Raw genomic sequence first — 230,686 nt, forward strand, 5'->3', positions numbered from 1 at the left:
TGGTCAAGGCCGGCGAGCAAGAACACTACCTGGTGCTGACCCTGCACCATATCGTCACCGAAGGCTGGGCGATGGATATCTTCGCCCGTGAGCTCAGCGCGTTGTACGAAGCCTTTATCGACGAACGCGACTCGCCGCTGGCGCCGTTGCCGGTGCAATACCTCGACTACAGCGTGTGGCAGCGCCAGTGGCTGGAGGCCGGTGAGCGCCAGCGCCAACTGGACTACTGGACCGCGCAGCTTGGCTATGAGCACCCGTTGCTCGAACTGCCCGGCGACCGCCCACGGCCACCGGTGCAAAGCCACCAGGGCGAGTTGTACCGTTTCGACCTGAGCGACGAGCTTGCTGCTCGCGTGCGCGCCTTCAATGTCGAGCGCGGCCTGACCCTGTTCATGACCATGACCGCGACCCTGGCGGTGTTGCTCTACCGCTACAGCGGCCAGACCGACCTGCGCATCGGCGCGCCGGTGGCCAACCGGATTCGCCCGGAAAGCGAAGGGCTGATCGGCGCCTTCCTCAACACCCAGGTGCTGCGTTGCCAGCTCACCGGGCAGATGAATGTGGCTGAACTGTTCGAGCAGGTGCGCCACACCGTGATCGAAGGCCAGTCCCATCAAGACCTGCCGTTCGACCATTTGGTGGAAGCCCTGCAACCGCCGCGCAGTGCGGCGTACAACCCGCTGTTTCAGGTGATGTGTAACGTGCAGCGCTGGGAGTTCCAGCAGAGCCGCCAACTCGCCGGCATGACCGTCGAGTACCTGGCCAATGATGCGCGCGCGACCAAGTTCGACCTCAACCTGGAAGTCACCGACCTCGACCACCGCCTGGGTTGCTGCCTGACCTACAGCACCGACCTGTTCGATGAACCGCGCATTGCGCGCATGGCCGAGCATTGGCGCAATCTGCTGGAAGCATTGATCGCCAACCCGCAGCAGCGCCTCAGCGAACTGCCGTTGCTGAGCGCCGTCGAGCAGCGCGCGTTGCAGGACAGCCTCGGTGTGGAAGCGGGCGAGCATCGCCTCGATCAGTGTATTCATCAGCTGTTCAGTCAGCAGGCGAGCAAGCGTGCCGATGCGCCGGCGCTGACGTTTGCAGGAGAAACGCTGACCTACCGCGAGCTGGACGCCCGCGCCAACCGCCTGGCCTGGATGCTGCGCGAGCGCGGTGTCGGCCCGCAGGTGCGCGTCGGCCTGGCGCTGCCGCGTTCGCTGGAAATGGTCGTTGGCCTGCTGGCGATCCTTAAAGCCGGTGGCGCCTATGTGCCGCTGGACCCGGAATACCCGCTGGACCGCTTGCACTACATGATCGAAGACAGCGGCATTGGCCTGCTGCTCAGCGATGCGGCGATGTTTGAAGCCCTCGGCGAATTGCCAGCGACCGTGGCCTGCTGGTGCCTGGAAGATGACCTGCCGGTGCTCGCCAATTACCCGGCCGACGAGCTGCCCTTTATCAACCTGCCGCAGCACCAGGCATACTTGATCTACACCTCCGGCTCCACCGGCAAGCCCAAAGGCGTGGTGGTGTCCCACGGTGAAATCGCCATGCACTGCCAGGCCGTGATCGAACGCTTCGGCATGCGCGCGGACGACTGCGAACTGCACTTTTATTCGATCAACTTCGACGCCGCCACCGAACGCCTGCTGGTGCCGCTGCTCAGCGGTGCGCAGGTGGTGTTGCGCGCCCAAGGCCAGTGGGATGCCGAAGAAATCTGCGCGCTGATTCGCACTCATCGCATCAACATTCTGGGCTTTACCCCGAGCTACGGCAGCCAGTTGGCGCAATGGCTGGCGACCCAGCAGCAGACCTTGCCGGTGCGCATGTGCATCACCGGTGGTGAGGCGCTGACGGGCGAGCACTTGCAGCGTATCCGCGCCGCGTTCCAGCCCGAGGTGTTTTTCAACGCCTATGGCCCGACCGAAACCGTGGTCATGCCGCTGGCCAGCCTGGCGCCGCAGCAACTGGAAGAGGGCGCCACCAGCGTGCCGATCGGCCGCATTATCGGCGCCCGAGTGGCCTACATTCTCGACGCCGATCTGGCGCTGGTGCCGCAAGGCGCGACTGGCGAGTTGTACGTCGGTGGCGCTGGTCTGGCCCAGGGTTACCACGAACGGCCGGGCATGACCGCAGAGCGCTTTGTCGCCGACCCGTTTACCGCCGATGGCGGGCGTTTGTACCGCACCGGCGACCTGGTGCGCCAACGCGCCGATGGCCTGGTGGAGTACCTGGGGCGTATCGACCATCAAGTGAAGATTCGCGGTTTCCGCATTGAACTGGGTGAAATCGAAACCCGCCTGCTGGAGCACCAGGCGGTGCGTGAGGCGGTGGTGCTGGCGCTGGATTCGCCAAGTGGCAAACAATTGGTGGCCTACCTGGTCAGCGACGCCGACCACGGCCCGTTGCGTGACTCGATCAAGGCGCACCTCAAGGCGCAACTGCCGGACTACATGGTGCCCGCGCACCTGATCGTACTGGACAGCATGCCGCTGACCGCCAACGGCAAACTCGACCGCCGTGCCTTGCCGCAACCCGACCCCGAGGCCAATCGCCAACAGTATGTGGCGCCGCGCAACGAGCTGGAGCACACCCTGGCCGCGATCTGGTGCGCGGTATTGAACGTGCAGCAAGTCGGCCTGGACGATAACTTCTTTGAGCTGGGTGGCGACTCGATCCTGTCGATCCAGGTGGTCAGCCGTGCGCGCCAGGCGGGGATTCACTTCAGCCCGCGCGACCTGTTCCAGCACCAAACCGTGCAAACCCTGGCCGCCGTGGCCACGCGTACCGAGCAGGTCATCGCCGAGCAAGGCGTGCTGACGGGCAGCTCGGGGCTGACGCCGATCCAGCATTGGTTCTTCGATACGGATATTCCGAATCGCCAACACTGGAACCAGGCGTTGCTGCTCAAGCCGCTGCAGCTGCTTGACCCGCATCGCCTGGAGCAAGCGTTGCTGGCCGTGCTGGAGCACCACGACGCGCTGCGCCTGAGCTTCACCCCGCGCGATGCGCAATGGCATGCCGAGCATTTGGCCGTGCCCCAAGGCGGTGTGCTGATGCAGGCGCAGGTGCGCGATATGCAGGACTGCACCGCGCTGTTCACCGACACCCAACGCAGCCTCGACCTCGCACACGGCCCGCTGCTGCGCGCCTTGCTGGTGGACGGCCCGCAAGGCCAGCAACGCCTGCTGATCGCGATTCATCACCTGGTGGTGGATGGCGTGTCGTGGCGCGTGCTGCTTGAGGATTTGCAAACGGTCTACCGCCAGTTGAGCGACGGCCAGTCGGTCAGCCTGCCGGCCAAGACCAGCGCGTTGCGCGATTGGGCGGCGCGCTTGCAGGCCTATGCGAGCAGCGAATCCCTGCGTGAAGAGTTGAGTGTGTGGCAAGACCAACTGGCCGGGCCGCAGGTGAAATTGCCGGTGGATCGCCCGCACGGCGCGCTGCGCAACCGTGATGCCGACACCGTCAGCGTGCGCCTGGATGCCGAGCACACGCGCCAGTTGCTGCAACAGGCGCCAAGCGCCTATCGCACCCAGGTCAACGATTTGCTGCTGACCGCGTTGGCCCGCGTACTGTGCCGCTGGAGTCGCCACGACTCGGCGTTGATCCAGTTGGAAGGCCATGGCCGTGAAGCCCTGTTCGATGACATCGACCTGACCCGCAGCGTCGGCTGGTTCACCAGTGCTTACCCGTTGCGCCTGACACCGCAAGCCGGGCAGGGCGACTCGATCAAGGCGATCAAGGAGCAACTGCGCGGCGTGCCGCACAAAGGCTTGGGCTATGGCGTGCTGCGCTACCTGGCGGACGACCTGGGCCGGCAAACCATGGCCGCACTGCCGAGCGCCGAGATCACCTTCAACTACCTTGGCCAGTTCGACCAGAGCTTCGGCGCCGATGCGCTGTTCCACCCGCTGGATGAGTCGGCGGGCCTGGCCCATGACCCGGATGCACCGCTGCCCAATGCGTTGAGCGTCGACAGCCAGGTGTACGGCGGCGAACTGGTGCTGCGCTGGACCTTCAGCCGCGAGCGTCACGATCAGCAGACCATCCGCGAGCTGGCCGATGCCTATCTCGCCGAACTGCACAGCCTGATTGCGCATTGCCTCAAGGACGATGCCGGCGGCCTCACGCCGTCCGACTTCCCGCTGGCACACCTGACGCAGTCGCAACTCGACAGCCTGCCGATTGCGGCCAGCGCTATCGAGGACGTCTACCCGCTGACGCCGATGCAGGAAGGCCTGCTGCTGCACACCCTGCTGGAGCCGGGCACCGGCCTCTATTACATGCAGGACCGCTACCGCATCAACAGTGCGCTGGACCCCGAGCGTTTTGCCCAGGCCTGGCAGGCGGTGATCGCTCGGCATGAAGCCTTGCGTGCGTCGTTCTGCTGGAACGTCGGCGAAGACATGCTGCAAGTCATCCACAAACCGGGCAGCACGCCGATTGAGTACCTGGACTGGAGCGCCGACCCGGAAAGTGAACAGGAGCCGCGCCTGCAAGCCTTGCTCAAGGCCGAGCGCGAGGCCGGTTTTGATCTGCTCAACCAGGCGCCGTTTCACCTGCGCCTGATCCGCGTCGGCGAAGCGCGTTACTGGTTCATGATGAGCAACCACCACATCCTCATCGATGCCTGGTGCCGTTCGCTGCTGATGAATGATTTCTTTGATATCTACATGGCGTTGGGCGAAGGCCGCGAAGCGCAGTTGGCCACGCCGCCGCGCTACCGCGACTACATCGCCTGGCTGCAACGCCAGAACCTCGCCGAAGCGCGCCAGTGGTGGCAGCAGAACCTGCAAGGTTTCGAGCGCACCACGCCGATCCCGAGCGACCGGCCGTTCCTGCGTGAACACGCCGGTCACAGCGGCGGCATGGTGGTGGGCGACTGCTATACACGCCTGGATGCCCGCGACGGTGCGCAACTGCGTGAGTTGGCGCAGGCCCATCAACTGACCGTCAACACCTTTGCCCAGGCGGCATGGGCGTTGGTGCTGCGGCGCTTGAGCGGGGACCGTGATGTGCTGTTCGGCGTCACCGTCGCCGGGCGCCCGGTGGAAATGCCGGAGATGCAGCGCACCGTCGGCCTGTTCATCAACAGCATTGCGCTGCGGGTGAAACTGCCTGAAGACCACCAGCGTTGCAGCGTGCGCCAATGGTTGAGCGGCTTGCTCGACAGCAACATGCAGCTGCGCGAGTACGAATACCTGCCGCTGGTGACTATCCAGGAACACAGCGAGTTGCCCAAGGGCCAGCCGCTGTTCGACAGCCTGTTCGTGTTCGAGAACGCACCGGTGGAAGTCTCGGTGCTGGACCGCGCGCAAAGCCTGAACGCCACTTCGGACTCCGGCCGTACTCACACCAACTTCCCGTTGACCGCCGTGTGCTACCCGGGCGACGACCTCGGTTTGCACCTGTCTTATGACCAGCGTTATTTCGACGAAACCACCGTGCATGGCATGCTCGGCGAGTTCAAACGCCTGCTGCTGGCGCTGGTGCAGGGCTTCCATGGCGACATGGCCGACCTGCCGTTGATGGGCGCGCAGGAACGTGAATTCCTGCTCGACGGCTGCAACCAGAGCGAGCACGCCTACCCGCTGGAGCGCAGCTATATCGAGCTGTTTGAGGCGCAGGTGGCCGCGTATCCGCAGCGCATCGCCGCCAGTTGCCTGGACCAGCAATGGAGCTATGACGAATTGAACCGGCGCAGTAATGGTCTTGGCCACGCGCTGATCGCGGCGGGTGTCGGCCTGGATCAACCGGTGGCGTTGCTGGCTGAACGCAACCTGGATCTGCTCGGTATGATCATCGGCAGCTTCAAGGCCGGTGCCGGTTACTTGCCGCTGGACCCAGGCCTGCCGAGCCAACGCCTGAGCCGCATTATCGACTTGAGCCGCACGCCGTTGCTGGTGTGCAGCGAGGCGTGCCGCGAGCAGGCCATTGAGCTGCTGGAAGGCACCGACTGCCAACTGCTGGTGTGGGAGGAAGTACCGAGCCGTGGGGAAAACCCGGGTGTCTACAGCGGTCCGGACAACCTCGCCTACGTGATCTACACGTCGGGCTCCACCGGCCTGCCCAAGGGCGTAATGGTCGAACAGCGCGGCATGCTCAATAACCAGTTGAGCAAGGTGCCGTACCTGGACCTGAGCCCGACGGATGTGATCGCCCAGACCGCGTCGCAAAGTTTCGATATTTCCGTGTGGCAGTTCCTCGCCGCGCCGCTGTTTGGCGCGCGGGTCGATATTGTGCCGAACACCATCGCCCATGATCCGCAAGGCTTGCTGGCGCATGTACAGGCCCAGGGCATTAGCGTGCTGGAAAGCGTGCCGTCGTTGATCCAGGGCATGTTGGCCCAAGAGCGCATGAGCCTGGATGGCCTGCGCTGGATGCTGCCGACAGGTGAGGCAATGCCGCCGGAACTGGCGCACCAGTGGCTGCTGCGTTACCCGCAGATTGGCCTGGTCAACGCTTATGGCCCGGCGGAATGTTCGGATGACGTGGCGTTCTTCCGTGTCGACCTGGCCTCGACCCGTGGCACTTACCTGCCGATTGGCACACCGACCGACAACAACCGTTTGTACGTGGTCGATGGTGCGCTGGAGCTGGTGCCGCAAGGTGCCGTCGGCGAGTTATGCGTGGCGGGTACGGGGGTGGGCCGTGGTTATGTCAGCGACCCACTGCGCACGGCGCAAGTGTTTGTGCCGAACCCGTTCGGCGCGCCGGGGGAGCGCCTGTACCGCACCGGCGACCTGGCACGCCGACGCAGCGATGGCGTGTTGGAATATGTGGGGCGTATCGACCATCAGGTGAAGATTCGCGGCTACCGCATCGAGCTGGGTGAAATCGAGGCGCGCCTGCACGAACAGCCGCAAGTGCGCGACGCAGCCGTCGGCGTGCAGGAAGGCGTCAACGGCAAGCATTTGGTCGGCTACCTCGTGGCGGCGGATGCGAGCCTGAACCCGAGTGATCGCCTGGACCGCATCAAGCAACGCCTGCGGGCCGAGCTGCCGGAGTACATGGTGCCGCTGCACTGGTTATGGCTAGACCGGTTGCCGCTGAATGCCAACGGCAAGCTCGACCGCAAGGCCCTGCCGGCCCTGGAGATTGGTCAGTTGCACAGCCAGGATTACCTGGCGCCGCGCAACGAGCTGGAAACCACCTTGGCTGCCATCTGGGCCGAGGTGCTGAAAGTCGAAAGGGTGGGTGTGCAGGACAACTTCTTCGAGCTGGGCGGGCACTCGTTACTGGCCACGCAGATTGCCTCCCGCGTGCAGAAAACCCTGCAACGCGATGTACCGCTGCGGGCGATGTTCGAGTGCAGCACGGTGGCGCAATTGGCTGAGTATATCGAGGGCTTGGCGGCGAATGAGATCAGCGCCGAGAAGGTCGATCGGTTGAGTGATTTGATGGCGGAGCTGGAGGGGCTTTAAGCAAACCTGGAACAAATGGCGGTGTGAGAAATTGTGCTTATTTCCGCCTTTATTTGTAGGATATTGACCTTGTGTGGCGTAGGTGATTTCCATAATACTGTTTTTATATACAGTGTTTTGGGGGCTATTGCCTGATGGGACGCAAATGAGTGAAAACGGGCCTGTGGAAAAAAAAAGCAACTCCGTTAGTTTGAGGTTCTCTCCTTCAGGAAAGGAGAGTTCTTAATCAATCTAAATGGAGTTAGAAATGAATAAACCACAAACCCAGACACCTCTTCGCCATGGTCGTGTCACGTCCCCTTCCAGCCGTGGCGCAGTCGCCGTGGATCTCGGCCTGCTGGGTACCTGGCAGGTCAATGAGATGGAAGGCGGCAAGAACTTTCCGGCACTGGTTGCCGGTCCGTTCCCGGCGCCTTATCAAACCGACAGTGACAGCGTCACCCCACCAGCCGACGGCTTCATCCTCAGCGGCGGCAAGACCGATGCCCGTGACTGCATCAACTTCACAGACGAGGAAATGGCCAGGAAGCTCAACCGCGCCTTCACTTGGCCGCTGCTCAATGTCGACCCTGGTCAGACCTTCAAGGTCACCTGGGAATACACCGCGCCGCACACCACCCGTGGCTATCGCTGGCTGATCACCAAGGATGGCTGGGATCCGAAACAGCGCATCACCCGCGCACAACTGGAAACCCAGCCGTTCGCCGAAGACTTCTATGCCCAGGTGCCGTACTACAGCCATGCAGGCGAACTGAAGGCCAAGGTCAATCATGAAGTGAAACTGCCGGCCAACAAAAAGGGCCGGCACGTGATCGTATTGATGTGGATCGTCGCCAACACCGGCAACGCCTTCTATCAAGCCTTCGACGTGGACTTCAAATAAGCCCGCGCCGTTCAACCCATACGTTCTGAAGGATTAGAACATGACAAAGATTGACTTCACCTCACTGAAATCGCCGCTGAACGATGTCGCCTCGCTGATGCCGAGCATCGCCGGCAAAAAGATCCTCATGGGCTTCTGGCACAACTGGCCTGCCGGCGCGAGCGACGGCTACCAGCGTGGCCAATTCGCCAATATGAACCTGGTGGACGTGCCGAGTGATTACAACGTTGTGGCCGTGGCCTTCATGAAAGGTAACGGTATCCCAACGTTCAAGCCGTACAACCTTTCCGACGCCGAGTTCCGCCGCCAGGTGGGCGTGCTGAACAGCCAGGGCAGGGCAGTGCTGATTTCCCTTGGCGGCGCCGATGCGCACATCGAGTTGCATAAAGGCAACGAACAACCACTGGCCAACGAGATTATCCGCCTGGTGGAAACCTATGGCTTTGATGGCCTGGACATTGATCTTGAGCAGAGCGCGATTGATTTCGCCGACAACAAGACTGTCCTGCCCGCTGCGTTGAAACTGGTCAAGGACCATTACGCCGGTGAAGGCAAACACTTCATTATCAGCATGGCGCCCGAGTTTCCTTACCTGACCACCGCCGGCAAATACGTCGGTTACATCCAGGCGCTGGAAGGCTATTACGACTTCATCGCCCCGCAGTATTACAACCAGGGGGGCGACGGGATCTGGGTGCAGGAGGTCAACAACGGCAACGGTGCCTGGATTGCCCAGAACAACGACGCGATGAAAGAGGATTTCCTGTTTTACCTGACCGAAAGTCTGGTGAGCGGAACGCGAGGGTTTACCAAAATCCCGGCGGACAAGTTCGTCATTGGTCTGCCGGCCAACGTCGACGCAGCCGCCACCGGTTATGTGATCAACCCCGCAGCCGTGACCAATGCATTCAAGCGTTTGCACGACAAAGGGTTGTCGATCAAGGGCCTGATGACATGGTCGGTGAATTGGGACAACGGGATCAGCAAAGACCACGTGCCCTACAACTGGGAATTCAGCCGCCGTTATGGGCCGTTGATCGCAGGCACTCATCGCTCTGGCCTCGGTGAGGATGAGGCGGATCTCGAAGTCGCCAATCTGCTGTAGCGTAAAGAGACATCTGGCAGACGTGCCTGATCTCAAACAGCTATGTTTATGATCTGATAATTGGCTTCATGAAATAAAATCCGATGCCTGTTTGGGCATCTGATTTTCTGCGTCAAGCGCAAATCTGCATCCGATTACTTCGGCCCCAGAATCTTCGCCAGCTTATCCGGCGACGGTGCACCTTGCTGTTGCTGCAAGCCGCCCTTGTCGTCCAGGTAGAAAATCGCCGGTGTCGCCGACAGTTCAAGCTCTTCCATCAACTTCATATTGGCATCGAGCTTGGCTTCGATATCCGCCGGAATCTTGTCCAGCGCCTGCAACTTGCTGCCTTTGCCGGCGGCTTCGTGTTCTTCCAGGGCTTTCTGCGGGTCTTTGGCGGCAAACAGGGCGGCGGATTTGCCGGGGCTGTCTTCGCGGATGATGCCGACCATGATGTGGCGCAACTGCACCTTGCCGGCTTTTACCCACGGGCGTGCCTGTTCCCAGAACATGTTGCAGTAAGGGCAGTTGGGGTCGCTGAACAGGTAAACGGTGCGTGGGGCGTTTTTATCGCCATCCTGAATCCAGTTGCTGTGTTCCATCTTGGCCCAGACTTCCTTGGCCATCGGCGCGTACACCAGTTTTTCCAGGGGCGCGCTGCTCAGGTCTTTGCCCTCGGCGTCGTACAGGTTGCCGGCAATCACGCTTTTGCCGTCGGCGGTCAGGTACAGGGCCATGCCGCGGTTCTGGTATTGCGCGGCGTAGCCGGTGAGACCGCTGGGCGCGTCGAACTTGCCGAGGATCTTGGCGCCTTTGGCTTCGATCTGTTTGATCGGCGCCGGCCAGTCTTCGGCCTGGGCCAGGGTGGCCGCGAGCGTCAGCGGCAGCAGGGTCAGCAGGTGGCGGAGGCTTGGCATGTCGGTTTCCTTGTCGTGGCGGTGTCGAAGGGTTCCATGGCGCGGGCCAGGCTGGCTTGGGACAGCTCACCGAGGTGGCTGTTGATCAGGCGCCCATCGGCTTGGTAGAACAGAGTGGTCGGCAAGGCCATGGAGCCCACGGCCTGGCCGAGGCGGCCGCTGGCGTCAAACAGCACATTGTCGAGGGTCAGGCCTTGGGTCGCGAGGAAGGTGCTGACGCTTTGCATGCTTTCGGCCTGGTTGACGAACAGGAAGGTCACGTCGGGGCGCTGATGCTGCGCGCGCTCCAGCACCGGCATTTCGCGCCGGCACGGTGGGCACCAGGTGGCCCAGAGGTTGATCACCAGCGGCCCACCTTTGTAATCGGCCAGTTGCACCACGTCGCCATTGGCGTTGCGCAAGGTGATGTCCGGCAGTTGCGCGCCTTTGTCGTAGAGGCTCAAGGACAAGCTGGTCAGCCCCCAGAACACCAGGCCAGTGATCACCCCGGCGCTCAGGGGTTTGCGCAATGCCGGGCGGCGCCAGCCGTACAACAGGGCGCCGAGTACCAGCGCGATCACGCCCGGCCAGGCGAGAAAACCGCCGTCGCGCAGGTCGACCATCTGCAGCGGGTCGTGGCTGTAATCGCCCCAGTACATCAACACAAAGCTGACGCGCGCCACCAGCATGGCCAACAGGAACAGGCTGAACAGCACCGACTCGGGGTTTTCGCCGCCCCGTTTGGCCACGCGCCAGCCCACCACCGTGGCGAGAATCAGCGCGCTGATCAGCAGGATGTGATTCAGGGCAATGGCGAAGGTGCCGATGGTCAGGGTCAGCATCAGCGTGCGTCTCGGGTTTGCGTCCAGCGTTGCAGGAAGTTGGCGGCATCCACTTCGCCGGTGATGCGTTGGGCGCGGCGTTCTTCACCGTCCGGGCCGATCCACACAAAGCTCGGAGGCCCTGGCACCTTGTAGCGGCCGAGCAGTTCACGGCTGGCGGCGTTGTCGGCGGTGACATCCAGGCGCAGCAGGCGCACGTCTTTGAGGGCGTCCATCACTTCGGCTTTGCCGAACACTTGTTTTTCCATGATCTTGCACGACACGCACCAGTCGGCGTAGTAATCCACCAGCACCCATTGGCCCTGGGCCTTGGCGCTGTCGAGCTGGCTTTGCAGCACGGCCGGGTCGTTGATGGTCATGAAGGCGTCGTGGGCGCTGGGGGCTGCGCCCACACGCTCGCCGCTGTAGACCTTCAAGGGCTGCCACAGGTCGTCGCTGCCACCGGCGGCACCGACCACCAGCACTGCGCCCCACAGGCCCAGCACCAGGGAGCCGGCGCCAAAGACCTTGGCGGCCAGCCCGTATTCGCGGGCCAGGCTCCAGCCGCAATAGGCCATCACCAGCGCCAATGCACCCCAAAGGCCAAGCCACAGGCTTTCACCCACTACCGGGCGAATCATCAGCACCGCGGTGCCGAGGAACAGGAAGCCGAAGACGCCCTTGAGCACATTCATCCAGGTGCCCGGTTTAGGCAGGAAGCGGTTGCCCACCGTCACCAGCAGCAACAGCGGAATACCGATGCCGATGCCCATCGCAAACAGGATCAAGCCGCCGTGCAGCGCATTGCCGCTCTGGGCGATATACAGCAGCGCGCCGGCCAGCGGCGCGGTCATGCACGGCCCCACCAGCAAACCGGACAGTGCACCGAGAATGCCGGCGCCCACCAGGCTGCCGCCGCTTTGCTGACGGCTGACGTTGTCCAGGCGGTCGCGCAGGAAGGCCGGCAATTGCAATTCGAAGAAGCCGAACATCGGCAGGGCGAGGATCACAAACAGCGCGGCGAAGCTGCCGAGAATCCATGGCGTTTGCAGCAGTGCGGCGAGGTTGCCGCCGAGCAACGCGGCCAACACGCCGAGCGCTGCATACACCAGGGCCATGCACACCACGTAGCTGCTGGCCAGGGCGAAACCACGCCGCGGGCTGGCGCCACTGCCCACCACCAGGCCGGCGAGGATCGGCAGCATCGGCAGCGAGCACGGCGCGAATGCCAGCAGCAGGCCCAGGCCAAAGAACACCAGCAGACTCCAGCCCAGGCTGCGTTGCTGCAGGCCGCTGGCCAGGTTTTGGTCCTGGGCTTGGGTGGTGGCGGCAACGGCGGGGTTGCCACCCAGGTCCACAGTGATCGACTGCGGCGGGTAGCACAGGCCGGCATCGGCACAGCCCTGCCAGCCCAGCTTGACCTGGCCGGTGGCACCGGCCGGAATCTTCACTTCCAGGCCTTGGCGATACACTTGCTGCTCGCCGAAGAACTCATCGCTATGGGCTTCGCCCTGGGGCAATACGGGTTTTTCGGCCAGGCCGTCGAACTTCATGCGCTGCTGGTAGAGGTAATAGCCGTCGGCAATCTGCCAATACAGCTGGGTCTCGCCGCTTTCAAGACGCTCGGAGGTAAAGGTGAATGCCTTGCCCACCGGCAGGAAGTCAGGTTTGGTTTCGAATGGATTGCCCGGCGCTGCCTGGGCCAACCCCGCGAAAAACACCAGCAGAAAGGTCAACAAATACCGCATGGACGAGCCTTAGTTCGTTGCAAGTTAGGCACACAATGTGTGGTGCTGATTAACCGATGATTAACCGGTGGCTATTCTAAAGTGAAGGGAAGCGCAGGGCGCGCGTCTTTTCGCGGCATAATCGGCGCTTAATCCTCGGCACCTTTAATTCTCCCCATCTTTCATGAAGGGTTAACCATGCACGTACTGGTCTGTGAAGACGACGAACTGATCGCCAGCGGCATCGTGGCCGGCCTCGGCGCCCAGGGCTTTACCGTCGAGCGCGTGGCCACCGCAGCTGCTGCGCGGGCGATGCTCAAGGCAGCTACGTTCGACATCATGGTGCTCGACCTCGGTTTACCCGACGAAGACGGCCTCAAGCTGCTGCAGCAACAACGCAGCCAAGGCCTGGAAATTCCGGTGCTGATCCTCACCGCGCGTGATTCGGTGACCAACCGCGTCGACGGCCTGCAAGCCGGCGCCGACGACTACCTGCTTAAACCCTTCGACCTGCGCGAACTCGCCGCCCGCCTGCAAACCCTGCTGCGGCGCGTGGCGGGGCGCCGGGTCAACCTGATCGAACACGGCCGGCTGGCCTATGACCCGAGCAGTCGCGAAACCTTTCTGGCGGGCGAGCCGGTGGACCTTTCCCGTCGCGAACAAGCCTTGTTGCAAGCGCTGTTGCACAACAAGGGCCGGGTACTGTCCAGCGAGCAGCTCAAGGACAGCGTCTACGGTTTTAACGACGAACTGGAAAGTAACGCCCTCAACGTGCATATCCATCACCTGCGGCGCAAGTTGGGCAATGGCATTGTCGAGACCGTGCGCGGCCTTGGTTATCGCCTGGGCACGGCGGACGGCGGCGCGGTGGATGAGGGAGACAACGCGTCGTGATGAGCCTGCGCCTGCGCCTGACGTTCAAGCTGGGCGCCGCTTTTGTACTGATCTGGCTGCTGGCGGCGGCCTGGATGCTCAACGATCTGCGCAACCAGATGATGTTCTCGCTCGACCAGCGCCTGGTGGCATCGGCACGCATGGTGGCCGGGCTGACCGAGCAGATGCCGGGCCTGGCCAGCGTGGCCGGCGGCATGACGCATTTGCGCACCGAGCAACTCAACGTACCGGGCGGCATGGCCTGCCAGGTCAGCTCTTTGCGCGGGGAAATCCTCGCGCGCAGCCATATGACCCCGGACGAGGGCCTGGAGTCGCGCAAAAGCGGCTTTCGTGACCAGATTATCGACGGTGTGGGCTGGCGCAGCTTCACCCTGTCGCGCGGTGATTTGCTGATCACCACTGCCGATCGCCAGGTGGAGCGCGAGGCGCTGAACCTGTCGATCCTGCTGGCGGCGTCGGTGCCGGTGGGCGTGGCCTTGCTGGGTTGCCTGTGCCTGCTGTGGCTAGGCATCGGCCAAAGCCTGTTGCCGCTCAACCGCATGCGTGACGCACTGATGCGCCGCAGTGCCGATTCCCTCGAACCCCTGCAGATTCACCCGTTGCCCAGCGAGCTTAAGCCGCTGCTCGACACCCAGAACCAACTGTTGCAACGTATCTCCAAGACCATCGAACGTGAGCGCCGTCTCACCGGTGACGCGGCCCATGAGTTGCGCAGCCCGCTGACGGCGATCAAGACCCACCTGCAAGTGGCGCGCATGACCGACGGCGCGGCCCGCGACCAATCCCTGGCCCACGCCGAAGAGGGCGCCGACCGCCTGCACCGGACCCTGGAGCAATTACTGTTGCTGGCGCGGGTGGAGGGCAGCCTGTCGTTTGATGACGGCCTGCAATCCAGCGCCGAACAGGTCGCGCGCCTGGCGATCCAGGATGCCAACGCCGGTGACAATCGGCGTATCGATTTGATCCTGTCGACCAACCTGACTGAAACCCCGGTGGAAATGCCGGTGGCCCTGGCGGTGGCAGCCCTGCGCAACCTGTTGGATAACGCCCTGCGGCACACGCCGAGTGATACCCGCGTGGAACTGAATGTATTCACTACCGCCGATACGGTGGTGTTCCGCGTGCGTGACCATGGCAAGCAGATTTCCAGTGAGGACCTGCAATACCTGACCCAACGCTTCTGGCGCAATGGCAGCAGCGAGGGCTGCGGGTTGGGTTTGGCGATTGTGCAGGCTATCGTGCAACGCTGCTCCTGCTCGTTGAAATTCGACAGCCAGCCGGATGGCCTGCGGGTAGACCTGGGCATGCCGCTGCGACACTGATCCCTCTTTTCATGTGCCAAATAGTTACCGCCTTTTTGAAGTTCAGCGCTTCAGGATGGCGGTAATTTTTTTGCGCTTGAACGGGCTGAATGACTCGGCCTGTACTGAAAAGGACGGTTCTTATGTTGGTTATCGATAGCAGTTTCCCGGCCAGGGATTTCAATCAACGCCACGGCGAGCCCGTGGGGCAGGTGATCCTGCATTACACCGCAGCGCCCTTTGCCTCATCGTTGCGTACGCTGACGCAAGGCGGTGTCAGCGCTCACTATCTGCTGCCCGATCCTGATGACCCCGGCTACCGCGCCATGGGCTATGACGAGCTGCGCGCGTTTCGTCTGGTGGACGAGGATAAGCGCGCCTGGCATGCCGGGGTGAGCCATTGGGCTGGGCGGGATAATCTTAATAGCCGATCCATTGGCATCGAGATGGTCAATTTGGCCCGCGATGATGGCGGGGTGTTTACCTTTCCTGCGTACGCTGAGGAGCAAATAGATGTGTTGGTGGCGTTGGTTCGCGACCTGCTTGGGCGCTACCCACAGATAGGGCCGACGGACATTCTCGGGCATTCGGATGTGGCGTACTGGCGCAAGAGTGATCCGGGGCCGCGGTTGCCTTGGCGGTGTTTGTTCGAGGCCGGGATCGGCGCCTGGTTTGATGAGTCGACGCGGGCGATGTATCAGCGCCGGTTTTGCCTTGGGTTGCCGCCGGAGGTCGAGGTGGAGCGGGCCTTTCAGCGGTATGGGTATAAGCCGGCGCAGAATCGCCAGGCGTTTGCGCTGCGCACGCGGGCGTTTCAAATGCACTTTCGCAGCCGCGATTATTCCGGGGTTCTGGATGGGGAGACGTGTGCGATTTTGTATGCGTTGAATGAGCGGTATCGCTGATCGTTCCCACGCTCTGCGTGGGAATGGCGCCACGGACGCTCCGCGTCCCGCTGTCCGTGAGAGTCTGGTGACGCGGAGCGTCACGGGATGCATTCCCACGCGGAGCGTGGGAACGATCATCAACGATCAAAAACCACAACAAGCCTAAATCCCCCAACCGCTGGTGCGTCTCCAGAACATGAAATCCGCACATGCGCGGATCGGCAGTTTGGTCACCCCACCCGCGTATTGAGGGATCGAGAGATGTCAGTCGCTACCAGCCGTATCGAAGACGCCCCGGTGCACGCCAGCCCGGCACCCGTGGAAACGCTCTACCAGTTCGAAGAAACCCCGTTGCTGGCCCGCCAGCGCCAGCAGGAATCCAACGCTCGCAGTTACCCTCGGCGCATTCCCCTGGCGCTCAAACGCGCCAAGGGTATCTACGTGGAGGACGTGGAGGGCCGCAGTTTCATCGACTGCCTGGCCGGCGCCGGCACGTTGGCGCTGGGCCACAACCACCCGGTGGTGATCCAAGCCATTCAACAAGTGCTCAGCGATGAACTGCCGCTGCACACCCTCGACCTGACCACCCCGGTCAAAGACCAGTTCGTACAAGACCTGTTCGGCCTGTTGCCCGCCGAGCTGGCGCGGGAAGCGAAAATCCAGTTCTGCGGCCCTACCGGCACGGACGCCGTCGAAGCCGCGTTGAAGCTGGTACGCACCGCCACCGGTCGCAGCACGGTGTTGTCCTTCCAGGGCGGTTATCACGGCATGAGCCAAGGCGCGCTGAGCCTGATGGGCAGCCTGGGGCCGAAAAAACCTTTGGGCGCCTTGCTCGGCAATGGCGTGCAATTCCTGCCGTATCCCTACGACTACCGTTGCCCCTTCGGCCTGGGCGGCGCGGAAGGTGTGCGGGTCAACCTGCATTACCTGGAAAACCTGCTCAATGACCCCGAAGCCGGGGTGTTGTTGCCGGCGGCGGTGATTGTCGAGGTGGTGCAGGGCGAGGGCGGTGTGATCCCCGCCGATCTCGACTGGCTGCGCGGCCTGCGACGCATCACCGAGCAGGCGGGCGTGGCGTTGATCGTTGATGAAATCCAGAGTGGTTTCGGTCGCACCGGCAAAATGTTTGCCTTCGAACACGCCGGCATCATTCCGGACGTGGTGGTGATGTCCAAGGCCATCGGCGGCAGTTTGCCGTTGGCGGTGGTGGTGTATCGCGACTGGCTCGACACGTGGTTGCCGGGCGCGCATGCCGGGACGTTCCGGGGCAACCAGATGGCGATGGCGGCGGGTTCGGCGGTAATGCGCTACCTCAAGGAGCACGACCTGGCCGATCATGCCGCCGCCATGGGCGAGCGTCTCGGTGAGCACCTGCGCATCCTGCAGCGCGACTTCCCGCAGTTGGGGGATATTCGTGGGCGCGGGCTGATGCTCGGCGTGGAACTGGTGGACCCGAACGGCGCGCCCGATAGCCAGGGCCACCCACCGGTGCATCGCCAACTGGCACCGCTGGTGCAGCGCGAATGCCTCAAGCGCGGCCTGATCCTGGAGCTGGGCGGGCGGCATGGCAGCGTCGTGCGCTTCTTGCCTCCGCTGGTCATCACCGCCGCCCAAATCGACCAGGTAGCCGAGATCTTCGGACGCGCCTTGGCGGCAGCGGTCGCCAGCCTCTAATTTTTCGCACGCTTGGTACGTTTCTACAGATATCAGCGCTGCGCGTGGTGCGCAGCCAGCCCTATAAGCGATGGAGAACAGCAATGACCTCAGTATTTGACCGCGACGACATCCTGTTTCAGGTAGTGGTCAACCACGAAGAACAGTATTCCATCTGGCCTGACTACAAGGCCGTGCCGGAAGGCTGGCGCACCGTGGGCAAGAGCGGCATGAAGAAAGAGTGCCTGGCTTACATCGAGGAAGTCTGGACCGATATGCGCCCGTTGAGTTTGCGTCAGAAGATGGACGGCGCTGCGCTGGCCGGCTGACACGCTGCAAACCCAATGTGGGAGCGGGCTTGCCCGCGATGACGGCCTATCAGTCTAACTATTCGGTGACTGATACACCGCTATCGCGGGCAAGCCCGCTCCCACATAAAAAGCCCTACTGCGGTGGGTTGGTGTACAGGTAATCCGTCGCCAAAGACGCCAACGTTCTGACCCCCACCACCAACGCCGATTCATCCACGAAGAACCCCGGATTATGGTTCGGCGCCGCCTTGCTCATGTCCTGATCCCTCGGCGTCACCCCCAGGAACACAAACAGCCCCGGCGCTTCCTTGGCATAAAACGAGAAGTCCTCGGCACCCCCCACCAGCGGGCCTTGCACCACATCATCCTTGGCCGCCCAGCGCAGGCTCGGCAGCATTTTCTCGGTGAGTGCCGGGTTGTTGATGGTCGGGTCGTACTTCTCGATGATCGTGACTTCAGCCTTGGCGCCGCCACTTTCCGCGATTTTCTCCACGGTCTGGCGCACGTCCGCGTGCAGCTTCTGGCGAATGCCGTAGTCGTAGGAGCGAATGGTGCCGCTCATGTCCACCGACTCGGGGATGATGTTGTAGCGGGTGCCGCCATTGATGGTGCCGATGCTCACCACCGACGGAAATGACGAGATGTCGGTGCGACGGCTGACCACGGTTTGCAGGCCGACAATGGTCTGCGCGCCGACGGTGATCGGGTCGATGCCGTCCCAGGGGCGGCCGGCGTGGGTCTGCTTGCCGAGGATTTTGATGCGCAGGTCATCGGAGCTGGCCAGGGTCGGGCCGGGGCGATAGGCGATCTGCCCGGCCGGTACACCGGCCCACACATGCAGGCCGAATACGGCGTCTGGCTTGGGCGCTTTCATCACGCCTTCCTGCACCATCATCTTCGCGCCCCACGTATTTTTGCCGTCGGGGATAAAGTCGCTCGGGCCTTCTTCGGCCGGCTGGAAATAAAACACCACGGTGCCCGGCAGGCGGTCGCGCATGCCGGTGAGGATTTTTGCCGTGCTCAGCAGGATCGCGGTGTGGGCGTCGTGGCCGCAGGCGTGCATCACGTCGACTTCCTTGCCCAGGTAAGTGCCTTTGGCCTTGGAAGCGAACGGCAGGTTGGCGACTTCCTTGACCGGCAGTGCATCCATATCAGCACGCAGCGCAACGGTCGGGCCGGGCAGGGCGCCCTTCAAGATCGCGACGACGCCGGTGCGCGCCACGCCGGTTTTTACCTCAAGGCCCAGCTCGCGCAATTGCTTGGCGACCAGCTCGGCGGTGCGGGTTTCGGTGTTGCCCAGTTCGGGGTGGGCGTGGATATCGCGGCGGGTTTCCAGCAAGGCCGGCTCAAGGATTTTTGCCTGGGCGGCGATTTCCTCCCGGGCGCTCTCCTGGCCGCTGCTGGCGGCAATCACTGCGCTGCTGGCGAGCCCGCAGAGCATGCCGAAAACCCATGGGTGTGTCAGACCGTTCAAACGCATAAGTACCTCTCCCTCTTTATTGTTGTGGTTCTTTCTCCTGCACGGTGCCGGCGGTGACCACCTGCACACTCAAGCGCGGCGTCGCCAGGTCTAGCCCGGCTTCATCCAGCTGACGCTTGAGCGCCAGGTTGAACGCCCGCGACACTTCCCACTGCTTGATCGGCGCGGTCTTGAACCGCGCCCGCAGGATCGCACTGCCGGACTCAAAGCTTTCCACGCCCTGAATCTCCAGCGGCGACCAGATGTTGCGGCGTTGCAGTGGGTCGTTGCGCATTTTCTGGCCGACATCGCGCATCAGTTTGATGGCGTCGTCGATTTCCATGTTGTAGGGGATCGCCACGCGGAAGATCGCGTAGCCGAACTCGCGGGAGTAGTTCTTGATGCTCTTGATTTCGCTGAACGGAATGGTGTGCACGATGCCGTCGATGTCGCGCAGGCGCACCGTACGGATGGTCAGGCCCTCGACGGTGCCGAGGTGACCGCCGACATCCACGTAGTCGTCGATGGCCAGCGAGTCTTCGATGATGATGAACAGGCCGGTGATCAAGTCCGCCACCAGCGACTGTGCACCAAAACCGATGGCGATACCGATCACACCGGCACCGGCCAGCAGCGGCGTAACGTTCATGCCCATGTTCGCCAGCGCCACGATGGCGGCGATGATAAAGATGGTCACGAACAGCACGTTGCGGATCAGCGGCATCATCGTCTGTGCGCGCGCATTCGCCAGGCCTTTGCGCGAGCGGGTCAGGGCGTGGTGGATGGCGGTGTCGCTGAGGATCCAGATCAGCCAGGCAAACAACAGCGTGCCGCCAAGGCCAAACAGCTTGACGCTGATTTCATGGCCGTCGCCTTCGGTAAAGCGAATCATCGACAGGCCCCACACGCGCAGGCCGAGTTCGATAAACACCAGCCACACCACTAAGTGAGCCAGGGTATACACGAAGCTTTTCAGGCGATCGGAGTACAGCGCGTGGCGCTTGTGCCCGCGTTGTGGCTTGAGCGCATGGCGGCGCACCAGGCCGTTGATGACCATGCACAACACCAGCAACACCGTGCACAACAATGACTGGCGCAAGGCGGTGCTGGTGTCGCCGGCGGACAGGAAGGTGGCGAACAGCGAGATGCCCACCAGCAACAACGCCGGCAAGTACCAGAAGGTGCCGATGATCGACAGGGTATCGGTGAGGGCACGGCGGGTAAGGCGCCGCGACAGCGGCTGGTTGCGGATCAGGTGCGCGATCGGCCGGCGGAAACGCAGGATAAACACGCCGGTGGACAGCGCCGCCATCACATTGGCGACCGTCGCCGCTGTGTGTGCCAGATGCTGGCCCAGGGCCGTTATCAGCCTTGGGTCGCTCAGGGCTTCGCCAAAGGCGGCGAAACTGCCGATCCACCACAACGGCCGGAAGGCTTGGTGACGCAGGATATACAGCGCCCGGTGGCGGTGCGGGCCGTCGAGTACGGAGAAGGCAATCACGCAGATCGCCGAGAAACAGGTGCCGACCACCAGCGCGTAAGCCAGCACCATCGCCAGGGATTTGCCCAGGGACGAGGGCAGTGCGTAGCTCAGGTAAACGGTGATCACCAGGGCGATCAGCCACGGCCCCAACTTGCGCAGGGCGAAGCGCAGCATGTCCCAGGTGCGCGGGTGTTGCGGCAGTTCCTCGGGCAGGCCGAAACGTTCGCGTAGACGGTGGCTGAGCCAGATCAGCGCGGCGGCCAGCAGGCTCCACACGGCCAGGATCACGGCAAAGCCGAAAATGATCGGTAGCCATTCGCTGGCCGGCAGCATCAGCGCAGCGAGTTCATCCTTGGCCAGGTCGACCTCGTTGGACCAGCGGCCCAGCGGGCTGTCGGCGCCGGAAAACTGTTGCTCAAGGCCGGACAGCGTACTGCCGATCAAACCGAGCACGCCCTGTTCGGCGGCGGGTTGGGCCTTTTGCGTGGCTTCGCGCAGCTTCTTTAAATCGCTCAACAGCTGGGTGCGCTGCTGATCGTTCTCCAGGGTTTTGATCACCTCATCCAACGACTGCCCCAGCGGCACATCGGCCTGGGGTTGGGTTTTGTTGGTGCTGCCGAGCAGGCCGGGCAAGCTCACGGCGTGGGCAGGTGCGAGCGGCAGCAGCATCAGCAGGGTAATCAGGACGTAGCGGGGCAGGGCAAAAAGACGCGAGAGCACGAGGCGGTCAACCTTGAAAACGACGAATTGACCGAGTGTACGAGGCCGTTATGCCCAATGCGAGTGCATTTGTCATTCCGCCAGTTTGGCGAGGATTTTGTAAACCACCGTGCCCAGGATCAGCAGCATGCCGACCCACATGCCAAACACGCCCAGCGGCTTGTCGCGAAAGTTGAAACCGGTCGCGAGCAGGATCATGCCGATGATGATGGGGATGAGCATGGCGTGGAAGGAGGACATGGAGATCATGGGGCGACGGCCTTGTCGGAGTGGGAATACTGACAAGTCTAGGCCGGATTGCGCAAACGTGGGTTGATGTAGGTCAGACAGCTTTGTGTGTGCCTGAAATGGCTATCGCGGGCAAGCCCGCTCCCACCTTGGAATGTGTTTCCCTGTGGGAGCGGGCTTGCCCGCGATGGCCGCGCCTCGGCCTCAGGGCAGATCGCGGCTCGCGTAGAACGCGCCCAACACCTTCACCAGATGCGCCAGGTCATGGCTGCCGCACAGTTCACGGATCGAGTGCATGGCAAACGTCGGCAGGCCGATGTCCACGGTGCGTACGCCCAGGTGGCTGGCGGTGATCGGGCCGATGGTCGAGCCGCAGCCCATGTCGCTGCGCACCACAAAGCTCTGCACCGGTACTTCCTGGGCCATGCACAGGTGGCGGAAGAACCCGGCGGTTTCGCTGTTGGTGGCGTAGCGCTGGTTACTGTTGACCTTGATCACCGGGCCGGCGTTGAGTTTCGGACCGTGGTTGGCGTCGTGTTTCTCGGCGTAGTTGGGGTGCACGCCGTGGGCATTGTCGGCAGACACCAACAGTGATTTCTGAATGGTGCGTACGAATTCATCACCTTCCGGCAACAGGCGGCGCAGGGTCTGTTCCAGCATCGGGCCGTCAGCGCCGCACGCGGAGCAGGAGCCGACCTCTTCGTGGTCATTGCACACCAGCACGCAGGTTTCGTCGGTTTCGCTGGTGAGCAAGGCTTGCAGCCCGGCGTAGCACGACAGCAGGTTGTCGAGGCGCGCCCCGGCGATGAAGTCGCCATTGAGGCCAATCACCGCCGCGCTTTGCGTGTCGTAGAAGCTCAGCTCGTAGTCGAGCACCACGTCGGCGTTCAAACCATGCTCGCGTGCCAGCTGTTCGGTGAGCACGGCGCGGAAATCCACGCGCTCGTCACCGGCAAATTGCGCGAGGATCGGCGGCAGCTCGGTCTGGGCATTGATGGCCCAGCCCTGATTGGCTTCACGGTTCAGGTGAATGGCCAGGTTGGGAATGATCGCAATCGGCAGCTTGAAGTCGATCAACTGGCTCTCGACCTTGCCGTCGCGGCGGAAGGTCACGCGGCCGGCCAGCGACAGGTCGCGGTCGAACCACGGCGCCAGCAGCGCACCGCCGTAGACTTCCACACCCAACTGCCAGAAACCCTGGCGTTGCAGCTCCGGCTGCGGCTTGACCCGCAGGCACGGGCTGTCGGTGTGGGCGCCGACCAGGCGAATCCCGCCCAGCAGCGGCGAGTGGCGGCCGAGCTTGAAGGCGATGATCGAGGAGTCGTTGCGGGTGACGTAGTAGCGCCCATTGGCCTCGGTGGCCCAGGTTTCGCGCTCGTCGAGGCGTTGGTAACCGGCCGCTTCCAGGCGCTGGGCGAGGGCGGCAGTGGCATGAAAAGGAGTAGGGGAGGCCTTGAGGAAGTCGATCAGGCCTTGATTCAACGCTTCGCGCATAAATAGCTCCAGACAGCAATGCGCGGAGTTTACCGTATTGGCTCCACATTTGAAGTGAAGCTGCGCTGTTGAAAACTACACCAGGCTAATGTGGGAGCTGGCAAGCCAGCTCCCACATTAGCCTGGTGTGTAGATTAAAAGGGGGCAGGGCACTCAAAGCGCAAACGCTCGCCACTTTGCGGGTGGGTAAAGCTCAACATGCTCGCATGCAGGCACAAGCGCGGCCAGGCGGCCAGGGCTTGCTTATGGGCGTACAGGCCATCACCGAGCAGCGGGTGGCCGATCGACAGCATGTGCACGCGCAACTGGTGTGAACGCCCGGTGATCGGCGTCAGCTCGACGCGGCACCAGTCGCCGCACCGTTCCAGCACCTTCCAGAAGGTCAGCGCGTGCTTGCCGAACTCGTGGTCGACCACATGCCGGGGTTTGGTCGGCGGGTCGTAGCGCAGGGGCAGGTCGATACTGCCGCTGTCCAGTGCCGGCTGGCCCCAGGCCAAGGCGGTGTAGGCCTTTTCGGTTTCGCGGTCGTGAAACTGGCGGGACAGTTCGCGGTGGGTGTCGGCGTCCCGCGCGAGCAGGATGATTCCCGAGGTTTCCCAGTCCAGGCGATGGACAATGCGGGCTTCGGGGTAGCCGTTTTCCTGCAGGCGGGTGATCAGGCAATCCTTGTTGTCATCGGCGCGGCCAGGCACCGAGAGCAGCAGGGTCGGCTTGTTCACCACCAGGACGGCGTCGTCCTGATACAGGATATGGATATTGGACAGCGGCATTAAACAGCCTCGTAACAAACGCCAACGGCGGCTCGCCCACCCGGTTCCCCAAAAGGGATCAAGGTGACCGAGCCGCCGTGGCAGCCGCCTTTTCGATTAACGATCAGGCAGGGTGATATTGAGTTCCAGAATCGAGCAGCTGCCGTCGTTTTCAAGGGCGACATGCACGTCATCGTTGCCGATATTGACGTACTTGCGGATCACCTCGACCAGTTCCTTCTGCAAGGCTGGCAGGTAGTCCGGGGTGCTGCGTTGGCCGCGTTCGTGCGCCACGATGATCTGTAGACGCTCTTTCGCTACCGACGCGGTACTTGGCTTTTTGTTGGCGCGAAAGAAGTCGAGAAATTTCATTGTTTAGTTGCCTCCAAAGATACGCTCGAAGAATCCCTTCTTCTTAACATCGAGGAAGCGATGTTCCACGGTCTTGCCCAGCAAGCGATCAACCGCATCGCTGTACGCCTGGCCGGCGTCGCTCTGGTCGTCAAGAATCACCGGAACACCTTGGTTGGACGCCTTGAGGACCGCCTGGGATTCTGGAATCACGCCCAGCAGGGTCACTGCGAGGATTTCCTTCACGTCTTCAACACCGAGCATTTCGCCATTGCTGACGCGCTCCGGGTTGTAACGGGTGAGTAGCAGGTGCTCCTTGATCGGGTCTTCACCTTTTTCGGCGCGCTGGGACTTGCTGGCCAACAGGCCGAGCATGCGATCCGAGTCACGTACCGAGGACACTTCCGGGTTGGTCACCACGATGGCTTCATCGGCGAAGTACATCGCCAGGTGAGCACCGGTTTCGATACCGGCCGGGGAGTCGCACACCACGTATTCGAAGGTTTCTTTCAGCTCAGCGAGAACTTTGCCCACGCCTTCTTTGGTCAGCGCGTCTTTGTCGCGGGTCTGGCTGGCGGCCAGTACATACAGGTTCTCAAGACGCTTGTCCTTGATCAGGGCCTGTTGCAGGTTGGCTTCGCCGTTTACCACGTTGACGAAGTCGTACACCACGCGGCGTTCGCAGCCCATGATCAGGTCGAGGTTACGCAAACCAACGTCGAAGTCGACGATAACTGTCTTGTGGCCGCGCAGAGCGAGGCCGGTACCGATAGCGGCGCTGGTGGTGGTCTTACCCACACCACCCTTGCCGGATGTAACCACGAGAATCTTGGCCAAGGTGTTTCACCCCTAAGGAAAAAGGACTTTTCAGTCCCTGAAAAACATCTCTTGGAACTCGCCGCAGGCGGACAGCCTTTGTAGGAAAAAGATGTGGTTTCCATGGGGAAACGCCAACTTCCAATTATTCCTACGCAAGTCTTGCCGGTTTCGCTTTGCTATCAGAGTCTAGAGATGCTTGGAAAATGCGGCAGTATCCGTTAAAGACGGATGATGTTCAACACATCGCCCGACAGGCTGACTTGTACCCCGGCCCCCCACAGCGGATCACGGCGCAAATCTTCTGAAACCTTGTACTGGCCTGCGATGGACACTAGCTCAGCGGTCAACTGCTGGCAAAAAATACGCGCCTTGGTATCACCCTTGATGCCGGCGAGGGCACGTCCGCGCATCGGGCCGTATACATGGATATTGCCATCGGCGAGAAGTTCCGCCCCTGGGCTGACCGGGGCGATCACCACCAGGTCGCCGCCCTGGGCGTAAATCTGCTGCCCGCCGCGTACGGGAGAGGTGATGATCTTTGTGGGCTTGATCGTCGGCTCGGGTGGTTTTTCCGGTTTTTTCTTCACTTCACCTTCGGTCGGGTCGAGGGGACGCTCGCGGGCACCGGACGGCGGCAATACTGGCAACTCAATGGCGATCGCCGCCGCAATGTCTTCGATACGGCTGGCGCGAATCGCCAGGGTGCGCAAACCATGGGAGCGGCAGACGCGCATCAGGCCAGGCAAGTCAATGACGCCCTGGCCGGCCGGGAGTTTGTCCAGGGCCAGCACCAGCGGGGCGTTGTTGAAAAAGTTAGGCGCCAGGGCGACCTTGGCGGCCAGTTGGCGGTCCAGGGCGTCGAGGTCATTGCGGGCCAGTTCCAGCACGGTGATGGCGAGCATGCTGCCTTTCAGCTGGAACACGGGATCTTGGTCTAGCGGTTCGGTTTGGCTCATGGTCGGCAAAAGCGGCTTGTCACGAAAAGTGTCGAGACTTATAACGAGAACATCCACGGGCCGCAAGCCGAGTCGAACGTTGTAGAATGCGCGGCCCTGTCTTTACCGGAATCTGTAATGGATCGCCCGCGTTTTCGAGCTGTATTTTTTCACCCGCGTTTTTGGCTGCTATGGCTGGGACTTGGCCTGCTGTGGCTGATCACTCAGTTGCCGTACCGCGCGCTATTGACCATTGGTCGCTTATTAGGCGCGGGCATGTACCGCGTGGCCAGCGAACGTCGCCGCATCGCCGCACGCAACCTGGAACTGTGCTTCCCGGAAAAATCCGCCAAGGAGCGCAAGAGGCTGCTCAAGGAAAACTTCGCCTCCACCGGCATCGCCTTCTTTGAAATGGCCATGAGCTGGTGGTGGTCGCGCCCGCGCCTGGCGCGCCTGGCGCATGTCGAAGGGCTTGAGCACCTCAAGCAGGCGCAGTTGGATGGCAAGGGCGTGATCCTCATGGCCCTGCACTTCACCACCCTGGAAATCGGCGCGGCGTTGCTCGGCCAGAAACACACCATCGATGGCATGTACCGCGAGCACGGCAACCCGCTGTTCGACTTCATCCAGCGCCGTGGCCGCGAGCGGCACAACCTTGACTCCCTGGCCATCGAGCGCGAAGACGTGCGCGGCATGCTCAAGCTGCTGCGCGCTGGCCGTGCCATCTGGTATGCGCCGGACCAGGACTACGGCGCCAAGCAAAGCATCTTTGTGCCGCTGTTTGGCATCCAGGCCGCCACCGTCACCGCCACCAGCAAGTTCGCACGCCTGGGCAAGGCGCTGGTGGTGCCGTTCACCCAGGAGCGCCTGGCTGACGGCAGTGGTTACAGCCTGGTGATCCACCCGCCGTTGACCGACTTCCCCGGCGAAACCGATGAGATCGACTGCCTGCGTATCAACCAGTGGGTCGAAGCCTCGGTACGTGAATGCCCCGAGCAATACCTGTGGACCCACCGGCGCTTCAAGAGCCGGCCGCCGGGTGAGCCTAAGCTGTACGAAAAGCGCCGTCGATAACACCTACTGTTCGCCACAATGGAGTGATGCAATGCGCCCAGCTGAACCGGTCACAGGCTTGATTCTTTCCGGCGGCGGGGCGCGAGCGGCGTATCAGGTGGGCGTTTTGGCGGCAATTGCCGAGTTGCTGCCAGCGGGGGCGCCGAACCCTTTTCCGGTGATCGTCGGCACGTCGGCAGGGGCGATCAATGCGGTGAGCCTGGCCAGCGGGGCGACTGATTTCAAAGCCGCCATCGAGCGCCTGACCGCGTTCTGGCAGGGCTTTCGCAGCCACCTGGTGTTGCGCAGCGACTGGCCCGGCGTGATCCGCCAGGCCAGTCGTTTCCTGATCCACAGCCTGCTCGGCCTGGGCGCTCAGGTGCCGGTGGCGTTGCTCGACAGCACGCCGCTGCGCGCACTGCTCAAAGACAAACTGCACCTGGACGGGATCGACGCGGCCATCCGCAACAACCACCTGCATGCCGTCGCGGTCACGGCCTTCGGTTATGAGTCCGGGCAAGCGGTGACCTTCTATCAGGGCGGCGGCACCATCAATGCCTGGCTGCGCCATCGACGCATCGGCATGCCGACCCAACTGACGGTTGAGCATCTGCTGGCCAGTTCGGCCATTCCCTTGCTGTTTGCCCCGGTCAAGCTCGACCAGGAATACTTCGGCGATGGCGCAGTGCGCCAGTCCGCGCCGATCAGCCCGGCGTTGCACCTGGGCGCCAGCCGCGTGCTGGTGGTGGGCGTAAGCGGCAATCCACGCGGCAATGAACCTGCGACGCAACGCACGTACACCGGCCAGGAACCGACTCTGGCGCAGATTGGTGGGCACATGCTCAACAGCACGTTCATTGATAGCCTGGAAAGTGATATCGAATTGCTTGAGCGTTTGAACCAGTTCAGTCATGTCTTGCCGGCGGACGCGGCGATACAGGGGTTGGCGCCGGTGGAGGTGCTGGTGATTGCGCCGAGCCAGCCGATCGACGAGATCGCCGCGCGCCATCGCCAGGAGTTACCGGCGGCGTTGCGCCTGTTCCTGCGTGGGCCGGGAGCGACCAAGACCAGCGGGGCAGGGGTGCTGAGTTACTTGCTGTTCGAGGCGGGGTATTGCAGCGAGTTGATTGAGTTGGGCAGGAAGGATGCGTTGGCCAAGCGCGAGGAATTGTCGAGGTTCTTAGGCCTGTCACCGATCTAAAAATGTGGGAGCTGGCTTGCCTGCGATAGCGGTATATCTGTGCCAAATGTAGTGGCTGACACATCGCTATCGCAGGCAAGCCAGCTCCCACAGGGGATCGCGGTTAACCTTTAGAAGTGGTACTTGACCAGGAAGCTCGCGGTGTCCTGGTTAGTCTTGAACGCGCCGGAATCTTCAATCCCGTACTTGTTCTTCCAGTAGTCGTATTCAAAACCCACATACAACTGTTTTTCGCTCCAGTGCAGCGCCTTGCCCAGGTCATATTTAACCTGCGGGTTGAAGTGCAGGTTGGCGTGATAAGTGCCACGGGCGTTCTTGTCGTTGTCCACCACCCAGTCCATGAAGCCATCGATCAACACGTTGGAGTTGCCCACCGGGATGGTGTACGACCAGACCGGGGTAATCTGCCATACGCCGTCACCCGGCCGATTGCCTTCGGTCTGGCGTTGGTAGAAGTTCAACTGGAAGTAGTCGAAACCGGGGATGTTCAAGTCAAAGCCCGGGCCCAGCAAGTACGACTCGTTATCGCCTTCGCCGAACTCGTAAGTGAACGCCAGCAACACATCTTTGATTGGGCCGAATGACAGGTCTTTGTCGAAAATCTTGCCGAACGACAAACGCGGGCTGAACTCGCCGTAGTAAGTACTTGGGCCGACGTTGCCGTCTTCCTTGCCGTTGTAAAAGATGCGGTCGACGAACAGGAAGTTGTCTCCGTACTTCCACGCGTCGGCATGTTCGAAGGTGACGGTTTGCTGAATCTGCGGGTTGACGGTGAAGTTCTTGCCCCACAGGTAAGTCAGGCTGTTGTTCTGCCACTGCAACAAGTCGCCGGCCATGGCTTGGCCACCGGCCAGCAGGGATCCCGCCAGCATCAGGCCTTTCAACATAGGTTTCATTCGGTTGCTCCCGAGTCAAAGTTTTATGGTTGTTTTTCTACGCAGGCGCTCTGGTGTGGCGCCTTTTGGTTCGCTGCAAAAATCGTCTGTTTGGTCAGCTTTAATGCTTTTAGCAAGAGCTGCGCCAAGGTGTTTAAAAAGCCAATAAAACGCCTTCGGCTGCACTTGATGCAGTCGATTACGCAGGTTCTTTAGTGCACGTTGGCCGCAGACACGGGGCCAGGATAAGTTGGCCCTGCAGTCAGCTTTTACATTCGCTGTTTTTTTTTGAGTCGATTCGAGCGGGCGCGGAGAATACTGGCTCTCAGGCCTTGGCTCAAGTGCGCTGTTAGAGAGCGCGTGGGGCAAGAATGGGGCGCGGCTTGTGGCCTGCCCCAGGTCAATGGTGTGCATGAGGGGTTTACCTGTTCGTTATTATTTTTGTTAAGAGCAGGAACGCATCAGTGTGTAGAGGCGACGACGGGGCGCTCAGCCCCGCCGAGGATGTTGAACAGTACATTCAGCGACAACGCGCTGAGGGTGGCCATGGCGATCCCGCTGTGGGTAATCGGGCTCATCCATAGCGGCAGTTGCGCGAAGAACTCCGGACGCACCACCGGGATCAGGCCCATGCCGATGCTCACCGCTACCAGCAACTGGTTGCGGCGGTCGGCGATGTCGGCTTCCTGGAGGATCTTGATGCCGGTGGCCGCGACCATGCCGAACATGGCAATCGCCGCGCCGCCAAGCACCGCCGGTGGAATCGACGCCACCAGGAAGGCGGCTTTGGGCAGCAGGCTGAGCACAATCAAAAACGCGCCGGCCATGATCGTCACCGAACGGCAGCGCACGCCGGTCATCTGCACCAGGCCGATATTCTGCGCGAATGAGGAGTGGGTAAAGGTGTTGAAGAAACCGGCAAAAAACGACGCGCCGGCATCACACAGCAAGCCACGGCGCAGCATCTTCGGCGTGACCTCCTGGCCGGTGATCTTGCCCAGGGCGAGGAACATGCCGGTGGACTCGACGAAGATAATGACGACCACCAGGCACATCGACAGGATGGGCGCCAACTCGAACTTGGGCATGCCAAAGTGCAGCGGCGTCACCACCTGCACCCACGGCGCTTGGGCCAGGCCGCTGAGGTCGACCATGCCGAGCATGCCGCACAAGCCGTAGCCGAGGGCCATGCCGATCAGCACCGAGATATTCACCCAGAAGCCGCGCATGAAGCGGTTGATCAGCAGGATGGTGCCCAGTACCAACGCGGCAATCGCCAGGTAAACCGGCGAGCCAAAGGTGGCGGCAGCGCTGCCGCCACCCGCCCAGTTCACCGCCACCGGAAACAGCGACAGGCCGATGGCGGTGATAACGGTGCCGGTGACCAAGGGCGGGAAAAAGCGCACGACCTTGGACATGAACGGCGCGATCAGCAGGCCGAAGAAACCGGCGGCGATCGTCGCACCAAAGATGCCCTGCAAGCCGATGCCGGGCATGCCGGCCATGGCGACCATGCTGCCGACGGCGGCGAAACTGGCGCCCATCATCACCGGCATGCGAATGCCCACCGGGCCGATGCCGAACGACTGCACCATGGTGGCGATGCCCGCCACCAGCAAGTCGGCGTTGATCAGAAAGGCGATTTCTTCACGGCCGAGGCCCGCGGCCTGGCCAATAATCAGGGGCACGGCGACGGCGCCGCCGTACATCAGCAAGACGTGTTGCAGGCCTACCAGAATCAGTTGCAAGAGGGGCAGCCGCACCATCGCGGGCACGGCAGGAGTCTGCGGTTCTAACTGGGACATGCAACACCTCGGATCTTTTTATTTTTGTGTTGTTTGGCATTCAATTGCCATTTGAAACGCGGTCATCAGAGCTACGCTGATCTCAATTGTGGGAGCTGGCCTGTGTGGGAGCTGGCTTGCCTGCGATGCAAGCACCTCGGTGAATCAGGTCTACCGAGGTGATGCGATCGCAGGCAAGCCAACTCCCACACAAGCCCTTCCCACATTTGGATTTGCATCAGGCTGTCAGTTGGTGCGTGCTCCCTGATTGATCCAGGTGCCAATCAAATCCCGCTCCTGCTGGGTCATCTGGGTGATGTTGCCCAGCGGCATGATCTGGCTGGCCACGGCCTGTGCTTGAATGCGCGCGGCCTGCTGCTGGATCTGCGCCGGGGTGTCGAACATCACGCCGGCCGGCGCGGTGCTGAACAGCGGGCTGGTGGGCTTGGCCGAATGGCACACGGCGCAGCGTTCCTGGATCACTCCGTGCACCTTGTCGAAATCAATCGACGCCTGGGCGGGCGCAGGTGCCGCAGCAGGTGCTGCCGGGGCGGCGGGCGCGGCGGGTTTCAGGCCACCACCCAGCGCGGTTTCCGGCAATGGCTGGTACTCGATGGCCGCCGGTGCCTTGGCCACGTCCGGTGCAGTCGCCACGGGTTTCGGGCCGGTCACGTAGGCCAGGCAAATCATCGCCAACGCGCCCACCGGCAAGGTCCACGCATACTTCTGGCTGTTATGACGGGTGTTGAAGTAGTGACGCACCAACACCGCCGCCACCGCGATCCCGGCCAGGATCAGCCAGTTGTATTGGCTGCCGTAGGTGCTCGGGAAGTGGTTGCTGATCATGATGAACAGCACCGGCAAGGTGAAGTAGTTGTTGTGCCGTGAGCGCAGCAACCCCTTGGCCGGCAGGGCCGGGTCCGGCGTGCGGTTCTCGGCGATCGCCGCCACCAGCGCACGCTGCGCCGGCATGATGATGCGGAACACGTTACCGACCATGATCGTACCGATCACCGCACCCACGTGCAGGTAGGCGCCACGGCCGCTGAACACTTTGCTGAAGCCGTACGCGGCGGCAATCAACAGCACGAACAGGATCAAACCGAGCAGGGCAGGGCGTTTGCCCAGGGCCGAGTCGCAGAGGAAGGAGTAGATGAACCAGCCGACGAACAGTGAACCGATGCCCAGCAGTACGCCTTCGGGGCCACTGAGGCTGCTGCCCGGGGCCAGCAGGTACAAGGTCGGGTTGGCGTAGAACACCACGCACAGCAGCGCGATGCCCGACATCCAGGTGAAATAGGCTTCCCATTTGAACCAGTGCAGGTTGTCCGGCATGGTCGGTGGGGCCAGTTTGTATTTTTCCAGGTGGTAGATACCGCCACCGTGGATCGCCCACAAGTCACCGGCCAGGCCGTCCTTGGGGTTGACGCGATTGAGGTTGTTTTCCAGCCAGACGAAGTAGAACGAAGCGCCGATCCAGGCGACGCCAGTGATCATGTGAACCCAGCGCACGCTAAGGTTCAGCCATTCCATCAAATGTGCTTCCACAGTCTTTACCTCTCGCCTGTCACCCTTGTTGTCGGGTGATCAGACCTTCTCTTATTGGTGGGGGGCGAGGATCAACCGCTCATCCTCTTTGAAAAAATGCTCATCGCAGTTATTGCCTGTGCCACTGCGATCAACCACCAGGAAGTCATCCCGCTTTTCGATCGTCAGCACCGGGTGGTGCCAGACGCCGCGATGGTAATTAATGCCCTGCCTGCCGTTGGTAACGAAGGCGCGGACCAAGCCCGATACAGGTGCATCGCCAAGTGGCGCGACCACGATCAGAAAGGGGTTGCCGAGCAGCGGTATGAAGGCTTGGCTGCCCAGCGGGTGTCTCTCCAGCATGCACACGGTCAGCGGCATAGCCAGCGCGTCGGCGCGGAAGATGCTGATGATCGCGTTGTCTTCAGGCTGTGCGGTTTCTACCGTTGCCAGCTTGTGAAAGCGCATGGTCGACCCGTTGTTGATCATGAAGTGATCGCTGCCATCGGTTTCGATAACGTCTCCGAAAGGGGCGAAGGCTTCTTTGGTCAGGGGTTCGATCATCAGTGTGCGCATGGCTGTCTCTTATCCGAGTTCTGTGGATCGTTCCCACGCTCTGCGTGGGAACGCCGCCCTGGACGCTCTGCGTCCGCTGTTGTGACGCAGAGCGCCACGGTATGCATGCCCACGCGGAGCGTGGGAACGATCGGGTGTTATTTCGCGACCTTACCGAGAACGCGCAAACGGCTCACACCACCATCCGGGAACACGTTCAGGCGGATATGGGTAATCGGCCCCAGCGCCTTGATCTGCTCGGCAAACGTATGTTCGGCGTGCATTTCCAGTTTCTGCGCCGGCAGCAGTTCACGCCAGAACAGCGATTGGGTTTCGATCTGGCTGTCGGTGCCGCCCTTCACGAACGCGCCCTGGATCGAGCACGTGTCCGGGTAGTTGCCCTTGAAGTGCAGGGTGTCGACGATGATTTTCTCGATCTCGCCGGGGTGGCCCAGCGCGACGATCACCCAGTCATTGCCCGGCGTGCGACGCCGTGCGGTTTCCCAGCCGTCGCCCATGTTGATGCCACGGCCTGGGTTGAGGATGTTGCTCATGCGGCCGAAGTGTTCATCGGAGCAGGCCAGGGCGCGACCACCATTGAGTGCGGCAGCCAGGTCGACCTGTTCGTTGTCACCCACCGAGGACCAGTCGCGGAACGGCACGCCGTACACACGCAGACGGGCCACGCCGCCATCCGGGTAGATGTTGAAGCGCAGGTGGCTGAACGCCTTGTCGTTGCTGATCTCGTGGTAGTGGTGGCTGTTGCCCTGCAGCTCGACGGCCGACAGCACTTCCACCCACTGGGTGTTTTCATCAGGGTCGCCCGAGGCCAGGAAGCAGGCTTCCAGGGAGGCCGACGGCGGGTAGTTGCCGGTGAAGAATGAAGTGTCGATGTCCACGCCTTTGATCGAGCCCGGTACGCCCAGGCGGATCACCGCACTGTCGTAGCCTTCGAAGCGCTTGCGGCGCGATTCCCAGCCGTCCATCCACTTGCCGTTGTCATCGAAAACGCCCTCCTTCCACACGGCCGGGGTCGGCTGGAACAGGCGGTTGGCGTCAGCGAACCAGTCATCGGTCACCGAAAGGATCTTGGTGCCCAGGCGCGCGTCGGCCAGGTTGACGAATTTCTCGAAAGGTACGGCGTAAGCTTTCATTCTTCTTGTCTGCCTTAAATAGAGTGGCTTGGGATGCTCGCCAGGCCCTGGGCGTTCATGAACCGCTCGGGCCAGGTCTGCTTAAAGAGTCAGTAAACGGAACAACGCGATTTTGTTGATCTCGGCCAGGGCACATTTGAACTCGGCGTCTACCGAGTTGTGAATGCGCGTTTCAAACGCGGCGAGAATTTGATGCCGGTTGCTGCCTTTTACCGCCATGATGAAGGGAAACTTGAACTTGGCCTTGTAGGCATCGTTCAGCTCGGTGAAGCGAGAAAACTCCTCGCTCGAGCATTGGTGAATCCCCGCGCCAGCTTGCTCATCGGTGCTGGCTTGGGTGAGTTGGCCCTGGACGGCAGCTTTGCCCGCCAGGTCCGGGTGAGCATTGATCAGTGCCAGCTGGCTGGCGTGATCAGCGCTCAACAGGATGTCGCTCATGCGCTGGTGCAGGGTTTCGATCTGGTCGATCGACGCGTCCTGGCCCAGGTCGAAGGCCTTTTCGGCCACCCATGGCGAATGTTCGTAGATGTCGGCGAAAGCTGCGACGAATGCGTCGCGGCTCAGGGTCGAGGGTTTCAAGGTGTGGAACGCAGTCATTTCGCCGCTCCCGTGTACGGGTGGGTTTCGTGCCAGTGACGGGCAATGTCGACGCGGCGGGTGAACCAGACTTGTTCATGGCCCTTGGCGTATTCGATAAAACGCTTCAGGGCGGCGAGGCGCGCCGGGCGGCCGATCAGGCGGCAATGCAGGCCGATGGAAAGCATCTTCGGTGCGTCGGCGCCTTCGGCATACAGTACGTCGAAGGCGTCCTTGAGGTACTCGAAAAAGTCATCGCCCTTGTTGAAACCCTGCACTTGGGTGAAGCGCATGTCGTTGGTGTCCAGGGTGTAAGGGATCACCAGGTGCGGCTTGCCGGTGGGGTTGTTGGGTTCCCAATAAGGCAGGTCGTCGTCGTAGGTGTCGCAGTCGTAGAGGAAGCCACCTTCCTCCATCACCAGTCTGCGGGTGTTGGGGCCGGTGCGCCCGGTGTACCAGCCCAGTGGGCGTTCGCCGGTCAGCTCGGTGAGGATGCGGATGGCTTCGAGCATGTGCTCGCGCTCCTGGGCCTCGTCCATGTACTGGTAGTCGATCCAGCGGTAGCCGTGGCTGCAGATCTCATGGCCGGCAGCGACCATCGCACGGATCACATTCGGATGGCGCTGCGCGGCCATGGCCACGGCGAAGATGGTCAGCGGAATGTCGAACTCTTTAAACAGCCTGAGGATGCGCCATACACCGGCACGGCTGCCGTATTCGTACAGCGACTCCATGCTCATGTTGCGCTCGCCTTGCAGCGGCTGGGCCGAGACCATTTCCGAAAGGAAGGCTTCGGACTCTTTGTCGCCGTGCAATATGTTGCGCTCACCGCCTTCTTCGTAGTTGAGTACGAAAGACAGCGCGATGCGTGCGTTGCCCGGCCAGTGGGGGTGAGGAGGGTTACTGCCGTAACCGATCAGGTCGCGTGGGTAGTCAGCGCTCACTGCAGTCTTCCTTCTTGTTCGTGGTAGCGGTGTGTGTGGCGGCCGGGCAGTGAAAAGACTGGGTGGCGTCACAGCGATGAGTGATTGTATACAACTTATCGCCAACTTTGTAAGCCTACATTTCTGCATTTTTTCTGCAGAACCCTGGGAATAAGACTTAGCAAGAAACTTGCCTACCTGGTCAGCTAAAGGACAAAAGGTCGTTAAAAAGCAAGGATTACCTGATAAACGCCTCGGCAGTTAACGTGGCTGGGGTGATCAAAAGGTTTGTGATTTTTATTGTGTACAATTTTTTTAAAAAGTGTCTTAATCAGCCATCGCCGGCTTTTTTGATGCCCTGAAAAAGTGCGGTCTTCTTATCTACTGACTTCGGGAGGCGCGCAGACGCCATGGGACGCTTGACCACACACGTTTTGGACGCCGCACATGGCTGCCCCGGCAGCGCAATCACGGTTGAACTGTACCGCGTCGAAGGTACGCAGCTGGAACTGGTTGCCACCGCCACCACCAATAGCGACGGCCGCTGCGACGCGCCGTTGCTGCAAGGCGACGACTACCGCAGCGGCGTTTACCAGCTGCAATTCAGCGCCGGTGATTACTACCGCGCCCGTGGTGTGCAATTGCCGGAACCTGCGTTTCTCGACGTCGTGGTACTGCGCTTCGGCATCAGCGCCGAGCAGGATCACTACCATGTCCCGCTACTGATTTCGCCTTACAGCTACTCCACTTATCGCGGTAGCTGAGTCGTCACCTCGCTTCACACCCCCAAAGCTCTTCGTTGGTTTTTCGCCCGCCCACACTGCGGGCTTTTTTTTGCCTGTGGCGTGGCGGCAGGCCGCCCAACTATGTAACGCACCCTTCACGGTCGGGGTGCCTAGGCTCGGCTCTTTCGCTACGGAAGAGTCCGCCATGAGTACCGACACCACCGCTGGGTTGGCCGCTGAAGCCGCCTGGGCCGACACACTTGATTTCGATGATCCGAACACCTCGAGCGCGGATCGCGACGCGGCCATTCGTGTGCTGTTGACCCGCCGGCTCAACGCCGTCATGCAGCCCAGCGCTGAAATCAATCGCCTGTACGAAGCCCAAACGCGGGGCAGCAAAGCAGCAAAAGCACTCAGTGGCCTGATCGGGCGTGCGCCCAGAGTGCTGGGGATTTTGCGCGGCGCGTTACGCGAAGCCTTTGGCCTGGACCCGGACACCGTGCTGTTCAGCGAACCTCGGCCACCAGCTCTCACCCAACGGATCGACAGCCTGACCGAGCGTGCATTGGGCTTGCTCATCCAGCCCTACGTGCCGCTCAACATCAACCAGTTCACGGCATTGAGCGTTAAGGACGATCCTTCCCGCCCATTGCCGTTTACCGCCCGTGAAGCACTGGAGCGGGTCAACGGCCTGGCGTTGCTCGATCGGCTTGACGCCGCCATGCGCGCGTATTGGCAGCAACTGGCGCAAGGCTCCTGGCTGACCCGCAAGCAACACTGGGCGCAATTGCGCAAGTCAGTGTTCGCCGAGAATGCGCTGCTCGCGCATTCTTTGTACCAACTGACCGACAACGGCTTCGCCATGCTGCGCCAGCTGATGGAACTGCCGGGCGCTGACGCACGACGGCGGGCCGGTGGGGAATGGGCGTGCATTCAGGTGAGCAGGGTCGCGTGGCCCGGCACGAACCAGGCGCTGGTGCCGATCCCGGGGGCCTTGCATATATACCGTGAGGGCGTGGTGGGGGATACGCCCCATGTGATTTACCTGCCGGGCCTTTCGCGTGAGTTTTACGAGTTCAGTTCCTGGCACCGACTGCACTGCGACCTGCCGGTGTTGGTCAATGGCCCGCTGAGCCGCGTTTTGTGGCAGTGCCTGCCGCTGCGCCGCTGGCATGAACTGTGTGACACGCCAAGCGCTACGCCGAGCGCGTTTACCCTTCAACTCATTGGCCCGCATCAAGAGGATGCGTTGCTCGCCAGCGCCACTGAGTTACTGGAGGCGCAGTGGGATAACGAGCTGGCATGTGCATTGTCGATCAACCCCGCGGCTGTCGGCATTCAAGGGGCGGGCCAGTCAGCCGCGCCGGATGTAAAACGGTTACTAAAGTTCATCCAAAAGGGCCGCTCGCGCCTGGTGGGGTTTGCCCGGTTGGGAGGCACCCTGAACACCTTGCTGGAGTGGGACCACCGGCGTCGGGCTGGCGAAATTGCGTTCGGCAGCCTGGCGTCGGGGCTTGCGTGGAACACTCGCGAAGCGCTGCTCAAACGTTATGAAAAAGGCCTGGTCGCCTTGCTGGATGCGACGGACATTGCCAACGACAGCGCGGCCTTCCAAGAGGTTTTAGACCTTGAGCGCCAATGGCAGGAACAGGTGGAGACGGCGCGCAAGTGGGCGCATGGCACCCACGAGCGCCTGTTGCAAAAGGCGTTCTGGCTGGAAAAACCCAAGGGGGCGCTCAGTCGTGGCTCATTGTTGGGGGGCGCGCAGCGTCGGGCACTGCTCTGCGAGGCCCAGATGCAACAGCGCTTGAAGCTGATAACCCCTGCGCATCTGCAGCTGGTGAATGCGGCGCTGAATGCGTCGTGGGTGCCCGGTCAGCAACCTACGGATACCTGTGTGTTGCAGGTCGCGGTGGGCGGCGAGGCGGCTGCGGTGTACCCATTGCTCGGCGCGGTGTTGGTGACAACCAACGCGGCTCGGGCTCAACCGGCCGGCCGGCACTCGGTGGTGTTATACGTGATGGGGCGGCAAGGCGGGCTGGTGCCTTTCGACAGCCTGAACGCCTTCGCCGATGGCCTGCAGGCCAGCCTGAAAAGTCGCGATGGGTCCATGCTGTGGCGCTGCATTGGGCGTCACCAGCGTGCGCAGCTGCGGGCTGCGATCAGCGCGCTGCCCACGGGCACGCCCCTGGTGAGCTACACGGTGATCGAGCGCAATGTGCTCAAAGACCTGTTCCTCAATCTGTTGCAGCATTACCTTGCGCTGCAAAAACGTATCGACCAGGGCGAAAGGCTGTTCAGCGAGGTAAGTGACCCGCAGTCAAGCGCCATGCTGCTGGCTCAAGAGTTGTTCGAGTGCCTGCAAATACCCGCCAATGATGCGCGAACACTGGCCCTGGCCAACGTCAACCTGCTGCAGGAGACGGCCAGGCAGGCGAAAAAGCTGCCTGCGTGGCTCGGCATCGCCTCGACGGGCCAGCGCAAACACTACAAGCAGTTGTCACGCCGTTATCTGGCGAACGCCTGGGCGGTGGAAAACAAACTCTGGCAAGACTTGCCGGACCTTGAGGCCTTCGCCCGCGACGCGCTGATTGCACGATTGAGCGAAGACGGGTTTTACCCGCAGCTGGATATCGACAAACCCTTGCTCGATTTGCCTGACGATGTGAGTGCCCAGCTGTGTGGCTGGTCGAGCCAGTGTGCGGTGGGCGATCGCGACGTGAAAATGGTGGTCAGCCCCCAGCGTACGACCTTCAGCCTGCTGCAATTGGCGCTGCACAACCTCGACCCCAATGCGCCCTGGACGCGCTGGCGCTTGAACCGCGCGCGCTGGCTGGACCCGCACTGGAAAGACCGTTTGAGCGTGGGTTACCTGATCAAAATGATCGCGTCGCTGGATGTGGGGGGCGAGTACGACAAGCACATTCAGCGGGCTTTTTACCCGCCGGTATCCCCTTCAGGTGCGTCCACCGGCCTGTCCCAGGCACTGGTCTATCGGGCCTTGCAACAACGCGCCGAGATGCAGCTGTATTCGGCGGTGCAAGAAGGCCTGAGCGACGCGGCCCAGCGCCTGTTTACCTTTGCTATGGCCGCGCGCTCGGCCGGTGACTTGCAGGCCGACGGGTTCGATGTGCAACTGGCGGTGCTGCGCCTGGTGGGCGTGACCCTGGAGCAGGATCGCCACATTGCCGGGGTGCTGTTGATGCATGACAAACTTTCGGGGCTGTGTGTGGTGTATTGGCCTACGGCACTGGCAAGCCGGGTGATTGTCGGGTACGCCAGCCTGGTCGAGGCCGAGCGAGCCTTGAACCGACTGGGCGCATTACCCGATAACATGAAAGTGCTGGCGCGCCAGGTGGCGCCCGGCTGGGAGTCTCAGGCGCTTGACCGTTACCTCGGTGAAGACCACGGGGTGAGCCCCAGGCGGCGTTTTTCGGGGCGACTGGGCATCGTAGCGATGGAGCGCGTGGTGAGCTGGGTCGCCGAGTTTTTCACGGTCCGGCATAAAGTGCCGGCAGTCGCCCTGGACAGTGTCGAGGCTCAAATCCAGGAACAGATTGCGCTGCTGCCCCAAGGCTGGTTGGCTGCTGTGCCCACGTCCGGCGGCAATGCAATGGCGTTGCTGGCCCATGCCCAGGTGTTCGACCTGCAACGCCGTACTCAAGCACAGTCCCAGTCCGCCCAGGCGTTGCAGGAGTACCGCGAACAGCGTTTGGGCGAGCAGTATGACGCAACGATTCGGGGGGTACTGTCGTTTGTCCCGGTGCTGGGCATCGGTGCCAGCCTCTATGAAATGCTGCTCGCCGCGCGGCGCTATCATTTCAGCGGCTCTGCCCATGACGCGGTGGATGTGGCGTTTTTGACGGTGCTTTCCTTTGTCGATGTGCTGCTGACTTTTGCCCCGGGTCCCAAGGGCGCCCGCGTTGCTCGGGCGTCCCTGGCTCCCGTGCATCGTCATCAAGGCTTTGCGCGTGCAGGGCTGAACGTGGCGCCGAGCAGACCCCTTAATCTGCTGGAACGCTTCAGATCATCGGGTGGCTTGGAGGGCGCCATTGAGTTGCAGGGGCCGGGAGGCAAGGGGCGGTATGTGAAGAATGGCCAGCAGTTACTGGTCGAGGGTGATGAGGTTTACCCGGTGTATCAGCGCCCGAACGAAGGGGGCCTGCGGCTGAAAAAAACACCAGGCGAGGGGGAGCTGATCTTGAAGATTGAGCATCCCCGCGAATGGCTGTTGGGGGCCGATGCACCCGTGGCGGGGCCGTCTTCAGGGGTGTTTCAACCTTGGGCCCCGACCCGCAGCGCGAGTGATTGGGCACCGCCATCGCATGCGCGGGTGGAAGCGGCCTTGCGTGCATCGCCGGTGGCCGGCAGCGCCTGGCAAAACTGGGCGGTATGGCACAGTGAGCCGCTGACCGAGGTGGCGCCTTCGCGCAGAATCTACCGAATGCCGGCGGCGCCGGGTTATCCGCCGTATGAGGTATTGCAACTGGGGCAGCAACACTACTATTACCGGCTGCTGCCCCAGGGCACCAACGCCTCTTCGGAGCGGGTCGTGTTTATCATGAGAAACCACGACCTTCACTTCAGGGCGTACGTGGATATGGAGCGTTGGCTGGGTATTGCTGACGCCGAGCAACCGGTGCCCGCGACACTCGGCGCCAATGGGCTGTGGACGCCCCATCAGCCGCTGTTCAATGAGCCCTTGGACATCACGGTGGGCAGGGCCTTTCCCGACTTGACCGTGAACAGCCGGCGGTTTGTCGGCGAACGCCTGACTGAACTGGCAGACACCGGGTCCAGGATAACGGCCACGCATTTACTCAATATCAGAGCCACCCTCGATCATTGGCTGGCACCGCAAACGCCGGGGCGTATGGTCGATTTATTCAATATGCTCAGGCCGGTGGCTGAGCCGGGTGCGGGCAGTGCCAATATTGGGATTGATGGGCTGACGCCGGGCTTTGTGCGACTGGATTTCAGCCCGCCCGATCACCTTAATTCCGCGTTGCTCAGGCGCGGCGTCGGGGTCCCTACCTTGCGCTCGCAGGCCGCTGAGTCCGCCGTCAGGCGTGTGCTCGAGCATCATGGGTTTAGCGTCAAAGGCATCGCAAGACGCCAGGGTGGAGTGTCGGGGATGGATTTCTACTGCACTCATCCACACACTGACAGGGTCTATTTCGTGCTGACCCGCTGGGTGGATAATCGCACCGTCAGCCTACGCTCCAGGGTTGCGCCGCAGCTTTCCGACGCCTGGTTTCAGGACCGTGTCAGCGCGGCGACACCCTATTCGCTGGAGTTTATTGCGATTGACAACGCCATGAGGGAGCAGCGTTTGGTCAGGATGGTGGCGGGTGTCCAATGGTCGGTTCGTTACGACGAACCGGCCAGTGTGTATTTTGCCAAAGTCGCGCCGTTTACCCCTTGAGCAACGCCGCCGTCGCCGCGCCGCCAAACAATGTGGCGCTGACCCGGTTGAACCAGCTCTGGCCCTTGCCGCTGCGCAGATACCGCGCAGCGCCATGGGCGCCCAGGCCGTAAGTCAGTTTGCACAACAGGTCGAGCACGGTCCAGGTGGCGATCATTACCAGCAGCTGTGGCAGGAACGGCTGCTGGCTGTTGAGAAACTGCGGCAGGAAGGCGGCAAAGAACAGGATGTCCTTGGGGTTGCTGGCGCCCAACACAAAAGCCCGGCCAAACAGCGTACGAAACCGCGGCGTCGCCGCAGCCGCCGGCACCACCGCGCCCTGGCTCGGTTGGCGCGATTGCTGCCAGCTCTGCCAGGCGAGGTAGAACAGGTAGGCCGCACCGACGATTTTCAAGGCACTGAACAGCTGTTCCGAGGCCAGCAACAATGCGCCCAGACCCAAAGCCGAAGCACTCAACAAACAGATCGACGCAAACACTCCGCCCAGAAACGCCGGGTAGGAGCGGCGCAAGCCGTAGTTGAGGCTGTTGCTGATCATCAGCAGTGACAGTGGCCCCGGAATCAGGATCACGATCAATGCAGCACCACTGAACAGCAGCCAGGTATCCAGGTTCATCATTTGCTCCTTGTTATAGAAATATGAATTTCGCGAAAAAAATCACACACAGCACCCACAGGCTGATGGAAATTTCGCGGTACTTGCCAGTGCCGGCCTTGAGCGCCACATAGGTGATAAAGCCCAGGGCGATACCGTCGGCGACCGAGAACGTCAGCGGCATCATGATCGCGGTAACAATTGCCGGAATGCTGTCGGTGGCTTCATCCCAGTTGATGTGGGCCATGCTTGCCATCATCAGCATTGCCACGTAAATCAGCGCACCCGCAGTGGCATAGGCCGGAATCATGCCGGCCAGCGGTGCAAAAAACATCGCAGCCACAAACAGCACGCCCACGGTCACCGCGGTCAACCCGGTGCGACCGCCAGCGGCCACACCGGCAGCACTTTCCACATAGCTGGTCACGGGTGGTACACCGACCATGGCACCGAACACGCTCGACGCACTGTCGGCCTTCAATGCGCGCGACAGGTTATGGATCTTGCCGTCAGCGTCCACCAGCCCGGCGCGCTGGGCAACGCCCATCAGTGTACCGGCGGTATCAAACATGTGCACAAAAAGAAAAGCAAATACCACGCTTATCATGCTGACATTGAATACACCTTTTATGTCCATGGCCATCCAGGTCGGGGCCAGGCTCGGTGGGGTGGAGAGAATGCCGTTGTAGTGCACCAGGTCCAAACCCCAGCCGGCCAGTGTCACGGCGATGATGCTGATGAGGATCGCGCCGAATACGCGGTGGTAGCTGAGGATCGCAATCAGCAAAAAGCACACCGCCGCCAGCAGGGGCGCGGGTTCGTGCAGGGAACCGAGTTTGATCAGCGTGGCCGGGCTGTCGACGATGATGCCGGCGGTTTTCAGACCGATCACCCCGAGGAATAAGCCGACACCCGCACCCATGGCATGCCGCAGGCTCACCGGGATGCTGTTGAGCAGCCATTCACGCACCCGCGACAAGGTCAGGCCCATGAACAGCACGCCGGAGATGAACACCGCACCCAGCGCCGTTTCCCAGTGATAGCCCATGGTGCCGACCACGGTGTAGGTGAAAAACGCGTTCAGTCCCATGCCCGGCGCCAGGCCTACAGGCCAGTTGGCGTACAGGCCCATCAACAGGCAGCCCAGGGCAGCGGCAATGCACGTGGCGACAAACGCCGCGCCGTGGTCGATGCCGGCGTCGGCCATGATGTTGGGGTTGACGAAGATGATGTAGGCCATGGTGATAAAGGTCGTGAGGCCGGCGATCAGCTCGGTCTTCACTGTGGTGCCATGCGCGCTCAGTTTGAACAGGCGTTCCAGCCAGCCGTGCTTTGCGGTGGTGAGGCTTGGCGGGGATAGATCCAGCGTAGGGGCTTCGGATTTGCGGCTTTCCACAGCGAGTACTCCTCAAGAGTTTTATTGTTATTTCCAGCGCCGGTCACACAGGTGGGCATCAGCGCTTTGAGGTACTGGCGGGCTTTGTTGACCAATAGGTCAGGAACTCGCACGAAGCGAATTATGCTTTTGTATACAAATAAAGCAAATAATGTTTTCGATTGTCTGGGCGAAAGTGGATGAAAGGTGAGTGCGGATGTTGTGGCAAGCCTGCTTGCCACAGCAACTCAGCTCAATAAAGAGGTCAAGACTGCCCGGCCAGCGCCTGGTTCACCGCCAGCCAGCCCGTCACCGCGTCTTCGCCGGCTTCGCTGAACGCCCGTTGCAGCAGTTTCACCTGCTCGCGGCGCAGCGACTGCTCGAAACGCTGGCCTTCTTCGCTCAGTTCCAGCAGGCGCTTACGTTTGTCGGTCTCGGACGCGATGCTTTCGACCAAGTGCATCTCCTGCAATTGCCGCAGCGGGATGTTCAGCGCCTGCTTGCTCACGCCGAGCAATTCCAGCAGTTCCTTCACGCTCAAGGCAGGGTAGCGCGCGATAAAAAACACGATGCGCTGGTGCACCCGGCTCAGCCCACGGCGCTCAAGCATTTCATCGGCCTTGGCGGTGAAGGCCTGATAGCCGAAGAAGAAGGCTTCCATGGCTTGTTGCTGGCTGCTCTGGTTTTTAAGGTCAAGCATATTGACGTATCTACTCAAGTCGTCGTAATTTCGGTCAACCAGTTTGACGTATTTCCCACAGGCTTCGCTACCGGTGACCTTATGGCCTTCTCTGAACGTGTTACGCGCCTCAAAAGCTCCTTGATCCGTGAAATCCTCGCGGCGGCCCAGCGCCCGGAAGTGATGTCGTTCGCCGGTGGCCTGCCGGCCGAAGCCATGCTGCCCGCGCTGAACTGGGAGGGCATGCCGCTTAACATCGGCCAATACGGCATGAGCGAAGGCGAGCCACAGTTGCGTGAATTGCTGGCCGCCGAGGCCCGCGCCTTGGGCGTACCGTGCCAGGCCAGCCAGGTGCTGGTGGTCAGCGGCTCCCAGCAAACCCTCGACCTGGCGGCCAAGCTGTATATCGACAAAGGCACCAAAGTCCTGCTGGAAGGCCCGACCTACCTCGCAGCATTGCAGATCTTCCAACTGTTTGGCGCCGACTGCCTGACCGTACAACTGGAAGCCGACGGTCCGAACCTGGCCACCTTGCGCACCAGCCTCGAACACCATCGCCCGGCGTTCATCTACTTGATCCCGACCTTCCAGAACCCTTCGGCCGTGCGCTACAGCGAAGCCAAGCGCGCGGCCGTAGCGGCTTTGCTCGATGAGTTCGGCGTGACATTGATCGAAGACGAACCCTACCGCGAACTGACCTTCGACGGCGGCAGTGCGCAGCCCATCGCCGGGCGCCTGAAACAAGCCAGCTGGATCTACACTGGCACGGTCTCCAAGACCCTGCTGCCGGGCTTGCGCGTCGGCTACCTGATTGCCAGCCCGGATCTGTTCCCGCACCTGCTCAAGCTCAAGCAATCGGCAGACCTGCACACCAACCGCATCGGCCAGTGGCAGGCCATGCAGTGGATCGGCACGCAGAAATACCAGCAGCATCTGACCGAGCTACGCAGCTTTTACCGCGAGCGCCGCGATGCATTCCAGGCGGCATTGGCGCGCCATTTCGGCGAGCTGGCCGACTGGCAAGTGCCCCAAGGTGGATTATTCTTCTGGCTGACCTTGAAACAGCCGCTCGACACCCGCACCTTGTTGGCGCAAGCGTTAGATCAGGACGTCGCGTTCATGCCCGGTGAACCGTTCTTTTCCGAGCCCGACCAGCACCACGGCTCGTTGCGCCTCAATTTCAGCCATATCGACCCGGCCCGTCTGGACGAAGGTCTCAAACGCCTGGCCGCGGTGGTTCGGCAAGCACAGCTCGCGCAAGCGGCATAAGGGGAGCCCCATGTACAAGGTTTATGGCGATTACAAGTCGGGCAACTGCTACAAGGTCAAATTGATGCTCAGCCTGCTGGGCATCCCGTATCAATGGATCGATGTCGACATCCTTAACGGCGACACCCAGACCGCCGAATTCCTGGCCAAGAACCCCAACGGCAAGATCCCGGTGCTGGAGCTGGAAGACGGCACTTGCCTGTGGGAATCCAACGCGATCCTCAACTTCCTTGCCGATGGCAGCGAGTTCCTGCCGAGCGAGCCGCGCCTGCGTACGCAAGTGCTGCAATGGCAGTTTTTCGAGCAGTACAGCCATGAGCCATATATCGCGGTAGCGCGGTTTATCCAGTTCTACCTGAACATGCCGGAAGATCGCCTGGAGGAATACAAAACCACCCATAAAGGCGGCTACAAGGCCTTGAGGGTCATGGACCGTCAGCTGCAGGCCACGCCGTACCTGGTGGGCGAGCAATATTCGATTGCCGACATCGCGTTGTATGCCTACACCCATGTGGCCCATGAAGGTGGTTTTGACCTGACGCCTTACCCGGCCGTGCAGGCGTGGTTGAAGCGGGTGGCCAGCCATCCCAAACATGTACCGATGCTGGATTAAACACAGGTCAAACATGTCGGAGCGAGCTTGTGTGGGAGCTGGCTTGCCTGCGATAGCATCACCTGGTTCAATCTGACGGACCGAGTTGCCTGCATCGCAGGCAAGCCAGCTCCCACATTGACCGTGCCCGGCTTCAGCGTGATGTTGTGGCAGATAGTTCGTCACTCAGCAGCTCGAAACAACGCTGCGCCGCCGGGCTCAAGCCCATGCCGCTGCGACTGATCAACCCGATCTCCCGGTTCACCCCGGGATGGTCGATGTTGATGCGCTTCAACCCTTCCAGGCTGTCCGCCGCCGATTCCGGCAACACACTGATGCCCAGCCCCTGGCGCACCAAGGCCAACACTGTCGACATGTAATTGGCTTGCATGCCCGCGTTCAGGGTCAGCCGCGTCTGATCAAACAGCGCATCCACTTGCTCGCGCACGCTGCTGTCGCGCCCGGTCAGAATGATCGGCTGCTCCGCCAACTGCTTCAGGGTCAGTTGACGATGGTGGGCGAGTGGATGCTCCAGCGGCAGGAATGCGCACAATCGATCATTCAACACCGGTAAAAACTCCAGGCCGTGGCTCAGTCGGGCACGCACGCCGATGCCGAAGTCCACCAGGCCTTCGCGGACCTCGGCATGAATGCGATGGGCCACCAAGTCGTGCAGGCGCACTTCGATGCCCGCAAAGCGCTCGCGAAACAGGCGCAGCGCCGGGGGCAGGGCGCCGGCACATACCGAGGGCAGGGCGGCAATGCTGACCACGCCGCGACGCAGTGCCGCCAGGTCGCGAGAGCCGGTGACAATGTTGTCCAGGTCCAGCAGCAGTTTTTCCATCGGGCCGCGTGCGTCCTGGCCGGCGGCGGTGAGGCTGACATGGCGCGGGCTGCGGTCGAGCAGGACGACGCCGAGCCAGTCTTCAAGCTGTTGCACCTGCACCGTCAGGGCCGACGGTGACAAGTGCAACTCGTTGGCGGCCTTGGTGAAACTGCCGGTGCGGGCCACCGCGAGGAACGCTTGAATATGCTGCATCGAATTCTTCATTTTGTTTTTCCGAACGCCAGCGGCTGAATATTCCAATTTACAAAGACTAACCCGCTTCCAATACTCCGGGGAAAACAATAACCGGCCACCAAGGCCGCTCTGGAGTAACCCATGCTCGCTACCCTGGGTGTCATTACCATCCTGTGCCTGCTCGCTGCCGTCATGAGCAAACGCCTGTCGCCGCTGGTGGCGCTGATCGCCCTGCCGATCATCGCCGCGCTGCTCGGCGGTTTCGGCCTGCAAACCAGCGCCTTCATCATCACCGGCATCAAGAACGTCGCCCCTGTGGTGGGCATGTTTGTGTTTGCGATTCTGTTTTTCGGGATCATGACCGACGCCGGCATGCTCGACCCGATCATCGACCGCATCCTGCGCACGGTAGGCACGCGTCCTACCCGCATTGTCGTCGGCACCGCGACCCTGGCGTTGCTGGTGCACCTGGACGGCTCCGGCGCGGTGACGTTCCTGGTCACGGTGCCGGCGATGCTGCCGTTGTACACGCGGCTGGGCATCGACAAACGCATCCTCGCCTGCGTCTGCGCAATGGCCGCCGGGGTCAACTTCCTGCCCTGGACCGGCCCGGTATTGCGCTCCTCGGCGGCGCTGCATGTGCCGGTGGCGGACCTGTTCCAGCCGCTGATCCCGGTGCAGATCGTCGGGCTCGTGTTTGTTTTCGCCTGTGCCTGGTGGTTGGGCCACCGTGAAGAAAAACGCCTGGGCCTGGGCGCTGGTTCCACGGTGGATGCCGTACCGCAACGGGTGCTCAGTGACGCTGACATCCTGCTGCGTCGCCCACGCCTGTTCTGGGTCAACCTGATTCTCACCGTACTGGTGATGGTGGTGATGATTGCCGGCTGGGTCGATCCAGTGGTGATGTTCATGCTCGGCACCGTGGTGGCGCTGTGCATCAACTACCCGAACGTCGACGCCCAGCGAGCACGCATCGACGCCCATGCCAAGACTGCGCTGACCATGGCCAGCATCCTGCTTGCCGCTGGCGTGTTCACCGGCATCATGCAAGGCACCGGCATGCTCAAGGCCATGGCCGAAGTGGCGGTGGCGCAGATTCCGGCGGGCCATGGCAAGTTGATTCCGGCGGTGGTGGGCTTTATTTCCATGCCGTTGAGCCTGCTGTTCGACCCCGATTCCTACTATTTCGGCGTGATGCCGGTGATCGCCGAAGTCGGCAAGGCCCTGGGCGTCGACCCGCTGCAAGTGGCCCAGGCCTCGTTGCTCGGCGTGCACACCACCGGCTTCCCGGTCAGCCCGCTGACCCCCGCAACCTTCCTGTTGGTGGGCCTGTGCAAGGTCGAACTGGCCGATCACCAGCGCTTCACCATCCCTTTTCTGTTTGCCGCGTCGGTGTTGATGACCCTGACCGCGTTGCTGTTGGGAGTGATTTGAGATGAAAACCTTGCGCATCGGTTCCGGCGCCGGCTATTCCGGTGACCGTATCGAGCCTGCTGTGGAGTTGGCCGAACAGGGTGACCTGGATTACCTGGTGTTCGAATGCCTGGCTGAACGCACGATTGCCTTGGCGCAACAAGCACGTATCAGCGATCCACAGGGCGGTTACGACCCGCTGCTGAGTGAGCGCATGCGCCGCGTATTGCCCTTTGTCGGGCGGCATGAGGGGCGGCGGCGTCTGCGGGTCATCACCAATATGGGCGCGGCCAACCCGGTGGCGGCGGCCATTGAAGTACGGCGGGTTGCCCATGAGTTGGGGCTGAACCTCAAGGTGGTGGCCGTGGTGGGCGATGACGTGCTGGATGTGTTGCAGCCCGAACAATTGCTGGATAACGGCCAGACTCTGGCGTCGTTGGGCGAGCGGCTGATTTCTGCGAACGCCTACCTGGGCGTCGACGGCATCCTTGATGGCTTGCGCGCCGACGCCGATGTAGTGATTACCGGGCGCGTGGCCGACCCGTCGCTGTTCCTGGCGCCGCAGATGTTTGAGTTCGGTTGGGCGGCGGATGACTGGCAGCGCTTGGGGCGCGGCACACTGGTGGGGCATTTGCTGGAATGCGCGGGGCAGGTCAGCGGTGGCTATTTTGCCGATCCGGGGTTCAAGGACGTAGAAGATTTGGCACGCCTGGGCTTCCCGCTGGCCGAGGTCAATGCTGACGGCGACGCTGTGATCACCAAGGTCGCGGGTTCTGGCGGGCGCGTCAGCCGTGCGACCTGCACTGAGCAGTTGATCTATGAAGTTCACGACCCGGCGGCCTACCTGACGCCGGACGTAACCGCCGACTTTTCCCACGTGAGTTTTGTCGAGGAGGGCGTTGACCGCGTGCGCGCCAGCGGTGCCGAGGGCCGCGCACGGCCTGAGCAACTGAAGGTCAGCGTCGGTTATCTGGACGGTTGGATCGGCGAAGGGCAGATGTCCTACGGTGGCCCGGGCGCTGTCGCACGGGCAGAGTTGGCGCGTGCTGTGGTACTCAAGCGCCTGGAACTGATGGGCGTAAAGATGCAGGACGTGCGCGCCGAGTTGATCGGCATGGACTCGCTGCACGGCCCACGCAGCACCGTCGAGCCCTGGGAAGTGCGCCTGCGCGTGGCCGCCCGCTGTGAAGAGCGCAGCGAGGCAGTGCGGGTCGGCAATGAAGTGGAAACCCTCTACACCAACGGCCCGTCGGGCGGCGGCGGTGCGAGCAAGAGTGTGCGGCAAGTGGTGGCGGTAGCGTCGTTATTGCTGGCGCGTAGCGCGGTCAACCCGAGGATCGAAGCATGAAACTGCACACACTGGCCCACTCGCGTACCGGCGATAAGGGCGACACCTCGAACATCTCGATCATTGCCTTTCGCGTCGAGGATTACCCGCTGCTGTGCGAGCAATTGACGGCTGAGCGCGTGGCGCAGTTCTTTGCCGGCTTGCGCGAGCCGGGCGCGGCGCCGGTGCGGCGCTATGAATTGCCGAACGTGCAGGCGCTGAACTTCGTGTTGCCCGGGATCCTGCGCGGCGGCGTGACCCGCTCGCTGGCGCTGGATGCGCATGGCAAGTGCCTGGGCTCGGCGTTGTTGGCTATCGAATTGGCAATGCCGAACTAATGTGGGAGCTGGCTTGCCTGCGATGCAGACACCTCGATTTATCAGTGACACCGAGGGGAAGCTATCGCAGGCAAGCCAGCTCCCACATTGACCGCGGTACTTATCAGACCGCGGCGAACCGCTTGTCGAGGTAATCGATGATCACCTTGGAGTCATACATCCAGGTAGTCTGGCCATTCTCTTCGATGCGCAGGCACGGCACTTTGATCTTGCCACCTTGCTCCAGCAGGGTCTGGCGGTCTTGCGCGTTGTTCTTCGCATCCTTCAACGCCACCGGCACATTCAGGCGGTGCAGCGTACGGCGTGTCTTCACGCAGAACGGGCAGGCGTGGAACTGATACAGGGTCAGCTCCTTGGCTGCCGCGTTCACTTGCGCCTGTTGTTCGGCCGGGCGCTGCTTTTTGCGTGGGCGGGTAAGGAAGTCGCCCGCGATGATGATTTGGCCGAGGCCCACTCGAAGTGCTTTGACGAACATGGCTGAAAACCTCTTGCCCATGAAGAAGGGGCCGCAGCTTACCTTAATTCTGCAGGCGAAAAAAAAACCGGCGATGAACGCCGGTCTTTTCCTACGCAGCCTGTTACTTGATCAGGCTGAGGAATTCGCTGCGGGTAGCCGCGTTCTCGCGGAACTCACCCAGCATCACCGAGGTGATCATCGACGAATTCTGTTTTTCCACACCGCGCATCATCATGCACATGTGCTTGGCTTCGATCACCACCGCAACGCCTAGGGCACCGGTCACCTGCATCACGGCATCGGCGATCTGGCGGCTGAGGTTTTCCTGGATCTGCAGGCGGCGCGCATACATGTCGACAATCCGTGCGACCTTCGACAGGCCCAGCACTTTGCCGCTCGGGATATAGGCCACGTGCGCCTTACCGATAAATGGCAGCAAGTGGTGTTCGCACAGCGAGTACAGCTCGATGTCCTTCACCAGCACCATTTCGCTGTTGTCAGAGCTGAACAAGGCACCGTTGGTGACTTCTTCGAGTGTCTGTTCATAGCCACGGCAAAGGTACTGCATCGCCTTGGCGGCACGCTTTGGCGTGTCGAGCAGGCCCTCGCGGGAAACGTCCTCGCCGAGTTGGCCGAGGATCGCGGTGTAATTCTGTTCCAGGGACATGAAACTACCTGTGGGATTTTCGCAAAGCGCAAGGTTACGGTGGCGGACACATCGCTGCAAGCCTGACGATGGCACTTGTTACTCGTCGCGCCCCTCCATCATGGTGCGCTTGAGCATCACATACACCGCACCGGCGCCGCCGTGGCGGGCCTGGCACGAGGTAAAGCCGAGGACCTGGGCATGCTGGCGCAGCCAGGTATTGACGTGGCTCTTGATCATCGGCCGCTTGCCGTCCAACCGCACGGCCTTGCCATGGGTGACGCGCACGCAGCGAATTTCGAATTTGGTTGCTTCGGCGAGGAAGGCCCACAGGGTTTCGCGGGCTTTTTCGACGGTCATGCCGTGTAGGTCAAGGCTGCCTTCGAACGGGATCTGGCCGATCTTGAGCTTGCGCATCTGGCTTTCCTGCACGCCGTCGCGGGCCCACATCAGCTCGTCTTCCGGGCCTACATCGATCACGAACTGGTCCGACAGGCCATCCACGGTGGTGGCGTCGGTACGCACGGTCGCGGCCTGGCGCAGCTTGGCGATCTGCGCGCGGTCGGCCTTGGGTTTGCCGGTGTCGGCGCGGTCGTGCTTGATCGGCTTGACGCCGCGCAGCTCGTTTTTGAACAGGGAAAAATCGTCGTCTTGCATGTCAGCCTCCGCGAAGGGCGGGCAGTTTACCTAAATCGCGGCGGCCAGGGCGCAGGAAACGCTATCCAAGCGCCATCAGTCGTGCTTTTTCATCAGGTGCGACGCGATGTTCAGCGACAACGGCTGGCGCATCCGCCGACGGCTGCGACGCCACAACCACACGCCCAGCCACAGCACCAACAACCCGATGACTAACAGGATAGCCGAGCCACCCGGGCTGGCATTCAGTTCGCCGAGTGCCGGCGAATGACCAAACAAACCGGCACCACCAGCGCCAGCCAACAGCAAACCTACAATGGCCAGCAGCGCGGCAAAGCCGGCCACCAGGCGCAGACGCCAGTTGCTCGGGCCCTTGGGGCGCAAGCGACGAGCGTCAAAACCATCGGATATCTTCATTCCGACCTTTCCTCCAGGGTATCGGCCCTTCGACCGGAAGATACACAGGTTGTTCCGGGTGGAGGGGTAAATGCGCCAAATGAAAGGGCTTTGCGGATGAGCGGGGCAATGAACATTGCCGCGCCGCTCATCAGAAGGGCGATCAGATCAGATCTTTGCTCAACGCCAGGGTGGCGAAGTTGTCGGCCATGATGGCCATTTCGGTTTGCTGCACGTGCTCGGCGCTCAGGATCCCGCCTTTGTACGGCAGGTCGCGTGTGGCGCAGGCGTCTTCCACCAGGGTGCAGCGAAAGCCCAGGTTCTTGGCCGCACGCACGGTGGTGCTGACGCTGGAGTGGCTCATGAAGCCGCAGACGATCAGGTCCAGGGAGCCAAGGTCTTGCAGGTGTTTTTCCAGGCCCGTGCCATGGAACGCGCTGGGCAGCAGCTTGCCGATGATAGTCTCGTCGCCGAGGGGCTCAAGGCCAGGAATGAATTCGCCGCGCTCGCCCTGCGGGTCGAACAGGCCGCCGACGGTGCCCAGGTGGCGCACATGCACGATCGGGCGCCCGGCGTTGCGCGCGGCCGCGACCAGTTGCTTGATATTGTCGACCGCCGCGTCCATGCCGGACAGGGCGAGTGGGCCACTGAGGTATTCCTTCTGGGCGTCGATGATCACGAGGGTCGCATGGTTCAGGTTGGCTGCTGCGTAACCGCGACCGCTGAGTTGAAACATCGTCTTTGGAACGGACATTCTGGGGCTCCTGTGAGGGGGGCTTTTGTGACATTGTCCACTGGCTGAGCGGTTCTGTGAATCGCTACCATCGTAAGGTACGCCGTTGTTGACGTGCAGCCATGTCAAGAGGTCGGCTTGTTTAACCCGATGATGGCAAATTGGATGAATTCCGACGGATGGCGGAGAGTTTTCGTACATCGAAGGGACAGGCGAAGGCTGTTAGAATCGCCAGTCGTTTTTTCCAGGAGCTTGCCCCCGTGATCACATCCCGCCTGCGCACACTGCGCGACCACATCCGATGGGCTGTCAGCCGTTTCCATGGGGAAGACCTGTTTTTCGGGCACGGCACCGACAACGCCTGGGACGAAGCCCGGCAATTAGTGCTCGGCGCCTTGCACTTGCCTTGGGAAATTGCCGACAGCTACCTGGACTGCAACCTCGAAGAAGAGGAAATCTCCCACGTGCAGCGTCTGCTGCATCGCCGCATCCACGAGCGTGTGCCCACCGCTTACTTGTTGAAGGAAGCCTGGTTCTGCGGCATGTCGTTTATCGTCGACGAGCGTGTGTTGATCCCGCGTTCACCGATTGGCGAACTGATCGAAAACCGTTTTGAACCCTGGTTGGCGCAACCGCCGGCGCGTATTCTCGACCTGTGCACCGGCTCCGGTTGCATCGGTATCGCCTGTGCCTATGAGTTCCAGAACGCCGAAGTGGTGCTGGGGGACTTGTCCTTCGAAGCGCTGGAAGTGGCTAACCAGAACGTTGAGCGCCATGGCGTCGACGAGCGCGTTTACACCGTGCAGGGCGATGGCTTCGACGGCCTGCCGGGCCAGCGTTTTGACCTGATCGTGTCGAACCCGCCGTATGTAGACGCTGAAGATTTTGCCGACATGCCGGACGAATACCAGCACGAGCCGGAGCTGGGCCTGGCCTGCGGCGATGATGGCTTGAACCTGGTGCGACGGATGCTGGCCGAAGCGGCGGACCACCTGACCGAGAAAGGCTTGTTGATTGTAGAAGTCGGCAACAGCCAGGTGCATGTCGAGGCGCTGTACCCGGAAGTCGACTTTGCCTGGCTGGAGTTCCAGCGCGGTGGGCATGGCGTGTTCATGCTGACGGCTGAGCAGTGCCGGGCGCATCAGGCGGTGTTTGCCGCCCGGGTATAACGTCAGGATCGCGGTCAGTGTGGGAGCTGGCTTGCCTGCGATAGCGGTGTATCAGTAGCAAAAGTGCTAGCTGGCCCACCGCAATCGCAGGCAAGCCAGCTCCCACATTTGATTGCATTGCAGCCAGCGATCAGCGGTGCGTTGCAATCCAGATCAACAACCCCGCCTGAAACACCGTAAACGCCACCAAACAGGTGATGGTAAAGCGCAACCCGCTGTCCTCACGCTTGAACTTGGTGACCTTTTCTTCTTCCTTGCGCAACTTCACTTCCTGCTCGGCCAGGTTGTGCTCGGCCTGCTGCAGCATCTGCGCGGCTTCAAGTATCTCCACGAACTGCACCTTCTCGGTGTTCCAGCTGTCGAGTACGTCGCTGACTTTGCCCGGCTGCACGTTGCCTTTGAGGTGCTGCACATCGGCATAGGCCACATCAAAACCCTGGATACGCAGGAAGTGATCGCGGCGCAGGCGCGTGGCTTCGTTGAGTGCATCCTTGTTGGCCAGGTCCACGCCGTCGACGCGGTAGTGTGACCACTTCTTTTTCGCCCACGCCGCGCCTTGGGCGACGAGGAAGCGCCCGATGCCACGGTTGGCCGGTTCGATTTCCAGGCTGTTGCCTGGGCCGAAGTGCACGCGGTGTTTATCGTGATCGACCCAGATATCCAGGTGGTTCTGCTCGCGGCGCACCCGCTGGCCCGGCAACTGGATGACCATGCGCAACAGGCTGTGGTGTTTGTCGTGGCGCTCGGCATAACCGAACTGCACAAACCGCAACGGCCGCGCGCCGGTAGCGCGGTCAGTCGCCAGGGGCGCAAGGCGCAGCATCTTGAAATGTTCGGCCTGAACGTCCGCCCACGGCAGGGCCGCCGCCTCGACGGCCTCGGTTTTTTCCGCCTGCGTGTCGGCGATAGGTTCTGGTGTAGCTTCTGTGGTTGTCATGCGGCGCGATCCTGTCCAAGCCCTGCGGGCCGACAGTCTTTTTACTGTCGACCCTGGGCTTATCGGCCGTATTTCACAGGACTGGAGGTAATTAATCGCTTAACGGGGTTGAAGTCCGTCGATAAAGCGCACGATGCGCTCACCCAACTCGGCGGCCAGCGGCAGTTTCGGGTCGTTGTAGGAGGCCAACTGCTCTTTCACGTCTTTGGGCACGATACGCATCACGTGGTTCATGCCTTCGATCACCGTCAAATGGGCATCGGGCTTGGCATTTTTCAGTTGCCGGGCATCGGCGACGCCGACCTGAATATCGTTGGTGCCCTGGATGATCAGCGCCGGCATGCGCAGCTTGGCAAAGGCGGCGGACGGGTCGGCGCGAAACAGGCTGATCAGGTACGGCTGCACGCTCGGTCGAAAAATGCCTTCCAGCGGGGCCGGCACATCGGCATCCACCTGGCCGGCCTTGAGATGGTCGAGGATCTCATTGCTGCGCAGCAACAGGGCCGGCGGCAGGTGGTCGGCCAGTTGCTGGCGGATCACCTGGTCTACCGGCCGCGCGCTGCCGGACAGCGAAATCACCCCGGCCGGGTCCAGCTGCGGCGCGGCGAGGGCGGCGACCAGCGCGCCTTCGCTATGGCCCAGCACAATCAGCGGGCCCATGCGGCTGTCGGCCTTGAGCAGCTTGCCCCAGGCCACGGCGTCGGCCACGTAGGCGTCCAGCGTCAGGTTGCGTTCATCGGGGGTAGCCGCCAGGCTGGCGGCCACGCCGCGCTTGTCGTAGCGCACGCTGGCAATGTTATGCCGGGCCAGCACCCAGGCCAGGCGCTTGAGGCTGTCGTTGCGTGCGCCGTCGGCACTGTTGCCGTTACGGTCGGTGGGGCCGGAGCCGGCGATGATCAACACAACCGGCACGGGCTTGTCGGATTTAGGCAGCAAAAGTGAGCCAAACAGCTCGCCGCTGCCGGTGTCCAGGCTGATCGGCCGTTGCAGGACAACAGGGGAGGCGGCGAAGCCAAGGCTGGAAAACAGGGTGAGGGTCAAAAGCAGAACTCGCAGCATCATCGCGCCATCATCAGGAAGGTGCCGGTTGGACAGACGTCTACCGGTAAGGTTTCGAGGATGAACTACTCGGTTAGCCTGCGTATACTGGCCGCCTTAAGTTATTACGGTTGACTTGATTCAACTGATTTCACGGAGCGCCCTGCATGTCCGGCAATACCTTCGGCAAGCTGTTCACTGTCACCACCGCGGGCGAAAGCCATGGCCCGGCGTTGGTCGCCATTGTCGACGGCTGCCCGCCAGGCCTCGAACTGTCCCTGGACGACCTGCAGCGTGACCTCGACCGCCGCAAGCCCGGCACCAGCCGTCACACCACCCAGCGCCAGGAGCCCGACGAAGTCGAGATCCTCTCCGGCGTGTTCGAAGGCCGCACCACCGGTTGCGCCATCGGCCTGCTGATTCGCAACACCGACCAGAAGTCCAAGGATTACTCGGCGATCAAGGACCTGTTCCGCCCGGCCCACGCCGACTACACCTACCACCACAAATACGGCGAACGCGACTACCGTGGCGGTGGCCGCAGCTCGGCGCGCGAAACCGCGATGCGCGTTGCCGCTGGCGCTATCGCCAAGAAATACCTGGCCACCCAGGGCATCGTGGTGCGTGGCTACATGAGCCAGCTCGGCCCGATCGAAATCCCGTTCAAGACCTGGGACAGCGTCGACGACAACGCATTCTTCAGCCCCGACCCGGACAAAGTGCCGGAACTGGAAGCCTACATGGACCAGTTGCGCCGCGATCAAGACTCCGTCGGCGCCAGGATCACCGTGGTTGCCGAAGGCGTCAAACCTGGTTTGGGCGAGCCGATCTTCGACCGCCTCGACGCCGAACTGGCCCATGCGCTGATGAGCATCAACGCGGTGAAGGGCGTGGAGATCGGCGCCGGTTTTGCCTGTGTGTCCCAGCGCGGCACCGAGCATCGCGATGAACTGACCCCGGAAGGTTTCCTCAGCAACAACGCGGGCGGCATCCTTGGCGGTATTTCCTCGGGCCAACCGATTGTTGCGCACTTGGCGCTCAAGGCGACGTCGAGCATCACCACGCCGGGCCGTTCGATTGATGTGCACGGCAACCCGGTGGATGTGATCACCAAGGGCCGCCACGACCCATGCGTGGGCATCCGTGCCACGCCGATTGCCGAGGCGATGATGGCCATCGTGTTGATGGACCACCTGCTGCGCAACCGTGGGCAAAATGCCGATGTACGCGTGACTACGCCGGTACTGGGCCAGCTGTGACGGTTTGTGGCGAGGGCTGCGCAGCAGCCCCTCACACCATGACCCCAGCGCTCCCATACTGGCGCCTCTCCAGCTTCTACCTCTTCTACTTCGCCCTGCTCGGGGCGACCGCGCCGTTCCTGGCGCTGTACTTCGATCACTTGGGGTTCTCCAGCGCGCGCATCGGTGAACTGGTGGCCATTCCCATGTTGATGCGCTGCGTGGCGCCGAATCTGTGGGGCTGGCTCGGCGACTACACCGGCCGCCGCCTGGCCATTGTGCGGTTTGGCGCGGTGTGCACCCTGGCCAGCTTTTCGCTGATCTTCATCAGCAAGACCTACGCCTGGCTGGCCCTGGTGATGGCGTTGCACGCGTTCTTCTGGCACGCCGTGCTGCCGCAGTTTGAAGTGATCACCCTGGCGCATCTGCACAAACAGACCTCGCGCTACAGCCAGATTCGCCTGTGGGGCTCCATCGGGTTCATCCTCACCGTGGTGATCATGGGGCGCCTGTTCGACTGGCTGAGCCTGGACATTTACCCGGTAGTGATCGTGGTGATCATGGCCGGCATCATCGGCGCCAGCCTGTGGGTGCCGACTGCGCAACCGGCGAGCCACGGCAATCGCCTGGCCGGTGACGGTTTCCTCAAGCAATTGCGCAGCCCCGGCGTACTGGCGTTTTATGCCTGCGTGGCGCTGATGCAAATGAGCCATGGCCCGTATTACACCTTCCTCACCCTGCACCTCGAGCACCTGGGTTACAGCCGCGGCGTGATCGGCATGCTCTGGGCCTTGGGCGTGGTCGCGGAAGTGCTGATGTTCCTGGCCATGAGCCGCATCCTCACGCGTTTTTCGGTGCGTCGGGTATTACTGGCGAGTTTCCTGTTGGCCGCCATACGCTGGCTGCTGCTGGGCTCATTCGCCGAATTTTTCTGGGTGCTGCTGCTGGCGCAAGTGATGCACGCGGCCACCTTCGGCAGTTTTCATGCGGCAGCGATTGCCTTTGTACAACGCAGCTTCGGTGATCGCCAGCAAGGCCAGGGCCAGGCGTTGTATGCCGCGCTGGCCGGCACCGGCGGCGCGTTGGGCGCGCTGTATGCCGGTTATAGCTGGAACGTGTTGGGGCCGACGCTGACCTTCAGCATCGCCAGCGTCGCAGCCCTGGCCGCCGCCATTATCATTGGCCTTCGATTGCAAGAGCCGAATAAAGGAACCGAGCAATGAGTTATGTCGCTGTTTACCCCGTCGCCACGCCCGATACCCCGAACAAGGTCCTGACCCATTTGGACGATATCGCCACGTGCCTCGCCGAGCACGGCGTGCGTTTTGCGCGCTGGCAGCCGGCGCCTGTCGAGAAGGGCGCCAGCGACGCTGAACTGATCGCGGCCTACCAGCCTCAGATCGACGCCCTCGGCTACGGCTCCGTGGAAGTGCTCAGTGTGACGGGCGAGCATCCGCAAAAAGCCGAGCTGCGCGCGCAGTTCATTGATGAACGCCGTTACAGCGAAGACGAAGTGCGTTTCTTCATCGCCGGCCAGGGGCTTTTTAACGTGCACGTAGGCGAGTATGTCTATGCCATACGCTGCGAGAAAAGTGACCTGCTGGTGATTCCGGCCGGAATGCCGCATTGGTTCGACATGGGCGAAAATCCGCACTTCGTCACACTGCGTTTGTTCAATACAGCGAAAGGCGCAGTGCCTGAATTTACCGGCGACGGCATCGCTGCCGGTTTCCCGGGTTTGGACGACTAAGCACAGATATTTAAACTTTCCACTCAGGTAAGTTGGCATTTTCTGTGGGAATTGGCTTAGTTATTTGTAGGCTGTAGCTGTTTATGCAGCGTCTCCTGCTTTCAGCCCATTCGGTATGTAACTCTCTCCTTGTTCGATGTTTATATCACCTGTCAATAGCAGGAATCCGAAAGGTGATATGGAATCCATGACTAAAGGAGAGAGATCAATGAGTGGCCGAGAGGACTCGTGTCGTACGCCGGATACCGTGCCCGTGGTCGTCAGAAGGCGCCTGAGCCTGGGGGGCAAGCCTCTTACCCCGACTGAGCTGGAAATTCTGCGCTGGGCCTCGGAGGGGAAGACCGTCTGGGAAATCAGCCAGATTCGCGCCACCTCAGAAGCCACGGTGAAGTTTCACCTGCGCAACATCTACGGCAAGTTGGAAGTCACAAACCGCGTACAGGCCATGAATGAGGCCAGCCGCCAGGGATTGTGCTGAAACCACACAAAAAAGGGCCGCGACGCTCAACGGCGTCGCGGCCCTTTTTCATTGGGGTGATTTACGCCGAATGGTAAGTCGGCAGCGCAAAGCGATTCTGGCTTTGCAGCATCGAAATCTGTGGCAGGTCGCTGGCTTGTTCGGCCAGGTCGCGGCGGATGGCGCTGATCACCCAAGTCAGTTGGTCAGCGGTGTGCAGCTGTTGATACGAAATCGAACGCTTGACCTGTTTGCCTTCGCTGTTGCGCAGGGTCAACAGGATACCGCCGTCTGGGCGTGGCTGAGTGGTGACGTCGTATTGGGAGAATACAGAAGCGAATTTATCTTGGATCAGGCTCATGTCTATCAGCTCCGTTGGCTCAAGTTGGCAAGCATGGAGTGATAGGTGCAGTGATTGTGCCAGTATTGGGTTTTATAAAAAATCGTTATAAATCAGTAGTTTAAAAAAATTTAGAATTTTCAGTTTCGTGCAAATTGCATGAATGGCCATCGTGCATCCTGCATTTTGCGCTATCGGGCCCTGCCGTTTCAGGCGGCCCTTACCGATAAAGACTCTTGATACGGTGAACAATTCCATTTTTGTCGGGCATTGGGCCGGGATACAAAACATTTCAAATCCCACGTGTACAGCCGAAGAACCTCAGGCGTATTTTTCTGCAAGGTATTCGGTCTCCTGCCTACAGGCCCGACGCTGTTTCTGGGTCAGATGAAGAATAAGAAAAAGGACGTTCCTCCATGAGCCATCAGCAAGACGACATGATCACCTGGGGCAAGATGCTGCGTAAGGTGCCCGCGATTGTTCGCGCCCTGCCACGCGTAGTGCGCGGCATGCGCGCCGCGAATGTCACCGACCCCGAGCAGCCCTGCGGCCTGGGTTGGCACTTTGAGCAGGCCACCCTGCGTAACCCTGAGGGCGCTGCGTTGTTATACGGCGACAGCGTGCTCAGCTACCGCGACGCCAACGGGCGCGCCAACCGTATCGCCCATCACTTGCACGCGCAGGGCATCGGCAAAGGTGACGTCGTCGCCCTGTTTATCGAAAATCGCCCCGAATTGTTGTTGCACGTGCTGGCCGTGGCCAAGCTGGGTGGCATCTGCGCCATGCTCAACACCTCGCAAACCCAGGCGGCGCTGGTGCACAGCCTGAACCTGGTGAGCCCGGTGGCCATTGTGGTGGGCGCGGAACTGGTGGCTGCCTACACGGTGGTGCGCGATCAAGTGCAAATCCCGGCGGACAAGACCTGGTTTGTCGCCGATCAACACGCCGGCGCTGTGCCTGAGGGTTACATCGACCTGATGGCGGCGAGTGCCGAATGCCCGGTGGATAACCCCGCCAGCACTGGGCACATCTTCTTCAACGACCCGTGCTTCTACATCTACACCTCCGGCACCACCGGTTTGCCCAAGGCCGGGATCATGAAGCACGGGCGCTGGACCAAGACCGCCGTCAGCTTCGGCAGTATCGCCCTGGACATGGGCCCGCAAGACGTTCTTTATTGCACCTTGCCGCTGTACCACGCCACCGGCCTGTGCGTGTGCTGGGGCTCGGCGATTGTCGGGGCGTCGGGGTTTGCCATTCGGCGTAAGTTCAGCGCGAGCCAGTTCTGGGACGACGCGCGCAAGTTCAAGGCAACCACCTTGGGCTATGTCGGTGAGCTGTGCCGTTACCTGCTCGACCAGCCCGCCAGCGCCCAGGACCTGGACAACAGCGTGACCAAGATGGTCGGCAACGGCCTGCGCCCCGGCGTTTGGGCGCAGTTCAAGCAACGCTATGGGGTTGAACATATCTGTGAACTGTATGCCGCCAGCGACGGCAATATCGGCTTCACCAATGTGCTGAATTTCGACAACACCATCGGCTTCTGCCTGCAACACTGGGCCTTGGTGGACTACTCCCATGAGACCGGTGAGCCGATCCGTGGCGATGAGGGTTTCATGCGCAAAGTACCAACGGGCGGGCAGGGGTTGCTGCTGGCCCGGATCGACGAAAAGTCGCCGTTCGACGGCTACACCGACCCGGAAAAAAACCGCAAGGTGGTGCTGACCGACGTGTTCGAGAAGGGCGACCGTTACTTCAACACCGGCGACTTGTTGCGCAGCATCGGCTTCGGCCATGCGCAATTCGTCGACCGGTTGGGCGACACCTACCGCTGGAAGGGCGAAAACGTCTCGACCACCGAAGTGGAGAATGTGTTGCTGCAACACCCGCAGATCGCTGAGGTGGTGGCCTACGGTGTCGAGATCGAAAACACCAATGGCCGCGCCGGCATGGTTGCCATTACGCCAAGCGAATCCTTGGCCTCTTTGGATATGCGCGAACTGCTGCAATTCGCCCACGGCCAATTGCCGCACTATGCGGTGCCGCTGTTCCTGCGCATCAAGGTGAAGATGGAAACGACTGGCACCTTCAAGTATCAGAAAGTGCGGCTTAAGGAGGAGGCCTTTGATCCGGACAAGGCCGGCAATGATCCAGTGTATGCGTGGCTGCCGGGCTCGGATTGCTATGTGCCGGTTACGGGGCAACTGTTGACGCAGATTCAGGGTGGGCACTTTCGTTATTAAGAGCAGCGTTATTAAGAGCAGCGTAATTAAAAGCCGCGTTATTGATTCTGCCTATGGCCGCTTTTGGCAAAAAAACCATGACAGTGGGGAACTCCACCGCGACACTGGGCGCCTATAAAGCATTCAGACAAGGAGCCCCACATGTCAGACCAGCCCAAACAAATGACCGAAGACGAAGCCGCCGAATTTGCCGAGCAAGTCTTCGACGTGGCCCGCAAAGGCGATGCCGCCATGCTCGCCGCGCTGCTGACCAAAGGCTTGCCGCCCAACCTGCGCAACCACAATGGCGACACCTTGCTGATGCTTGCGGCCTACCATGGCCACGCCGACGCAGTAAAAGTGCTGCTGGAATTCAAGGCTGACCCGCAAATCGCCAACGACAAGAACCAGCTGCCAATGGCCGGTGCGGCGTTCAAGGGCAACCTGCCAGTGGTCAAGGCGCTGATCGAAGGCGGTGCGCCGGTTGACGCGGCCTCTTCGGATGGGCGTACGGCGTTGATGATGGCGGCGATGTTCAACCGCGTCGAAATGCTCGACTACCTGCTCAGCCAGGGTGCCAACCCCAAGGCCACCGACGCTCAGGGCGCAACTGCGCTGGCAGCGGCACAGACCATGGGGGCGGCGGATACGGCGGCGAAGTTGCAGAAACTGGTGTAGGCTACGCGCCCTCGAAAACCAGCTCGCCACAGGATCACCCCATGAAAACCGCCCTCGTCGAACTCATCAGTAAAATCAGCGCCGGCGTCATGGGCGAAGACGAAGTGGCGCGCATTGCCGAGGAAGCGGCCCAGGCCTACGCCGACCCGGCGGCGTTTCTGGCGGCCAACCCGGATATCAACTACGACGACACCTTCCCGATTCCTCTGGGCGAGTGGGTCGTCGTCGGTAGCCTGCCGGACACCGTGCTGTTCCAGGCCGACACCTATGGCGACCTGTTTGCGCAGATCGTCGCGTCGTTCGGCCCGGGCGTGGCGTTCAACCTCAAGCCCAAGCAGCTGGCCAAGACCGAAGACCTCACTGCGCTGAACCGCATCCAGATCCAGATGAGCGCGCTCAGCCCGGAAGACGGCGGCTACGTGCTGCTGAACTTCAGCCAGTTGCTGGACGACGAGATCCAGGCGGTGCTGGTTTACGGCAATGACTTACCGCGCGTTCTGGAACTGTGTGCTGAAGTCGGCATCAAGGCCGAGCCATCCCTGGAAGCGCTGCGAATCGCCGTACATGTCTGAAATAAAACGGAACCCCCGTCAGGCCTGACTATCCTACAAGTGCATGCCCTCACTTAGGAGCGACACCATGGGTTCCACTTTTAATAGCTTGATTGGCCTGATCATTCTGGCACTGGATATCTGGGCGATCATCAACGTGTTCAAAAGCGGCGCAAGCACCGGCGCCAAGGTGCTGTGGATTCTGTTGATCCTGCTGTTGCCGGTACTGGGCCTGATCATCTGGGCGATTGCCGGGCCACGCGGTAACGTGCGGGTCTGACGCCACCAGCGTTCACTCATATCCTGAGTGGGCACAGTAAATGTGGGAGCGAGCTTGTGTGGGAGCTGGCTTATGTGGGAGCTGGCTTGCCTGCGATTGCATCACCGCGATGTAGCTGATAAACCGCGGTGCCTGCATCGCGGGCAAGCCCGGCTCCCACACAAGCCAGGCCTCTCACACAAGCTCTGCTCCCAAACAAGCCCCGCTCCCACATTGGTTTCAGGCACATCCATAAGATTTGTGTCGAAACTATTCGCTGCACAGAATTTTCACATCTTTTCCAAGACAATCCGCCGGTTTACGCCTGCGCCAAGGCACTTGTTCAAGTGTCATTAAAGGCAGGTCGACGGCGCACGTTCAGTAATTAATGGCGTTGATGCCATTGATCGGGCACCATTTGCGCCACCGCGTTAACCGCCTACCCCAGCCAGCCTGGGCGAGGGACGGACGCCACTGCATTTTTTCGCAACTTAAACTTCCAATGGGTCCTGAAACGACATGGCAAACCCGGACGCCCTGAGTCAGCAGCGAGCTTCTAATCGCCTGCTGCAACCGACCGTCAAATCCCATCTGGCGTACACGCTGCTTTGCGCACTGGTCATGATGGTGATGTTCTCCCTGCTGCGCCTGGCGCTGCTGGTCTACAACCGCGAGATGATCCTCGACACGCCGGCCTCGACCTTCCTCGAAGCGTTCGTCAACGGCACGCGCTTTGACATCCGCTTCGTGATGTACGCGCTGGTCCCGCTGCTACTGGCCCTGTTCAGCGTTCGGGCCATGGCGGCGCGCGGGTTCTTCCGGTTTTGGCTGACCGTAGCCTCCAGCATTGCCCTGTTCCTGGGCTTGATGGAGATGGACTTCTACCGCGAATTCCACCAGCGCCTCAACGGCCTGGTCTTCCAGTATGTAAAGGAAGACCCGAAAACCGTGATGAGCATGCTCTGGTACGGTTTCCCGGTGGTGCGTTACCTGCTGGCCTGGGCCGTAGGCACGCTGATCCTGAGCATCGCCTTCAAGGGCGCGGACCGTGCGACGCGCCCACGTGGCCCGTTCAGCGGCGGCAGCATCGGCACGCGCCAGGTTGCACCGTGGTACACGCGCATCGCCGTCTTTGTTGTGTGCCTGCTGATTGCCGTGGTCGCCATCCGTGGCACCCTGCGCCAGGGCCCGCCACTGCGTTGGGGTGACGTCTACACCACCGAATCGAACTTCGCCAACCAGTTGGGCTTGAACGGCACCTTGTCGCTGATCGCCGCCGCCAAGTCGCGCTTCTCCGAGGAGCGTTCGAACATCTGGAAAGCCACCCTGGACCAACCGCTGGCCACCCAGACCGTGCGCGACATGCTGGTGTTGCCGCAAGAAAAGCTGGTGGATACCGACACCGCCGCCGTGCGCCGTGACTACACGCCACCGGCCGAGAAGACCCTGCCGATCAAGAACGTCGTCGTGATCCTGATGGAAAGCTTCGCCGGTCACTCAGTGGGCGCCCTGGGCCGCCCGGGCAACATCACGCCGTACTTCGACAAACTGTCCAAGGAAGGCTTGCTGTTCGACCGCTTCTTCTCCAACGGCACCCACACCCACCAGGGCATGTTCGCCACCATGGCGTGCTTCCCGAACCTGCCAGGCTTCGAATACCTGATGCAAACCCCGGAAGGCAGCCACAAACTGTCGGGCTTGCCGCAGTTGCTCAGCGCGCGCAAGTTTGACGACGTGTATGTCTACAACGGCGACTTCGCCTGGGACAACCAGTCAGGCTTCTTCAGCAACCAGGGCATGACCAACTTCATCGGGCGTAATGACTTCGTCAACCCGGTGTTCTCCGACCCGACGTGGGGCGTGTCCGACCAGGACATGTTCAACCGTGGCCTGGAAGAGTTGAAGGCCCGCGAAGGCGGCAAGCCGTTCTACGCACTGCTGCAAACCCTGTCCAACCACACGCCGTATGCGTTGCCGACGCCATTGCCGGTCGAGAAAGTCACCGACCGTGGCAGCCTCAACGAGCATTTGACGGCCATGCGTTACTCCGACTGGGCCCTGGGCCAGTTCTTTGAAAAGGCCCGCAAAGAGCCGTACTTCAAGGAAACCCTGTTCGTGATCGTGGGTGACCACGGCTTCGGCAACGAACAGCAGATCACCGAAATGGACTTGGGCCGCTTCAACGTGCCGATGCTGATGATTGCACCGGGCATGCAGGAGAAGTTCGGCGAGCGTGACCACACCGTGGGCACTCAGATCGACATCGTGCCGACCATCATGGGCCGCCTCGGTGGCGACACCCTGCACCAGTGCTGGGGCCGTGACCTGCTGAACCTGCCGGAAGGCGACAAGGGTTTTGGCGTGATCAAACCATCGGGCAGCGATCAGACGGTTGCCCTGGTCACCGCAGACCGCATCCTGGTTCTGCCCAAGGAAATGCCACCGAAGCTGTGGGAATACGAACTGGGCGCTAACCCGACCGGCAAAGTGATTCCCGAGTCACCGGACGAAGCGGCGCTTAAGCAGAAGCTTGAGTCGTTCCTGCAGACCGCCACCAAGAGCCTGTTGGATAACACCGCCGGTGTGATTGACGGCAAGCCGGACTAAGTAACCGAGCATAAAAAAAGAGGCCTCATTGAGGCCTCTTTTTTTGTGCGGGTTTTATATCCGACCGAGCAACAACAGCACCACCAATACCACCAGGACAACGCCCAGGATACCCGACGGGCCATAACCCCAATTACGCGAGTGCGGGAATACTGGCAAACCGCCTACCAGCAGCAGGATCAGGATAATGATCAGAATGAGGCTCATGGTTTTTTTCCTTATAGGCCTTCTGCAAAGACCGGTTATTAAACAATAGGCCGTCATTTAAATACGGACGCCTTATTAACTCCGACTCTACCGTCGGGCAGAAAATTCCCTGGTTTTTTAAAGCATTTTGCAAACTTGCTTATTTCTTTTAATGCGATCGCAAATACAGTGATTTAGTTGAAAAAGATTGAACTTACGCTATAAGTCGCTCTCCCACCCGGCCTCGGGTTTGCCCGAGTCATTCATCAATTGGATGGTGCGTGGGTGCAGGAAAAACCTTCGCTACACTGCCGATCACTTCTTCCGTGAACCACAAGGCAACTTTCCTATGCAAAATCGCATGATGATCACCGGCGCCGGGTCCGGCCTGGGTCGCGAAATCGCGCTGCGCTGGGCCCGCGAGGGTTGGCAGCTGGCCTTGTCGGACGTCAGTGAGCCGGGGTTGCAGGAAACCCTCAAGTTGGTGCGCGAGGCGGGGGGGGATGGGTTTATCCAGCGCTGCGACGTGCGTGATTACAGCCAGCTCACCGCGTTTGCCCAGGCGTGCGAGGTCAAGCTGGGGGGCGTTGATGTGATCGTCAACAATGCCGGCGTTGCCTCGGGCGGGTTCTTCGCCGAGTTGTCATTGGAGGACTGGGATTGGCAAATTGCAATTAACCTGATGGGCGTGGTCAAGGGCTGCAAGGCGTTCCTGCCGCTGTTGGAGAAGAGCAAGGGCCGGATTATCAATATTGCCTCGATGGCGGCGTTGATGCAGGGGCCGGCCATGAGCAACTACAACGTGGCCAAGGCGGGCGTGGTGGCGTTGTCGGAAAGTTTGCTGGTAGAGCTTAAACAGCAAGAAGTCGGCGTGCATGTAGTGTGCCCGTCGTTTTTCCAGACCAACTTGCTGGATTCGTTTCGTGGGCCGACACCGGCGATGAAGGCGCAAGTGGGTAAGTTGCTGGAGAGTTCACCGATTTCGGCGGCTGACATTGCTGACTATATCTACCAGCGAGTGGCTGAAGGCGAGTTTATGATTTTGCCCCATGAGCAGGGGCGGATGGCGTGGGCGTTGAAGCAAAAGAACCCGCAGTTGCTGTATGACGAGATGACCGTGATGGCGGACAAGATGCGCGCCAAGGCGCAGGCCGTTAAGGGCTGATGATCATTCCCACGCTGATCGTTCCCACGCTCCGCGTGGGAATGCCGCCCCGGACGCTCTGCGTCCCGATGCAGGTGACGCGGAGCGTCACTGGATGCATTCCCACGCAGAGCGTGGGGACGATCAGGCATTCGTCATCCCTCCAGTCAATTACATGTCTGTCAGGCAAATTACCCGCTTGCGTAGGCCCGGCCTGATTTAGCGACGAGCCATTGTCGCCCCCCATTCAAACGCGCATGTTCAAGGTCCTGTCACTCCAAAAGGACAACCGCCATGCTGGTCTTAAGCCGCGCCGTAGGCGAAATCATCTCCATCGGCGATGACATCGCCTTGCACATCCTTGAGCTGAACGGATCCCAAGTGAAGTTCGGCATCCAGGCCCCGGCAGGGGTCAATGTGCACCGCGCCGAGGTGTATCAGAAAATCCTCGAGCGCCAAGCCATGCAACCCCAAACCAACCCGTAGAACAGCCTCAGTCGAACAGATGCTTGGGCACGTCGTGCTTGAGCATCAACTGGCATTGTTCGCTTTCAGGGTCGAACACAATCAGCGCCTGGCCCTTGGTCAGTGCCTGGCGCACGCGCAGTACGCGGGTTTCCAGGGGCGTGTCATCGCCATTGTCGGTGCCGTCGCGGGTGACGAAGTCTTCGATGAGGCGGGTCAAGGTGTCGACTTCAAGTGCGTCGTAGGGAATCAGCATACAAGCCTCAGAGGTAGAATCCCGGCGATGCTACTGCGCCGGGATCGTCGTGACCAGTATCAGGTGTTGCCAGGGTCAGGACTTCTGACCGACCAGGCTGTCCACCGACGGCACGCGGGTGTCGCTCTCCATCTGCGTTTCGTGCTCGATCTGATGGCTGAACCTGTCCAGCGAACCCTGGGCCGGTTGTGCATCGCTGGCAAACACCGGTGGGCTGAGGATGTACGCGCCCAGCAGGCGACTCAACGCCGCCAGGCTGTCGATGTGCGTGCGCTCGTAGCCATGGGTCGCATCGCAACCAAACGCCAGCAGCGCCGTGCGGATATCGTGGCCGGCGGTCACCGCCGAATGTGCATCGCTGAAGTAATACCGGAACAGGTCGCGACGCACCGGCAGGTCGTTTTCCGAAGCCAGGCGCAGCAAGTGGCGGGACAGGTGATAGTCATACGGCCCGCCGGAATCCTGCATCGCCACGCTTACCGCGTGCTCGCTGGAGTGCTGGCCGGGCGCGACCGGGGCGATGTCGATGCCGACAAACTCACTCACATCCCAAGGCAGGGCGGCGGCGGCGCCACTGCCGGTTTCCTCGGTGATGGTGAACAGTGGGTGGCAGTCGATCAGCAAGGGTTCGCCGCTGTCGACGATGGCTTTAAGCGCAGCGAGCAGCGCGGCGACACCGGCTTTATCGTCCAGGTGGCGCGCGCTGATATGCCCGCTTTCGGTGAACTCGGGCAGTGGGTCAAAGGCCACGTAGTCGCCCACACTGATGCCCAGCGAATCGCAGTCGGCACGGGTGGCGCAGTAAGCGTCGAGGCGCAATTCCACGTGGTCCCAGCTCACCGGCATTTCATCCACGGCGGTGTTGAACGCGTGCCCGGAGGCCATTAACGGCAGCACGCTGCCACGGATCACGCCGTTGTCGGTAAACAGGCTGACGCGGCTGCCTTCGGCAAAACGGCTGGACCAACAGCCGACGGGGGCGAGCGTCAGGCGGCCGTTGTCCTTGATCGCACGCACGGCGGCGCCGATGGTGTCCAGGTGCGCGGACACCGCACGGTCCGGGCTGTTTTTCTGGCCCTTGAGGGTGGCGCGAATCGTCCCGCGCCGGGTCATTTCAAAGGGAATGCCCAGCTCTTCGAGGCGCTCGGCGACGTAGCGCACGATGGTGTCGGTAAACCCGGTAGGGCTGGGAATGGCGAGCATTTCCAGCAGGACTTTTTGCAGGTAGTTGAGGTCCGGTTCGGGGATGGTTCGAGTCATGGAAACTCCTGATGGGGTGAGGGCGATCGTTCCCACGCTCAGCGTGGGAATGCCTCAAGGAACGCTCTGCGTCCGCTCTTGTGACGCTGAGCGTCACGGGCTGCATTCCCACGCTGAGCGTGGGAACGATCAGTGGTCAGGCAGTCGGCTGGCTATGCGGAAACAACAAATCCACAAACTTCTCCGCCGTCGGTTGCGGCTCATGGTTGGCCAGGCCGGCCCGTTCGTTGGCTTCGATAAACACATACTCGGGTTGATCGGCGGCCGGCACCATCAGGTCCAGGCCGACCATGGGAATGTCCAGCGCGCGGGCGGCACGCACGGCGGCGTCCACCAGTGTCGGGTGCAGGATTGCAGTGACGTCTTCCAGGCAGCCGCCCGTGTGCAGGTTGGCGGTGCGGCGCACGGCCAGGGTTTCGCCGCGCGGCAGGATGCTGCTGTAGTCGTAACCGGCCGCGTGCAGGGTGCGTTGGGTTTCGGCGTCCAGCGGGATCTTGCTTTCGCCGTCGGTGGCCGCTTGGCGGCGACGGCTTTGGGCTTCGATTAACGCGCCGATGGAGTGCTGGCCGTCACCAGTCACCTCGGCGGGGCGCCGGATCGCGGCGGCGACCACTTCAAAACCGATCACCAGAATGCGCAGGTCGAGGCCTTCGTGGAAGCTTTCCAGCAACACACGGCTGTCGAACTGGCGCGCCGCCTCAATGGCCTTTTGCACGTCTTCGATGGTCTGCAAATCCACCGCAACGCCCTGGCCTTGCTCGCCGTCCAGCGGCTTGACCACGATGCGCTGGTGTTCGTCGAGAAACTCCAGGTTGTCATCCGCGCTGCCCGCCAACTGTTGTTGCGGCAGTTTCAGGCCGGCAGCTTTGAGCACCTTGTGGGTCAGGCTTTTGTCCTGGCACAGGGTCATGCTGATGGCACTGGTCAGATCGCTGAGGGATTCACGGCAGCGCACGCGGCGCCCGCCATGGCTGAGGGTAAACAGGCCAGCGTCGGCGTCATCCACCTGCACATCGATGCCGCGCCGGTGAGCTTCTTCGACAATGATCCGCGCGTAGGGGTTGAACCCCGCCTGCGGCCCAGGGCCGAGAAACAGCGGTTGGTTGATGCCGTTCTTGCGCTTGATCGCAAAGGTGGTGAGCGCACGAAAGCCCAATTTGGCGTAAAGGCTCTTGGCCTGGCGGTTATCGTGCAACACCGACAGGTCGAGGTAGCTCAGGCCACGGCTCATAAAGTGCTCGACCAAGTGGCGCACCAGCACTTCACCCACGCCGGGGCGCGTGCACTGCGGGTCAACGGCCAGGCACCAGAGGCTGCAACCGTTTTCCGGGTCCTGAAAGGCTTTTTGATGGTTAAGGCCCATCACACTGCCGATCACCGCGCCGCTGTCTTCATCTTCGGCCAGCCAATACACCGGCCCGCCTTGATGGCGCGGCGTCAGGCGTTCGGGGTCGACCGGCAGCATGCCTCGCCCTTGATAGAGCACGTTGACCGCCGCCCAATCAGCTTCGGTTTGCACGCGACGGATACGAAAACCGCGAAACACGCGCGTGGCGGGGCGGTAGTCGCTGAACCACAGGCGCAGCGTGTCGGAGGGATCGAGGAACAACTGCTGCGGGTCAATCCCGAGGATCTGCTGCGGCGCCGCCACGTAGAGCGCGATGTCGCGCTCGCCGGGCTGCTCATTCAACAGTTCCTGGGCCAGGCTCGCGGGGTCCGGGAAGGTATGCCCGATCAACAACCGGCCCCAGCCGCAATGCACGGCAATCGGTTCGGCGCCGAGTGGGCTGCCATCTTCCGCCAGGCGGGCTTGCAGGCGCTCGTAGGTCGGCGCCTGGCCCTTCAGCAAGCGTTGGCTGTAAGCCGCTGCAAGAGGTTTCATCACTCAGATTCCTTGTTCGCTGAGCCACAGGTTCAGCGCCGCCAGTTGCCACAGCTTGGAGCCGCGCAGCGGGGTCAGTTGGCCCTGCGGGTCGGTCAACAGGCGGTCGAGCATGGCGGGGTTGAACAGGCCGCGATCCTGGCTCGGGTCGAGCAGCAGCTCACGCACCCAGTTCAAGGTGTCGCCCTGCAAATGCTTGAGGCCCGGCACCGGGAAGTAGCCTTTCTTGCGGTCGATGACTTCGCTCGGGATGACCCGGCGCGCCGCTTCTTTCAACACTTGCTTGCCGCCGTCCGGCAGTTTGAATTTGCCTGGCACCCGCGCCGACAGTTCGACGAGGCGGTAATCCAGGAACGGCGTGCGTGCCTCCAGGCCCCAGGCCATGGTCATGTTGTCGACGCGTTTGACCGGGTCGTCCACCAGCATCACCGTGCTGTCCAGGCGCAGGGCTTTGTCCACCGCCGCATCGGCGCCTGGCATGGCGAAATGTTCGCGCACAAAGTCACCGGCAGCGTCGTTGGCGGTCAGCCATTTCGGTGCGACGGTGGCCGCGTAGTCGTCGTAGCTGCGGTCGAAAAACGCATCGCGGTAGGCGGCATACGGGTCACTGGCGCCGTCGACTTGCGGGTACCAGTGGTAACCGGCGAACAGCTCGTCGGCGCCCTGGCCGCTTTGTACCACCTTGCAATGCTTGGCCACTTCCCGCGACAGCAGGTAGAAGGCGATGCAGTCATGGCTGACCATCGGCTCGCTCATGGCGCGGAACGCCGCAGGCAGTTGCTCGATGATTTCGCTTTCAGCGATGCGCAGTTGATGGTGACGGGTGCCGTAGTGCTTGGCGATCAGGTCCGAGTACTGGAACTCGTCGCCGCGCTCGCCACCGGCGTCTTCAAAACCGATGGAGAAGGTGGACAAGTCCTGCACGCCGACTTCACGCAGCAGGCCGACGAGCATGCTCGAATCGACGCCACCGGAAAGCAGCACGCCGACATCCACGGCGGCACGTTGGCGGATCGCCACGGCTTCGCGGGTGCTGTCGAGCACGCGGTCGGTCCAGTCTTCGAGGGTCAGGTTTTTTTCATCGTCATGGGGGCCGTAGGGCAGGGTCCACCAGGTTTTCTGTTCGGTGTCGCCGTTGGCGTCGATACGCATCCAGCTCGCCGGTGGCAGTTTTTCAATGCCCGCCAGCAAGGTGCGCGGCGCCGGCACCACGGCGTGGAAGTTCAGGTAGTGGTTCAGCGCCACCGGATCGAGGATCGGGTTGATATCACCGCCCTTGAGCAGCGCCGGCAAGGCCGAGGCAAAGCGCAGGCGCTGGCCGGTGCGCGACAGGTACAAAGGCTTCACGCCCAGACGGTCACGGGCGATGAACAGGCGCTGGGCGTCACGTTCCCAGATGGCAAACGCAAACATGCCGTTGAGTTTTGGCAGCAGCGCTTCACCCCAGGCGTGATAGCCCTTGAGCAGCACTTCGGTGTCGCCACCGGAATAGAAGGCGTAGCCCAGGGCTTCCAGCTCTTCGCGCAATTCCGGGAAGTTGTAGATCGCACCGTTGAAGGCCAGGGACAGCCCGAGCTGGGCGTCGATCATCGGCTGGGCCGAGCCGTCCGACAGGTCCATGATTTTCAGGCGACGGTGGCCCAGGGCAATCGGCCCTTGGGCGTGGAAGCCCCAGGCGTCTGGGCCACGCGGGGCCAAGTGGTGAGTGATGCGCTCAATCGCAGCCAGGTCGGCAGGTTGGGCATCGAAACGTAATTCTCCAGCTAATCCGCACATAAATTCCTTACCGGTTTTTCCGTTGGGGAGGGTCAATACTCAATACGCCCAAAGGGCGCGTACCCAGAAACTGACCCAGTGCTATCCGTGGAGTTTTAGACCGATAAGTTATAAGGCAAATAGCCGCGATGCCTTGAATCCCTCTATTTGCGTGTGGCTGGTTTACCGCGAACCAAGGCGCGCAGGGCAAACCGATTCGGGTGGCAGGCCTCGGCCACACCCGCTGGAACCGGCAGCGGCTCGTCGCTCAGCCAGGCCGCCAGCAGCTCGCCGCACAGGGGTGCGGTGATCAGCCCGCGTGAGCCGTGGCCGCTGTTAATGTACATGCCCGGCAGCCATGGGCAGGGCGTATTCGGCACTTGCCGGGCGTCTTTGCCAAGCACCGCATAAGCCTGTTGAAACGCTGTTTGGTCGGCCAACGGCCCGACGATCGGCAGGTAGTCAGGGCTGGTACAACGAAACGCCGCGCGGCCTTTCAATTGCTCGGGGGCGAGGTGGTCGGCGCCCAGGCGTTGCAGCAGGTCTGCGGAAATCTCCCGCAGCATGTCGAGGTTGCCCGCATGTTCGGCGACGGTGGGCGTGAGGTCTTCATTATTGAAGTCAAAACTCGCGCCCAGGGTGTGTTCACCCAGTCGCGCAGGGGCCACATAGCCCTCGGCGCAGACCACCGTGGCCAAGCTCGCACTCGCTGCGGTTTGCGCCAGCCGGGTGATTTGCCCGCGAATGCGCTTGAGCGGCAAGTCGGCGCTGGGGGCGAAACGCTTGATCTCGGCCGCACCTGCAAGCACCACCACGCTGGCACTCGCCAGCACGCGGTCACCGTCACGGGCCTGCCACTGGTCATCGACCCGGTGCAACTCAAGCGGATCGTGATGGGTGAGCACTTCAACCAGCGGATGCGCCGCTTGCCAGTGGCACAGCGCAGGTGGATGCACCCAGCCACCTTCCGGGAAAAACAGGCCGCCGTGGGCCAGGTCGATACCGGCCTGTTGTTGCGCGTGTTCACGGTCCAGCAAGTGCAGCAATTCTGGGGGGAACGCCTCAGCCAGTTGCGCCTGGCGCTGAGTTTCTTTGGCGTCGAACGCCAATTGCAGCACGCCGCAGCCATCCCAATCGACGCCACGCTGTAAGTGTTCGAGCAAACGCCGAGTGTGGCCGAAGCCGCTGAGGATCAGCTGGGACAACGCGGTGCCATGCGCCGACAGCTTGAGGTACAGCACGCCCTGCGGGTTGCCGGACGCTTCCTGGGCCAGCTCGGTGTGGCGCTCCAGCAGGCTGACGCGCCAACCGCGTGCGGCCAGGCTGGCGGCGGTGGCGCAACCCGCCAGGCCGCCGCCGATGACCATGGCGTGGCGCTCGCCGTCGATGGCTGGCGGGCGCGCGAACCACGGTTTGGCGGTGGCCGCGGGTGGCGCGTCTTCGGGCCAACCGAGGAATTCACCGCGCAGGATCTCCCACTTATGGCCGATGCCCGGCGTGCGCTTCATCTTGAACCCGGCGGCGTTGATCAGGCGCCGCACCCAGCCGGTGCTGGTGAAGGTGCTTATCGTCGAGCCGGGTGCGGCCAGGCGGGCCAGTTCGGCAAACAGCTCGGCGGTCCACATGTCAGGGTTTTTCGCTGGCGCGAAGCCGTCCAGAAACCACGCATCGACCTGCGCATCCAATTGCGGCAGCTGCTCCAGGGCGTCGCCGATCAACAGCGTCAGGGTCACGCGGCCGTTGGCCAGCACCAGACGTTGGAAACCTGGGTGGATGGCGATGTACTGCGCCAGCAACTGCTCGGCGAAGGGCGCCAGTTCCGGCCAGAGGGCGAGGGCGCGTTGCAGGTCGGTGTGGCTCAGCGGGTACTTTTCGACACTGACAAAATGCAGGCGCGCATCGGCCACCGCGTGTTGCTCGAACAGCTGCCAGGCGCAGAGAAAATTCAGGCCGGTGCCGAAACCGGTCTCGCCAATCACCAAACGCCCACCTGCCGGCAAGGCGGCAAAACGTTCCTGCAAACGGTTCTGTTCGAGGAACACATAGCGGGTTTCTTCAAGGCCCGACTTGTCGGAAAAATACACGTCGTCGAACACCCGCGAGTGCGGGCGACCTTGCTCATCCCAGTCGAGCTGGGCGTGGGTGATGGGGTTCATGGGCGGCTCGAAAAAGACAAGGCCGCCATTCTAGCTGATCAATCGAGGATGAATTGACCCACGGCAAGCGCGGGTGGAATTTCCTCCCGCGTGTTGTTGCCCAATCCGCTAGTCTTGATCCATCTTCAAACGGAGCTGCCCATGTTCGAATCCGCCGAAATCGGTCACGCCATCGACAAAGACACCTACGACGCCGAAGTACCGGCCCTGCGCGAAGCGTTGCTGGAAGTGCAGTACGAGTTGCAGCAGCAGAAGCGCTTCCCGGTGATCATCCTGATCAACGGCGTCGAAGGCGCGGGCAAGGGCGAAACCGTCAAGCTGCTGAATGAATGGATGGACCCGCGCCTGATCGAGGTGCGCACCTTTGACCAACAGACCGACGAAGAACTGGCGCGCCCACCGGCCTGGCGCTACTGGCGGCAACTGCCGGCCAAAGGCCGCATGGGCATTTTTTTCGGCAACTGGTACAGCCAGATGCTGCAAGGCCGGGTGCACGGCGAGATCAAGGACGCACGCCTGGACCAGGCCATCGCCGGTGCCGAGCGCCTGGAAAAGATGCTCTGCGACGAAGGCGCGCTGATCTTCAAGTTCTGGTTCCACCTGTCCAAGAAACAGATGAAGGCGCGGCTCAAGGCTCTGGCCGACGACCCGTTGCACAGCTGGCGCATCAGCCCGCTGGACTGGCAACAGTCCGAGACCTACGACAAGTTTGTGCATTTTGGTGAGCGCATCCTGCGTCGCACCAGCCGCGACTATGCGCCGTGGCACGTGATTGAAGGCGTCGACGCGCATTACCGCAGCCTTACTGTGGGCAAGATCCTGCTCGAAAGCCTGCAAAACGCCTTGAAGCTGACCAAGGGCAAGGCCAGCGGCATGAACCCGGCGCCGTTGCTGGCCTCGGTTGATCACAAGAGCCTGCTCGACAGCCTCGACATGACCTTGCGCCTGGACAAGGACGATTACGAAGAACAGCTGATCACCGAGCAGGCGCGTTTTTCTGGACTGATGCGCGACAAACGCATGCGCAAGCACGCGTTGGTGACGGTGTTCGAAGGCAATGACGCGGCGGGCAAGGGCGGGGCGATTCGGCGTGTCGCGGCGGCGCTGGACCCGCGCCAATACCATATCGTGCCGATTGCCGCGCCAAGCGAAGACGAGCGCGCCCAGCCGTACCTGTGGCGGTTCTGGCAGAAGATTCCGGCGCGCGGCATGTTTACCGTGTTTGACCGCTCGTGGTACGGCCGCGTGCTGGTGGAACGCGTCGAGGGCTTCTGCACCCCGGCGGATTGGATGCGCGCCTACGGCGAGATCAATGACTTTGAAGAGCAGTTGCGCGACGCGGGTGTAATCGTGGTCAAGTTCTGGCTCGCCATCGACAAGCAGACCCAGCTGGAACGCTTCCAGGCCCGCGAGGAAATCCCGTTCAAGCGCTTCAAGATCACCGAAGACGACTGGCGCAACCGCGACAAGTGGGACGACTACCGGGCCGCCGTGGGCGATATGGTCGACCGCACCAGCACCGAAATCGCGCCGTGGACCTTGGTGGAAGCCAATGACAAACGCTGGGCGCGGGTCAAGGTGCTGCGCACCATCAATCGCGCGCTGGAAGAGGCGTTCGAAAAAACCGACAAGCATGACAAGAAGAAAAAGAAATAGCCTTGGCTGAGCTTCCTGTAGTTGGCAGGCTTGCCACAACAAGCCTGCCGCTCACCATGTTTTTGTATATGCCGGGTGAATGATCGTCGCGGTTGGCCAGGGCTGGATCTATCCTCGATTCATCTTCCAACAATGACAAGATCGAGGTAGCCCATGCGTGAAGTAGTGATCGTCGACAGCGTGCGAACCGGCCTGGCCAAATCCTTTCGCGGCAAGTTCAACCAGACCCGTCCGGATGACATGGCCGCCCATTGCGTGAATGCGCTGCTGACCCGCAATGGCATCGACCCGGCGACGGTCGAGGACTGCATCGTCGGCGCCGGCTCCAACGAAGGCGCCCAGGGCTACAACATCGGCCGCAACGTGGCGGTGCTTTCACAGCTGGGCACCGGCACGGCCGGCATGACCCTCAACCGCTTCTGCTCTTCGGGCTTGCAGGCGATTGCCATCGCGGCCAACCAGATTGCCTCGGGCTGCAGCGACATCATCATCGCCGGTGGGGTTGAGTCGATCAGCCTGACCATGAAAAGCGTCAACACCGACAACCTGATCAACCCGCTGCTCAAAGAGCAGGTGCCGGGCATCTACTTCCCCATGGGCCAGACCGCCGAGATTGTTGCGCGCCGCTACAACGTCAGTCGCGAAGAACAGGACCTGTATGCCCTGCAAAGCCAGCAGCGCACTGCCCAGGCTCAGGCCGATGGCTTGTTCGACGATGAAATTGTGCCGATGACGGTCAAGTACAAAATCGAGGACAAGAACACCGGCGCGGTACAAGTGCTGGACGGCGTGGTCGATCGCGACGACTGCAACCGCCCTGACACCACGCTCGCCAGCTTGCAGGGGTTGAAGCCGGTCTTCGCCGAGGACGGCTCGGTGACGGCCGGCAACTCCTCGCAGCTGTCCGACGGCGCTTCGATGACTTTGGTGATGAGCCTGGAAAAAGCCCTGGCGCTGGGCCTCAAGCCCAAGGCGTTTTTCCGTGGCTTTACCGTGGCCGGTTGCGAGCCGGACGAAATGGGCATCGGCCCGGTGTTTTCGGTGCCCAAGTTGCTCAAGGCCAAGGGCTTGCAGGTGGCGGACATCGACCTGTGGGAACTCAACGAAGCCTTCGCCTCGCAATGCCTGTATGCGCGTAACCGCCTGGAAATTGATAACGCCAAATACAACGTCAATGGCGGCTCGATCTCGATTGGGCACCCATTCGGCATGACCGGTTCGCGGCAAGTCGGGCATTTGGTGCGCGAGTTGCAACGGCGCAATCTGCGCTATGGCATCGTCACCATGTGCGTGGGCGGCGGCATGGGTGCCACCGGGCTCTTCGAAGCGGTGCGCTAAATCTCATTGAAGGAATAGGGTCAATGTGGGAGCTGGCTTGCCTGCGATGGCGGTGTATCTGTCGAGATTTTTTGTCTGACCCACCGCTTTCGCAGGCAAGCCAGCTCCCACCTTTGATTTGTGCTGTTCTGGAAAATATCGCTCGCCAAGGCACCCCTTGGTCCCCCTAGAATGCTGCCTCCACTTCCTCAGGCATTCGGGGCACTCATGCACATCTCTTCCGGCCGCTGGGTCTATGGCTTTGGCTTGACCCTGCTGACCGCGTTCCTGTGGGGCATTCTGCCGATCAAACTCAAGCAAGTGCTGCAGGTGATGGACCCGGTGACGGTCACCTGGTTTCGCCTGGTCGTGGCCGGTAGCTGCTTGTTTATCTACCTGGCGCTCACTCGTCGCTTGCCCAGCCGCAAAGTGCTCGGCCCCAAGGGTGGCTGGCTGGTGGCCATGGCGGTGTGCGGGCTGGTGGGCAACTACGTGCTGTACCTGGTGGGCCTGAAAATGCTCAGCCCCGGTACGGCACAGTTGGTGGTGCAGATGGGGCCGATATTCCTGATGGTCGCCAGCGTGTTTGTGTTCAAGGAGCGTTTCAGCCTGGGGCAGGGCGTGGGGCTGGTAGTGCTGATTATTGGCTTTGGGCTGTTCTTCAACCAGCGACTGGTGGAAATGCTCACGTCCCTGGGCACCTACACTGCCGGGGTGCTGACGATCCTGCTGGCCACCACCATTTGGGTGTTTTACGCCTTGGGCCAGAAGCAGTTGCTGACGGTGTGGAATTCGCTGCAGGTGATGATGGTGATCTACCTGTCTTGCGCCGCGCTGCTGACACCGTGGGCGCATCCGCTGGAGGCGCTGCAGCTGAGCCCGCTGCAAGGCTGGCTGTTGCTGGCGTGCTGCATGAATACGCTGGTGGCTTACGGTGCGTTTGCCGAGGCGCTGGCGCATTGGGAGGCTTCGCGGGTGAGTGCGACGTTGGCGTTGACGCCGTTGGTGACGTTTGTGGCGGTGGCGTTGGCGGCGTGGTTATGGCCGGATTTTGTGCAGGCCGAAGAGATCAATGCGTTGGGCTATGTGGGGGCGCTGGTGGTGGTGCTGGGGTCGGCGACTGTGGCGCTGGCGCCGTCGTTGTTGGCTGGGCTCAGGGCTCGGCGGGTGCGCCTGGCGTCTTGATATCTGGCTTGGCGACCGATCCGGTGCCGAAGCTTTATTGTTGTAAACCGGTTCAACTGTGGGAACCCGGTTCAACTGTGGGAGCTGGCTTGCCTGCGATGGCGGCCTCCGAGCCGCCCATTATCTTGCTGACACAGCACATTCCAACTGTGGGAGCGGCGGTGCGACGATTCGACTTGCTCGCGAAGGCGGCCTCCCGGTTGGCTGGGATGTCTAGTCGGAGTACATATCCATTTCTTCGGTAACGGCTACTTAGGGTTCCGCTCTTACAGCGGGTCACTTTTGTAAAGACACAAAAGTAACCAAAAAGTCTTCGCCCCACCACTCGGTGCCTCGCCTAGGCTCGGCATGCCCGCACTCCGGCTTGAATCCGTGGGCCGCCGCGATGGGCCATCCTTGGCCCAGCGCGGCTAACCCGGCGTCCTGCCGGGTTATCCACGGATTCAAGCCTGCGTGCGGCCAGCGTGGTTGATGGGGCGCCTGAGATCAAGATCAAGATCAAAAGCACATCAACAGCAGATCAAAACCTGAGCTTAATGCCCGGCTTCGAGCATGTTTTCCGGGCGTACCCATTGGTCAAACTCTGCATCGGTAAGGAAGCCTAGCGCCAGCGCGGCTTCGCGCAGCGTCAGGCCTTCGGCGTAGGCTTTTTTGGCGATCTGCGCCGATTTGTCGTAGCCGATGTGTGGGTTGAGGGCGGTCACCAGCATCAGCCCGCGCTCCAGGTGTTCGGCCATTTGCTCGGCGTCGGGTTCAAGGCCGGCGATGCAGTGTTCCTGGAAGTTGTTGCAACCGTCGGCCAGCAGGCGGATCGATTCCAGCAGGTTGTGGATGATCACCGGTTTGTACACGTTCAGCTGCAAATGCCCTTGGCTGGCGGCAATGCCGATGGTCACGTCATTGCCGAGTACCTGGCAGGCCAGCATTGACAGCGCTTCGCATTGGGTGGGGTTGACCTTGCCGGGCATGATCGAGCTGCCCGGTTCGTTGGCCGGCAACTTGACCTCGGCCAGCCCGGCGCGTGGGCCGGAGCCCAGCAGGCGCAGGTCGTTGGCGATTTTCATCAAGGCCACGGCCAGGGTTTTCAGCGCGCCGTGCAAGGTTACCAGCGGCTCGTGGCCGGAGAGGGCGGCGAATTTGTTCGGTGCGGTGACAAATGGCAGCCCTGACAACGCGGCCAGCTCGGCGGCAATCGCCTCGCCAAAACCATGAGGCGAATTGAGCCCGGTGCCGACGGCGGTGCCGCCCTGGGCCAGTTCGCACACCGTAGGCAGGGCACTGCGGATCGCGCGTTCGGCGTAATCGAGCTGGGCGATAAAGGCCGAGAGTTCCTGGCCGAAGGTGATTGGCGTGGCGTCCATCATGTGGGTGCGGCCGGTCTTGACCAGTTTCATGTGCCGTGCCGACAGTTCCGCCAGGCCGCCCGAAAGGTTGGTGATTGCCGGCAGCAGTTGTTTGTTCACTGCTTGCACCGTCGCGATGCTCATCGCTGTGGGGAAGCAGTCGTTGGAACTCTGCGAGCGGTTCACATGATCGTTAGGGTGAACCGGGCTCTTGCCGCCACGGGTCTTGCCCGACAGCTCGTTGGCGCGGCCGGCGATCACTTCATTGGCGTTCATGTTGCTCTGGGTGCCGCTGCCGGTCTGCCAGACCACTAGCGGGAACTGGTCGTCATGCTGGCCGTCGAGCACCTCATCTGCAGCCTGTTCGATCAGCCGGGCGATATCGGCAGGCAAATCGCCATTGCGGTCGTTGACCCGCGCCGCCGCTTTCTTGATCAGCGCCAGGGCATGCAGCACCGCCAGGGGCATGCGTTGCTCGCCGATGGCGAAGTTCACCAGCGAACGTTGGGTCTGCGCGCCCCAGTAAGCGTCATCCGGGACTTGGACTTCTCCCAGGCTGTCGGTTTCGATACGGCTCATCGGGCACACTCCTTCAGGTTCGTTTGCGCAGTTTAGGCCGTGATGGGCCAGTGGGGTTCCATAAAAGACTTTTCACCCGCCCCAAGTCCCGCAAAACCCGGCCCAATAAGGGGTGGGGTTGAGACATTTCGTTTTTTAGGCGCAGAATAGCCGCCCTTGGGGGTAATACCTCGCCTGCTAGAAAGGAAACTCGATGACTCGTCTTCGTGCCATCTGTACCGCGGTTGCTCTGGTTTGCGCCAGCGGCCAAGTGTTTGCCGATACCGCCAGCCATAACGCCAGTGCCGAAGCCTTCCTCACCCTGGCCCACGCTGACAAGCTGGGTACCCCGGTGTACATGCAAGTGCAGCAAATGTTTGCCCAGCGTTTCGAACAGACCAAGGCGCCTGCCGCCAAGCAGTCCGTGCTGGACAGCTACCAGGCCAAGGCTAACGCCGCTCTGGACCAGGCTATCGGCTGGCCGAAGCTGAAACCGGACATGGTCAAGCTCTACACCACTAACTTCAGCGAATCCGAGCTCAAGGACCTGGTTGCGTTCTACCAGTCGCCACTGGGCAAGAAAGTCCTGGAAAAAATGCCGCAATTGACTCAACAATCGGCCCAGATGACCCAAGCCAAGCTGGAAAGCGCCGTGCCGGTGGTGAACAAGCTGTTGGAAGACATGACCAACGAGCTGACACCTAAAGCCGCTGCACCGGCCAAGAAGAAGTAAGCAGGAATGACCATGCAACAGCGTATCGAAACGGCGCTCACCGCCTTGAGCCCGCAACACTTGAACGTGCTGGATGAAAGCCATATGCACAGCCGTGGGTTGCAGACCCACTTCAAGGCCGTGCTGGTCAGCCAGCAGTTCGAGGGGCTTAACCGCGTCAAGCGCCACCAGACGGTCTACGCCACCCTGGGTGACCTGATGAGCGAGTTTCATGCGTTGGCGCTGCATACCTACACGCCTGAAGAATGGGCGAAAATCGACGCAGCCCCGGCCTCGCCGACCTGCGCCGGCGGGCATGATTAATGATCAGGTGTCTCTGACACCCGGCATTTGTTAGAATCCGCAACGCGCCGCTTAGCCGGCGCGTTTTTTTTGCATCCGGTTCACCCCTTACGAGGGTAGCCACCTGGAGAGAACACCCATGACTCAACCGATCGTCGTGGCGGCACTGTATAAGTTCGTCACCCTCGAAGACTACGTCGCCCTGCGCGAGCCACTGCTGCAGGCGATGGTCGACAACGGCATCAAAGGCACCTTGCTGATCGCCGAAGAAGGCATCAACGGCACCGTTTCCGGCAGCCGCGAAGGCATTGACGGCCTGATGGCCTGGCTGAAAAACGACCCACGCATGGACGACATCGACCACAAAGAGTCGTACTGCGACGACCAGCCGTTCTACCGCACCAAGGTCAAACTCAAAAAAGAGATCGTGACCCTGGGCGTTGAAGGCGTCGACCCGAACAAACAAGTCGGCACCTACGTCGACCCGCAAGACTGGAACGCGCTGATCAGCGACCCGGAAGTGCTGTTGATCGACACGCGCAACGACTACGAAGTGTCGATCGGCACCTTTGAAGGCGCAATCGACCCGAAAACCACCAGTTTTCGCGAATTTCCCGACTACATTAAAGCCAACTTCGACCCGGCCAAGCACAAGAAAGTCGCCATGTTCTGCACCGGCGGCATTCGTTGCGAAAAGGCCTCGAGCTACATGCTCAGCGAAGGCTTTGACGAGGTTTATCACCTCAAGGGCGGCATCCTGAAGTACCTCGAAGAGGTGCCCCAGGAAGAGACCAAATGGCAAGGCGACTGTTTTGTGTTCGACAACCGCGTGACCGTGCGCCACGACTTGAGCGAAGGCGACTACGATCAATGCCATGCGTGCCGTACACCCGTCAGCGTCGAAGACCGTGCGTCCGAGCATTATGTGGCCGGCATCAGTTGCCCGCATTGCTGGGATAAGCTGCCGGAGAAGACCCGCCGCAGCGCGATTGACCGGCAGAAGCAGATCGAGCTGGCCAAGGCCCGCAACATGCCGCACCCGATTGGCTTTAACTATAAGCAAACCCCTTCCGAGGCCTGACCCATGCCCGCGCGCCTGCTCTATGTGATGGACCCGATGTGTTCCTGGTGCTGGGGCTTTGCCCCGGTGGCCGAGGCGTTGGTTGAGCAGGCCCAGGCCGCAGGCGTGGAGCTGCACCTGGTAGTGGGCGGTCTGCGTACCGGCAGTGGTGCGGCGCTGGAGCCGACCACTCGGCGCTATATCCTTGAGCACTGGCAGGCGGTCACCGAGGCCACCGGCCAGCGGTTCAAGCGTGACGGCGCGTTGCCCGACGGCTTTGTCTATGACACCGAGCCTGCGTGTCGGGCCATCGTCACCGCGCGCAGCCTGGCACCGGATTGCGCCTGGAAGCTGTTGGGGCTGATCCAGCGCGCGTTTTATGTCGAGGGCCGCGACGTGACCCTCGCCAGCGTGTTGGTCGAACTGGCCGAGCAGGCCGGCATCCCGCGCATCGAGTTCGCCGGTGCGTTCGACCGTGCCGAGCAGCATGCCGCCACAGCCGCCGATTTCACTTGGGTGCAGGATTTGGGTATCGCCGGTTTCCCCACCCTGTTGGCCGAGCGTAATGGCCAGCTGGCGCTACTGACCAACGGCTACCAGCCGCTGTCCGAGCTGTCGCCTTTGCTCGCCCGATGGCTGGAGCGAGCCACCTGTGCATGACACGCCTGGGCAAGACCAACCTCAACGCACCGACCGACTGACCTGGGCAGAAATTCGCCGCCTGGCCCTGCGGCACAAGAAATCCCTGTGGATCGCCAATGGCGTCGCCGTGCTGGCGACTCTGTGCAGTGTGCCCATCCCATTGCTGTTGCCCTTGCTGGTAGACGAAGTGCTGCTGGGCCGTGGCGACGCAGCGCTCAAGGTGATGAACAACGCATTGCCCCTGGGCTGGCAGAAGGCTGCCGGTTATATCGGCCTGATGTTGCTGGTGACGCTGTGCCTGCGTTGCGGTGCGCTGGTGTTCAACGTGGTGCAGGCGCGGTTGTTTGCGCGGCTGGCCAAGGACATTGTGTACCGCATTCGGGTGCGGCTGATCGAACGGCTCAAGCGCATTTCCCTTGGCGAATACGAAAGCCTGGGCAGTGGCACCGTCACCACGCACCTGGTCACGGATTTGGACACGCTGGACAAGTTTGTCGGCGAAACCCTCAGCCGTTTCCTGGTGGCCATGCTGACCCTGGTCGGCACCTCGGCGATTCTGGTGTGGATGCACTGGCAGCTGGCGTTGTTGATCCTGCTGTTCAACCCGTTGGTGATCTACGCCACCGTGCAGTTGGGCAAGCGCGTCAAACACCTTAAGAAGCTGGAGAACGACAGCACGTCGCGCTTCACCCAGGCGTTGACCGAAACCCTCGACGCCATCCAGGAAGTGCGTGCCGGCAACCGCCAGGGCTTTTTCCTCGGGCGCCTGGGCCAGCGTGCCCAGGAAGTGCGCGACTACGCGATCCACTCACAATGGAAAACCGACGCCTCCAGCCGCGCCAGTGGCTTGTTGTTTCAGTTCGGAATCGACATTTTCCGCGCGGCGGCGATGCTCACGGTGCTGTTTTCGGACCTGTCCATCGGGCAGATGCTCGCGGTGTTCAGCTACCTGTGGTTCATGATCGGGCCGGTGGAGCAACTGCTGAACCTGCAATATGCGTTCTACGCGGCAGGCGGCGCGCTGACGCGGATCAACGAGCTGCTGGCGCGTGCCGACGAACCCCAATACGCCGGTGGCGCAGACCCGTTCACCGGGCGTGAGACCGTGGGTATCGAGGTGCGCGGGCTGGATTTTGGCTACGGCGAAGAACTGGTGCTCAACCAGTTGAACCTGGCCATTGCGCCGGGTGAGAAGGTGGCGATTGTCGGCGCCAGCGGCGGCGGCAAAAGTACCCTGGTGCAACTGTTGCTCGGGCTCTACACACCGCAGGCCGGCAGCATTCGTTTCGGCGACGCGACCCAACAGGAAATCGGCCTTGCGACCATCCGTGAGAACGTTGCCGTGGTGCTGCAACACCCGGCGTTGTTCAACGACACCGTGCGCGCCAACCTGACCATGGGCCGCACGCGTTCGGACCAGGCATGCTGGCAGGCGCTGGAAATCGCCCAGTTGGACGCCACCGTCATGGCATTGCCGTTGGGCCTTGACAGTGTGGTCGGACGCTCCGGCGTGCGTTTTTCCGGCGGCCAGCGCCAACGCCTGGCCATCGCCCGGATGGTGCTGGCTGAGCCGAAAGTGGTGATTCTGGATGAGGCCACCTCGGCACTCGATGCGGCGACCGAGTACAACCTGCACCAGGCGCTGGCACGGTTTCTCAGTGGGCGTACTACACTGATCATCGCGCACCGGCTGTCGGCGGTGAAACAGGCGGACCGCGTGTTGGTGTTCGATGGCGGGCATATCGCCGAGGATGGCGACCATCAGCAATTGATCGCGGACGGCGGGTTGTACGCCAAACTCTATGGGCATTTGCAACAAGTGCGCTGAATTAGCCTAGGCTGTGCTATCGGGAGCGGATTTTCGCGTGCGTATTCAGCTGTGCATGTGCAAGGGACTTCATGAAGCAAAAGCGTACTCTCGGAACGCCTCGGCTGCTGGGCATTGTCTGGCCCTTTATCGCCGTTGTGCTGTTCCAGGCATTGTTAGGCTGCGTCAGTCTCTACGTGCTTTCAGCGGTGCGCGGGTATGTGGCGGGCGAGAGCCTGTGGTCCAAGGGCCAGAAAGATGCCATCTACTACCTGACGCTTTACGCTGATAATCGCGACCCCGCTACCTACCTCAAGTACCAGCAAGCCATCGCCGTGCCCCAAGGCGGGCATGAGTTGCGTATTGCACTGGACCGCCCCGCACCCGACCTGCCTGCGGCGCGCCAGGGGATCCTCAAGGGCGGTAACCACCCGGACGACGTTTCCAGCCTGATCTGGCTGTACCTCAACTTTCGCCATTTCAGCTACCTGGAAAAAGCCATTGAGTTGTGGACCGTGGGCGATAGTTACCTGGTGCAATTGGATGACCTGGCCCAGGCGATGCACCGGGCGATCAGCAGTAATCAGGTCAGCGGCAGCGATGTAAGGAACTGGAAGGCACGCATCACCGCTATCAACGATGGCGTCACGCCGGCCGCCAAGGCGTTCAGCGATGCCTTGGGCGAAGGCTCGCGAGTCATCCTGCGGCTGCTGTTGATCACCAACCTGACCACCGCCCTGGGCCTGATTGCCCTGGCGTTGCTGCGCACGCACAAATTGCTGGCCCAGCGCCACGCGTTCGCCAACGCGCTGCAGGCGGAGAAAGAGCGAGCGCAGATTACCCTGGAATCGATTGGCGACGGCGTGATCACCACCGACGTCGACGGCGCCATCGCCTACATGAACCCAGCGGCCGAGGCGCTGACCCACTGGACGACGGCCCAGGCCCAAGGGTTGCCCCTGGCGGCGTTATTCAGCCTGCTCGATGAAAATGCCGAGCCCGACGGATTTACGCTGGTCGAGCACATTATCAAGGGCGAATTCAGTGGCGGCAGCGAGCATTCCAAGCTGATCCAGCGGGTGGACGGCAGCACGGTGTCGGTGACGCTGGTGGGCGCGCCGATCCGCAGTGCCGGCAAGGTCAGTGGCGCGGTGCTGGTGCTGCACGATATGACCCGGGAGCGCCAATACATTGCCAACCTGTCGTGGCAGGCGACCCACGATGCCTTGACGGGCCTGGCCAACCGTCGCGAATTCGAGTTCCGCCTGGAACAGGTGCTGCAACAGGTGGCGCGCCAGAAAAACCCGCGACATGCCTTGATGTTCCTCGATCTGGACCAGTTCAAGCTGGTCAACGACACCTGTGGGCATGCCGCGGGGGATGAGTTACTGCGGCATATCTGCGCGTTGCTGCAATCGGACCTGCGCGAAGGTGACACCCTGGCGCGCCTGGGCGGCGACGAATTTGGCATCTTGCTGGAGAACTGCCCGGCACCGGTCGCGGAAAAAATCGCCGAGAGCCTGCGCCATACTGTGCAAAACCTGCATTTCGTGTGGAAAGGTCGGCCGTTCATGACCACCGTCAGTATTGGCCTGGTGCATATCTCACAGACGCCGACCACCTTGGAGACATCGCTGCGCGCCGCCGACATGGCGTGTTACATGGCCAAGGAAAAGGGCCGCAACCGCGTGCAGGTCTACCACGCCGATGACTCGGAGTTGTCTCTGCGCTTCGGTGAAATGGCCTGGGTGCAGCGCCTGCACATGGCCTTGGAGGAGAATAGGTTTTGCCTGTATGCGCAGGAAATTTCGCCTTTGGGGCACACCGATGGCGGCAATGGGCATATCGAAATTCTGCTGCGCCTGCACGATGAAGCCGGTCGGATCATTCTGCCGGACAGTTTTATCCCGGCGGCCGAGCGCTACGGCCTGATGACGTCGCTGGACCGCTGGGTGGTCGAGAACGTGTTCAAGATTATCGCCAACTGTTTACGCGAGCGGCCAGGCCGGCCAATGGCGATGTGTGCGATTAATCTGTCAGGTATAACCATTGGTGATGACGATTTTCTCGGTTTTTTACGTGAGCAATTCGCGGCTTATAACATTCCACCGGCAATGATATGTTTTGAAATAACTGAAACCAGTGCTATTGCGAATTTGGGTAGCGCCATTCGTTTTATTAATGAACTCAAAGCGTTAGGTTGTCATTTCTCACTTGATGACTTTTGTGCCGGAATGTCCTCATTCGCCTATCTCAAACATTTACCTGTAGACTTCCTGAAGATCGATGGAAGTTTCGTAAAGGATATGCTGGACGACCCGATTAACTGCGCCATGGTCGAAGTGATCAATCACATCGGCCACGTCATGGGTAAGCGCACAATTGCAGAGTTTGTTGAAACGCCACAGATCGAACAGGCTTTACTTGAGATCGGTGTGGATTACGCTCAGGGCTACCTGATTGAACGCCCGCAATTGTTTACCTTTGATAGCTTGCAGTGTCGACCTGTGCGGCCGCAGCCTCTGTTATTCAAGGCGCCCGGCACATTCCGCTGAAACAACTGCTGGTCTGTACAATCACACTTTAAAAGGAGCCTTACAGTGATCGACACCTTCAACAGAACCGGCCCGCTTATGGAAGCCTCAAGTTACCCTGCCTGGGCGCAAGAATTGATCCAGGCCTGTAGCGAGAGCAAGCGCCGAGTTGTCGAGCACGAACTGTATCAGCGCATGCGTGACAACACGCTCAGCGCCAAGACCATGCGCCATTACCTTATCGGTGGCTGGCCAGTGGTGGAACAGTTTGCCTTGTACATGGCACAAAACCTGACCAAGACCAAGTTTGCCCGCCATCCTGGGGAGGATATGGCGCGCCGTTGGCTGATGCGTAATATTCGCGTGGAACTGAACCATGCCGATTACTGGGTACATTGGGCCCGCGCCCATGGCGTCAGCCTTGAAGAGCTGCAAGCGCAGAACGTACCGCCTGAATTGCACGCACTGAGTCATTGGTGCTGGCATACCAGCTCGGCCGATTCGTTGATCGTGGCGATTGCTGCGACCAACTACGCCATCGAAGGGGCGACGGGGGAGTGGTCCGCCGTGGTGTGTTCTACCGGCGTGTATGCGGCCGCCTTCCCTGAGGAAGATCGCAAGCGCGCGATGAAGTGGCTGAAGATGCACGCCCAGTACGACGACGCCCACCCGTGGGAAGCCCTGGAAATTATCTGCACCCTGGCGGGGATGAACCCGAGCAAACCCCTGCAGGAAGAACTGCGCCAGGCCGTGTGCAAGAGCTACGACTACATGTTCCTGTTTCTGGAAAGTTGCATGCGCTTGGAGAATGAGAAAGCCAAGGATACGGCGCCCGTAGCGATTCGCGAGCGTCAGGCACGCGTCGCCAGCGAGGCGTGATCCAAGCGTGGTGGCGGGGTGTTTACCCCGCCATTGCCAAGCGGTTGCGGCCTTCGCGCTTGGCCACGTACAAGGCGCTGTCAGCGCGGCGCAGCAGGCTGTCGGCAGACTCGGCGGCCAGCAAGGTTGAGCAACCCAGGCTCACCGTCAATTCAATCTTGGTGTCATCCGCCCAATAATCCTGAGCCTGTGCAGCCCGGCGCAAGCGCTCGCCGACCATGCTGGCGGCATCCCGGCCGGTGTTCGACAGCAGGATCAGAAACTCTTCGCCGCCAAACCTGAACACCATGTCCACGTTGCGCAGCTGGCTTTTGATCGAACCGGCCACGGCGCGCAGTACCTTGTCGCCAGCCGCATGGCCGTGGGTGTCGTTGATATTCTTGAAGTGATCGATGTCCAGCATCAGCAACGACAGCGGGCTCATGTGTCGCCGGGCCATGTCGATTTCCCGTTGCAGGGTCTGGTCCATGGCAATGCGATTGCCGGTTTCGGTCAACGGATCGCGCAGTGCGCTGCGTGTGGCGGCGCGGTAGAGCAGGGCGTTGCGCATCGGGTAGAGCAAGGTGGCCAGCAGCGCTTCCAATTGGCTCAGTTCGTCGTCCATCAAGCGTTGGTTGCGACGGAATATCAGCTCGCCTAAATGCTCGCCTTCATGGCTCAAGGTGTAGCTCACCGAGTGGTGGCCGCGATGGCCAAATTCCAGGCGCAGGTCGCTGGCTTCATGGCGATACTGCAAGGCGTCCAAGGGCACCAGGCGCTGGATCTCACGAAAGAACAGGCCAAGGATGCGTTCCGGCTCCAGGCTGGTCTGCAATTGCTGACCCAGTTGCTGGCGCAGTTCGTTGAAGGTGACGGGGCGACGGGGACGAAGGGATGGTTGACCAAACCCCAGGCGTTGCAATTTGGCACTGTCGAAGTCAATTGCGTTGGTCTGGGTCGGTGATTTCATAAGCTGACGGCCTCTAAGCACTTAACTGTCTTACAGGCTCGATGAGAGTGGCGAATGCCAAGCGTCTTACTGTTCCTTCAGTTCCGTAAAACATTGGAAACAGTTTAAACCGCTTTTCCCGGGGTTATAACCCCTGGGCCCTGCCACACGTCTTGTCATCGCTTAACCTGCTGGATTGGGTTAGAGCGAGATTCATGCCACTTCGTTTAACTTATTAAAACTCTTTATAAATCAACGACCGTTTTTAAAGGCAAAAACGGCCGTCAGCGAATGGCGCCGGTTATTTGGCTGATTGAACCAACGTTGTGTGGTCAATCTGATCGATTGAGGTGACGCCGGTCAACGTCATGGCTACCCGCATTTCCTTGGCGAAGATATCCAGCAGGTTTTCCACCCCGCGCTGGCCATCGGCAGCCAGTGCATAAGCGTTGGCGCGCCCGAGCAGGCAACCCTTGGCGCCCAGGGCGAGCATGCGCACCACATCGAGCCCGGAGCGAATGCCCGAGTCCACCAGCACCGTGAGGTCATCGCCTACCGCTTCGGCAATCGGCGGCAAGGCTTTGGCGGTGGACAGCACGCCGTCCAGCTGGCGGCCGCCGTGGTTGGAGACGACGATGCCATCCGCGCCGAAACTCACGGCGTCCTTAGCGTCCTGTGGGTCGAGAATGCCTTTGATGATCATCGGGCCTTTCCAGAACTCGCGGATCCACTCCAGGTCTTTCCAGCTGATCGACGGGTCGAAATTGTTCGCCAGCCAGCCGATGTAGTCTTCCAGGTGCGTCGGCTTGCCGAGGTATTTGGAAATATTGCCCAGGTCGTGCGGGCGGCCCATCAGCCCCACATCGAAGGCCCATTGCGGCTTGGTCACAGCTTGCAACATGCGCCGCGAAGCGGCGAACGGCCCGGACATGCCCGAGTGCGCATCGCGGTAGCGTGCACCCGGCGTGGGCATATCGACCGTGAACACCAGCGTGGTCACACCGGCCGCCTGCGCGCGCTCCAGGGCGTTGCGCATAAAGCCGCGATCCTTGAGCACATACAGTTGGAACCAGATCGACTGCGGGCTTTGCGATGCCACCTCTTCAATCGAGCACACCGACACCGTCGACAAGCAGAACGGCACGCCCTTGTTCGCCGCCGCCTTGGCGGCCTGCACCTCACCACGCCGCGCGTACATGCCCGTCAGGCCGACCGGGCTGAGAATGACCGGCATGGCCAATTCCTGGCCGAACAAGGTGGTCTTCAGGCTGAGGTTGTCGACATTGCGCAGGATGCGTTGGCGCAGGCTGATCTCGGCCAGCTCCGAACTGTTGGCGCGCAGCGTGTGCTCGGCGTAGGCGCCACCGTCGATGTAATCGAACAGAAAGCGCGGCAGCTTGCGCTTGGCGGCTTCACGGTAGTCGGAGGCGGACGAGATAATCATGAACGGGTTCTCCATAGCGCAAGGTCGCTCCACCATAAGCAAAAAGCTGGCATGATAAAAACAACTTTTCTTACTAGTATCCAGTCGCTAAAGGAATACCGATGAACCTGCGAACATTGCGTGCCTTTGTTGAAGTGGTGCGCCAAGGCGGCTTCTCCCAAGCGGCTGACGTGGTGGCCTTAACCCAATCCACCGTGAGCAAGGCGGTGAAAACGCTGGAAGATGAATTGGGCACACCGCTGCTTAATCGCCTCGGCCACCGCAACGAACTCACCGCCGCCGGCGAAATTGCCTACCGGCGCGCGCTGGTGTTGCTGGCCGAGCAGAGCGACCTGGTTGCCGAGATCAACGACCTGCGCGGCCTCAAGCGCGGCGTGTTGCGCATCGGCCTGCCGCCCGTGGGCTGCGGCGTCCTGTTTGCGGCGATGTTCGCCGCTTACCGCACGCGCTACCCCGACATCGAGATCGAACTCACCGAATACGGCAGCAAACGCCTGCGCGAATGCCTGGAAGCCGGCGAGGTCGACCTGGCGGCCTTGTTATTACCGGCGGATGAAGGGTTCGACTACCAACCCGTGCGCAATGAACCGCTGATGGCCGTATTACCGATAAGCCATCCGCTGGCCCGGCGCAAACGCATCGACTTCACCGACCTGGCCGACTCACCGTTCATCCTGTTCGAAGCCGGCTTCGCCCTGAACGCCAAGATCCTCGCTGCCTGCGAACGCAAAGGCGTCACGCCACGGGTGACTGCGCGCAGCGGGCAAATCGACTTTATCGTCGACCTGGTGTCCGCAGGCCTGGGCGTCGCCTTCCTGCCACGCATGCTCGCGCACAAGCACCAACATCCCGGCATCGCCCTGATCCCGCTGGACGAACCCCACACCGATTGGCACATCGCCCTGGCCTGGCGCGCCAGCGCGCACCTGCCACCGGCGGCCCGCGCCTGGCTGGATTTGGCCAGGGAAATGGCCAGCCCGGTGTAGAGGGTGGCAGCGGTGATTTGCAGGGATTTCGCCGAATGCACCCTCGGTGCTTGACTTCTTCTTTTTAATCAGTAACATACGGCGCATTCCGCGATAGCTCAGTTGGTAGAGCAAATGACTGTTAATCATTGGGTCCCTGGTTCGAGTCCAGGTCGTGGAGCCAGATAGAGAAAAGCCTGCAGAGATGCAGGCTTTTTTTTTGCCCAGATTTTCTCGCGGCAATCATCGCGCAGCGTGAGTGTGCATGAAGCCGTCTCTCATCAACGCATCGTTTCATGATCCAAGCTACTGTATCGAATCACCCGCGCATGGACTGACCCGATGATCACTCGCCCCACCCACCGCCTGTGTAATCGCTGCGGCGATTGGATAACCGCTTATTGTCCTTCGGTTGAAACGCTATCAACGCTTGGGATCTTCCATGACGCGGGTGATCAGGCAGTCGTCGATGAGATAGTGCGACGGGAAAATATCGACCCCGCAATCGTGTGGGAGTACTTCGAGCATCGGATGAGGCCAAGGTGCACGCAAATGAAGATCTCAAGCGCCGCTTTGAAATGGCTGGACTCACAGGCATGCGCTTTAAGTCTGTGAATGGTGACCAAAAAACGGTCGCTTGAGAGGTAAAAGCGACGGCGGGTGGTGTGTCGATAGCTCAGCACTCACCGCGCTAGTTTTCGGTGTGTTCAACTGAAAGTTCTGTGTGGCTTCCCGCGCATCAGCCTGTCACAGAGAATCAGTGAGACGGGGTTACAACGTCTGCACGATAATCTGGCTTTTCAGGTCGTTGACCATGCCTTCAATCGCCGGCTTCATGGCGACAAAATCCTGCGGGCTGCACAGCGCGTCGGGGTGGCTGAACGCATAGCTGCGGGTGATGAGTACGCTGTTGCCTTCCTTGACGTAAGTGGTCTGGTAGTTGAATCCACCGGTGTTGAGCGTTACAGCCTTGGGCACCGCGAGGATATTCAATTGTTTGGGGAAGTCGAAGCGCGCTTTTTCTTCAATCGTGCCGGAAGTACAGATGAAGGCCTGCGTGCGGTCTTGTTCCGCCATGAGGCTGAACACGTTCTGGCCGATGCCGCCCGCGAGGCTGCTGAGCGTCGGTACGCCCGTGGGGCCGGGCAGGTTGACCAGGTTGTCGGTACGCCCTTTGACCGTCGACGTGAAGGTGGCGGCATTGCCTTCCAAGGGGTCGGTTTCAATCTTGCCGCTGCCGGTTTGCCCGTACATGCTGAGGACTTTCTGGGTCAGTTGATCACGGTCGGCAGGCATGATGGATTTGAACAGGAAACGATTGAGCTCCGTGGCCCAGCCTTCCACCGTGGTGCCGTTGGTGAAGTCCGCCGCGCCGCTCGGGTCGATCTTGAAGTGCAGCGTGCCGTCCACCTTGCCCAATTGGTTTGAAGGTGTACGCGCCAGTTCGCCGCTCTGGGTCAGCAACACGGGTTTACCCAGTTCCGGAATCATCAGGTAGCCGGCGGCGATGGGGGTTGCGGTGGAGTCCAGATAAAGGTCGAGGGTCGGGACGTAAGTGATCGCATGGTTAAGCAAACCCAGGGTCGGCACCTTCGGCAGTACGTAGGCGTCGCCGAGGTTGATCAGCGCGGGCGAGCTTTCGATGGCCACCGCCTTGAGCAGCGCTTCGAGCAAGGCAACGTGGTCCTTGCAGTCGCCATAACGGTTATCCAGCACCGCCTGCGCCGCGTGCGGCACCACGCCGCCATTGCCGACGTAAACCGCGACGTAGCGAATGTTCTTGCGCACCCAGTCACTCAACACCAGCGCTTTGCTACGCGGCGTATCCAGGTTGGCGGTGAGTTCCCTGGCCAGTTGGGTAATGGCGGGCGTCACCTCAACCTGCGCCCTGGCGGCATATGCCTGGGCAAACTGTTTGTAGTCGGTGAAGGTCGACACGGCGAGGCGTTGCCCGTAATCGGTGTAGGCGACGGAGCCGACTTCAACGCGGTTTTTCTGCGTGGGTTGCAGGTCCCAGCGGTAGATTTTTCGCCCGTTGGCGGTGGTGGGCTCGGCGGCTTTGAAACCCCTTACGTCAGCGAACAAGGGCATGTCGGCTGGCATGTCGTAGGTGAAGTGGATCTGTTGGTTCTCGTAGAAATCCGGCGCGTAGAGGTCTTCAAACTGTCCGGGGAACATCGCGGTGGTGCGATGGCGCTGGTAGCGCAAGACCATGCGGTCACCGACGGCTACGTCAGGGAAGATCACCACTTTGACGCGTGAGTCCTGGAACATCGGCGCTTCGGCTGAGGCCTGCTCCTGCTGTTCCTTGATCTGGTCGGCAGCCACCGGCACCTTGCGTCCGTCGGCTTTCTGGGTGTAGGCCTCCACGATGTCCACGGTTTCCAGCGAGCGGTTGAAGCTCACCGAGCGTTGCGCGTTGGGCTTGATCGCGCGTTCCTCATTGATGCGCGAGACCAGCTCGAAGTCGAGCACAAAACTGCCGTCGGCATTGACCACGTAGGCCTGGCTATTTTTTTCGACGGTCAGGGAACGGTCGGTGTAATCGGCATTTGCCTGTGCGCTGAACAGCCCGCAGACGACCACCACCGCTGCACCGAACAGGCGCGCCGGGAAGAGCGTAACGCTTTGCATAAAGATCCTTCTAAACAATGACGCGCGCCGTCTGGGCGAGGGCGCGCGTTCCTCTGGTAAACCGCTAAATGCGAAGCGTTACTATATAGAAGTGGCAGTGAGCCTGGCTATTTTTGTTGCTTAGAGTCGTGTGGGAAGCGTCTGGGTATCGCTCTGTGACGCAGTGTCTGCCCCACGCCGCTCCCACTTCGCAATCACCAACGGCGCCAACGCATTACCCAACACATTCAGCGCCGTCGTCGGCATTTCCATCAGCCGATAAACCCCGGCAATAAACGCAATGCCCTCCAACGGCAACCCGGCGCTGGCCAGCGTGGCCGACAGAATCACAAACATAAACCCCGGCACACCGGCCGCGCCTTTGGAGGTAAGCACCATGGTCACCACCAGCAACGCCTGGTCCGCCAGGCTCAGATCGATGCCATACAACTGCGCCACGAACAGCGTGCCGATACCGAGGAACAATGACGCTCCGTCGAGGTTGAACGAGTAGCCCACCGGCACCACAAAGCTCACCAGCGACGGCGGCACGCCGTAGGTTTCCAGCTTTTTCATCAGTTGCGGCATCACCGCCGCCGAGCTGGCGGTGGAGAAGGCCAGGACCAGTTCATCCTTGATATGGCGCATCAACGCGAACAGGTTGATCCCGCACATCCGCGCGACCAGGTTGAGCACCACCAGCACAAAGAACGCGATGGACAGGTAACTCACCATGATCAGCTTGGCCAGCGGCATCAGCGAGCCGAAACCGAAATTGGCGACGGTGACCGCGATCATCCCGAACACGCCGATGGGCGAGTAGGCCATGATCATCGAAGTGACCTTGAACATCGCCTCCGACACACCGCGCAACAGGGCGATTACCGGGTCTTTGCGCTCGGCGGGCAAGCGCGAGACGCCGAGTCCGAACATCACCGCGAAAAACAACACTGACAACAGGCTGCCCTGGGCCATGGCGCTGATCACGTTGTCGGGGATGATGCCGACGATGATTTGCCCCAGGCTGTGACCGCCACCGTTGCTGGTCGGCAATGTAATGTTCGCCGCCTGCAGGCTGGCCAGTTCAGTGCCGGCGCCGGGTTTGAACAGGTTGCCCATGATCAGCCCGACAATGATCGCCAGGGTGGTAATGCAGAAAAAATAGCTCAGGGATTTCAGTCCGATACGGCCCAGGGTTTTGCCGTCACCGTGCCCGGCAATGCCCACCACCATGCAGGCGAACACGATAGGCACCACGATCATTTTCATCAGCTTGATAAAGATATCGCCGGCCGGTTGCAGCAGGTTGTCCACCAGCCACGGCCGGGATTCGGGAAAGCGGTGCAACAGGGCACCCAGGGCGATACCGGCGAGCAAGCCGATCATGATTTGCCAGACCAGCGCGATGCGGGGCGTGTGCATAGGAATGCCTCATTTGTAATCAATGATTTTAAGTTGTTGTTCTAGGCAGTCAAAACAGCGGCCATCCGTTGGCCGCCGGGTACAGCGAAGGGTGTCAGCGCAGGTCGTGGCAGGCGTCTTTCAGGCGACGACAGCCTTCTTCGATCACGTCCGGCGCGCTGGCGAAAGACAGGCGCACATACGGCGACATGCCGTACGCCGCGCCGCTGACCGTGGCCAGCCCGTAGTCGCGCAGCAGGTAGTCCACCAGTTGAGTGTCGCTTTGCAGCGTTTCACCGTGCGCGGTGAGTTTGCCCATCAGCGCGCTGACGTTGGCGAACACATAGAACGCGCCGTCCGGCGGGGTCACGCTCAAGCCCGGAATGTCGGCCAAGCGACCCAGCATCAATGTGCGACGCTGCACGTACTCCGCGCGCATGTCGGCAATGGGCGCCTGCTCACCGGCAAAGGCCGCCACGGCAGCGGCCTGGCTCAAGGAGCTGGGGCAGGTGGTGGTTTGCGACAGCAACTTGGCGATGGCGGCGATCAACCACGCCGGCCCCGCCCCAAAACCCAGGCGCCAGCCGGTCATCGCGTAGCCCTTGGAGGCGCCGTTGACGATCAATGTGCGAGGTTTCAGATCCGGCGCCAGGCGCGTCAGCGGTACGTGGCGGGCATCGCCATAAACGAAGTGCTCGTAGATCTCATCCGCCATGATCAGCACATGGGGATGGCGACGCAGAACCTCGGCCAGCGCGAGCAGTTCAGCCTCGCTGTACACCGCGCCGCTGGGGTTGTTCGGGCTGTTGAGGATCACCCATTTGGTGCGTGGGGTAATCGCCTGTTCGAGGGCCTCGGGAGCCAACTTGAAGCCCAGGGTTTCGTCGCCGGGGATAATCACCGGCGTGGCGTCATTCAGTCGCGCGATATCCGGGTAAGACACCCAATACGGCGTGTGCACGATGACCTCGTCGCCGCGATTCAGCGTGGCGGCCAATGCGTGATAGATGATGTGCTTGCCGCCGCAGCCGGCCACCACTTCGTCCAGGCCGTACGCCAGGTCGTTGTCACGTTGCAGTTTCAGGCAGATCGCCTGGCGCAGCGCGAGGGTGCCGGTGGTGGCGGTGTAATGGGTGTCGCCGTTGTGCATCGCCAGGCTGGCGGCCTGGAGAATATGCGCCGGGGTGTCGAAGTCCGGCTCGCCGACGGTGAAGTTGACGATGTCGCGGCCCTGGGCGCGCAACTCGGTGACCAGCGCATTGGCGGCGATGCTCGGTGACGGCTGGATGCCGAGCACACGCTCGGAAAGAAATGCAGTGCTCATGTTCAGTCCGCCAAGCCGGCGTTGGCCAGCACCTTGTCGATCCAGCTCTGGCGCACGGCGCCCGTGGCGATCTCGGCCTTGACCGCTTCTTCGTGCTCGGCATGTTGCCCGGCGCGGCGCAGCACCTCGGCGGCGTCAGCCTGGGAGAAGGCCACCAGGCCGTCTTCATCGCCCACCAGCAAATCGCCCGGGTTGATCAGCATGCCGCCGATCGACACCGGCACATTCACCTCACCTGGGCCGGTTTTGTACGGGCCGGTGTGCACCACGGCGCGGGCGTAACACGGCGTGTCTTCAAAGCTGGCGACATCACGAATCGCGCCGTCGATCACAAAGCCGACGCAGCCGCGTTGCTGGGCGTAGAGCTTGACCAGCTCGCCGATCACCGCGTTATTGGTGTCGCCCTGGCCGTCCACCACCAGCACGTGGCCGGGTTGCATCAGGCTCATGGCCTTGTAGATCAGCAGGTTGTCTCCGGGCCGGGTCTTGACCGTGATCGCCGTGCCTACCAGCTTGCCGGTGCGGTTGTAGCGCTTCAGCCCACGGGCGCCGATGTGGCGGCCGAGATTGTCGCTGATATGCGGCGTGACCACGTGGGCAAACGCTTCGACCAGCTCGGCCGAAGCCATCGGCGCGTTGGGAAGGATGCGGGAACCGGGCAAGGACATGGCAAATCTCCAGAATCGTTGGATAGCGACGGGCTATGACCGGATCTTAGGAGCGATGAACGGACAGTTTTAGCGATATTTTATGATGTGATAGCATCGCTTTTTCTCATGAATTTGCCGCCATGATTACCTTCAAGCAAATCGACGCGCTGTACTGGATCGCTGAGTTGGGCAGCTTCGAAGCGGCGGCGAACAAGCTGAACATGTCGCAGTCGGCCATCTCCAAGCGCATCCAGGAGCTGGAAGACACCTTCGATGTGGAGATTTTCGACCGCAGCAAACGCAATGCGCGGCTGACCGAAAAGGGCGGCGAACTGCTCGACTACGCCCGCGACCTGCTCAAGAGCCGCGACCAATTGCTCGAACGCGTCAGCGCCCGCGAAGTGCTGGTGCGGCGCTTTCGCCTGGGTGTCACCGAGTTGACGGCGCTCACCTGGTTGCCGGCCCTGGTCGACGCACTGCGCCATGCCTACCCCAAAGTGCAGATCGAACCGTCGGTGGAACTCAGCAGTGAGCTATTCCGCAAACTGGAAAGCGACCAGCTCGACCTGGTGATCGTGCCGGAGGTCTACAGCGACCCGCGCTTTCACAGCACGCCGTTGCAGAGCGTGGAAAACGCCTGGATGTGCTCGCCCGGGCTGGTCCCGGACGCCGACCCGATCAGCCTGGAGACGCTGGCCAGCTACACCGTGCTGACCCAGGGCGCGCAGTCGGGCACCGGCTTGATCTACGAGCGCTGGCTGGCCGCGCACAACGTGCAGATGCCGCGCACGCTCACCAGCCACAACCTGTTGGTGCAGGTCGGGTTGGCGTTGTCGGGGATCGGCGTGAGCTATCTGCCCAAGGTCTGCCTGTCGCACCTGATCGAGCAAGGCACATTGCGTGCGCTGGTGACGCAACCGGAACTGCCGAGCGTGCGCTACGTGGCGTTGCACCGGGTGGACCGCCAGTTTGGCCTGAACCAGGACGTGGCGCAGATGGCGCAGGCGTGCTGCGATTTTTCCAGGTTGTTGCTCTAGCGGTAACCCAACCTGTTATGGCAAGCAGGCTCGCCACAAGACTATTGTGCGGCTCAAAGCGCTGTATTTGTACGCCAGGTATTGGTAAACAGAGCCTATTCTCCGCTTATCGATACCTGGTGTAATCAATCATGAAGCGCCATTTCGAAGATTTGCAGCTGGGCAGCATCGAGCTGTTCTGCCTCGCCGCCGAGGCCAGTAGCTTCACCGGCGCCGCGCAGGTGGCCGGCGTAACCCCGGCCGCCGTGAGCCGCGGCATTTCGCGCCTGGAAGAACGCCTGGGCTCGCGCCTGTTTGTGCGCACTACCCGCAGCATCCGCCTGACCGACAGCGGCCGCACGTTTTTCCAACAGTGCCGCCAGGCCCTGACCCAATTGGTGGAGGCGCAGCAGGAAGTAATGGGCGCGCAGTCGGTGCCGTCCGGCCAATTGCGTATCAGCGTCCCGACCACCTATGCCCATCACCGCTTGTTGCCGCTGCTACCCACATTTCGCGCGCTCTACCCGCAAGTGAGCGTGGACATCCACATCAGCAACCGCAATATCGACTTCGTCGCCGAAGGTTATGACCTGGCGATTCGCGTGCGTGCCCAACCCGACTCGTCGTTGATTGCACGGTTGCTGGAGGACGCTGAATTGGTGGTCGTCGCCGCCCCGGCCTACCTGCAACGCGCCGGCACGCCGCAGACATTGCAGGACTTGCCGTCGCACGAGTGCATTCAATTTGAACTGCCCAGCAATGGTCGGCGTATTCCCTGGCTGTTCCAGGTGCAAGGCCAGGAATACGAGTTTGCGGGGCAGGCGGGGTACAGCATTTCCCATGACGTGCTGGGCGGCGTGACCTTGGCCAAACATGGCGCGGGTCTGTTTCAGACCTACAAGTTCATCGTCGAGCAGGAGCTGGCTGACGGCACGCTGGTGGAAGTGTTGAAACCGTTTGGCGGGCGCTCGCGACCGTTTACGTTGTTGTATCCCCATGGGCGTTATGTGCCGCATCGGGTGCGGGCGTTTGTGGATTTTTTAATGGCGTGTCGGCACGCGTGGGCGGCGTCGTAGAGGCGGCAATGTCCCACGTCTGCAGGAGTTGACTGATCGCCGCGTCGATCACCTGATACGGCACATCATCGCGCGCCAATATCGAAACGCCCTGCAGAAAACTATCAAACACCGCCGCCATTGACGGCGCATGCAGCGTGCTTGGCAGGTGCCCGGCACGTATGCCGCGTTCAACACACGCCACTATTCCCGCCCGCGTTCGCGCGCGCGAATGCGTCAACGCCTGCGTCACTCGCGCATTCTCCGGGCTCGGTGCACTCATCACGCCGAGCGCGACCATGCAGCCCTTGGGGTGCCCGTCGTCACACTGCATGCGCGCCGACTGGCGCAGTGCGGTTTCGAGGGCCTTGCGCGGTAGCAGGGTTTCGTCCCACAAGCATTCGGTGACCTGGGCGTAGGTCGCCAGGTAGCGTTGCACGCACTCATCGAACAGCGCTTCTTTGGAGCCGAATGCGGCATAAAAACTCGGCGCGGAGATGCCGCCACCCAGGCCCGCCTTGAGTTGGGCGAGGGAGGTGGCGTCGTAGCCGTGCTGCCAGAACAGGTGCAGCGCCTGTTCCACGGCGTGGTCGCGGTCAAAATTACGCGGGCGGCCCATTTGTGCCATGTCAAATCTCCTGTGCAGAACGAGATAAATACTAGTCGATACATAAGTTGTTGACAATGCACGTACGTTGCACGCAACATTTGTATCGATCAGTATTTAAATCGTTTCAAGGAGTCTCCCGTGACACCCTCTCTCAGCTTATCCGCGTCATCCGACCGTCTGCCCATCGGCGCTTTGCTCGCCTTGGCCATGACCGGTTTCATCTGCATCGTCACCGAAACCCTGCCCGCCGGCCTGTTGCCGTTGATCAGCGCCGGCCTGGCGATTTCGCCGTCGATGGCCGGGCAGATGGTCACCGCCTACGCGCTCGGCTCGGTGCTGGCGGTGATCCCCATGACCATCGCGACGCGCAGCTGGCGTCGGCGCAATGTGCTGTTGCTGACCGTCGTCGGTTTTCTGCTGTTCAACTCCATCACGGCGCTGTCGTCGCACTACGGCGTCACCTTGGTGGCGCGATTCTTTGCCGGGGTTGCGGCGGGGTTGGCGTGGAGCCTGCTGGCCGGTTATGCCCGGCGCATGGTCGCGCCGCATCAACAGGGCAGGGCACTGGCCCTGGCGATGGTCGGTACGCCGATTGCGCTGTCGTTGGGCGTGCCGCTCGGCACCTGGCTGGGCGGCCTGGTGGGCTGGCGCACCACGTTCGGCCTCATGTCGGCGCTGACGCTGGTGCTGATCGTATGGGTGCTGGTGAAGGTCCCGGACTACCCGCCACAGGCTGCGCATCAGCGCGTGTCGCTGGGCAAAGTGCTGACCACGCCCGGTGTGCGCCCGGTGCTGGCGGTGGTGATCAGCTGGATGCTGGCGCACAACATTCTGTACACCTACATCGCGCCGTTTTTGCTGCCGGCCGGCCTGGGCAGTCGTGTGGATGTGGTGCTGCTGGTGTTCGGGGTTGCCGCGCTGGCGGGGATTTGGTTGACGGCCAGGTTGGTCGAGCCGCTGTTGCGGCGCACGGTGCTGGTGAGCCTGGCGACGTTTGCGGCGGTGAGTGTGGTGTTTGGTTTTGCGGGCGATATGCCGCAGGTGATTTACCTCGGCGTGGCCGTCTGGGGGCTGAGTTTTGGCGGTGCCGCGACCCTGCTGCAGACCGCCTTGGCCGATGCTGCCGGTGACGGCGCGGACGTGGCGCTGTCGCTGAACGTGGTGGCCTGGAACAGCGCGATTGCCGGCAGCGGCGTGGTCGGCGGTGTGCTGCTGGATCGTTGGGGCGTCGCGTCATTTCCCTGGGCGATGCTGATGTTGCTGCTGGTGGCACTGGTGATCGCGTGGTCGGCGCATGCCCATGGCTTCAAACCGGGACGGCGGTCAGCCGATGGGCCTGCGGTGGCGGGGCATTGAGCCAGGCCGGGACCTAAGCGAGCTGCCCTCGAAGACCAGGCCACCCTGCGCGACCGTTATTTGCAGGATGCGCACACGGCGCACGCTGGCGTGGTGGGGCTGGTGCACAGCTACGTCGAATGGGTGCACTTGAGCCATCTGCCCTCCGAACTGATCCCCTCGTTGATCATCGGCGCGGCCGAAAGCTACTCACGGGCGTGGCTGTCGGCGAAGGTTAAAAAGAGCCCTTGGGAGTATCGCGAACTGCTGGCTGAAGCGGCCTGGAATTCGATCAGGTTGGGTCGCACTAAAGTGCAATGTGAGGGTCCATAAGGCCCCTCACTTTAAGATATGAAACATGCACTTACGCATTATTGCAGTCAGTTTGTCGGCGTTATTTTTGTTCACCTCAGGGGCACAGGCGCGTGGCCTGCTGGACCTGATCAAGCCACCCGCCCCGGAACACACTTCGCGCTCAGGCTCGATCAGCCAGCGCGCGGCCCTCGATCTTTATTCCAGTAAACAGCAGCAACCCTCATTCGACAGCTGCGCCGATCTGTTCCCCGGTGCTACACCGATCAACACCGCCACCGTGCCCGCCACGATGAAGCCCCTGGCGTTGTGTTCGGATAATTTCGCGGTGCTCTATTCGCAAACCAGCAAGACGCCGCTGGTGGTGGTCGAGCGCCTGAATGCCGCGCAGTTGAAAGACGCCAAAGGCGAGGAGCGCACCAACCAGTTCTACCCGGACCCGCGCATTCCCAAAGGCGCCCGCGCCGAGTTGAGCGACTACCGCAGCCAGCATCCGGCCGTGGACCGTGGCCACCAGTCGCCGGCTGCCGATGCGCCGAGCGCCAATGCCATGGCGCAGTCCTTCGCGCTGTCGAACATGGTGCCGCAAGACCCCACCAACAACCGCAAGATCTGGAGCAAGGTCGAGGCCGATGTGCGCAAGTTCGCCGTGCGTGCCGGCGGCAATGTGTTCGTGTTCACCGGCCCTTTGTTTGACGCCGGTTACGGCACCGTCGGCGACAACAAGGTGTGGGTGCCGACGCGCCTGTTCAAGCTGGTGTATGACGCCTCTTCGAAACGCGCCTGGGCCTACGTGTTGCCCAACACTGAAACGCGCATCCAGAAGCCGATGGACTACGACACCTTTGTGAAGAGCACCGGCCTCAAGCTGCTGGGCAACTTGCCGGTTACGGGGTCGGTGGGTCGGACTTGATCGTCTGTGGCCGATCCAGCTGGCGCTTGATCGTATAGAGCGCCACGCCCACCGCCAGGACGCCCGACACCGCGCCGACCACCAGTGCCCAGCGTGGGCCCAAGTGGTCGGCGACCCAGCCGACGATGGGCGCGCCAATCGGCGTGCCGCCCAGGGCGACGGCGACGCGCAGGGCGATCACCCGGCCGCGCATCGCGGGCTCGGTGGTGAGTTGCATCAGGCTGTTGGTGGTGTTGCTGAAGGTCATGGCGCCCACGCCGATGATCACCAGCGCAATGGCGAACGTCCAATAGTTCGGCGCCAATGCCGCCAGCACGCAGCCGAAGCCAAACACCGCGGCACCCGTCAGCAGTGACTTGAACTGCGGCCGCTCGCTGCCCGCCGCAATCAGTGCGCCGGCGATGGTGCCAATGGCCAGGGTCGAGGTGAGCAGGCCATAGCCGCGCGCATCGGCATGGAACACGGTGACGGCCATGGTCGAGATAAAAATCGGGAAGTTCATGCCGAAGGTGCCGATCAGAAACAGCATCAACAGGATCGCCTTCAGGTCCGGCCGCGCCCATACGTAACGCATGCCCTCGGTGAGGCTGCCTTTGGTGCGCAGGGCGCGCACCTTCGGGTTTTTGCCGGCCACGCGCAGGAAAAACAACGACGCCAGCACCGCGAAAAAACTCGAGCCATTGAGCAGGAACGCCCAGCCGGTGCCGACCGAGGCGATGGTCACGCCGGCCACGGCCGGGCCGATCATGCGCGCCATGTTGAACGAGGTCGAGTTCAGCGCGATGGCGTTGGACAGGTCCTTCTCGCCCACCAACTCCGCGACGAAGATCTGCCGCACCGGCGCATCGAATGCAGAGGCGCAGCCGGACAAAAACGCGAACACGTACACATGCCACAGCTCCACGAAGCCGGTAATGGTGAACACCCCCAGCGTCAACGCGAGCAGGCCCATCACCGCCTGGGTGACGATCAGCAGCTTGCGCTGGTCGTAGTGGTCGGCGGCAAAGCCGGTCCACGGCAGCAACAACAGCTGCGGCCCGAACTGCAGCGCCATGACGATACCCACGGCGGCGGCGTTGTGCGGGGTCAGTTGGGTGAGCACCAGCCAATCCTGGGCGGTGCGTTGCATCCAGGTGCCGACATTGGACACCAGCGCGCCGGCGGCCCAGATGCGGTAGTTGGGGCTGCGCAGCGAGCGGAACGTACCGAGAAAACTCATGGCTGTTTCAGTTCCCCCGGCGCTCGATCACCGCGCCAATTGGATGAATGAAGGGGTAACCGATAATGCCGTGTTGCAGGTCCACGATGATCAGGGTGGTTGTTGCATCCAGCGAGGTGACAGCCATGCTATTTCCTCAATCAGGTGATTCAAAAGTCGGCGAGGCGCTCCAGCAGTTTCACCGCAGCGGCGAGTTCGTCTTGTTCCTGGGGCGAGAGTTGTTCTTGCAGCGCGCGCAGCAGCCAATCGTCTTTGGCGGCGCGGCTTTCAGTCAGGTGTTTTCGCAAGGTGGGCGTCAGTTCGATCAGCGTCTGCCGGCCATCCGTAGGGTCCGGCTTGCCGCTGACGGCCTGCATCAGTTCTAGCCCGGCCACGGTGATGCGCATCGATTGCGGGCGCACGCTTTCAGCGCGGGCGAGGGCGGACACGGTGGTCGGGCCATCGCGGTCCAGGCGCAGCAGCACGGACTTCTGCGCGGTGGTGAAATCGTCGCGGTGGGTTTGCTCGCGCAGGCGGCGGATCAGCTTGCCGAGGGAGATGCGCAGTTCGGCGGCCAGGGTGGCGGTGCCAGGAGAGGAGTCGGTCATGCCTTAACCGTAGCACCCGTGCAGGAAAACTCTACAGTTTGGCTGTATAAATTTTTCTTCATGAAAGGGTACTTGTTGTGGCGAGCTCACCACAACAACCCCCTCGGTTTATACTCGCCCCCCATTGCAAACCTTCAAACTCAAACAACCCGAGATCCCCCATGAGCACCTCTCTCTCCCTGGCCCCCGCGCGCAAACCCATCGCGCCGCTGCTGGCGTTTATCATCCTGGTGGCGGGCGCCGTGTTCCTGCAAAACAGCGTCGGCTCGCGCCAGGTGCTGTTGCTGGTGGTCGGCGCGGCGCTGGGCTTGACCCTGTATCACGCCGCTTTCGGCTTCACCTCAGCCTGGCGCGTGTTCATCAATGATCGGCGTGGCGCCGGCTTGCGTGCACAGATGGTGATGCTGGCGGTGGCGGTGCTGCTGTTTTTCCCGGCGCTGGGCGCGGGCACATTGTTTGGTCAGCCGGTGGTTGGGCTGGTGGCACCGGCCGGTGTTTCGGTGGTGTTCGGTGCGTTTATTTTTGGCATTGGCATGCAGTTGGGCGGTGGTTGTGCCTCGGGCACGTTGTTCACCGTGGGCGGCGGCAATGCGCGCATGTTGGTGACGCTGTTCTTCTTCATTTGCGGTTCGTTGATCGCCACCCAGCATGTCGACTGGTGGTTTGCGCTGCCGGCGTTCCCGGCGGTGTCCATCGTCAAAAGCTTCGGCGTCGTGCCGGCGTTGCTCTTGAGCCTGGCCGTGTTCGCGATCATTGCAGCGGTCAGCGTGCGATTGGAGAAGGCCCGTCATGGCCAGCTCGAAGCGGGCGTGACCAGCGAACACACCGGTCTGCGCCGTTTTCTGCGCGGGCCATGGCCGTTGGTGTGGGGCGCGATTGGCCTGGCGTTGCTCAACTATGCAACCCTGGCGCTGGCCGGGCGGCCATGGGGCATTACCTCGGCGTTCGCGTTGTGGGGCGCCAAGGTCGCCAGCGGTTTGGGTGTGGATGTGGCCAGCTGGGCGTTCTGGCAAATGCCGGGCAATGCCAAGGCCCTGGCCGCGCCGGTGTGGGAAGACATCACCAGCGTCATGGACATCGGTATCGTCCTCGGCGCGCTGTTGGCGGCAGGTCTGGCCGGGCGTTTTGCGCCCAGCTTGAACATCCCGGCGCGCTCGCTGGTGGCGGCGGTGATCGGTGGCTTGTTGCTGGGTTACGGTTCACGGCTGGCGTACGGCTGCAATATCGGCGCGTACTTCAGCGGTATCGCCTCGGGCAGCCTGCATGGCTGGGTGTGGTTGGTGGCGGCGTTTATCGGTAACAGCGTGGGCGTGCGGTTGCGTCCATGGTTCTTTGCAGGCGAGCGGCCGCAGGTGGCATTGAGCGGTTGCTGAATCAACCCATGAGGTAGGCGGCATGATCAGAGAGTTGAGGACGTTTGTCAGTGCGGCGCGGCGCGGCACCTTTGCCGCCGCCGGCCAGCAGGTGGGGCTGACGCAATCGGCGGTGAGCGCGCAAATCAAGCACCTTGAGGACGCGCTCGGGGTGAAGCTGTTTGACCGTACCGGCCGCTCCGCCACGCTCAACTCGGCGGGGCAGCGCGCGGTGCCGCTGGCGGAGGAAATCCTCGATATCTTCTCGCGCATGGGCACCCCGGACAAGGCCAACAACTTCCACGGCTCCTTGCGCATCGGCGCCATCGGCAGTGTGCAAACCGGCCTTTTGCCCAAGGCGTTGGTGGCGCTTAAACAGCGCGCGCCGTTCATCGAGGTCAACCTGGTGCCGGGAGTCTCGCTGAACCTGCTCAGCCAGGTCGATGCCGGTGAGCTGGACCTGGCGATCATGATCCACCCGCCGTTCAACCTGCCCAAGGACCTGAACATCGAGGTCATCGCCCGCGAACCCTTTGTGCTGATTACCGCCAAGGACGTACCGGGCGACGACCCGTTGCAGATCCTGCGCGAGCAGCCCTTTGTGCGTTACGACCGTGGCTCGTTCGGCGGGCGCCAGGTCACGCAGTTTCTCAAGGAGCAGAAAATCCAGACGCAACAGGCACTGGAACTCGACGAGCTGGACGCCATCGTCAAGATGGTCCGCAGCGGCCTCGGCGTGTCCCTGGTGCCTTTGGCCGGTTTGTGGCTGGAACACGATAGCGACGTGCGGGTTTTGCGATTGGACGCACTCACGTTCTATCGCGAAATTGTCCTGCTGACCAAGTACACCCAGCGCCAACTGCCACTCTTCGAGTTATTCAGGGCGTGCGTCATAGAAGTGCTGGGTGCGCCGAAGTAGGGCGCGAGCATCGAAAAAATTGAGGCTCAGGGCCAAAGATATGCGCTTTATTGCGCGGTCTTTCTGGTGAAGAATCGGGTTTTGAATAACAGAACCCGCAGGTAACCACCGTGAGCCTTTCGCCTTTCCATTTAGCTATTCCCGTCTACGACCTCGCCGCCGCTCGCCACTTCTATGGCGACGTGTTTGGCCTCTCCGAAGGTCGCTCCAGCGCCCAATGGGTCGACTTCGACTTTTACGGCCACCAGTTGGTTATTCACGAACACCCCAAGACTGAATCCCAGGAATCGGTGCACTCCAACCCGGTCGATGGCCACGACGTACCGGTCCCGCATTTCGGCATCATTTTGCAGTGGGAACAGTGGGAAGCCTTGGCCGAGCGCCTGCGCGCGCGTGGAACACAGTTTGTGATCGAACCCTACATTCGCTTCCAGGGCCAGGTCGGCGAGCAAGCCACCATGTTTCTGTTTGACCCGTGCGGCAACGCGCTGGAGTTCAAGGCGTTCAAAGACATGAGCCTGCTGTTCGCCAAGTAAGTGCCCCCGTGCGACCGTCGCCAGCCGTGCGACGGCGTTAACAAGACGTGTAGCTGCATGCCTGCCGCCTGAGAGAAGTGCCGTGATGTCTGACGTTGACTGTGAGTTTCGGCCCGTGCGTGCCGAACAGTGCTGGCAGTTCGAGCCCTGTGGCGACAGCTGCATCGTGGTGGTGTTTGCGACCGTGTTCAGTGCGCACGCCAATCGCCGCGCCGTGGCGTTCAGCGCAACCCTGCATGACCTGTTGGCGCGCGGGCTGCTCAGCGGGGTTACCGATGTGATCCCGGCGATGGTGTCGGTGGGCGTGCATTATTCCCCCGACGTGTTCGCCACGTTGTACCCCGAATTATCGCCTTACGATGCCGTTGCCCACGTGCTGGACCACGCGCTGGCTCAGCAGCAGAACGTGCCGCGTGTCACTCCGAAACGGCTGGAAATCCCCGTGTGCTACGAGGGCGATTACGCCCCCGATCTGCTCGACATCGCCAGTGCCAGCAACATGAGCCCTGGCGAGGTAATCGCCGCGCACAGCGGGCAATGGGTGGATGTGCTGATGGTCGGTTTCGCGCCGGGCCATCCCTATATCGGCATGCACCCGCCCGCGCTGAAGCTGGCGCGCCGGGCGGTGCCGCGCACGCTGGTCAAGCAAGGCAGCGTGGGCTTGGCCAACTGCCAGAGCGTGATTTACCCCGCCGATTTGCCGGGCGGCTGGAACATCATCGGCCGCACGCCGTTGCCGATGTTTACCCCGGCCAACCAGCCGCCGTGCCTGTTGAGCGGCGGCGATCAAGTACGCTTTGTGCCGATCACGGCGCGTGAATTTGAGCAACTGGCCGGAGCACTGCGATGAGCATCCATGTGATCCGGCCCGGGTTGTTTTCCTCGTTTCAGGACAGCGGGCGCGTGGGTTTCCAGCATTGGGGCGTGCCGGTCAACGGCGCGATGGACCAGGACGCGCATGCGCTGGCCAACCTGTTGGTGGGCAACCCGACGAGCGCCGCGACCCTGGAAATGACCGTTCAAGGCCCGGTGCTGTGTTTTCAGGCGCAGGCGCTGATCGCCGTGGCCGGCGCCGACTTGGGCGCCAGCCTGGACGGTGCTGCGCTGAAACCGGGGCAAGCCGTGCGGGTAAAACCGGGCGCGGTGCTGCGCTTCGAAAAGCGTGAATACGGCGCGCGGGCTTATCTCGCCGTGAGTGGCGGCTACCTGCTGCAACCGGTGATGAACAGCCACAGCACTTACAGCCGGGGAGGCTTTGGCGGGATGTGCGGGCGCGCGCTGCAGGCCGGTGATGTGCTGCCCATTTGCTCATCCTTTGCCAACCCGCCGCGCTTGAATATTCCCTCGGGTTTGCTGGTCGGCAAGCAGACCAGCCCCGTCTCTATCCGCGTATTGCATGGCCGTGAGTGGGCGCAGTTTTCGGAGTCGGCGCGGCATGCGTTTCTCTGCGAACCCTATTTGATGACCGCCGCGTCGGACCGAATGGGCTACCGGCTGGAAGGCCCCGGCCTGGACCTGACCCAGCCCAGGCAATTGCTGTCGCAAAGCGTGGCCTTCGGCACCGTGCAAGTTCCCGCAGGCGGCCAGCCGATCGTGCTGATGGCCGACCGCCAAACCACCGGTGGCTACCCGCGCATTGCGCAGGTCGCGAGTGTGGATTTGCCCAAGCTGGCGCAACTGATGCCAGGCGATGCAGTGCGCTTTGCCCTGATTGATTTGCCCACCGCGCAGCAACTGCTCGTGACGCGTGCGCGCACGCTGAAACGATTGGAGGCCGCCCACTAACCCCACCCGTCGCTACCGAATAATAAAAACAGGAGCGCTGCATGATGAGTCCCACTTTCAAGATTCCTACTGTCGAGCATTGAAACCCCTCGGTTTGCGACGGGTTTACTTCTGGGTGGAGCAATCCACCTCAATAACTCAAATGACCTGTGGTCAGAGTGGAAGGTGTTTATGTCTCGAATGATCGCTACTACAGTCCGAACAACGTCTCCAACAACAGCCCCAACGACAGCCCCCACGAGCGCTTTTGGTGAGCGCAATCAAACCGCGCAAAGCAATGCCACCAGGATCGCCAAGCGTGCCGCCATCGCCGCCGCTACCGGCACGGCGGTGGAGTATTACGAGTTCGGCGTGTACGGTTTTATGGCGACGATTATCGCGCCGTTATTCTTCCCCAGTGATAACGCCGCTGCCGCACTGCTGGCCACGCTGGCGGTGTTTGGCAGTGCGTTTTTGATTCGGCCCTTGGGCGGTATTCTGCTGGGGCGGCTGGCCGACCGTATCGGGCGGCGCAAGGTGCTGCTGAGCACGGTGATCGGCATGGGCAGCGCGACGGCGATGATCGGCCTGCTACCCACGTCGGCCCAGGTGGGGATTGTCGCGCCGATTCTGCTGGTGCTGATTCGACTGGCCCAAGGCTTTTTCGCCGGCGGTGAGGTGATCGGCGCGGCCGCCTTCCTGGCCGAGTCTTCGCCCAAAGGCCGGCGCGGGTTCTACGGTGCTTTCACCCCGGTCGGCGTGGCGATTGGCGGGTCAATGGCGGCGATTATCTGCGGCATTACCACCGGGCTGGTCGACGCGCAGCAACTGCAAGCCTGGGCATGGCGTATACCGTTTTTCCTCGCCATTCCGCTGGTGATCTTCTCGTGCATCATGCGCCACAACGTCGAGGAAACGCCTGAGTTCAAAGCCTTTCTCGCGGTGGAAAAACCGCCCACCGCACCGGTCAAAGAGGTGCTCACGCAAAATCTGCCGGCGGTGCTGCGGGTAGTGGTGTTCGCCTTTGCGCAGAATGCCGGGTACTACATCGGCCTGGTGTTCATGAACATCTACCTGACCACCTACCTGCATTTCGAAAAATCCAGGATCTACTGGGTGATCGCCGGCGTCAGCCTGTGCATGGCCGCGCTCATGCCATTCTGGGGTGGGCTGTCTGACCGCATCGGGCGCAAGAAAGCCCTGGCCATCGGCTTTGTCGGGTATGCGGTGCTGGTGATCCCGATGATGGTGTTGATGAACAACAGCAGCCTGTTCATCGCGGTCATCGCATTTTTTGTCGCGACGCTGCCCATGCCGGTGATCCAGTCGGTCGGCTACCCGACGTATGCGGAACAGTTTCCCACTCGGGTTCGCTACACCGGCATGGCGATCAGCATCAACCTGGGCGCCATCCTGGGCGGCGGGATCACGCCGTACATCGTCACCTCGCTGATCGGCTCGACCGGCAACCTGCTGGTTCCAGGCTTTTTCATGGCTGGCGCGGCGGTGTGTGCGTTGATTGCGTTGACCACCTTGCGCGAAACCTCCCAGGGCGAGCTGCGCCGTTAAGCCTGTCCGAATCCGTCCTGAAGTGGTCCGGCACGCGCCTGTTGCTCGCTCGCGGGCGTGCCTACCATGGCTTGCATCAATCGCCAGCCCTGAGGACCTATCATGAGTCGCAAAGCCCTGATCGTTATCGACGCCCAGCATTCATTTCGCCATTCAACCTATTGGTCCGAAACTGACCTGCCGGCTTACCTGGAAAAACAGCAAGCGCTCATCGATGGCTGTGTTCAACACGGCATCCCGGTGATACAAGTCTTCCATGTGGAAGACCAGGGGCATTTTTCCCTGGCCTCGGGCAATGTCAGGGCGTTGAGCGAATTGTCGATCAACCCCGACCTGGTCATTCATAAGCGCTTCCACAGCGCTTTCGCCGGCACGCCCCTGGCAGCGCGGCTTACGGAGATGGGCGTGACCCAGGTGATCATCAGCGGTATTCGCACCGAGCAGTGCTGTGAAACCACCACGCGGCAGGCGTCGGACAGCGGCCTGCGCGTGGATTTCGTCAGCGAGGCGACGTTGACCTTCGCCATGACCCACGCGCGCAGTGGGCGGGTCTATACCGCCGCCGAGATTCGCGAGCGTACCGAATTGGTGCTGGAAGAACGATTTGCGCGCATCGTCACGGTCGCCCAGGCATTGGAGGATTGAATTTGTGAGTGTACCGGTGCTGTTCGTGCTGCTGCCCAACGTGTTGATGCTCGACCTGGCAGGCCCGGCCGAAGTGCTGCGCCTCGCCGCCCAGGTTGATGACTCGATGGCCATCGACTTCGATTTGCAGTACGTCAGCCCGGTAGCGTCCCTGCAAACGTCCATCGGCTTGCCCCTGGCGGGGTTGGCGCCGCTGCCGCAAGCGTTGGCCCCTGGCACGCTGGTGGTGGTGGTCGGCTCCACGTCGAAGGTCACCAAGGCTGATCGCCAGGCATTTGAGTCAGCCAGCAACACGCTGACCCAATGGCTGCAAACCGTGTTCGCACCTTCGGGTGAGCGTTTGGTGTGTGTATGCGCCGGTGCGCTGAGTGCCGCCCGCGCCGGGCTGCTCGATGGGCGCCAATGCACCACGCATCACGCGCTGTGCGCCACATTACAGGCCATGGCGCCCAAGGCCCGCGTGCTCGAAAACCGGCTCTACGTCACCGACGGCCCAGTCAGTTGCAGCGCCGGTGTGACCGCAGGCATCGACCTGATGCTGCACCTGGTCGCCGAGCTGGGCGGGCCACGACTGGCCTGCGCCGTCGCGCGCGACATGGTGGTGTACCTGCGTCGCAGCGGCGCTGATCCGCAGCTTTCGCCGTGGCTGGCCGGGCGCAACCACGTGCATCCGGCCGTGCACCGGGTGCAGGACGCCCTGACTGCTGCGCCGTGCGAGGCATGGACCGTCACGCGCATGGCCGGCCTGGCTTACACCAGCAGCCGCCACCTGGCGCGACTGTTTCACGAACACGTCGGCATCAGCCCGCTGGATTATCTGCACACCCTGCGTTTAACCGTGGCGCGTGAATTACTGGTGGAGTCGAGCCTGGACATTGAAACCGTCGCCGAGCGCGCCGGCTTTGGTTCGGCGCGGCACCTGCGGCGTATCTGGGGCAAATATGAAGCGGGGACGCCTTCAGCTGGGCGTGTCGGTGGCGGTGGTTGACGCTTGTTCAGCCTCGGCGTCGAGTTTGGCGCGGTCGGCTTTGCTGATGTATTTGTCTTTGCTTTTGGGTGCCAATTTGGCGCTGGCCTTTTTCGCTTTGGCCTTAAAGAGCTGCTGCAGTTTTTTCTGGCGATTCATGGTGTGCTACTCAGCGGGTAAGTGCGTGCATGATATCAGCTGAGTGATGGCGTCTGGTCCCGGGTTTATGGAGTCGATACAGGTTCAGGTCCATCGTCGCCACCTCTGAACGCATTTGCCTCTGGGTCGCTTTTTAGCGCCAATCTGTGCATTGAATCGCCGGGCATTCTGCCAATAATCGGGTCGGGTATTCAGCGCAAACGGAAAGCACTCGATGAGCATCCACACCCGCACCAAACGCACCACCGTCCCGCAACTGGTCGCGATGAAGGGCCAGCAGAAAATCGTCTCCCTGACCGCGTATTCCAGCGCCATCGCCAAGCTGATCGACCCGCTGGTCGACTTCATTCTGATCGGCGACTCCACGGCCATGGTCGGTTATGGCCGCCCCTCGACCTTGAGCATGCAGCTCGAAGAAATCATCGGCCATACCCGGGCGGTGGTCGACAGCACGCGCCTGGCCTGTGTGATTGCCGACATGCCGTTCGGCAGTTATCAGGAATCCAACGAGCAAGCCTTTCGCAACTGCGCCCAAGTGTTGGCGCGCACCGGTTGCGATGCCGTCAAGCTGGAAGCCAATCAGGCGTTGGCGGGCACGGTTGAGTTCCTGGTGGCGCGCGGTATTCCGGTGATGGCCCATGTGGGCTTGATGCCGCAATTCGTCAATGTGATGGGCGGGTTCAAGGCCCAGGGGCTTACGGCCGAAACCGGCGCAGTGATCGCCGCCGATGCTCGCGCCAATCTGCAGGCGGGCGCGTTCAGCCTGTTGCTGGAAGGCGTGGCCGAGGGCGTGGCCCGGCAGATCACCCTGGACTCGAACATGCCCACCATCGGCATCGGCGCATCGCCGGCCTGCGATGGCCAGGTGTTGGTCACCGAAGATGTGCTGGGGCTGGGCGGTGAGCACCTGCCGCGCTTCGTCAAACAGTACGCCGATGTCGGCGCGGTGATTCGTGAGGCCTGCGAGCGGTTTGCCGAGGATGTGCGCCACGGGCGTTTCCCCGAAGCGCGGCATTGCTACGGGCTTTGACGCATCGCCTGGGCCAGCAGGTTGACGGCCTGGGCGATATCCTTGCCCCAGTCGAGGGTGAAGCTCAGGCGCAGGTGATGCCGCCACGCGCCTTGCTGGCTGAACAGTTCGCCGGGCGCGATAACGATACGCTCGGCCAGCAAGCGCTCGAAGACCTTGCGCAGGTCGACGGTGGGCGAAGCCTCAAGCCAGAAGCTGGCGCCGCCGTGGGGGACACGGACGTGCCACTGATCGTGTTCGTCCAGCAGCGTTTTGAGCTGGGTCATGCGCTCCAGCAGCAGCGCCCGCAACGCTTTCAAATGGGCATCGATGCGCTTGGAGGTGAACAGTTTGGCGATCGCCTTCTGACGAATCGGCGACAGGCGAAACCCGCGCTCGAGAAACGCTTGCTGCAACTGTGAACCCTGCCCGCGACACAGCACGTAGCCATAAGGCGCTTCCGAGCCGATGATTTTGTCGAAGGTCGAAAACACCACCAGCTTCTGCGGGTCGGCAAAGTCGCGATAGCGCGCGGGCTGCGCACCGAAATACACCTCGCCGTAGGTGTCGTTTTCGAACAGCCAGATAGCCTGCTCCGCCAGCCAGCGGCAAACCTGCTGTTTATCCTGCGCGGGCATCACGCCGCCCTGGGGAATATTCACCGTCGACGACAGCACCGCCAAACGAATCGGCACCTGCCCCAGCAACGCTTGCAGCGCGGCCAGGTCGAAACGCCCGTGGGCGTCGAGGGGCAATTCGATCACTTGGATCTTTGCTGCCTGCAACTGACGCAGAATCGCCCACGAGCAGGGTGACTCCACCAACGCCACCGTGCCGGCCAGGTCCAGGGCGTGGAGCGCAGCGTCCAGCACGCTGTGCAAGTCCGCGCCGATAAACACATGGTCGGCCTGCCAGTAACGCTCGGCGGATTGGGTGTAGCGCTCGGCCAAGGCGGCCCGCAACTCGGGCTCGCCAAATGGCAGGTAAAGCGGTGCAAGGGCGCGCGGGTGTTGGCGGGTCAGTTCGCGTTCGAGCATCAGCAGCGGGTTTTCCAGCGACAACAGCATCGCCGGTGCATCGCTGCTCAGCGCCAGCATGCCCGGCTGGCGGGCGTTGGCGAATACCTGGTCGAGCAGGCTGGTTGAGCCTTCAGTCAACAACGGCGCGGGCGGCAAACAAGTGAAGTAGCCGAACTTGGCTTTGGCGTAGACCCGTCCTTCGTCTTCGAGTAGCGCGTAGGCGTACTTGGTGGTCGATACCGACACACCCAGGCGCTCGGCCAATTGCCGCAGCGACGGCAATTTGCGCTGGCTGTCTGCAGGGCCGGCGTCGATCAACTCGACCAGGTATCGGTATACCGCCTGATAAGCGAACGCGCTGTGTTTAGTTCTGTCCATGACCACTCGCGCCGCTCGACCAAGTTACAGGGGGAATACATCAGGGTGAGGCCGGGCCAGTATTACTCAACTTACAGCCGCGGGCACCTCGTCCAGCCCATGAAACACCGCCAGCCCTTGCTGCTGAGCCAACTCCACCATCAAGTCCGCACCCTCGGAAGGGCCGCCGATGCGCAGTACGCCGTCGCACCGCTTGAGCAGGGTTTTGGCGTACTCATGAAAATGCGCCTGGTACACCTCGTCGCCAATCCCGCGTGAGCCGGCCAGTTGCAGCAGCGGTAACGCCACCCATTCGGCCACCAGTGGAAAGTGCCCGGCGTGCAGCAAGGCGGCGGCACTTGCTTGCATGGCCTGCACGTTCGCGGCCAGGGCGGCGGGGTCATCACCGGTGCCGGAGCGGTAGGGGCCGGCCACCAGAATCATCATGGCGGGCGAGGGCGGCAGCAGGTTCTTGAGGTATTGCAGCAGGATGATGGTCTTGCCGTCCATGATGCGACCGTCGTCGATCATTGCCAGGGCCTGCTCAAAGGGCATCTCCAGCACTTCGATGTCTTCGCCTTCGTGGGCCAGGCCGCCGCCGTCGCTGATGCGGTCCTGCGGGTGGTATTCACCGACAAAAAAATGCAGGCGCTCAGTCACCGAGCCGGGGCTCATGAACGCTTCGTACACCTTGCGCACCGATTGGACCCGGTAACCGGTTTCCTCTTCGGCCTCCAGGCGAATCCGCTCCTCGGCCCCGGCGTTGTCCAGCAGCCCGGCCGCCGTTTCAATCAAGTAACCATCGTGCCCGTTGACGTAGGCCGGGATGCGAAATTGCCGGGTCAGGATGACCGTGCGTTTCGCCCGGTTGTAGAGCCCGATCGTGGCACCATCGCCTCGGTCATAGACCTCACGCGTTTGCGGCTGCCAGCTGCCGTCCCGGCGTTGCAGCTCGAAGTCGACCTTTTTCAGCAGATACCAGTTATCCGACAGGGTCTGTTGTTTGACGATTCGAACGGTGCGGTTGTGCATGGGCCACTGTCCTTGATAGTTATGTGTTAAATATCGTGCATAATCGTGCAGGTTCATGCAGAGGATCGATGATGTTAACCCAGCAGCGCAAGCAGTTTTTAACCGAGCGTCTTCGTCGCGACGGTCAGCTCCTGGCCAAGCCCATCAGCCAGGAACTCGGCGTGTCCGAGGACACCATCCGGCGTGATTTGCGTGAGATGGCCAAGGCCGGCCTGCTGATGCGAGTTCACGGCGGCGCCTTGCCGGCGTCCCCGGCGATGGGCGACATGGGCGTGCGGCAGGCGATCCTGCCCACGCAAAAAGCCGCCATCGGCAGAGCCGCCGCGCAGTTGGTGCAGCCTGGGCACGTGGTCATACTCGACGGCGGCACCACCTCGATGCAGGTCGCGCGGCACTTGCCGCTGACACTCCAGGCCACCGTGATTACTCACAGCCCGTCAATCGCGGTGGGGCTCAGTGAGCACCTGAACATTGATGTGATCATGCTCGGCGGTCGGCTCTTCCGGCACTCGATGGTCGGCACCGGCGCAGCCACGCTGGAGGCTATCGGGCGCATTCGTGCCGACCTGTACTTCATGGGCGTTTGCAGTGTGCACCCCACGGCCGGGCTGTCGACCGGGGATTACGAAGAGGCGGTGATCAAGCGCGCGTTGTGCCAGGTGTCTGCGGAAACGCTGGTGCTGGCGTCCTCGGAGAAACTCGCGACGGCATCGCCCTACATCGTCGTGCCGCTGTCCGAGATTGCGGGGTTGGTGGTGCCGGGGGATGTGCCCGAAGCATTGCTGGCGCCTTATCGCGCGATGAATCTTCAGGTTCATCGGGCAGAGTAGGGCACATGCGCAGCTTTTTTAAATGGACTTATAGAATGCGATCAACAGACACAAGCGTACCGCGACCCTCTTACCGCTGGCTTGCAACCCTGGGTGTCGGGCTGGGCCTGGCAGTTGCTGTGTGGATTACCGGAAAAGGTGAGTTCTTTTGGGAGAATTTCGCGGCTTACTGGCTGCCTCAAGCGGCGGTGCTGGCGGTGGCGCTGCTGCTCAAGGCATCCCGTGAAACGCTGGGTGGCATGGCAATCGCCATGGCGCTGTACTTGTATCTTTTCCACCTCTGGGCGTCCGAAGCCATGGCGTGGCTTTGGTATCTCTTCAGCTTCCCTGGCGCGCTCATCGGCGCGTTGCTCGCCGTCTTTATTTCATCGCGAACGTCATTCGCCGTGTTGGTGGGGTTTGGTTCGGTCACGTTGGGTATTGTGCTAAATCTCGTCTTTCTTTTTTTCGTCATCGCGTGAGGCGTCAAGACACGGTTAACCCGCGTTGCCCGTCGCGCCATCAGCCGCCGGCGGCCATCAGCGCCGCCATGTAAATTGTTTGGGCCGCTGGCAAGTAGCCTTGGACTAGCGTGACGGAGCCTTATCGGTAGCAACGCTGCTTTGGTATTGCCCCACATGGTGTTTCCACGGCAGGTAATCGACAAAAGTCGCGCGCTTGGCCAAGCCGTCTTCGCCTACGCGAAAGCCAGGCATTTGTCGCAGATCGAGTTGTGCGCACTGGGTGGCGAGCGCCTTTTGTAACTCAGGGTCCGGGTGAAAATACTCAGGACGAAAAGCGTTTCTCTCCAGCGTCACATCGCAGCGTAAAACCTTGCCCTGTGCGTCGGCGGCAACGTCGAAGCGCGCTGTGCCGAACGCATTTGGCGCGTGTTTGGCGACCACGTTGTCCCAGAAGAATCGACTTGCCGACGCAGACCGTTGAAGCCTCTGGTGGTACTCCGGCGTTAACGGCGCGGCGCCCACAGTGGTTAACGGTGCGACAATCTCGAGGCTGCCATCAGCCGGTTTTTGCAGACCTTCCGGTATCACATCCCAGACACCGCTCCAGCACATGTCCGATACGATCCTGGCGAAGTCCGTGTGAGTATCGCCGTCAGTCGGTAGCACCTCGCAGAGCAATACGTCGCCTTGGCGATTGAGCTTCATGCGCAACTTCACGCTACCTTGGGTGCCTTCGCCATTCGCCCGAAAGGTTCTATCAGCCAACGTAGTACGCAACGTGCTGATGTAGCGCCTGGCCTCCAGCTGCTTGATTTCTTCTGCACTGAGGAACGTTGGAGACGACTTGCCGCCGCTGTCGATCCAGGCATCCACGCGCTGCTCCGGGGTCAATGCGTGGCAGCCGCAGAGCAGCGCCAAACCGGTGAATAAAAACAGCGTGGGGGTTAGACGACGATTGGCGCGTGACTTCAATGTGAGTGTGGGCACTCATGCGTTCCTTGCAACGATAAAAGCCCTATTTTGCCTGTAAGGCCAGACCATCGGCTACTTCCTTGGCCAGTGCCAAAAACGCCCGCGCCGCCGCAGACTGATAAGCCCCTTTGCGCTGCATCAACACCGCCGTGCGCTGCAACTGCTGCGGCCCCAACTCAATTGCCACCAATTGCGGATGCGCCCGCGCAATCGCGGCGGGCAGCAGCGTCGACAGCGTGGTGCGGCGCACCACCTCAAGCAGCGCGCCAATCACATTGGCCTCCATCGCTACGCGTGGGCGGATGCCGTGTTTGTTGCAATAGCGGTCGATCTGTTCGCGGGTGGCGAATTCTTTACTGAGCAGAATCAGCGATTCTGCATTCAGCGCCTCCAACCCAATCGCCTGCTCTCCCGCCAGCGGGTGCTGTTGGCCGACCACCAGCGCGAGGGTTTCCACCAGCAGGGGCGAGGCGTCGATGTCTTGCGTGTGCACCTCATCGAACGCGATCCCCACATCCAACTCGTCCGCCAGCAGTTGGTTTTCCATGTGTTCCTGGGCGACCTCCCGCACGTTCAGCGTGATGTTCGGATAGCGGCCATAAAAGGCTTCCACCAGCGGCCCCACCAGGTAGGTGGTGAAGGTCGGTGTGACGGCAATCCGCAGCGTGCCCCGGCTGAGGTCGCCCACATCATGAATTGCACGCTTGCCTTCCTGCAGCTCCTGCGCCGCCCGCAGCGCGTAGCGCAGGTACACCTCACCGGCATCGGTCAGGCGCGTCTGGCGCCCGGATCGATCAAACAACTGTGCACCGAGGCTCTCTTCCAGCTGCCGCACTTGCTGCGACAGCGCCGGCTGCGAGACATGCAGGGCTGCCGCCGCTTTGGTAAAGCCTTGGTGTTCTGCAACGGCCAGGAAGTATTGGATATGTCGTGCCAGCATGTTTGTACCCATAAGATAATCTAATGTGCTGGATCATATATGAGACTTTTACCTTATTGCACGGGCTCCGTAACCTTTGCTCCATCGCATCGCGATTCAAAGGAGTTACCCATGCAAGACATCATCGACGGTTTTCTGAAGTTTCAGCGCAACGCCTTCCCGGAGCGCGCCGGCCTGTTCAAAGACCTGGCCAACCAGCAGAGCCCAAGGGCGCTTTTCATCTCCTGCTCCGACAGCCGGCTGGTGCCGGAGCTGGTCACGCAGCGTGAGCCGGGCGACCTGTTCGTCATCCGCAATGCCGGCAATATCGTGCCGTCCTACGGCCCTGAGCCGGGCGGGGTGTCGGCCTCGGTGGAATATGCCGTAGCAGCCTTGAAGGTCAGCGACATCGTGATCTGCGGGCATTCCGATTGCGGCGCCATGACCGCCATCGCCACCTGCAAATGCCTGGACCACATGCCCGCCGTGGCCAGCTGGTTGCGCTACGCCGACTCCGGCCGGGTGGTCAACGAGGCTCGCCAGCATGTCGACCAGCAGGCCAAAGTCGCCTCCATGGTTCGCGAAAACGTGATCGCACAATTGGCCAATCTGCAGACGCACCCGTCGGTACGCCTGGCCCTCGAAGAGAAGCGCGTGACCCTGCATGGCTGGGTCTATGACATCGAAAGTGGCTGCATCCAGGCCTTCGATAGCCGCACCGGTCAATTCGTGCCGCTGGCCGACTACCCTGTGCAAGCCAGTTCCCACAGTTAATCGTTGGCGCTTTTACCTACTGTTTTTACCCACGGAGATAACCCCATGATTCAGTCACAAATCAGCCAGAACACTCGCCTTGCCCTGACCGACGTCATCCTGCTGGCCAAGGCCCGCAAAGACCTGTCGTTCGCCCAGATTGCCGAAGGCACCGGCCTGCACGAAGCCTTCGTCACCGCCGCCTTGCTCGGCCAACACCCACTGCCGGCCGACGCCGCCCAAACCGTTGCCGACACCCTGGGCCTCGACGAGGACGCCGTGCTCCTGCTGCAAACCATCCCGGTGCGCGGCAGCATCGGCAACGGCATCCCGACCGACCCGACCATCTACCGCTTCTACGAAATGATCCAGGTCTACGGCACCACGCTCAAGGCGCTGGTTCACGAGAAGTTCGGCGACGGCATCATCAGCGCGATCAACTTCAAACTGGACGTCAAGAAGGTTGAGGACCCGGACGGCGGCTCCCGCGCGGTGATTACCCTGGATGGTAAGTACTTGCCGACCAAACCGTTCTGATCACGCGACCCATGGGCCCGGCGCTGCACAGCTGCCGGGTTCCACTTTCCTCGCATTTTGAAAGAGGTCATCTGATCATGAGAGCGTTACTTGTACTGATATTCGGCGCTTTTTGCGCGGTGGCGATGGCCGACGAGCCACTGCCAGTCGAGCACTACAGCTATGCCCAGCACCTTGACATCGCCCACGTCATTTCCACCAGCGAAGTCGCGGACGTCTGCGCCGTGGTGCCTGTGCGAATGACCTACGAAGATTCCAAGGGCCAGCGACACATTCTTGAATACCACGTGATGGGTAACGGCTGCTCCAACGGTTGAGGCACCCATTGTCTGTTTTTATACCGTTGCGCCCGGTGCGCCTAAGGGCAGCAACGTAGAGGGCCATAGTCATGGATTTAATCTTTCGCAACGTACGCATCGACGACGCACAGCCGCTGATGGATGTGGCGGTGCACGCGGGCAACATCATCGGGGTCGCACCGAACATTTCAGCGCTCGCGCAGCGGGAAATCCAGGGCCACGGCAACGTGCTGATTCCGGGCTTTGTCGAAGGCCACCTGCACCTGGAAAAGGCCCATGTCATGCACCGCAAGGCCAACCGCTCCGGCACCTTGAAAGAGGCGATAGCGGTGACCGCCGAACTCAAACCCACCTTGACCCGCGACGACATCCTCGAGCGTTCCACCCAAGTACTGCGCGCGCTGGTGCAATCAGGCACAACCCATGTGCGCGCCCATGCCGAGTTCGACCCGATACAAGGCTTCACCGGGTTTGATGCGGTGCTGGAACTGCGGGAAACGTTTCGCGACGTCATCGATATTCAAGTGGTTGCTTTCCCGCAGGAAGGCATTCTCAAGCTACCGGGCATGCGGGACATGATGGTCGAGGCCATGGAAAAGGGCGCCGATGTTGTCGGCGGTATTCCCTACAACGATGAGTCGGCGCATGAACACATCGACTTTGTGTTCGACCTGGCCAAGCGCTACGACAAGGACATCGACCTGCACCAAGACTTTGCCGACCACGCTGAACACATGAGCATTGAATACCTCGCACGCAAGACCCTCCAGGAAGGCTATCAAGGGCGCGTGTGTGTCGGCCACCTGACCAGCCTGGGCGCCGTGCCGCCGCACCAACAGCGCGAAATCATTGACCTGATCCGCGCGGCCGGTATCAGTGTCATGTGCTTGCCCGCCACCGACTTGCACCTCGGTGCGCGCGGCGACAGCCACAACGTGCGCCGCACCCTGACACCCGTGCGGGCACTGCGTGATGGCGGCGTGAATGTGTGCCTGGCCACCAACAACATCCGCAACGCGTTTACCCCATTTGGCACCGGCGATTTGCTCAACATAGCGCAACTGGCAATTCCAGCCTGCCACCTGGGCGGGGCGGATGACCAGGCCACGGTGCTGTCGATGCTCACCACCCGCCCGGCGCAAGCGCTGGGGCTGAAGGATTATGGGTTGGCAGTGGGCAAGGCGGCTGATCTGGTGTTGTTGGACACGCGCGCAGTCAGTGATGTGATTCTCGATTTGCCGACGCGGTTGATGGTGCTCAAGCGCGGGAAAGTCGTGGCGACGTCGGCCTGTCAGCGGTCGGTGGTGTTCTGATTCGGGAGCAGGCAAGTCACTGCGGGTCAATACTCCTTGCCAGCCCGGCAGTCCACGCAGTGATCATCTTGTCTGCCACTGCCTCAAACGCCGGGTGGGAGCTTCGATATTCCGAAAGCTCCCCCATTGCGCGGTGCATGCCACTGTGCACTCTGGCGAGCAATTCATTGCAGCGAGCTTCGGTTAAATTGCATGAGCTGCGCCCGAACTGGACCAGCATTTTACGTTTCGGCCAAGCCTTCGAGCCGCCGAGCAGCAAGCCCATAATGTCGTTGGTTTGGTAGACCGTAGTCGTCACCAGGTCATAAGCGGGCGCGAGCCAGACGTCAGCGTCTTCTGCACAGTTCTCATAAAGAAGCCCGAAATTCTTCAGGTGCCCGTCACCATTTTGGATGCCTGCGCAGAGCGCAACCATCATGAAGAAGTCCTCCAATGCTTTGGTCAGCCGGGGAGGGGACACGTAAGTCTTGATCAGTTTTGCGCAGCCCTGGTAGCTGCCGTCGTATTTCTTATCCGTTCCCCATCCGGACAGCACACACATGTCTTCGAACCCCAAGTAGGCGCTGTCACCGATGTCGAACCGCTGCACCACCAGAAACTTGCCATGCTGGCTCAGCTGGCATTCAGGCACTTCAAGACCTGTGTGAAATGCCGCGCGCATGCAGAAAAACTCATTGGCCGCCAGTTGCGCAAAGTCTGAATCATTGAACGCCTTCACCAAATGCGTAGCACCACGGTGGGTGAGACGCGCGACGCTGGAACCCGTGTCGACTGCATCGCGCACCAGTACCTTCGGTTGAACCCCTGAAACACCTGAGTAGGCGGCATAAGTGTTCATTAGATCGTCGAACAGGTCTTTCGCCCCGTCATGGATCAACAGCTCAGAGAGCTTGATTTCAGGCAGCGATTCATCCGCGCCAGCGTGGGCAACGCTGATGCGGCCCAGTTGGTGTGGACCGACAATGCCCAGCAAGGTGAAGTCGTCAAAGCCGCGCACTGACTTGCTGAAACGCCGCACAAGCTCGGCTTTAAGGTGCCCCTCGGGAAGGTGCATCTCAAACAGGGGATGAATGCCATATGCCCAGGTGTAGCTCTCCAAGCGCACGGGCATGGTCAAGGAGACCGCGTCCTTTTCGCCGACGGCTTCGTTGTACGAAAACACCGAATCGCGCGGGTTTTCTTCGCTGCGTCCGAGTGTTCCAGCCGCTACGCCGCTTGCGCCGATATATAGCCGGTCATTTTGCCTAGTCATGGACGCTTCCTGCTTTCAGTTCATCGAGCGTCTTACGTCGACGCTTGGGCTGTGCGGTCAACTCGTAACCCAAGCCCTCGAGAATCGCCATAACCTTGCGAATCCCCACCTCGGGGATGGTGTTGTTCTCGATGCCTGAAATGGTCGCGCGACTCATGCCATGCCGTTGGGCGAGCTGGCTTTGTGAAAGGCCAGCCGCCTTACGCAGACTTTTGATCAGTAGACCTAAGTCGTCCATAGCATTTTGCATCCTATACAGTGCATTTTGTGCTGATTGCATATTTATGCATCGTATTCGATACGTTTCGTATTGAGTAGTCCTTTCCTTTAATTAGCCGCTGTGTGCCCCAAAAAACCAGTAATCAGCCCCACCACCTGCTGCTGAATCACCGCCCGTGGCCGCGCGCCTTCGCCATCCCGGCAAATCATGCCATCGCCCGGCGAGCTCTCTTCAATCAACGCCATGCCACCCGGCTTGCAGATCGACATAAAGCTGAAATGCGTGGCGTCGCTGATCTCCACGTACTGCGTGGAGGTTTCAGGCATGCGCTTGACCATGTCGGCAGACTCCAGCTCAGGCGACATATCTTCGGTTGGCACGCCCCCGGCGATCACCAGTGCCGGAACTGGCAGTGCGGCCAGGCTGGCGTTGGTCAACCCGCGTGACAGGCCCAGGTCCAAAGACACAATGGCGGTGACGCGCTTGTCGCTCAAATCCGCGGCCAGCTGCGCCTTGCCGGCGGGCGTAGCGGCGGGGTTCATCTCGTGGTAGCCGATGCAACCGCCCAATTTAGGGTGTTCGGCGCAGTCGCGGCTGAACAGGTCGGGGTCGAAGCGCGCACCGGCGATTTCCATCACGGTCCATCCGCCAAGGGAGTGGCCCACCGCAGCAATCTGGTTATTCGCGACCACGCCAAACTGCTTGGGCTGAGCCAGCACCGCGTCGATAGCACGGCTCAGGTCGGCCGGGCGCTGCCATAACTGCGCGGCGGCTTGCGGGCTGCGGTCTTTGGTGGTGGTGCCGGGGTGGTTGACCGCCGCCACGATATAACCCGTGTGCGCCAAGGCACTCGCCAGCCACACCTGTTTGCCCCAGTTGCCACCGTAACCGTGGGACAGCACCACCAAAGGATGCGCGCCGCCAGCCGGTGGCGCGTCGGGCACGGCGAGGGCGCCGATGAACACCGCGTTGTCGGCGATCAGCTTGGGTTGGGCTGTGGTGGTGGCGGGGTACCAGACCACCAGTTCCAGCGGGCGGTTGTTTTTGGAATCGGGTAGCGTGGCGGTCTTGAAACCGACCGGGCTTTCGGCAGCGAAGGCGGGCGTGGACAGGCAGAGCAGGAACAGGGCGCGCAAAGCGGTTTTCATTGTTTTTATCGTCCTTGATTTTGGTGGCGCATCATTACCTGAAATGCCCTGGCGATGCATCCCTCTGCCGGGGCGCATGCAACCGTTGAACTGCACGGCTACGGCGCTTCGAAACCCTCGTAATCCAGGGAAATCTCGTCGTCTTTCGGGTAGCTGACATACACCACCACCGCATCGCTGCTGTCGACCAGAGCGTAGGGCCATTTACCGTTGGCCTTACGCATGTGCTCATACAGCGGCAGGAAAAAATCCTTGGTCTGACCGCGTGGATCGTAGGGCGCCTGCACCTGGAAAATCGGGTAATGGCCGCCGTTGCAGAGTTGGATGCGTTCGAGCTGGAAGTTGTTTTTCTCCAGCAGCGTGCGGGTGGGATGCTGCCAGGTGGCGAGGTTGACGTCTTGGCAGTCGTGGGCGGTGGCGGTGTAGAGCGTGGTGTCTTTCAGGGCAGGGAGGGCGTGGGCCAGGCTGGGTAGAAGCAAGAACACAAGCGGGAGGAGGCGTGGCATGGCGGGTTCCGAGAAAGATGGGCTGTGGTTGTGGGGTTTTTACCAGCGTTATAGAGGTGAAGCGTTAGTTATCGGGTGGTGTCCGCTTTGAATTCTGAGGGCTGTTGGGCGATAACGTTATGCGCTGCAAGATAGGCTGTTATCGTCTATGAGCGGTCATTCAACTGCATCATTGTGTAGGGCAAAAGACGCTTACGCCTTATTCGGAAGTCGACATTTCAATCTGCAGTGATAAGCACAGTGCAGAAAGGCGACTAATAATGGTTCTGTTTATGCACTGCTGGCTTAAGCTGGATAACGACACAATGCGATGAAACCTCCGCGCAGCCATTCGATGCTACAGTAGAGATCAGCGTTAGAAAGAGCACGCGCACGATGTTATCGCGCTAGCTAACAACAACTCACAGTCGGCCAACTGGACGGCTTAAGACTCGCGAGGCCTGCGTGTTTACTCTGCTTCATATTTCCGATCTGCACCGGTCGCATCATGACCCAATTGAAAATGCGTCCCTGCTTGGGGCACTGCTCTCGGACCAAGATCGCTATCTCATCGAGACACCGATGGTACCAAAGCCGGACGCAGCGATAGTCAGTGGCGACATTATCCAAGGCGTGAAGCTTGGTACCTCAGATCATGCTGCTGAGCTTGCGAAGCAATACGACGTAGCGTACGAGTTCCTCTGCGCCTTGGCCGAACGTTTCTTCGATGGCGACAAAAGCCGGATAGTGATTGTCCCGGGCAATCATGACATTTGCTGGAATACCGCGCGGGCTGCCATGAAGCAGCTCGTTCCCGAAGAACCATCATATTCAGCGCATGCGGAGCTTTTTCAGGCTTCGAGTAGCTTGCGTTGGGACTGGAATTCTAGAACAATTTTCCAAATTAGCGACCCAGAGGGCTACAAGAACCGACTGGACGCTTATTGGCAATTTGTAGAGCGGTTTTATGCAGGCGTAACTCTGAAGTATCCGATTGACCGCCGACGGGGATTCAACCTCTTCGAGCTTGACGGTGGGCGAATCGTTGTGGCCGCGCTTGAATCAGTGCACGGGAACGATTGCTTCTGCCGCCAAGGTGCAATTGAACGGAGTGTGCTTGGGGCTTGTTCTTTGGCCATCCGAGATTTGCCCCAACAGCCAATTCTACGTCTCGCTGCTTGGCACCACAGCTTCCAAGGCCCGCCGCATGGCGATGACTATATGGACATCGCGGCGGTACAGGAAATGGTTGGAAATGGGTTCCGGCTGGGCTTCCATGGGCACCAACATCAAGCGGATGCCGGTGCTTATGCGATTCACCTTCCGGAGGAGCTTTCGATGGCGATTTCGAGCGCAGGCTCCCTCTGCGCCGGCAATCGGGAACTTCCTCGCGGTACGAATCGTGAATACAACATGGTTGTGATTGATGATTCATATTCCAGTGCTCGTATACATGTGAGGGAGATGACGCAAGGCAACCATTTCGGTCGATGTGGCCGTGGAGTCTTCCGTGTCGACGGATTTTCTGAATTGCACTGGACGTTGCCAGCATCTCGAGCAGGTGCGGCGCCGCTGGATCTACGAAACTTCGATAGTGGAACTGTCCTAAGGGCTGAGGAAGCACTAGCTAGCGGGAATCCGGCAGCCGCAGTGGCGCTTTTAGAGTCTCTTGGATCAAATATCACGGGCCACGCCAGGATGTTGTTCGTCGAGGCAGCAAGAGAGGCGGGGCAGGCAGAGAAGCTCATACCTATTCTCCACCCTCCTACAAATATCAGCGAATTCGTCGCGTTATTTGGTGCATTTCTCTCAAAGGGTATGTTAAACGACGCGGAGACCCTGCTCGGTAGCGCTGGTGACTCCGGAGTTGACGCAAGTACGCAAGACAGCCTTAGGTTGAAACTGAATCTTCAAAAAATGATGGGGAAAAGCAAGTGAGCACTGCATTCATTCCGTTCGCGGTAGACACGTCACGTGTTTTGGAACTGCTCGCCAAGCAGATTTACCAATCACCGCTTGCTTTACTACGTGAAAACACGCAGAACGCGTTCGACGCAACGTTACTTCGTAAGCATCGCGACCCACAGTATAAACCCGTCATTGAGATTGAGGTGACGCCATTGCGCGTAATAGTTCGTGACAATGGTATCGGAATGACTCAGGAAGACCTCGCGCGACACTTTTGGCAAGCTGGCAGCAGCAGCAAAAACACAGATGAGGCGCGGCATGCTGGCGTCGTTGGCACGTTCGGCATTGGTGCAATGGCGAACTTCGGAATTGCCGACGTCTTAGAAGTTACAACTGAAAGTGCAGTAACCGGTGAGCGTACAATATGCGTTGCCAAGCGTAACGAACTCGTATTTAACCAAGACTGTATTGCGACTGAAGCGCTTCCGTCAACAGGCCAGCCCGGTACCGAAATTGTCGCGAGCATAACTCCCGGTACGCCTCTGGACATTAACCAGGTTAAAGCATATGTAGCCGAGTTCGTTGCACTATTGGATATACCAGTTACAGTGAACGGAGAGTGCGTCAGCGGGCAACAATTGAGCAGCCTCGTACCACCTGTAAGTATAGCCTGGACAGATGAACTGATTGACGTCTCAATTAGTCAAAGATTTGTTGCCGATATTGCAATTAAACTGTCAAATAATGCTGATATTGGCCTAGAAATAACTAATTTGAGATGGAATGGAAGTCCGCTCTCGGGTCGGCTATTGCTGCGTAGTGGTGTAGCTACCATTCGGACATTCCGAAGTGGCTTTGGTCTCGCCACGGTGTCCGTAGGCTCCATCTATCAATTTGGTGGGATAGCGGATATGCAGGGTTTCCAACCGACGGCGGGGCGGGAGGCGCTGACCACAGACAGTATGCAATTGCTTCAGAATGTTATCACCGACATCGACAGCTATGTTTCGCTTCTGCTGTCAACTCGTCCAGAGGCAGACTCTAGTACGCCGTTTATGCAATGGGTATGCGCGCACGGAAGGTATGAGCTCTGTGGACAACTCAAAATCTCCATGCATCCAGGTGAGCGAGTTCAACTTGAAGACATCAGGTTACGGACCGAAAGTGGTCCGATGCCTGTGTACGATGGTGCTGATCAGACAATTATCGCAAGCTACTCATCGGAAGATAGACCTCTTCTTATTCTCGCGAGGAACAATCCGCGTAAGCAATGTGAATTAAAATACTTGCAAGGATATTGTAAAGTTCAGGCCGTAGACGTAGCGCCGCGCGCTGACAAAATCACTCCTGAGAAGGAGTGGACTAGCTCCCAAAGCGCTCTAGCCTTCCGTATTCAAACAATTTTAGAAGCTGATTATTTTCTTAGCAGTCCCTATGTAGCTTTCGGGACAATCTCGCATGGACTGACGATTCTAGTGCAGTCTAAGCCAGACATTACCAAAATAATATTAGACCCGGCCGGGGCTGCCGTAGCCACTATCCTTGGGCTTTACAATACCGAATACGGCGCTTTTGGAAGCATGGTAAAGGATTTTGTCCGAAACGCGATTTTCCCAAAAATTGCAGACAAAGTGCCCAGCAGCACCCGCCAAGGTGCGGAGGCTTTTCTGCGTGCTATACGGAAGCCACGAGAAGTTTTTGAATATGAAGAAACCGACACCTCAAATTTGTCGGTAATTTGGAGTGACTACTCAGAGGGCAGAATTACGCTCAGCGAAGCGGTAAGTCGTTCCAAGTCTGCTGTCCGTAGCTCTGTGCAAGTTGTCGAGGCTGGGACCGCTGGCCACGTTACGGATGTGGTACCGGACGTGGTTCGAAATGAGGAGACCACTCGAAACTCCAGTGAGGACGAAGTCGCTACATTGGAGGCACTGCCAGCTATCATGCGAACAGACGTGTCTAGCTCTATGAAGCTCCTGACGATTCCCCGCGACCAGCCGGCGCTTAGAGGATATCGTTGCTTTATTGCACTCACTGAAAAAGTCCGGAGCGAGATGGGAGACTTTTTCTGGCAACCACACAAAACGTCAATAGTTTGGGGCGGCCAAAAGGTACTCTTTATCTTCCTGCATCATTCCGGGGAATTCGGGCTGTACTATGACCTCCAGACACGTGACTCAATATCGCAGCATTCAGGCGGGAAGGTTTATCAAACATCGACAATGGTATTAAAGAACGCTATCTATATCCCTGTTCCCGAGGAGATTGAAAGCAGTTTCATCCCCTCGGGAGGAGAGCGAAAGCGCTTCGAGGTAAGATGCGATCTCCTTCGTGTAGATGGAAGCTAAACTCAAATCCCCAAGCGCCCGATCATCGGGCGCGCCATTGAGCGACGGGTATTGGTCGTAAGCAGCCTCACGCCAGAGGTTGCCAGGCCATGCAAAGATGCTCACGTAACGGCCGACTCAGCCCCTTCGGCTTCGGATACGCGTAAACAATGTATTCACGGCCTCAATATCCCCAAGCAACTCGTCAGGATGCGTTACGGGACGCTGCTGGCCAGCCGCATGTGAATGTGCGCTCACATTGCGGCAGCATCGATCGTGCAGGCGTTGCACTTCACGGAACTCCTGCTCCTGCACAGCCATCACACCGTTAAGCCGGCCTACTGAGATTCCGTCGCGGAACCGGACTACGGTTTCGTTGAGTATCGTGTCCTCGATACCGATTTCAATCGTCACGCGAAGATCACTGTATGCATTACGGATCGCATACCGCTCAGTGTCTCCGGGAGGGGTGTTGAAGGTTGCTGCAATTTGCTGCTGGTCACGACGGTGTTGCGCGATGCGCTCGCGGTGCCGGCGCATGTCATACGGCAAGCCGGTGTCGACGTAGCCAGGGCCTTCCGCCCGGTAGCTGATAGACCTAACTTCAGGTGCCAGACCCGAATCTTGGCAGAGCGTTATCAGTTCACCGAAGAATACAGCGTCGTGGGTGAATATAATGACTTGCCGGTTGGCGGACTCTTCGACAATACGTTGCGCGACGGCGGTTCGATGGTTGTGGTCGAGGCTTGAGACCGGGTCGTCAAAAACGATTCCGGAAGTCGATCCCGACTGATGAAGTTCAGCGAAGAAGTAGGCAAGCGCACACATACGCTGCTCTGCTTCGCTCAACACTTGGTGCGGGGCAAGCTGGCAGTCCAACAGCTGAATTCCCAGGCGAACCGCCCCGGCCTCACCGGCTGAGCTGACTCCAGCTTCAACGTGCCTAAGTTCCAGCCTAGTGAGCTCCTCGTTCATGCGTCCAGCCAGAGCCTCACTGATGTAAGTCCGAGTCAGTTGGCTAGCCAGCACACTAATCGGCCGTGTAGCGGCCATGTCAGTTAGGCAATTCTGGAGCCGAGCCCTATGGGCCAGGTTATCAATCACCCGTGCTATCCCTTCGATATGCTCGGAAAGTAGCTGCCGCGCTTCCAGCTCTTTTAACCTTAGCTTTTTGGTCGCTAAGGCCTCTGCATCGATGTTTGCGCGCAGGCGGCCCGCCTCTACGCGAAGTACTTCCGCAGCCTGAGTGATCGACGCCACCGGATTCGCTCCACGATACCCAGGGCAGTCCTGCCATACCCCAGTAGCCACCGCTGTTTTGAGCCACTGAAGTCGGGCGACCACGTCATCCTGAAAGGTCTGGATATCGTCCGGAAGCGCTGGCACGCGAGCCCTCAGGCTCTCCAGCATGTTAGGGGCAACTGTGAAGTCGACATTTGCTGGACCGACTTCTCGAACGATCTGCTGCCAAGCATTGCGTGCAGCCTGGGCAGTTTCCGCCGCCCGGTCTCGAATGTAGTGATCGAATCGCTGCAGGCGGTCCTGCGCTTCAGGACTGAGCTCTTGCTGGCAAAGTACACAGACTGCATCGTTATCGGTGACCGGGAAGGCAAGTGCTGGATATGCGGTTTTGGACGAGTATTCACGAGCAGCGTTGAATAGCAACGCCCAAGGACCTTGCCCCGTTCCAGGAAGTAGATGTGTCGCATCTCCTGCCTGCAACATGGTGGACGCTGTACGTTCAGCTGTCTCAGCCTCAACGACGGCTCGATGTGCCTGGTGTTTGGCATCGATAGCCTCATCAGACACTACGCCGGCCACTACAGCGATGAGGCTAGCCAATTCATCGACCCGCGCTGCCGCATTGTCAAGTAGCGACGCCCGGGCAGTTGGGTCCGCCTCGCTGATTTCCTGCGGAAGTCGTACACGCTCTGCCTGCTCATCATCGGCGAGCATAGTCAATTCACGCGCTCGCGTCAGATCAGTTGTTGGGCCAATCGGATGCACCGCCCGTCCGGCATCGGTGTCGGACGGAATGATACTGAACGGTGTCGTGTCTGTTGCAAGGCTCGTGATCTCAGCCTGTAGCGCGGGTCGCAGGGCCTGATTGAGTCCATTCGCCAACTGCTGGAGATAAGTCAGAGCAGATGGCTGAAAGTTGGCAGCTTCTCGTGACTGGAGGTAATGCCGAGCACAGTCGCCATCAAAAACCGAAATGCCCCGGAGTTCTGGGTGCGGTACGTTATCGGGATGAATGCTCCAAGTCGTCAGTTCTGCGGCGCCGTCCAGTGCGAAGTCAATAGCAGCGCTTGGTATGAGTTGCTGGTAATCCGCAGCGTAAGCATTGGCGTAGACAGCACCAGGGCTCCGGGCACGGCACGCCTGCTTCAGCACCCGTGCGTAACCGGACTTCCCCGTGCCGTTTCCGCCATACACGATGGTGAGACCATGTGGCTGGAAGTTCAGAACCTCACTGCTCGGGATCTTCCCCACATTAGTAAGTGAATGTAGGGACTGCAATACGACGGTGTGGTCCCGATTCGGCTCGGCGGGGAAATGGTCTGCGGCGAATAGGACAGGCTGAATAACCGGCAGAAATGCGCTTCGCACCCCATGGTGTTGCTTGGCGAGATCAAGAATTTCGACAAGATCCTGATCACTCCAGTCACCCTGGACACACAAACGGCGCAAGGCGTCGCTGCGCCACGGTGGCAGCCTTTCCGACCAAGCTAGTACTTCCTCGTATATAGCCATGCCTTACTTCTCTATGTCCGTGAGGATGCAAGGATAGTGCAACAATGGCTACCTGGTGGCCGACGAGCTCTGAGCCTTGATGACGACGCCCGCGCCACTCCGTCGCTGACCGTATGGGATGGTGGTCCTGCTTCCGCGCAAAGAATGAGCTGCTCTACATGAGTAGGTGGGGCAAGTAGGAGATACCAATACTCCAATTGGCGAGCACGGCGGACACTCTCTCAACAGGCAGTTTCCGACCCGAAACCGAACTCCGGAAAGGACAGCTATTGGCCGACAGCAGCACCCATGGCCGACAGCAGCACCCATGGCAGACCTCTGTCGGCCAGAAGTGGACGCTCGTGACCGACCGCGTCCGCCCCAAAGCTGCCTTGCGTGAGCCGTTGCTAACGGCCAAAAGCGGCCCTCACTGTCTAAAAACCACGAGCATATTCCCTGCTTTCAAGAACCAGCCCCCACCAAAGTTTCCACCCTCCATATCGTAAGCAAACGCTCAAGATTGGTAACTGCAATTGAATCACTGCAAGTTTAGACGGTCATCTGCTAGCAAGGTTGATTTCCCCCCGACTTTACAGGGATGAACCCAGTTAAAGGCGGCTGAAGTGGCGCATCTAACTCCATTAGACAGCCATGCTTCAGGCGAGAATGGCCCCAAAGCGAAAATGGCGTTAGCATTCCGCCTCAATCGGCTTAAACAGCCTGTTTTTTCAGATCAGGGTCGCATCGTGGAAAAGCTAAAACGCCTCGAAAGTGGAATCGAAGGGCTCGACGCTCTGCTCAAGGGAGGGCTGGTCGCAGGCGCCTCATACATTATCCAAGGACGCCCGGGGTCTGGAAAAACGATCCTCGCCAACCAACTTGGGTTCCATCATGCGAACAATGGAGGCCGGGTTCTGGTCGCCACGCTACTGGCCGAGTCGCATGACCGTCTTTTTCAGTTTCTTTCTACTTTGAGCTTTTTCGACGCTTCCAAAGTCGGCGCCGACATTCAATTTGTCAGTGCTTTTGACACCCTGGAGAACGACGGTCTGGGTGAGGTAGTCAAGCTGCTTCGGCGCGAGATAAGCCGCCAGAAAGCGACGGTGATGGTGGTAGACGGCTTGCTCAATGCGCGTTCAAAAGCCGATTCGCACATCGACACCAAGAAATTCATTTCAGAGCTTCAAGGGCACGCTGCTTTCGCGGGCTGCACCGTCCTGTTTCTTACCAGTTCCCGACTCGATGACGGCAGCCCCGAACACACGATGGTAGATGGCGTGATTGAGATGGGTGAAGAGCTGTATGGCACTCGCTCGGTGCGTCGTATTCAACTGCGTAAAACCCGCGGCAGTGGGGCAATGACGGGCCTGCATGAGTGTGAGATCAACGACAACGGATTGGTGGTTTATCCTCGACTCGAAAGTCTTTACAGCCACCCGTCCTCTCCAGACAGCGCCGACATGACGCGCATCGCCAGTGGCATTGGCTCACTGGACGGCATATTGGGCGGGGGCCTTTACAGTTCCAGTGTGTCTCTGGTTATTGGCCCCTCCGGGATTGGTAAAACCACTCTGGGTCTCAAATTTCTGGCCGAGTCGACGGTGGATGCACCGGGACTGCATTTTGGCTTTTACGAGAGTCCACAACGGTTGCGGCTCAAGGGCCAGTCACTGGGTATCGATATCAAAGGTATGGAAGACAGCGGCGCCCTGAGCATTGCCTGGCAGCCGACGACTGAAGGCCTGCTCGATGGTCTGGGCGCACGACTGCTGAGTATCGTTGAAGAAAAGGGCATTAAGCGCCTGTTCATCGACAGCCTTAGCGGCATGACACGCGTCTCGACAAATCCGGCGCGAATTACTGACTTCTTCAGTGCGCTGATGAACGAGCTGCGATCCAGGGGCGTTACGGTATTTGCGTCCTGGGAAATGCGCGATCTGTTTGGCTCCGAGGTCAGTGCACCCAACTCTGACCTGTCCAGCATCGTCGATAACCTGATGCTGATGCGGTTCTCTGAGAATCACTCTGAACTAAGCAGGACGCTATCCATTCTTAAAGTAAGAGACAGCTCCTACGATCCCTCGCGATTTGAGGTCGTCATTCATGAACATGATGTTTTCCTGAAAAAGGCTTCAAGATATGAACCCTCAGCCACCACTGATTCATCGCCCGGTTCAATTTCTTAAGCGTTTGAGTAGGTTGAATTAAAATGACCACCATCCTGGTCGTCGACGACGAGTATTTGATCGCTGATATTCTCTGCTTCGCGCTGGAGGATGAGGGGTTCATGGTGGTGACAGCCAGCAATGGTCGAAAAGGACTCGAAGTTCTCAATAGAGAACAGCCTGCATTGATCATTACCGACTTTATGATGCCGGTCATGGACGGCCTGGAATTCGCTACCGCTGTGCGAGCCCTCCCTTGCGCCAAACATTTGCCGATTATTTTGATGAGCGGTGCTCAGGCTCATCTCGGTATGCAGCGATCAGATTTGTTTGATGCGGTATTGTCCAAGCCATTCAATATCGATTTGATCATCGCCGAGGTTAGAAAGCTCTTGGCTTTAGAGTAGCTCGCGGCCGGTCAGGCCAATAACCTTGCTATTGCCCAACACAGCCCCATAACTATCCGAGTACTCATTCAGCACAAGGGCAGACCATGACCAACCAAACCGAAACCGCGATCCTCGCCGGCGGCTGCTTCTGGGGCATGCAGGACCTGTTGCGGCGCTACCCCGGCGTGCTGCGCACGCGCGTCGGCTACACCGGCGGCGACGTGCCGAATGCCACCTACCGCAACCACGGTAACCATGCTGAGGCGATTGAAATCGTGTTTGATCCTGCGGTAATTACCTACCGGCAGATCCTCGAGTTCTTTTTCCAGATCCACGACCCCAGCACGCCTAACCGCCAGGGCAATGACCTTGGGCCAAGCTACCGCTCGGCGATTTATTACCTGAGTGAAGAGCAACGCGACGTGGCCGAAGACACTGCTGCAGACGTGGATGCCTCGAAGTTGTGGCCAGGCCGTGTGGTCACTGAAATCGAGCCGGCAGGACCGTTTTGGGAAGCAGAGCCGGAGCATCAGGATTATCTGGAGCGCATCCCCAATGGCTATACCTGCCACTTCATCCGGCCGAACTGGAAGTTGCCCAAGCGCGCTTGAGGGTGAGCAGTGCCAGAGAAAACATAAGGTAGACCACGTTCCGGGAAACCGTACAAACGTGGTTTAACGCCTGTCACCCAGCCGGAGCCTACGTAGAGCGCAAAGTATGCCCATCACGCCCAATCAAAACGCCCCGGTCAGGCTAGTCCTCGCTCTACCCAGCGACGTGGACGATCTGGTTGCCATTCGAATCGAGGCGATGCGCGACAGTTTGGAGCGTGTCGGTCGATTTGATCCGGTGCGCGCGCGCGAGCGGTTTGTCAGCGGTTTTGAAGCCCACAGCACCCGCTATATTGAAGTCGCTGGAGACAGGGTTGGCTTTGTCGTGGTCAAGCGCCACCCCAATGAACTTTTACTCGATCACTTATACGTGAGGCCGAGTGCGCAAGGGGCAGGTATCGGCGCTGCGGTGCTCACTCATATCTTCAAGGAGGCCGACGCGGCTGCACTGCCGATCAAAGTGGGCGCTCTCAAACAAAGCGCCTCGAATCGGTTTTATATCCGCCATGGTTTCCAGCTCGTCGAAAGCAGTGAGTTCGACAATTATTATGTCCGTCAGCACCTTACGGCGGTCAACCTACCTCACCGGCAGGATGAAAAGATTTGAATCCCATGCATTCCTTCTAGAGAATCGCCGTCTTCGGCTCGAAAGGATGCGTGCAATGAAGTTCGAAGGGACTTTCCAATACATAGGCAATCACGGGATCGTTTTCAACGTATCGCAGATCACCCTTACCGACAGCGAACGCGGCCGCCTGCGCGAGCTGCATTTTGGCGAGGCGAAAAGCGCCCACTATGAGGTCAACAGCAAGGTCGTCGAGGTGTACGACAAGATGTTGGCCAAGGGCCGGCCGTGCACGATGATGATCGGCATCTCCAAACCACTGACCCGGCAGCAGGGCGATGTCCTCAATGCCCAGCGCACCCAGGTCGCTAACCTGGCCGCCACGGCTTTCGCTTCCGCGACCTCCTATGTAGCGTCCCCTTACGTGGGCGCTCCCGTCGGCGCCGGTGTGCGCATGTATGCCAATTCAATCCTGCCCACCTATCATGCGGGCGACATACTGGTCAGCATCGAGGCGCAGGTCAGCGGCGGCATCGGCCCGCAACGCACGGCTTCAACACTGATCATCAAGACCTGACGGGAGACGCACATGTCCGAAATTACCCAGCTGGTCATCGCCCTGGTGCTGTTCTTTCTGTTGGATCGGTTTCTTAGGTCATACCCGCTGCGCAAGTGGCTGGGGGTGTTGTTGGTCGCGGGTGGCGCCGTAGGTTGCATTGCTGCGAGCCAGGCCCACGTGTTCGGGTTTGACCTGGGGCTGCTGTCGATCTTTGCGGTTGCGCTGGGGGTGGGGTTGTTCGTGAAGCGGCGGCGGTTTGAGCCAGTTAGTTGAGGGCGGTAGACGTAGCTGCTGATTTTTCCGCTGTGCTTTGGCGTCTATTTTTCTTCACCACAATAACGCTTCAACTTCGTCATATTTGTCCGCCACTTTAAGAAAAGTGTCAGCCCAACCACTGCTGAGACTGAGTTCCTGGAGTGGTCCGGTTACTGCGAATAGAACAGAGACGTCCAACTTTTTGGGCAAACCACCCGATCTGAGCACGCTGACCAAACCCAGCAACTCAGCCTTCGCCTGATCCTCGTCTTCCCAGCTGGACCAGCAGAAGTCATTGCCTGGGAGTGAAATCAGCTCAATAGCGGCTTCCAGCACATGGATGAGACTTCCAATCGGGTCGTCTCGATTGATCTGTCCATGAATCAACTGCCTTGCACGGTCCAGACTCATAAAGGGCTTAGGCCTCACTGGAGGAAAGTAGCGGGCAGGCCATCCGTGTTGTGGATGTGATCTGCCCCCCATTTTGCTGTAGTCCCCATCACGCAAAAAGCCTATCGCCAGTCAATCTTCTACCAGCGCAGTCCCGGTTTCTTCCACGTCCGAGGTCGCTTGGGTCCAGCCGATAGCGAAGACGCCTACGAAAAACAGCAGCGGGCCGGGGTAGGTTCTGTAGTACATCCAGGCATCCGCCGACCCTGAAAAACTAACCAAGGCGTTGACGGCGGCCAAGGCTGCCATCAACGCAGACAGTTGCAGCACGGAGGTTCGCCATTGCGCGGGCGAGCGCTTCAACCGAGCACCGAATATGGCGCGCAGCAAATTGATGCGCAGCCCCATCTCCAGGATCGCGAGCAGCAGCGCAAACAGCAACAGTGCGACGGCAGGTGTGTACAAAATGACGCTTCTGTTGGCTAGCACCAACCGGCCGAACGGCAGCCCGATCACCAGCATGAAGGCGATGGAGTAGAGGAAAAACACAACGTACGTGCGCCATAGCAGGCTGAGGGCCAGGGAAAATCGGCGTTTTATCATGACTTTCTACATCCTTGTTGTCAGAAAAGTCGCCATTGTAGGCGCAAGGCGCGTGCGAATGAATGGCACAAGAAGCGGTGCATCGCAAAATCGTAATCGAGGCCGGTTTACGCTAACCACTTGATACCCGAACAAGGAACGCTTCGATGATTCGTCACGCCTCACCCGCAGACGCCAGGGCGATTGCCCAGGTGCACATCAGAAGTTGGCAGGACGCCTATCGCGACCTGATGCCCGCCGACTACTTGGGTGCGTTGAGTTCGACGTTGGCCAGGCGCGAGTCATTCTGGATGGCCTCGATTGAATCGGGCGAATCTAACGTGTGGGTGGCACAGGTGAACAAGCAGGTAGTCGGTTGGGTGTCCGTCGGTGCCAGCCGTGATGAAGATGCCCCAGCGGAAAACGTGGGTGAGGTCATGGCCATCTACGTTGTCGCCGAGCACTGGCACACGGGCGTCGGGCTGGGGTTGTGGAACGCGGGCTTACAGTATTTGGCTGAGCAAGGGTTTCAACAGCTGACGCTGTGGGTCTTGGCCCGTAATGAACGCGCGATCCGATTTTATCGCCGGGCAGGCTGCGTTGAGGATGTGGGCAGTGAGCGCACGCTTGAGCGGGGCGGCGTGCAGTTGGTGGAGGTGAGGTATCGGTTGCCGTGTATTCGGTTGAGTTAGGCAAATGGGCGGCAGGCCACTGTGTCAACGGTGGCCTGCCGCCTGCTTTTTAAACGGGTAATCCAGCTGAAAGCGTGGCCTCCCGCTCCATCAACCTATCCATCAACCTATCCATCAACAAGACTCCCAACTCACTCAACTGGTGAATCGCCAGCGCCACATCGCGCTGTTTACCGGTCAGGTCTTCCGACAGGTCAAGCAGCAGGGCGCTCACCGCAGAAAAGGTTTCGTAGCTGTTGGTGATCAGTGTTTCGTTGCTGGCGTCGGCGGCGACGCTGAACAAGCCTGGTGGTGCGGGTGGGTCAGTTTCTGGATTGAGATAGCGATCAATCGCGCGATGCGCAGCCTGGTTAAGTTTCAGGTCCGGCTCGTTCGGAGGGTTGGGTGTGACTTTGAACATGCTTGGATTCCTACTTTAGGGCCGCCACCTCTGAGCTACTAAACAAAGGGGTGGCAGCTGTGCGCAGGTTAGTAGACCGGGGAATTCCAAGAAAGCCGGCGCGCCCGAGGACGCCCTGCACACAGCCACCATCAAGCACGGACTGGATCGTCCAACAGATGAAGCTTATGCACTGACTGGAATAACCCCGGGCTACTAAACCCGATCACTGAATATTCAGCGACCGAGCAACCTTAGAGACGCCCACTCAAGTGCACAAGCCGGCGGATTCTGACGCAAGCGTAGGCAACGGAGCAAGGCGCTGTCGCCTAGGACTTTGCTGTTTCAGGGTTTGGTGTAGGACATGTACTCATTCTGCAAAACAATATGATCCGCCACGTACTTCGCGTCGTGCCAAACCCCGTAGATAAACGACGACGCGCGGTTCACCAGATTCGGCAGGCCGAGGAAGTAGATCCCGCTCTGCGCCGAGATGCCGCGCTTGTGGAACGGCTCGCCTTTTTCGTCAAACGCATCGACTTTCAACCAGCTGAAATCGAACTTGAAACCCGTCGCCCAGAGGATAGTGGTCACACCAGCCTCGGCCAGGTCCAGGCTGAGGGTCGGGTTAACCAGGCACTGCGGGTCGGGCAGCAATGCCCAGGCGTCGGGCTCCAGTGGGAACGGCAAACCATTGGCCTCGATGTAGGCGTCGGCGTCGCGCAGTACATCAAAGTAGGCGCGATCACCTTCGGCCACGTTGTCGGCCAGGCCGGGTTCGAAGGTCATCACGCCGTCGTTCCAATCGCGCGTGACGCCGACCAGGTGAATGCCCTGGTGGGCGAGGCGGCGGAAGTCCACGGTCTTACCGCCTTCATAGCCACTGACGGCAAAGGCCACGTGCTTTTTCTTCGGCTGTATTTTGACTTCGTCCCACAAGCCCAGGGCGCCGAGCCACCAGCAGTAGTCGCGGCTGCGGTAGGCGCGGGGCGGGCGGTAGTGTTCGCCCACGGAGAGGTACACGGTTTTGCCGGCCTTTTGCAGTTCTTCGGCGATTTGCGAGCCGGAGGCGCCGGCGCCTACCACCAGCACGGCACCTTCGGGCAGTTGCGCAGGGTTTTTGTAGGCGGAGGAGTGCAGTTGGTGCACCTGTGCGGTGGCCGGGACGATGCTGGGAATCGAAGGGCGTTGAAACGGGCCGGTGGCGGCCACCACGTTAGCGGCTTCGATAATGCCGGCCGAGGTGGTGACTTTGAAGCCGGGGCGGCCCACGTGGCGCTCCACTTGTTGGACTTCAACGCCGGTGCGCACGGGGGCCTGTAACTTCTCGACGTAGGCTTCGAAGTAGTCGGCCATGCGCTCTTTCGGCGGGAAGGCTTCGGGGGAAATGCCCTCGAATTTCAACCCGGGAAAGCGGTCGTGCCAGGCCGGGCCGTTGGCGACCAGCGAGTCCCAGCGCTCCGAGCGCCAGCGTTCGGCGATGCGGCTGCGCTCCAGCACCACGTGCGGCACGCCCATCAGGGAAAGGTGCTCGCTCATGGCGACGCCGGCCTGGCCTGCGCCCACTACCAGGGTGTTGATGGTTTCCACTGACATGTGCGTTTCCTAAAAGTGAACGACCTGGGTCGGTTGGGGCGACGCGCAAGCATCGACAGCCTCAGTGTGATCACGCAGTGGAAACCGCGAAATTATGCTTTTTGAAGGCAGAGGTTAGGAAAATCCAAAGCCCGTCGAACACTCATCCATAACGGCCTGTGTCAATTGCATCAAAGCTGACACAAACCTTATACATTTAATTGACGCCATCATTTCGCCACCCTATCATCGCCGCCAATTAGTGGCTCAGGGCCATATAGAGGGATCTAGACATGTGGCGCTTGGAACGCCGGACCGGGCTTGGCCTGTTGTCCGCTATTGTTTGTTTATTGACTGCCGGGCTCGCGCACGCCGCGCCCGCGCAGAACACCCCCGGCATCACCGACCTGATCCGTGACCGCCAGGACCGCCTGCTCGAAGAGCAGCAAAAGCGCCTTGAAGACCTCAAGGAGCTGCCGGGCAAATCCGCCGACACCGCAACACCGACCACCCCCGTCGACACCCGTTGCTTCCCGATCAAGACCATCGACCTCGCCGGTGCCGACAGCCTTTCCGAAGGCGAGCGCGCCGAACTGATCAAACCCTACATCGGCGAATGCCTGGGCGTACCGCAACTCAACGCGGTACTCAAGGTGATCACCGACCGTTACCTCGCCAAAGGCCTGGTGACCAGCCGCGCATATCTGCCACAGCAAGACCTTTCCAGCGGCAACCTCAAGATCCAAGTGGTCGAAGGCAAACTCGAAAACCTGAAAGGCGCCGAGGGCAGCGGCATCACCGACCGCCAGTTGGCGATGAGCTTTCCGGGCAAATCAGGCGAGTTGCTTAACCTGCGTGAAATCGAGCAGATGGTCGACCAGCTCAACCGACTGCCCTCGAACCAGGCGCAGATGGAATTGGCGCCGGGCAAGGCCGTCGGCGGCAGCGATGTGCTGGTCAAAAACACCCCGCAAAAGCCTTGGCGCGTCGGGCTGTCGCGCCACAACGGCGGCCAGCGCAGCACCGGCGAGCAGCAGTGGGGCGCGAGCCTGGATTGGGATAACCCGCTGGGTTTGGCCGACCAACTGTCGCTGCGCGGCGGCCACGATGCAATCAGCGATCACCAGAAAACTTCACGCAACTCGATGCTCAATTACAGCCTGCCATTTGGCTGGTGGAACCTCACGTACACCTACAGTGAAAGTGAATACCGCTCCCAGGCCCAGGCGAATAATTTCAAGTTCAAGCAGACCGGCGACAGCCAGAACCACCAACTGCGCCTGGAGCGTGTGATCCATCGCGATGCGCTGAGCAAAACCTCGCTGAGCACCGGCGTGGCCTACCTGCGCACCAACAACTTCATCGAAGACAGTAAGCTGGCGCTGAGCAGCAACCGCCTCAGCGAAGCCCAGTTCGGCATCAACCACGGGCGCCGGATTGGCAGCTCATTCCTCAACATCGACCTCGGCATGCAAGACGGCATCGGCGCCTTCGACGCCCAGGCCAATCATGACCCCAAGCCTGGCCAGGCCGATGCGCGTTACCGCAAATACACCGCCACGGTCAGCTACTTGTACCCGTTCAAGTTGTGGGGCGAGTCGCTGAGTTTCAGCAGCTTGATGACCGGCCAGCACAGCGAAGACGTGCTGTTCAGCCCGCAGCGCATGAGCTTGGGCGGGCAGTCATCGATTCGCGGCTACAAAGACCAGATGCTCTCCGGCGACAGCGGCGGCTACTGGCGCAACGACTTGCGCTGGAGCCGCCCGGTGACCTGGGCCTGGCTGCAGCCGGTGTTTGCCGAGTACGGCACCAGCCTCGGTTACGACCAGGGCGTGATCAGCCGTGACCGCTACAACGCCGAGCAGCATGGGCGCATGAGCAGCAACTCGGTTGAGCTGTTCGCCCGCGGCCAGAACGTCGCCGCCACGGTGACCTTCGCCCACTCTTTGGAACGACCGGCTGCGATCACGGAACGTGAAGCGCCGATCTATTTCCGTCTGGATTTCTTTCTCTAAATTATTTGCCGCCTTCGGGCACCGGGACATGACATGGACGTTCGCCAGTTCGCCTTCCTCGCGCGACAGCCTTCTGCTGCCGTAAAAAGCCGTTCCCACTTCCTGGGGCTGCCTAAACGTGGGTTAGCGTTGATTCTGGCCAACGCCATGTTCTGGCAGCCATTGCTGGCCCAGGCCGACGGCATCGTGGTCAGCGCACCGAGCACGGGCCTGGCGCAAGCGGGCAATGGCGTGCCCATCGTCAACATCGCCGCGCCGAACGCCAACGGGCTGTCGCACAACCAATTCCATGACTACAACGTCGGGGCCAACGGCGTCATTCTCAACAACTCGACCAATCGGACCGAGTCCACGCAACTGGGCGGGATCATCCTCGGCAACCCCAACTTCAAAGGCACCGCCGCCAATATCATCCTCAATGAAGTCAACGGCGGCAGCCCCAGCCAGCTGCGTGGCTACACCGAAGTGGCGGGGCAGTCGGCGCATGTAATCGTGGCCAACCCGTACGGCATCAGCTGCAACGGCTGCGGCTTTATCAACACCCCGCAAGCCACGCTCACCACCGGCAAGGCAGTGATCGAAAACGGCCAGATCAATCGCTACCAAGTCGACCGTGGCAGCGTCGCCATCGAAGGCGCCGGCCTGAACGCCAGCAACGTCGACCAGTTCGAAATCATCACCCGCGCCACCACCATCAACGCGCAGATCCAGGCGAAAAAACTCGCCATCGTCGCCGGTCGCAACGACGTCGACGCCCGCACCTTGAACGCCACGGCACGTGCAGCGGACGGCAGCCAGGCGCCGGATTTGGCGATTGATTCGTCGGCGCTCGGCGGGATGTATGTGGGCGCGGTCAAGCTGGTCGGCACTGAAGCCGGTGTGGGCGTGCGGCTGTCGGGTGACATGGTTGCCGGCGGCGATATTCAGATTGATGCCGCTGGCAATGTGGTGATGGGCCAGACTTCGGCCGGTACGGCCGTTAACGTCAAGGCGCAGAGCGTCGAGGCCAAAGGCGCGGTCTACGCCGGTACGGATTTGGCGATCAAAACCCAGGGCGCACTGACCAACCAGCAAACCCTCGCCGCTAAAGACAGCATCACGCTGGACGCCGGTGGCCGGTTGACCAACAACGGCATTATCGAAGCGGGCGTTAACCCCGATAACACCCGCAACACCCAAGGCGACGTGCGCCTGACCGCCCAAGCTCTCGACAACACCGGCAAGACTGTGATCGCCAGCCGCGACCTCAGCGTCACCACCGGCGAACTCGCCAACCAGCGCGGCACGTTGAGCGCTCAACGCGCCGCACAACTGAACGCCACTCAGATCGACAATCAAAACCAAGGCCGCATCCTCAGCGCCGGCAGCCTCGGCATCAACGCCGACCAACTGCTCAACAGCCAAGGCGGCCTGGTCACCAGCACCGGCAACCTCACGGCTGGCATCGGCCAACTGATCAACCGCAACGGCGAGCTGTCGAGCCAGGCGCAGGTCACGCTGCAACTGGCGGCGTTGGATAACGTTGCCGGTCTTGTGTCGGCAGGACAGTCACTGACCCTCAATGCCACAGGCCCGGTGAATAACCAGCACGGCACTGTGCGCGGCGATGTGCGCCTGGACTTGAAAGCCGGCCACGTCGACAACAGCGAAGGCGGGCGCATCAGCGGCGGGCAGGTGCTCAATGCCAATGTCGCAAGCCTTGATCAGCACAATGACGGACGCCTGTTCGGCCAAGGCGATGTCAGCCTCGACCTCAATCGCGGGCACCTGAATAACAGCGGCGGGGTGATCAATGCGCCAGGGCGCTTGTTGCTGAGCAACCTCAACAGCGTCGATAACCACGGCGGCGAAATCTCCAGCAGCCAGGCCTTTATCCTGGCTGCCGACACCCTGAACAACCGCAACGCCAAACTTCTGAGCGAGCAGGCGCTGACCCTGCGCATCGCCCAGGCGCTCGACAATACCCAAGGCCTGGTCTCGTCCAAAGCCCTGGATATGCATGCCGGCAGCCTGAACAACAATGGCGGCACACTCAGCGCCGGTGACGGCCTGCTCGCGCAAATCGACGCGGCACTCGATAACCGCAACGGCAAAGTGTTGGCGCGCACGGCGTCGGTCAGCAGCGGTTCACTGGACAATCGCCAAGGCCTGCTGCAAGGCGACGCCACCCTCAACCTCAACAGCCTGGGCCTGCTCGAAAACCGCCAGGGCACGCTGTTCGCCGGCCAAGCATTTGACCTCAGCGCCGGCAGCCTGGACAACAGCGGCGGCAAGCTGACCAGCGACGGCCGCCTGACTGCACTGATCAGCGCGCAATTGCTCAACCAAACCGGCCTGTTAAGTGCGGTGGGCCAGCTGCAAATCAGCGCCGCCAGCCTCGATAACAGCGCCAAGGGCAACCTCTACAGCCAGGCGGGCTTGAGCCTCGACCTGAACCACGGCCACCTGAATAACCAGGGCGGCTTGATCCACGCGCCGGGGGCGTTGCTGCTGAGCAACCTCAACAGTGTGGATAACCGCGGTGGCGAAATCTCCAGCGCCCAGGCGCTGGCCTTCAACGCCGACAGCCTCGATAACCGCGGCGGCAAATTGCTCAGCGAGCAAGGGCTGTTGGTGCGCATCGCCAAGGCATTGGATAACACCAAGGGCCTGGTCGCGGCGACAGGGTTGGACCTGCGCGCCAACAGCCTGGTCAACGCCGAAGGTTCGCTGAAAGTACGTGATGACCTGAAGGTGTTCGTCGACACCGCGCTGGACAATCGCCAGGGCGAACTCATCGGCGCGACCACCACGTTGAATAGCCTGACGCTGGACAACAGCCAGGGCCTGCTGCAAGGCGACACCTTGCTCAGCGTCACCAACAACGGCATCGCGATCAACCATGGCGGGCGTTTCGTCAGCGGCCAACAGCTGAACCTGAGCATCGGCCAGTTTGATAACAGCGGCGGCAGCGTCGCGTCGGCGGGGGCGATGCAGGCCAATGCCGACCTGTTCGACAACAGCCACGGCGGGCGACTGCTGGCCAACGGTGCGATGCAACTGAGCCTGGGTCACCTGAACAATCAACAAGGCACCGTGCGCGGCGATGGCAACCTCACGCTGCAAGCCACCACGCTGAACAACGACGCCGGCCGCATCAGCAGCGGCGCGGCGCAGCACCTGACCACCCGCGGTGCACTCAGCAACGTCAGCGGTGAAATGCTAAGCGCCATGGCGCTGACCCTCAACAGCGCCAGCCTCGACAACCGTGGCGGCAAACTCATCGGCGACGGCGCCGTGCAAGTCACCACCGGTACGCTGAACAACCAGTACAGCGGGCGCCTGACCAGCGCCGAGCGCCTCGACCTCACGGCAGGGCAGGTGGATAACCGTTTCGACGGCCAAATCGCCAGCAACCAGGCCCTCACCGCCAGCGTCACCGGCCTTGACCAGCGCGGCGGCGGCAAGCTCTACAGCCTCAGCGACCTGAGCCTGGACATGCATCAGGGCCACCTCAATAACGCCGGTGGCCTGATCCATGCGCCGGGCCACTTGCTGCTTAACAACCTGTCGACGGTCGCCAACAGGAACGGCGAAATCTCCAGCGAAAACGCCTACACGCTGGCCGCGACGAGCCTGGATAACAGCGACGGCAAACTGCTCAGCGATCAAGCGCTGACCCTCAAGCTCGACCAGGCGCTGACCAACGTCAAAGGCCTGATTACTGCCGCCGCGCTCAACGTTCAGGCGGCTCGTTTGAACAACATCGACGGCCAGGTCATGGGCGACGACAGCCTTGATTTGACCACTTCAGGCGCCTTGTTCAACAGCGGCGGCACCTTGGGCAGCGGCCAGCGTTTGAACGTCACGTCGGCCAGCCTCGATAACAGCCAATCCGGCAGCCTCGTGAGCGATGGCAGCCTGACGGTGAAGGTCGACGGCCTGTTGGATAACCAAGCCAAAGGCGGCGTGCTCGCCAAAGGCGCCATGGATATCCAGGCCGGCAGCGTGGACAACCGCGCCGGCCGCCTCTCGGGGCAAAACCTGCTGACCCTGCGCAGCAACAGCCTGGACAACCGTGGCGGCGCGGTGCGTGCCAATCAGGACCTGAACCTGCACGTCGGCCAGTTGGATAACCGCGCCGGCGTGCTCAACAGCAAGCAGGCGCTGGGGCTCACCGGGCAATCCCTGAACAACCAGAACGGCGGTTTGGTCAGCGCCGTCGGCCCGGTGCGCCTGAACGTTGAGAATGTTGAAAACGCCAAGGGGCGCATTGCCAGTCAGGACGATCTGGACGCCACCGTGGGGGTGCTGAACCAGCAGGGCGGCGAATTCGTCGCTCAAGGCAGCCTGACCCTCGCTGCCGACAGCCTGAACAACCGCGACAAGGGCCTGGTAGCGGCGACAAAAGCGCTGAAACTCAACACCCGCACCCTCGACAACCGCGGCGGGGAAATCTCCAGCCAACAAAGCGTCGACCTCAGCGGCCAGCACCTGGACAACAGCGGCGGCAAGTTGCTGGCCGGGACTGCGTTGGCGTTGGCGATGCAGGACGTGATCAACCAGTCCAAAGGGTTGGTGTTCGCCCAGAACACCCGGTTTACCGGTGCGAGTCTGGACAACACCGACGGCACTTTTGGCGCTCAACACGCCTTGGCACTGAACCTCTCGGCCGGGCTGGATAACACGCGCGGCAAACTCAGCAGCGAAGGGTCGCTGGACCTGGCTGCCCAGCGCATCGATAACACTGGCGGCAGCCTCTCCGGCGCCGGTCCTCTGGCCATCAGCAGCGCCACGGATTTGATCAATACAGGCGGCACCGTCGAGAGTGCACAAAGCCTGAAGCTGACCAGTGCCAGCCTCGATAACAGTAACGGCCTGCTCAAAAGCCAGGGTACGGCGAACCTGGTTACCGGCGAGTTCAACAACAGCCTCAGAGGGCAGGTGATCAGTGCCGACAGCCTTGACCTGACGGCCACACGCGTAACCAACGGCGGGCATATCGGCAGCGTCGGCAGGCTGAATGCCAACCTCACCGGGCTCACCCAACTGGGCGGCGCCGAGCTGTTGAGCACCACGCAACTGACCCTCGACTTGCACAACGGCGAGCTGGTCAACGCCGGTGTGATCAACACGCCAATCCTGGCCTTGAACAACCTCGCCAGCCTCGACAATCAGCACGGCGAAATCTCCAGCCAAAGCGCCTTCACTTTGGCGGCGAAAAACCTCGACAACAGCAACGGCAAGCTGATCAGCAACCAGGCGCTGACCTTGCGCGTTGAACAGGTGCTGGCCAACGTCAAAGGCCAAGTCAGCGCTGCCAGCCTCAACGCACGCAGCACGCAACTGAACAATGCCGATGGCTTGCTCAGCGGTCGCGGTGGTGTGGACATCGGCGCGACTGAATCGATGGATAACCAGCGCGGTAGTTTGATTGCCGACGGAGCCTTGCTGTTGTCCAGCGCGGCACTGAATAACCGTGGCGGTGAGATTGCCGGCAAGGCCCACGTCACGGTTAACGCAGCCAGCGTGGATAACCAGAACGGCAAGCTGATCAGCACCGACGGCCTGGAGTTGAGCGCTGCCACGCTGGACAACCGCAACGGTCTGGTAGGCGCGACAAAAGCGCTGACACTCGACGTGGGTAGCATCGACAACCGCGCCGGCGAGCTGACCGGCAACGCCGACGTGAGCATCACCGGCCAGCAGTTGAACAACAGCGACAAAGGCAGCGTGTTTGCCGGCGGCGCCTTGAACCTGGCGGTTGAGCAAATCATCAACCGCACCCTCGGTGAATTGAACGGCCAGCGCCTGACCCTCACCGGCACCTCGCTGGATAACAGCGGCGGCAAACTGCTCAGCCAACAACCGCTGGTGCTGGACCTGGCGGGCGACCTGGACAACAGCCAAGGCGTGCTGAGCAGTGAAGACGCGCTGAACGTCAAGGCGCGCAGCCTTGATAACAACCACGGCAGCCTCTCCAGCGCCCAGGATTTGAACGTCGCCGTGACCGGCAGCCTGGACAACCAAAGCGGCAAGTTGGTCACCGATGGCAACCTGACCTTGCGCAGTGCCAGCCTGGGCAACCAGCAGGGCACGCTCAGTGGCAAAGGCTCGGTCGCGGTCACTACGGGCGTGCTGAACAACCAGGGCGGCCGCCTTAACAGTGGCGACACGTTGGCGTTGACCAGCGGGCAACTGAACAATGGCGGCAGCATCGGCAGCCAGCTAGACATGACTGCCAACGTCACCGGGCTGGACCAGCAAGGTGGCACGCTGTTCAGCAACGCCGGCTTGAGCCTGGATTTGAACAACGGCGCGTTGAACAACACGGGTGGCTTGCTCAATGCCAAGGGCCCGTTGCTGCTGAATAATCTCAACACCGTGACCAACCAGAACGGTGAAATCTCCAGCGGCCAAGCCTTCACCCTGGCCGCGCAAACCCTGGATAACAGCAACGGCAAACTGCTGAGCAACCAAGGCCTGACCCTGCGCATCAACCAGGCGCTGAGCAACGTCAAAGGCCTGATCGGTGGGGCCAGCCTCGATACCCACGCGGCAGCCGTGGATAACCGTGGCGGCACCCTCAGCAGCCGCAGCGACCTGCAACTGACCAGCGCCGGGCAACTGAACAACGCCGATGAAGGCTTGGTCTCTGCCGCTCAAGTATTGACCCTGCAAAGTGCCGACCTGAATAACCGCAACGGCAGCTTGTTGGGCGCCACCGTCGCGCTGAATGCGATGGCCCTGAATAACACTGCCGGCGGCCTGATCAACAGCAAAGGCAGCCTGCGCATGATGGCGGCCAGCCTCAACACCAGCGACGGCGGCGAAGTCTCGGCCAAAGGTGCGCTGGCCGTCGGCGTTAACGCGTTGGCCTTGGCGGGTGGCCGCATTGTCGGCGAGCAAGGCGTCACCCTCGACCTCAATAACAGCGACCTGGATAACCATAATGGCCTGCTCCTTGCCAACGGCCCGCTGACCCTGAAAAACCTGCGCGACCTCAACAACAGGGGCGGTGAAATATCCAGCCAGCAAAGCTTCTCCCTGACAGCGCGCAACCTCGACAACACCGGCGGCAAGCTGATCAGCAGCCAGGCGCTGACCCTCAACGCCGCGAGCCTGGTTAACAGCGCAAACGGCCTGATGTCCGGCTGGCAAGGTTTGAACGTCAACGGTGGCAACCTCGACAACCGCGACCACGGCACGCTGTCCAGCCGCAATGGCGCGATTGATGTGCGCCTGAGTGGCGCACTGCAAAACAACACGCAAGGCGCAGTCGTCAGCCAAGGGCGCCTGGACGTTCGCGCCGACAGCCTGGATAACCGTGGCGCAGGTGTGCTCTCCAGCGGTACCGGGCAGACGCTGGCGGTGACCGGCGCGTTGGTGAACGGCGCGTTGGTGAACGGCGACCGCGGCTTGATCGAAAGCGGCGCCGAGCTGGAGGTGCAAGCGGCCACCCTGGCCAACCAAGGCAGTATCACCGCGCAACAGGCCTTCACCTTTACCGGCACCGACCTGACCAACAACGGCGGCAGCCTGATCACCAACGGGCGCATGACCCTCGACTTGCTCGGCAACCTCAACAACAGCGGCGGCAAACTGGCGAGCACCGGGCCGTTGCTGTTGAAGCGGGCTAATCAGGTCTACAACAGCGCCGACGGCCAGATCGTCAGCCAAAGCCTGTTGACCCTGTTCGCCGGCGGCCTGGACAACAGCGAACGCGGCACTGTCGCAGGCCAGCAGCAGGTGGCGATCACCACCGGTGGCGTTGTGCAAAACCACACGGGCGGCCTGATTTACAGTGAGGGCGGCGATGTTCAACTGCACGCCGCCGGCCTGAATAACGCCAAGGGCTCCGTGCTGGGCCAGACTGGCCTGACGCTGGACATCGGCGGCGATGTCGATAACCACGGCGGCACATTGGCCAGCCTCAAGGGCGTGCTGGATGCCAAATTGGCCGCAGGCTTGAACAACAGAGGTGGCGTGATCCAGGCTCAAGGCCTGAACCTGCTCGCCAACCGCATCGATAACCAGAACGGCCGTATCGTCGCGCAAACCGGTGACGCCGTGCTCAGCGCCACCACCTTCGCCAACGCCAACGGCGGTTTGTACGCCAAGGGTTTGGTGCGTGTGGCGGGCCAGGCGCTGGACAACAGCGCCGGGCAGATCGCCGCAGGCGCGATTGACTTGAGCGCCAGTGGCGCTTTGACCAACCGCGGTGGGGTGATTGAAAGCGACAGCAGCCTGAACGTAGCCGCCGCGAGTGTCGACAACCAAGGCGGGCAACTGCGCGCGCTGGGCAACGGCGGCAAAACCAACTTCCAGCTCGGCGGCGTGTTTGATAACCGTAACGGGCGACTGGAAACCACTAACACCGACCTGACCCTGAATGCTGCGGGCTTCCAGAACCAGGGCGGCAGTTTGCTGCACGCGGGCACCGGCACCTTTGATATCGCCACTGCCAACCTGATTGAGGCTGGCGGCGATGTGGTAACACGCGGCGGCCTTACCCTGGCGGCGGACACCTGGACCAACAGCAGCGTAATCCAGGCCGGGCGTTTGACGGTCAACGTCAACAGCCTGAATCAGACCGCGGGTGGGCAACTGTTGGCCTCTGACAGCCTGACGGGCACCGGTGGCAGCTGGACCAATGACGGTTTGATTGCCAGCGACGGCACGGCCACGCTGACCCTGAGCGGCGCATACGGTGGTAACGGGCGCTACAGCAGCCTGGGCAACCTGGGCTTGAATACCGCACAGCTCAACCTGAGCAGCACGGCCAGCGTTGCAGCGGGGCAAGACAGCACGATCAAGGTCAACGGCCCACTTACTAACGCCGGACGCCTGACCTCGGCAGGCAACATGCGTTTGACGGCCGGGAGCGTCAACAACACCGGCACCTTGGCCACGGGCGCCGACCTCACGCTCACCACTGGCACGCTGGTCAACAATAGCCACGGTCTGATCACCAGTGGCGGCGACATGCAGTTGCTGACCTCAAGCTTCACTAACGCCTACGCCGACGTCTATGGCCTGGGCGACGTCCTGATCGCCAAGAACCCGAACCAGGGCAAGGCCGATCTGCTGGATAACCGCTCCGGCACTATTGAGAGCGTGAAAAACCTGACGATCAACGCCATGACCGTCAACAACGTGCGGGATGTGCTGGAGTATTCGCTCCATCAAAAAAGCTCGGTGAAAATCACCGAGCTTCCCTGTGGCCAAATTGCAATTATCGGGTGCGATTATCGCGGTAGTAATAGTCGCAACGGCCTGTGGCAAATTGACGAAATCGATCGGCTGACGGTCACCCAGAGCAGCCTTGCCTCGTCACTCAGCAGCGGCGCTGATCTGCAGATCAACGCCCAGACCCTTAACAACCTGAGCAGTACGATCGCTGCCACGGGCAACCTCGCGGCGAATGCCGACACCATCAATAACCAGGGCGTACAGGCGCAAGAGATCAAGACGACGCGCACCCTTGTGAGTTACGTCAAGGAGTTCGCCCAGACCAGTGCGCGTGTTGCCAATTTCAATGCTCGAAACGCCATCACGCCTACGGCGAACGTCGAGGGCGAGCTGGCCTACGCCATAGGGCTGATGTGGGGAGGCGAGCGCTCTCGATCCACCACCACGACAAATTCAGATGGCGCCTCGTATGACGCAATCATCCAGGCAGGCGGCAATGTCGCCCTCAACGCAGTCAAGAACATCAACAACAGCGTGGTTCGCCCTTACTACGCCTATGTGGCAGCAGGCCGCACCAAAGAGCAAACCGGCGCAGGCAGCGGCCACTCCACCGCCGTTTCCGTCAACGCACAACTGCGACCAGACCTGGCGCAACAGCAAGTCAACCCAATAAGTCTGCCAGGTTTCACCTTGCCAACGGGTCAGAACGGCTTGTTCCGCCTGAGCGGGCAGGACGCCACCCAGGGGCAAGCAGCCCAAGGCACTACAGGCCAGCAGAGCTGGACACTCGGCGGCGCGAGCGTCGACCTGGCGCAACGCCAACAAGCCCTTCCAGAGAACTCGGCGCGCACGCTTCAACTGGGTGATGTCGCCCCTGTGTCCGCCAGCACCCACCAACTGAGTGTCGCGGCCCGTACCGCAGACGGCATTGATGCCAGTGCACGCGCGGTCAATGCTGCCGGTGTCGGCAGTGCCGATGACGTCGTGCAGCAACCCGGTCGCACGACCGCTGGTGATATTGCGCATGTCGACGGCATCGCGGCGTTAAGTGGCAGTGCCCAACCCGCCGTCGACCTTTCGCCGGTCCTGGTTGAGCGAGATGCACGGGTTGCTGTTACCGCGCCTGAGCGCCCGGCTTCGCTCCCAACGCTTGCTCCGCATGACGCCGTGGCCACCGTTGCGACTCAAGCCGGCGCGCAACCGAGCACCGTCAACGCCCAAACCATCAGCCGCGTGCAAGGCCTGCCCGCTAGAAACGGCGTGTCGCAAGCGCACAAATACCTGATCGAAACCAACCCCGTGCTCACCGACATGAAGCAATTCATGAGCTCGGATTACCTGCTCTCCGGCCTGGGCTACAACCCGGACGAGAGCGCCAAGCGCCTGGGCGATGGTTTTTACGAACAGCGCCTGATCCAACAAGCCGTCGTGGCTCGCACCGGCCAACGTTTTATCGATGGGCAAACCACCGACGAAAAACTGTTCAAACACCTGATGGACAACGCCATCGCCAGCAAGCAAACGCTGAACCTGGCCGTGGGTGTAAGCCTGAGTTCCGAGCAAGTCGCGGCGTTGACCCACGACATCGTCTGGCTGGAAAAAAGCGTGGTCAACGGCGAAGAAGTGTTGGTGCCCGTGCTCTACCTGGCCAACGCCAACAATCGCCTGGCGCCGACCGGTGCGCTGATTGCGGGTAACGATGTCAGCCTGATCGCCGGGCAAGACCTCAACAACGTCGGCACCCTGCGCGCCAGCAACAACCTGTCGGCCAAGGCCGGCAATGACCTGGTGAACAGCGGCTTGATTGAAGCGGGCAACCGCCTGGACCTGCTGGCCGGCAACAACATCGTCAACAAGGCCGGCGGGATCATTGCCGGCCGCGACGTCACCCTGACCGCCGTGAACGGCGACGTGATCAACGAGCGCACCGTCACCCGTCACGACAGCAGCGACGGCGTCTCCAGCGAACACCGCGAGTTCCTCAGCAGCGCAGCCCGTATCGAAGCGGCCAACGACCTGAGCATCAACGCCGGGCGCGACGTCTCCAACCAGGGCAGCGTGCTCGACAGCGGCCGCGACACCACGATACAGGCCGGGCGCGACCTGAGCTTCGGGTCGGTGGAGCAGGTCAACAGCAACGCCAACACCACAACGCGCTCCAATAGCAGCTCCGTCACGCAGAACGGCTCGTCGGTGACGGCAGGTCGCGACCTGTCGGCAAAGGCCGGGAGAGACTTGACCGCGATTGCCAGCCAGATGGAAGCCAAGCGGGATGTGGCGATGGCGGCGGGTGGGGACCTGATCTTGGCTTCGGCGGCGGATGAGCAGCATGCGGCGTTGAATTTGAAGAAGGTTAAGGCGCAGCAAGACCATGTGAGCCAGGTGGCGACTTCGGTTAAGGCTGGGGGGGATGTGGTGCTCAGCGCTGGGAAGGACTTGGCGATGATTGCCAGTCGTGTCAGTGCTGGGGATGAGGCGTATCTGGTGGCGGGTGGCAACTTGGCGTTGCTGTCGGCGCAAGACAGTGATTACTCGCTGTATGACATGAAGAAAAAGGGCAGTTGGGGCAGCAAGGAAACCCAGCGCGATGAAGTCACTCAGGTCACGAACATCGGCAGCCAGATCACCAGTGGCGGCAATCAGACCCTGCAAAGCGGTGGGGACCAGCTCTACCAGGGCGCCAAGCTTGAAAGTGGCGGCGATATAGCGATTGTCAGTGGTGGGGCGGTGGCGTTTGAGGCGGTCAAGGACCTGCATCAGGAGAGTCACGAGAAGTCCAATAACAACGCCTTCTGGGTGTCCTCTGAAGGCAAAGGTAATACCGACGAGAGCGTGCGTCAGACTCAGATGGTTGCCGCCGGGAATATTGCGATCAAAGCGGTGGATGGACTGAGGATTGACGTTACCCAGGTCAATCAGCAAACCGTTAGTCAGTCTATTGATGCGATGGTTAAGGCTGACCCGCAGTTGGCTTGGCTCAAGGATGCGGAAAAACGCGGTGATGTGGATTGGCATCAGGTTAAGGAAATTCACGATAGCTTTAAGTACAGCAACTCGGGGTTGGGGCCTGCTTCGCAGATCATTATTGCGATTGTGATGGCTGCGGTGGTTGGGCCTATGGCCGCGGGGCTAACCGGAGGGACAGTTACCGGTGCGGCGCTCGGCGCTGTTGCTTCGGGGGCTGCAACTAACGCTACGGTAAGTGTGATCAATAACCGGGGCAATCTTGGCGCAGTGTTGAAGGACGTCACCTCTTCAGATGCGATGAAGGGGTACGTAATTTCGGGGGTAACTGCGGGCCTGACTGCAGGTCTTTTCGATGGCTGGACCGGGACTCAGACCAATCCATCAACGGGAGCGGTGATCACTTCGCCAGCACTTAATACCTGGACTGGTGTCGGGCAGTTTGCGGCTAATCAGGCTTTGCAGAACAGTACCTCGACTCTACTGAGCAAGGCTTTGGGGCAAGGCGGTGACTTTGGCGACGCGCTCAAAGGCGCTTTGTTTAATGCGTTGGCAGCTGCAAGTTTCAATGCCGTTGGCGATTTTACACAGGGCAAGCTGACTGATGGTTACCCACCAAAGATACTTGTTCATGCGATGGTCGGCGGGCTGCTTTCCCAAGCTACGGGAGGAGACTTTAAAACGGGGGCGTTGGCGGCTGGTATCAACGAAGCAGTAGTAGGCCACCTGGATGCATTGGTTCATGGTGATAAAACCTTGCTGTCCATGAGCTCTCAGATAGTGGGTGTATTGGCGGCGGCTTCGCAGAATGATGCGGATGCGAGTTCGATCGAGAAGGGTGGCTGGATAGCGAAGAATGCGACGCAGTACAACTATTTACTTCATCATCAAGTGGTGGCAATGCTTGAGGAACTTGATAGCAAGATAACTGACGATGAAAAAAATGAAGTCCGTGAGCGTTACGCGAAAATAGACGAGGATAGCAATAAAGCCCTAGCGTCAGTGTGCAATAATGACCCGAAAATTTGCGAATCGCTTTCGGGTCGGCTTATTGAGGATGAGCCAAAACTTCGGGAATTGGCTAAATCCCTTGCTTCCCAAGGGCGTGTTGGAGAAGCAACTACAATTGCTTTAATAATAATAGGTAATAACACCACCGCCGGATTAACCATTGCTACTGAGTTAGCTGCGTTGCGAGATGGGGGAGACCCTTTTTGGACCGCTGCTGCTGCTACGTTACTTGGCGCCGTACTTGGAACAGGAAAAGCAGTAAGCTCCGCAGGTAACAAAAAAACTAATACAAGCAATTTGTTGGAGATTGGACAGACTAAAGTTGTAGATGGTGCAAAAGGGCCAGGTTCTGCTGGTACGGGCACGATGGCGGGTAGTAATGTTGCAAGTACAACGCCTAAAGCTGATATTTTTTGGAATAAAACAACAGTTCTAGATAGGACTGTTTATCAACGTAACGACCTCTTTGACCCAGAGGCCCTATCGACCTGGAGAGTACGAGGTAAAACTGTTGAAGGCTCAAACCTTGAGAGGATGGCCTCGGGTCGAGCACCAATTGGGTATGATGGGAAATCCGTTGAGTTACATCATCTCTCGCAAACTGAAGTTAATGGATTCGCTGGTACTCGTGGTTCACTTGCAGAAGTTGGTTCTGTTTTCCATAGCCAGAATAGCAGTGTTCTTCATGTCCCATCCAATGCCGCTCAAAGCTTTAGGTATACTCGTTACAAAGACTCTGCAGAATACAGAAACCCTACGACTGATTATGTTTCAGTTCCTACGGATTTGAATGCAAAAACATTGACAAAGCAGGCTAAAGAGTTTAATTCTTATCAGTCGGATTATTGGAAATTGCGGGCTCGGAGCGGGGAGTAATTAGGCGTGGATTATTCGAGAATCATTAATCTTATTAAAGAGTCGGATTTCGTTGAGTTTGCTGATTATGGCGACGGGATTGCTGATGAGTGGATTTATAAAGCTGAAGCTCGTCTTGGGTTGAAGTTGCCTGATAGCTATAAATGGTGGCTGAAGTGTTATTCTGGCGGGGAAATATCTGGGGAGGAGATTTATAGTATCTACGAAATGGATTTTGATAGTGTAAGGGGTGGTGATATCGTTTATATGTCAATCGTTAACGGTCGAAATGGGTTGTGTGGGAAGGAGAGGCTATTTATCTGCGAACCGCCGGGTGCAGGGGAATCATTTTATTTTGCCACGGACGATGGTCTTAATGATGGGGAGTATCCTGTTTATAGGCTTGAACTTTCTGATAAAACTTCTAGTTTGTATGCGAAAAACTTTATCGATTTCTTAGAAAAAAGAATAATGTCTTTCAGTTGAATAATGATTCTGCGTTTAAAAAAAGGTTGAGAACGGCTAGGTGCAAAAGAAGCTGCCGCCGTCAATGACTTAGTAAGATTATCTGAACGGGCTGTGCAAGTTCGCTCGGAGCTAAATATTGGTAGCGGAAGGAATATTGCCGTTGCTGAGTATTCAATTGATGGTCGAAGCGCTGAGCTTGTAGGAGTAAGCGGGCTAGCGAAGCGCCCTGGCACGGTCGATGTCCCTGAAAAGCAGGTGTTCGACACAATACAAACGGGTAATAATCCAAGGACAATGGACTCAGAGTATAAAATATTGTCAAATTTGGCAGATAAGCTAAACCCCTCATCGCAAGGGGTCGTGAATATTTACTCAGAGCTCCCAGTCTGCGTTTCATGCAGCGGGGTTATAGGTCAGTTTGAACAAAGGTTCCCTGGTGTGATTGTTAACGTTGAAACAGGAAAGCCAAGATGAAAAACGTTCGGGATATTTTTCATGAGTTAGTGCTGCGAGGAGTAATTTTAGAGCCTAATCTTGTTGGTTGCTCCGAGGTTGATATTGCATCAGTCGAGCAACATTTTGGTTGTAGAATTCCGTTGGCATATCGTGATTTTTTGACGATTGCGGGACGTTCGGCTGGTAAGATTTTTTGTGGTGTGGATATATTTTATCCGAGATTACTTAGCCTGAAGTTGGAGGCGGAAGAATTGCTTGATGAGTTAAGTCTCTCTGGTTTTCTGCCTGCGGACGCTAAGGTGTTCTGTATGCATCAAGGATATGAAATTAATTTTTTTCTACCCGTCTCTGACGATCCTCCAGTATTTCAATTTTTTGAAGGTCAGAGTTCGATAGCTAAAACTTGGGATAGCTTTTCAGGCTTTTTAATGGCATCGATAGAAAGTCATCTTACACAATGGTCGGACTTAAATTGACACGCGGTTCAGGGTGTTACTTCGGATTCAATAAGGTTCAAAAGGAGCAGTAACGGCTGGGCGTGAGTTGACTCCTGTATTTAAGGATGCTGATACAGGCTTAAATGCAATCAATACCGTCGCTTCCAACAATAGTGGCAAGATTCAGGAACAGGGTCTTGATTCAGCCTAGGGAAAGCTTGAATTGCATGAAGGTCAGGTGGCAGTCCAATTGGAGCAGTAAAACGGGAACAGACCACCGTATAATATGAGGAGGTGAGGGGGTAGTTCAGGCTTGATTGAACTTTGCTCATAAGTCTGGTCTGACTCCTATTTACATTGTTAAAGTTGCAGTGTAAGTTGGTTTTGAGGAGATCTATAATGATTGGTTTAAACGAAAATTGGCGACCGGGATTTGGAACAATATTTACGTGGTTTGCCGTAGATAAAAACGGAAAGATCGCTGTGATGGTGAATAATTGTTACGGAGAACTGCCGCAAATTCTGTTGAGACTCGAAAATGTAGATGCTCAACTTGATAGGCTATCTGAGTTTGTTTGGGGCGAGTCTTCTGAGTTTTTAAGTCGTTTTCCCGATAAGTGCGGTGAACTTGAGATTGACCTTTATTCGGCATGGCGATATCAAGAAAAATTCTCGAAGGAACGTTTGGTTGAGTACCTGGAGTCTGATCTATTGGAATCAAAGTCCTTTGCAGAGGCTAATCTATCAGTCAATAAAGGCTTTTATGTCTATCATGGCGTAGAGGGCGATGATGTCGGTGTGGACTATCCTGTTGGCTATGAAGGGCAGACTGTAATGGGTGACTATTTCAGGTATTTGGTTCCTACAATATTCGGTAGCATTGATGATATTCCGGAGCCTTTACGTCAGGTGTTGGTGAAATCTGATAGTTTTGACTTTGCGAGTGATCAGTTGTTGAGGAATGATCAAGTGAGTTATCACTTTTCTCGTATGCTCTACTAGGACCGGTAAAGGGGATGGATTTGAGTGTCACTTACTATATTTTTCGGGTGTCCATTTTTCCTAACCTCGGCTCTTCCGCCGAACGCGTCTGCATCAGTATTGAGTAAGGCTAAGGCCTTCGTTTTATGGCGCGAGGCTCAATCCGTCCCGGCCGGTTTCCGATATGTTTCCTGGCGATCAACTTGAGTAAACCCTGTACCCCTTTCGCCTTATTCGTCAGTGCCGTGCTGCCTAGTCGCAAAGACCAATTGAAGTCTATGCTTGAAGCTAAGCTCTCGTGGCAAACAATCAGCTAATAGGGCTGATTTGGCCATATTCATCCGAATCAAATTATGCACACCCATAACTCTTTTAAAGCCATGCCAGGCGTCTTGCAGCTCAACGTTTCAAGCCCCGGCGTTGTCTTGATATTGCGCAGAACGAGCTCAACATGCCAACGGTTTTTGAGTAAGGGATGCGAAGACTTCGGTGAATGGCGTGAGTAAGGCCGGTACGCCGCGTGGGGACCCGAGGACGCGGTTGGAGGGGTGGCCGGGTAATAAATCAATTGCCGACTCTGATCCTGCTTTACGCGATGCTTTGCAAGCAGCGTTGGATTCAGGAAAAGCCAAGGTTCAAGGTGTCACAGTCGGTGTTCCCGCCCCCAGTAAAACAGGTGTAGCAGAATTTAAGGTGGAACCATGGACCAAGAAGTAATTCAGTGCGAGCGCTCGGGCGTAAACCCGAAATGGCCCTCCTACAAAAGTGTGCTGGGGCGCATAGCCAAGGGGCCACACGTCTCAGATGAATACGAGTTGAATGGCATCCGTGAATATGTTGAGCGCGGCGATGCAGTTGCGAAGCCATCAATGCCTGTACCGAATAGTGACAACGTTACGCGTAGTAGCTGCGAATGGATGGCCGTCACACGAGCCCACAAGGTATTGGCAACCGCACCAGATAATCCGCAATGGCTTCTGGAATTAGCCCATTGGCTGCGCTATTACCAAGTAGGAATTTGGCAGTTGTTCTTCTGGGCGGGCCAGTTTGACATTATTGCCAAAGCGGCAGGCAATGATCGCCGCCGCCAAAACTACAGCATGCAAACCGCCACCAATATGATGGCCGCCATGGCGACCCTAGGCTGGAAGGATGCCGTTCTCCATCAGGGCTATCTCACCCATGCGGCTCTCAACCGTGGGCATCAATTAGTGATTGAGTACGAAGAGCAACACCGCCGCGCCCAAGCCTTTATGCTGCGTGTGTTTGCCGATTGGGTTGGCGATGTTTCGCATCAATGGCCTGCTTATGCTTACGACGAACCCATCTACGAAGCCTTGTTGGCCAAGTGGCGCACTCCCAGCCCCGACGACCTGATGCCCTGCCTGTTGGCCGCGTGTGACCGACACACTTGGCAAACCGGCAAAGAGAGCCAGAAGAATGCCTATGACTTCAATCAGGACTGGCACTTGGAGCGCGTGCCGGTGGAAATTCTCTATATCCTGCGCCTGCGCCAGTGGGAAGGTTTAGCCAATCCGCAGAAGATTGATCATCCGCTGCTGGCCGCGCCCTTTGACCAATTGCCGCCCGAGCAACCAGTGCCTGAGTTGGACGAATTGATGCAAGGTGTGCTCAAACGCGCGAGGGAAGACTGGCCAAAGTACGATGAAGTGTTGTCGTTGCCAGCATTGAGGCGTTGAATGGTGCAAAAGCAGCAGTTAGCGGGCTTGGTACGAATACGACTGCTGTTGATATATTTGCTGTAGTAAAGCGGGGTCAGACCACCATTTTAAGATGAAGAGGTGAGGGGCATAGTTGAGGCTTGATTGAACTTTGCTCATAAGCGTGGTCTGACCGCTATTTTTACGAGCGGAAGGCAAGTATCGTATGGCGGTACGGCTGATGGGTCGAGTGTATTTGATTCTCTACGATGACCCAAACGTGATCTATGAAACTTTTGTATAAGTGAATGAAAAGCTCAATCCGATCTTCTGGCTGGTCTGATCCCTATTTTTCCTTAGAGTGAAAGTGGGAAGGTTTTCAATATGAAAGCTAGAACAAATGGGAGTAACTATTGATGCACAGTCCAGCGCTGGTGGTAGAGTTGCATGAGCCTGAAGAAGCCTGTCTGTTCTTGGCCGTTGTCGCTATCGGCTTGCTGACGGAAGTGGGTAATGAGGTGATGACGCTTGCTGAGGCTGAGCGCTTGTTGTTCACTCCTAGAACCGTCAGGATCCTGAGCGATAAAGGTCTCTCCCCAGCGTTGTGTGAGCTCATAATGGAGTGCTGCGAGTTGGACGATATCCTAGATTTGTTGCCCTTAAAATTTGATGCTGAATTGAGAAAAATGATAAATCGCTTTTCTGTATATTTAAAAGGTTCGGTTACGCAAGATCCTTATTCGACGCACTTACGATTGAAATGATGTGGCGCTAGCAGGGGAGTGGGCGACGCCACGGTTTTCTATTTTTTTTGGTTTTTAATAGTGGTCTCCCGCCCCCGTTTCGCTGGGTATAATGTTGTATAGGCTTTTCCGAACCTCGACGTTGACGCGTAGAAACTGTGCAGCGTGGGCGCTCCAAGGAAAGTCGGGTCAGCCCGCGATTATCGTTTGTAATGATGGGATTTATCCGGGTCGAGCCTGCTATACAAGTGTATGTTTTTTACGAGGATGCTAAGAGTGAGGCTAATTAATTTGATTTCATCAATGCTCATGGGGATTGGAGTCTTTGTTCTTATATTATCAATAGGTTGTTTGGTTGCGCTTTTTCCGGTCCTCCTCGTGTCAGCAGGTTTCGAAATAGAGTTTGATGCAGTGTTTTTGTGGTTGGGCATTCCATGTTCAGTTTTATTTGTGGTGGCGTGGTTTTATAAGTGCGGTGATTTTGCCAGAGCCCTTGTTTTTAGGCGTTAATGTAAAAATAGAGTCGAACTACGTTTATATGCGATTCAGAATATTGACCTAACCCCTATTTAACAATGGAGAGTTTTCAGTGATGGCGTTCATGGGATTGTTAGTAATGGTGCTGGGGGTATTGGGCATGATTTGGGGCGAGCGGGTCCTGTTCAAAAAGAGAGATGGCCTCAGTGCTTTATTTTCGTTTCCCCAAAATTGGGCAAGGTTTTTGAAGTGGCCGATTGGCGCTGGAATTTTTTGTATGGGATTGATGACCATGGTGCTGGGACTGCGTGGTTGGGGAACGTAGTGTATGGGCATTGCCTCAGTGTCTGGCCGTGGATTTAAAGGGTCCCCTACAAAGGTGTAATCATGTCAAACGACGTTTGTGGTTATGTCCATCCACCGCTAAGTCCAGAAACCTGGGCTGTCGTTGAGAGGTATATTTTAGACAGTGAACTGGGGTTGTTCAAAATCAGCGGCGCTGAGCTGTTTAACTACCCTGCTGAGTTCTCGCCACGCGAAGGGATTTTGAACAACACCAGGGACTCCAGACGCGCTTTACGACGTGTCGTGTAGAGACGGGTTGCAATAGAAAGAGACAAGGAACAATGCATGTTTGAAAGGTATGAAACATTGCTGGCAGCTATTTCCTCTGAAGACTATTGGTCAGATGAAGGCATTGCTATTGCCACCGCTCGCGTCTCTCAATTTGACAGTTCAGACTGGCAGGCACTTGATTCTGTGCTTTCACTGAAGTCTGAAGTGTGGCGAGGCCGGTGTGCCGAATCTTTAAGTGATTCGAATGATGATCGAGCCTTGCGTATTTTATTGAAGCTGCTCAAAGCAGAAGAGGAGTCGGTCGTTATTCATGCCATTGAGTCGATCGAATCGCTTATTTTGGCAGGTTATGTTTTTGACCCGCAGCCGATAGTGATGGCTTTAAGTGAAGGGGATGAGGCCTCCACACGAACGTTGGAATTAATGGCGACGACATTAGTCAGGAAGTGCGGGCATGCAAGAGGCGCACGTTGAATCGGTCAGTCAGGCTGCGATGCGGGTGCTGGGGGCTTGCAGATGCACCGCGGTGATCCCTTCGCAGCCTCGCTGAAGCTCGACAGCTCCCACCGTTGATCTGCGGTGAGGCGGCTCATTGGGTTTTCAACAACGTGGCCACCGCCGTGAGTGCCAGCTCATAACCCAGCGCCCCCAGCCCCGCGATAACTCCCGTTGCCGCCTTGGACACGTAGGAGTGATGCCGAAAACTCTCGCGCTTCCAGATGTTGCTCATGTGCGCCTCGATGATCGGGCCGTCGAAGGCCAGCAGCGCGTCGAGGATCGGCACTGAGCTGTAGGTGAGCCCGGCGGCGTTGATCACGACAGCGTCGGCGTTCAGCCGGGCCTCTTGAATCCAGTCCACCAGCACGCCTTCGTGGTTGCTCTGGCGAAAGTCCAGGCTCAGGCCCAGCTCGGCGGCATGGTGTTGGCAGCGTGCTTCGATGCTGGCGAAGCTTTCGCTGCCGTAGGTGCCGTTTTTGTCCAGGCCGTAAAGGTTGGCGTTGGGGCCATTGAGGAAAAACACGCGGTGGGACATGGCTTGCGCTCCAGGTTATTGCGCGACGGTCAGCACGACTTTGCCGACGTTGGCGTTGGCCTCCAGCAGCCGGTGGGCCTCTGCGGCTTGAAGCAGGGGCAACTGCGTGTGGATCTGCGGGCGCACCAGGCCGGACGCCAGCCAGGGTAAAAACCGTGAGCGAATACACACCGCCAAACGGGCTTTTTCGGCGTGGCTTTTGGGGCGCAAGGTGGAGGAGGTGAGGCTGAGGTTTTTGCGCATCAAGATCTGTAAATCCAGTTCGATTTTTGCGCCTTGCAGGAAGGACAAACTCACATGCCGCCCACCCATCGCCATGGCCGCGAGGTTGCGCGCGACATAAGGGCCGCCGACGTTATCCAGCACCACGTCCACGCCGCGCCCTTCGGTGCAGTCGTTCACCACCTCGACGAAATCTTCAGTGTGTCTATCCACCGCGCGCCACACGCCTAGCGCTTGCAGCATCGCGACTTTCTGCGCGCCGCGGGCGGTGGCGATCACCCGTGCTCCGGCGGCATGCGCACACTGCACGGCGAAGCTGCCGACGCCACTGGCGGCGCCGTGGATCAGCACGCTGTCTCCGCTGCGCAGGCGGCCCAGTTCAAACAGGTTGTGCCACACGGTAAACGCTGCTTCCGGCACGCCTGCGGCATCCTGAAGGGATAACGCCACCGGCACCGGCAAGCAATGCGCCGCCTGTGCCACGCAGTACTCGGCGTAGCCGCCGCCGTTGAGCAGCGCCATCACCCGGTCGCCGAGGGCAAACTCGTCCACGCCACGGCCTACCGCGACGACGATGCCCGCCGCTTCCAGGCCGAGCACATCGGTGACGCCAGGCGGAATCGGCGCGCCGCTGCGTTGCATCAGGTCCGGGCGATTGACGCCAGCAGCCGCCACGCGGATCAACACTTCGCCGGCTTCGGGTGTCGGCACCGGGCGCTCTACGCAGTGCAGCACATCAGGCCCGCCCGGCTCACGGGCAATCACCGCCTTCATGCGGTCCAGTCATCCGGCACAACGGCAATCACGTCGATTTCCATCAGCCATTCCGGCTGGCCGAGGCCGGAAATCACCAGCCCGGTTGAGATCGGGAACACGCCTTTAAGCCACTTGCCCACCTCCTGATACACCGGCTCGCGGTAGCGCGGGTCGATCAGGTAGGTGGTGGTTTTCACAATGTGCGACAGGTCAGAGCCCGCTTCCTCAAGCAGTTGCTTGACGTTTTTCATCGCCTGTTCGGCCTGGGCGCGCGGGTCGCCGAGGCCGACCAGGTTGCCGTCGAAGTCGGTGCCGATCTGGCCGCGCACATAGATGGTGTTGCCGGCGCGCACGGCCTGGCACAGGTCGTTGTCCAGCGCCTGGTTGGGGTAGGTCTGCTTGGTGTTGAACATGCGGATGCGGGTGTGGGTGGGCATGGCGGGCAACTCATCGGAAGCGGGATAAAACAAGCTTCACATCGGCCCCGACCGCGCGAAACCAGCATTTGCGCGGGGTAGTGCTTAGGAAAAACCGAAGCCCGTGCAGGTCATCGGCTGGCGCGCGACCCGGCACGAACCCTGCAACATCCCCCGTACAGTCATTGTTGAGGGGCAGGCGAAATGCTCAGTCGTATTACTCAGCGTCAACTGGAGTATTTCGTTGCGTCGGGAGAGGCGGGCAGCATCAGTGCTGCGGCCGAACGCATCCATGTGTCGTCGCCATCCATCTCGGCGGCCATCACCCATATGGAGGCGGAGCTGGGCATTCAGCTGTTTATCCGGCACCACGCCCAGGGCATTTCGCTCACGGCGGTGGGGCGCCAGGTGATGCAAGAGGCCAAGCTGATTCTGGAGCAGATGACCAACCTCTACACCATTGCCTCCGAGTCGTTGAACACGGTGCGCGGGCCGCTGCGAGTGGGTTGCCTGGAGTCGCTGGCGCCGATGATCACGCCGGAATTGGTGTTTGGTTTTGGCCGCGCTTTCCCCGGTGTGCGCCTGACCCAGGCCGAAGGCAACCACGAGGAATTGCTGGAGAAACTGCGCAGCGGCGAGCTGGATATCGCCCTGACCTACGACCTGGTAACCAGCCCCGACATCGACTTCCAACCCCTGGCGCACCTGCCGCCGTATGTGATGGTCGGCGAGTATCACCCGCTGGCGAGCTTGCCGGCGGTGAGCATGCAAGACCTTGAAGCCTACCCGGTGGTGCTGCTCGACACGCCGTGGAGCCGCGACTATTTCCTCAGTCTGTTCATGCAGGCGGGCACCACGCCGAACATCATCATGCGTTCCACCAACCTCGAAACGGTGCGCGCGATGGTCGGCAATGGCATTGGCTATTCCTTTGCGAATGCGCGGCCCAAATCGAATATGTCCCAGGATGGCAAACGGGTGATCCGCCTGCGCCTGGCCGGCTCGCACCGGCCGATGCGGCTGGGGTATGCCACGGCGAGCAACACCCAGTTGTCGCGCGTGGTGTCGGCGTTTGCCGAGCGTTGCCGCTTGTTTGTGTCCGACCAGTACATCCCCGGCATGGCCCCGCCGAGCTTTTTTGACCCGCATGCGGTGCGGGTCTTGAGTGGGGTGAGCTGAGGTTGCACCAAAAGGTGGCGTGGGCTGCGCCGCTTGATTAGCTGTGCACTCTTTTGGCCGGCGCCTCCGACCTCAAGAACACCCTCAATCCAATGTGGGAGCTGGCTTGCCTGCGAAAGCGGTCTGTCTGTGCCTGATGGGCCAGCAGACCCACCGCAATCGCAGGCAAGCCAGCCCCCACAGTGGAGTTTTGGGGTTTTTGGGTTGCATAGGTTCTACCTACCCAGTGAGCCGGGTTTTACGAATTGACCCTAAGCCCCCGTCCCCACGACTCTCATCCCATCGATGCAGATCAACTTCTTTTTTCAGCAAGGCACCGCGACGATGACATTCGACTGGCACTACATGTTTGGTTTGCTCAGCGACCCCGAGTTCTGGCGTGCGACGTGGACGGTGATCAAGCTCAGCACCCTGACCTGGATCCTGAGCATCGCCCTGGGCTTTCTGCTGGCGCTGGCCAAACAATCCAGGCACGTGCTGCTCAGCGTTCCGGCCCGTGGCTATATCTGGTTGTTCCGCAGCCTGCCGCTGCTGGTGCTGCTGATCTTTATCTACAACTTGCCCCAGGCGCTGCCCGGCACCTCCGCCGTGTTGGCCGACCCGTTCTGGTCCGGCTTGCTGGCGCTGGTGATCTGCGAGACGGCCTACGTGGCTGAAATTCATCGCGGTGGTTTGCTCTCGATTCCCAAAGGGCAGGGCGAGGCTGCGCGGGCGCTGGGCTTGAAGTTCTTCGGCACCCAATGGCGTGTGGTCATTCCCCAGGCATTGCGCGTGGCCCTGCCGTCGCTGGCCAACGAATACATCTCCATCGTCAAGTTGACCTCGCTGGTGTCGGTGATCTCGCTGACCGAGATTTTGATGGTCGGCCAGCGCCTGTATTCGCAGAACTTCCTGGTGATCGAAACCATGGCGGCGGTGGCGTTCTTCTACGTGTTTATCGTCACCGTGTTCGACTTCCTGCTCAAACGCCTGGAGCGCTTTCTCGACGTCAACCAGCGCAACGTGTCCCGCGTGCCGGACGCTGCGGTGCTGGCCCTGGCCACGCAACAGCGCACGGCGTTGCAGCGCCCGGCGAGCACCGGCGCCTCGGCGCTGGACGCCACGCGGTTGCACAAGGCTTATAACGATATCGAGGTGCTGGGCTCGGTCAATTTGCAGATTCAGCCGGGTGAGGTGGTGTCGGTGATCGGCCCGTCCGGCTCCGGCAAGACCACGCTGATCCGCCTGCTCAACGGCCTTGAGCAACTGGACAACGGCGAGATCAAGATCAACGGCCAGCCGTTCATTCATCTCAACAAAGTCGGCGCGCAGAAACCCCAGTACGTCGAGCACGCCGAGCACCGCTTGAACATCGGCATGGTGTTCCAGAGCTTCAACCTGTTCCCACATTTGAGCGTGCTCGACAACCTGCTGATGGCGCCGAAATACCATCGCCTGGGGCGCACCGACGCGCTCAAGCAGCAGGCCTACGCGCTGCTGCACAAGGTTGGCATGCTCGACCACGCCTGGAAGTACCCACACCAGTTGTCGGGCGGCCAGCAACAACGCGTGGCCATCGCCCGCGCCTTGATGATGCGCCCGCAAATCATGTTGTTCGACGAGCCGACCTCGGCCCTCGACCCGGAAAAAGTCAACGAATTGCTGCAGGTCATCGAAGCCCTGGCCGGGGAGGGCATCACCATGGTGATCGTCACCCACGAGATGAACTTCGCCTTCAAGGTCTCCGACCGCATCGTGTTCATGGAGAAGGGCCGCGTGGTTTGCGATGACACGCCCCAGGCCCTGCGCAGCGGCCACAACCCACGCGTGGAGGCGTTCCTCAAGGACGTCTCGCTGGCGTGATCTCGTTAACGTTCAGGACACCCTAAAATGATCGAGCAAGCTCAAATCGAACAATTCCAGCGCGACGGCTTCCTGGTGGTGGAAGGCGTGCTGTCGCCGGACGATGTGGCCGCGCTGCAACACGACTTCGACCAATGGGTGGAAGAGAGCCGCAGCCACGACCAAGGCTGGGGCGCTACCGTGGATGGCCGCGCGCGCTTCGACCTGGAAGGCGACCACCGCGCCGATCACCCTTCGTTGCGCCGGGTGAGTTCGCCCACCGAGATTTCCCCGGTGTATGAGCGCGTGGCGTTGCACTCGCGGATGGCGGCGATTTCCGCGCAGTTGGTGGGCGCTCGCGGCGCGCGTTTTCATCACAGCAAGATCAACTCGAAACTGCCGCACACCGCGACCCAAGTGAAGTGGCACCAGGACTTTCTGTTCACGCCCCACAGCAACGACGACATCGTCACTGCCTTGCTGATGGTCAGCGAAGTGACGCCGCAGAACGGCCCGCTGAATGTGATCCCCGGCAGCCATAAAGGCCCGTTGTGGTCGCACTGGCAGAACCAGCGTTTCACCGGTTCGGTGGACGACGCCGTGGTCGAAGAACACTGCCAGCAACCGGTCGCCTGCTACGGCCCGGCCGGTTCCGTGTGCTTTATGCACACGCGTTTGCTGCACGCTTCCAGCCCTAACGAGACCGAACTGCCGCGCACGTTGTTCATCAGCGTCTATGCCGCTGAAGACGCGCTGCCATTCGGCGAAAACCCGCTGCCCAGTGCACACGCCGGCCTGTTGGTGGCCGGTGAAGAAAGTGGCTTGGTGCGCTCCACCGACAACCAGTTGCGCTTGCCGCAGAAACCCCGTGGCGCGTCGTTCTTTGTGCAACAGGCTGGCCAGGATTCCGTGACTGCCTAACCCCCTAAAACCCTTGCAGGTAATGACCATGACAGCGTCTCAAAAAAGTCTTCGCCCTTTCGCCGTGTGCCTGCTGGGCGCCGCGGTTGCACTGACCTCGTTGGCGGCTTCGGCGTTCCAGCAGGAAGGCAAGATTATTGCCGGTTCCGACGTGACCTTCTTCCCGTATGAGTACATGGATAACAACAAGCCGGCAGGTTTCGATATCGAATTCATGGACGGCCTGGGCAAGGTCATGGGGCGCAAGGTCGAGACCCTCGACACGCGCTTTCCCAACCTGATCACCGGCCTGCAAGCCGGGCGCTTCGATGTGACCAACTCGTCGATGTACATCACCGCCGAGCGGGTCAAAGTCATCGACATGATCCCCTACCTGAAAAGCGGCGAGTCGATCCTGACCCTCAAGGACAGCGCCTTCCAGCCCAAGAAGCCGGAAGAGTTCTGCGGCCACAAGATCGGCTCCATGGGCGCCACGTCCTGGCTGGCGCAGATGAACAAGTTGTCGGCTGAATACTGCGTGGCCAAGGGCTTGAAGCCGATCCAGATCAGCGAATACAGCACCGACCCGCAAACCACCCAGGCCTTGCTGGCTCACGCCGTCGAAGCGCAGATCACCGACGCCGCCGTGGCCCGTGGTGTGATCGACAAACTCGGCAGCCGCGTGGTGATTTCTTCCGACAGCTTGATCTACCCGGTGCTGAACGGCTTCGGCGTGAAGAAGGGCAACGACGACGTGAAGAAAGCCTTGCTCGACGGGCTGGAAAAGTACCGCGCCACCCCGGAATACGCCGCGTTGCTCAAAAAGTACAACTTTGAAGCGCCGACCGCAGCTGACATCGACGCGCTGATGCCCAAGTAAGCCTACCGCGCGTGCCGCAGCCTGCTGCGGCCGCGCCCTGTGGAGACAGATTCATGGCGTTATCCCTTGAAGAACAGGCACGCATCGACCTGGCGGCGACCTTTCGCATCATCGCCCATGTGGGCATGCACGAGGCGGTGGCCAACCACTTCAGCGCCGCCGTGTCGGCGGATGGCAAACAGTTTTTGCTCAACCCCAAGTGGAAGCATTTTTCGCGGATTCGGGCCAGTGACCTTTTACTGTTGAACGCCGATGACCCTGGCTGCGCCGACCACCCGAATGTGGATGCCACCGCCTGGTCGATCCACGGGCAGATCCACCGGTTACTGCCGCAAACCCGCGCCGTGTTGCACCTGCATCCGATCTACACCACGGCCGTGGCGTGCCTGGCCAAGCCGCATATCCCGCCCATCGACCAGAACACTGCGCGCTATTTCAACCGCGTTGCCGTCGATGAGCTGTACGGCGGCATGGCCGACACCGAGGCCGAAGGCGCGCGCCTGGCCGATTTGCTCAACGGCAAAAGCCGCCTGTTGATGGGCAACCACGGTGTGATGGTGACGGCCACGTCGATCGGCGAAGCCTATGACGATATCTGGACCCTGGAGCGCGCCTGCCAGATCCTGGTGACGGCGTGGTCCACCGGGCAGCCGCTGCGGGTGTTGTCGGATGAAGTGGCGGAAAAGACCGCACGCGGCTGGGAAGGCATTGCGGATTTTTCGCGGCAGCACTTTGAAGAAATGAAGCAATTGATGATCGACGCCGACCCTTCGGTGCTCGACTGAGGGCTTTTTATGACGTTTTCCGTTGTCGCTCGCTGCGCCGAAACTGGTCAGCTGGGTATTGCGATCAGCTCTTCAAGCATTGCTGTTGGCGCACGTTGCCCGTGGTTGCGTCCGGGGGTGGGTGCGGTGGCTTCGCAGAACATCACGTTGTCGAGTTTGGGGCCGCAGATGCTGGATAGGCTGGAGCAGGGCGTGGCGCCGAGTGAGGCACTGGAAGCTGTTCTGGCCGGTCAGGACCATAGCCAATATCGCCAGGTGACGGTGATTGATAGCCAAGGTCGAACCGCACATTTCAGCGGCGCGCAAACCCTTGGCATTCATGCGGCGGTGAGTGGCGAGCAGTGCGTGGCGGCGGGGAACATGCTCGCTAATCCTGAGGTGATCGAGGCCATGGTGCGCGCGTTCGAAAATACGTCCGGGCACCTGGCAGACCGTCTGCTGGCGGCGATGCACAGCGGCCAGGCCAGGGGCGGCGAGGCAGGCCCGGTGCATTCGGCGGCGTTGATTGTGGTCGATGACCTGTTGTGGCCCATCGTCAACCTGCGGGTGGACTGGGCCGATGAACACCCGATCGGCGCCCTCGACCAGCTCTGGCAGGCTTATCGCAGCCAACTGCAGGACTACATCGACCGCGCCATCAACCCGCAACACGCGCCGGGTTACGCCGTGCCGGGAGATGATCGATGAGCAGCAGCCGTGAACTGCTCGCGCAACTGGTGCGCTTTGACACCACCAGCCGCGAATCCAACCTGGCCTTGATCGACTTTGTGCGCACGTACCTGCAAGGCCATGGCGTGGCGTGCGAGCTGGTGTTCAACGCGCAAAAGAGCAAGGCCAACTTGCTGGCGACTATCGGCCCGGCGCAGGTGCCGGGCATCGTGTTGTCCGGCCACACCGATGTGGTGCCGGTGGACGGCCAGCGCTGGACGGTGGCGCCGTTCGAGCTGACGGAAAAGGACGGCAAGTTGTACGGGCGTGGCACGGCGGATATGAAGGGCTACATCGCCTGTGTGCTGGCGTGCGTGCCGGCGCTGGTGCAAGCGCCGTTGCGCATGCCGGTGCATATTGCGCTGTCCTACGACGAAGAGGTCGGCTGCCTGGGCGTGCGCTCGCTGATCGAAAGGTTTCACGCGCAACCGGTCAAGCCGCTGCTGTGTGTGATCGGCGAGCCCACCGAACTCAAGCCGGTGCTGGGCCATAAAGGCAAGTTGGCGATGCGCTGCGAAGTGCAGGGCGCGGCGTGCCATTCGGCCTATGCGCCGTCGGGGGTGAATGCCATCGAATACGCCGCGCGATTGATCAGTGAACTGGTGCGGCTCGGTGAAAGCCTCAAGGTGCCGGATCAGCTTGACGAGCGCTTTGACCCGCCGTTTTCCACCGTGCAAACCGGCGTGATAAACGGTGGCAAAGCGCTGAACATCGTCCCGCAAAATTGCACGTTTGATTTTGAAGTGCGCTCGCTGCCGGCGCAGGATCCCTGGCGGGTGGCGCAGCAGTTGCGCGGCTATGCCGAACAAACCCTGTTGCCGGCGATGCAGGCGGTGAGCGAGCAGTGCGCGATCAGTTTCAGTGAGTTGTCGAGCTACCCGGGCCTGGCCACCTCGGTGGAAAGCCAGGCGGCAGAGTGGGTCGCGCAGTTCTGCGGCTCGCGGGACTACGGCACGGTGGCTTTTGGCAGTGAGGGCGGGTTGTTTGATCAGGCGGGCATCCCGACCGTGGTGTGCGGGCCGGGAAGTATGGAGCAGGGGCACAAGCCGGATGAGTTCATCAGCGTCGAGCAGTTGGCGGCGTGTGATCGGATGCTGGCGCAGGTGGTGGCGTTTGTGAGCCAGTAAGACCACCCCCGTGTCACATGTGGGAGCGGGCTTGCCCGCGATGCAGGCGCCCCGGTCTTGCAATTAAACCGAGGTGATGCCATCGCAGGCAAGCCAGCTCCCACACAAGCCAGCTCCTACATTTGCTCTGTGTTGTTTGATCATGTTTTAGCCACACCCACCCGCCACTGCGCCGGCGGCAGCAAACCATTCACCAGGTAATTGCCCACAATCCGCGACTTGTATACCCGCGGGTTGTGGTTCGCCAGCGTGCGCGCATTGCGCCACAGCCGGTCCAGCGCCTTGTTGCTGGCCGTGGCACTGGCGCCCAACGCGTCAAACAGTGCGGTGGTCGCCGCGAGTGTGGCATCCACCACCGGGTTCACCGCCAGGCACACTTCCAACTCCGCCAATGCCACCTGCGGGTCGTCATCGTGCAGTGGCTCGGCATGGGCGATTACAGACTGCGCCGTCTGGTCCAGGCGCTGCGCCGCTTGCTGGGTGATGGCGTGCGCGGCGTAGGCCTGGCTGGCCACTTCGCCGATGACTTGCAGCAACTGCACGTCGTGCGCGGCGGTGTCGGCGTTGCCGGTGGTGAAGGTCCTGGCGCGCTGGCTGAGCTCTTGCGCACCGCTTAACGCCGCGCGACGGGCGATGCCGGCGAGGGTCGCGAGGTGGTAGATCTGGTAGAACGACTGGCCGTAGCCGAAGCGTTGGTGAGTGGGGCGCAGGTCGTCTTCCACCGGGGCGTTGTCGAAAATGCAGGTGCCGCTGGCGGTGAGGCGTTGGCCGAAGCCGTTCCAGTCATCCACGATCTGTACGCCCGGCGCCTTGAGATCGACGACGACGCTGTACACCGTGCCGTCTTCACCGGTGGCCACGGTGTTGATCAGGTCACTGTAGAGCGCGCCGGTGGTGTAGAACTTTTTGCCGCTGATACGCAGGCTGCCGTCGGCATCGCGGTGCAGGCGGGTGCCGAAGTCGCCTCGTGCCTGGTTGCCAACCTCGGTGCTGCCGGGCGAGAGCAGGGCGCCCTGGCCGAGTCGGTCGAGCCACTTGGCGCGCCAGTCGAGGTCTTTGGCGCAGAGCACGTCTTCGCAAAAACCAAAATGCCCGCGCAGGGCTTGGGTGATGTTGGAGTCGGCGGCGGACAGCTCGGTGAGCAGCGCAAGCAGTTCGGCAAAGCTCGCGTCCTGGCCGCCGTAACTGGCGGGCAAGCGCCAGCGCGGCAAGCCGAGGGCGTTCAGTTGCTGGATCACCGTCGCCAGGCTGGCGCGGGTCTGATCAGCCTCGGCGGCGTGGGCAAGGATCTGCGCAAAGAGTGGGCGAAACGGTGCAGCCAGTTGTTCGTAACGGGCGGAGGGCGCGGCGCCCCAGATATTCAACGCGGGAATCGACATGCAATGGACCTTGCAGAAAGTGGCTCAGGTGCTGGGGTCCAGTGGTCTGGTGACGTCACCCTAACTCAGGGGTGGCAAAGTTTTTAATACGAAAAATAGCTAGGGTGCTGCGCAGTGGTTCTATCGATAGTGCGCAACAGTATTAAACCCAGCGCTTTTATTGCGTTAGCTTCTACGGGCGCCACGCTCGGCGACCTCCAAACCCTTGCTCTCATCACCAGACTGCACGCCCACAGATGGTTGAGTCAGCCCTCAACTGTGTGGACTCTTTTATGATCAATCGTCGAAACCTGCTTGCCCTGCTGGGCCTGGCCTCTCTCTCGTTGCATGGCTCATCGGTAGGGGCGGCAGAACCGCTGACGCTGACGGTGGGCGACCAGTTCTTCTCCAATCGCATCGTGCTGGAGCTGTCGGGCGAGTTGAAGGATTTGCCGTATAAAATCGATTTCAAGCGCTTTAACACCGGCTCCCCCGTGGCTTCGGCGGTTGCCAGCGGCGCGTTGGACGTGGGCATTGTCGGCGACACGCCGGTGATCAGCCTGGCGGCCAACGGCGCGCCGGTGAAGGTGGTCGCCAGCACCCAGACCAGCCTCGACGGCGTGGGCATCGTGGCGCGCAAAGGCATTCAATCGGTGGCCGACCTCAAAGGCAAAACCATCGCAATCTGGAACGGCTCGTGGAGCCAGCAACTGGCGTACAAAGCCCTCGACGAAGCCGGCGTGCCGCGCAGCAGCGTGACCTTCAAATACCTGCTGCCGGCCGAAGCCAGCCTGGCGCTGACCCAGGGTGACATCGACGCGTTCGGCACCTGGGAACCCTATGTGTCGCTGCAGGAGAAAGAGGGCAGCACCCTGATCCGCAACGCCAAGGGCCTGATGAGCGCGCCGACCTACATCGTCGCCTATGAACCGGCGCTGGCGCAGAAAGGCGCGATCATCAAGGATTTCGTCGCCCGCCTGACCCGCGCTCGGGTGTGGAGCAACAGCCATATCGACGCGTACGCCGAGGCCTGGTCGAAGGCCAACCAATCTGCGCCGGAGATTGCCAAGGTGTGGTTCAAGCGCGATGCGATCAAGGTGCTGCCGATCTCGCCGACGATTGTCAGCGAAGCCCAGGCCACGGCAGATTTTTTGGTGGATGCGCAGATGCTCAAGCAGCGCTATGACGTGACCCCGCTGTTTGATCGGGCGCTTTAAACGTAAGGGAAATAAGTGCTCACAGTATCGACACGCTGATTATGCGTGGGCTGGGCTAGGTTTTTTACTCCGGTATGCACCGGGCCAAAAAATTAACTAGCATCGGCAAGGAGTAGCCAGTAGGCTACATGTGAATCTGTGACCAACGTAATCGGCAGGACGCCGCAGTTCGATACATGGCTCGACGGTATGAAGGATATCTGGGGTAAAACCGCCGTTCTGACGCGCCTGGACCGCGCCGAAGACAACAATTTTGGTGACTGCGAGCCCGTTGGCGAAGGCCTGAGTGAAATGCGTGTTTTCGTCGGGCCTGGCTACAGGATTTACTTTGTACGCACTGGGATCAGCGCTTACCTGATGTTATGGGGCAGCGATAAAACCGACCAGAAGCGGGGAATCAAACGGGCAAAAGAGATCCTCGATGCCCTGAGAGGTCAATGAAATGAGCGAATCGAAATTCAAACCCGAGGACATGCCGATCCTCGATCTTGATACATCCGGCACCAGCGTTTACGAGGCGTCGCGCTTTCTCGACAGCCCGCAAGTTATCAGTGCCTATCTCGCGCAAAGCATGAAGGCGCAAGACCCGCAGATCTTCATGAAGGCGCTGGCCGAGGTCGCCAAAGCCCAGGGCGTGAACAAGGTGGCTGAGGCGGCGGGGGTCAATCGGGAGAGTTTGTATAAAACCCTGAAAGGCGGCTCCAAGACCCGCTATGAGACGATCCACAAGCTGATGCTGGCGTTGGGCGTTGAGCTGACGGTTCAGCCGATTGCTACCCATCAGGCGACAAAGGCGGTAGCCGGTAAGCCTTGATGTCGACATCGATAAGCGATGGCAGCGCAGATCAAATGTGGGAGCTATCGAGCTATCGAGCTTTCGCAGCCTCGCTGCAGCTCGACAGCTCCCACATGGACTGGGGCTATTCTGAAGTTTTTACCGCACTAGGCACGGCTGCTTGTTATTGAAGCGCCAGCCCGGAATCAGGAACTGCATCGCCACACTGTCATCCCGCGCCCCAAGGCCCATGCCTTTGTACACTTCGTGCGCCTTGGCGACCGCGTCCATATCGATGTCCACGCCCAAGCCAGGCTTGGTCGGCACCTTCACGTAGCCACCTTCGATTTTCAGCGGTTGCTTGGTCAGGTGCTGGCCGTCCTGCCAGATCCAATGGGTGTCGATGGCGGTGATGTCGCCCGGTGCGGCGGCGGCGACCTGGGTGAACATCGCCAGGGAAATATCGAAGTGGTTGTTGGAGTGCGAGCCCCAGGTCAGGCCCCATTCATTGCACATCTGCGCCACGCGCACCGAGCCTTGCATGGTCCAGAAGTGCGGGTCGGCCAGCGGAATATCGACTGATTGCAACTGGATCGCATGGCCCATTTCGCGCCAGTCGGTGGCGATCATGTTGGTCGCGGTTTTCAGCCCGGTGGCACGGCGGAATTCGGCCATGACTTCACGGCCCGAGTAGCCATTTTCTGCGCCGCACGGGTCTTCGGCGTAGGCGAGTACGTGGTGCTGGTCGCGGCACAGGCGGATGGCTTCTTTGAGTGACCAGGCGCCGTTCGGGTCGAGGGTGATGCGCGCATCCGGGAAGCGTTCGGCCAGGGCGGTAACGGCTTCGATTTCCTCATCGCCACTCAAGACGCCGCCCTTGAGCTTGAAGTCGTTGAAACCGTATTTGGCTTTGGCGGCTTCGGCCAGGCGCACCACGGATTCGGCGGTCATGGCCTTCTCGTGGCGCAGGCGGAACCAGGCGTCATCGGCGTCGGCCTCGTTGCGGTAGGCCAGGTCAGTGGCCGTGCGGTCGCCGACGTAGAACAGGTAACCGAGCATTTTCACTGCATCGCGTTGCTGCCCTTCGCCGAGCAGGGCGGCCACCGGCACTTCGAGGAATTGCCCCAGCAGGTCGAGCAGCGCGGCTTCCATGGCGGTGACGGCATGAATGGTGATGCGCAGGTCAAAGGTTTGCAGGCCACGCCCGGCGGCGTCGCGAGAGGCAAAGGTGCTGCGCATCTGGTTGAGGATGCGCTGGTACTGGCCGATGGGTTGGCCGACCACCAGGCTGCGTGCGTCTTCGAGGGTTTCGCGGATGCGTTCGCCACCGGGCACTTCGCCGACGCCGGTGTTGCCGCTGCTGTCCTTGAGAATCACGATATTGCGCGTAAAGAACGGCCCGTGGGCGCCGCTCAAATTGAGCAGCATGCTGTCGTGGCCCGCCACCGGGATGACTTGGAAATGGGTGACTACAGGGGTATTCATGGCGATTTCCTAAGTAAGCTCAAAGAGGTTTGCTGATGGCGGTGCCCGTGGGCACAACGCTGGGAGAGGTCAACACGGCGGCCGGCGACGTCTTGGCGAAGAACACCAGAATCGCGGCGAGCACCGAAGTGCCGGCCAAGCCATAGAGGCCACCCTGGATCGAGCCGGTGGTCTGTTCCAGGAAGCCGAAGGTGGTTGGCGCGACGAAGCCGCCCAGGTTGCCGATGGAGTTGATCAGCGCGATCACGGCGGCGGCGATGCGCACGTCCAGGTAGCCTTGGGGGATCGGCCAGAACAGCGAAGAGGCGGACTTGAAGCCGATGGCCGCAAAGCAGATCGCCACGAAGGCGAAGATCGGCCCGCCGGTGGTGGACATGAACATGCCCGCGGCCGCAATCAAAAGCGCGGCAGCGACCCAGGCTTGCTGGAACTTGAACTTGCCCGACAGCGAAGCGAAGGCGTACATGGCGATGATCGAGATCAGCCACGGGATCGAGTTGAAGAACCCGACTTGCACGTCGCTCAGGTCGCCCATCTTTTTGATGATGCTCGGCAGCCAGAAGGTGGCGGCGTAAATCGTCAGCTGAATGCAGAAGTACAACACACAGAACAGCAGGATCTGGCGGTCTTTGAGCAGCTTGCCGATCGTCGGTTTGACCGTGGTCAGCGCTTCACGCTCGCGCTGTTCCTGGTCGATGGCGCCGACCAGCGTGTCCTGTTCTTCACGGGTCAGCCATTTGGCGTCGTGAGGTTTGGAATCCAGCCAGAACCACACAAAGAACCCCAGCGCCACGGAGGCCAGGCCTTCGATGGCGAACATCCATTGCCAACCGTGGAAGCCGAAACCTTCGATCTGCAGCAGTGCGCCCGATAACGGGCCGGAAATCAGCGAAGCAACCGCCGAGCCGCTGAGGAAAATCGCAATGGCTTTGCCGCGCTCTACGCCGGGCAGCCAGCGGGTGAAGTAGTAGATCACCCCAGGGAAGAACCCGGCTTCGGCCACACCCAGCAAAAAGCGCAGGATGTAGAACTGGGTTTCGTTCTGGATGAACGCCATCAAGGTCGCGACGATGCCCCAGGTGAACATGATGCGGGTGAGCCAGATACGCGCGCCGACCTTTTGCAGCAGCATGTTGGAGGGCACTTCAAACAGCGCGTAGCCAATAAAGAACAACCCGGCACCCAGGCCGTAGGCGGCCGCGCCGATGCCCAGGTCATGCTCCATGTGCGTGCGCACGAAGCCGATATTGACCCGGTCAATGTAGTTGAGGATGAACATGATCACGAACAGTGGGAGCACATGGCCCTTCACTTTGCTCACGGCGCGCGCGAGGACTGAGTCGCTGGGTGAAGCGGCAGATGCATGGTTTGAATTGGTCACAATTCAAAACTCCCCTGATTTATTTTTATGCGGGTTTGTGTGTTTTGTTGATAGACATCATACAAGTGGATTTCTTGAGTTCGCAATCCAGCGCCACGTGTATTTGTTCTCATAAGCGCAGCGGTTGGATGAGTATTTTGGTTATTTACCTTGTTTTTGTTGGTTTTTATGCTGTTTTTAACGGGTCTCCAAGGTCCGGTGTTCATCGGAGAAGCGACGGCGCCGGGATCTGTGGTGGAGGTGGTTAAGATTGGTTGTCATACAAGATGGCTGTTTTTCGAATCAACCCAGCGTCACCACCAAACAGGGTGTTAAGCTCGTCCCAGCCCAACCCCGTGGACCCCAGCAATGCCCATTGAAAACGGAACCCTCGTGCGCAGACGCTCCACCAACCTTGCCCAAGGCGTGGTCGAGGCGCTGACCCAGCGCATCCTGCTCGGTCAACTCAAGCCCGGTGAAAAACTGCCGTCGGAATCCACCATCGTGCTTGAGCATGGCGTGAGCCGAACGGTGGTCCGCGAGGCCATTTCCAAGCTGCAGGCATCCGGGCTGGTGGAGACGCGTCACGGCATCGGCACCTTTGTGCTGGCGCAACATGCCCAGCAAGGCTTGCGCTTGCACGTGGACACGGTCGCCAGCGTGCGCAACATGCTGGAGCTGCGCCTTGGCCTTGAAGTACAAGCCGTGGCGCTGGCCGCGGTGCGCAGGAGTGATGAGCAACTGGTGCGCATGCGCGAAGCGCTGGACGACTACCAGGCTTCCCTGGCGAACAACGACAGTTGCGTGGAGGAGGACAAGCGCTTTCATCAACTGATCGCCGAGGCCACCGGCAATACCTTTTTTACCGAGATCATGTCGCACCTGGGCAATGCGATGATCCCGCGCACCCAGGTCAAGGGCGCCGAACGCGGCGGGGCGGACTTTACCAAGCTGGGGCAACTGGCGAACCTGGAGCACGAGGCGATCTTCAATGCGATCAAGCGCCAGGACCCGGACGCCGCACGGGCCGCCATGGTGTTGCACCTGACTAACAGCCGGGATCGGTTTTCGGGTGAGTAATTTTGTTGTGATAAGGAACACGCGTTGAACGAACACACATTGTCCATGCGCCTGGAGCGCGTCGCGGCGCACGTACCCGCCGGCGCGCGCCTGGCCGATATCGGCTCGGACCACGGCTACCTGCCGGTGGCCTTGATGCGCCGAGGCGTAATCGCGGCGGCGGTGGCGGGGGAAGTGGCAGCCACGCCGTTCCACGCCGCCGAGCGCACCGTGCGCGACAACGGCCTGGAGCAGCACATTACCGTGCGCCTGGCGGACGGCCTGGCGGCGCTCAAACCCAGCGATGAAGTCACCGCGATCAGCCTCTGCGGCATGGGCGGCGAGACCATCCGTGACATCCTCGACAGCGGCAAGGCGCACCTCAGCGGCCAGGAGCGCCTGATTCTGCAACCCAACGGCGGCGAGCAACCCTTGCGCCAATGGTTGATGGACAACGGTTACTGCATCCTGCTTGAAGAGTTGCTGCAGGAAAATCGCTTCTATTACGAGATTATCGTCGCCGAACGCGCCGAACCGGTGGTCTACACCGCCGAACAGCTGTACTTCGGCCCGCTGCAAATGCAGGCCCGCAGCCCGGTGTTCCTGGCCAAATGGCAGCGCATGCTGCGCCAGAAGCACAAGACCCTGGCCAGCTTCGAACAGGCGCGCCAGGCAGTCCCGCAGGCGAAGTTGCAGGAAATCCAACAGCAGGCGCGGTGGATTACGCAATTGCTGGCTTGAACCGCCAGCCGTAACGCCGGTCACACATCCCAGGTTGGTGCTTTACGTGAACCCTTGCACCGCCCAAGATGGACCGCCCGCACTTCATGGAGGACTCTGCGCATGTTCGGCTCCCTGCTCGACAAACTCTTCAACCGCCCCCTGACCGAAGACGCCTTCGCTGAGAAGGTCATCAAGGCCGCGCGTGCAGCCGGTTTCAGCGAGCCTCTTGAGTACGTGCCCAAAGAGTTTCGTCTCAAGCATGGCGGTGGCGGCTATTTCAACCTGCATAACGCTTTCAACGATTATCAGAGCGCCGACAAGGCGCACAAAGCTGAGGTGTTGAAAGGTTATGTATCGACGCTGCTCAGCTACAGAAAGGAAACCCCGCAAACCTTCGAAGATGTCAGGCCGTTGTTACGGCCGGTGATCCGTAACCTGGCGATGCTCGAAGAAGTGCGCCTGCACCAGGTGCGCACCGAAGGCTGGGACGCGCCGTACGCCGCCGTCCACCAGGCCTTGGGCAAAGACTGCGTGACCTTGTTGGCGGTGGACTACCCCGAGACCACGTCCACACTCACCGAAGGGCCAAAGGAAAACTGGGGCGTGAGCCTCGACGAGGCGCTGGCGGTGGCGGTGAGCAACCTGCGCGAAGCCACCCCGGATGCGTTTGATGAAATTGTGCCTGGGCTCTATGTCGGCCGCTGGAACGACGGCTATGACACCAGCCGCGTGTTGCTGCCGGATGTTCTGCAGCGCGCCTCGATCAAAGGCCGGCCAGTGTTCATGATCCCGACCCGCGACATCCTGATGGTGACCGGTGACAAGGATGAAGAGGGCATTCGGCATATGGTCGAGGTCAGCTTCAAGGCCATGGAAGCCGGGCGTGTGGTTTCCAGCCAGGTCTATACCTACGACGATCAACGGATCGTGCCCTTCGTCACCCAGGATGAAGCACTCAAGGCGCGCATGGCGAGCCTCGAACACATGCTGCTGCAAGGCAATTACCATGTGCAGAAAGAGCAACTCGACACGATCCACGACGAGCAGAAAATCGACCTATTTGTCGCGTCTTACACGCTGTTTGAGTTGAAAGACAGCAACGGCAAGACCTTCTCGATGTGCAGCTGGACAGAAACCGTCGACACCTTGTTGCCCAAGACCGACCGCGTCGCGCTGGTTCAACTGCAGCCCGATGGCAGCGCTCAAACCCAGGTGGTTGAATGGGATGAGCTCGAGGCCAAACTGGGTGACCTGCTGGCGCCTGCGAGCCTTTACCCGGCACGCTATCGCACGCTGGGTTTTCCGACTCCTGAGCAGCTGAGTCAGTTGACGCCGTTGGTTTAACGGCGGCTTGTCACGCGTCGCCCAACTGTGCAAGGATCGCCCCATGACTGAATTTTCGCCAAGCAACCGCCATCATCATCACGGACCTTGCCCCAGGTGCCGCGGTTGCTTGCGCTCATGGATTGACCAGACGTTCTGATCACTCAATGAACCACCCCCAAGGCGCCCTCGGCGCCTTTTTTATTGCCTGTAAAAAATGGAGATACACCTGATGACCATGCTACGTGGAACCCGAATTGTGACGGGTAAAGAAGCAGCGATGATGCGTGAGATAGAGGGGCGTTTTCGGAGCTGCCTTCATCGAAGCTGGCGCTGAAGAGGTCATCGTCCCTGCGCTGTGGGGCCAGGACACATTTATCGAAAAAGCCGGCGGCAGTGAAATCATCGGGCAGATGTGGGCCTTCGATGACAAGGCGGGCCGCCCGTGTTGCCTGATCCCTGAAGCCACCGCACTGTTCCAGGAGCGCAGCACGCAGTTGCTCGGCGGGCGCGAGGAGGCGATGTTTTTCTACGTGGCGCGGTGTTACCGGTATGAGCGGCCGCAAGCCGGTCGCTACCGTGAGTTCACCCAGTTGGGGCTGGAGATTCTCTGCCCTGAACCGGCGGTGGCGTTGCAGCGCAGCCAGGCGCTGTGCAGCGCTTTTTTGGATACGCTGGGGCTCGACTATGAGCTCAACCTGGCGGTGAAACGCGGGCTGAGTTACTACCTTGAGGGCAATGGCTTCGAGGTGCGTTGCCCCGCGCTTGGCGCGCAGCAGCAAGTGGTGGGCGGCGGCGCCTACCGCGAAGGCGCCGGGTTTGGCATCGGGCTGGAGCGCTTGGTGCTGGCATTGAGCTGATGCTCAAGACGCCTCCACCCGGAGGCGTCTCCTCTGCGACGGCCGGATATGCTCCAATAGCCGTCATTATTTGCTCACCCAGGAACTCCACCATGGCCGACACCACCGACCAAGCTTTCTACGACCGTGCAGACGCACATATCGAACTGTCGAACGAGCAGCTCAAGACCTGCGAAAACCTTGGCGAGGTCAGCGCCTCGATGATGTTCGGCACCACGCGCTTCAATGCCTGGGCCAGTGCGCGCAACTTCAAATCCGGCGCGGAAATGGCCGCTGCGCGGGAAGCGATGCTGAAGTATTTCTGTGACCAGTACCGGATGATGCTGGAGGACAACCTGGACGATCACATCAATAATTTCAGTCAGTACATGCTGGTCAAATAGGTCGCCGGCACCGACTCCACCAGCCACACGCCATTGTCCGCCTGGTAAAACTTGATTCCCGCCTGGCTCAGGCCTAACGCATCAACCGTCAGCAGCACCGGCTGCCCATAGCGTTTGCCAACGGCCAGCGCGGTTTCGGGGTTGTCCGTCAGGTGCACATGGTGCCGACCGCCGGGGATCAAACCCTGCGTTTCGATGGCAGCCATGAAGCGGCTGGCCGTGCCATGGTAGAGCTGAGCGGGCGGCGTTTTCTCAACGTGCTGCACCTGAACCTGCCCGGTGCTGTGCCCTTGTGCGGCACGGATGCGCTGGCCGTCGTCGGAGAGCGTGAAACGTTTTTTGTCGTTGTTCTCGACGACGTCTAGCAAGGCTTGGCGATCGAAGGCATGGCCGTGTTGGTTGGCGTTGTGGATCAAGCCGTCAACGTCGGTCCAGCCATCGCTGTCCAGCACGACACCTATGGATTCGGGCGCGTGGCGCAGTATGTAGCTGAGAAGCTTGCTGATGGCGTCGCGTTGTTTCTTATTCAAGGGTATTGGATTTCCATGTCGGTTTTAGATGTCCTTGCACTGTAATCCGTGCCGGCTAATGCAGGTGGAACTCTAGGGCAGGTCAGCCTCTGTGGAAAGCCGGTTACCGTTCCACTCTGCGCACTGAGTGCTTTCGCCCCATTTTCGCGCACGTCACTGCGCTATTGAAACGGCCAACCGCCTATTTCGCGGCTCGTCACCAACGGCCCGTATCTTGCTAGTGCCTTCCCAATCAATGACATGGCATTTTGCTTCTAGTCAGTTCTAGGTTGTTTTGGGGAGTGGTCGGCGATGCACAGTCTTTTATCACCGGGTATCCGCCTGCTTGGCCGTTTCGGTTTCGCGCGCAAGTTCCAGATTCTGTTTTTCCTGTTCATGCTGCCCCTGGCCGGAAGTCTGTGGATGATCGGCCAGGACTATCGCGACAAATTGGCGGTGATTTCCAGCGAGCAGTCCGGCGTTCATCAGCTATTGGCCCTGGATACGCTGGATGGCCAGCTCACCGCGCAACGCAACCAGGCGGCGCGCTGGAAGGCGCTGGATATCCTGCACACGCCAACGGCTGCGGCCAAAGCGGCGATGGACAAGGTCGATGCCGGCAGCCCAATCATTCTGCAAAGCCTGCAAGCCTTGGGTGACTCGCTCAAAGCCCAGAACGCCAGTGCCGACACTATGGCGCGTTTCGAGGCCTTGCAGGCCACGGTCAAGGGCATGGACACCCAGTCCCTGCGTGCCGTGGGCTGGTGGCCGGACGGCTATGACCGCTTCACCACCGCCCTGACCGCGTTGCAAACCCTGCGCGAGCAGATCACCCAGGACGCCGGGCTGATCCTTGACCCTTGGCTGGAAACATACCTGCTGATGCAGATTTCCACCCAGCACACGCCAGACCTGATCGAGCGCATTGGCCGCACGGCCAGTGTCGGGCAGTCGTCGATTGCCTCGGGGCAGTTCACCTTGCAAAGCCGCTTGCAGATGCGCGACCTGCGTGGCCGTATCGGCGATGCGCGAGATCAGTTGGCCAAGGCCGCCACGTCGCTCAAAGCCAAGCCGTACCCAGGGATCGAGCCGTGGACGGCGCAATACGACACCAGCCTGCAATTGCTCGATAACGAACTCAAAGCGCTGGACGACGGCGTGTTTGGCGGCACCATCAAACTCGACACCACAGGCTTCGACCGCAGTGTCGACAGCATGCTCGGGGCGTTGGGCGCGTTGCGCAGCCAGTCGTTGCACTCGCTGGATGAGCGCCTGGGTTATTACCGTGACCGCTCGCTCAAGCAGTTTATTCCGGTGGCGGCGACGTTCAGCCTGCTGGCCCTGGCGGCCTTGTACTTGTTCATCTGCCTGCAAGCCTCGATCCGGCGCAGCGCCAGTGGCATCACCACGCTGGCCGAGTCCCTGCGCGACGGCAACCTGTGTGTCGAGGTGGCGGTGGAAGGGCGTGACGAACTGGCGGCGATCAGCACCGCGCTCAACGTCGCGGTGGTGCAGTTACGCACCAGCCTGCTCGGGGTCAATCACGAAACCCAGCAACTGGGCTCCGCCGTGCTCACCCTCAATTCGCAGTCGGGCAGCACCCTCACCGAAGTCGAAGACCAGCAACACCAGATCAGCCAGATCGCCGCCGCGGCCACGCAATTGGCGGCCACCTCGATGGGCGTCGCCAAAAGCTGCGAGCAGGCCTCAGGCAGCGCGCAGCAGACCCGTCGCATTGCTGAGGACAGCAGCCGCGACAGCCAGCGCACCACGGCAAGCATTCAGCAACTCAACCAGCGCCTGACCGACACCGCCAACGCGCTGGAACAGGTAAGCCAGCAAGGGCAGCAGATTCAGTCAGTGGTCGATACCATTCGCGGCATCGCCGAACAGACCAACCTGCTGGCGCTCAACGCCGCCATCGAAGCCGCCCGCGCCGGCGAGCAGGGCCGTGGTTTTGCCGTGGTCGCGGATGAAGTGCGCAGCCTGTCGCAACGCACTCAAGCCTCCACGGCGCAAATCGCCGGCACGGTGGACAGCCTGCGCGCGACGGTCAGCCAGGCCGTCACGCTGATGGGCGCCGCCTGCGACCAGGCGCTGACCGATGCCGAGTCCGTCACCGGCCTGGGCACGCGCCTGGGCGAAATTGCCGGCGCCGTGCAAAACGTCACCGACACCCTGGCGCAGATTGCGGCGGCGGTGGAAGAGCAGGCGACGACGGCGGATGAGGTCAGCGGCAATATCCAGCAGGTCGATCAGGCGGCTGGGCGCTTGCTGGACGGCGCGCGGGCGGTGAACCAGGCGGCGGATACCTTGAGCAAAGGCAGCCGGGCGTTGAGTGAGAACACCGCGCGGTTTCGCTTGAGTTGACGATGCCTCCTGTGGCGAGCCCGCTTCCTGTGGCAAGTGGGCTACCTGCGGCGAGCGGGCTTGCCCCGCGTTGGGCTGCGAAGCGGCCCTAAACCCTGGCGACTCGGTCTACCTATTGGACCGTGGTGGCTGGATTGGGAGCGCTTCGCACTCCAACGCGGGGCAAGCCCGCTCGCCACAGGGAGGTGTGAAGCCATCACGCGGTTAGATGAACCTTCGGCGCCAACAGGGCTCACTTATTAGGTCGCCCTGTTCACTTGCCGAAAGGAATCTGCATGCCTTCGACCCCGCCAACGCCCGTCCTGAACGCCCCGGTTGAACGCGAACTGAGCCTGCGCGCGGTGAGCACCGGGATCGTGTTGGGCATCCTGCTGACACCCTCAAATGTGTACGCCGGGCTCAAGATCGGCTGGTCGTTCAACATGTCGATCATCGCCCTGCTGGTCGGCTATGCCATCTGGCAAGGCCTGGCCAGGCGCAACCCCGGGCAACTGCCGTGGACGCTGCACGAAAGCAACATCAACCAGACAGTCGCCTCGGCCGCCGCCTCGATTATCTCCGGTGGGTTGGTGGCGCCGATCCCGGCCTACACCTTGCTCACAGGCAACACGCTGGAAGCGTTGCCGATGATCGCCTGGGTGTTCTCGGTGAGCTTTCTCGGGATCTGGATCGCCTGGTACCTGCGCCCGTCGCTGCTCAATGACAAGGCGCTGAAGTTCCCCGAAGGCATGGCCACCCTGGAAACCCTGCTGCACATCTACAACCACGGCCGCGAAGCCGCGACACGCTTGAAGGTGCTGCTCGGCGCCGCCTTGCTGTCGGGGCTGGTCAAGTGGGTGGACACCTTCATTTGGGCCTTCCCGCGCTGGTCGCCCAGCGCCGCGATGGAACGCCTGACCTTTACCGCCGACCCGTCGCTGCTGTTGCTCGGCTTTGGCGGCATCATCGGCATTCGCGTGGGGCTGACCCTGCTGCTCGGTGCCTTGCTCGCCTGGGGCGGCCTGGGCCCGTGGTTGCTGGCGCAAGGCCTGGTGACCCTGCCGGCAGGCAGCAGCGGCCCGCAGTTTGCCGCGCTGGTTGAGTGGTTGTTGTGGCCCGGCGTGAGCCTGATGGTGTGCTCGACCCTGGCCTCGCTGGCGATCCGCCTGTTGGCGTTGCATAAGTCCACCAAAGACGCTGGCGGCACGCCCTGGGCGATCCCCAAGGCCGGGCCCGCCGCCGGTTTTGCCCTGGCGATTGTGTTGGTAGTGAGCCTGCAGGCGCTGTTGTTCGGGATCAACCTGTGGATGGCTTTGCTGACCATTCCCCTGGCGATCTGCCTGGCTGCCGTGGCCGCGCGGGTGGTGGGCGCCACCGGCATTCCGCCGATTGGCGCGATCGGGCAACTGTCGCAACTGAGCTTTGGCATCGTTGCGCCGGGGCAGGTGCCGATCAACCTGATGAGTGCCAATACGGCCGGCGGTTCGGCGGGGCAATGCACGGATTTGATGAACGACTTCAAGGTTGGCAAAGCGATTGGCGCCACGCCGCGCAAGCAAGTGATCGCGCAAATCCTGGGGATTTTCGTCGGCAGTATCGTCGGCGTGTTTGCCTACCTGGCGTTGATCCCCGACCCGCAAAGTATGTTGCTCACCGAAGAATGGCCGGCGCCTGCGGTCGCCACCTGGAAAGCCGTGGCGCAAACCCTGACCCATGGGCTGGATTCGTTGTCGGTGAGCATTCGTTGGGCCATTGGCCTGGCGGGGGCTGGTGGCGTGCTGCTGGGGATTGCCGACAGCACCATGCCCGCCCATCGTGCTCGCTATTTGCCCAGCGCCGCCGCGTTGGGCCTGGCCTTTGTGTTGCCAGCTTCTGTATCACTGATGATGGCCCTCGGCGCGGTGCTGACGTGGCTGGTGAGCTGCCGTTGGCCGAGCGTGACCGAACGCTTCGCCATTACCGCAGCGGCGGGGTTGATTGCCGGGGAAAGCATCACTGGCGTAGGCGCGTCGTTGTGGGCCATGGTTGCGAATTAATCCATGGCACTCCACCGCAACGGCGTAGTCTCTTACCTGGATACCCACTCTTGTTCAGCGGAGCTTTTATGATCACCGTCCACCACCTCAACAACTCGCGCTCGCAACGCATCCTCTGGCTGCTTGAAGAACTCGGCCTGCCTTATGAGATCAAGCGCTACCAGCGCGACCCGAAAACCAACCTCGCGCCGCCTGAACTCAAGGCCATCAACCCGCTGGGCAAATCCCCGGTGATCGAAGACGGTTCCCTCGTGTTGATCGAGTCCGCCGCGATCATCGACTACCTGATCCGCCGCCACGGCCAAGGCCGCCTGCAACCCGATCCGGCCACGGCTACCTACGATAAATACGTGCAGTGGCTGCACTTCGCCGAAGGCTCGGCCATGCTGCCGCTGATGCTCAACCTCTACGTCGGTCGCTTGGGTGAGGCGGGTGCGCCGTTGCATCCGCGCATCGAATCGGAGCTGGCCAACTACCTGGGCTACTTGAACGATGTGCTGGCGGATACGCCGTATTTGGTCGGTGACGAGCTGAGCGGCGCGGATATCCAGATGAGTTTTATCGGCGAAATCGCCATGGCCCAGGGCAAGTTGCAGGCCTATCCGAACCTCGCGGCATGGGTAAAACGCTTCCAGGCCCGGCCGGCTTACCGCGAGGCGGTGGAGCAGGGCGGCGAGTATGCGTTTGCCAAATAAAAAGTAGGCGTTATCCCTGTGGCGAGCGGACTTCCTGTGGCGAGCGGGCTTGCCCCGCGTTGGGCTGCGCAGCAGCCCCAATTAAAGCAAGCGCGGTGTATCAGGCGGAACTCAGCGACTGTTTTGGGGCTGCTTCGCAGCCCAACGCGGGGCAAGCCCGCTCGCCACAAAGATGCCCGCTCGCCACACCAATCCCGGTCACTTCCTCTTAGATGTTCGCAAAGCGCTTCGGTCCTAGCGCACGACCTCAACCGCCGTAATTTCATTCACATAATGGGTTTCGCTCGACGTCGACTCCAGCGTCAGCGCCACGCCCAGGTCCTCGATAAACACGCGTGAGGTCTTGTAGTCGCCCTGGTCGCACGCCAGTTTGATGGCATCGCCGGTCAAGGAGGCAAACACCTGGCGTGCCGGGATGCGCTCGCCGACCTTGCAGGTCAGGGTGGTTTCGTAGGGTTTGTCGGTCGGCCGGGCCGGCACGTTTACCATGTGCAGGCGGGTGCTCAGGGTCTGGCCGGGTGCCCAGCTGGTCGGCAGGTTCAGTTCGACGTCGCGGGTTTGCAGGACGCGCCCGTCGCCCACGCCATTCATTTTCGATTTCAACTGAATCAGGTCGGCTTGGGTCAGGCGATCAACGTTGAAGGTATTGCCATAGGCTTCGTTTTTCACCAGCAAGCCACCCTCGGCCTTGAAGGTGACCGAGGTCGGAAGGTCTTTGCTGCCATCGCCTTTCTTGGACAGGTAGCTGTAGTTCAACGTCTTGAACTTCGGTTGCAGCAAGGGTGAGTCGAGACGCTGGCGTACGTTGGCCGGTACCTCGACCTCGGTGAAGCTGGTTTCGATCTGGGTGCGCGGGTAGTCGACCGGCGCGATGTCCGGACGCAATTGCGCCAGCAGCCCGGCATTCACGCCGCCCTGTACCGAACAGCTGACGCGCGATTGCGTGCCAGACTTGCCTTCCGGCTCCACAATCAACACGCGTTCAACCTGGCGGGTGCCCGGCGCCTTGCCCGGTTGGGGTTTGATCGACTGCCAGCCGTTACCGACCTTGAGCTCGCTGCGGGTGTATTCCTTATCGCCTTTTTGCAGTGCGCCGCGTTGTTCCAGCAGCGGCGCGAGGCGCTGGGCGACCTCGTCGACGCCGCCGTCCACCACAAACCCCCAGTAATAGTAGAGCCCCAGTGGGCCGAGGTCGGTGACTTCATCGGCATACGACAACAGCTTCAACCCCGCGATGGGCGGCGCGCTGACCGGCACTTGGCTGGCCTTGCGGTCTGTGCGGTTTCTGACCGCGATCCAGGTGAACTGCTTTTCTTGCTGGAGCGGCGCATAGGCCTGCCAGGCATCGCGGTGATTGTTCAGACTGCTGAAGAAGCTCGCGTCGCAGCGGGTGAAGGCTTTGAGTGTGTCGGTCAGCGCAGCGTCGTCAGCATGGGCCAGGGTCGGCAGCACGGCAGCAGCCAGGAGGAGGGCGGGCAACTTCATTACAGGGGATGTCCTTATCGAAGAAAGGCGAGGCGGCATTATTCAGTAGTTACGCGGTGGCTTCCAGGCAAACACTGCACATCTACGGTGGGAGCTGGCTTGCCTGCGATAGCGGTGTGTCAGCCAAGGCCCAGTCATCGCGCTGACTAACGCTGCTGGAAGGCGACTTTCACGCCCAGCCCCATAAACAGCGTGCCGATGATTTTGCCTTCCCACCTACGCAGTCTCGAAAGCCCTTTGAGCCCACGGCTCAACGGCCTTATAGCGATGGCCAGCAAACTGGTATACACCGCACTCAACCCCGAAAAGATCAAGCCCAGCACCGCGAACTGAACCAGCGATGAGCCGGATTGCGGGTGGACGAATTGCGGTAGGAAGGCCAGGAAAAAGATCGCGGTTTTCGGGTTCAGCACCTCAGCCCCCACTGCCTGGAAAAACGCCTGGCGTGGTGTGACGGCGGGCAACGCAAGCCGTGTGTGAGGGCCGGTTTTAGCCATGAACGCCCGCACGCCCAGGTAAATCAGATACGCCGCGCCCACCCACTTCACCGCGTTAAACGCCGCTGCCGAGGTCATCAAGATCGCCGACAAACCCAATGCCGCGCACAGCGTGTGGATCAGATCGCCGGTCGCCACGCCCAGGCCGGTGGCGATGCCGACCTTGCGCCCGCCTTGCACGGTACGGGTAAGCACCAGCAACACCGAGGGGCCTGGGATCAGGAAAAGACCGATCACCACAGCGACGTAGGTGACGAGGGCGGAGAGTTCAAACATGGCGGGCGGTCTCGAAACAGGGCTCGGCGTACAGTAATCCCCATGTGCGGTTTGAATGCAATGCCATTGCGGTGGCTTGAATAATTACCGCCGACACACCCGGGCCGCGCCTCAAGCTGAGGGTTCATTTCATCAGCATGAGGACAGTGCCAATGAGCACGCCGAGTACCCTTCAAGACTTACCGACGTTTCAGGACATTCGCACACATTTACTTGAAATCGCCCCTGATCTGCGCGCCCAAACCCAGCTTCCCGTGGAATTGCCAGCCGAACTGGTCACGCTGGAAACGCTGAACAGCACCCTGATCGAGGCCAACCAGCGGTTTGTGAGCCAGGCACGGGCGTTGTTCAGCGCCTTGACTCAGGCAGACCTCACCCAGGATTCCGGCAAGGCGCTGCTCGCCACGCTCAAGGACGACCTGAATACCCAGCTGCAAAACCTGGACGAAACCAGCGCGGTGAGCGGCCAGGGTCGCAAAAGCTATATCACCTTGGCGGCCGGCGTTGGCGCGCTGGAGCAACAGGCCAGGCTGGATGTGCGTGATTACCTGCTGTCTGCCGACGAACAACGCATGATTGAAGACTGCGCCAAAGGCCCGACCTTCAGGCCGGGCATGTACTCGCTCAATTTCAGTTACCAGGGCCAGACCGTGGCGTTTGCGGGGGCCTTCGTGCTCACGCGCAAAGCCACGCCCCGCGTGGATAATCTGACGTCGGGTGAGGATCTGGGCCAGGTGCTGTTGTTTACCCCCAACCGAGGCCTGGAAGCCTTTGATTCGTTGGCCGAGCTCGATCAGGGCCTCAAGACACTGCTGGCGCTGCCTGCGGAGCGCGAAGAGTTCAGCCGCCATTTGCCGGTGCGTTACCAAGCGCTGGAGGTCGCCGGTATCTGGCCCCTGCAATTGCTGCCGATTGAAGGCAAACCCCTGTTCGAGCACACCTACAACGCGCTGCTCGACAAGCGCCGCCAGGACATCGACCACGCCTTGAGCCTGGTCGACAACCCGCTGCACGATGCACGGCTGCTGCAGTCGGCACTCGAAAACGCGGTGAAGGCGGCGCTCCCGGACTTGTCCTCTCGCCTGGCTTTCAGGCAGCAACAGTTGCTGGAACGCAGCCTGTACAACAGCCTGCCGGATTGGTATCGCAACGCTGACTCGACCCATCAGGCCACATTGAGTCGCCTGATCCAAACCTACAACCAGGCCCGCGAGACCTTTGTCGATCTGTTGGGGCCGGCCGCTTCGCCCCAAGCCTTGGCGAGTTACCAGGTGACCGAGTACCTGGACGAAGTGCTGGAGCTGTACGACCTGGACCCGCAACTGCTGGAGATCGTCACGCAAAATCATGTGCCCAACGTCGGCACCTATACGCGCAAGCGCAACCTGACGCAGTTGACCTATTCGGGCTTGCACACCGGCGATGAGCTGCCTGGCTCGTACTTTCTGACCCGCACCAAAGTGCGCTATGCGGGCGAGGCGCTGCGAGGTCGGCATGCCGAGCTGAATGCGCAGGGCCTGGTGGATATGCTTCACTCGTCGGGCCTGCAACCGCGCCTGGATTTTGCCGCGTTGCAGAAAGAAGTGCAGGGCTGGCCTGAACTCAAGCAGGCGGCCCGTGACCTGTTCGATCATCGCCTGGTGTTGCTCGCCTATGTTGCCAGGTTGCGAGGTGACTTGACCGAGACCGGCTATCAGCGGTTCGAAGACCTGCGCGCGGGCACAAACCAGCACCTGCACGCGCAGACCGTGATGCTGCATGGCGCGCAGCTCAAAGACCTGTGGCTTTTGCGTGAGAACGATGCCGACGGCCACACCCTGCGCTTGCTGCTGTGCACCCCCGAAAGCCCGCGCGAGCAGCCGTTTATTGCATTCACCAGCGAGCGCGAATGCCAGGCGCACATCGTGGGCTGGGCGGATGACAACACCCGGTACAGCGGCCGGAGCATGAGCGACTATCTGCTGGAGCAATGCCCGCTGCGTTTTCGTCCGAAAATGCGCACGTTCCTCGCCGGGCTGAGCTTCAGGCCCGATGCACCGGAACATGAGGAGGTGACGTTCGGCCCTTTGTGCTCTCACGCCGCGTGCCTGGACGCCATGGTGGTGCATTCGCAAAGCGTGGCGGTGGACGACTACGAATACACCACGCCGTTGTGGTATCGCTCTGCCTCGGCGGCGGATCGCACTCGGCTGACCAGCCTTGTCGATGATGCGGCGGGCGCCCTGCGCACGTATAAATTCGATCGTGATTTGCATTCAGCCATCACGCCTTTCAACGACTTTGTGCACCAGAAGGCCAAGCTCAGCCTGAACACACTGCTGGGCCGTAGCCAGAATGATATCGACCCGGACACGGTGTATGTGTCGGCGCCTTGGCCACTATTGGGCGGCATGCCGGCGCCCATCACCTACACCCAGCTGTACCGAGACGGCTATCAGGATAACGTCGGTTTTATCGACCCCAAGTTCTCCACCTCAGCCACCTTCAGCGGGCCGAGCGGGGTTGACCTGAGCCGCCTGGCGCCGCAGAACGTTGCGCGCTCGGTGACCGGTGTGTGGGTCGGCCAGGCCTACATCGATGAGGTTCGCGCCAAGCTGCAAAGCGCAACCAGCCCCGGCTACTCCAAACGGCGCGACGTCACCTTGGTGATCAACCAGTTGCAGATCAAACACGCGGCGTTGGAATGCTGCCTGCGCGGGCATATCGCCCAGGTCGATCTGGCGTGGCTGGAGCGCGCTATCGACAGCCTTGGTGATACGACGGTTGCGACCCGTAACACCTACAAGGTCCATCGGCTGATGCTGGATGGCGAATGGGTTATCGGCAATTACCTGTTCAGCCATGCGGACAACCCAGTGCTGCTGTACAGCCCCGATGCACCCGATGGCATCGCCATGCGTGAGGCGAAGCTGTTCAACCACTGGCTGAAAAAAGTCGATGGTGTGTCGGAGTATCTGCTTGCCAGGGTGGCGGTCAAAGCCAAGACCCGGATCGCGAGCTTCCTGGAGACTGCCCGCAAGGGCTTGCCCGAGACGATTGATCGTACAACCCCAAGCCCCGCACGCCATGACCCGATCGCCCATGTTCCGCCCGTGGCCGACCTGCGCCATGAGCTCTACAACATGGTATTGCAGCGCAAAATAGATGACGTGGCGGCCACCACGGTTAACCGAACCGACATGATCATGGGCATTGTCTGGACCTGCGTTGAGCTGGTCACCGCCATCGCCACCATTCCTTTTCCAGTGTTGAGCCTGGGCCTGGGCGGCCTGCTCGCCTTCAAGGACGCCATGCTTGCCATTAATGCCTACCATCAGGGCGACACGGGTGGGGCCTTGCAACACTTCATCGGCTACATGGCCAATGTGGGCGGTGCTGCAGTGTTCGACTTCCGCCCCGCGCTTAAAGGCCCGCTTAACACGCTGTCGATCAGAACGGTGACTAAAACGGCAAAACAGGCCCAGTTGCTCAAAACACCGGCCTTGAGCATTCCTGGCGATATGCAACCCGTGCTGTTCGACGGCAGCGAGTTTTGGGTAAAGACCACGGCGGATGCCATGGGCCGTAACGTGTTGTATCGCTATGACGCGCTGACCGGGCACATGCGTTCAACCTCGCGTCTGGTCAATCAACAGGTCGACGGCCGCTGGGTACGTTCAGGCGTCGTGGGTGGAGGGCGCAAGCAGTACCAGGTACTTCAGGAAGAGGTTGAACAGACCCTGGCCGGCTACGAGATACCCGCCGAGCAAGGCAGAAACTTTAGAGTGGCACTCGATACGGGGTTCTGGCGCAAGAGCCCGGACGAAGTGATTGCCCAGGCATCACAAAGTGCGGCCTATGATCAGTTGGGTACGCTACGTAAAAGCTATGCCAACCAGGTCAAACAGCTGGTCGAGGATACCGAGGCGTTCTTCAAATCGCCGCCCGCACGCCCGGACCGTTCAGGTTTGCCGGCGCTGGCGGCGGATTCAAGCGGTGCCACCGTGCTCGCCAGCCTGTTTGCACTCAAAAAGGGGCTGATCATCGGTGCAGCCAACGCCAGTGTCGCCAGCAAGCAGTTGCTGATCGAGAATATGCAGGCGTTGGCTGCGCAAGGGCTCAAGCGTGTGTACATCGAAAACCTGCCGGCGGATGTTTTTCGCACCAAGCTTAAAATTATCAACAAGCAAGCCAAGGGCAATACCGAGCACGCCCTGAAACGTGTCGAAGAACACTTGGCGCGGGTCGACAAGGCCCTGGGCTGGGAGGCGGACGCCCCGTTTACCTACCGCAAGCTGATGCTTGAGGCGCACAAGCACAATGTTGCGATCGAAGGCGTGGACGCTTCAAGTTCCTACCACATGGAACACGTGCTGGAACTCTCCGAAACGGAGCGGTTTGTGCCGCGCAGCAGCAAGCTGCGAAACTTCTACTCGCACAAAAAGCTTGCGACAAAAGGCCCCGATGAAGGCTGGATTGCCCTGGTTGATCACAACCGTATCGGCAGTGCTGATGAGGTGCCGGGCCTGGCCGATTTGCAGAATGTCATTGCGCTGCGCGTGGATGAGGTGACGGCGGGCCAGGCAGCGAGTGTGCTCCCCGATACTTCTGCCGCCGCAATGGCCCGAGGGGATTACAGGCTGACACTGGCCTCGACGGCACAAGCGTTGCCGACGGCCGGCCCCTCAACGGCGGTGCAGGTGCCCGCTTCAGTGTCTCATTACAGTGCGTTTGATCTGCCCGCGACGTTTAAGCGTGAACTGCAAGAGATGCTGTACAGCAAACGCGCTTTTGATACGCGCTATAGCCCGCCCACTGGAAGCCCGTTCAGCGCAGCGTTCGGTGCATTCCGCAACACGCGTGATCGACTGGAAAAGGCTGCCAAAGAGGTGTTTGCCGCTTACACGCCACCGGCACGACCCGACTTCTCCGACCTTGCAACGGCCACCGATGAACAGGCGTTTATCAAGCAAGTGTATGAGCATAAGTGGGGATTTATCGTTGCCGAAGCTCATGAACATCAGTCCAGCAAAGCGTTTCTGATCAAGTACATGGCGTATTTGAAGGAGCAGGGCGTCAAGACGCTGTATGTGGAACACCTGCTCACCGATCTGCATCAGGCAGAGCTGGAGCAGTTTTATAAATCGGCGAATATGCCCGCAAACCTCAAGCGTTATCTGAACGCGCAAGACCGCGGCCATATGCCGGGTTATTCAGGCGTCAACACTTACACCCATGTGATCAACGCCGCGAATAAATACGGGATTCGGGTTCGAGCGCTCGATTGCACTGCCAGTTATCACGCCAAAGGTATGTCTGCGTTGAACGGCCGCGAGACCTTGTTCAGCTATTTCGCCAATGAGGTGATCAAGGCCGACCAGGCGGCAGTGGGGCCGCATAAATGGGTAGCGCTGATGGGGAATGCCCACGCTGATATGTTCAACGGTGTTCCGGGCGTCGCGCAATTGCAGGATGCAGTCAGCCTGACGGTGCGCGATGTCGCCCCCGGCAACGCACGCCCCCTGCACCGGAGTACATGGGAAATCATCGATCAAGGCATAGGCTCGCGAGGCGCAATGGCTGCGCGCACTGATTTCAAAGTGGAAGTCGGCACTGTCGGCTTACGCCAACCCGGCCCTGCCGCGCTGCCGGATCGCACACGGCTTAGAAACATCGGCGACTTCCTGATCGAGCATCCTTCAACCACCCAGGCCAACCTGGTTCACCACTCCAATAGCCGCGAAATTATTACCACCCCGATTCAAATTGACGACAAGGGGCAGTTTTTTATTGAGCGTTGGCCGCAGTTGAAAGACAAGCGTTACTTAATGTTGAACCACTTGATTGAGGCGCTCAGGACAGAAGTGCACTTGACCGCCGTTTAAACCACGTTGGCCCTGCACGTTGTGGGTGCGGGGCTTTCGAGCAGGCGGCTGTGGCCGATTTACAACTGTTAACGGTTTCAACGCGGCTTTCGATATAGGCTTCCGATGGCAAGTCCGGATCAGCCTGTTTGATGAGCCAACCACCATGAACCTGTCCGTTATCGCCCCCGTGTTTCTTGCGTTTGCCATGCTGCAAGCACCATTCGCGCACGCCGCCACGTCCATCACCCATGTGGCGATCTACCGAGGCCCGGCCGGCTGTGATGACTGTTCCGAGAACGTGAAAAAGGCCTTGCAGCGCCTGAGCCCGGCTTATCAGATCGACTTTGTCGGTGCGGATGAGCCGGTCGACATCACCGCGCAAAACCTCGCGCGCTATGACCTCTATGTGCAACCGGGCGGCGGCCAGGATATTCCGGCTGCCCTCGCCAGCCTTGGGGATGCGCGCGCTGAGGCTATTCGTGAGTACGTCGCCAAGGGCGGGCGCTATTTGGGCCTGTGCATGGGGGCGTATCTTGCCGATGACAGCAACCTTGGCTTAATCCCGCAGGATTTGGATTCCGAAGCAGGCCGGCCGGGCTTTGAGGTGTCGGGCATTGACGATGCGGCAGTGCGGGTGGTGTGGGATGGGCAGCCGGACAGCGTGTTTTACCAGGATGGCCCTTACTTTCCCAAGGCTGACGGGGCGTCGCCTTATACCGCCATCGCCACCTACCGAAACGGGGATGTGGCAGCCGCGCGCTACACCTATGAGAAAGGCGTGGTGGTGCTGAGCGGGCCGCATCCGGAGGCGGGGCGGGAGTGGTTTGAGAATGCTGGGATTGTGCTGAGCGAAATGCCGCGAGGGGAGCTTTTTGGGGTGTTGGTGCGCAGTGTGGAGCAGTAGGGCGATTTGTAAGCATCTGGCCGAAAGCAGCCCCTTTCTTGGCTAACCGGTCTACCATGCCAACCCCGGCAGTGGTTTCACGCGCTACCGACCTCTATTTTTCTAAGGTATCGCCATGTCCATCGACCAAATCTCCCTGCCCAAAGGCGTAGGCCCGCACGCCGCCAAGCTGCTTGACGCCATCACCGGCGCCGCCACCCATGAAGAACTCAACCGCGCTGGCGGCAAGGCCGAAGGTTTCGTGCTCGGCCTGGAAGCCACCAAAGCCATCAAAAGCCAGATCGCCGAGTCGCTGTATGTGGCTTACGACGACGCGGCGAGCAATCGCGCGGGTGAGCTCAAAGGCTAATCATCAGCCAGGGCAGGGCGCTTCACGGTCGAGGAGTTTGGCCGTGAGCAGCACGCCCAGCTCGCTCAGTTGGTGGATCGCCAGTGCAATGTCGCGGTGTTTGCCGCGCAGGTCTTCGGCCAGGTCGAGCAGGAGCGTGCTGACTGAGGCGAAGGTTTCGTAGCTGTTGGTGATCAGGGTTTCGGTGCTGGTGTCGGGGACGACGGTGAAGAGGGTGGTTGAATCTGGTTTGACGTTAGCCATTGTTAAGTTCCTTGCTTGGGCTATAACCTCATCGCTACTAAACGAAAAGGCGGTAGCTGTACGCAGGTTAGTAGACCGGGGGAACCTAACAAAACCGGCGCGCCCGAGAGCGCCCTACGCACAGCCACCATCAAGCACAGACCCGAAAGCCTGACAGATGAAGCTTATGCACTTGTTAGGTTAAACCGTGGGCTACTAAACCCGATCACTGAACGATTCAGCGACCGAGCAACCTTAGAGACGGCCACCTCAGCACACAAGCCGGCGGATTCTGACGTAAGCGTAGGCAATGGAGCAAGGCGCTGCGGTCCGTTCACCTGCCGTGTGGGCCGCCACATCCTCTGTGGTGAGTAGACCTTTTGTGGTGAACTGCTTTTTTTGTGTGGCGAGCGGGCTTGCCCCGCGTTGGGCTGCGCAGCAGCCCCAATCCATGAGGAATGCGGTGTGCCAGGCACAACCCAGTGGCTGGTTTTGGGGCCGCTTCGCAGCCCAACGCGGGGCAAGCCCGCTCGCCACAAAGGTCGCTAGCGGCCGGGTTACACTGCGTTCAGGTAACCTATCGTTAACCACGCTCAGGCGCGATCACCCAGGATTAAACATGACATTGACCGTCGACACCCTGCTCGAACTGGCCATGGCCAACCCCATTAATGCCGAAATCACTGCGCGCTTGCCCGATCTCGGCGTGGAGCAGTGCATGCTCACGGCGGGCTGTCTGTTCCAGGCGGTGTGGAACCATCAGTCGAACCTTCCCGCCGCCCAGGGGGTTAAGGACTACGACGTTTTTTACTTCGACACAGACCTGTCCTACGAGGCTGAGGACGCAGTCATCCGCGCGGCCGATCAGCTATTTCAAGACTTGGGCGTCAACGTCGAGGTCAAGAATCAAGCGCGGGTCCACCTCTGGTATGGCGAGCGCTTCGGCCGGCCTTACCCACAATTGCATACCGCTAAACAAGGTGTTGATCGTTACCTGGTGGCGGGCACCTGCATCGGGCTGGAGATTGCAACGGGCGAGGTGTACGCGCCTTACGGGTTGGCGGATGTGGAGCAGGGCCTGCTGCGGATCAATCCTTATCACCCTGAACCCGAGCTGTTTGCGGCCAAGGCCAGGAGTTATCAAGCGCGCTGGCCGTGGCTGAAGATCGTGGCGCCTGATCATTTGTGAACTTTTACCCGTTCTACAGGCGTCCTATCTTGAAATAAACCTGACAGTGGACAGCTCATGATCGTGCTTATTTTTCTCATCGCCTGCGGCGCGGCCGCCAGTACCGGGATTATTTTCAAACCGGGCCAATGGTACGAAGCACTGGTCAAACCCAGCTTCACGCCGCCCAATTGGCTGTTCCCGGTGGCCTGGACGGTCATCTATCTGCTGCTCGCCTGGGCGGGCTATCGCTTGACCCTGATCCCCGGCAGCCAACTGGCCCTGGGCTTGTGGGCGGCGCAGATTGCCTTGAACACGCTGTGGACACCGGTGTTCTTCGGCGCGCATCGCCTTTTCGCCGGGATGGTGGTGATCGTGCTGCTGTGGCTGGTGGTGGCGGCGCTGGTGGTGATGACACTGCGGCTGGACCTGATCACCGGGCTTATCCTGTTGCCTTACCTGGCGTGGCTGAGTGTCGCGGCGGCGTTGAATTTTTCGATTTTACGGAATAACCGCTGATGGCCCACACCCCTTGGCCTGCCAGCGCGCCTGAGCTGGCGCAGATGCGCGCGTTCAACAAAAAGCTCGCGTGGCTGCCGCGCTTTAAGGTCCGCAACCGCGTCACGCCGCGTGTGATCCAGGCGCTGCTGCGGGTCAGTCAAACGCTCAAAAAAGCGCCTGTGGCCGAGACTCGGCAGGTGGGCGCAGTGCCCGTGCGCATCCTGCGGCCGCAAGGCCAGCCCAAGGGCGTGGTGTTGGATATCCACGGCGGCGGCTGGGTGATCGGCAATGCGCAGATGGATGATGACCTCAACCTGGGCATGGTGCGCGCCTGTGAGGTGGCGGTGGTATCGGTGGATTATCGGCTGGCGGTCGACACCCCGATTGAAGGCCTGATGGACGACTGCCTGGCGGCGGCGCGTTGGTTGCTGAGTGCCGATGAGTTTGCCGGCTTGCCGGTGTTCATCGTCGGTGAATCGGCGGGCGGGCACTTGGCGGCCGCGACCTTGCTGGCGCTCAAACAATGGCCGGATTTGCTTGAACGGGTGAGCGGCGCGGTGTTGTATTACGGCGTTTACGATTTGGCCGGCACGCCGAGCGTGCGCACCGCCGGGCCGGACACCTTGCTGCTCGATGGCCCGGGAATGGTCACGGCGTTGCAAATGCTGACGCCAGGGCTGAGTGACGAACAACGGCGGCAGCCGCCGCTGTCGCCGTTGTATGGCGACTTCAGCGGGTTGCCGCCGGCGTTGATGTTTGTGGGCGAGTTGGACCCGCTGAAAGATGACACGCTGCAGCTCGCTGAGCGATGGGGCGGGGTGGCTGAGGTTGAAACCTACCTGCTAGCGGATTCCGCCCATGGGTTTATTCATTTTCCGGTGGCGATGGCGCAGGCGGTGCTTAACCATAGCCGAGCGTGGATCACGGCGCACATCAAGGCGTCGGCAACCCCAGCCGATCGTCACCGTGGCGTCGCCGCACGGGAACTTAAAAACTGATCGATCAGTCAGGTTAATCAGCTGCTTCCCTTTGATCACAAGGACGCCACCATGCGCGAATACACGCTGAATTACCTGTTCAACGACGAGCCTCGCACCCATGTTTTTGAACTCAAACAGTCTGAATTGCCGTTGCATGAGGCGGCAATGCACCTGCTGCAATTGCATTTCGGCGATGCGGAGAATGGGTTGATCCTGCCTGCTGCGGATGCGACACCCGCTGAGATTTTGGAGCAGGCAGAGGTGGTGGGGATAACCCGGATCAAGGTCCTGTGAGCCAACGCCCCATCCTCCAGGCGGTTACCGTCGCCGACATCCCTGACGTGTTGGCCTTCCTACTGCAGGCGCGTGCCGAGTTGTTTCCCAAGCTCAGTGCCACAGGCATGCCCGCCGACCTGGCGCAGTTTGCAGCCACCTACCTTGAGGGTGACGGGCAATGCTTGATCGCCCGCGCTGAAGGCCAGATCGTGGCCGCCATCGGCTATTTGCCCTATGACGGTCGTTTCCCGCAATTGGATTACCGAGGGCTTAAAACGGTGGAGGTGGTCCGCCTGTTTGTACGCCCGGCCTTTCGGCGCTTTGGCCTGGCGGGCGAGTTGTACCGCGCGCTGGAGATCAAGGCACGGGCGGATGGCGTGGAGGTGGTTTACCTGCACACCCATCCGTTTCTGGCGGGGGCGATTGATTTCTGGCTTCGACAGGGGTTTGAGATTGTCGACATCGAAGCCGATCCGGTGTGGCGCACCACGCATATGCACCGGTCTCTATAGCGCGCCGCAGTCCGAATGTAGGAGCTGGCTTGCCTGCGATGGCGGTGGATCAGTGGCCTATCCTGAGCTGACACACCGCCATCGCAGGCAAGCCAGCTCCCACAGTTGGAACAGCCTCATTCAAGTTGTCAGTTGGAGCGCAGCCGCAGGATCTGCGCACCATCGAACGGGTCCGTCAGGTAATGCGCCTGCACACCGAACGTTTCCTGCAAGCGTCTGGGCGTCAACACGTCCATCGGCTTGCCCAGCGCCACCAAACGTCCGCGATCCAACACGGCCAGGCGGTCACAGGTCAGCGCCTGGTTAAGGTCATGCAGGGCGATCAAGGTGGTCACCGGCAACGCCTGTACGCCCTTCAGGATCGCCAGTTGGTGCTGGATATCCAGGTGATTGGTCGGCTCATCCAGCAGCAAAATCTGCGGCCGTTGCGCCAGGGCGCGGGCGATGTGCACGCGTTGGCGCTCACCGCCGGAGAGGCTGCGCCAGGCGCGTTTGCCCAGGTGGGTGGCGTCCACATCGTGCAGCGCCTGGTTGACGATGGTGTCATCTGCGCTGGACCACGGGCTCAAGGCCGACAGCCACGGCGTACGGCCCAGCGCCACGGCGTCGAATACGCGGATCGCGTCATCGGTGTCGGCTTGCTGCTCCACCACCGCCAGCTGTTGCGCAATGGTGCGGCGCGACAGTTCGCCCAGGCGCTGGCCGCCGAGTCGCACTTCGCCGCTGCCAGGCGCACGCAAACCCGCGAGCAGCTTGAGCAGGGTGGACTTGCCGGAGCCGTTCGGGCCGACGATGCCCAAGGTTTCGCCCAACTGCACTTCAAGGTGAATATCGCGTAGCAGCTCGACGTCGCGCACCTTGAAGCCCAGGCCCGTGCAACTCAGCACCGTCATCGCGCGTTCCTCCGGCCAATCAAAATCAACGCAAACACGGGCGCGCCCACCAATGCCGTGACCACACCGACCGGAATCACTTGGCCTTTGATCAAGGTGCGCGACAGCACATCGGCGGCAATCAAAAACAGCGCGCCGCCCAACGCACTGGCCGGCAGCAACCGCGAGTGGGCGGTGCCGACCAGCAGGCGCACGGCGTGGGGAATCACCAGCCCGACAAAGCCGATAGAGCCGACAATCGACACCATCACCGCCGTCACCAGCGCCGCGCAGCCCACCAATACAAACTGCACACGCCGCACCGGGATGCCCAGCGACGCCGCCGAGTCGGTGCCAAAGGTAAACGCATCCAGCGCACGCCGGTGCCACAAACACACCGCCAGCCCGGCGACCGCCACCGGCACCGCCAGCCACACCGACGGCCAGCGCACGCCGCTGAGGTTGCCCAGCAGCCAGAACAGGATGCCGCGCGCCTGTTCGGAACTGGCCGACTTGGTGATCAGGAACGCGGTCAACGCATTGAACAACTGCGAGCCGGCGATGCCCGCCAGGATGATCTGCCCGGTGCCGCTGGACGAACCGCTGGCGCGTGCCAGCAAAATCACCAGCGCAAAGGCCGCCATGGCCCCGACAAACGCGCCGGCCGACAGCGAAATCAGCCCGCCGCCCACGCCGATCAACGCCACCAACACCGCGCCGGTCGAGGCGCCGGCACTGATGCCCAGCAGGTACGGGTCGGCCAACGGGTTGCGCAACAACGACTGCAAAATCACCCCGCAGGTCGCCAGCCCGGCACCGCACGCAGCGGCGACCAGGGCGCGGGTCAGTCGGTAGTTCCACACCACGCCTGCATCGATCGGGTCCAGCACGTAACCGGCGCCCCATAGTTTGTTGGCGAGCACCTGCAACACCACGTGTGGCTCGATGGCGGTTTCGCCGATGGCCACGCCGGCGAGCACGGCGAGCAACAGCAGCGCGAGGGCGAGTAGGGTGCGGGTCATTTGCGCAGGTCGTAGCCGTCGATGGCGCCGGCCAGTTGTTCCAGGCCATCGAACATGCGCAGGCTGGCTTGCAGCGCCAGGGCGTCAATAATGATGATGCGGTTGTTCTTCACCGCGTCCATGTTGCGCGTCACCGGGTCGCTGCGCAGGAAGGCGAGTTTCTTTTCATGGTCGTCGGCCGGGTAGCGGCGGCGGTCCATGCGCGCGATCACCAGGAAGGTCGGGTTGGCCTTGGCGATGGTTTCCCAGCCGACGGCGGGCCACTCTTCATCGGACTGCACCACGTTGTGCAGGCCCAGGGTTTGGAGCATGAATTCGGGAATGCCCTTGTGGCCGGCCACGTAGGGGTCACTGGCCATTTCGGCGCTGGAGAACCACACCAATGCGCTGGCTTGCTTGAGGCCTTTGCCTTGTGCGGTGGCGACAGACTTGGCCAGGCGCGCCTTGAGTTCGTCGTTCAATTGTTGGCCGCGCGCTTGCACGTCGAAGATCTCGGCCAGTTGGCTGATGCTCTTGTAAATGGTTTCGATGTGAAACGGTTCCAGCCGCGTGCCGTCGGCGCCCACCAGATTGTCCTTGCCTTCACAGTCGGAGGGCAGCACGTAGGTGGGAATCTTCAATTCTTGAAACTGCTCGCGGGTGCCGACCACGCCTTGTGGGCCGACCACCCATTCCAGCTCGGCGGCCACCAGTTGCGGGCGTTTGGCGATGACGGCTTCAAAGCTCGGCTCGTTGTCGGCCAGGCGCTCGATGCGGTCGTTCTGCGCCTTGAACGGCGGCAACACGCTGTTGAACCACAGCGAGGTGCCGACCACGGTGTTGCCCACACCCAAGGCGTAAAGCATCTCGGTGGCGGCCTGGCCAATAGTCACGCTGCGCGCGGGCGCCTGCTCAAAGGTCTGTGTGGTGCCGCAGTTCTGCACCGTCAGCGGGTAATGCGTCGGCGTGGCGTGGGCCAGGGCACAGAAGCCGAGGCTGGCGATCAGGGCGGTAACGCGTGGCAGCATGGGGCAGTCTCCAGGTGAACCGTACGTGAAAACAGGGGAGGTACGGCGCGGAAATACACCCACGAACGCTGCAGTCTTGCAGGGCACGGATGGCCTTCCCGGACACCCCGCCGGTTAGTGGTTTTGCTTGGCCGGCAGGTCTCCTGACTGATGCGTCGTCGCCACGCTCCGGCCTTCCCGGGCAATGCCCAGTGGCGATGTGGAGCAGGCTCAGCACCTACAGTTGCGGGGGCAGTTTCGATTGGCGCAATGGGCCGCGCTTCGAATTCCCTATTAGTCCCGTGTGGGAACCGGCGCGGTATGGTAGTCGATCGTGGCGGGCAGGGGGAGCGCATTTGGCCAGTTGCTTCACAGGGGGCTCTATCTCACGAGAGAGGGTGTACCATCAATCTCTTTCCATCAGATATTAGTCAGACATGCCCACGCTTAGCGAAGAGAGCCGCCGGATCGTAGCTTCTCTGGCGCACCGTGTTGGTCCGCACGCTGACACTGCAAGCATTACCGAGGCGATTGTTTCGATTTTGCAGGATATGGGCGCAGCACTTACGCCCATCATTGGCCAGCAGGGCGTTGCCGCGCTGTACCGCCGCAGCTTCCATCTGTGCGTCTCTACCCATCCACGCCTGGCCGCCACCTTCGACAGTGTGCCGGCCGCGATGGATTTGCTTGCCCTCAAATCCGTACTCGTCGAGCAGAACGAAACCGATGCGCTGTTTTTCGGTGAGGTGTTGCTGACTACCCTCTACGAGCTTCTGACCACGCTGATCGGGCCTTCACTCACCGCACGTCTGCTGGTTGACGTGTGGCAGCCTTCTTCGAGCGACACCTCTTCGCAGGAAATTTCGCCATGAGCACCAAAGTGACTATCAACCGTCTGGCCACCGGTGTGCCAGGACTGGACGAGGTCCTGGGCGGTGGCCTGCCGGAGTTTTCGTTCAACCTCATCGCCGGCCCACCAGGCTGTGGCAAAACCACGCTGGCGCACCAGATGATGTTTGCCCTGGCCACGCCAGAACGCCCGGCGCTGTTCTTTACCGTACTCGGTGAGCCGCCGCTGAAGATGCTGCGTTACCAGCAGCAATTCGATTTTTTCGACAACGATGCGATCAACCAGTCGATCCGCTATATCAACCTGGCCGACGACACCCTGGCCGGGGATTTGGACGAAGTGTTAAGGCGTATCGTCAGCGAGGTGGAGGTACATTCGCCGTCGCTGGTGTTTGTCGACTCGTTCCGCTCCGTGGTGCTGGCCAGCCAGACCCAGCACAACCCCAACAACAACCTGCCGCAGTTCATCCAGCAGTTGGGCATGTTGATGACCACCTGGCAGGCGACGACCTTCCTGATCGGCGAATATTTCACCGAAACCGACACCAACCCGATTTTCACGGTGGCCGATGGCCTGATCTGGCTGCGCCAAAGCGTCGAGCGCAACTCGATGGTGCGCAAGATGGAAATCATGAAGATGCGCGGCCAGCCGACGTTGCCGGGGCTGCACACCTTCCGAATTGCCACCTCGGGAATCAAGGTGTTCCCGCCGGCCGCGCTCAATCGCGCCATTGAAGCGCCGTCGACGTTCCCGATCACGCGCCTGAAAATGGGCGTGCCGGCACTCGATGAGATGCTCGGCGGCGGCCTGCCGCGCGGCTATTCGCTGCTGGTGGCCGGGCCGTCGGGGTCGGGCAAGAGCATCCTGGCGGCGACTTTCCTGGCGGAAGGTGCACGCAATGGTGAAACCGGGGTGATTGCGGTGTTCGAGCAACGGCCCAACCATTCACAAAACCCCAAGCTGGCCGATTTGATCAAGAGTGGTCAGGTTGGGCTGGTGGACAGCCGCGCGCCGGACTTGTCCATCGACGAAATCGTGCAGTTGCTGCTCGGCGAGATCAGCCGTTTGAATGCCACTCGCGTGGTGATTGATTCGCTGTCGGGCTTTGAACTGGCGCTGGCGCCTACCTTCCGTGCGGACTTTCGCGAATCGCTGTCGCGCATGGTCACCGCGCTGACGTCTGCCGGTGTGAGTGTATTGATGACCTCGGAGCTGGAAGACCGTTATACCGACTTGCGTTTCAGCCCTTACGGCACGGCGTTTTTGACCGATGCGATCATCGTGCAGCGGTACATCGAAGTCGAGAGCCGTTTGCTGCGCATCATGGCGGTGGTCAAGGTGCGTGCCAGTGCCCACTCCGATCAGTTGCGCCAGTACCACATCGACGATAACGGCCTGCAGATTCGCGAGATGTTGCCGGAACAGGAAGGGCTGCTGGGCGGGCGACCGACCAAGCAGGTGTCGCTGGGAGACAAACATGTGTGAGCCCTGCTCATGAGCGAAACCGGCGGCAACAACGAAAGTGAGCTGACCACTGCTGCTCACGAACTGTTCCTGCTTGGGCAAAAAACCGTTGAGGCGCGTGCCGTGCTCGCCGCGCTGCAACAGCAACTGACGGATGCCAGCAGCCGCCTGGTGGATACCCAGCACGTTGAGCAGGTGATCGAGGCCAACCAGCAATTGGTGCTGGCGATCCTCCTCGCGCAATCGGACGCCGCCAGCCCGCCGCGCCTGGAAGAGCAACGTTTGTACCAGGAGCTGCGCGAGGCAAATGCGCAGTTGGTGATCGCCGCACTCAGCGCTCAAGACCTGCAGGCGACGGCCGAGCGCGCGCTGGATCAGCAGAAAAGCATCCTGGCGATGGTGGCCCATGAGCTGCGCAACCCCTTGACGCCGATCAGCATGATCGCCGAGCGCATGGTGCGCCTGCCGAGTGACCAGCTGCCGCGCATGCGTGAGCTGATCGAAGGCCAGGTGCAGCATATCTCGCAGTTGGTGGACGACTTGCTGGACGTGTCCCGCGTCAGCACCGGCAAGCTGCGTATCCAGCGACGCGATGTGGACATGTTGCAGATCCTCAGAAGCGCCATTGATGCGTGCGGCCCGGTGATGAGGGCGAAAAAGCAGCAGTTCGATGCGCACCTGCCTGACGGCCAATTGATGCTCAGTGGTGACCCCGGGCGCCTTGCGCAAATTCTGCATAACTTGCTGGCCAACGCCGCCAAGTACACGCCGGTAGGCGGCCGCATTGTGCTGTCGGTCAGTGCCGGGGATGAGCTGAGGATCAGTATTTGTGACAACGGCATCGGCGTCTCGGCCAAGGCGCTGCCGCTGATCTTTGACCCGTATGTGCAGGATGAACACGCGATCGGCTTCAACGGCTCGGGGCTGGGCATCGGCTTGACGGTGGTGCGAGAGTTAGTTGAAGCCCACGGCGGCAAGGTTACGGCCAATAGCGCAGGCAAGGGCAAGGGCAGCGAGTTTGTGGTGACGTTGCCGTTGCTGAGCGCCTAGTTTTCCACCGGTAAAGTCATGGTGGATTAAACGCCAGGCAGCCTCGGTCAAAGGTGGGAGCTGGCTTGCCTGCGATTGCATCACCTCAGTACAGCTGATTGACCGAGCTGTCAGCATCGCAGGCAAGCCAGCTCCCACAGGGGCTGGGAGCCTATTTACTTGCGATCCAGCCACACCGTCTGCGCGTTGCAGAATTCCCGCACACCAAAGTGCGACAGCTCCCGACCGAACCCACTCTTTTTCACACCGCCAAACGCCACCCGAGGGTCGGACACGCTGAAGGCGTTGACGAAGATCCCGCCGGTTTCCAGCCTGTTGGCAATCTCCCGTGCCTTGGCCGCGTCGGTGGTGAAGATGCTGGCGGTCAGGCCGAACTCGCTGTCGTTGGCCAGGGCCACGGCGTGGTCGGCATCGCGGGCGGTGATGATCGAGGCCACGGGGCCGAACAGTTCCTGTTTGAACGAGGTCATCTGGTCGGTGACGTTGGCCAGCACGGTCGGCTCATAGTAGTTGCCGACGCCAGGTACTTTATTGCCGCCCAGCAGCAGGGTTGCGCCTTCTTCCAACGTGGCCTGGACCTGGCCGTGCAGCTCGTCGCGCAGGTCGAAGCGGGCCATCGGGCCGACGTAGGTGCTGGTCGAGGTCGGGTCGCCCATCACCAATGCGCGGCTGGCTTCAAGGAATTTAGCGGTGAAGGCTTCCACCACGCCTTCTTCGATGATCAGGCGCTTGGCCGCAGCGCAGACTTGGCCGCTGTTCTGGAAACGCCCGATCACGGCGGCTTGCACGGCAGCGTCGAGGTCAGCGTCGTTGAGCACGATAAACGGGTCGGAACCGCCCAGTTCCAGTACGCATTTCTTCAGCGCGGCACCGGCCTGGGAGCCGATGGCGATGCCGGCGCGTACGCTGCCGGTCAGCGTGACGGCGGCGATGCGCGGGTCGGCGATCGCCTTGGAGACGCCGTCGTTGGTGACGTTGACCACTTCAAAAATGCCGTCGGCGAAACCGGCTTTGTGGAACGCTTGCTGGATGAGGTAGGCGCTGCCCATCACGTTGGGGGCATGTTTGAGCACGTAGGTGTTACCGGCCAGCAAGGTCGGCACGGCACCGCGCAGCACTTGCCACACCGGGAAATTCCACGGCATGACCGCAAAGATCGGGCCCAGCGGGCGGTATTCGATCTGGGCGCTGCCGTTATCCACCAGCGTCGGTTCCGGGGCGAGCATGGCCGGGCCGTGGGCGGCATACCATTCGCTGAGTTGCGCGCATTTTTCGATTTCGGCACGGGCCTGGGCGATGGGCTTGCCCATTTCCAGGGTAATCATCTGCGCCATATCTTCGGCTTGGTCACGCAGGGCACCGGCCAGGGCCAGCAGCCATTCGGCACGCTGGCTGACCGGCTGGCGGCGCCAGGTGCGGAAGGCAGCGGTGGCGCGGTTGAGGGCCGCGTCCAATTGCGCCTCGGTTTCGTAGGGGTAGCTGGCAACCGTTTCGCCGTTGGCGGGGTTGATCGACAGGGCGTGGGTCTGGTGAGAAATAGCGTTCATGGCACCGTCCGGCTGAATGAGTGGAATGGGTTCAGCCTACGGGGATGCATGTTTTCTGGAAACTGAATAATATTAAGCAATACATTCTCAAATTGAGAATGATTAGTGTGAGATCGTTCCCACGCTCTGCGTGGGAATGCCGCCCTTGGCGCTCTGCGCCTGACGTTGGCGCAAGGCTGTGACGCAGAGCGTCACAAGATGCGTTCCCACGCGGAGCGTGGGAACGATCACATTGGAGAATGATTTGGACCTGGTGCAGTTGGAAATCTTCAAGGCCGTTGCCGAGCAAGGCAGCATCAGCGCCGCCGCGCAGTTGATTCATCGCGTGCCGTCGAACCTGACCACGCGTATCAAGCAACTCGAGCAGGACTTGGGCGTGGAGCTGTTTATCCGCGAGAAGAGCCGCCTGCGCCTGTCGCCGGCCGGGTGGAATTTCCTCGGTTATGCGCGGCGTATTCTCGACTTGGTGCAAGAGGCCCGCGCAACGGTGGCCGGAGAGGAGCCCCAGGGCGCGTTTGCGCTGGGGTCGCTGGAGAGCACGGCGGCGGTGCGCATTCCTGCGTTACTGGCGGCGTATAACCAGAAACACGCCAAGGTCGAGCTGGACCTGAGCACCGGGCCGTCGGGCACGATGATCGAGGGCGTGTTGTCGGGGCGCCTGGCGGCGGCATTTGTCGATGGGCCGGTGCTGCATGCCACCCTGGAAGGCGTGGCGGTATTTGAGGAGGAGATGGTGGTGATCGCGCCGCTGCACCACGCACCGATCACGCGCGGGCAGGATGTGGCGGGGGAGAGCATCTACACCTTTCGCTCGAATTGCTCGTATCGCCATCACTTTGAGCGCTGGTTTTCACAGGATGGTGCGGTGCCGGGCAAGATCTTCGAGATGGAGTCCTACCACGGCATGCTCGCCTGCGTCAGCGCCGGGGCCGGCCTGGCACTGATGCCGCGCAGCATGCTGGAAAGCATGCCGGGGTTTACGGCGGTGAGTGTGTGGCCGTTGACCGACTCGTTCCGTATCCTCAATACCTGGCTGATCTGGCGTCGGGGCACGGTGTCCCAGAGTTTGAACAGTTTTGTGAAGTTGCTGGAAGAGCGCGGTCTGGTAGCCACTCAGATTTAATGTGGGAGCTTCATCAGCCGCCAAACTGGAAGGTGCCCATGGCCAATTTGGCCATAATCGCTGTTGCGCCCAGTTGCACCAGCCATAGCGCCAAGCCACCCAGGAACACACCCAGCGCCACTTGCAGCACCAGGCTTTTCTGGCGCTTGGCTTGCGGGGCGCGCGGGGTGAAGTCGTGCAGTTCGTCGCGGTCGGCGCGCAGGTCCAGGTCGTCGTTTCTCATAGGGTTCTCACAGCAAAGGGCAGTCGGGGTTCAGTCTAGTGTGTTCGCCAATAAAAAGGGGAAGCCACCGGCTTCCCCTTCGCATGACGCTGGCAGGTTTATAGAACCTGAACAATCGCCTTTGTTACCGCGCCAATGTTCGACTGGTTCAGCGCGGCCACACAGATGCGGCCGGTGTCGAGCGCGTAGATACCAAACTCGGTGCGCAAACGGGTGACTTGCTCAACGCTCAGGCCGGAGTAGGAGAACATCCCGCGCTGGCGACCGACGAAGCTGAAGTCGTGGCCTGGCGCAGCCTTGGCCAGTTCGGCGACCATTTGCTCACGCATGCCACGGATGCGCAGGCGCATTTCAGCCAGTTCCGCTTCCCACTGGGCACGCAGCTCAGGGTTGTTCAGCACCGCCGCCACAATCGCCGCGCCGTGGGTCGGCGGGTTGGAGTAGTTGGTGCGGATCACGCGCTTGACCTGGGACAGGATGCGCGCGCTTTCTTCCTTGGACTCGCTGACGATCGACAGCGCGCCCACGCGTTCGCCGTACAGCGAGAACGATTTGGAGAACGAGCTGGAGACAAAGAAGGTCAGGCCGGATTCAGCAAACAGGCGCACGGCGGCGGCGTCTTCGTGGATGCCGTCGCCAAAGCCCTGGTAGGCCATGTCGAGGAACGGCACCAGGTTCTTGGCCTTGACCACGTCCAGCACTTGTTGCCAGTCGGCCGGGCTCAGGTCGACGCCGGTCGGGTTGTGGCAGCAGGCGTGCAACACCACGATGGACTGTGGCGGCAGGGCGTTGAGGTCTTCAAGCAGGCCGGCGCGGTTCACGTCATGGGTGGCGGCGTCGTAGTAGCGGTAGGTCTGCACCGGGAAACCGGCTTTTTCGAACAGCGCCTGGTGGTTTTCCCAGCTTGGGTCGCTGATCGCAACCACGGCATTGGGCAGCAGTTGCTTGAGGAAGTCAGCGCCGATTTTCAGCGCGCCGGTGCCGCCGACGGCTTGTGCGGTGATCACACGGCCGGCGCTCAGCAGTGGCGAGTCAGCACCGAACAGCAGCTTTTGCACGGCTTGGTCGTAGGCGACGATGCCGTCAATCGGCAAGTAGCCACGGGCGGCGTGTTGCGCCACGCGAATGGCTTCCGCTTCGGCAACGGCACGCAAGAGTGGAATCTTCCCCTCCTCGTTGCAGTAAACGCCCACGCCAAGGTTGACCTTGGTGGTTCGTGTGTCGGCGTTGAATGCTTCGTTGAGGCCCAGGATTGGATCGCGTGGTGCCATTTCGACAGCGGAGAACAGGCTCATTTTTGCGGCAGCTCTATGGGGGAAGGGAGGGACGTGTCGCGCTCCAGCCGAATGCACTAGAGCGGTGCACAAACGGGGAGTTAGTATAGAGACCATCCACGCGCAGGGCGACAGCCGAAACGGCTTTTCGGCCAAGTTTTTCGGTTTATTTGCCGACCGTTAGTCTTATTGCAACATGAGTCAGCGACGGCAGGTAGGACGATTGCCTTGAAACCCGTCACATTCGCCACCACTTCTACAGCTATCATGGTTTTTTCCTGCAACCTGCGATGATTATTCGTGGGTTGCTGAGCTATTTTCGTCCTTGGCGGCTGTAGGCCCGGGGTGACTGAAAGAGGTACGTTATGTCGGATTTCCAGCTCGTCACCCGTTTTGAACCCGCCGGCGACCAACCCGAAGCCATTCGCCTGATGGTGGAAGGCATCGAGGCCGGCCTGGCGCACCAGACGCTGCTCGGGGTGACCGGTTCGGGCAAGACCTTCAGCATCGCCAACGTGATTGCGCAGACCAACCGCCCGACGTTGGTGCTGGCGCCGAACAAAACCCTGGCCGCGCAGCTGTATGGCGAGTTCAAGGCGTTCTTCCCGAACAATGCGGTGGAGTACTTCGTTTCCTACTACGACTACTACCAGCCCGAAGCCTACGTGCCGTCGTCCGACACCTTTATCGAGAAGGATGCGTCGATCAACGACCACATCGAGCAGATGCGGTTGTCGGCGACCAAGGCGCTGCTGGAGCGTAAGGACGCGATCATCGTCACCACGGTGTCGTGCATCTACGGCCTGGGCAGCCCGGAAACCTATTTGAAGATGGTGCTGCACGTGGACCGCGGCGACAAACTCGACCAGCGCGAGCTGCTGCGTCGCCTGACGAGCTTGCAGTACACCCGCAATGACATGGACTTTGCCCGCGCCACCTTCCGTGTGCGCGGTGATGTGATCGACATCTACCCGGCCGAATCCGACCTCGAAGCCATCCGCATCGAGCTGTTCGACGACGAAGTTGAAAGCCTGTCGGCCTTCGACCCGTTGACCGGCGAGGTGATTCGCAAGCTGCCGCGCTTCACCTTCTACCCGAAAAGCCACTACGTGACCCCGCGTGAAACGCTGATGGGCGCCATCGAAGGCATCAAGGCCGAGCTGGTCGAGCGCCTGGACTACCTGCGCGCCAACAACAAGCTGGTGGAAGCCCAGCGCCTGGAGCAGCGCACCCGCTTCGACCTGGAGATGATCCTGGAGCTGGGCTACTGCAACGGCATCGAAAACTACTCGCGCTACCTCTCGGGGCGCGAATCCGGGCAGGCGCCGCCCACCTTGTTCGATTACCTGCCGGATGACGCCTTGCTGGTGATCGACGAATCCCACGTCAGCGTGCCGCAGGTCGGTGCGATGTACAAAGGTGACCGCTCGCGTAAGGAAACCCTGGTGGAATACGGCTTCCGTTTGCCATCGGCGCTGGATAACCGGCCGATGCGCTTCGACGAGTTCGAGAGCATCAGCCCGCAGACGATCTTCGTCTCGGCCACACCGGGTAACTACGAAGCCGAACATGCTGGCCGCGTGATCGAGCAACTGGTGCGCCCGACCGGTCTTGTGGACCCGCAAATCGAAATCCGCCCGGCGCTCACCCAGGTGGACGACTTGCTCTCGGAAATCACCAAGCGCGTGGCCCTGGAAGAGCGGGTGCTGGTCACCACGTTGACCAAACGCATGTCCGAGGACTTGACCGACTACCTGGCCGACCACGGCGTGCGTGTGCGCTATTTGCACTCGGACATCGACACCGTGGAACGCGTCGAGATTATCCGCGACCTGCGCCTGGGCACCTTTGACGTGCTGGTGGGCATCAACCTGTTGCGCGAAGGTCTGGACATGCCGGAGGTGTCGCTGGTGGCGATTCTCGATGCGGACAAGGAGGGCTTCCTGCGCTCCGAGCGCTCGTTGATCCAGACCATCGGCCGCGCGGCGCGTAACCTCAATGGCCGCGCGATTCTCTACGCGGACCGCATCACCGGCTCCATGGAGCGGGCGATTGGCGAGACCGAGCGCCGGCGTGACAAGCAGATCGCCTTCAACCTCGAGAACGGCATCATCCCCAAAGGCGTGTTCAAGGACGTCGCCGACATCATGGAAGGCGCCACCGTGCCGGGCTCGCGCAGCAAGAAGCGCAAGGGCATGGCCAAGGCCGCCGAGGAAAGCGCCAAGTACGAGAACGAATTGCGCTCGCCGAGTGAGATCACCAAGCGTATCCGGCAGTTGGAAGAGAAGATGTACCAACTGGCGCGGGACCTTGAGTTTGAGGCCGCGGCGCAAACGCGTGATGAGATCGGCAAGCTGCGGGAGCGGTTGTTGGCTGTTTGATTGGCGGTGACTGCACCGGCCTCATCGCAGGCAAGCCAGCTCCCACATTTTGATAGGTGCTTGCATTCAACTGTGGGAGCTGGCTTGCCTGCGATGGCATCACCTCGGTCTGGAGCCCAACCACCCCAGGCTGTTACCATTCGCCCCTTGTTTCAATTTTCAGTTTTATCGCCCATTCGAGACCAGCCATGACCACCGTCCGCACGCGCATTGCGCCATCGCCTACTGGGGATCCCCACGTCGGCACTGCCTACATCGCCTTGTTCAACTACTGCTTTGCCAAGCAGCACGGCGGTGAATTCATCCTGCGGATCGAAGACACCGATCAACTGCGCTCGACCCGTGAGTCGGAACAGCAGATTTTCGATGCGCTGCGCTGGTTGGGCATTACCTGGGCCGAAGGCCCGGACGTCGGTGGCCCGCACGGCCCGTATCGCCAGAGCGAGCGCAGCGACATCTACAAGCAGTACACCCAGCAACTGGTCGACATGGGCCATGCCTTCCCGTGCTTCTGCACCGCCGAAGAACTGGACCAGATGCGCGCCGAGCAACAGGCGCGTGGCGAAACCCCGCGCTATGACGGCCGCGCGCTGCTGCTGTCGAAGGAAGAAGTGGCCCGACGCCTGGCGGCTGGCGAGCCTCACGTGATCCGCATGAAGGTGCCGAGCGAAGGCGTGTGCGTGGTGCCGGACATGCTGCGCGGTGACGTCGAAATCCCGTGGGACCGCATGGACATGCAGGTACTGATGAAGACCGACGGCCTGCCGACGTACTTCCTGGCCAACGTGGTCGACGACCACCTGATGGGCATCACCCACGTGCTGCGCGGCGAAGAATGGCTGCCGTCGGCGCCAAAACTGATCCTGCTTTACGAATACTTCGGCTGGGAACAGCCGCAGCTGTGCTACATGCCGCTGCTGCGTAACCCGGACAAGAGCAAGCTGTCCAAGCGCAAGAACCCGACCTCGGTGACCTTCTACGAGCGCATGGGCTTTATGCCTGAAGCGATGCTCAACTACCTGGGCCGCATGGGCTGGTCGATGCCGGACGAGCGCGAGAAGTTCTCGCTGCAGGAAATGGTCGATAACTTCGACTTGTCGCGCGTGTCCCTCGGCGGGCCGATTTTCGACATCGAGAAGCTGTCGTGGCTCAACGGTCAGTGGCTGCGTGACCTGCCGGTGGAAGAGTTCGCCACGCGTGTGCAGCAGTGGGCGTTGAACCCGGAATACATGATGAAGATCGCGCCGCTGGTGCAGGGCAGGGTGGAGACGTTCAGCCAGGTCGCCCCGCTGGCCAGCTTCTTCTTTGCCGGTGGCGTGAACCCGGATGCCAAGCTGTTTGAATCCAAGAAGCTCTCGGGTGATCAGGTTCGCCAGTTGATGCAGTTGATCCTGTGGAAGCTCGAAAGCCTGCGTCAGTGGGAAAAGGACGCGATCACCGCGACGATTCAGGCGGTGGTTGAGTCCCTGGAGCTGAAATTGCGCGATGCCATGCCGTTGATGTTTGCCGCGATCACTGGGCAGGCGAGTTCGGTGTCGGTGCTGGATGCGATGGAAATTCTCGGCCCGGACCTCACGCGTTTCCGTCTGCGCCAAGCCCTTGATTTGCTTGGGGGTGTTTCGAAGAAAGAAAACAAAGAGTGGGAAAAGCTGCTGGGCGCTATCGCCTAAGCAACCGGCTGTAACGATAAAACCCCGGTTTTCCGGGGTTTTAACGGTAAGTGATTGTTATCCCGGCAAAAAATTTTGAAAATTGTTGAAAATAAATTTGACAGCCTTTCAAACCGCCATTAAGATTCGCCCCGTCCTCACCGATGAGGGGCTATAGCTCAGCTGGGAGAGCGCTTGCATGGCATGCAAGAGGTCAACGGTTCGATCCCGTTTAGCTCCACCAATTTACAGGTTCAAGGTCTGGCCACACCGTCCTTGAATTGATCAGGTCTCAGCTCTGATCGGTTGTACAGAAGGTTTTGTCCCCTTCGTCTAGTGGCCTAGGACACCGCCCTTTCACGGCGGTAACAGGGGTTCGAGTCCCCTAGGGGACGCCAGTTTCAACAAGCAGCTCGAAAGGTCTGCTGCGTCGCGAGACGAAAAATCCGGGGCTATAGCTCAGCTGGGAGAGCGCTTGCATGGCATGCAAGAGGTCAACGGTTCGATCCCGTTTAGCTCCACCAATTTTACAGGTTCAAGGTTCCGGCCACACCGTCCTTGAATCGATCAGTTCTCAGCGCTGATCAGTTGTATAGAAGGTTTGTGTCCCCTTCGTCTAGTGGCCTAGGACACCGCCCTTTCACGGCGGTAACAGGGGTTCGAGTCCCCTAGGGGACGCCACGATTACCCGCTCTGCGGGATTTTTAAGGGTCATTCAATTATTGAATGGCCCTTTTGTTTGTCTGGCGTTTGGGTTTTTCGCGGCAGGCTACGGCATGTTTTGCACCACGTTGGCGGTGCGCAGTGATTTGTTGATGCGCGCCAGCTCTCCTCGCTGATCGATTTGCGGGCCTCGGTTCTGGGCGTTCTCCAGTGCGACGTTCCACAATTCCACTCCGTCGGCGTCATTGAAGAATTTGCCGAACGGCTGGTTGCCCACGCCTTCTCCTTCCACCTTGGCGATCAGCACGGTGCGAAAGCCGCTGATGAAGTTGGCGGTGTATTCGTTGGCAAACACGTAGGGCGCCTCTCCGGCCATCCTTGCGCAATCGGCGTGTTGCTGTCTCCAGGCCATGACGTTCTCTCCGGTTTGCGGTCCGTTGCATCGATAACGGCTGGGGCAGGCGTTTTATTCCATTCATCTCATTTGCGCTGCTCGGACGAGCGGTCATGCGGGTGGCTTGCCAAATATTATTATGGTAATAATATTCAACCCATGAAAGACGGAGGCAACGATGAGCGATAAAAAAGCGCAAACCCGCGAACGCATTTTGCAGGCTGCCAGCGCCGCGCTGATCCAGCGCGGCCCGGCCGAACCTAGCGTCGGTGAAGTCATGGGCGCAGCAGGGCTCACGGTCGGTGGCTTCTACGCCCACTTTGAAAGCAAAGACGCGTTGATGCTGGAGGCCTTCACTCAGTTGCTGGCCCGGCGTCGCGCATCGATTGACGACATGGACGCACAACTGACCGGCGAGGAGCGCAGAGCCCTGGTGGCGGCGTTCTACTTGTCGCGCAAGCACCGCGACTCGACGGACCAGGCGTGCCCGATACCGGCAACCGTAGGCGAGATGAGCCGCCTGCCGGATGAGTTTCGCCTGGCGCTCAACGAACATACGGAGTTGATGGCCGCCCAATTGGCTCCCAGCCCCGAGGACACCGACAAAGCCCTGGCGGATATGGCCTTGATGATCGGCGGCCTGGCCTTGGCGCGTGCGCTCGGGCCAGGTGAATTGTCAGACCGCGTGCTACGCGCAGCCAAGTCGGCGGTGCGCTGAAAAAAGGAGCCGTAGGATGGGCGCATTAACCTGGATTCGAGGCTTCAATGGCACCGTCGGCCGCCTGGCGCCGCACATGGTGGCCAGTAAGTTGCGCCGCACCTTCATGACGCCGCGCAACCTGGCCCCGCGTGACTTGGAACTGCCGCTGCTGGCGCAATCGGAGCGCATCACCCTGCGGTTCGGCTTGTCGGCGTTGCGTTGGGGGCAAGGGCCGGCGGTGCTGCTGATGCACGGCTGGGAAGGGCGCCCCACGCAGTTCGCCAGCCTGATCACGGCCTTGGTGGCCGACGGCTATTCAGTGATTGCCCTGGACGGTCCCGCCCATGGCCGTTCGCCGGGGCGTGAGGCGCATGTGCTGTTATTCGCCCGCGCCATGCTCGAAGCCGCCGCTGAGCTGCCACCGCTGCATGCGGTGGTGGGGCATTCCATGGGTGGCGCCAGCGCGATGCTGGCGGTGCAATTGGGGTTACGTACTGAAGCACTGGTGAGCATTGCCGCGCCGTCGCGTTTTCTTGATGTGCTGCGTGGGTTTGCCGGCATGGTCGGTTTGCCGCCACGGGCGCGCTCGGCGTTTATCCACGAGGTCGAACTGACCTTTGGCATGCCGCTCAAACACTTGGACGTCGCCCACTACCAGATGAATCTCCCTGGCCTGATCGTGCACGCCGAAGACGACACCTTCGTGCCGGTCAAAGCCGCGCAAGCCATTCATGACGCCTGGTTCGATAGCCGCCTGTTGCGCCTGGAGCAAGGCGGGCACCAGAAAGTGCTGGCCGATCCACGGGTAATCGACGCGGTACTCAGCCTGTTGGCCGGCCGGCGTTTACAGGAGCGCCAGACCGCCTGATACACTGCCCCGCCGACATTAATCGACTGGAGCAAGGCATGGGCTGGGATTTGGCAACGCCGTTTATCATCGATCTGCAGGTCGCCGCGCAAGACATCGACGGCCTGGGGCACGCCAATAACGCGGTGTATGTGTCCTGGCTGGAGCGTTGCGCGTGGCGCCATTCCCAGCGCCTGGGGCTGGACCTCACCGAATACCGCCGACTCGACCGCGCCATGGCGGTGGTGCGCCACGAGATCGACTACCTCGCCGCTGGCTACGAGGGCGATGAGCTGCAACTGGCCACGTGGATCGTCGACTGGGACCGGCGCCTGAAAATGACGCGCCGTTTTCAATTGATGCGCCCCAGCGACGGCGCGACCCTGTTACGCGCGCAAACCACCTTTGTCTGCATCGAACTGTCCAGTGGCAAGCCCAAGCGCATGCCGCCCGAGTTTCTCGACGGCTATGGCCCTGCGCTGACGGGGGGTTAACGTTTAGTGTGGGAAAACCAGTAAACTGCGCCACGATTTTTGTTGAGTGTTTTCCATGCAAATTGCTTTGGCGCCCATGGAGGGGTTGGTCGACAACATCCTTCGCGATGTGCTGACCCGCGTGGGCGGTATTGACTGGTGCGTGACCGAGTTCATTCGCGTCAACGACCGCCTGCTCACCCCTGCCTATTTTCACAAGCTCGCCCCTGAGCTGCTGCACGGTGCCCACACGGCGGCAGGCGTACCGCTGCGCGTGCAGTTGCTCGGTTCCGATCCGGTGTGCCTGGCCGAAAATGCCGCGCTGGCCTGTGAGTTGGGGTCGCAAGTGATCGACCTCAACTTCGGTTGCCCGGCCAAGACGGTCAACAAATCCCGGGGTGGCGCGGTGTTGCTCAAGGAGCCGGAGCTGCTCAATCAGATTGTCGAACACGTACGCCGCGCAGTGCCTGCGCATATCCCGGTAACGGCCAAGATGCGCCTGGGTTTTGACAGCCCTGACGGTGCGCTGGTGTGCGCCACGGCCCTGGCCGAGGGGGGGGCTGCGCATATCGTGGTGCATGCGCGCACCAAGACCGACGGCTACAAGCCGCCGGCCCATTGGGAGTGGATCCCGCGGGTGCAGGATGTGGTCAAGGTGCCGGTGTTTGCCAACGGCGATATCTGGAGTGTCGAAGACTGGAAACGTTGCCGCGAAATCAGTGGCGTTGAAGACATCATGCTCGGCCGTGGCCTGGTGGCGCGCCCGGACCTGGCGCGGCAGATTGTGGCGGCAAAGGCGGGCGCGCAAGTGGTCGAAATGACCTGGGCGCAAATGCAGCCAATGCTCCAGGAATTCTGGACCCAGTCGGTGGCACAGCTGACCGAAAAACAGGCCCCGGGCCGTTTGAAGCAATGGCTGGCGATGCTGACGCGTAACTACCCCGAGGCGGTGACGTTGTTTACCGCCTTGCGCCGTGAGACGGACCTGCAGCAAGTCAGCCGTCTGCTCGGCATGCAGCATCCCTTGGCAGCTTGATGGGTTGAGTTAACGTTTACATTTCACCTGAACAGGGCGCCACTGGCGCCCTTTTTTGCGCCTGCCGGTTAGCATAAAGGTTTGAAGAATAGGCGTTTTAATCTTGTCGGTTAGTTGCGTGACTGCAGTGTATTAACGGGTGTGACGACTTTCGAGTGTAAAGAGCGGCTTGAATCAAGGTCCTGGCGGAAAAGTCCATGGGGCAAAGTCTGATAACGTGCATTAGTTTCCTTATATTAAGTCCGATTTTCGGAACTCAACAGCCTAACTTTCCACGTATGTAGGGACTGTGAAGCAGCGCTGTTGTTTCCAGCGAATAAAACTATTGACTCCCTGAACTGTTAATGCGGTCAGGCTCTGTTGAATAAGGAACTACCCATGTCTCTATCGGTTAATAATCCGTCGGTTGCGAAAGTTGATGCGTCCACCCTTGATCGACTCCTGGACTTGGCAGCCAAGCCCGGTGAAACGTCGAACACCCACGTCACAAGTGCGAGTACCAGCAACCTGCCCGCGCGCCTTGACAACACCCAGTTCTCATCCAATGGCACCATGATTCCTGGCGCTGCGCTCAACAAGTTGTTTGAGATGCTTGAGCAGGTCTTTAGCGTCCTGCGAGAAATGCTGGCTGGGAGAGATTTGGTGCCTTCGGCATTATCCGACTCGGCCAAATTGCTTGACGGAAAACCGGCTATGCCGAGTTCGGCGGGGAAATCCGATGCCAGTGAGCAGCCGAAGTTGCCGGGCGCAGCTAAGCAGCCGAGCTTGCCAGCCGAAGCGGGGTTGCCTGAGAAACCTGAATTGGGCAAGCAGCCGAATTTTCCCGGTGCGGGCCGGCTGCAGGGAAAACTTGGGGCAGTTAAGCAGCAGAACTTGCCAGCCGAAGCGGGGTTGCCGGTGAAGCCTGACGTGGGCAAGTCGCAGAAATCGCGGGACGAAGACGGGTTGCCAGGCACGCAGACAAGTAGCCATTCGGTGGTGACGCCGGATGCACGCATGCAGCGCTTGACGTTGGCATACCCGCCCGTAAGTCAACCTGATGTCAGCGTAAACAATGACTCCAATGCAACTGTGCATGTGAACGTGAACGTCGCTCATTGCCACTGTCCGGATGAGCGTATTTCTCCGGATAATTGGACGAGCATGAGGCAGACTTCAGACCTCCTGCCGATACCGGCTAAAAAGCGAAAGCATGAGATCACGCCAGGTCACGAGCATGCGGTCAGGCCGCGCGAGCAACCTGCGGTAAGGCTGGATAGGCAGCCTGAGGTCAGGCCCGGCCATGAGCATGAGGTCAAGCCTGGCAAGCGGCCTGCGGTAAGGCTGGATAAACATCCTGAGGTCACGCCAGGTCACGAACATGAGATCAAGCCGGGCAAGCGGCCTGAGGTAAGCCAGGAAAAGCAGCCCCACGTCACGCCGGGCCACGAACATGAGGTCAAGCCGGGCAAGCGGCCTGAGGTAAGCCAGGAAAAGCAGCCCCACGTCACGCCGGGCCACGAACATGAGGTCAAGCCTGGCAAGCGGCCTGAGGTGAGTCAGGAAAAGCAGCCTCCTGTCACGCCAGGCCACGAACATGAGATCAAGTCGGGCAAACATCCAGAGGCCAAGCCAACGCCGAAGCCCTCTGTTACCCCGGCCCCGGGATTGACCAGCCCAGCCCCCGATCAAGACACTGTTAATACAAGAAACAGGCCGTTCAACGCCAGGGCAATGGCCAGGTCCTGATAACCCTTCCGTGATTTGAACACTTAGCGTGCAGGCACTTCTTCGGCTATATAACCGCGAAGCGGTGCCTGCCCATGGGGGGATTCTATGTTTAACTTTTCAATTAGAAATAGTGCCCATGTCAACTATATAGGTCGGGAAACAAGTGCCGATTCATTTCGCCCCACTCGCACACTAATAAAACCACTAAAGGCTTTTAGTGAAGAGGCGGCGCAGCGTCGTGTTCTCTCCTATCGCGTGTTTGAAAATAATGCGTTTATGAAAGATGCCGGTGAAACTGTTAGTCCGCTGACGGGACTGTTCACTTCATTTCTGACTCGGTTAACACGTTTCGCCTCGGGCGGGAAAGATAAAACAATTGCGGTAATACCCACGCCTGCGCCGCAGATGACTGAGCAGGGCGTGCCCGAATCGGTAATCCATGAAGCTCCAGTGCCCAGGCCAAACCCGGCAGCCTTCATTCCAGGCCTTTCAAACAAACGCGGCGGTGCAAAGCCGGACAATATCTGGAGCGGATTTCGCCAGGGCCCTGACGGCAACTGCGTGACGGTATCGGCCATCAAGGTGGCGATGCAGCGCTGCGGTCAAAGCCCCACGGATATATACCAACAGGTGACCAGGTTTTACGGCGGTTATCGCGTAGTCATGCGCGATGGTTTTGAACTCAGCCTGACTGATCGAGAGCTGGCCCAAGGTGCACAAGGCGCCCAGTTCAAAGGGTGGGACGAGGGGATGCTCAAGGACGCGCAATTTCTCTTTGCCGTCAGTGCCAAGCGCGCACAAATGGAAGACAACGATGACGCGGCAGGGTGCTGCTATCAGGCGGCAATCCTTAGCCTGAACGATGGCGAGGATGAGCGCGGACCGGGCGAGGCTCTTTTGCGGCTGGGGTTGCGTCAATACATGCGCACGGTCTCACCAAGGGACCTCGCCCGTGGGCAAGTGGGCATATGCAATCGGGGCGGGCATTCGGTAGCGGTCATTCATGGCCGCGAAGAGAAGTGGGGGCGCCCGGGGGCGGCGCCCACCTGGGGCGACGCCATAGCACTTGTTTAAGTGTTGATGGGCTCGGCTCGGCCATAGGCGATCAGTCAGGGCGCGACTCAATCCACCGCAGCGTTGCCCCAGGCTGTTTTTTGCAGGTTATTACTTCGATAAGTATCAGGAAATCAGTGAATGAATATCTCGGCAGATGATCCTCAAGGTTCGCCGGCGAAAAAGCAGGGCAATCAACTCGATGCTGTTGGCGGCATGACGCCTGAGCAAATCTGGAATGGCATTTATCAAAAGGTGGAAGGCCATTGCGGCACGGTGTCGACGATCAAGGCCGCCATCATCCGGTTCTGGCAGGACCCCCAGGGGATCTTCAGGCGGGTTCAGGTCGCCCGCGACGGCTTTGAAGTGGTCATGAGGGATTCCTTCACGCTGCAGGTGACCCATGATGAAATGCGTCAGGCGTACGAGGCCTCGACGTTCTACGGCAGCCATATTCAGTTGCTCAATTACGCCAACTTCTTGTACGCCGTCAGTGCCAAGCGCGCGCAGATGGAAAGCAACGACGCCGGTGCCGGCGAGGGTTTTGCGGCGGCCTTGCGCACCCTCGATGAAAGCGAGCACCCAGGTGAAGCGCTTCGGCGGCTGGGGTTGATTGGCTGCATGCGTGAAAGCACCGTCGACGAGCTGAGGGCCGCGCTCGGCACCCAGGCGGACAACGAGCATGCGGGCGCAGTGAGCGATGGGGCGCCCGCGTCGGCCGGGCAAAAGCACGACGTGGCGTCATCGCGCTGGATGAATGCCGGGTTTCGGGCATCGAAGCTCGTATGACGGTTACTCCAGCAACCGCCTGAACTCCTCGATCGGCAGTGGCCGGCTGTGCAAATACCCCTGGAACAAATGGCAGCCCAGCTTTTGCAGGAATGCCAGTTGCTCCGGGGTTTCCACGCCCTCGGCGATCACTTCCAGGTTCAAGCTGCGGGCCATGGCCACAATGGCGCGAATGATTTCGGCATCGTTGGGGTCATGGGTGGCGTCGCGTACAAAGGATTGGTCGATCTTCAGCGCATCCACCGGCAGGCGCTTGAGGTAGGTCAGTGATGAATAGCCGGTGCCGAAGTCGTCCATGGCAAAGCTCACGCCGATTTTTTTCAGGCGGCGCATCTTGGCCACGGTGTCGTCCAGGTTCTGGATCACGATGCCTTCGGTGATTTCCAGTTTCAGCAGGCTGTGGGGCAGGTTGTGCTGGTCAAGGCTGCGTTCCACCCGTTCCACAAAGTCATTCTGACGAAACTGCCGGGGGCTGATATTCACACACAGGCTGAAATTCAGCGGGTCCACCAGCCCCTCGGCGATCAATTTCGCGAAGGCGCCGCAGGCTTCATCGAGAATCCAGGTACCGACTTCCAGGATCAGGCCGCTGTCCTCCAGCACCTTGATAAATTCGGTGGGCGACTGCGCGCCCAGTTGCGGATGCTGCCAGCGCACCAGGGCTTCGGCGCCGATGATGCGATTGCCACGCGCGTCCACCTGGGGTTGGTAATGCACGCTGAACTCACCGCGTGACAGCGCCAGGCGCAGGTCGGTCTCCATGCGCAGGCGTTCGCTGGCGGTTTTCTGCATGCTGTTGTGGAACATCTGCGTGGTGTTGCGGCCCGAGTCCTTGGCCCTGTACAGCGCAATGTCGGCGCGCTTGAGCAAGTCCGCCGGTGTAGAGCCATGGTCCGGAATCAGCGCCACGCCAATGCTCGGCGTGACCTGCAGGCGGTGGCCGTCGAGGAACATCGGTTCCGAGAGTAATTCGCGCAAGGTATCGGCCAATGCCTGCACTTGAGCGCTGACTTGCGCGCGCGTTCCGTCCAGGCCGCTGAGCAACACCACAAACTCATCGCCGCCCAGGCGCGCGACGGTATCTTCCATGCGCACGCTGGCTTCCAGGCGCGCCGTGACGATTTTCAGCACCGTGTCGCCGACCGGGTGGCCGAGGGAGTCGTTGATGTGCTTGAAGTGGTCGAGGTCCAGAAACAGCAAGGCGCCGCGCAGGTTATGGCGTTTGAGCAGGGCGATCTGCTGGCTCAGGCGGTCCATCAGCAAGGCGCGGTTGGGCAGGTTGGTCAGCGGGTCGTGATAGGCCAGGTGGCGAATCTGCGCCTGGGCGTTTTTCAGCAGGCTCACGTCCCGCGCGGTCAGCAGCAGGCACGGGGTTTCATTCAGGGTGATGGGTTCTACCGAGACCTCCACGGCCAGCACTTCACCGCGTTTGTTGTGCCAGAGCATTTCCAGGTGGTGAATGCGGCCTTTGATCTGCAGCTCGGCCAACAAGGCGGCGCGCTGGTTCTCATCGGCCCAGATGCCGATCTGGTACAGCGTCAGGCCAATCGCCTCTTCGGCGCGATAACCGGTCAGGCGGCAGAAGCCGTCATTAACCTCGACATAGCGGCCGGTGTCGCGCTCGGTGATGGAGATCGCGTCGGGGCTGGAATGGAAGGCTTTGGCGAACTTCTCTTCACTGGCCTTGAGCGCCGCTTCCGAGCGTTGCTGTTGGGTGATATCGCGCAAGGTGGTGACGATGCACGGTTGGTCGCCGACCTTGATCAAGCGGCTGGAGATCACGCAGGTCAGGCTTTGGCCCGTCTTGTGATGCACCACGATGGCCACATTGCTCAGGGCTTGCTCGCGAATCACTTGTTCGATTCGCTGCAGGCGCTTGCTCGAGTCATCCCACAGGCCGATCTGCTCGGCGCTTCTATTGATCACTTCGGCGGCGGTCCAGCCAAAGGTCTGGGTAAAGGCCGGGTTGATTTCGATAAACGCACCGTTTTCCAGGCACGTGACGCAGATCGGATCGGGGCTGGCCTGGAACAGGCTGGCAAACTTTTCTTCAGAGGCAGTCAGCCGCTGTTCGCGTTCCACCTGGTCGGTGATGTCCAGCAGGGTGCCGGCCATGCGCAGTGGTTTGCCGGCATCGTCGCGATACAGGCGTGCACGGCTTTCCAGGAACCGCGGGCTGCCGTCTTCGGCCAGCACGCGGTAGGTCAACTGATAGTTGCCCTCGGGGCCTTCGCGCAGGCTGCGATAGGCGTTGCGCATGCCCTCGCGGTCGTCATCGGACATGCCTTCAAAAAACGCATCGAAGGATTCGTGGAACGGTTCGGGCGGCAGGCCGTGCAGTTGGGCGGCACGCGCCGAGCCGTAGAGCATGCCTGTGGGTATATGCCAGTCCCAGGTGCCCAGCTGCGCCGAGTCCAGGGCGAGGTCGAGGCGCTCCTGGCTGTCTTTCAAGGCCTGTTCGGCATTTTTGCGTTCGGTGGTGTCCAGAAACGTGCTGACCAAGTAGGCCTCGCCTTCCAGCTCGACCTTTTGGGCGCTGAGGGTGCCATCGTGAATCTGGCCATTGCTCGCACAAAACTGCACCTCCATGCTGATCGGTTCGCCCTTGCGCTGCGTGGCCTTGACCAGCAGCGCGCGTTGCTCCGGGTGGCGCCACAAGCCGAGGTCGAGGGTGGTGCGGCCGATGACGTCAGCCACCGGCCAGCCGAAGAGCATCTCGAAATACTGGTTGGCTTCGCTGATCCGGCCGTCCGATTGGCGGGTCAGCAGGACCATATTGGGGCACAGGTGGAACAGCGTGGCGAAGCGTTTTTCCGAATGGCTGAGGGCGTGCTCGCGCTCGCGTTGGCGCGTGGTTTCGCGAATCACCCCGATCATGCGGCGCCGCCCGGTCTTGTCCGGTGCCAGGCTGCCGTTGATTTCCAGCCAGTGGTGAGAGCCGTCCGGCCACTGGATGTGGTGGTGCATGGCCTGCTCGAACGGCTCGCCTGCCACCACCGCGTGAAAGGCCCGTACCACCCGCGCGCGATCCGACGGTGCCAGCAGGTCCAGGTAATCCAGGTCCTTGGGCAAGGGGTGGCGGGGATCGAAGCCGAACAGCGCCTGGGTGCCCCGTGACCAGCTTATCCTGCCGGTGTCGATTTCCCAGCACCACGCGCCCAGGCGGGCAGCATTGAGGGCTGCCAGCAACTGCGGGGCGCTGTCCCAGCTTTGTTCCGCCTCTTGTGGGTCCAGGGCGTAAATGCGGGGCAGGGGTGGCACTGAATCGACGGGGTTGCGCATTATCAAAGGGCCTTGGCTCAATGGGCGTTCGGCGCGGTTTTACTCAGACCTTGAGGCCGCACAGCTTCACGCCGGTATCCCTGGCAGATCGACCTGTGCATCCAATAGGCTCATAAAAGCCCGCGCAGCGTTCGACAGCGTCCTTTCGGTGTGCACGATATAGCCTAGCTGGCGACTGAGCTGTATGCCCGGCAAAGCGATACTTGCCACCTGGTCATCGAGCATGGTGCGCGGCAAGACGCTCCAGGCCAGGCCGATGGAGACCATCATCTTGATAGTTTCCAGATAGTTAGTGCTCATCGCGATGTTCGGCGTCAGGCCCTGGGCTTCGAACAGCCGGCTGACGATATGGTGTGTAAAGGTGTTGCCACCCGGGAACACCGCCGGGTGCCTGGCGATATCGGCCAGGTTGACCGTGCCGTTGCCGGTCAGGCTGTGCTCGGGGGCGACCACGAAATCCAGCGGGTCATCCCACACCGGTGTGGCACGCACCAAATTGTGCGGGTCGGGCGCCAGGGTGATGACGGCGACCTCGGCGCGGCCATGGAGGATTTCTTCGTAGGCCACTTCCGAATCGAGGAACTGAATATCCAGCGCCACGTCGGGATACTCGCGGGTAAAGGTGCGCAGGATCGGCGGCAGGCGGTGCAGGCCGATATGGTGGCTGGTGGCCAATGTCAGGCGGCCGCTGACTTCGCCGGTCAGGTTGGTGAGCGCGCGGCGGGTGTCATCCAGCACATTCAGAATCTGATACGCGCGCGGCAGCAAAGCACGCCCGGCCTCGGTCAGGCCGACTTCACGGCCCAGGCGATCAAACAAACGCACCTTTAATTGCTGTTCCAGCCCGGCAATGCGTTTGCTGATGGCCGGTTGTGTCAGGTGCAGGCGTTCACCGGCGCCGGAGAAGCTGCCGGTCTCGGCGATGGCAATAAAGGCATTGAGGTTGGCCAAGTCCATTGTGGTATTCCAGTTGGTAATCCAAAGCATAAAAAATATGAATTTGAGTTATTTAATGTAGCGCCATACCATCAGCCTCACAAGCCAAAGGGTTATTGAATGTCTCAAGGCCCGGGGCATAGAAACACCGATGATGAGGACCGACTGATGGCCGGCAAAACGCTTTACGACAAGCTTTGGGATTCCCATGAAGTGAAACGGCGCGATGATGGGTCGTCGCTGATCTATATCGACCGTCACATCATCCATGAAGTGACCTCGCCCCAAGCGTTCGAAGGCCTGCGGTTGGCCGGGCGCAAGCCTTGGCGCGTCGACTCGATCATCGCCACCCCGGACCACAACGTGCCGACCACGCCTGAGCGCAAAGGTGGCATCGAAGCCATTGCCGACCAGGTCTCGCGTTTGCAGGTGCAAACCCTCGACGATTACTGCGACGAATATGGCATCACCGAATTCAAGATGAATGACGTGCGTCAAGGCATCGTCCACGTGATCGGCCCGGAGCAGGGCGCGACCTTGCCGGGCATGACCGTGGTCTGCGGCGACTCCCACACCTCCACCCACGGTGCGTTCGGCGCCTTGGCCCATGGCATCGGCACCTCCGAGGTCGAACATGTGTTCGCCACCCAGTGCCTGGTCGCGAAAAAGATGAAGAACATGTTGGTGTTGGTCGAAGGCAAGTTGCCATTCGGCGTAACCGCCAAAGACATCGTGCTCGCCGTAATCGGCAAAATCGGCACCGCCGGCGGTAACGGCCACGCCATTGAGTTCGCCGGCAGCGCGATTCGCGACCTGTCCATCGAAGGCCGCATGACCATCTGCAACATGTCCATCGAGGCCGGTGCCCGCGTGGGCATGGTGGCGGCGGACGAAAAAACCGTTGAATACGTCAAAGGTCGCCCATTCGCCCCGCAAGGCGCCGATTGGGACGCTGCGGTCGAAGCCTGGAAAGACCTGGTCTCCGACGCCGACGCGGTGTTCGACACCGTGGTCGAACTCGACGCTGCGCAGATCAAGCCGCAAGTCAGCTGGGGCACTTCGCCGGAGATGGTCCTGGCCGTCGACCAGAATGTGCCCGACCCGGCTAAAGAAGCCGACCTGGTCAAGCGTGGCTCCATCGAACGCGCCTTGAAGTACATGGGCTTGAAAGCCAACCAGGCGATTACCGACATCCAGTTGGATCGCGTGTTTATCGGCTCCTGCACCAACTCGCGGATCGAAGACCTGCGCGCCGCGGCGGTCATTGCCAAGGGCCGCAAAGTCGCCTCGACCATCAAGCAAGCCATCGTGGTGCCGGGCTCGGGCCTGGTCAAGGCGCAAGCCGAGGCCGAGGGCCTGGACAAGATCTTCCTCGAAGCCGGTTTTGAATGGCGCGAGCCGGGCTGCTCCATGTGCCTGGCGATGAACCCGGACCGCTTGGAGTCGGGCGAGCATTGCGCGTCCACCTCCAACCGTAATTTCGAAGGGCGTCAGGGCGCCGGCGGGCGTACTCACCTGGTCAGCCCGGCCATGGCCGCTGCCGCTGCCGTCAACGGTCGTTTCATCGACGTTCGCGAATTGATCTGAGGAATACCCGATGCGTGCTTTTACTCAACACACTGGCCTTGTCGCCCCTTTGGACCGTGCCAACGTCGACACCGACCAGATCATCCCCAAGCAGTTCTTGAAGTCGATCAAGCGCACCGGCTTTGGCCCTAACCTGTTCGACGAGTGGCGCTACCTGGACGTGGGCTACGCCTACCAGGACAACTCCAAGCGCCCGTTGAACAAGGATTTCGTGCTCAACGCCGAGCGTTTCCAAGGCGCCAGCGTGTTG

Annotated in this window: 198 protein-coding genes, 5 tRNA genes, 2 pseudogenes and 1 riboswitch (2 of these 206 cut by a window edge); of the genes and pseudogenes, 124 read left to right on the plus strand and 81 right to left on the minus strand. The window is 60.6% G+C overall.

Features of this window, described 5'->3' with window-relative positions; genetic code table 11:
• From L8I05_RS02080 to L8I05_RS02090, 3 genes are all read left to right on the plus strand, one after another.
• Positions 1–7,418: the 3' portion of a non-ribosomal peptide synthetase gene (locus L8I05_RS02080; RefSeq protein WP_242167030.1), read on the plus strand. 5,479 nt of this gene lie to the left of the window's left edge; the window shows 7,418 of its 12,897 coding nt (coding positions 5,480–12,897); the start codon falls outside the window, past its left edge; the stop codon is at positions 7,416–7,418.
• A gap of 247 nt (positions 7,419–7,665) precedes the next feature.
• Positions 7,666–8,301 carry a lytic polysaccharide monooxygenase auxiliary activity family 9 protein gene (locus L8I05_RS02085; RefSeq protein ID WP_177019021.1) on the plus strand — a complete coding sequence of 212 codons (636 nt, stop codon included), beginning with the start codon at positions 7,666–7,668 and terminating at the stop codon, positions 8,299–8,301.
• A 40-nt stretch (positions 8,302–8,341) separates the two neighbouring features.
• On the plus strand, positions 8,342–9,406 hold the full coding sequence (locus tag L8I05_RS02090) for a chitinase (RefSeq protein WP_242167031.1): 1,065 nt from the start codon (positions 8,342–8,344) through the stop codon (positions 9,404–9,406).
• Between the two features lie 134 nt (positions 9,407–9,540).
• On the opposite strand, the gene dsbG is transcribed toward L8I05_RS02090, so the two are convergent.
• From dsbG to dsbD, 3 genes are read right to left on the minus strand one after another with little or no spacing between them, the layout of a single operon-like run.
• Positions 9,541–10,302 carry a thiol:disulfide interchange protein DsbG gene (gene dsbG / locus L8I05_RS02095; protein WP_159958548.1) on the minus strand — a complete coding sequence of 254 codons (762 nt, stop codon included), beginning with the start codon at positions 10,300–10,302 and terminating at the stop codon, positions 9,541–9,543.
• A complete protein-coding gene (locus tag L8I05_RS02100) occupies positions 10,278–11,123 on the minus strand; it encodes a TlpA disulfide reductase family protein (protein ID WP_242167032.1) in 846 nt (281 codons plus the stop codon). The genes dsbG and L8I05_RS02100 overlap by 25 nt, the downstream gene beginning before the upstream one ends.
• Complete coding sequence (gene dsbD, locus L8I05_RS02105; RefSeq protein ID WP_242167033.1) at positions 11,123–12,850, minus strand: protein-disulfide reductase DsbD; 1,728 nt, start codon at positions 12,848–12,850, stop codon at positions 11,123–11,125. The genes L8I05_RS02100 and dsbD overlap by 1 nt, the downstream gene beginning before the upstream one ends.
• Before the next feature lie 177 nt (positions 12,851–13,027).
• Here dsbD and L8I05_RS02110 point away from each other — a divergent pair, with 177 nt between their 5' ends.
• From L8I05_RS02110 to L8I05_RS02130, 5 genes are all read left to right on the plus strand, one after another.
• On the plus strand, positions 13,028–13,723 hold the full coding sequence (locus L8I05_RS02110; protein ID WP_159958542.1) for a response regulator transcription factor: 696 nt from the start codon (positions 13,028–13,030) through the stop codon (positions 13,721–13,723).
• Positions 13,723–15,045 (plus strand): ATP-binding protein, encoded by a 1,323-nt coding sequence (locus tag L8I05_RS02115; RefSeq protein WP_242167034.1) that lies wholly within the window; start codon positions 13,723–13,725, stop codon positions 15,043–15,045. Before L8I05_RS02110 ends, L8I05_RS02115 begins: the two co-directional genes overlap by 1 nt.
• Positions 15,046–15,167: 122 nt before the next feature.
• Positions 15,168–15,929: an N-acetylmuramoyl-L-alanine amidase gene (locus L8I05_RS02120; RefSeq protein ID WP_242167035.1), complete on the plus strand. Its 762-nt coding sequence runs from the start codon at positions 15,168–15,170 to the stop codon at positions 15,927–15,929.
• A gap of 243 nt (positions 15,930–16,172) precedes the next feature.
• Entirely contained in the window at positions 16,173–17,585 is a 1,413-nt protein-coding gene (locus tag L8I05_RS02125; protein WP_242167036.1) for an aspartate aminotransferase family protein, read from the plus strand.
• Between the two features lie 83 nt (positions 17,586–17,668).
• Complete coding sequence (locus L8I05_RS02130) at positions 17,669–17,893, plus strand: MbtH family protein (protein WP_028617283.1); 225 nt, start codon at positions 17,669–17,671, stop codon at positions 17,891–17,893.
• A gap of 115 nt (positions 17,894–18,008) precedes the next feature.
• Here the strand turns inward: L8I05_RS02130 and L8I05_RS02135 are convergent, their stop codons facing one another.
• The 8 genes from L8I05_RS02135 to minC all read right to left on the minus strand — a co-directional run bounded on the left by L8I05_RS02135 (position 18,009) and on the right by minC (position 26,134).
• Positions 18,009–19,355: an amidohydrolase gene (locus tag L8I05_RS02135; protein ID WP_242167037.1), complete on the minus strand. Its 1,347-nt coding sequence runs from the start codon at positions 19,353–19,355 to the stop codon at positions 18,009–18,011.
• 16 nt (positions 19,356–19,371) lie between these two features.
• Positions 19,372–21,537, minus strand: coding sequence for a mechanosensitive ion channel domain-containing protein (locus tag L8I05_RS02140; RefSeq protein WP_242167038.1), 2,166 nt, complete (start codon positions 21,535–21,537; stop codon positions 19,372–19,374).
• A 72-nt stretch (positions 21,538–21,609) separates the two neighbouring features.
• The gene (locus tag L8I05_RS02145) at positions 21,610–21,786 is read right to left on the minus strand and encodes a hypothetical protein (protein ID WP_174245644.1); all 177 of its coding nucleotides are present in this window, start codon (positions 21,784–21,786) and stop codon (positions 21,610–21,612) included.
• Between the two features lie 183 nt (positions 21,787–21,969).
• Complete coding sequence (locus L8I05_RS02150) at positions 21,970–23,259, minus strand: M18 family aminopeptidase (RefSeq protein ID WP_016970147.1); 1,290 nt, start codon at positions 23,257–23,259, stop codon at positions 21,970–21,972.
• A gap of 134 nt (positions 23,260–23,393) precedes the next feature.
• Positions 23,394–24,029 (minus strand): RluA family pseudouridine synthase, encoded by a 636-nt coding sequence (locus L8I05_RS02155; protein ID WP_242167039.1) that lies wholly within the window; start codon positions 24,027–24,029, stop codon positions 23,394–23,396.
• A gap of 96 nt (positions 24,030–24,125) precedes the next feature.
• Positions 24,126–24,380 (minus strand): cell division topological specificity factor MinE, encoded by a 255-nt coding sequence (gene minE / locus L8I05_RS02160; protein WP_003175252.1) that lies wholly within the window; start codon positions 24,378–24,380, stop codon positions 24,126–24,128.
• Between the two features lie 3 nt (positions 24,381–24,383).
• A complete protein-coding gene (gene minD, locus L8I05_RS02165; protein WP_003209098.1) occupies positions 24,384–25,196 on the minus strand; it encodes a septum site-determining protein MinD in 813 nt (270 codons plus the stop codon).
• Between the two features lie 200 nt (positions 25,197–25,396).
• Positions 25,397–26,134, minus strand: coding sequence for a septum site-determining protein MinC (minC, locus tag L8I05_RS02170; protein WP_242167040.1), 738 nt, complete (start codon positions 26,132–26,134; stop codon positions 25,397–25,399).
• 117 nt (positions 26,135–26,251) lie between these two features.
• Here minC and L8I05_RS02175 point away from each other — a divergent pair, with 117 nt between their 5' ends.
• Positions 26,252–27,187, plus strand: a complete 936-nt coding sequence (locus L8I05_RS02175; protein ID WP_242167041.1) for a lipid A biosynthesis lauroyl acyltransferase — start codon at positions 26,252–26,254, stop codon at positions 27,185–27,187.
• Between the two features lie 31 nt (positions 27,188–27,218).
• Positions 27,219–28,367 (plus strand): patatin-like phospholipase family protein, encoded by a 1,149-nt coding sequence (locus L8I05_RS02180; RefSeq protein ID WP_197627284.1) that lies wholly within the window; start codon positions 27,219–27,221, stop codon positions 28,365–28,367.
• 110 nt (positions 28,368–28,477) lie between these two features.
• Here L8I05_RS02180 and L8I05_RS02185 read toward each other — a convergent pair whose 3' ends face one another.
• From L8I05_RS02185 to puuE, 8 genes are all read right to left on the minus strand, one after another.
• Positions 28,478–29,263 (minus strand): outer membrane protein OmpK, encoded by a 786-nt coding sequence (locus L8I05_RS02185; RefSeq protein WP_159958525.1) that lies wholly within the window; start codon positions 29,261–29,263, stop codon positions 28,478–28,480.
• 15 nt (positions 29,264–29,278) lie between these two features.
• On the minus strand, positions 29,279–29,656 hold the full coding sequence (locus tag L8I05_RS02190) for a hypothetical protein (protein ID WP_242167042.1): 378 nt from the start codon (positions 29,654–29,656) through the stop codon (positions 29,279–29,281).
• Between the two features lie 47 nt (positions 29,657–29,703).
• Complete coding sequence (locus tag L8I05_RS02195) at positions 29,704–31,047, minus strand: nucleobase:cation symporter-2 family protein (protein WP_159958523.1); 1,344 nt, start codon at positions 31,045–31,047, stop codon at positions 29,704–29,706.
• Between the two features lie 225 nt (positions 31,048–31,272).
• A complete protein-coding gene (locus L8I05_RS02200) occupies positions 31,273–32,574 on the minus strand; it encodes a urate hydroxylase PuuD (RefSeq protein WP_242167043.1) in 1,302 nt (433 codons plus the stop codon).
• Between the two features lie 51 nt (positions 32,575–32,625).
• Positions 32,626–33,129, minus strand: coding sequence for an ureidoglycolate lyase (locus L8I05_RS02205; protein ID WP_159958519.1), 504 nt, complete (start codon positions 33,127–33,129; stop codon positions 32,626–32,628).
• Between the two features lie 137 nt (positions 33,130–33,266).
• Positions 33,267–34,262, minus strand: coding sequence for an allantoicase (gene alc, locus L8I05_RS02210; protein ID WP_177019032.1), 996 nt, complete (start codon positions 34,260–34,262; stop codon positions 33,267–33,269).
• Between the two features lie 81 nt (positions 34,263–34,343).
• Complete coding sequence (gene uraD, locus L8I05_RS02215; RefSeq protein WP_197627288.1) at positions 34,344–34,859, minus strand: 2-oxo-4-hydroxy-4-carboxy-5-ureidoimidazoline decarboxylase; 516 nt, start codon at positions 34,857–34,859, stop codon at positions 34,344–34,346.
• Complete coding sequence (gene puuE / locus L8I05_RS02220; RefSeq protein ID WP_197627289.1) at positions 34,856–35,782, minus strand: allantoinase PuuE; 927 nt, start codon at positions 35,780–35,782, stop codon at positions 34,856–34,858. Before puuE ends, uraD begins: the two co-directional genes overlap by 4 nt.
• A 389-nt stretch (positions 35,783–36,171) precedes the next feature.
• On the opposite strand from puuE, the gene uraH reads away from it, so the two are divergent.
• Together uraH and L8I05_RS02230 are read left to right on the plus strand one after the other, a co-directional pair.
• The gene (uraH, locus tag L8I05_RS02225) at positions 36,172–36,525 is read left to right on the plus strand and encodes a hydroxyisourate hydrolase (protein ID WP_242167044.1); all 354 of its coding nucleotides are present in this window, start codon (positions 36,172–36,174) and stop codon (positions 36,523–36,525) included.
• Positions 36,526–36,691: 166 nt separating this feature from the next.
• Positions 36,692–41,911 carry a DUF6543 domain-containing protein gene (locus L8I05_RS02230; RefSeq protein ID WP_242167045.1) on the plus strand — a complete coding sequence of 1,740 codons (5,220 nt, stop codon included), beginning with the start codon at positions 36,692–36,694 and terminating at the stop codon, positions 41,909–41,911.
• On the opposite strand, the gene L8I05_RS02235 is transcribed toward L8I05_RS02230, so the two are convergent.
• The 3 genes from L8I05_RS02235 to L8I05_RS02245 form a co-directional block, all read right to left on the minus strand.
• Positions 41,901–42,527: a LysE family translocator gene (locus tag L8I05_RS02235; RefSeq protein ID WP_242167046.1), complete on the minus strand. Its 627-nt coding sequence runs from the start codon at positions 42,525–42,527 to the stop codon at positions 41,901–41,903. The genes L8I05_RS02230 and L8I05_RS02235 overlap by 11 nt on opposite strands.
• Positions 42,528–42,540: 13 nt before the next feature.
• Positions 42,541–43,872 carry an NCS2 family permease gene (locus tag L8I05_RS02240; protein WP_242167466.1) on the minus strand — a complete coding sequence of 444 codons (1,332 nt, stop codon included), beginning with the start codon at positions 43,870–43,872 and terminating at the stop codon, positions 42,541–42,543.
• A gap of 274 nt (positions 43,873–44,146) precedes the next feature.
• Positions 44,147–44,581 (minus strand): MarR family transcriptional regulator, encoded by a 435-nt coding sequence (locus L8I05_RS02245; RefSeq protein WP_242167047.1) that lies wholly within the window; start codon positions 44,579–44,581, stop codon positions 44,147–44,149.
• Between the two features lie 81 nt (positions 44,582–44,662).
• On the opposite strand from L8I05_RS02245, the gene L8I05_RS02250 reads away from it, so the two are divergent.
• Both L8I05_RS02250 and L8I05_RS02255 read left to right on the plus strand, forming a co-directional pair.
• Positions 44,663–45,829, plus strand: a complete 1,167-nt coding sequence (locus tag L8I05_RS02250) for a PLP-dependent aminotransferase family protein (RefSeq protein WP_242167048.1) — start codon at positions 44,663–44,665, stop codon at positions 45,827–45,829.
• A 10-nt stretch (positions 45,830–45,839) separates the two neighbouring features.
• On the plus strand, positions 45,840–46,442 hold the full coding sequence (locus tag L8I05_RS02255; RefSeq protein WP_242167049.1) for a glutathione S-transferase family protein: 603 nt from the start codon (positions 45,840–45,842) through the stop codon (positions 46,440–46,442).
• 133 nt (positions 46,443–46,575) lie between these two features.
• Here L8I05_RS02255 and L8I05_RS02260 read toward each other — a convergent pair whose 3' ends face one another.
• On the minus strand, positions 46,576–47,472 hold the full coding sequence (locus L8I05_RS02260; RefSeq protein WP_242167050.1) for a LysR family transcriptional regulator: 897 nt from the start codon (positions 47,470–47,472) through the stop codon (positions 46,576–46,578).
• A gap of 111 nt (positions 47,473–47,583) precedes the next feature.
• On the opposite strand from L8I05_RS02260, the gene L8I05_RS02265 reads away from it, so the two are divergent.
• Genes L8I05_RS02265 through L8I05_RS02275 form a run of 3 tightly spaced genes read left to right on the plus strand, consistent with a single transcriptional unit; the run spans position 47,584 to position 50,520 of the window.
• Positions 47,584–48,876 carry a citrate:proton symporter gene (locus L8I05_RS02265; RefSeq protein WP_242167051.1) on the plus strand — a complete coding sequence of 431 codons (1,293 nt, stop codon included), beginning with the start codon at positions 47,584–47,586 and terminating at the stop codon, positions 48,874–48,876.
• Position 48,877: 1 nt separating this feature from the next.
• Positions 48,878–50,203, plus strand: coding sequence for an acyclic terpene utilization AtuA family protein (locus tag L8I05_RS02270; protein ID WP_242167052.1), 1,326 nt, complete (start codon positions 48,878–48,880; stop codon positions 50,201–50,203).
• Positions 50,200–50,520 (plus strand): hypothetical protein, encoded by a 321-nt coding sequence (locus tag L8I05_RS02275; RefSeq protein ID WP_242167053.1) that lies wholly within the window; start codon positions 50,200–50,202, stop codon positions 50,518–50,520. Before L8I05_RS02270 ends, L8I05_RS02275 begins: the two co-directional genes overlap by 4 nt.
• Before the next feature lie 103 nt (positions 50,521–50,623).
• Here the strand turns inward: L8I05_RS02275 and L8I05_RS02280 are convergent, their stop codons facing one another.
• The 5 genes from L8I05_RS02280 to L8I05_RS02300 form a co-directional block, all read right to left on the minus strand.
• On the minus strand, positions 50,624–50,995 hold the full coding sequence (locus L8I05_RS02280; RefSeq protein WP_159958495.1) for a glutathione S-transferase N-terminal domain-containing protein: 372 nt from the start codon (positions 50,993–50,995) through the stop codon (positions 50,624–50,626).
• A gap of 103 nt (positions 50,996–51,098) precedes the next feature.
• Positions 51,099–51,644, minus strand: coding sequence for a GTP cyclohydrolase I FolE (gene folE / locus L8I05_RS02285; protein WP_003442011.1), 546 nt, complete (start codon positions 51,642–51,644; stop codon positions 51,099–51,101).
• A gap of 78 nt (positions 51,645–51,722) precedes the next feature.
• A complete protein-coding gene (locus tag L8I05_RS02290) occupies positions 51,723–52,280 on the minus strand; it encodes a Smr/MutS family protein (protein ID WP_058424628.1) in 558 nt (185 codons plus the stop codon).
• A 75-nt stretch (positions 52,281–52,355) separates the two neighbouring features.
• Positions 52,356–52,676, minus strand: coding sequence for a hypothetical protein (locus L8I05_RS02295; protein ID WP_053257227.1), 321 nt, complete (start codon positions 52,674–52,676; stop codon positions 52,356–52,358).
• A gap of 142 nt (positions 52,677–52,818) precedes the next feature.
• Complete coding sequence (locus L8I05_RS02300; protein WP_159958493.1) at positions 52,819–53,409, minus strand: cysteine hydrolase family protein; 591 nt, start codon at positions 53,407–53,409, stop codon at positions 52,819–52,821.
• Positions 53,410–53,648: 239 nt separating this feature from the next.
• On the opposite strand from L8I05_RS02300, the gene prmB reads away from it, so the two are divergent.
• Positions 53,649–54,557, plus strand: coding sequence for a 50S ribosomal protein L3 N(5)-glutamine methyltransferase (gene prmB, locus L8I05_RS02305; RefSeq protein WP_242167054.1), 909 nt, complete (start codon positions 53,649–53,651; stop codon positions 54,555–54,557).
• Positions 54,558–54,687: 130 nt separating this feature from the next.
• Here the strand turns inward: prmB and L8I05_RS02310 are convergent, their stop codons facing one another.
• Together L8I05_RS02310 and L8I05_RS02315 are read right to left on the minus strand one after the other, a co-directional pair.
• The gene (locus tag L8I05_RS02310; RefSeq protein ID WP_242167055.1) at positions 54,688–55,494 is read right to left on the minus strand and encodes a hypothetical protein; all 807 of its coding nucleotides are present in this window, start codon (positions 55,492–55,494) and stop codon (positions 54,688–54,690) included.
• Between the two features lie 99 nt (positions 55,495–55,593).
• Positions 55,594–56,556 carry an alpha/beta fold hydrolase gene (locus tag L8I05_RS02315; RefSeq protein WP_159958487.1) on the minus strand — a complete coding sequence of 321 codons (963 nt, stop codon included), beginning with the start codon at positions 56,554–56,556 and terminating at the stop codon, positions 55,594–55,596.
• Between the two features lie 143 nt (positions 56,557–56,699).
• On the opposite strand from L8I05_RS02315, the gene aroC reads away from it, so the two are divergent.
• The 4 genes from aroC to L8I05_RS02335 all read left to right on the plus strand — a co-directional run bounded on the left by aroC (position 56,700) and on the right by L8I05_RS02335 (position 59,998).
• Positions 56,700–57,791, plus strand: a complete 1,092-nt coding sequence (gene aroC / locus L8I05_RS02320) for a chorismate synthase (protein WP_197627303.1) — start codon at positions 56,700–56,702, stop codon at positions 57,789–57,791.
• 38 nt (positions 57,792–57,829) lie between these two features.
• The gene (locus L8I05_RS02325; RefSeq protein WP_242167056.1) at positions 57,830–58,993 is read left to right on the plus strand and encodes an MFS transporter; all 1,164 of its coding nucleotides are present in this window, start codon (positions 57,830–57,832) and stop codon (positions 58,991–58,993) included.
• Positions 58,990–59,520 carry an acireductone dioxygenase gene (locus L8I05_RS02330; protein ID WP_242167057.1) on the plus strand — a complete coding sequence of 177 codons (531 nt, stop codon included), beginning with the start codon at positions 58,990–58,992 and terminating at the stop codon, positions 59,518–59,520. The genes L8I05_RS02325 and L8I05_RS02330 overlap by 4 nt, the downstream gene beginning before the upstream one ends.
• Before the next feature lie 208 nt (positions 59,521–59,728).
• Entirely contained in the window at positions 59,729–59,998 is a 270-nt protein-coding gene (locus L8I05_RS02335) for a helix-turn-helix transcriptional regulator (RefSeq protein ID WP_159958479.1), read from the plus strand.
• A gap of 61 nt (positions 59,999–60,059) precedes the next feature.
• Here the strand turns inward: L8I05_RS02335 and L8I05_RS02340 are convergent, their stop codons facing one another.
• Positions 60,060–60,338, minus strand: a complete 279-nt coding sequence (locus L8I05_RS02340; protein ID WP_048721059.1) for a DUF3509 domain-containing protein — start codon at positions 60,336–60,338, stop codon at positions 60,060–60,062.
• Positions 60,339–60,733: 395 nt separating this feature from the next.
• On the opposite strand from L8I05_RS02340, the gene L8I05_RS02345 reads away from it, so the two are divergent.
• The 5 genes from L8I05_RS02345 (at position 60,734) to L8I05_RS02365 (ending at position 66,634) form a co-directional block, all read left to right on the plus strand.
• Positions 60,734–62,560, plus strand: a complete 1,827-nt coding sequence (locus L8I05_RS02345; RefSeq protein ID WP_242167058.1) for a long-chain-acyl-CoA synthetase — start codon at positions 60,734–60,736, stop codon at positions 62,558–62,560.
• 141 nt (positions 62,561–62,701) lie between these two features.
• On the plus strand, positions 62,702–63,217 hold the full coding sequence (locus tag L8I05_RS02350) for an ankyrin repeat domain-containing protein (protein ID WP_242167059.1): 516 nt from the start codon (positions 62,702–62,704) through the stop codon (positions 63,215–63,217).
• Between the two features lie 41 nt (positions 63,218–63,258).
• The gene (locus L8I05_RS02355) at positions 63,259–63,789 is read left to right on the plus strand and encodes a hypothetical protein (RefSeq protein WP_159958475.1); all 531 of its coding nucleotides are present in this window, start codon (positions 63,259–63,261) and stop codon (positions 63,787–63,789) included.
• A gap of 67 nt (positions 63,790–63,856) precedes the next feature.
• Positions 63,857–64,048, plus strand: a complete 192-nt coding sequence (locus tag L8I05_RS02360) for a PLDc N-terminal domain-containing protein (protein ID WP_242167060.1) — start codon at positions 63,857–63,859, stop codon at positions 64,046–64,048.
• 498 nt (positions 64,049–64,546) lie between these two features.
• A complete protein-coding gene (locus tag L8I05_RS02365; RefSeq protein WP_242167061.1) occupies positions 64,547–66,634 on the plus strand; it encodes an LTA synthase family protein in 2,088 nt (695 codons plus the stop codon).
• A 54-nt stretch (positions 66,635–66,688) separates the two neighbouring features.
• Here L8I05_RS02365 and L8I05_RS02370 read toward each other — a convergent pair whose 3' ends face one another.
• Complete coding sequence (locus L8I05_RS02370; protein WP_003236711.1) at positions 66,689–66,841, minus strand: DUF3309 family protein; 153 nt, start codon at positions 66,839–66,841, stop codon at positions 66,689–66,691.
• Positions 66,842–67,169: 328 nt separating this feature from the next.
• Here L8I05_RS02370 and L8I05_RS02375 point away from each other — a divergent pair, with 328 nt between their 5' ends.
• Positions 67,170–67,985 carry an SDR family oxidoreductase gene (locus tag L8I05_RS02375; RefSeq protein ID WP_159958469.1) on the plus strand — a complete coding sequence of 272 codons (816 nt, stop codon included), beginning with the start codon at positions 67,170–67,172 and terminating at the stop codon, positions 67,983–67,985.
• A 273-nt stretch (positions 67,986–68,258) separates the two neighbouring features.
• Complete coding sequence (gene csrA / locus L8I05_RS02380; protein WP_242167062.1) at positions 68,259–68,450, plus strand: carbon storage regulator CsrA; 192 nt, start codon at positions 68,259–68,261, stop codon at positions 68,448–68,450.
• Between the two features lie 7 nt (positions 68,451–68,457).
• Here csrA and L8I05_RS02385 read toward each other — a convergent pair whose 3' ends face one another.
• From L8I05_RS02385 to mnmC, 5 genes are all read right to left on the minus strand, one after another.
• On the minus strand, positions 68,458–68,685 hold the full coding sequence (locus L8I05_RS02385; RefSeq protein WP_003192759.1) for a YheU family protein: 228 nt from the start codon (positions 68,683–68,685) through the stop codon (positions 68,458–68,460).
• Positions 68,686–68,760: 75 nt separating this feature from the next.
• Positions 68,761–69,945, minus strand: coding sequence for an osmoprotectant NAGGN system M42 family peptidase (locus L8I05_RS02390; protein WP_197627311.1), 1,185 nt, complete (start codon positions 69,943–69,945; stop codon positions 68,761–68,763).
• A 136-nt stretch (positions 69,946–70,081) separates the two neighbouring features.
• Positions 70,082–71,827, minus strand: coding sequence for an N-acetylglutaminylglutamine synthetase (gene ngg / locus L8I05_RS02395; RefSeq protein ID WP_159958463.1), 1,746 nt, complete (start codon positions 71,825–71,827; stop codon positions 70,082–70,084).
• Positions 71,828–71,830: 3 nt separating this feature from the next.
• Positions 71,831–73,603 carry an N-acetylglutaminylglutamine amidotransferase gene (locus tag L8I05_RS02400; protein WP_242167063.1) on the minus strand — a complete coding sequence of 591 codons (1,773 nt, stop codon included), beginning with the start codon at positions 73,601–73,603 and terminating at the stop codon, positions 71,831–71,833.
• A gap of 143 nt (positions 73,604–73,746) precedes the next feature.
• The gene (gene mnmC, locus L8I05_RS02405) at positions 73,747–75,738 is read right to left on the minus strand and encodes a bifunctional tRNA (5-methylaminomethyl-2-thiouridine)(34)-methyltransferase MnmD/FAD-dependent 5-carboxymethylaminomethyl-2-thiouridine(34) oxidoreductase MnmC (protein WP_242167064.1); all 1,992 of its coding nucleotides are present in this window, start codon (positions 75,736–75,738) and stop codon (positions 73,747–73,749) included.
• 141 nt (positions 75,739–75,879) lie between these two features.
• Between mnmC and pap the strand changes: the two genes are divergently transcribed.
• From pap to L8I05_RS02420, 3 genes are all read left to right on the plus strand, one after another.
• Positions 75,880–77,394 carry a polyphosphate:AMP phosphotransferase gene (gene pap / locus L8I05_RS02410; protein WP_242167065.1) on the plus strand — a complete coding sequence of 505 codons (1,515 nt, stop codon included), beginning with the start codon at positions 75,880–75,882 and terminating at the stop codon, positions 77,392–77,394.
• Between the two features lie 153 nt (positions 77,395–77,547).
• A complete protein-coding gene (locus tag L8I05_RS02415) occupies positions 77,548–78,732 on the plus strand; it encodes a thiolase family protein (protein WP_242167066.1) in 1,185 nt (394 codons plus the stop codon).
• 207 nt (positions 78,733–78,939) lie between these two features.
• Positions 78,940–79,896, plus strand: coding sequence for a DMT family transporter (locus tag L8I05_RS02420; protein ID WP_159958453.1), 957 nt, complete (start codon positions 78,940–78,942; stop codon positions 79,894–79,896).
• A gap of 533 nt (positions 79,897–80,429) precedes the next feature.
• Here L8I05_RS02420 and L8I05_RS02425 read toward each other — a convergent pair.
• Entirely contained in the window at positions 80,430–81,818 is a 1,389-nt protein-coding gene (locus L8I05_RS02425) for a class II fumarate hydratase (protein ID WP_242167067.1), read from the minus strand.
• Between the two features lie 193 nt (positions 81,819–82,011).
• Here L8I05_RS02425 and L8I05_RS02430 point away from each other — a divergent pair, with 193 nt between their 5' ends.
• From L8I05_RS02430 to L8I05_RS02460, 7 genes are all read left to right on the plus strand, one after another.
• Positions 82,012–82,530 carry a DUF2059 domain-containing protein gene (locus tag L8I05_RS02430; protein WP_003236690.1) on the plus strand — a complete coding sequence of 173 codons (519 nt, stop codon included), beginning with the start codon at positions 82,012–82,014 and terminating at the stop codon, positions 82,528–82,530.
• Between the two features lie 6 nt (positions 82,531–82,536).
• Positions 82,537–82,833: a BolA family protein gene (locus L8I05_RS02435; protein ID WP_197627317.1), complete on the plus strand. Its 297-nt coding sequence runs from the start codon at positions 82,537–82,539 to the stop codon at positions 82,831–82,833.
• A gap of 118 nt (positions 82,834–82,951) precedes the next feature.
• A complete protein-coding gene (locus tag L8I05_RS02440) occupies positions 82,952–83,893 on the plus strand; it encodes a rhodanese-related sulfurtransferase (protein ID WP_159958447.1) in 942 nt (313 codons plus the stop codon).
• A gap of 36 nt (positions 83,894–83,929) precedes the next feature.
• Positions 83,930–84,532 carry a DsbA family protein gene (locus L8I05_RS02445; protein WP_242167467.1) on the plus strand — a complete coding sequence of 201 codons (603 nt, stop codon included), beginning with the start codon at positions 83,930–83,932 and terminating at the stop codon, positions 84,530–84,532.
• Positions 84,525–86,342, plus strand: a complete 1,818-nt coding sequence (locus tag L8I05_RS02450; protein WP_242167068.1) for an ABC transporter ATP-binding protein — start codon at positions 84,525–84,527, stop codon at positions 86,340–86,342. Before L8I05_RS02445 ends, L8I05_RS02450 begins: the two co-directional genes overlap by 8 nt.
• A gap of 71 nt (positions 86,343–86,413) precedes the next feature.
• The gene (locus L8I05_RS02455; protein ID WP_242167069.1) at positions 86,414–88,876 is read left to right on the plus strand and encodes an EAL domain-containing protein; all 2,463 of its coding nucleotides are present in this window, start codon (positions 86,414–86,416) and stop codon (positions 88,874–88,876) included.
• A gap of 45 nt (positions 88,877–88,921) precedes the next feature.
• Positions 88,922–89,734 carry an iron-containing redox enzyme family protein gene (locus tag L8I05_RS02460; protein ID WP_242167070.1) on the plus strand — a complete coding sequence of 271 codons (813 nt, stop codon included), beginning with the start codon at positions 88,922–88,924 and terminating at the stop codon, positions 89,732–89,734.
• A gap of 22 nt (positions 89,735–89,756) precedes the next feature.
• Here the strand turns inward: L8I05_RS02460 and L8I05_RS02465 are convergent, their stop codons facing one another.
• Positions 89,757–90,683, minus strand: coding sequence for a GGDEF domain-containing protein (locus L8I05_RS02465; RefSeq protein ID WP_242167071.1), 927 nt, complete (start codon positions 90,681–90,683; stop codon positions 89,757–89,759).
• 280 nt (positions 90,684–90,963) lie between these two features.
• Positions 90,964–92,106 (minus strand): FMN-dependent L-lactate dehydrogenase LldD, encoded by a 1,143-nt coding sequence (gene lldD, locus L8I05_RS02470; protein ID WP_242167072.1) that lies wholly within the window; start codon positions 92,104–92,106, stop codon positions 90,964–90,966.
• Between the two features lie 101 nt (positions 92,107–92,207).
• On the opposite strand from lldD, the gene L8I05_RS02475 reads away from it, so the two are divergent.
• Together L8I05_RS02475 and L8I05_RS02480 are read left to right on the plus strand one after the other, a co-directional pair.
• Positions 92,208–93,092 carry a LysR family transcriptional regulator gene (locus tag L8I05_RS02475; RefSeq protein ID WP_177019060.1) on the plus strand — a complete coding sequence of 295 codons (885 nt, stop codon included), beginning with the start codon at positions 92,208–92,210 and terminating at the stop codon, positions 93,090–93,092.
• An 87-nt stretch (positions 93,093–93,179) separates the two neighbouring features.
• Positions 93,180–93,255, plus strand: a tRNA-Asn gene (locus L8I05_RS02480).
• Positions 93,256–93,842: 587 nt separating this feature from the next.
• On the opposite strand, the gene L8I05_RS02485 is transcribed toward L8I05_RS02480, so the two are convergent.
• The 4 genes from L8I05_RS02485 to L8I05_RS02500 all read right to left on the minus strand — a co-directional run bounded on the left by L8I05_RS02485 (position 93,843) and on the right by L8I05_RS02500 (position 99,077).
• Positions 93,843–95,705 carry a DUF3857 and transglutaminase domain-containing protein gene (locus tag L8I05_RS02485; RefSeq protein WP_242167073.1) on the minus strand — a complete coding sequence of 621 codons (1,863 nt, stop codon included), beginning with the start codon at positions 95,703–95,705 and terminating at the stop codon, positions 93,843–93,845.
• Positions 95,706–95,825: 120 nt separating this feature from the next.
• Positions 95,826–97,106 (minus strand): cation:dicarboxylase symporter family transporter, encoded by a 1,281-nt coding sequence (locus tag L8I05_RS02490; protein ID WP_242167074.1) that lies wholly within the window; start codon positions 97,104–97,106, stop codon positions 95,826–95,828.
• 94 nt (positions 97,107–97,200) lie between these two features.
• A complete protein-coding gene (locus tag L8I05_RS02495; RefSeq protein ID WP_242167075.1) occupies positions 97,201–98,409 on the minus strand; it encodes a pyridoxal phosphate-dependent aminotransferase in 1,209 nt (402 codons plus the stop codon).
• Positions 98,410–98,411: 2 nt separating this feature from the next.
• The gene (locus tag L8I05_RS02500; protein ID WP_242167076.1) at positions 98,412–99,077 is read right to left on the minus strand and encodes an RraA family protein; all 666 of its coding nucleotides are present in this window, start codon (positions 99,075–99,077) and stop codon (positions 98,412–98,414) included.
• Between the two features lie 122 nt (positions 99,078–99,199).
• Between L8I05_RS02500 and L8I05_RS02505 the strand changes: the two genes are divergently transcribed.
• Together L8I05_RS02505 and L8I05_RS02510 are read left to right on the plus strand one after the other, a co-directional pair.
• Complete coding sequence (locus tag L8I05_RS02505; RefSeq protein ID WP_159958421.1) at positions 99,200–100,096, plus strand: LysR family transcriptional regulator; 897 nt, start codon at positions 99,200–99,202, stop codon at positions 100,094–100,096.
• A 131-nt stretch (positions 100,097–100,227) separates the two neighbouring features.
• Positions 100,228–101,151, plus strand: coding sequence for a LysR family transcriptional regulator (locus L8I05_RS02510; protein ID WP_242167077.1), 924 nt, complete (start codon positions 100,228–100,230; stop codon positions 101,149–101,151).
• Here the strand turns inward: L8I05_RS02510 and L8I05_RS02515 are convergent.
• The gene (locus tag L8I05_RS02515) at positions 101,054–101,758 is read right to left on the minus strand and encodes a TetR/AcrR family transcriptional regulator (RefSeq protein WP_242167078.1); all 705 of its coding nucleotides are present in this window, start codon (positions 101,756–101,758) and stop codon (positions 101,054–101,056) included. The two genes, L8I05_RS02510 and L8I05_RS02515, sit on opposite strands and share 98 nt — an antisense overlap.
• 120 nt (positions 101,759–101,878) lie before the next feature.
• On the opposite strand from L8I05_RS02515, the gene L8I05_RS02520 reads away from it, so the two are divergent.
• The 3 genes and pseudogenes from L8I05_RS02520 to L8I05_RS02530 all read left to right on the plus strand — a co-directional run bounded on the left by L8I05_RS02520 (position 101,879) and on the right by L8I05_RS02530 (position 104,300).
• Positions 101,879–103,096, plus strand: a complete 1,218-nt coding sequence (locus tag L8I05_RS02520; protein ID WP_242167079.1) for an MFS transporter — start codon at positions 101,879–101,881, stop codon at positions 103,094–103,096.
• Positions 103,097–103,117: 21 nt separating this feature from the next.
• Positions 103,118–103,408, plus strand: a pseudogene (locus L8I05_RS02525) (TetR/AcrR family transcriptional regulator); the annotation flags it as partial.
• Positions 103,409–103,433: 25 nt separating this feature from the next.
• Positions 103,434–104,300, plus strand: coding sequence for a DNA/RNA non-specific endonuclease (locus L8I05_RS02530; RefSeq protein WP_242167080.1), 867 nt, complete (start codon positions 103,434–103,436; stop codon positions 104,298–104,300).
• On the opposite strand, the gene L8I05_RS02535 is transcribed toward L8I05_RS02530, so the two are convergent.
• Entirely contained in the window at positions 104,275–105,519 is a 1,245-nt protein-coding gene (locus L8I05_RS02535) for an MFS transporter (protein WP_242167081.1), read from the minus strand. The two genes, L8I05_RS02530 and L8I05_RS02535, sit on opposite strands and share 26 nt — an antisense overlap.
• Positions 105,520–105,668: 149 nt before the next feature.
• Positions 105,669–106,106, minus strand: coding sequence for a MarR family transcriptional regulator (locus L8I05_RS02540; RefSeq protein WP_242167082.1), 438 nt, complete (start codon positions 106,104–106,106; stop codon positions 105,669–105,671).
• 161 nt (positions 106,107–106,267) lie between these two features.
• Here L8I05_RS02540 and L8I05_RS02545 point away from each other — a divergent pair, with 161 nt between their 5' ends.
• The 8 genes from L8I05_RS02545 (at position 106,268) to L8I05_RS02580 (ending at position 113,879) form a co-directional block, all read left to right on the plus strand.
• A complete protein-coding gene (locus tag L8I05_RS02545; RefSeq protein WP_242167083.1) occupies positions 106,268–107,479 on the plus strand; it encodes a YeeE/YedE family protein in 1,212 nt (403 codons plus the stop codon).
• A 22-nt stretch (positions 107,480–107,501) separates the two neighbouring features.
• Positions 107,502–108,377: a LysR family transcriptional regulator gene (locus tag L8I05_RS02550; RefSeq protein WP_197627344.1), complete on the plus strand. Its 876-nt coding sequence runs from the start codon at positions 107,502–107,504 to the stop codon at positions 108,375–108,377.
• A 110-nt stretch (positions 108,378–108,487) separates the two neighbouring features.
• Complete coding sequence (locus tag L8I05_RS02555; protein WP_177019074.1) at positions 108,488–108,913, plus strand: VOC family protein; 426 nt, start codon at positions 108,488–108,490, stop codon at positions 108,911–108,913.
• An 85-nt stretch (positions 108,914–108,998) separates the two neighbouring features.
• A complete protein-coding gene (pxpB, locus tag L8I05_RS02560) occupies positions 108,999–109,763 on the plus strand; it encodes a 5-oxoprolinase subunit PxpB (protein ID WP_242167084.1) in 765 nt (254 codons plus the stop codon).
• Positions 109,760–110,698 carry a biotin-dependent carboxyltransferase family protein gene (locus tag L8I05_RS02565; protein ID WP_242167085.1) on the plus strand — a complete coding sequence of 313 codons (939 nt, stop codon included), beginning with the start codon at positions 109,760–109,762 and terminating at the stop codon, positions 110,696–110,698. Before pxpB ends, L8I05_RS02565 begins: the two co-directional genes overlap by 4 nt.
• A 180-nt stretch (positions 110,699–110,878) precedes the next feature.
• Positions 110,879–112,246 carry an MFS transporter gene (locus tag L8I05_RS02570; RefSeq protein ID WP_242167086.1) on the plus strand — a complete coding sequence of 456 codons (1,368 nt, stop codon included), beginning with the start codon at positions 110,879–110,881 and terminating at the stop codon, positions 112,244–112,246.
• Positions 112,247–112,348: 102 nt separating this feature from the next.
• Positions 112,349–112,891 (plus strand): isochorismatase family protein, encoded by a 543-nt coding sequence (locus L8I05_RS02575; RefSeq protein WP_242167087.1) that lies wholly within the window; start codon positions 112,349–112,351, stop codon positions 112,889–112,891.
• Between the two features lie 4 nt (positions 112,892–112,895).
• Complete coding sequence (locus tag L8I05_RS02580) at positions 112,896–113,879, plus strand: helix-turn-helix domain-containing protein (protein ID WP_242167088.1); 984 nt, start codon at positions 112,896–112,898, stop codon at positions 113,877–113,879.
• Here L8I05_RS02580 and L8I05_RS02585 read toward each other — a convergent pair.
• Positions 113,850–114,017: a DUF2986 domain-containing protein gene (locus L8I05_RS02585; RefSeq protein ID WP_242167089.1), complete on the minus strand. Its 168-nt coding sequence runs from the start codon at positions 114,015–114,017 to the stop codon at positions 113,850–113,852. The two genes, L8I05_RS02580 and L8I05_RS02585, sit on opposite strands and share 30 nt — an antisense overlap.
• Positions 114,018–114,231: 214 nt before the next feature.
• Between L8I05_RS02585 and panB the strand changes: the two genes are divergently transcribed.
• Positions 114,232–115,047, plus strand: coding sequence for a 3-methyl-2-oxobutanoate hydroxymethyltransferase (gene panB / locus L8I05_RS02590; RefSeq protein WP_242167090.1), 816 nt, complete (start codon positions 114,232–114,234; stop codon positions 115,045–115,047).
• Here the strand turns inward: panB and L8I05_RS02595 are convergent.
• Both L8I05_RS02595 and L8I05_RS02600 read right to left on the minus strand, forming a co-directional pair.
• Entirely contained in the window at positions 115,035–116,423 is a 1,389-nt protein-coding gene (locus L8I05_RS02595; RefSeq protein ID WP_242167091.1) for a PLP-dependent aminotransferase family protein, read from the minus strand. The genes panB and L8I05_RS02595 overlap by 13 nt on opposite strands.
• 66 nt (positions 116,424–116,489) lie before the next feature.
• The gene (locus L8I05_RS02600; protein WP_242167092.1) at positions 116,490–117,434 is read right to left on the minus strand and encodes an ADP-ribose pyrophosphatase; all 945 of its coding nucleotides are present in this window, start codon (positions 117,432–117,434) and stop codon (positions 116,490–116,492) included.
• 71 nt (positions 117,435–117,505) lie between these two features.
• Here L8I05_RS02600 and L8I05_RS02605 point away from each other — a divergent pair, with 71 nt between their 5' ends.
• Positions 117,506–118,264, plus strand: coding sequence for a DeoR/GlpR family DNA-binding transcription regulator (locus L8I05_RS02605; RefSeq protein ID WP_242167093.1), 759 nt, complete (start codon positions 117,506–117,508; stop codon positions 118,262–118,264).
• Positions 118,265–118,269: 5 nt separating this feature from the next.
• On the plus strand, positions 118,270–118,725 hold the full coding sequence (locus tag L8I05_RS02610) for a hypothetical protein (protein WP_242167094.1): 456 nt from the start codon (positions 118,270–118,272) through the stop codon (positions 118,723–118,725).
• Positions 118,726–118,830: 105 nt separating this feature from the next.
• Here the strand turns inward: L8I05_RS02610 and L8I05_RS02615 are convergent, their stop codons facing one another.
• Positions 118,831–119,580: a hypothetical protein gene (locus tag L8I05_RS02615; RefSeq protein ID WP_242167095.1), complete on the minus strand. Its 750-nt coding sequence runs from the start codon at positions 119,578–119,580 to the stop codon at positions 118,831–118,833.
• Between the two features lie 142 nt (positions 119,581–119,722).
• Positions 119,723–120,619 carry a transcriptional regulator CynR gene (gene cynR / locus L8I05_RS02620; protein WP_242167096.1) on the minus strand — a complete coding sequence of 299 codons (897 nt, stop codon included), beginning with the start codon at positions 120,617–120,619 and terminating at the stop codon, positions 119,723–119,725.
• Between the two features lie 111 nt (positions 120,620–120,730).
• Between cynR and L8I05_RS02625 the strand changes: the two genes are divergently transcribed.
• The 4 genes from L8I05_RS02625 to L8I05_RS02640 all read left to right on the plus strand — a co-directional run bounded on the left by L8I05_RS02625 (position 120,731) and on the right by L8I05_RS02640 (position 123,500).
• Positions 120,731–121,372, plus strand: a complete 642-nt coding sequence (locus tag L8I05_RS02625) for a carbonic anhydrase (RefSeq protein WP_242167097.1) — start codon at positions 120,731–120,733, stop codon at positions 121,370–121,372.
• A gap of 45 nt (positions 121,373–121,417) precedes the next feature.
• Positions 121,418–121,888 carry a cyanase gene (gene cynS, locus L8I05_RS02630; protein ID WP_242167098.1) on the plus strand — a complete coding sequence of 157 codons (471 nt, stop codon included), beginning with the start codon at positions 121,418–121,420 and terminating at the stop codon, positions 121,886–121,888.
• Between the two features lie 77 nt (positions 121,889–121,965).
• Positions 121,966–122,205, plus strand: a complete 240-nt coding sequence (locus tag L8I05_RS02635; protein ID WP_159958371.1) for a DUF2790 domain-containing protein — start codon at positions 121,966–121,968, stop codon at positions 122,203–122,205.
• Positions 122,206–122,276: 71 nt separating this feature from the next.
• Positions 122,277–123,500 carry an amidohydrolase family protein gene (locus tag L8I05_RS02640; RefSeq protein WP_242167099.1) on the plus strand — a complete coding sequence of 408 codons (1,224 nt, stop codon included), beginning with the start codon at positions 122,277–122,279 and terminating at the stop codon, positions 123,498–123,500.
• Positions 123,501–123,516: 16 nt separating this feature from the next.
• Here L8I05_RS02640 and L8I05_RS02645 read toward each other — a convergent pair whose 3' ends face one another.
• The 4 genes from L8I05_RS02645 to L8I05_RS02660 all read right to left on the minus strand — a co-directional run bounded on the left by L8I05_RS02645 (position 123,517) and on the right by L8I05_RS02660 (position 126,626).
• The gene (locus tag L8I05_RS02645; RefSeq protein ID WP_242167100.1) at positions 123,517–124,752 is read right to left on the minus strand and encodes a type II toxin-antitoxin system HipA family toxin; all 1,236 of its coding nucleotides are present in this window, start codon (positions 124,750–124,752) and stop codon (positions 123,517–123,519) included.
• Entirely contained in the window at positions 124,745–124,990 is a 246-nt protein-coding gene (locus L8I05_RS02650; RefSeq protein ID WP_197627357.1) for a helix-turn-helix transcriptional regulator, read from the minus strand. The genes L8I05_RS02645 and L8I05_RS02650 overlap by 8 nt, the downstream gene beginning before the upstream one ends.
• 89 nt (positions 124,991–125,079) lie before the next feature.
• On the minus strand, positions 125,080–126,120 hold the full coding sequence (locus L8I05_RS02655; RefSeq protein ID WP_242167101.1) for an alpha/beta fold hydrolase: 1,041 nt from the start codon (positions 126,118–126,120) through the stop codon (positions 125,080–125,082).
• A 98-nt stretch (positions 126,121–126,218) separates the two neighbouring features.
• The gene (locus L8I05_RS02660) at positions 126,219–126,626 is read right to left on the minus strand and encodes a hypothetical protein (RefSeq protein WP_242167102.1); all 408 of its coding nucleotides are present in this window, start codon (positions 126,624–126,626) and stop codon (positions 126,219–126,221) included.
• A gap of 444 nt (positions 126,627–127,070) precedes the next feature.
• Here L8I05_RS02660 and L8I05_RS02665 point away from each other — a divergent pair, with 444 nt between their 5' ends.
• Together L8I05_RS02665 and L8I05_RS02670 are read left to right on the plus strand one after the other, a co-directional pair.
• On the plus strand, positions 127,071–128,543 hold the full coding sequence (locus L8I05_RS02665; protein WP_242167103.1) for a metallophosphoesterase: 1,473 nt from the start codon (positions 127,071–127,073) through the stop codon (positions 128,541–128,543).
• Entirely contained in the window at positions 128,540–130,861 is a 2,322-nt protein-coding gene (locus L8I05_RS02670) for an ATP-binding protein (protein ID WP_242167104.1), read from the plus strand. Before L8I05_RS02665 ends, L8I05_RS02670 begins: the two co-directional genes overlap by 4 nt.
• 117 nt (positions 130,862–130,978) lie before the next feature.
• On the opposite strand, the gene L8I05_RS02675 is transcribed toward L8I05_RS02670, so the two are convergent.
• Positions 130,979–133,594: an AAA family ATPase gene (locus L8I05_RS02675; RefSeq protein WP_242167105.1), complete on the minus strand. Its 2,616-nt coding sequence runs from the start codon at positions 133,592–133,594 to the stop codon at positions 130,979–130,981.
• Positions 133,595–134,316: 722 nt separating this feature from the next.
• On the opposite strand from L8I05_RS02675, the gene L8I05_RS02680 reads away from it, so the two are divergent.
• The 6 genes from L8I05_RS02680 to L8I05_RS02705 all read left to right on the plus strand — a co-directional run bounded on the left by L8I05_RS02680 (position 134,317) and on the right by L8I05_RS02705 (position 138,135).
• Complete coding sequence (locus L8I05_RS02680) at positions 134,317–135,759, plus strand: ATPase domain-containing protein (protein WP_242167468.1); 1,443 nt, start codon at positions 134,317–134,319, stop codon at positions 135,757–135,759.
• 23 nt (positions 135,760–135,782) lie between these two features.
• A complete protein-coding gene (locus L8I05_RS02685) occupies positions 135,783–136,145 on the plus strand; it encodes a response regulator (protein WP_242167106.1) in 363 nt (120 codons plus the stop codon).
• 86 nt (positions 136,146–136,231) lie between these two features.
• A complete protein-coding gene (gene msrA / locus L8I05_RS02690; RefSeq protein ID WP_159958356.1) occupies positions 136,232–136,738 on the plus strand; it encodes a peptide-methionine (S)-S-oxide reductase MsrA in 507 nt (168 codons plus the stop codon).
• 106 nt (positions 136,739–136,844) lie between these two features.
• The gene (locus L8I05_RS02695) at positions 136,845–137,345 is read left to right on the plus strand and encodes a GNAT family N-acetyltransferase (RefSeq protein WP_242167107.1); all 501 of its coding nucleotides are present in this window, start codon (positions 136,845–136,847) and stop codon (positions 137,343–137,345) included.
• Between the two features lie 55 nt (positions 137,346–137,400).
• The gene (locus tag L8I05_RS02700) at positions 137,401–137,880 is read left to right on the plus strand and encodes a hypothetical protein (RefSeq protein ID WP_159958352.1); all 480 of its coding nucleotides are present in this window, start codon (positions 137,401–137,403) and stop codon (positions 137,878–137,880) included.
• 12 nt (positions 137,881–137,892) lie between these two features.
• Positions 137,893–138,135, plus strand: a complete 243-nt coding sequence (locus tag L8I05_RS02705) for a hypothetical protein (RefSeq protein ID WP_159958350.1) — start codon at positions 137,893–137,895, stop codon at positions 138,133–138,135.
• Positions 138,136–138,189: 54 nt separating this feature from the next.
• Here L8I05_RS02705 and L8I05_RS02710 read toward each other — a convergent pair whose 3' ends face one another.
• A complete protein-coding gene (locus tag L8I05_RS02710; protein ID WP_242167108.1) occupies positions 138,190–138,528 on the minus strand; it encodes a hypothetical protein in 339 nt (112 codons plus the stop codon).
• 111 nt (positions 138,529–138,639) lie between these two features.
• Entirely contained in the window at positions 138,640–139,110 is a 471-nt protein-coding gene (locus tag L8I05_RS02715; protein ID WP_242167109.1) for a septation protein IspZ, read from the minus strand.
• A gap of 146 nt (positions 139,111–139,256) precedes the next feature.
• On the opposite strand from L8I05_RS02715, the gene L8I05_RS02720 reads away from it, so the two are divergent.
• Positions 139,257–139,781, plus strand: a complete 525-nt coding sequence (locus L8I05_RS02720; protein WP_242167110.1) for a GNAT family N-acetyltransferase — start codon at positions 139,257–139,259, stop codon at positions 139,779–139,781.
• A 49-nt stretch (positions 139,782–139,830) separates the two neighbouring features.
• Here L8I05_RS02720 and L8I05_RS02725 read toward each other — a convergent pair whose 3' ends face one another.
• Together L8I05_RS02725 and L8I05_RS02730 are read right to left on the minus strand one after the other, a co-directional pair.
• A complete protein-coding gene (locus tag L8I05_RS02725; protein WP_242167111.1) occupies positions 139,831–140,181 on the minus strand; it encodes a DUF6124 family protein in 351 nt (116 codons plus the stop codon).
• A gap of 324 nt (positions 140,182–140,505) precedes the next feature.
• On the minus strand, positions 140,506–141,756 hold the full coding sequence (locus tag L8I05_RS02730) for an NAD(P)/FAD-dependent oxidoreductase (RefSeq protein ID WP_242167112.1): 1,251 nt from the start codon (positions 141,754–141,756) through the stop codon (positions 140,506–140,508).
• 272 nt (positions 141,757–142,028) lie between these two features.
• Between L8I05_RS02730 and L8I05_RS02735 the strand changes: the two genes are divergently transcribed.
• From L8I05_RS02735 to L8I05_RS02755, 5 genes are all read left to right on the plus strand, one after another.
• Positions 142,029–143,750 (plus strand): ShlB/FhaC/HecB family hemolysin secretion/activation protein, encoded by a 1,722-nt coding sequence (locus L8I05_RS02735; RefSeq protein WP_242167113.1) that lies wholly within the window; start codon positions 142,029–142,031, stop codon positions 143,748–143,750.
• A 33-nt stretch (positions 143,751–143,783) separates the two neighbouring features.
• Complete coding sequence (locus L8I05_RS02740) at positions 143,784–157,772, plus strand: filamentous hemagglutinin N-terminal domain-containing protein (protein ID WP_242167114.1); 13,989 nt, start codon at positions 143,784–143,786, stop codon at positions 157,770–157,772.
• A 6-nt stretch (positions 157,773–157,778) separates the two neighbouring features.
• Positions 157,779–158,237 (plus strand): SMI1/KNR4 family protein, encoded by a 459-nt coding sequence (locus tag L8I05_RS02745; RefSeq protein WP_242167115.1) that lies wholly within the window; start codon positions 157,779–157,781, stop codon positions 158,235–158,237.
• A gap of 452 nt (positions 158,238–158,689) precedes the next feature.
• Positions 158,690–159,151, plus strand: coding sequence for an SMI1/KNR4 family protein (locus L8I05_RS02750; protein WP_242167116.1), 462 nt, complete (start codon positions 158,690–158,692; stop codon positions 159,149–159,151).
• A 360-nt stretch (positions 159,152–159,511) separates the two neighbouring features.
• A complete protein-coding gene (locus tag L8I05_RS02755; RefSeq protein ID WP_242167117.1) occupies positions 159,512–160,114 on the plus strand; it encodes a hypothetical protein in 603 nt (200 codons plus the stop codon).
• Here the strand turns inward: L8I05_RS02755 and L8I05_RS02760 are convergent.
• Positions 160,111–160,592, minus strand: a pseudogene (locus tag L8I05_RS02760) (IS4 family transposase); the annotation flags it as partial. The gene L8I05_RS02755 and the pseudogene L8I05_RS02760 overlap by 4 nt on opposite strands.
• Before the next feature lie 526 nt (positions 160,593–161,118).
• On the opposite strand from L8I05_RS02760, the gene L8I05_RS02765 reads away from it, so the two are divergent.
• The 4 genes from L8I05_RS02765 (at position 161,119) to L8I05_RS02780 (ending at position 164,024) form a co-directional block, all read left to right on the plus strand.
• Positions 161,119–161,793 carry a hypothetical protein gene (locus L8I05_RS02765; RefSeq protein ID WP_347341214.1) on the plus strand — a complete coding sequence of 225 codons (675 nt, stop codon included), beginning with the start codon at positions 161,119–161,121 and terminating at the stop codon, positions 161,791–161,793.
• A gap of 377 nt (positions 161,794–162,170) precedes the next feature.
• Complete coding sequence (locus L8I05_RS02770) at positions 162,171–162,518, plus strand: DUF3969 family protein (RefSeq protein WP_242167119.1); 348 nt, start codon at positions 162,171–162,173, stop codon at positions 162,516–162,518.
• 568 nt (positions 162,519–163,086) lie between these two features.
• A complete protein-coding gene (locus L8I05_RS02775; RefSeq protein WP_242167120.1) occupies positions 163,087–163,299 on the plus strand; it encodes a hypothetical protein in 213 nt (70 codons plus the stop codon).
• A 305-nt stretch (positions 163,300–163,604) separates the two neighbouring features.
• Positions 163,605–164,024, plus strand: a complete 420-nt coding sequence (locus L8I05_RS02780; RefSeq protein WP_242167121.1) for a HEAT repeat domain-containing protein — start codon at positions 163,605–163,607, stop codon at positions 164,022–164,024.
• A gap of 115 nt (positions 164,025–164,139) precedes the next feature.
• On the opposite strand, the gene L8I05_RS02785 is transcribed toward L8I05_RS02780, so the two are convergent.
• Genes L8I05_RS02785 through L8I05_RS02795 form a run of 3 tightly spaced genes read right to left on the minus strand, consistent with a single transcriptional unit; the run spans position 164,140 to position 165,998 of the window.
• Complete coding sequence (locus L8I05_RS02785) at positions 164,140–164,583, minus strand: type II 3-dehydroquinate dehydratase (protein ID WP_242167122.1); 444 nt, start codon at positions 164,581–164,583, stop codon at positions 164,140–164,142.
• 15 nt (positions 164,584–164,598) lie between these two features.
• Entirely contained in the window at positions 164,599–165,579 is a 981-nt protein-coding gene (locus L8I05_RS02790; protein ID WP_242167123.1) for an NAD(P)H-quinone oxidoreductase, read from the minus strand.
• On the minus strand, positions 165,576–165,998 hold the full coding sequence (locus L8I05_RS02795) for a RidA family protein (RefSeq protein ID WP_159958314.1): 423 nt from the start codon (positions 165,996–165,998) through the stop codon (positions 165,576–165,578). The genes L8I05_RS02790 and L8I05_RS02795 overlap by 4 nt, the downstream gene beginning before the upstream one ends.
• Before the next feature lie 183 nt (positions 165,999–166,181).
• Here L8I05_RS02795 and L8I05_RS02800 point away from each other — a divergent pair, with 183 nt between their 5' ends.
• The 7 genes from L8I05_RS02800 to argE all read left to right on the plus strand — a co-directional run bounded on the left by L8I05_RS02800 (position 166,182) and on the right by argE (position 173,377).
• Entirely contained in the window at positions 166,182–167,156 is a 975-nt protein-coding gene (locus L8I05_RS02800; RefSeq protein ID WP_159958312.1) for a LysR family transcriptional regulator, read from the plus strand.
• Positions 167,157–167,480: 324 nt separating this feature from the next.
• Positions 167,481–168,998 carry an amino acid ABC transporter permease/ATP-binding protein gene (locus L8I05_RS02805; protein ID WP_242167124.1) on the plus strand — a complete coding sequence of 506 codons (1,518 nt, stop codon included), beginning with the start codon at positions 167,481–167,483 and terminating at the stop codon, positions 168,996–168,998.
• 27 nt (positions 168,999–169,025) lie between these two features.
• Positions 169,026–169,898 (plus strand): phytanoyl-CoA dioxygenase family protein, encoded by an 873-nt coding sequence (locus L8I05_RS02810; RefSeq protein WP_242167125.1) that lies wholly within the window; start codon positions 169,026–169,028, stop codon positions 169,896–169,898.
• Positions 169,899–169,926: 28 nt separating this feature from the next.
• Positions 169,927–170,757, plus strand: a complete 831-nt coding sequence (locus tag L8I05_RS02815; protein WP_242167126.1) for an ABC transporter substrate-binding protein — start codon at positions 169,927–169,929, stop codon at positions 170,755–170,757.
• 53 nt (positions 170,758–170,810) lie between these two features.
• Complete coding sequence (locus L8I05_RS02820; RefSeq protein ID WP_242167127.1) at positions 170,811–171,542, plus strand: class II aldolase and adducin N-terminal domain-containing protein; 732 nt, start codon at positions 170,811–170,813, stop codon at positions 171,540–171,542.
• A gap of 9 nt (positions 171,543–171,551) precedes the next feature.
• Positions 171,552–172,229: a DUF1028 domain-containing protein gene (locus tag L8I05_RS02825; RefSeq protein WP_242167128.1), complete on the plus strand. Its 678-nt coding sequence runs from the start codon at positions 171,552–171,554 to the stop codon at positions 172,227–172,229.
• Complete coding sequence (gene argE, locus L8I05_RS02830; protein ID WP_242167129.1) at positions 172,226–173,377, plus strand: acetylornithine deacetylase; 1,152 nt, start codon at positions 172,226–172,228, stop codon at positions 173,375–173,377. Before L8I05_RS02825 ends, argE begins: the two co-directional genes overlap by 4 nt.
• 140 nt (positions 173,378–173,517) lie before the next feature.
• Here argE and L8I05_RS02835 read toward each other — a convergent pair whose 3' ends face one another.
• The gene (locus L8I05_RS02835) at positions 173,518–174,756 is read right to left on the minus strand and encodes an acyl-CoA dehydrogenase family protein (protein WP_242167130.1); all 1,239 of its coding nucleotides are present in this window, start codon (positions 174,754–174,756) and stop codon (positions 173,518–173,520) included.
• 272 nt (positions 174,757–175,028) lie between these two features.
• Between L8I05_RS02835 and L8I05_RS02840 the strand changes: the two genes are divergently transcribed.
• From L8I05_RS02840 to L8I05_RS02850, 3 genes are all read left to right on the plus strand, one after another.
• A complete protein-coding gene (locus L8I05_RS02840; RefSeq protein WP_159958296.1) occupies positions 175,029–175,952 on the plus strand; it encodes an ABC transporter substrate-binding protein in 924 nt (307 codons plus the stop codon).
• Between the two features lie 138 nt (positions 175,953–176,090).
• Positions 176,091–176,393, plus strand: coding sequence for a type II toxin-antitoxin system RelE/ParE family toxin (locus L8I05_RS02845; protein WP_242167131.1), 303 nt, complete (start codon positions 176,091–176,093; stop codon positions 176,391–176,393).
• Position 176,394: 1 nt separating this feature from the next.
• The gene (locus L8I05_RS02850; RefSeq protein WP_242167132.1) at positions 176,395–176,766 is read left to right on the plus strand and encodes an addiction module antidote protein; all 372 of its coding nucleotides are present in this window, start codon (positions 176,395–176,397) and stop codon (positions 176,764–176,766) included.
• A 120-nt stretch (positions 176,767–176,886) separates the two neighbouring features.
• Here L8I05_RS02850 and gudD read toward each other — a convergent pair whose 3' ends face one another.
• Positions 176,887–178,212: a glucarate dehydratase gene (gudD, locus tag L8I05_RS02855; RefSeq protein ID WP_159958290.1), complete on the minus strand. Its 1,326-nt coding sequence runs from the start codon at positions 178,210–178,212 to the stop codon at positions 176,887–176,889.
• A 19-nt stretch (positions 178,213–178,231) separates the two neighbouring features.
• Positions 178,232–179,593: an MFS transporter gene (locus tag L8I05_RS02860; RefSeq protein WP_242167133.1), complete on the minus strand. Its 1,362-nt coding sequence runs from the start codon at positions 179,591–179,593 to the stop codon at positions 178,232–178,234.
• A gap of 348 nt (positions 179,594–179,941) precedes the next feature.
• On the opposite strand from L8I05_RS02860, the gene L8I05_RS02865 reads away from it, so the two are divergent.
• The 5 genes from L8I05_RS02865 to L8I05_RS02885 all read left to right on the plus strand — a co-directional run bounded on the left by L8I05_RS02865 (position 179,942) and on the right by L8I05_RS02885 (position 183,920).
• Positions 179,942–180,652, plus strand: a complete 711-nt coding sequence (locus L8I05_RS02865; RefSeq protein ID WP_242167134.1) for a FadR/GntR family transcriptional regulator — start codon at positions 179,942–179,944, stop codon at positions 180,650–180,652.
• A 24-nt stretch (positions 180,653–180,676) separates the two neighbouring features.
• Positions 180,677–181,372, plus strand: a complete 696-nt coding sequence (locus L8I05_RS02870) for a tRNA (adenine(22)-N(1))-methyltransferase TrmK (RefSeq protein ID WP_242167135.1) — start codon at positions 180,677–180,679, stop codon at positions 181,370–181,372.
• 102 nt (positions 181,373–181,474) lie between these two features.
• Positions 181,475–182,698, plus strand: coding sequence for a DUF1444 family protein (locus L8I05_RS02875; protein ID WP_242167136.1), 1,224 nt, complete (start codon positions 181,475–181,477; stop codon positions 182,696–182,698).
• A gap of 299 nt (positions 182,699–182,997) precedes the next feature.
• Positions 182,998–183,537, plus strand: a complete 540-nt coding sequence (locus tag L8I05_RS02880; protein ID WP_242167469.1) for an ATP phosphoribosyltransferase regulatory subunit — start codon at positions 182,998–183,000, stop codon at positions 183,535–183,537.
• Positions 183,538–183,629: 92 nt separating this feature from the next.
• A complete protein-coding gene (locus L8I05_RS02885; protein ID WP_159958280.1) occupies positions 183,630–183,920 on the plus strand; it encodes a DUF3144 domain-containing protein in 291 nt (96 codons plus the stop codon).
• On the opposite strand, the gene L8I05_RS02890 is transcribed toward L8I05_RS02885, so the two are convergent.
• Positions 183,899–184,450, minus strand: a complete 552-nt coding sequence (locus L8I05_RS02890) for an RNA 2'-phosphotransferase (RefSeq protein ID WP_242167137.1) — start codon at positions 184,448–184,450, stop codon at positions 183,899–183,901. The genes L8I05_RS02885 and L8I05_RS02890 overlap by 22 nt on opposite strands.
• A 291-nt stretch (positions 184,451–184,741) precedes the next feature.
• Here L8I05_RS02890 and L8I05_RS02895 point away from each other — a divergent pair, with 291 nt between their 5' ends.
• From L8I05_RS02895 to L8I05_RS02905, 3 genes are all read left to right on the plus strand, one after another.
• The gene (locus L8I05_RS02895) at positions 184,742–186,799 is read left to right on the plus strand and encodes a methyl-accepting chemotaxis protein (protein ID WP_242167138.1); all 2,058 of its coding nucleotides are present in this window, start codon (positions 184,742–184,744) and stop codon (positions 186,797–186,799) included.
• A gap of 275 nt (positions 186,800–187,074) precedes the next feature.
• Positions 187,075–188,814, plus strand: coding sequence for an OPT family oligopeptide transporter (locus L8I05_RS02900; RefSeq protein ID WP_242167139.1), 1,740 nt, complete (start codon positions 187,075–187,077; stop codon positions 188,812–188,814).
• 68 nt (positions 188,815–188,882) lie between these two features.
• Positions 188,883–189,509 carry a glutathione S-transferase gene (locus L8I05_RS02905; RefSeq protein ID WP_242167140.1) on the plus strand — a complete coding sequence of 209 codons (627 nt, stop codon included), beginning with the start codon at positions 188,883–188,885 and terminating at the stop codon, positions 189,507–189,509.
• A gap of 234 nt (positions 189,510–189,743) precedes the next feature.
• On the opposite strand, the gene L8I05_RS02910 is transcribed toward L8I05_RS02905, so the two are convergent.
• Positions 189,744–190,994: a hypothetical protein gene (locus L8I05_RS02910; RefSeq protein ID WP_242167141.1), complete on the minus strand. Its 1,251-nt coding sequence runs from the start codon at positions 190,992–190,994 to the stop codon at positions 189,744–189,746.
• A gap of 146 nt (positions 190,995–191,140) precedes the next feature.
• Positions 191,141–191,767 carry a LysE family translocator gene (locus L8I05_RS02915; RefSeq protein WP_242167142.1) on the minus strand — a complete coding sequence of 209 codons (627 nt, stop codon included), beginning with the start codon at positions 191,765–191,767 and terminating at the stop codon, positions 191,141–191,143.
• 152 nt (positions 191,768–191,919) lie between these two features.
• Here L8I05_RS02915 and L8I05_RS02920 point away from each other — a divergent pair, with 152 nt between their 5' ends.
• The 3 genes from L8I05_RS02920 to L8I05_RS02930 all read left to right on the plus strand — a co-directional run bounded on the left by L8I05_RS02920 (position 191,920) and on the right by L8I05_RS02930 (position 198,866).
• Complete coding sequence (locus tag L8I05_RS02920; protein ID WP_242167143.1) at positions 191,920–197,631, plus strand: membrane-targeted effector domain-containing toxin; 5,712 nt, start codon at positions 191,920–191,922, stop codon at positions 197,629–197,631.
• Positions 197,632–197,776: 145 nt separating this feature from the next.
• Positions 197,777–198,517, plus strand: a complete 741-nt coding sequence (locus L8I05_RS02925; protein WP_242167144.1) for a BPL-N domain-containing protein — start codon at positions 197,777–197,779, stop codon at positions 198,515–198,517.
• A gap of 115 nt (positions 198,518–198,632) precedes the next feature.
• Positions 198,633–198,866 carry a hypothetical protein gene (locus L8I05_RS02930; RefSeq protein ID WP_177017500.1) on the plus strand — a complete coding sequence of 78 codons (234 nt, stop codon included), beginning with the start codon at positions 198,633–198,635 and terminating at the stop codon, positions 198,864–198,866.
• A gap of 3 nt (positions 198,867–198,869) precedes the next feature.
• Here L8I05_RS02930 and L8I05_RS02935 read toward each other — a convergent pair whose 3' ends face one another.
• Positions 198,870–199,109 carry a DUF6124 family protein gene (locus L8I05_RS02935; protein ID WP_242167145.1) on the minus strand — a complete coding sequence of 80 codons (240 nt, stop codon included), beginning with the start codon at positions 199,107–199,109 and terminating at the stop codon, positions 198,870–198,872.
• 598 nt (positions 199,110–199,707) lie between these two features.
• Here L8I05_RS02935 and L8I05_RS02940 point away from each other — a divergent pair.
• From L8I05_RS02940 to L8I05_RS02960, 5 genes are read left to right on the plus strand one after another with little or no spacing between them, the layout of a single operon-like run.
• Positions 199,708–200,277 (plus strand): nucleotidyltransferase family protein, encoded by a 570-nt coding sequence (locus L8I05_RS02940; RefSeq protein ID WP_242167146.1) that lies wholly within the window; start codon positions 199,708–199,710, stop codon positions 200,275–200,277.
• A gap of 57 nt (positions 200,278–200,334) precedes the next feature.
• Positions 200,335–200,775 (plus strand): TspO/MBR family protein, encoded by a 441-nt coding sequence (locus tag L8I05_RS02945; protein ID WP_242167147.1) that lies wholly within the window; start codon positions 200,335–200,337, stop codon positions 200,773–200,775.
• Complete coding sequence (locus L8I05_RS02950; RefSeq protein ID WP_242167148.1) at positions 200,775–201,755, plus strand: alpha/beta hydrolase; 981 nt, start codon at positions 200,775–200,777, stop codon at positions 201,753–201,755. The genes L8I05_RS02945 and L8I05_RS02950 overlap by 1 nt, the downstream gene beginning before the upstream one ends.
• A 51-nt stretch (positions 201,756–201,806) precedes the next feature.
• Positions 201,807–202,031, plus strand: a complete 225-nt coding sequence (locus L8I05_RS02955) for a hypothetical protein (protein ID WP_177017503.1) — start codon at positions 201,807–201,809, stop codon at positions 202,029–202,031.
• Entirely contained in the window at positions 202,028–202,525 is a 498-nt protein-coding gene (locus tag L8I05_RS02960) for a GNAT family N-acetyltransferase (RefSeq protein ID WP_242167149.1), read from the plus strand. The genes L8I05_RS02955 and L8I05_RS02960 overlap by 4 nt, the downstream gene beginning before the upstream one ends.
• A gap of 128 nt (positions 202,526–202,653) precedes the next feature.
• Here the strand turns inward: L8I05_RS02960 and L8I05_RS02965 are convergent, their stop codons facing one another.
• Genes L8I05_RS02965 through L8I05_RS02975 form a run of 3 tightly spaced genes read right to left on the minus strand, consistent with a single transcriptional unit; the run spans position 202,654 to position 205,426 of the window.
• Positions 202,654–203,418 carry an ABC transporter ATP-binding protein gene (locus L8I05_RS02965; RefSeq protein ID WP_242167150.1) on the minus strand — a complete coding sequence of 255 codons (765 nt, stop codon included), beginning with the start codon at positions 203,416–203,418 and terminating at the stop codon, positions 202,654–202,656.
• Entirely contained in the window at positions 203,415–204,419 is a 1,005-nt protein-coding gene (locus L8I05_RS02970) for an iron ABC transporter permease (protein ID WP_159958232.1), read from the minus strand. Before L8I05_RS02970 ends, L8I05_RS02965 begins: the two co-directional genes overlap by 4 nt.
• On the minus strand, positions 204,416–205,426 hold the full coding sequence (locus L8I05_RS02975) for an ABC transporter substrate-binding protein (RefSeq protein WP_242167151.1): 1,011 nt from the start codon (positions 205,424–205,426) through the stop codon (positions 204,416–204,418). The genes L8I05_RS02970 and L8I05_RS02975 overlap by 4 nt, the downstream gene beginning before the upstream one ends.
• 115 nt (positions 205,427–205,541) lie before the next feature.
• Positions 205,542–205,736: riboswitch (cobalamin riboswitch) on the minus strand.
• 106 nt (positions 205,737–205,842) lie between these two features.
• Here L8I05_RS02975 and L8I05_RS02980 point away from each other — a divergent pair.
• From L8I05_RS02980 to L8I05_RS02990, 3 genes are read left to right on the plus strand one after another with little or no spacing between them, the layout of a single operon-like run.
• Positions 205,843–206,277 carry a hypothetical protein gene (locus tag L8I05_RS02980; protein ID WP_232109212.1) on the plus strand — a complete coding sequence of 145 codons (435 nt, stop codon included), beginning with the start codon at positions 205,843–205,845 and terminating at the stop codon, positions 206,275–206,277.
• On the plus strand, positions 206,274–207,740 hold the full coding sequence (locus L8I05_RS02985; protein WP_242167152.1) for an ATPase domain-containing protein: 1,467 nt from the start codon (positions 206,274–206,276) through the stop codon (positions 207,738–207,740). The genes L8I05_RS02980 and L8I05_RS02985 overlap by 4 nt, the downstream gene beginning before the upstream one ends.
• A gap of 9 nt (positions 207,741–207,749) precedes the next feature.
• A complete protein-coding gene (locus tag L8I05_RS02990) occupies positions 207,750–208,769 on the plus strand; it encodes a HAMP domain-containing sensor histidine kinase (protein ID WP_242167153.1) in 1,020 nt (339 codons plus the stop codon).
• A 155-nt stretch (positions 208,770–208,924) separates the two neighbouring features.
• On the opposite strand, the gene L8I05_RS02995 is transcribed toward L8I05_RS02990, so the two are convergent.
• The gene (locus L8I05_RS02995; RefSeq protein WP_242167154.1) at positions 208,925–210,316 is read right to left on the minus strand and encodes an aldehyde dehydrogenase family protein; all 1,392 of its coding nucleotides are present in this window, start codon (positions 210,314–210,316) and stop codon (positions 208,925–208,927) included.
• A gap of 244 nt (positions 210,317–210,560) precedes the next feature.
• Here L8I05_RS02995 and L8I05_RS03000 point away from each other — a divergent pair, with 244 nt between their 5' ends.
• A complete protein-coding gene (locus tag L8I05_RS03000) occupies positions 210,561–211,439 on the plus strand; it encodes a LysR family transcriptional regulator (RefSeq protein WP_242167470.1) in 879 nt (292 codons plus the stop codon).
• A gap of 13 nt (positions 211,440–211,452) precedes the next feature.
• On the opposite strand, the gene L8I05_RS03005 is transcribed toward L8I05_RS03000, so the two are convergent.
• Positions 211,453–211,662 carry a hypothetical protein gene (locus tag L8I05_RS03005; RefSeq protein WP_159958220.1) on the minus strand — a complete coding sequence of 70 codons (210 nt, stop codon included), beginning with the start codon at positions 211,660–211,662 and terminating at the stop codon, positions 211,453–211,455.
• Between the two features lie 98 nt (positions 211,663–211,760).
• Positions 211,761–212,957 carry an amino acid aminotransferase gene (locus L8I05_RS03010; protein ID WP_197627412.1) on the minus strand — a complete coding sequence of 399 codons (1,197 nt, stop codon included), beginning with the start codon at positions 212,955–212,957 and terminating at the stop codon, positions 211,761–211,763.
• A 344-nt stretch (positions 212,958–213,301) separates the two neighbouring features.
• Here L8I05_RS03010 and uvrB point away from each other — a divergent pair, with 344 nt between their 5' ends.
• From uvrB to L8I05_RS03040, 6 genes are all read left to right on the plus strand, one after another.
• Positions 213,302–215,317 (plus strand): excinuclease ABC subunit UvrB, encoded by a 2,016-nt coding sequence (gene uvrB / locus L8I05_RS03015; protein WP_177017514.1) that lies wholly within the window; start codon positions 213,302–213,304, stop codon positions 215,315–215,317.
• A gap of 188 nt (positions 215,318–215,505) precedes the next feature.
• Positions 215,506–216,987, plus strand: coding sequence for a glutamate--tRNA ligase (gltX, locus tag L8I05_RS03020; RefSeq protein WP_242167155.1), 1,482 nt, complete (start codon positions 215,506–215,508; stop codon positions 216,985–216,987).
• A 147-nt stretch (positions 216,988–217,134) separates the two neighbouring features.
• A tRNA-Ala gene (locus tag L8I05_RS03025) sits at positions 217,135–217,210 on the plus strand.
• Between the two features lie 78 nt (positions 217,211–217,288).
• Positions 217,289–217,364 (plus strand) — tRNA-Glu (locus L8I05_RS03030).
• Positions 217,365–217,414: 50 nt separating this feature from the next.
• A tRNA-Ala gene (locus tag L8I05_RS03035) sits at positions 217,415–217,490 on the plus strand.
• Positions 217,491–217,571: 81 nt separating this feature from the next.
• Positions 217,572–217,647, plus strand: a tRNA-Glu gene (locus L8I05_RS03040).
• 88 nt (positions 217,648–217,735) lie between these two features.
• Here the strand turns inward: L8I05_RS03040 and L8I05_RS03045 are convergent.
• Positions 217,736–218,041, minus strand: coding sequence for a hypothetical protein (locus L8I05_RS03045; RefSeq protein ID WP_242167156.1), 306 nt, complete (start codon positions 218,039–218,041; stop codon positions 217,736–217,738).
• A gap of 160 nt (positions 218,042–218,201) precedes the next feature.
• Here L8I05_RS03045 and L8I05_RS03050 point away from each other — a divergent pair, with 160 nt between their 5' ends.
• From L8I05_RS03050 to L8I05_RS03080, 7 genes are all read left to right on the plus strand, one after another.
• Positions 218,202–218,741, plus strand: coding sequence for a TetR/AcrR family transcriptional regulator (locus tag L8I05_RS03050; RefSeq protein ID WP_242167157.1), 540 nt, complete (start codon positions 218,202–218,204; stop codon positions 218,739–218,741).
• Between the two features lie 16 nt (positions 218,742–218,757).
• A complete protein-coding gene (locus L8I05_RS03055; RefSeq protein ID WP_242167158.1) occupies positions 218,758–219,591 on the plus strand; it encodes an alpha/beta fold hydrolase in 834 nt (277 codons plus the stop codon).
• A 38-nt stretch (positions 219,592–219,629) separates the two neighbouring features.
• Positions 219,630–220,064 carry a thioesterase family protein gene (locus L8I05_RS03060; protein ID WP_242167159.1) on the plus strand — a complete coding sequence of 145 codons (435 nt, stop codon included), beginning with the start codon at positions 219,630–219,632 and terminating at the stop codon, positions 220,062–220,064.
• 55 nt (positions 220,065–220,119) lie between these two features.
• Positions 220,120–221,079 (plus strand): tRNA-dihydrouridine synthase, encoded by a 960-nt coding sequence (locus L8I05_RS03065; RefSeq protein ID WP_159958204.1) that lies wholly within the window; start codon positions 220,120–220,122, stop codon positions 221,077–221,079.
• A gap of 378 nt (positions 221,080–221,457) precedes the next feature.
• Entirely contained in the window at positions 221,458–222,807 is a 1,350-nt protein-coding gene (locus tag L8I05_RS03070; RefSeq protein ID WP_242167160.1) for a hypothetical protein, read from the plus strand.
• An 87-nt stretch (positions 222,808–222,894) separates the two neighbouring features.
• Positions 222,895–223,863, plus strand: coding sequence for a hypothetical protein (locus tag L8I05_RS03075; protein WP_242167161.1), 969 nt, complete (start codon positions 222,895–222,897; stop codon positions 223,861–223,863).
• A gap of 120 nt (positions 223,864–223,983) precedes the next feature.
• Positions 223,984–224,631 carry a hypothetical protein gene (locus L8I05_RS03080; RefSeq protein ID WP_242167162.1) on the plus strand — a complete coding sequence of 216 codons (648 nt, stop codon included), beginning with the start codon at positions 223,984–223,986 and terminating at the stop codon, positions 224,629–224,631.
• Between the two features lie 3 nt (positions 224,632–224,634).
• Here L8I05_RS03080 and L8I05_RS03085 read toward each other — a convergent pair whose 3' ends face one another.
• Positions 224,635–227,913 (minus strand): EAL domain-containing protein, encoded by a 3,279-nt coding sequence (locus L8I05_RS03085; RefSeq protein WP_242167163.1) that lies wholly within the window; start codon positions 227,911–227,913, stop codon positions 224,635–224,637.
• Positions 227,914–227,979: 66 nt separating this feature from the next.
• Positions 227,980–228,870 (minus strand): LysR family transcriptional regulator, encoded by an 891-nt coding sequence (locus tag L8I05_RS03090; RefSeq protein ID WP_159958194.1) that lies wholly within the window; start codon positions 228,868–228,870, stop codon positions 227,980–227,982.
• A gap of 147 nt (positions 228,871–229,017) precedes the next feature.
• Here L8I05_RS03090 and leuC point away from each other — a divergent pair, with 147 nt between their 5' ends.
• Together leuC and leuD are read left to right on the plus strand one after the other, a co-directional pair.
• The gene (leuC, locus tag L8I05_RS03095) at positions 229,018–230,436 is read left to right on the plus strand and encodes a 3-isopropylmalate dehydratase large subunit (RefSeq protein WP_177017524.1); all 1,419 of its coding nucleotides are present in this window, start codon (positions 229,018–229,020) and stop codon (positions 230,434–230,436) included.
• A gap of 10 nt (positions 230,437–230,446) precedes the next feature.
• Positions 230,447–230,686 carry the 5' end (the start) of a 3-isopropylmalate dehydratase small subunit gene (gene leuD / locus L8I05_RS03100; protein WP_242167164.1) on the plus strand. The gene runs 405 nt beyond the window's last position, so the window shows 240 of its 645 coding nt (coding positions 1–240); it begins with the start codon at positions 230,447–230,449; its stop codon lies off the right edge, out of view.

The organism is Pseudomonas sp. MONT-RG-20F-20-E-7-02 (assembly GCF_022662395.1).
Lineage (GTDB): Bacteria > Pseudomonadota > Gammaproteobacteria > Pseudomonadales > Pseudomonadaceae > Aquipseudomonas.

Bases quoted from the DNA above. Each gene is read 5' to 3' on its own strand.
- L8I05_RS02825 (WP_242167128.1), top strand. From the start codon at position 171,552: ATGACGTTTTCCGTTGTCGCTCGCTGCGCCGAAACTGGTCAGCTGGGT.
- L8I05_RS02750 (WP_242167116.1), top strand. From the start codon at position 158,690: ATGAAAAACGTTCGGGATATTTTTCATGAGTTAGTGCTGCGAGGAGTA.
- L8I05_RS02985 (WP_242167152.1), top strand. From the start codon at position 206,274: ATGAGCACCAAAGTGACTATCAACCGTCTGGCCACCGGTGTGCCAGGA.
- L8I05_RS02340 (WP_048721059.1), bottom strand. From the start codon at position 60,338: ATGAGCCTGATCCAAGATAAATTCGCTTCTGTATTCTCCCAATACGAC.
- L8I05_RS03050 (WP_242167157.1), top strand. From the start codon at position 218,202: ATGAGCGATAAAAAAGCGCAAACCCGCGAACGCATTTTGCAGGCTGCC.
- L8I05_RS02355 (WP_159958475.1), top strand. From the start codon at position 63,259: ATGAAAACCGCCCTCGTCGAACTCATCAGTAAAATCAGCGCCGGCGTC.
- L8I05_RS02600 (WP_242167092.1), bottom strand. From the start codon at position 117,434: ATGCACAACCGCACCGTTCGAATCGTCAAACAACAGACCCTGTCGGAT.
- L8I05_RS03075 (WP_242167161.1), top strand. From the start codon at position 222,895: ATGTTTAACTTTTCAATTAGAAATAGTGCCCATGTCAACTATATAGGT.
- msrA (WP_159958356.1), top strand. From the start codon at position 136,232: ATGACCAACCAAACCGAAACCGCGATCCTCGCCGGCGGCTGCTTCTGG.
- L8I05_RS02895 (WP_242167138.1), top strand. From the start codon at position 184,742: ATGCACAGTCTTTTATCACCGGGTATCCGCCTGCTTGGCCGTTTCGGT.
- L8I05_RS03005 (WP_159958220.1), bottom strand. From the start codon at position 211,662: ATGAGAAACGACGACCTGGACCTGCGCGCCGACCGCGACGAACTGCAC.
- pxpB (WP_242167084.1), top strand. From the start codon at position 108,999: ATGTCTGACGTTGACTGTGAGTTTCGGCCCGTGCGTGCCGAACAGTGC.
- L8I05_RS02595 (WP_242167091.1), bottom strand. From the start codon at position 116,423: ATGGACAGAACTAAACACAGCGCGTTCGCTTATCAGGCGGTATACCGA.
- L8I05_RS02310 (WP_242167055.1), bottom strand. From the start codon at position 55,494: ATGACAACCACAGAAGCTACACCAGAACCTATCGCCGACACGCAGGCG.
- L8I05_RS03080 (WP_242167162.1), top strand. From the start codon at position 223,984: ATGAATATCTCGGCAGATGATCCTCAAGGTTCGCCGGCGAAAAAGCAG.
- cynS (WP_242167098.1), top strand. From the start codon at position 121,418: ATGATTCAGTCACAAATCAGCCAGAACACTCGCCTTGCCCTGACCGAC.
- ngg (WP_159958463.1), bottom strand. From the start codon at position 71,827: ATGAAACCTCTTGCAGCGGCTTACAGCCAACGCTTGCTGAAGGGCCAG.
- minE (WP_003175252.1), bottom strand. From the start codon at position 24,380: ATGAAATTTCTCGACTTCTTTCGCGCCAACAAAAAGCCAAGTACCGCG.
- L8I05_RS02905 (WP_242167140.1), top strand. From the start codon at position 188,883: ATGATCACCGTCCACCACCTCAACAACTCGCGCTCGCAACGCATCCTC.
- L8I05_RS03085 (WP_242167163.1), bottom strand. From the start codon at position 227,913: ATGCGCAACCCCGTCGATTCAGTGCCACCCCTGCCCCGCATTTACGCC.
- L8I05_RS02685 (WP_242167106.1), top strand. From the start codon at position 135,783: ATGACCACCATCCTGGTCGTCGACGACGAGTATTTGATCGCTGATATT.
- L8I05_RS02505 (WP_159958421.1), top strand. From the start codon at position 99,200: ATGATTACCTTCAAGCAAATCGACGCGCTGTACTGGATCGCTGAGTTG.
- L8I05_RS02495 (WP_242167075.1), bottom strand. From the start codon at position 98,409: ATGAGCACTGCATTTCTTTCCGAGCGTGTGCTCGGCATCCAGCCGTCA.
- L8I05_RS02085 (WP_177019021.1), top strand. From the start codon at position 7,666: ATGAATAAACCACAAACCCAGACACCTCTTCGCCATGGTCGTGTCACG.
- L8I05_RS02820 (WP_242167127.1), top strand. From the start codon at position 170,811: ATGGCGTTATCCCTTGAAGAACAGGCACGCATCGACCTGGCGGCGACC.
- L8I05_RS02530 (WP_242167080.1), top strand. From the start codon at position 103,434: ATGCACTTACGCATTATTGCAGTCAGTTTGTCGGCGTTATTTTTGTTC.
- L8I05_RS02265 (WP_242167051.1), top strand. From the start codon at position 47,584: ATGCTCGCTACCCTGGGTGTCATTACCATCCTGTGCCTGCTCGCTGCC.
- L8I05_RS02635 (WP_159958371.1), top strand. From the start codon at position 121,966: ATGAGAGCGTTACTTGTACTGATATTCGGCGCTTTTTGCGCGGTGGCG.
- L8I05_RS02425 (WP_242167067.1), bottom strand. From the start codon at position 81,818: ATGAGCCGTATCGAAACCGACAGCCTGGGAGAAGTCCAAGTCCCGGAT.
- L8I05_RS02875 (WP_242167136.1), top strand. From the start codon at position 181,475: ATGTTCGGCTCCCTGCTCGACAAACTCTTCAACCGCCCCCTGACCGAA.
- L8I05_RS02935 (WP_242167145.1), bottom strand. From the start codon at position 199,109: ATGGCTAACGTCAAACCAGATTCAACCACCCTCTTCACCGTCGTCCCC.
- L8I05_RS02650 (WP_197627357.1), bottom strand. From the start codon at position 124,990: ATGGACGACTTAGGTCTACTGATCAAAAGTCTGCGTAAGGCGGCTGGC.
- L8I05_RS02970 (WP_159958232.1), bottom strand. From the start codon at position 204,419: ATGACCCGCACCCTACTCGCCCTCGCGCTGCTGTTGCTCGCCGTGCTC.
- L8I05_RS02710 (WP_242167108.1), bottom strand. From the start codon at position 138,528: ATGAGTCTGGACCGTGCAAGGCAGTTGATTCATGGACAGATCAATCGA.
- L8I05_RS02365 (WP_242167061.1), top strand. From the start codon at position 64,547: ATGGCAAACCCGGACGCCCTGAGTCAGCAGCGAGCTTCTAATCGCCTG.
- L8I05_RS02110 (WP_159958542.1), top strand. From the start codon at position 13,028: ATGCACGTACTGGTCTGTGAAGACGACGAACTGATCGCCAGCGGCATC.
- L8I05_RS02840 (WP_159958296.1), top strand. From the start codon at position 175,029: ATGATCAATCGTCGAAACCTGCTTGCCCTGCTGGGCCTGGCCTCTCTC.
- L8I05_RS02915 (WP_242167142.1), bottom strand. From the start codon at position 191,767: ATGTTTGAACTCTCCGCCCTCGTCACCTACGTCGCTGTGGTGATCGGT.
- csrA (WP_242167062.1), top strand. From the start codon at position 68,259: ATGCTGGTCTTAAGCCGCGCCGTAGGCGAAATCATCTCCATCGGCGAT.
- L8I05_RS02145 (WP_174245644.1), bottom strand. From the start codon at position 21,786: ATGATCTCCATGTCCTCCTTCCACGCCATGCTCATCCCCATCATCATC.
- L8I05_RS02130 (WP_028617283.1), top strand. From the start codon at position 17,669: ATGACCTCAGTATTTGACCGCGACGACATCCTGTTTCAGGTAGTGGTC.
- L8I05_RS02180 (WP_197627284.1), top strand. From the start codon at position 27,219: ATGCGCCCAGCTGAACCGGTCACAGGCTTGATTCTTTCCGGCGGCGGG.
- L8I05_RS03090 (WP_159958194.1), bottom strand. From the start codon at position 228,870: ATGGACTTGGCCAACCTCAATGCCTTTATTGCCATCGCCGAGACCGGC.
- mnmC (WP_242167064.1), bottom strand. From the start codon at position 75,738: ATGAACCCCATCACCCACGCCCAGCTCGACTGGGATGAGCAAGGTCGC.
- L8I05_RS02575 (WP_242167087.1), top strand. From the start codon at position 112,349: ATGAGTCGCAAAGCCCTGATCGTTATCGACGCCCAGCATTCATTTCGC.
- L8I05_RS02190 (WP_242167042.1), bottom strand. From the start codon at position 29,656: ATGCACACCATTGACCTGGGGCAGGCCACAAGCCGCGCCCCATTCTTG.
- gudD (WP_159958290.1), bottom strand. From the start codon at position 178,212: ATGAATACCCCTGTAGTCACCCATTTCCAAGTCATCCCGGTGGCGGGC.
- L8I05_RS02535 (WP_242167081.1), bottom strand. From the start codon at position 105,519: ATGAGTTTTCTCGGTACGTTCCGCTCGCTGCGCAGCCCCAACTACCGC.
- L8I05_RS02360 (WP_242167060.1), top strand. From the start codon at position 63,857: ATGGGTTCCACTTTTAATAGCTTGATTGGCCTGATCATTCTGGCACTG.
- dsbD (WP_242167033.1), bottom strand. From the start codon at position 12,850: ATGCGGTATTTGTTGACCTTTCTGCTGGTGTTTTTCGCGGGGTTGGCC.
- L8I05_RS03065 (WP_159958204.1), top strand. From the start codon at position 220,120: ATGCAAATTGCTTTGGCGCCCATGGAGGGGTTGGTCGACAACATCCTT.
- L8I05_RS02100 (WP_242167032.1), bottom strand. From the start codon at position 11,123: ATGCTGACCCTGACCATCGGCACCTTCGCCATTGCCCTGAATCACATC.
- L8I05_RS02835 (WP_242167130.1), bottom strand. From the start codon at position 174,756: ATGTCGATTCCCGCGTTGAATATCTGGGGCGCCGCGCCCTCCGCCCGT.
- L8I05_RS02540 (WP_242167082.1), bottom strand. From the start codon at position 106,106: ATGACCGACTCCTCTCCTGGCACCGCCACCCTGGCCGCCGAACTGCGC.
- L8I05_RS03070 (WP_242167160.1), top strand. From the start codon at position 221,458: ATGTCTCTATCGGTTAATAATCCGTCGGTTGCGAAAGTTGATGCGTCC.
- L8I05_RS02920 (WP_242167143.1), top strand. From the start codon at position 191,920: ATGAGCACGCCGAGTACCCTTCAAGACTTACCGACGTTTCAGGACATT.
- argE (WP_242167129.1), top strand. From the start codon at position 172,226: ATGAGCAGCAGCCGTGAACTGCTCGCGCAACTGGTGCGCTTTGACACC.
- aroC (WP_197627303.1), top strand. From the start codon at position 56,700: ATGTCCGGCAATACCTTCGGCAAGCTGTTCACTGTCACCACCGCGGGC.
- folE (WP_003442011.1), bottom strand. From the start codon at position 51,644: ATGTCCCTGGAACAGAATTACACCGCGATCCTCGGCCAACTCGGCGAG.
- dsbG (WP_159958548.1), bottom strand. From the start codon at position 10,302: ATGCCAAGCCTCCGCCACCTGCTGACCCTGCTGCCGCTGACGCTCGCG.
- L8I05_RS02500 (WP_242167076.1), bottom strand. From the start codon at position 99,077: ATGTCCTTGCCCGGTTCCCGCATCCTTCCCAACGCGCCGATGGCTTCG.
- L8I05_RS02955 (WP_177017503.1), top strand. From the start codon at position 201,807: ATGCGCGAATACACGCTGAATTACCTGTTCAACGACGAGCCTCGCACC.
- L8I05_RS02865 (WP_242167134.1), top strand. From the start codon at position 179,942: ATGCCCATTGAAAACGGAACCCTCGTGCGCAGACGCTCCACCAACCTT.
- L8I05_RS02090 (WP_242167031.1), top strand. From the start codon at position 8,342: ATGACAAAGATTGACTTCACCTCACTGAAATCGCCGCTGAACGATGTC.
- L8I05_RS02515 (WP_242167078.1), bottom strand. From the start codon at position 101,758: ATGGCACAAATGGGCCGCCCGCGTAATTTTGACCGCGACCACGCCGTG.
- L8I05_RS02695 (WP_242167107.1), top strand. From the start codon at position 136,845: ATGCCCATCACGCCCAATCAAAACGCCCCGGTCAGGCTAGTCCTCGCT.
- uraH (WP_242167044.1), top strand. From the start codon at position 36,172: ATGGGACGCTTGACCACACACGTTTTGGACGCCGCACATGGCTGCCCC.
- L8I05_RS02645 (WP_242167100.1), bottom strand. From the start codon at position 124,752: ATGACTAGGCAAAATGACCGGCTATATATCGGCGCAAGCGGCGTAGCG.
- L8I05_RS02120 (WP_242167035.1), top strand. From the start codon at position 15,168: ATGTTGGTTATCGATAGCAGTTTCCCGGCCAGGGATTTCAATCAACGC.
- L8I05_RS02345 (WP_242167058.1), top strand. From the start codon at position 60,734: ATGAGCCATCAGCAAGACGACATGATCACCTGGGGCAAGATGCTGCGT.
- L8I05_RS02795 (WP_159958314.1), bottom strand. From the start codon at position 165,998: ATGCCCACCCACACCCGCATCCGCATGTTCAACACCAAGCAGACCTAC.
- L8I05_RS02910 (WP_242167141.1), bottom strand. From the start codon at position 190,994: ATGAAGTTGCCCGCCCTCCTCCTGGCTGCTGCCGTGCTGCCGACCCTG.
- L8I05_RS02780 (WP_242167121.1), top strand. From the start codon at position 163,605: ATGTTTGAAAGGTATGAAACATTGCTGGCAGCTATTTCCTCTGAAGAC.
- gltX (WP_242167155.1), top strand. From the start codon at position 215,506: ATGACCACCGTCCGCACGCGCATTGCGCCATCGCCTACTGGGGATCCC.
- L8I05_RS02980 (WP_232109212.1), top strand. From the start codon at position 205,843: ATGCCCACGCTTAGCGAAGAGAGCCGCCGGATCGTAGCTTCTCTGGCG.
- L8I05_RS02195 (WP_159958523.1), bottom strand. From the start codon at position 31,047: ATGTCCCAGTTAGAACCGCAGACTCCTGCCGTGCCCGCGATGGTGCGG.
- L8I05_RS02335 (WP_159958479.1), top strand. From the start codon at position 59,729: ATGAGTGGCCGAGAGGACTCGTGTCGTACGCCGGATACCGTGCCCGTG.
- L8I05_RS02900 (WP_242167139.1), top strand. From the start codon at position 187,075: ATGCCTTCGACCCCGCCAACGCCCGTCCTGAACGCCCCGGTTGAACGC.
- L8I05_RS02720 (WP_242167110.1), top strand. From the start codon at position 139,257: ATGATTCGTCACGCCTCACCCGCAGACGCCAGGGCGATTGCCCAGGTG.
- L8I05_RS02230 (WP_242167045.1), top strand. From the start codon at position 36,692: ATGAGTACCGACACCACCGCTGGGTTGGCCGCTGAAGCCGCCTGGGCC.
- L8I05_RS02715 (WP_242167109.1), bottom strand. From the start codon at position 139,110: ATGATAAAACGCCGATTTTCCCTGGCCCTCAGCCTGCTATGGCGCACG.
- L8I05_RS02570 (WP_242167086.1), top strand. From the start codon at position 110,879: ATGATCGCTACTACAGTCCGAACAACGTCTCCAACAACAGCCCCAACG.
- L8I05_RS02185 (WP_159958525.1), bottom strand. From the start codon at position 29,263: ATGAAACCTATGTTGAAAGGCCTGATGCTGGCGGGATCCCTGCTGGCC.
- L8I05_RS02370 (WP_003236711.1), bottom strand. From the start codon at position 66,841: ATGAGCCTCATTCTGATCATTATCCTGATCCTGCTGCTGGTAGGCGGT.
- L8I05_RS02330 (WP_242167057.1), top strand. From the start codon at position 58,990: ATGAGTTATGTCGCTGTTTACCCCGTCGCCACGCCCGATACCCCGAAC.
- L8I05_RS02785 (WP_242167122.1), bottom strand. From the start codon at position 164,583: ATGTCCCACCGCGTGTTTTTCCTCAATGGCCCCAACGCCAACCTTTAC.
- L8I05_RS02640 (WP_242167099.1), top strand. From the start codon at position 122,277: ATGGATTTAATCTTTCGCAACGTACGCATCGACGACGCACAGCCGCTG.
- L8I05_RS02435 (WP_197627317.1), top strand. From the start codon at position 82,537: ATGACCATGCAACAGCGTATCGAAACGGCGCTCACCGCCTTGAGCCCG.
- L8I05_RS02235 (WP_242167046.1), bottom strand. From the start codon at position 42,527: ATGAACCTGGATACCTGGCTGCTGTTCAGTGGTGCTGCATTGATCGTG.
- L8I05_RS02950 (WP_242167148.1), top strand. From the start codon at position 200,775: ATGGCCCACACCCCTTGGCCTGCCAGCGCGCCTGAGCTGGCGCAGATG.
- L8I05_RS02350 (WP_242167059.1), top strand. From the start codon at position 62,702: ATGTCAGACCAGCCCAAACAAATGACCGAAGACGAAGCCGCCGAATTT.
- L8I05_RS02740 (WP_242167114.1), top strand. From the start codon at position 143,784: ATGGACGTTCGCCAGTTCGCCTTCCTCGCGCGACAGCCTTCTGCTGCC.
- L8I05_RS02800 (WP_159958312.1), top strand. From the start codon at position 166,182: ATGCTCAGTCGTATTACTCAGCGTCAACTGGAGTATTTCGTTGCGTCG.
- L8I05_RS02550 (WP_197627344.1), top strand. From the start codon at position 107,502: ATGATCAGAGAGTTGAGGACGTTTGTCAGTGCGGCGCGGCGCGGCACC.
- L8I05_RS03010 (WP_197627412.1), bottom strand. From the start codon at position 212,957: ATGAGCCTGTTCTCCGCTGTCGAAATGGCACCACGCGATCCAATCCTG.
- uvrB (WP_177017514.1), top strand. From the start codon at position 213,302: ATGTCGGATTTCCAGCTCGTCACCCGTTTTGAACCCGCCGGCGACCAA.
- L8I05_RS02485 (WP_242167073.1), bottom strand. From the start codon at position 95,705: ATGCAAAGCGTTACGCTCTTCCCGGCGCGCCTGTTCGGTGCAGCGGTG.
- pap (WP_242167065.1), top strand. From the start codon at position 75,880: ATGTTCGAATCCGCCGAAATCGGTCACGCCATCGACAAAGACACCTAC.
- L8I05_RS02440 (WP_159958447.1), top strand. From the start codon at position 82,952: ATGACTCAACCGATCGTCGTGGCGGCACTGTATAAGTTCGTCACCCTC.
- lldD (WP_242167072.1), bottom strand. From the start codon at position 92,106: ATGATTATCTCGTCCGCCTCCGACTACCGTGAAGCCGCCAAGCGCAAG.
- L8I05_RS02115 (WP_242167034.1), top strand. From the start codon at position 13,723: ATGAGCCTGCGCCTGCGCCTGACGTTCAAGCTGGGCGCCGCTTTTGTA.
- leuC (WP_177017524.1), top strand. From the start codon at position 229,018: ATGGCCGGCAAAACGCTTTACGACAAGCTTTGGGATTCCCATGAAGTG.
- L8I05_RS02455 (WP_242167069.1), top strand. From the start codon at position 86,414: ATGAAGCAAAAGCGTACTCTCGGAACGCCTCGGCTGCTGGGCATTGTC.
- L8I05_RS02725 (WP_242167111.1), bottom strand. From the start codon at position 140,181: ATGTTCAAAGTCACACCCAACCCTCCGAACGAGCCGGACCTGAAACTT.
- L8I05_RS02815 (WP_242167126.1), top strand. From the start codon at position 169,927: ATGACAGCGTCTCAAAAAAGTCTTCGCCCTTTCGCCGTGTGCCTGCTG.
- L8I05_RS02945 (WP_242167147.1), top strand. From the start codon at position 200,335: ATGATCGTGCTTATTTTTCTCATCGCCTGCGGCGCGGCCGCCAGTACC.
- L8I05_RS02445 (WP_242167467.1), top strand. From the start codon at position 83,930: ATGTGTTCCTGGTGCTGGGGCTTTGCCCCGGTGGCCGAGGCGTTGGTT.
- L8I05_RS02790 (WP_242167123.1), bottom strand. From the start codon at position 165,579: ATGAAGGCGGTGATTGCCCGTGAGCCGGGCGGGCCTGATGTGCTGCAC.
- L8I05_RS02415 (WP_242167066.1), top strand. From the start codon at position 77,548: ATGCGTGAAGTAGTGATCGTCGACAGCGTGCGAACCGGCCTGGCCAAA.
- L8I05_RS02735 (WP_242167113.1), top strand. From the start codon at position 142,029: ATGTGGCGCTTGGAACGCCGGACCGGGCTTGGCCTGTTGTCCGCTATT.
- L8I05_RS02805 (WP_242167124.1), top strand. From the start codon at position 167,481: ATGACATTCGACTGGCACTACATGTTTGGTTTGCTCAGCGACCCCGAG.
- L8I05_RS02990 (WP_242167153.1), top strand. From the start codon at position 207,750: ATGAGCGAAACCGGCGGCAACAACGAAAGTGAGCTGACCACTGCTGCT.
- L8I05_RS02585 (WP_242167089.1), bottom strand. From the start codon at position 114,017: ATGAATCGCCAGAAAAAACTGCAGCAGCTCTTTAAGGCCAAAGCGAAA.
- L8I05_RS02385 (WP_003192759.1), bottom strand. From the start codon at position 68,685: ATGCTGATTCCCTACGACGCACTTGAAGTCGACACCTTGACCCGCCTC.
- L8I05_RS02325 (WP_242167056.1), top strand. From the start codon at position 57,830: ATGACCCCAGCGCTCCCATACTGGCGCCTCTCCAGCTTCTACCTCTTC.
- L8I05_RS02755 (WP_242167117.1), top strand. From the start codon at position 159,512: ATGATTGGTTTAAACGAAAATTGGCGACCGGGATTTGGAACAATATTT.
- L8I05_RS02850 (WP_242167132.1), top strand. From the start codon at position 176,395: ATGAGCGAATCGAAATTCAAACCCGAGGACATGCCGATCCTCGATCTT.
- L8I05_RS02700 (WP_159958352.1), top strand. From the start codon at position 137,401: ATGAAGTTCGAAGGGACTTTCCAATACATAGGCAATCACGGGATCGTT.
- L8I05_RS02260 (WP_242167050.1), bottom strand. From the start codon at position 47,472: ATGAAGAATTCGATGCAGCATATTCAAGCGTTCCTCGCGGTGGCCCGC.
- L8I05_RS02150 (WP_016970147.1), bottom strand. From the start codon at position 23,259: ATGCGCGAAGCGTTGAATCAAGGCCTGATCGACTTCCTCAAGGCCTCC.
- L8I05_RS02730 (WP_242167112.1), bottom strand. From the start codon at position 141,756: ATGTCAGTGGAAACCATCAACACCCTGGTAGTGGGCGCAGGCCAGGCC.
- L8I05_RS02475 (WP_177019060.1), top strand. From the start codon at position 92,208: ATGAACCTGCGAACATTGCGTGCCTTTGTTGAAGTGGTGCGCCAAGGC.
- L8I05_RS02565 (WP_242167085.1), top strand. From the start codon at position 109,760: ATGAGCATCCATGTGATCCGGCCCGGGTTGTTTTCCTCGTTTCAGGAC.
- L8I05_RS02660 (WP_242167102.1), bottom strand. From the start codon at position 126,626: ATGCCACGCCTCCTCCCGCTTGTGTTCTTGCTTCTACCCAGCCTGGCC.
- L8I05_RS02295 (WP_053257227.1), bottom strand. From the start codon at position 52,676: ATGAAGATATCCGATGGTTTTGACGCTCGTCGCTTGCGCCCCAAGGGC.
- cynR (WP_242167096.1), bottom strand. From the start codon at position 120,619: ATGCTGGCACGACATATCCAATACTTCCTGGCCGTTGCAGAACACCAA.
- L8I05_RS02965 (WP_242167150.1), bottom strand. From the start codon at position 203,418: ATGACGGTGCTGAGTTGCACGGGCCTGGGCTTCAAGGTGCGCGACGTC.
- L8I05_RS02430 (WP_003236690.1), top strand. From the start codon at position 82,012: ATGACTCGTCTTCGTGCCATCTGTACCGCGGTTGCTCTGGTTTGCGCC.
- L8I05_RS02280 (WP_159958495.1), bottom strand. From the start codon at position 50,995: ATGTTCGTCAAAGCACTTCGAGTGGGCCTCGGCCAAATCATCATCGCG.
- L8I05_RS02255 (WP_242167049.1), top strand. From the start codon at position 45,840: ATGTACAAGGTTTATGGCGATTACAAGTCGGGCAACTGCTACAAGGTC.
- L8I05_RS02655 (WP_242167101.1), bottom strand. From the start codon at position 126,120: ATGAAAACCGCTTTGCGCGCCCTGTTCCTGCTCTGCCTGTCCACGCCC.
- L8I05_RS02290 (WP_058424628.1), bottom strand. From the start codon at position 52,280: ATGCAAGACGACGATTTTTCCCTGTTCAAAAACGAGCTGCGCGGCGTC.
- L8I05_RS02975 (WP_242167151.1), bottom strand. From the start codon at position 205,426: ATGCTGCCACGCGTTACCGCCCTGATCGCCAGCCTCGGCTTCTGTGCC.
- L8I05_RS02125 (WP_242167036.1), top strand. From the start codon at position 16,173: ATGTCAGTCGCTACCAGCCGTATCGAAGACGCCCCGGTGCACGCCAGC.
- L8I05_RS02675 (WP_242167105.1), bottom strand. From the start codon at position 133,594: ATGGCTATATACGAGGAAGTACTAGCTTGGTCGGAAAGGCTGCCACCG.
- panB (WP_242167090.1), top strand. From the start codon at position 114,232: ATGAGCATCCACACCCGCACCAAACGCACCACCGTCCCGCAACTGGTC.
- L8I05_RS02625 (WP_242167097.1), top strand. From the start codon at position 120,731: ATGCAAGACATCATCGACGGTTTTCTGAAGTTTCAGCGCAACGCCTTC.
- L8I05_RS02390 (WP_197627311.1), bottom strand. From the start codon at position 69,945: ATGACTCGAACCATCCCCGAACCGGACCTCAACTACCTGCAAAAAGTC.
- L8I05_RS03060 (WP_242167159.1), top strand. From the start codon at position 219,630: ATGGGCTGGGATTTGGCAACGCCGTTTATCATCGATCTGCAGGTCGCC.
- L8I05_RS02315 (WP_159958487.1), bottom strand. From the start codon at position 56,556: ATGATGCTGCGAGTTCTGCTTTTGACCCTCACCCTGTTTTCCAGCCTT.
- L8I05_RS03055 (WP_242167158.1), top strand. From the start codon at position 218,758: ATGGGCGCATTAACCTGGATTCGAGGCTTCAATGGCACCGTCGGCCGC.
- L8I05_RS02605 (WP_242167093.1), top strand. From the start codon at position 117,506: ATGTTAACCCAGCAGCGCAAGCAGTTTTTAACCGAGCGTCTTCGTCGC.
- L8I05_RS02270 (WP_242167052.1), top strand. From the start codon at position 48,878: ATGAAAACCTTGCGCATCGGTTCCGGCGCCGGCTATTCCGGTGACCGT.
- uraD (WP_197627288.1), bottom strand. From the start codon at position 34,859: ATGACTGCGTTCCACACCTTGAAACCCTCGACCCTGAGCCGCGACGCA.
- L8I05_RS02770 (WP_242167119.1), top strand. From the start codon at position 162,171: ATGCACAGTCCAGCGCTGGTGGTAGAGTTGCATGAGCCTGAAGAAGCC.
- L8I05_RS02420 (WP_159958453.1), top strand. From the start codon at position 78,940: ATGCACATCTCTTCCGGCCGCTGGGTCTATGGCTTTGGCTTGACCCTG.
- L8I05_RS03045 (WP_242167156.1), bottom strand. From the start codon at position 218,041: ATGGCCTGGAGACAGCAACACGCCGATTGCGCAAGGATGGCCGGAGAG.
- L8I05_RS02205 (WP_159958519.1), bottom strand. From the start codon at position 33,129: ATGCGCACACTGATGATCGAACCCCTGACCAAAGAAGCCTTCGCCCCT.
- L8I05_RS02250 (WP_242167048.1), top strand. From the start codon at position 44,663: ATGGCCTTCTCTGAACGTGTTACGCGCCTCAAAAGCTCCTTGATCCGT.
- L8I05_RS02885 (WP_159958280.1), top strand. From the start codon at position 183,630: ATGGCCGACACCACCGACCAAGCTTTCTACGACCGTGCAGACGCACAT.
- L8I05_RS02490 (WP_242167074.1), bottom strand. From the start codon at position 97,106: ATGCACACGCCCCGCATCGCGCTGGTCTGGCAAATCATGATCGGCTTG.
- L8I05_RS02930 (WP_177017500.1), top strand. From the start codon at position 198,633: ATGTCCATCGACCAAATCTCCCTGCCCAAAGGCGTAGGCCCGCACGCC.
- L8I05_RS02375 (WP_159958469.1), top strand. From the start codon at position 67,170: ATGCAAAATCGCATGATGATCACCGGCGCCGGGTCCGGCCTGGGTCGC.
- minC (WP_242167040.1), bottom strand. From the start codon at position 26,134: ATGAGCCAAACCGAACCGCTAGACCAAGATCCCGTGTTCCAGCTGAAA.
- L8I05_RS02995 (WP_242167154.1), bottom strand. From the start codon at position 210,316: ATGAACGCTATTTCTCACCAGACCCACGCCCTGTCGATCAACCCCGCC.
- L8I05_RS02465 (WP_242167071.1), bottom strand. From the start codon at position 90,683: ATGAAATCACCGACCCAGACCAACGCAATTGACTTCGACAGTGCCAAA.
- L8I05_RS02245 (WP_242167047.1), bottom strand. From the start codon at position 44,581: ATGCTTGACCTTAAAAACCAGAGCAGCCAGCAACAAGCCATGGAAGCC.
- L8I05_RS02400 (WP_242167063.1), bottom strand. From the start codon at position 73,603: ATGTGCGGATTAGCTGGAGAATTACGTTTCGATGCCCAACCTGCCGAC.
- L8I05_RS02300 (WP_159958493.1), bottom strand. From the start codon at position 53,409: ATGTCCGTTCCAAAGACGATGTTTCAACTCAGCGGTCGCGGTTACGCA.
- L8I05_RS02940 (WP_242167146.1), top strand. From the start codon at position 199,708: ATGACATTGACCGTCGACACCCTGCTCGAACTGGCCATGGCCAACCCC.
- L8I05_RS02925 (WP_242167144.1), top strand. From the start codon at position 197,777: ATGAACCTGTCCGTTATCGCCCCCGTGTTTCTTGCGTTTGCCATGCTG.
- L8I05_RS02545 (WP_242167083.1), top strand. From the start codon at position 106,268: ATGAGCACCTCTCTCTCCCTGGCCCCCGCGCGCAAACCCATCGCGCCG.
- L8I05_RS02610 (WP_242167094.1), top strand. From the start codon at position 118,270: ATGCGCAGCTTTTTTAAATGGACTTATAGAATGCGATCAACAGACACA.
- L8I05_RS02705 (WP_159958350.1), top strand. From the start codon at position 137,893: ATGTCCGAAATTACCCAGCTGGTCATCGCCCTGGTGCTGTTCTTTCTG.
- L8I05_RS02275 (WP_242167053.1), top strand. From the start codon at position 50,200: ATGAAACTGCACACACTGGCCCACTCGCGTACCGGCGATAAGGGCGAC.
- alc (WP_177019032.1), bottom strand. From the start codon at position 34,262: ATGAAAGCTTACGCCGTACCTTTCGAGAAATTCGTCAACCTGGCCGAC.
- L8I05_RS02510 (WP_242167077.1), top strand. From the start codon at position 100,228: ATGAAGCGCCATTTCGAAGATTTGCAGCTGGGCAGCATCGAGCTGTTC.
- L8I05_RS02135 (WP_242167037.1), bottom strand. From the start codon at position 19,355: ATGCGTTTGAACGGTCTGACACACCCATGGGTTTTCGGCATGCTCTGC.
- L8I05_RS02155 (WP_242167039.1), bottom strand. From the start codon at position 24,029: ATGCCGCTGTCCAATATCCATATCCTGTATCAGGACGACGCCGTCCTG.
- L8I05_RS02810 (WP_242167125.1), top strand. From the start codon at position 169,026: ATGATCGAGCAAGCTCAAATCGAACAATTCCAGCGCGACGGCTTCCTG.
- L8I05_RS02175 (WP_242167041.1), top strand. From the start codon at position 26,252: ATGGATCGCCCGCGTTTTCGAGCTGTATTTTTTCACCCGCGTTTTTGG.